Raw genomic sequence first — 180,352 nt, 5'->3', positions numbered from 1 at the left:
AGCCCGCAAAAAACGCTGCAAGCGAAGGTGTTGCGATTGGGAGCGACTTTGGTCCGGAGGACCACGGGAGCGCCCAACGCAGACACCGGAGCCCCGCTCGAAGCCCAACCCGCAAAAAACGCTGCAAGCGAAGGTGTTGCGATTGGAACGACCTTGGTGCGAAGCACCACGGGAGCGCCCAACGCAAACACCGGAGCCCCGCTTGAAGCCCAGCCCGCAAAAAAAGCTGCAAGCGAAGGTGTTGCGAATGGAAGCGACTTTGGTCCGGAGGACCACGGGAGCGCCCAACGCAAACACCGGGGCTCCGCTCGAAGCCCAGCCCGCAAAAAACGCTGCAAGCGAAGGTGTTGCGAATGGAAGCGACTTTGGTCCGGAGGACCACGGGAGCATCCATCGCAACACCGGAGCCCTTGACAGCCGGTTTCCATCAAGATAGCATAGGTTCCATATTGACCCAATAAAGCGGTTTCATCCAATCGTAAAGGAGAGGGAACGATGTTTGGTTTCAACGGATTGGATATGGGCATCGGCAATTTGGCCAGGCTGTCGGACGCGAAGAGCCGGTCGATCAGCGCGGAGAATTTCACGGGCGAGGCGGGCAAGGGCGGCATGGCGACCGAGGGAACGGGCGAGAATTGCGCGCGCGATCTGGGGCTGGGGTGGAAGGTGTCGCCTTCGGTCGCTATCGAAGCGGGCACGACGTTCACGATGGGCGAGATCGACGGTCCCGGCGCCATCCAGCATATCTGGTTGACGTGCGCGCCGAACATCTGGCGCACGATGATCCTGCGGATGTACTGGGACGACGAGGAGGAGCCTTCGGTCGAAGCGCCGGTCGGCGACTTCTTTTGCAACGGCTGGCAGGAGCGCTGCAACGTGAATTCCTTCCCCGTGGCCGTCAATCCGGCGGGCGGCATGAACAGCTACTGGCAGATGCCGTTCCGGGAGTCGGCCCGCATCACGATGGAGAACACGGGGACGGAGACGGCCGTGCTGTATTTCCAAATCGACTATACGCTGACGGAGGTTCCGTCCGACATGGCCTACTTCCACGCGCAGTGGCGCCGCAGCAACCCCGTGCCGTACAAGGACGTGCACACGCTCGTCGACGGCGTGAAGGGCAAAGGCCACTACGTCGGCTGTTACCTCGCCTGGCAGGTCAACAACACCGGCTGGTGGGGCGAGGGCGAGATCAAGTTTTACCTCGACGGGGACAAGGATTTTCCCACGATCTGCGGCACGGGCACGGAGGATTATTTCGGCGGCGCCTGGAACTGGGAACAGCCGAAGGGCGAATACGGCACGTATTCCACGCCGTTCCTTGGCATGCATCAGGCCATCAAGCCGGACGGGCTGTACCGCAGCCAGCAGCGCTTCGGCATGTACCGCTGGCATGTGCAGGATCCGATCCGTTTCGAATCCGAGCTGCGCGTGACGATCCAGGATCTCGGCTGGCGTTCCGGCGGGCGCTATCTGCCGCAGCAGAGCGACATCGCGTCGACGGTGTTCTGGTACCAAGCGGAGCCGCATGCGGCGTACCCGGAACTGCCGGGCAACGACGAGCGCGAAGTTATTTAAACGCCGTCATCCGTCACCGATCGTCACAATGCCATCAGGGGTCGCTAAGCCTACGATTATCTAGCGCCACGGCGCCGACCTTTCGTCACCGGAATCGTCATTTAACGTCCTTATCCATTAATGGCGCGATTGATGAACGTCATCATCGCATGAAGCGCCATCCGTCCCATAGCCTTTTTTCGAGCGTCCCCGGGCAGTCGTCCGGCGGGCGCTCGCATTCTGTTTTCGGCCGAAAACATGCTATGATGAACCTATTCGAACACTTGGAAAACAGGAGATGTTGGCATGCCGGTGCGCACGCGTTTCTCGAAAAAATGGCTGTTGTTGCTGCTGCTCTACGCGATCGTCGTGGCGGGCTACGTCTGGTACACCTCGCCGAACAACGTGCCCCGCGCTTACGTCGGCACGGCGGCGGATCCCGCAACTTATTTCACGCCCCAGCAGTTGAAGGACAGCGAGGTGCTGAACCCGATCCGCAATTGGATTTTCTTCACCAGCGTGCCGTGGGAATGGCTGATCTACCTGTTCCTGCTGTCCGGCGGACTCGCCCGGTATTGGCGCGGCGCGCTGAGCGGCCTTCCGCTCGTCGTGCGCTTCCCGCTGTTCGTGCTGCTGGTGGACCTCGCCTCGTTCGTGCTCTATCTGCCCCTGCAGATATTCAGCTACGCCCTGTCCAAGCAGTACGGGATTACCACGCAGCCGGTCGCGGGTTGGATTCGGGACAAGCTCGTGTCGCTCGGCGTCGGCTACCTGACGATGCTCGCGGTGTCCGCGGTGGCGTTCTGGATCCTGTCGCGGCGCGGCCGCTGGTGGCTGAAGCTGTGGCTGATCTCGGTGCCGTTCACGGTCTTCATGATGTACGTGCAGCCGGTGATCATCGATCCGCTCTACAACAAGTTTACGACGCTGTCCGATCCGCAGCTGGAGGCCAAGATCCTGAATCTCGCGGCCAAGGCGGACATCCCGGCGGATCACGTGTACGAAGTGGACATGTCCAAGAAAACGAACGCGATCAACGCTTACGTGACGGGCATCGGGCCCTCGCTGCGCATCGTGCTGTGGGATACGACGCTAAAGCAGCTTACGGAGCCGGAAATTCTCCTCATCATGGCGCACGAGATGGGCCACTACGCGATGCACCATCTCGAATGGAGCGCGGTCGGCGCGGTCGGCTCCTCGCTCGTCGTCATCTGCATCGGGGGCTGGGTCTACGTCGCCGCCATCCGGCGCTGGGGCGAGGCCTGGGGCATTCGCGGCCGCTCCGACATGACGGCGCTGCCGCTGCTGCTGCTCATCATGGCGGTGCTGTCGTTCGTCTCGCTGCCGATCAGCAACGCCGTCTCGCGGAACGCGGAATCGTCGGCGGACGCGTACGCGATGCGTCTCCTGAACAGCGCGGAGGGCTCCGTGAGCATGCAGCAGAAGACGGGCGTCATCACGCTCAGCGACGTCAATCCGCCGCTGCTCGTGCGCTGGTTCCGCGACGACCATCCGAGCGACATGGAGCGGATCATCGCCGCGATGGATTTTGCGAAATCGCACGGCCAGAAGGGGCCGTAACGCGATGGAGCACGGGGAAAAGGAACAGGTCTCGCTCTATTTGCTCGCCGGTTTCGCGACCGCGCCGCAATTCCTGGAGAGCTTTCGCGGTTCGTTGCATGGTATACTGGAACGCGAAGGTTTCCGCGTCCGGACGTCCCAGCTGCTCTTCCCTTACGGCGACTGGAGCCGCCGCGCCGTTCCCCAGCTGTGGGAAATCAGCCGCGACATGCGGCTCGGCGCGGGCCGGTTCGGCCGCTCCATCGGAGGCAGGCGCGTCGTGGACGCGATCGGCGCCGATTGGCGGCCCGAGCCGGGCAAGGCCGGCCGCATCGTGCTGATCGGCCACAGCGGCGGCGGCGTCGCGGCGGTCCATGCCGCTTGGCAGCTGCTCGACCTGCTCGGGGGACCGCCGAGCCCGGTCGTCATGATCGGTTCGCCCCGCTGCCGCATTCCGGAGGAATTGCGGGCATCCGTGCTGTTCGTGTACGCCGGCGCGGGAGTCGGCTCCCTGTCGCCCGGGAAGCCGGCCGACGGCGTCAGCCGGCTGGGCACGTTCGGCGGCTGGCGCGGCTTCGGCCGCAGCGGCTCGAGCCGCCCGAGCGCCGGCGCCAGCGATTCGGCAAGCGCCGGAGCGACCGGTGCAGGCGAGGGCGGCGAGCTCGGCTCGCCGCGGTCAAGCGCAGCCGGCTCCGGTGCAGCCGATTCGGCCGCAAGCCGCGGCGCGGCAACCGTCGCCGGTTCGGCCGGCCGTGCGAATGTGCCATTGCCCGAACCGGAAGCAGCCGCCGGCCGCCGGTTCTGGCCGGCCTGGCTGCGGGACAAGCACGCGCCGGCCGAGCGGCGCGGCGTGCCGATTATCGGGAAGCACGCGGATTATTTTCGCGAACGGGAACCGTATATCAACGAGCTGGGACTGACGAATTTGCAACTGACGCAAAGCGTCGTCTGGCCATGGCTGAGAGAGAGAATCTAGAGGAGGAAGTGTGAGACATGCGCATAGGAGCAATTGAAGCCGGAGGCACGAAGTTCGTCTGCGGCATCGGTACCGAGGATGGAACGATTTTGGAGCGAGTGAGTTTCCCGACGGAACGGCCGGAAGTAACGCTGGCGAACGTCGTGAATTATTTTAAAGACAAAGAAATCGAGGCGATCGGCATCGGCTCCTTCGGACCGATCGACATCGATCCGGCAAACCCGACCTACGGGTACGTCACGACGACGCCGAAGCCGGGCTGGGGCAACTATCCGTTCCTGCCCGAGCTGCGCAAAGCGTTCGACGTGCCGTTCGGCTGGGATACGGACGTGAACGCGGCGGCGCTCGGCGAAGCGACGTGGGGCGCGGCGGCCGGACTCGACAGCTGCCTCTACTACACGATCGGCACCGGCGTCGGCGTCGGCGTATACGCGGAAGGCAAGCTCGTGCACGGCTTGGTTCACCCGGAGGGCGGGCATGTGCTGACCCGCCGCCACCCGGAAGATGCCTACGAAGGCTTCTGCCCGTACCACGGCGATTGCCTGGAAGGCATGGCCGCCGGCCCGGCGCTGGAAGGCCGTTGGAAGGTCAAAGGCAGCGAGCTCGGCGTCGATCATAAGGCATGGGAAATCGAAGCGTTCTATATCGGCCAAGCGGTCGCGAGCGCGGTCCTGCTGCTATCGCCGAAGAAGGTCATTCTGGGCGGCGGGGTCATGCACCAAATGCAGCTGTTCCCGCTCATCCGCGCGGAAGTGCGCAAGAACCTGAACGGCTACGTCAGCGCGGAGGCCGTGCTGGCCGGCATCGACGACTACATCGTGCCGCCGGGCCTCGGCGACAACGCCGGCCTCAGCGGCTCGCTCGCGCTCGGTTTGCGCGCGCTTGGCGCGAAGTAATCGAGGCGAACCCGGAGACCAGTCCGCGCAATTTCGATTGCGCCGGGCTGGTTTTTGATTTCCCATGCCGTGCCGCCCGCAATAGGCGGACACGAGCGAACGCGTTGCGGCATGCAGTCCGGCGTTTGGCGGCCACGGAGACCGCGATCGGCTCCCGGAAGCGGCCAAGCGGGAGTCTCATCGGCAAATGGCGTCATCGGAGTCCGCTGCATATGCAAATAGCCGATCAAGACCGGAATAGCGGCGCCGGAACCCGTCTTCTCCCTACTCCGCATATGGAACATCATGCATATCCGCGCGCCGCATAAGATAAACTACGCAAGTCTTCGCCGTTATTTCCGCGCGCCATGGCCCTGCGGACAGCCCCTGCCCCGCATCAGGAACAGGGGCTGTTCGGCTTCGCGGCGCTCGCTCGTCCGCGCCATGCCGGCCAAGGCGGACGGTTGGATTCTATTACGAAAGGGTGGAAAGCCATGCGGGGAATCGTGCTCGATTTGGACGGCACGCTGCTGAATGCGGCAAAGCAGGTGTCGGAGCGAAATGCGAACGCGCTGCTTGCTTGCAGGCAAGAGGGAATGAAGGTGATCTACGCCACGGGACGGCCGCCGAGATCCGTCCGGCATCTGCTCCCTCCGGAGCTGAGATCAGACGCGTCGTTCGTCTATTACAACGGCGCGCTGGTCGTGGACGCGGACGCGGGCATCGACGTCCATACGCCGATCGAACCCGAAACGGCCGCGGAGATTCTCGATTATTGCGCGGAACGGCTTCCGCAAGAGATCCGGATCAGCCTGGAGTCGCAGGATCGTCTCTATGCCAGCAGGGAAATCCGGGACCCCGCTTTCTTCAGCAAGTCGAACCGGCCGACGATCTGCGCTCCGAAGGCGATGAAACAATACGTCGCCACCAAGATCCTGCTCTCCGAGTTCGGCGGTGCCGAGGGGCAGCTGCGGGAGGCGTTCGCCGCGAAGACCCGGTTCATCGCCACCGATGGCGGCAAGCTGATTCAGATCATGCATCCATCGGTCTCCAAGGTGAGCGGCGTCCTGATCGTATGCGCGCACTACGGCATCGCGACGTCCGAGCTGATCGCGTTCGGCGACGATCACAACGATTTGGAGCTGTTCACCATGTCCGCGCACGCGGTCGCCATGGGCAACGCCGTGAATGAATTGAAAGCGCTGGCAACCGAGGTGACCGACACGAACGACCGGGACGGCGTGGCGATCGTGCTGGAGCGTCTGCTTGGCTGATCGCGCAAACGAATACAGGCTCACGAAAGGCCTCGCCAAAAAGGCTCACTGAAGGCTCATTGAAGGCTCATTGAACGCTCGCAGAAACGCTCGCAGAAACGCTCGCAGAAATGTTCACTGAAAGGCCCGCCGGAACGGCTCGTTCCGGCGGGCCTTTTACGCGTGCGTCCGCCCAGTGCATAAATCTGACAATTTTGCGCATAGTAACCTTGGATTATTCATGCAAATGCCAGGCGGTTCAAAGGGGGACTACGGATGTCGATGCGCAGCTGGGGCAAGTCCAAAGGGGATCGATCGCAAAAGGCCAAGCAGGAGCTCTCGTCCCCGATTCTGGAACGGCTGGCGGAGATGAAGGTAAGCGGCCGGCTGGACGATACGATCGAAGCGATCGAAGAAGCGATGCAGGACGATTTCGATTTCGTCGTCCGCCGCTTCAAGGCGTTCGGCCGCTTCCCGGCGGCGCTGTTGTTTCTGACCAGCATGACCGACCAGAACGCGATCAATCAGGAATTGATGAAGCCGCTGATGCACAAGTCTTCCGACCTCGCGGATGCGGAGATCGATTCGGGGCAGCTGCACGATATGATCTTGAACGAGACCCTCTATCACAGCAACGTCGGCACCGAATGCCAATTGGACGTGCTCGTCCAGGGCATCCTGCGCGGCGAATCGGTCCTCGTCGTCAACGAATTGAATACGTCGTTCATCGTTCGAACCTGCCATGTCGACAGGCGGGCCATCGATCAGCCGGCGACCGAGCAGGTCATCCGGGGCCCGCGCGAGGGGTTCATCGAGATGCTGGAGACGAATATCTCCTTGATCCGCTACCGGCTGCAGACGCCCGAGCTGAAAGTGCGCTCCATGACCATCGGCCGTCGGAGCAAGTCGCTCGTCGCCGTGTGTTTCATGGAAGGCGTCGCGAATCCGGAATTGCTCGAGGAAGTCGAGCGGCGGCTATCCGTCATCGATATCGATGCGGTGCTCGATTCCGGCTACCTGGAGCAGTTTATCGAGGATAATCACTACTCGCCTTTTCCCCAGGTGCAGTACACGGAACGGCCAGACAAAGTAGCCGCCAACCTGCTCGAGGGCCGGATCGCCATTCTGGTGAGCGGCTCGCCGCTGGCCCTGATCGTGCCGGCGGTATTCAACCAATTCTACCAAACGGTCGAAGATTACACGGAGCGGTTCCTCTTGATGAGCGCCATTCGCGTGGCGAGGTTCATCGCGCTCGTTTTCTCGCTCGTCTTCCCGGCCTTGTACGTCTCCATCATTTCGTTTAACCCCGAGCTGATTCCGACGGAGTTCGCGGTCGCCGTCGCCGGGGGAAGGGCAGGCGTGCCGTTCCCGGCCGTCATCGAGGTGTTGATCATCGAGATCTCCATGGAGGTGCTCCGGGAAGCGACGATCCGCCTGCCGCAGCAGGTCGGCGGCGCGTTATCGATCGTCGGGGTGCTTGTCGTCGGACAAGCCGCCGTAGCGGCCGGCTTCGCGAGCCCCATCACGGTGGTCATCATCGCGCTCACGACGATCGGCTCGTTCGCGACCCCCGCGTACAACGCGGCGCTCGCTTTGCGCCTGCTGCGGTTTCCGCTCATCGTCATGGCGGGCATCTTCGGGCTGTACGGCGTGATGATCGGCTTCATCCTGATCGCTAATCATTTATTGTCCCTGAAGTCCTTCGGCGTGCCTTACCTGGCGCCGCTCGTCCCGGGCAGCTTTCAGGGGATGAAGGATCTCGTCGTTCGCGCGCCGTTGTCCTGGATGTCGGAGCGGCCTTCCTTCCTGTATCCCAAGGACAAAGCGCGGCTGAGCGATGCGGCCATGGAAGAGATGAAGAAACAGCCGCATAACGCGCTTGATCCCATGAATCTAAACGATCAGCCGAAGGAGTCTTGAACGATGGCAAACATCCGCCAGATCACGGCGATTCAATCGTCGGCCGTCTTAGCCAGCACCATTATCGGGGTCGGCGTGCTGGCGCTCCCGCTATTTGCCGTCAAGGCGGCCGACGCGGGCGCGCCGCTCGTGACGCTGCTTGGCATGGCGCTGGGTTACATCGGACTGTATTTGATCACGCTGCTCGGGATTCGGTTCCCGAACCAGTCGATCGTGCAGTACAGCGAGGATATTATCGGCCGATGGCTGGCCTGGGTCGGCAGCGTCGCCATGATCGCGTTCTTCGCCGTGATAACGGCGCTCGGCGCGCGGGAGTTCGGCGAGGTCGTCGTCACCTCGGTTTTGAAGAACACCCCGTTGGAGGTCACGGTCGTCGTCATGCTTGCGCTGGCCACCATTTCCAGCCGAGTCAATGTCACGACGTTCGCCTATATCCATAACTTTTATTTTCCGCTGCTCTTGGGTCCGGGGTTTCTGATCGTGGCGCTGTCGATGAAGAACGCGGATATGATCAATCTGCAGCCGGTCTGGGGCAACGATCCGAGCGGGATGGTCCCGGGCATCCTGACGGTGGCGGCCTTGTTCCAGGGCTCTTTCGTCATGACGCTCGTCATTCCGGCCATGCGGAGGCCGGACAGAGCTTTGCAGGCCAGCTTCTGGGGCATTTTTATCGCCGGCAGCCTGTACGTATCGATCGTCGTCGCGGCCGTCGGCGTGTTCGGTTCCGAGGAGATCAAGCATCTGCTCTGGCCGACGCTGGAGCTGGCGAAGGCGACGACGCTGCCGGCGAATGTGCTGGAGAGGCTGGATGCGGCGTTTCTGGCGGTCTGGGTGACGGCGGTATTCACGACGCTGCTTTCCACGAATTATTTGACGATCCGGATGACGACCGAGCTGTTCCGGTTGAAGGACCACAACTTGTTCGCCACGTTCCTGCTCCCGGTCATCTTCGTCATGGCGTTGATTCCGAAAAACATTTTCCAGATGTACGCGGTTATCGAGCGCGTCGGACGTATCGGATTGGCGATTACGATCGCCTATCCCGGTTTGCTGTTTGTCGTGGCGCTCATCCGCAAGAAGCGGGGGAAACGACCCAATGAAAACGCGATGGAACCGGCTCGTTAAGCTTGCCGTCCCGATGCTGTTCCTCTTGCCTTTGATGACGGGTTGCTGGGACCGGCTGGAGATCGAGGACCGCGCCGTCGTGCTCGGGGTGTCGATCGATAAGGCCGGCTCGAATACGGGAAGCGACGATGTGACGAACAATCAAGGCACGCGGGAGCGCCTGAGCAGGGACTCGATTCGCGTCGCTGTCCAAATCGCGCTTCCGGGAAGGATTCCGCTCGGCCCCGGGGAAGGCGGGGGAGGCACGACGAATTCGCAGCAGACGGTCTGGGTGATTGACGTGGTCGGGTATTCGCTCGACGATGCGTTCATGAGGCTGCAGCAGCAGGTGTCGAGCCGAATCTTCTTCGGGCATCTTCGCGTCATAATCATGTCGGAGGAGATCGCGAAGAGCGGGATCGATAACGTGAACGATTATTTCCGGAGGAATTCGGAGGTCCGCCGGATGGCGTGGCTGATGATCGCGAAGGGCGAGGCGATGCCCCTGCTGAAGGCGGCCCCGAAGCTCGAGCGCATCCCCACGCTGTACCTCATGTCCACCTTGGACGAGGGAATCAACATGGGGAAATTCCCGCAGGACTATATCGGGATGTTCTGGAGCAACGCGTCGAAGAAAGGCCAGGAGGGCTATCTGCCGTACGTGGCGCTGAAGAAGGAACAAAACGTCGAAATCATGGGACTCGCCTACTTCAAAGGGGCGCATATGATGGGCAAGACCAAGCCGCTTCAGATCGGGGGGTATATGGCGATCAAAGGCATCAATCCCGCCGGATACCGCGTATTCGTGAGGCTGAGCGGAAGCTCGCGCATGGTCATGACCTCCACGACCCACCGCGATACGAAGTGGAAAGCGGCCATCCGCGACGGCCACCCCCATTTCATGATCACCATCGTGCTCGAAGTCAATGTGGAAGAGAAGCTGGACATGGAATTCAACCTGCATGACGAGGGCGTGCTGCGCGAGATCCAGGACGTCGAGTCCAAGACCGCGACCAAGATGTTCGGCCGGCTCATTCGGCAAACGCAGGAGGCCGGGAGCGATATATTCGGCTTCGGGGAATACATCCGCGCGAAGAAGCCGGGCTATTGGAACGCCAAGGTGAAGACCAAAGAACAATGGCAGGAGCAGTACAAGGAAATGACCTTCGACATTAAAACCTTCGTCAACGTCAGACGCGTCGGCATGGAAGCGAGATAATGACAATCCGGAACGGAGGCGGTCGGGATGATCATCAGCGGATATACCATCAACTTCATCAGCTACGCGGTGCCGCTGCTGCTGATTACCGGATTCGTGCTGATCCGGTTGGATGCGGGCGGCAACCGCAAGCAAGGAAACAAGACGGAGTACAAGCTGTCCCTGGTTCTCGGCTGGACGAATGTCGCGCTGGGCATCTTCATGTATCTCCTGCGGAACCTGCTTCATTGACCGCGTCAGGGGAGCCCAGCCCTGTTGAATGAACCGGGGCAGGAGTGCGGCGGGCCGCCGAAACAGCGGTCGAAAAGGTCCCGAAGACGAAAAAAATCCTGCACGAACGCAGGATTCCGGGGAGAGAGGCAAGACGCACGGGGGCGTGTCGCCCCTTACGCGTCTTGCCGGGTATATGCATGGTACGGAGTTGCGGGCTTCTAGCGCTCCGGCACGAGCCGGCTGCCGCTGCGGTTCTCGATCTCGACGGTCAAGCCGGGCGGGACCGACAGACGGTAGCAGAGGTTGCCGCCTTCCTTGCGCCAGCGGAGGACGATATCGCCTTCCGGCGTCGGCAGCTTGCCGCTGCACGAGGCCAGCGCGTTGTCTTCGAAGACGATGGTCAGCGTCCGTTGCTTGCGGCTGAACGACTTGATCCCGAGCGCGTCTCGGTACAGCACGCGCGCGACGTGGGAAGCGAATCCATGGTTGCAGCTCGCTTCCGTGCGGTTATGCTCCCAGAGCGTGCCCGTGCGGGCGGCCATTTTGCCGAAGTATGCCTTGACCTCCGCCAGCAGCTGGGCGGACAAGCCCTGCCGCGCCAAAAGCTCCATCCGCAGGTAATAGCCGATGAAGGCGTTGGCGGGATGGATGCCGCCGATGTCCGCGGTAAACGGTTCGTCCGGATTGCGGCTTGGACTGAAGTCGCGCATGAGGCTGTCGAACCAGAGCGGCAGTTCCTCCGCGTCCGCGATGCCGAAGTACGCCGCGTAATACTGGCCGACTTCGGTGCGGTTATCCGTGATCTCGAGCTCGCCGTGCTCGTCCTCGACCGCTTGGTCCACGAAGAATTCCCCGTCGTACGCGAATTCGCGCACCGTGCTTTTCAGGGCCGCGGCCTCTTCCCGGTAAGCTTCGATGCCATATAACCGGCCCGCGGCATCGAGCGCGGCGGCGTACAGCATGTTGGTCGAGAAATTGATTCCGCCGGTGAAATCGTTCGCCTTCGACCATTCGATGAAAACCCAGCTCTCCAGGTTCTCGAGCAGCCCGAATTCGTTGCGGAAGCCTTCGAAATACCGGAAGAGCGATTCGACTCTCGGCCGCAGCGCCGCGATAAGCGTCCCGTCGCCCCCGCGGTCCTGGAACTCCTCCAACTGCAGGACGAACCAGAGCGCCCAATTCGGGATGAACACGCCGTCGTTGTGATCGGCGGGATAGCACATCGGCAGCATGCCTTCCGGCAGGAACGCGAACGATTCCGGCAGCGCGTAGTTCTCGAAGAAATTGCCCTCGACGACGGAGCGGCCCGTCAGATCCGCCTCCACCCGGGCGGCGAAGAAGCTGTCGCAGAGCCAGCCGGCCCGTTCGCGGGACGGACAGTCCATGAAGTTGTCGACCGCGTTCTGGCGGAACGTCTCGCGCGCCGCTTCGAAGATCGCGTTCAGCGCGTCGTCGGAGCTTGCGAATTCGCCCCGGTCGGCATCGGGATTGGCGTATTCCCGGACGGAGCAGCCCGTCAGCGTGCAGTCGCCCTCCAGCACGAGCACCTTCAAGTACTGCAGCGTATACGGCTCGAAGCACTCGAGCGCGTAGGATCCCGGCTCGCAAGCCGCGTGAATGACGTTCGCGCAGCCTAAGCGGAGATGGTCGACATCCCCGTCCTCCGTCAGTATCTCGTCGAACGTCAGCGCGATCCGCGACTTCCCGGAGACCGTGAACTCGATCCCGACAAAGCCGGTCAAATTGCGGTCGAAGGCGAGCACCGCCGCCTGCCGCTCGCCGAGCCGCAGGGACTGCCCTTCATACCGGGCGGCGGTCCGTTCCCAGCCGGTCATCGCGAGCGCGCCGATTTCGTCGGTCGGGACGAGCGTTAGCTCGTCGATGCGGTAGCCTTTGAACTCAGGGCCGATCCCGGCGAGGGAGCGGTCCCGCCACGGCGGTTCCGGCGAGGCCGACTTGGCGAAATGGCCCGTGGCCAGGACGGCGCGCGGCGCTTGCACCGCGAATCGGGGATAGCCGACGCGGCGGGGAAGCAGCTGCTTTTCGCCCGCGGGCTCCCATTGCGCCGGAGGAGACGGCTGCGCGTCCGAAGTCCGCCAGTCATGGACGCCTGGGCCGAATTCGTACGCTTCGACGAACGCCCGCTGGAAGCTGTAGCGCTGCACGCGGCGCACGCGCTCCGGCAGCACGAAGACGTCGAACGGATGCTCCGGTTCGCCGGTCGCGGCCGCGATCGCGCCGCCCAGCTCGACCTCCGCCTGCACGAAGGAAGGCTGGTCGAGCGTATAGAAGCTGTTTACGTTATAGCCGGCGACTTCGATGGCGACATAGTTGACGCCGCTGCTCAGATAAGGCGACAGGTCCCATTCATCGACGCGGTAGTGGCCGTGCGGCGCGGTCGCGGGACCATGCCCGCAAAACAAGCCGTTCGCATAGACGCGGTAGCGGGAAGAGGCCGTGACGCGCACGAGCGCGGACGACCGCGTATCCGCCCGGAACCGCGCTCTGACGCCGCAGGCGACGTTCATCGTATCGGTCAAGCCTGCCGGCCAGATCGGACGAGCTGCTGCAAACACAAAAATCCCTCCAAGGAACGCAAGCTGCGTTCGGGTAGTATGGTGCCGGCACGGCCGGCAAAGTTCCGCGGCGGCGGGCAATGGCGGGGACGAGTTACGTCCGCGCCTTCGCGCCGCAGCTGCCGCGAACGATGAGCTCGGACGAGATGACGACGTTCTGCGCGCCGCGGTCTTTCTTGCGGGTCAGCAGCTTGTGCAGCAGCTTGGCGCCTTCCTTGCCGATCTCGTAGAGATCCGTCGTGACGGAGGTGATGTCGTACTTCTGGGAGAGCTCCGTGTTCTCGAAGCTGATCAGCGCGACGTCGCCGGGAATGGACAGCCCGTTCTCGCGGGCGTATTCGATGACGCCGACGGCCTGGATATCGCGTCCCGAGACGATCGCGGTCGGCGGCTCCTTCAGCGCGAGGAAGCTGTCGGCGGCGCGATAGCCGCTCCGCTCTTTCTCGTCCCCGATGAAGACGTACTCGTCGCGGTACTTGATGCCGGCCTCCTGCAGCGCGTCGCGGTAACCCTCCAGCCGGTCCTCGCACACGAGGAATTCCAGCGGTCCCGGGCTGATGAACGCGATCCGCGTATGGCCGAGACGGAGCATATGCTGCGCGTTGCGATAGGCGATGTCGTAATTGTCGACGTCGACGGAATTGATCCGGTTCTTGCGGTCGTTGGTGCCGATGATGACCATCGGGAATTGGTGCTCCGACAGCTCCTCGATGACGGAGGAGTCGTGGCTCGGCAGGCAGATCAGAACGCCGTCCATCGCGCGTTCGCGCATGAGCTTGACGAGCTTCGGCGTCTTGGCCTTATGGCCGATGTTGTCCCAGGCGATCAGCAGGTTGTAATCCTTCTGGTCGATCACTTCCCCGATGCCCTGGAGCAGGTCGGAGAAGACGCTGTTGCCCGAGAAGGAGAAAAAATCGGAGGCCGGATGGGGCGTGAACAGGCAGATGTTATTCGTTTTGCGCGTGACCAAGCCGCGCGCGGCGGAGTTGGGCTGGTAGTTAAGGCGCTTGATCACTTCGAATATGCGCGCTTTCGTTTCCTGCGCGACGGGGGCGGTGCCGTTAAAGGCGAACGAGACGGTGGAGATCGATACGCCTGCCTCGCGCGCGATGTCCTTGATGGTCACGCTGCGGTCCGTTTTTTTCATATGCGCACCCTTTAAAAACGTTTTATATGCTAAAAATAGCATACGCTTCCATGAGCGTCAATGAGGGGATACAGGCCAATAAAACCATGGCATTCCGATAAAAGAAAGCGCTGCTTTGGCATTAGGCGCAAGCATGCCGATTGCGATGCTGAACGGAATGAATTAAAACGTTTTAAGAAAAGGCGTTACATCCGCCGGCCTGCCTATTCATGGATCGCCTGCCGCCGGGGTATACTCGTGGTACGAGAGCTGGCGAATCATGCCAAGAGGAGGACGCGCGATGAACCGAATCGCCCAGACCGTGCCGTACGGCTACGAGCCGCCGGCCGATGGCCGCAAAGGCACGCTGATCGTCTACGATACGTTTCAGCATATGGCGGACGATGCGCTGGCATCGGCCGCGGAGACGGCGGCGAAGCGCGCCTTCGCCAAGCTGGTGCTCTATCCGCTGCACGAGGAAACGGTGCGGCGCATGACGAAGGAGCCCGTGCTGCCGTACCATAAGCGGCTGGACAGGCTGCACGACTGGAAGCGCGGATACGAGCGGGAGCACGGCCGCGGCGCGATTCCGATCGTCGTCGAAGGCCTCGAAGGGAAACGCAAGAAATACACGCCGATGGAGGCGGCGCTTCGTCATCTGGCGGAGGCGTACCCGTCGCCGCTATTCCTGTACTTGACGCCGGAGATGGCGAATCAGTTCGCTGCGTTCTCGTCGTTCGAGACGTGGATCGTCAAGCTGCGGCTGCTGCTCGCCTCGGAGCCGGCATCGCCGCATCCGCGGCTCGCGCAATACCGCCATCGGTGGGACGTCGCGGAGCCTAATTGAATAAAACCGGCATCGCTACATCAGCGGCTGACGAAGTACCGCCATCGGTGGGACGTCGCGGGCCTTACCTACACAAAACCGGCATCGCCGCATCCGCGACTGACGAAGTACCGCCATCGGTGGGACGTCGCGGGCTTTACTTAAACAAAACCGGCATCCTGCCTGCGCGCGGTAACAGGAGGTGCCGGTTCGTATTGGATCGGGAATGGAATCAAGGGCGGGATTAAGCGGCGGCCGGGCGCGCGAGGGGTTGCCGTTCGGAGAGCGTGCGGTCCGCAATGGCGCGGAGCTCGTTCAGGAGGTCGTTCAATTCTTCGCGAAGCTCGTTCAATTCGCGGTTGCAGCGGGCTTGCAGCTTGTCGAGCTCGTTCGGGGACAGCTGGTTTTGGCGGATCTGGTAAATCAGTTTGTTCGTCATCGTCTCGCTGTCGCAGATTCGGTTCGCATAGACGATGGTCGGGCTTGAAGTCATGGTCAGGGGCTCCTTTCGTTTGGTTGCCCTCAGTATATCGGCCGAATATTAACGGGCGATGATGCAAGTGTGAAGGGAATGTTAGAATATCGGCATTACGTTCGCACTAGGTCAACGGGCGGGGGCAAGGCTCGGGATTGCGCCTTCCGAACGAGGCCCTGCGGCCAAGGAAGAATCCCCGTCAACGAAGCGGATAGAGATTGCGGCAAGCGGGGTAATACAAGAACGAGAGGTGATGACCATGACGAGAACGTTATCCCGACTGGCGCTTGCCGCGCTGGCGACGGCGGCGACGCTAGGCGGATTCGGCGCCGGAGCGCCGGCGGCCTCGGCGGCTGCCCCGAATTCGCCGTCCGCGGCCTGCCGCACCGACGCGCACGGCCTTAGCTTGACGGCAATGAAGGATACCTCGGATCCGTCGCTGCAGTCGATCCAGTTCCTGAGCGCGAATATCGGACGCGCGGCGGGCAACGGCTTCATGATCGGCACGTCGGATGCCGGCTGCCACTGGCAGACGATCTATAACGCGGGCAAGCTTAGCTTTGCGCAAATGCAGTTCCTGACGAATGCGAAGGGTTACGTGCTGGCGCAGGTCGCGTACGGCAAGCCGAACACGCTGCTGAAGACGACGGACGGCGGGGCGAGCTATGCCTGGATTCCGACGGGCGCGCATCCTTTCGAGCGCATTCAGTTCCTGAACGAACGGACGGGCTTCGGATTTACGCGCGCCTTCACGTATAAGACGGCGGACGGCGGCGAGACATGGACGAAGCTGGCCACGCCGCCGAACACGCGCTACGTGCACTTCATGACGGAGCGGAAGGGCTGGGCTGTGGTGCTGGTCGCCGGCGGCTACGAGGTGAAGCGCACCTTGGACGGCGGCAAGCATTGGACCGATTCGCTGTACGCGAAGTCCGCGACGCTCGCGGGCGGGATGATCTACGGCACCGACAGCGCCGATGTCTGGGTGCTGCTGTACGGCGATTCGGGCATGTCGCAAACCTCGTATTCCGTCTACCATACCGCCGATGCGGGCGCCCACTGGAAACAGGTCGTCTCTCGTCCGACGGCGGGCGGCGGTCCCGCCCCTGGCCCCGTCGCGCCGAGCGGCAAGCTGACCGGGCCGGCGGGAAGACCGACGGACATGGCGGTCGTCGGACGGCAGGCGGCTTTCCTCGTGGCGGGCAGCGGCGCGATCGACGATCTGCAATTCGGCCGCTCGCTGGACGACGGCCGGACATGGACCAATCTGCCGGGCGCCGCGCCGGGGTACGACGGCAAGCTGTCGTTCGTCTCGGCCGCGACGGGCTACCTGGCGGTAACGAGCTTCGAGCAGCCGGCCGTCTACAAGACGGCGGACGGCGGCAGCACATGGAAGAAAGTGTTCTCGCTGCCGGTCAAGCCATAATGCGCTGCATGCAAAAGAAGCCTTCGAGGCGCGGGATTCCGCGGTCTCGAAGGCTTCTTTTTGCCCGTGGCGGCAGGGCCGCAAGGCTGCCGTCGAACAGTGGGCCATGCGCCGCCTATCCGAAATGATACGCAAGGCCATTCCACTATCGTTGTCCGGACGATCAACGTCCGATCGGCGTCGTGCTTACTTGCCGTTATACGTCAAACCCCACTGGGCGCGGATGGCATCCATCGTGCCCATGATATCGACCGTTTCTTCCGCCGGCATGACCGCGCTCCCGGTTTTCCCCGCGCGCAGGCATGCCATCGCTTCGAGCGCTTGGAAGTTCTGGCCACGGAACGTCCGGTCGTCCTGGAAGGTCTCGGGTTCGCCGTCGTTCGGATAAAGCGTGGCCGTCTTCGCGCTGAGAAACTCGGGCAAATGGATTTTGCCCTTCGTGCCGTACAGCCAGGCATCGTTGTTCATCCACACGCGGACCGCGCCGTGCAAGGAAGCTATCGCGCCGTTCGCGTATTCGAACAGGACCGAATACTGCTCGTCCACGCCGGTTTCCCCGATGCGGGCGGAGCTCACGATCCGCGACGGCTGCGCCCCGAACACCATCGAAGCGAACGAGATGGGATAAATGCCGGCATCGAGCAGCGTGCCGCCGCCGAGCTCCTTGTTCAGCAGGCGGCCTTCCGGGTTCCAGCCGGCATCGAAGCCGAATTCGGCCTTGAGCAGCTTGACTTCCCCGATCCGTCCATCCGCCAGCCACTCCCTGGCCTTGACGACCGGCGGCAGGAAGCGCGTCCACATCGCCTCCATGACGAACAAGCCGCGCTCTCGCGCGTAGTCCGCGATTTCCTTGGCCTCGTCCGCGTTCATCGTGAACGGCTTCTCGCACAGCACGGCTTTTCCGCCGCGCAGGCATGTCATTACGTTGTCCCTATGGGCAGGATGGAGGGTGCCGACATAGACGATGTCGATCTCCGGGTCCTGCGCGAGCTCCTCGTAGCTGCCATAGGCGCGCGGAATGCCGAATTTGTCCGCGAAAGCCTGCGCTTTGTCCAGCGACCGCGCCGCGGCGGCGCACACCTTGGCCCCCGGTATGTTCACCAGTTCGCCCGTAAAGCTGTTCGATATGCCGCCAAGTCCCAAAATGCCCCAACGAATGATGCGTTCTTCTTGTTCCGCCACTTGCCTTCATCCTTTCGGTTTCGAGATGATAGATCGACCTGCCACAACCCCGCGTACCTCCGCCGCTCCCAAGAGCCGGCCGCGTCGTTCATGCCGTTCAGCGACTCTATTAAAATGTACTCCAACCGTCCCCGATAGAAAAGAGGAACGGGAAACTTTTCCGTTTGCCAGCGACTCTCGCTTCCGCAGCGACTCTCGCTTCCGCCGCGACTCCCGACCGGGCTCGTCCCGGAAGCCGCGGCATGCGTTCCGCCTCGGAAGCCCTCGCATATAGCCGAACGCCCGCGCATAAGGCGAATTAACTATCATTTCTTCCAAACGCTTCAGATAAGGTCGAAAAATGTCGATAAACCACTCACAAAATAGAAATAGGAGTGATCGGTTTTGAAACTCGGCAGCATGACATTCAGCGTGGGCAAGAAATTGTTTGTGGCGTTTATGATCCTCATCGTATTGCTGTGCGTACTGGGCGGGACATCGCTCTTGTCGGAGAAAAGCATGTCGGACAAGACGGAATCCATCGCGTCCAACTGGATGGCCGGCGTCGAGATCGCGAACAACGTGAATTACTTGACGGAGCATGTGCTGACGTACCAGTACAAGATCTTGACGGCCGTGGATAAGACGAAGAAAACGGATTACATGGTCGACGCCTCGAGCACGCTGCTCGCGATCGACCAGCAGCTGGATGCGTATGCCGCGACATACGCCAGCGACGAAGACAAGGCGACCGCGGAAAGCTTGCGGGACAAGTGGAACCGGTACAAGAAGCTGTACGAGGAAGCCGTCTCCGTCAGCGGCGGCGTCGATCTGATCAACGGCGCGAAGGCCAAGGGCGACGAGATCGTCCAGGTGATGGAATCGTCGGAGGAAGCGTACGCCGCCATGCAGGAAGACATGGCGAAGCTGGTGCAGCTCAATCACAAGGGAGCGGCCGACGCCGCGCAGGAAAGCAAGGACATCTACCGCAGCAGCATCGTGAAGGCGATCGCGGTATTGGCGGCGTCGATCGTCATCGCCGTGGCGCTCGTGCTGCTCATGAACGCGCGCATCTCCAAGCCGATCAAGCGGGTGTCGCAGACGCTGCTCCAAGTGGCGGACGGCGACCTCACGGTTCCGGCGCTCGCGGCGAAGTCGAAGGACGAGATCGGGACGCTCGTCCGTTCGGTGAACGGCATGACGGCGAACCTGAAGACGACGATGTACCAGATTCATCAGGCCGCCGGCACCGTGGCCGCTTCCTCCGAGGAGCTGCTGGCCAGCTCCGAGCAGAATGCGGAGGCGACCCAGCATGTCGCGGAGGCCGTGCAGGAAGTGGCCGCCGGCGCCGACCGGCAGCAGCATAGCGCGCTTGAGACGAGCCGGGCGATGGAGGAAATGGCGACGGGCATCCAGCGCATCGCGGAGACGTCCTCGACGGTATCGGAGCTGACGGTGGAAGCGAGCGAGCTTGCGACGCAGGGCAATCAATCGATTCTCTCGGCCGTCGAGCGGATGGACGCCATCGGCGGCTCGGTCGGCCAAGCCGGCGCGGACATCCGGCTGCTGGAGGCCCATTCCGGCCGGATCGGCGAGATCGTCGGCTTCATCGGCGATATCGCGAAGCAGACGAGCCTGCTGTCGCTCAACGCCTCGATCGAGGCGGCGCGCGCGGGCGAGCACGGCAAAGGCTTCGCCGTCGTCGCCGGCGAGGTCAAGAAGCTCTCCGAGCAGTCGGCGCAGTCCGTGCAGAACATCGCGGACGTCATCGCCCAGATCCAAACGGATACGCTCAAGGCCGTGCGGACGATGGATCAAAGCCAAAGCGAGGTCCGGCTCGGGATTCAGGCCGTCTCCGACGCGGAGCTGGCGTTCCGGCGGATCGCCGATACCGCCGCGCTGGTGTCGGACAAGGTACAGGAGGTCGCGGCCGCGGCGCAGCAAATGGCGGCCGGCTCCGAGCAGGTGACGGCTTCCGTGCAGGATATGAGCGCGATCTCGCGGAATGCCGCGGAATCGACGCAGGCGGTCGCGGCCACGACCGAGCAGCAGCTGGCTTCGGTCCAAGAGATCGCCGCCGCCGCGCAATCGCTAAGCGGCATCGCCCTGGAGCTCTCCGACCTGGTCGGCAAGTTCAAAGCGTAACGAACGCGGCGGCCCGTTCATGCTATAATAAGGCCAAAAAAGGCGGTGGACCTACGCGATGATTCGCCACGAAGGTATTCATCATGTCAGCTTGATCGTAACCGACCTGGAACGGGCCAAACTATTTTACGAGGACGTCATCGGACTGCGGGCCATTCCGCGGCCGGCATTCGATTTTCCCGGCGCGTGGTACGGGATCGGCGGCGGCGGGCAGCAGCTGCATCTGATCGTCCATGACGGGGAGACGCTGCGCGAGGGCGGGATCGATACCCGCGACGGGCATTTCGCCGTTCGCGTCGCCGACTACGACGAGACGATCGCTTGGCTCGACCGCTGCGGCATCGAGCACCGGGATAACCGGAACAGCATCACCGGGTTCGCGCAGATCTTCCTGACGGACCCCGACCGCAACATCATCGAGCTGAACGCCGCCCGCTAAGCGAGGCAGGCAAGCCGAAGCCGAACGCATCCGCCGGACGCGTTGGGCTTTTTTGTCTGCGTTTCGCGGGGCGGTTGTCGTGCGGAGGGGGAAGGCTTGCGCTTACTCGGCAGCCTTGGAGGCGGGCCTTGCGGCGAAGCAAGCGATGACGAACAGCAGCGGGATATAGCCGACAACGAAGTAGAAGCCCAGCGTGTTGACGATTCTCTCCAATGCGGCGAGCTCGGTCTGTTCGCTGAACATCAGCGCGGCGACGTACAGGAGTGCCAGGATGATCGGCAGAGACAGCCGGGGGTTAAGCGCGGCGACTCGTTTCATGATTCTGGTGCAGCACCAGATCGAGATGCAGACCGTAGGAACGATCGTCAGCAGCCACATGAAAATATAGAAATATTCGAACCTTGCAAAGAAGGACAGCTCGATGATTTTCGACATCGCCAAGGTCGGCCATAACGTATGCTTCAACAGTCCTTGACTGAAATACATGAGGGACACGATAATGATCGCGCTATATTTGAATGTCGCGAACAGCAAGGCGAAATGCGCCCACTTTGCGTTTTTCTCGGGCGATTTCAAGAAGGGAAAGTAAACGAGCAGGGCTTCGAGCCCGAAAAAAATGAGGCTGGTGCAGCGGGCCCCCTTCAGCAAATCCGGCAACGAATGGTTGAACGCGGGCAGCAAACGATGGAAGTCGCCTTGCCGAATCGGAAAGTAAAGCAATAGGAGCATCGGGGTCAACGCGATGTAAAAGAAGCTGTACCCGGCAACGACCCTGAACCCGCCGGATACGACATAATAAATCATGACCGTCAACAGCCCCGCCATCGCCCATGTTCGAAGGTTTGGGAATACCCACACTTGCACGATTTCGATATAAGCCCTGAAGTAGAAAAGGGCCATGATGAAGAAATAGCCGACCAGCAGCAAAGAAAAGCCGTTGCCCAGGAACTTGCCGAAAATCGTGCGATGCAGATCCATGATGTCTTGGGCCGGATGACCGAGCATCTTATAGACCATCCAGAGAACGAGATGCAGGCTGAGGCCCATGAGAAGAATCGATTGCCATGCATCCTGACCGGCATACTCGAGGATATGGTTTTGAAAATTAAATACGTTGGCGGCCGCTTGGCATACGCCGATCAAGAAAAACACGAAATACCCGGAAATCGCGTAATTGTCCTTTACCCGATGTTGCACTAATGGCCAACCCCTGCATGTAAGATAGTGATCTTCGGTTTAACGTCGAAATTCAGGTTCGGGTAGGTTTTCTCGTAAAACGCCTGCTCGCCGTACCTTCTGTCCTGCTGCCGGCAACGCTCCCCGAAGCCCGCCGGATCGACGCCGTTCTTTTGGAAACGGACGAGCATCGCTTTGATCGCCGCAGCGAATTCGGCTTCGATTTGCCGCTGGGCTTCATGCAAATCGCGCCGGTTTCGAACGTCCATTCCGTTCGGCAATTCTCTGAACTCGAGGAACAATCGAAGGGCTATCGTGACGTTTCCGTTGTGCGCGATCGTTATTTTCCGCTTTCCGTGCAGAATACGGAAGGAATACATGCCCTTCGGGCCGACCTTGAAGTCGTATTCGCCCGTCAGGGCTTTGTCCGCGAGCAGCTTCAAATACAAGCCTTCCTCGTTGGTTAACCAAAGCTTTAATTCATCTCCCTTGAAGACGCCGACGCCGTCCAGACGCAGGGACCCCCGATCCGTGCCGATCACGGGCAGGTAGACATCCTGGCCTTCTCCGTAATACTGATCGACGAAGGAGTGGTAATTGGTTATCGGCGTATTCCCGTGGACCATGTTTTGCTCGATCAGCTCCGACAAGAAGAAAGACGGCTTCTTCAAGGTTGCGGCGATGATGGAGCTTGCCGATTGTTTGGTCAGGACAAGGGTGGCGTTGCTGCTTTTGATGGTTTCGCGATTGATGATGCCGGCAAGCTCGGAGATGGCCTTGCCCGCGAATTCGTCGCTGATGACCAACGTGCGCATTTGGCCGATCTCGACCGGCTGGGACGACTTGGCGGTGAGGGCCGTGAACCCCCCGTAGATCACGTTCGATTCCGCGGATATCGGCGATAGCGACGGCTTCTGCGAGGTTTTGATATACGTGGGGTAAGAAGCGCTTATCTTATACGTTTCTCCCTCGACGTCCACGCCGATGCTTTGAATGATATTGATCCGGTCGACGATTCTCGTTTGCGCGCAGCCGGCCAACAGGCAGCAGCACAAGAGCGCCGGGAGATGCTTCTTCATGATTTGATCCTCCTGCCCGCGCAACGCTATTCATTGCTGTAGTCGTCGCCGATATCTTTGTTTTTCCGGATGGTATATCTGGTCGACGAGAGCGGACGCTTGAAGGAAAATCGTTTGGAGAGCAGGACAAGGGAAGAGCGGATGAAACTGTCGCTGTAATCTTGGCCGCGGAACGGGTACACGGGCACGAGATACGGCGCCCCGAGCGATTTCAAACGCAATAAATGGCCGAGGATGAACATCAGGCCGATCATGATGCCGAGACCGCCCCACAAGGATGCCAAGAGGATCAGCGGAAAACGCAAGAACCGGATCGTGTTGGACATTTTGAAGATCGGCGTGGTAAAGGAGGCCAAAGCCGACAGCGAAACGATGATAAGCAAAATATTGCTGGTTAAAGCGGCCTGCACCGCCGCTTGCCCGAGAATGATGCCGCCCACGATGCCGAGCGTTTGACTGACTTTCGTCGGCAATCTGGACCCGGCCTCGCGCAGCAGCTCGATGGTGATTTCCAAGAACAGCACCTCCAACAAGGGAGGGAAAGGAACGTTCGTTCTGGACTCGATGATCGGACCTAACAGATCCCTGGGAATGACCGTGTAATGAAAGGTTAGGATCGCCACGTAGAGGGAGGGAGCCAGCAGCGAAAACGCAACCCCGAAATACCGAATGAGACGAAAGGACGAGCCCAAAATCCATGGCAAATAATAGTCCTCGGGAGAAACGATGAAGCTGAACAAGTTGACGGGTCCCGTAATGACAACCGAAGAACCGTCGCATATCAGAGCTAATTCCCCGTTTAACATGGCATACATGATTCTATCCAAGCGCTCGCTCGGCAATAGCAGCGGGAAGGGAGAATTGGAGTTGTCCGTGACCAGTTGTTCCAGCAGCGAGCTGTCGAAAATCACGTCGAAATCCAAATCCGCGAGCCGCTGCCTGATCGTATCTATATATTGGGGATTGGTGACCCCGTCCAAATAAGCGATGGCGACCCTGGTACGGGAGTAAGATCCGATCACGTGTTCTTCGAAGATCAGTTTTTCGGTGACAAGCCCTCTTCGGAGCAGGGTCATGTTGGTATCTATATGTTCGACGAAGCCGACCTTCGGCCCGATGACGCTGTATTCGTTCTCGGTATCATTGTAGCCGCGTTGCCCCAATTTGAAGTCCGCGATGTCCACGATAAGTCCTTCGTCGAGGCGGGGAGCCAATTGAATAAAGATCGCTCCTTGCGCCAAACGCCGCGATATGTCTTCCAGGCTGGAAGAAGCTTGGACGCTCTCAATGGGGATCAAGGCGGTCAAATCCTGCAAATCGCGGAGTTCGCCGTTCGCCAGCTGAAAAATAGAAAGCAAATCATGATGGAACTGTTCGTGGCTGATCAGCGTGGTGTAGTACGTAAAATGAAGCTGCCTGCCTTTAATGGTCAGGGAAGTTTGCAGAAAATCATCGGATTTCGTGAGCTCGCTTAATGCTTTATGCAAATCGGGTCGCATGGCATATCACCTGCCTAAGAAAAATGAACTCGTCCTAGTATGAAGTTCCGAAGTGGGAATTATACCCTTTATTCGGTGCGCGACGGAGCGGAAAGGCGAAGAAATAGAAATAGTTGACAGATTAATTGAGAATGAATATCATTATTACCGACCTGTCTTAATGAGAATGATACTCATTATCGTAAATTGCAATCCGCAGGTCCAGCAACAGCACCGTATACATGAACGCCTCGAACGGCGAGATCCTGTACAAGACCCATCCGAACTGGGCGATCAATATCTATAACGCGTGGAGGAAAGGGCTGCATTTCGCGACCTGGGGCGGCTTGACGACGAGGCTGATTACGTTCGCCTTCGGCATGATGCCGCTCGTGCTGATGGTAACGGGACTGGTCGTCTGGCGGCTGAAGGCCGCCGCGCGCAAGCGCGGCAAGAACCGGAAGACGGACGCCGCCGCGGTAGCCTGACGACCGGCAGCCGGCAGCAAAGCTTCGGGGACGATTCGAGCGGAGGCTCTCCGTTGCGCGCAATTGTTGCAGATTAGCGGGTTGTGGTACACTGTTTATGACATATACAATTAATATGACATCTACATCCGTGGAGCCATGATAGGAGATTACGCTTATGCCTGACCGCAAGCCTACCGAGGATGAAGCGCCAGACCGCAAGGAGATCGCAGGAGACACGAACCGCAAGGAGATCGTAGGAGAAGCGGAACGCAAGGAGACCGAAGACGAAGCGCTGCTGCAGCTGCCGCGCGGCGTCGCCCTCAGCTGGGGCATCGTGAAGCAGGGCAAGCGCGGGCCCAAGGGCGAGCTGAGCATCAATCAGATCGTCGCCGCCGCCATCGCCATCGCCGATCAAGACGGCTTGCAGGCCGTCTCCATGAGCCGCGTCGCCCAGTCGCTCGGCTATACGACGATGTCGCTGTACCGCTATATCACGAGCAAGGACGACCTGCTCCTGCTGATGCAGGAGGCCGTGTGCGAGATTCCGGTTCCGGCGGACGAATCCGGCCAGGATTGGCGGGAGGGGCTGCGGGCGTACGTGAGGGAAAGCGTGGCCGTGTTCGTGAAGCATCCCTGGTACGGCGACATGCCGATCACGAGCGTCCCGGTCACGCCCAATATCATTGGCTGGATCGATTGGGTGCTCCGCGTCATGCGTCCGCTGCAGCTGGACGATTTCGAGAAAATGTCCATCATGCTGCTGCTCAGCAGCTATGCGCGTTCCACCGGCCTGATCCGCCGGGACATGGTGAACGCGATCCGCGCCGGGGGAAGCCCCGAAGATTTCATGGGCGTCTCCATGAGCGCCGCGCTCAAGCGGCTGGTAAAGCCGGAGCGCTATCCCGACCTGTATCCGGTCGTGATGTCCGGGATCTACGCGGGCGAGCGGGAAGCCGAAAGCACGGTCGGCGACGACCTCGAATTCGGGCTGGAGCGGATATTGGACGGGATCGAGCAATATTTGGAGCGACGGCGCCAGTCGAACGGCGATCGTTAAGGGCAGCAATGATTCAGGACGGCAAATAATCGAAAAAGCACACCGGTTCGCTTATGGCGGACGGTGTGCTTTTTGTGTTGCGGCTGCGGTTGCGATCGACGAGCGGCGGCAATCGGCGATAACGGCAAGCGATCCGGCGATGAAGGACCGCTACCTGCGGCCGGCTTTCCGGCGGAACGTCGCGAGGCTCCAAGCCAGCGCGAGCAGGAGAATGCCCAGGCACCAGACGACGGCCAGCCAGGCGCTGTGGCCGATCGGCGTGCCGGCGAGCAGGGCGCGTATCGTCTCGATGACCGGCGTGATCGGCTGATGGTTCGCCACCCCCTGCAGCCAGCCCGGCATCGTCGTCGTCGGCACGAAGGCGCTCGAGAGATAAGGCAGGAAGAGCAGGATGAAGCCGTAGCCCGAGGCGGCCGAAGGCGATCCGGCGACCAACCCGATCGCGGCGAAAAGCCAGGTCAGGGCCAGGATGAACAGCGCGATGACGCCGATCGCGGCCAGCCATTCCAGGAAGCCCGCGGAAGAGCGGAAGCCGACGACAAACGCGACGCCGATGACGACGCCGGTCGCGAGCAGGTTGCGTGCAAGGCTGGCGGCGACATGTCCGGCGATGACGCTCAGGCTTCGGATCGGCATCGTGCGGAACCGGTCGATTATGCCGCTCGTCATGTCCTGGGCGACGTCGACGGCCGTGCTGGAGGAGCCGAAGCCGGCGCACAGCAGGATGATGCCGGGCACGACGTAGTTCACGTAATCCCCGCCGGGATCGATGGCTCCTCCGAATACGTAGGTGAACAGCAGCATCAGCATGACGGGCAGCATGATCGCCATGATGAGCGCTTCGGCGTTGCGCAGGCTGAGACGGACGCTGCGTCCGATGAAGACGGCGTTCGTGACGGCAAGCGACGCATTGCGGACTGGCGCGGTACGGGATGTTATCATTGCGCGGCTTCCTCCAATCGGGTGGTCGTCAGGGCGACGAAGACATCGTCCATGCTCGGCTTGCGCAGGCTGATCCGGGTATCGGCCGGCACCTTTCCGGCCAGCTCGTTCAGCGTTCTGCGGATATCCTGGATGCTGCCGTCGGTCGCATGGACGGCCAAGAGCTCGTCGTCGGCGCCCCGCAGCTCGATCATGTCTTCGCCGACGCGGGATTTGAGCTCCTGCGCGGTGCCGGAGGCGACGATGCGTCCGCCGGCGATGACGGCGATGCGGTCCGCGAGCTGATCGGCTTCCTCGAGATATTGCGTCGTGAGGAATATCGTCATGCCCCGGCTGCGCAGCTGCAGGATCGTCTCCCACAAGGCGCGGCGGCTGACCGTATCGAGACCCGTCGTCGGCTCGTCGAGGAACAGCACCGGGCGGTCCGCGACGAGGCTGACGGCCAGGTCGAGCCTGCGGCGCATCCCGCCGGAGTAAGTCTTGACCAGCTTGCCCGCGCTTGCCTCGAGGTCGAACAGCTTGAGCAGCTCCGCGGTTCTGGCGCGCGCCTCGTCCGCCGTGAAGCCGGACAGCCTGCCCATCATCCGCAGGTTCTCCTTGGCGGTCAGCATGTCGTCGACGGCGGCGAACTGCCCCGTGAGGCTGATGGAGCGCTTGACCGCGTCGCGCTCCCGAACGACGTCGCGGCCGGCGACGTACGCGGAGCCGCCGTCCGGCTTCGTGAGCGTCGAGAGGATGTTGATCAGGGTCGTCTTGCCGGCGCCGTTCGGGCCGAGCAGGGCGAAGATCGTGCCGGCCCGGACGGTCAAGTCGATGCCGTCAAGTACCGTTTGCCGGCCGAACGCTTTGCGAAGCCCCTTCGTTTCGATGGCGAATTCGTGCATGCATACGCTCCTTTATGAATTGGTATATTGTATAAACAGTATATTGTAATAACAGTATATTATGCATACAGAAATTGCGCAACACCGGTTTTTTGCATGTCGCATTTCCTGCCGGGCAGGCTTCGCGAAGCGCGCGCAGGGCGCGGAATTGCGTGGACCGCGGAATGGGGGAGACGGGGAACTGGGACTTCCCCCCATTTCTGCAGTTAATTTCTCGATAACAAATCAAGCGTAAGGTGAAGAAAAACCCCCATGAACCGATCCGCTTTAGACGGCCGAAACAAGGCGTGGGACAAGGCAGGAAACGCCAGTGATGAGAGCAATTACCGCCAGGCTATTGAACATGGAGTTCAAAAACAAGCTGACCGTGCTGTTCATCACGGTCGCGATCATCCCGCTGTGCATATTGGGGTTGCTCGCCTACAGCCGTTCTTCGTACGCGGTGCAGGAGAAGGTGTACCAGACGCTGCTGGAGAGCACCTCCCAGGTCAATTACAGCCTGAACTATTTTCTCGGCGATATCGAACAGCTGTCGACGTATATCTACAGCAACCGGGACATTCAGGACGTGCTGTCCCGCGACGCGAAGCGAAGCATCGCGGACAAGCACGAGGACGAGCTGCGGATGACCCAAATCCTCGATTCGTTCGTCGGCTCGAAGGACTGGGATATCGAGATCTACATCCTGGGCTTGAACGGGGAACGGTACTTCACCGGCGACCTGCTGCCGAAGGAGTACGACCAATACAACGATAACTGGGGATTGTTTCGCAAGGTGAGGCAGGTCGGCGGGAATTCGGTCTGGGACACGCATTATTCGATGAAGAAGCTGTACGACTACGGGTCCGTGCTGAGCCTTGGCCGGATGCTGAAGAACGTCGAGACCAACCGGCCCGTCGGTTATCTGGTCATCGATATCATGGAGACGGCGCTGACGGACAAGTACGTGAAGGCGGAGCTGTACCCCGACAGCCAGATCTTCCTGATCGACCGCAACGGCAACGTCATCTCCGGCAAGCCTTCCAAGCAGCAGGTGGGCACGAAGCTGGAGGTTCCGTATCTGGATACGGTGCTTGGCGGCACGAAAGGATATTTTCAGGCGAAAGACGACGCCGGGAAGAAGGAAGCGGTCATCTACGACACGTCCGGCTCGACCGGCTTCAAGCTGATGAATATCGTCCCCGTCCGCGCCGTCACGAAGGAGACCAAGAGCATTCGCACGCTCATGATCGTCGTCATGGCGGTCGGCATCGTCCTCGCGTACTGGCTGGCGGCGATTCTGGCATTCCACGTGACGAACCCGCTGCGCAAGCTGCGGTCGCTGATGAGCAGCGTCGAGAGCGGAGACCTGAACGTCGCGTTCTCCTCCAAGTACCAGGACGACGTCGGCCGGCTCGGTCAGAGCTTCAACAAGATGATCTATCAAATCCAGCACCTGATCAAAGAGAACTACGAGAAGCAGCTGCAGGTGCGGGAGGCCGAGCTCAAAACCGTGCAGGCGCAGATGAATCCGCATTTTCTGTACAATACGCTCGACTCCATCAATTGGATGGCGCGGCTGCACGAGGTCGACGACATCAGCCGGACGGTGGTCTCGCTCGGGGAATTGCTCCGCTTCAGCATTCGCAAGGGCAATCATCTGCTGCCGATTCATGAGGATTTGAAGCAGATCCGTAATTATTTGACGATTCAGAAATTGCGGTTCGGCAGCAAAATCCAGATCGAGATCCTCGTCGATCCGGAGATCGAATCGTTCTATACGCTGAAGCTGCTGATCCAGCCGATCGTGGAGAACGCGATCATCCACGGCCTCGAGCCGAAGAAGGACGCGGGCACGCTTCGGATTATCGGGCGCAGCCTGGGAGGAAACGTGCAATTCGTCATCAAGGACGACGGCGTCGGATTCGACAAGGAGGCCGTTCGCCTGCGGGCCGCCCAAGCGGCGGCGGATTCGTCTCCGGGAAGCAGCACGGGCATCGGGCTGGAGAACGCCAGGAAAAGGCTGGAGCTGCAATTCGGCCAAGAGGCGTCCTTGCTCGTGGACAGCGAACCCGGCGTCGGCACGACGGTTACCATAGAGATTCCACAATTAGGAGGCGCGGGCGAAAATCATGTATAAGGTCATGATCGTGGACGACGAATGGCTGGTCAGACAAGGCTTGAGGCAAACCATCCCCTGGCGGGAAATGGGCTGCGAGGTCGTAGCCGAGGCGTTGGACGGGGAGGAGGCGCTGGCGCTCGCGACCCTGCACGAGCCGGATATCGTGCTGACGGATATTCGCATGCCGAGAATGGACGGCCTCGAGCTGGCCCGCCGGATCAAGCGGACGCATCCGGAGATCAAGACGATCTTCTTGACGGGCTTCGACGATTTCCACTATGCGCGCCAAGCCCTTCAGACGGGAGCGTTCGATATCGTGCTGAAGCCCACCGATCCGGCCGAGATCCGTCGGATCCTGCAGGCGGCGATGGCGAGCATCGCGGAGGACAGAAGCCGCTCCAGCTACACCCTGAACCTGGAGCGACGGGTGAGAACGAGCGAGCCGCTGCTGACCGAGAAGATCTTTTTCGACCTGCTGATGAACAGGGCCGACAAGGAAAGCCTGCAGCTGCTGCTGGACGTGCGGGGAAACGGGCCGAGCGCGTTCGATTCCTTCCGCGTCGTGCTGTTCAAGACGCCCGGGACGGGAGCCCCGAGAGGAACCGCAGGCACGACAGGAACGGCAGAAGCGGGAGAGCCGGCAGGCGCGCGGGAATCGGAAGACGCGGCTGGTCCGGAAGCGCAATCCGCCTTCGCGGCGCTGAAGGACCGGCTGCTGGAGGCGGCGCTGACGCCCTTCATTCCGCTCGGGCAGGAGATCAACGCCGTCGTCGTCAGCGCTGCCGGAGCGGAGGAGCTGGCGGCGGCGCCCGGCACCCTGCCGGCGGAAGTCCCGTCGCTCAGCCTGAGCTCCGTGCACCGTGGCTTGCAGTCGGTCGCGACGGCTTACGAGGAAGCGAGCTTCGCGATGCGGTTCAATTTCGGGCTCGGCCGGGGCCCGGTCGTCCGGTACGAAGCCATCGTGGCCGAGGCGCAGAGCCATCATCCCGCGGAATGGAGCGAGACGGAGGTGCTCGGCATGATCAAGTGGGACAACGCCGCGGCGATCCGCGCGAAAACCCGCAGCTGGCACATGACGCTGCTTCGTCAGTCCGCCGGCAGCGAGACGGCGCTGAGGCATCAAATGCTGCAGCTGATGTTCGGCCTCTACGCGCTGCTGATGCGCCATTTCTGGGAGTTGGGCTGCCTTCCCGATACGAAGAGCTTCCTGGAGAGCGCGAGCCGCGCCGATTCGCCGGAGACGATGCTCCGCTGGATCGAGGCCGTCTGCTGCGAGGTTCAAGCGGCCTATCTGCTCAGCAAGCAGCAGGGGAAGACGGAGTTCGACAACGTGATGGATTACATCAACGGGCATTTCCACAAGGAGCTCTCGATGCACGATCTGGCGTCGGGCCTCCATATGAGCGAAAGCCACTTCAGCCGCATTTTCAAGAAGAAGATCGGGAAGAACTTCCTGGAATATATCACGGATCTGCGAATGGAGAAGGCGCGGGACATGTTGCTGCATTCGGACCTGCGCGTATACGAGGTATCGCTCGCGGTCGGCTATCAGGATGCCCGCTACTTCAGCCAGCTGTTCCGCAAAGTGACCGGCGAAACGCCGAGCGATTACCGTCAATCCTTCTCGTATCAAGCCTAGCAAGATTACAAACAACTCGGAAAGTTTGCCGCATTGTTGGTCCACGGCGATCCTCTTATCATGAAAGAGTACTCACAACAGAAACCTGGAGGGCCAAAATGAACAGAGTTGAGGCAAAAACGAGAATACCGCTGGCATCGGGCGTATTGCTGCTTGGCGTGCTGCTGTCCGCCTGCGGAAACAACGCCGCGGATTCCGCGAATGCGGGCAATGCGGCGCAGTCGGCACCGGAGAATTCGGCGAAGAACGGCGCTGCTGACCCCGCGGCGAACGGAGCATCGAACGGAGCAACGAACGCCGCCGCGGGCGGAGCCGCGAATGCCGGGGAGAGCACGCCGCAAACCGGAGGCAAGCTGGTGATCTACTCGCCGAACGAGACCGAGATCAACAATCCGATCCTGAAGGAGTTTCAAGACCGGACGGGCATTCAGGTGGAGATGGTTTCCGGGGGCACGGGCGACCTGCTGAACCGGATCAAGGCCGAAGCCGCCAATCCGCTCGGCGATCTCATGTTCGGCGGAACCGTAGAGTCGCTGGACGCCTATAAGGAATTTTTCGAGCCGTACGAATCCAAGGAACTGGCGAACCTCAATCCGCAAATGACGGATCCGGCGCGCGGCTGGACGCCGTTCACGTCGCTGCCGATGGTCATTCTCTACAATAAGGATCTCGTCCCTGCCGGGAAAGAACCGAAGAGCTGGAACGATCTGCTGAGTCCGGACTGGAAAGGCAAGATCGCCTACGCCGATCCGGCCAAATCCGGCTCGTCCTTCACGCAGCTGGCGACGATGCTGACGGCCTTCGGCAAGGACGACGGCAAGGGCTGGGATTTCGTCGGCAAGCTGATCGGCAACCTGGACGGCAAAGTATTGTCGAGCTCGGGCATGGTTCCGAAAGGGGTCGCGGACAAGGAATACCCGGTGGGCATCACGCTGGAAGAGAACGCGCTGCGCTACGTGGAAGGCGGCTCCAAGGTCGGCATCGTCTATCCGTCCGAAGGCACCTCGGCCGTACCGGACGGCATGGCCGTCATCAAGGGCGCCAAAAACGCGGACAACGCCAAGCTGTTCATCGATTTCGCCGCGGGCAAGGACGTGCAGTCGCTGATGCAGAGCGAATTCAAACGCCGGCCGGTCAGAACCGATCTCGAGCCGTCGCAAGGCGTGACGCCGATCTCGGACATCAAGCTCGTGAATTACGACCTCAGCTGGGCGTCGGAGCAGCGGGCGGCCATTATCGATCAATTCACGAAGAAGCTGACAGGTCAGCAATAATTCGATCTCTATACGCGGAGTCCCGATGAGTTTCGTCATTGGGACTCTTCTTATGAACGACATCGGAGATTGGCTCACGGAGGATGACATGAACATTACGTTTGAACGGGTTTCCAAATACTTCGACCGGGCGAAGACGCTGCAGGACGTCGACTTTCAGATCGAGGACGGCGAATTTTTCACGCTGCTCGGTCCGAGCGGCTGCGGGAAGACCACCCTCCTGCGCACGATCGCCGGATTCTACAAGCAAGAGGAAGGCAACATCTACTTCGGCGACCGCCTGATGAACGGCGTGCCGGCCCATCGCCGCAACATCGGGATGGTCTTTCAGAATTACGCGATCTTTCCCCATATGAGCGTGTTCGACAACGTGGCCTACGGCTTGAAGGCGCGCAGGGTCAACAAAGCGGAGACGGAGCGGCGGGTAATGGAGGCGCTCGAGCTCGTGGAGCTTGCGCATCTTCGCGGCCGCAGCCCCTCGGAGATGAGCGGCGGACAGCAGCAGCGCATCGCGCTGGCCCGCGCCGTCGTCATTCGTCCCGCGCTGCTCCTCATGGACGAGCCGCTCTCGAACCTGGACGCGAAGCTGCGGATCAAGATGAGATCGGATATTCGCGCCCTGCAGCAGGAACTGGGCATTACGACCATTTACGTGACGCATGACCAAGAAGAGGCGCTGGCCGTATCCGACCGGATCGCCGTCATGCATGGCGGCGTCGTGCAGCAGATCGGATCGCCCCAGGACATTTACATGTATCCCGAGAACCGGATCGTGGCGAATTTCATCGGCACGTCGAATTTCCTGGAAGCGGAAGTGAGCGGCTATGACGCGGCCACGGGCGGGGCGCTCCTGCGGCTGCCGCCGGATCAAGCCTTCCGGCTGACGCTGGCGAAAGCGTACGAAGGCAAAGCGCTGCTCTCGATCCGTCCGGAGAACGTGAATATCTCCGGCGAACTCACCCGGGACGGACAATTCCGCGGCCAGGTGCAGCAGGGGTCTTTTCTGGGCGGCAAGGTCCACTACACCGTTCACATCGGCAACGGCCGGATGATCGAGGTCGAGCGGCATTTGACGGAACGGCACGAGCTGTTCAAAGCGCATCAGGGCGTCTACCTGGATTTCCAGCTGGAACGCGCCATCCTGTACGACGCCAAGGGAGAGGAGGTTCTCGGCCATGGCTCGACCAGGGCAACGCGCATCGTGGTCTGACCGCCTGAAGCTGCGAAGATGGGATTTCTGGACGGGCTTCACGCTGTTCATGTACGCGTTCCTGCTCGTCGTCGTCGTGTATCCGCTGTGCGCGCTGCTGATCAGCAGCCTCTACGATAAGCAGGGCGATTTCACGTTCGCGAACTATTGGGATTTCCTGCGGCTGAAGTATTACCGGAACGCGCTGCTGAACAGCTTCAAGCTCTCGTCCCTGTCGGCGCTCTTCGCGCTCCTGATCGGCGTTCCGCTCGCTTACGTCTCCGTGCGCACCGACATTCGGGGCAAGGGGGCGCTGAATATTCTGGTCATCATGTCCCTGCTCTCGCCGCCCTTCATCGGCGCGTACTCCTGGATCATGATGCTCGGCAACAACGGCTTCCTTAAGCGGATCCTGCATGCCGCGGGCATTCCGTTCACGTCGATCTACGGGCCCAAGGGCATCGTATTCGTCCTGGCGCTGCAGTTCTACCCCCATATCTATCTGTACGTGTCCGGGGCGCTGAGAATGATCGATACCTCGCTGGAGGAAGCGGCCGAAAGCCTGGGGGTGCCGGCATGGAAGCGGATATGGACGATCACGCTGCCGCTGATCCTGCCGACCCTGTCGGCCGGGACGCTGATGGTATTCATGGAGTCCTTTGCCGATTTCGGCACGCCGCTGCTGCTCGGCCAGGGTTACAAGGTGATGCCCGTGCTGGCCTACGATCAATTCATCAGCGAGATGGGAAGCAATCCGGCGATGGCGAGCACGGTCAGCGGCCTGATGATCGTCTGCGCGACGCTGATCCTCTTTATCCAGCGGTTCGTGTCGACCCGCAGGAATTACGCGATGACCGGCATGCGGACGCCGACGATCCGCTCGCTGCCGCCGGCGGTCCGCCGGCTGGTTACGGCGCTCGCGTTCGTGCCCGCGGGCATCTCCATCATTCCGCAGGCCACGGTCGCGGTCACGTCCTTCATCGAGACCAAGGGCCCGGTGTTTCAACGGGGCTTCAGCATGGGGAGCTACGCGGAGATCTGGTACCGGGTCAAGCAAGCCATTATGAACACGTACAGCTTCTCGCTGCTCGCGATCGCGGCCATGATCGTGTTGGGCGTGCTCACGGCGTACGTCCTGGTTCGCCGGAAATCCCGGATTACCGCGATGCTCGACGGCTTGATCATGGTGCCGTACGTCATTCCGGGCACGGTGCTCGGCATCAGCTTCATCCTGGCGTTCAACAAGCCGCCGCTGCTGCTGACCGGCACGTGGATCATCCTCGTCCTGGCATACGTGACGCGCAAGATGTCGTATACGATCCGTTCCAGCTCGGGCATCCTGCAGCAGCTCGACAAGAGCGTGGAGGAAGCCTCCATCAGCCTGGGGGTTCCGCCCGTGCCTACGTTCTTCAAGACGACGCTCGTCCTCATGCTGCCCGGCGTGCTCTCCGGCGCGATCATCAGCTGGGTCGCGGTGATCAATGAATTGAGCACGACGATCGTGCTGTATCACGGCGCGACCGCCACGATCGCCGTATCGGTATACAGCGAGGTCGTCACGTCCAACTACGGGACCGGAGCCGCGCTCGCGACGATCCTGTCCGTCACGGCGCTGCTTTCGCTGCTGATCGCGAACCGTTTGTCCGGCCGCAAATTGATGCTGTGACCCGAAGCCGATAAGGAGCTGATTCCGATGAAACGCTACCGCCAGTGGATCACCTGGAGCGTGCTTGCCGCGCTGTTGACGACCGTCGCCGTGCTGTACATGCCGCGCGGCAGCACGCCGCAATACGAGACCAAGAATACGGTCACGGTGCGAGCGTGGGCGTACAGCCCGTCGATTCCCGCCTATATGGACGCCTTCGAGCGCCGGCATCCGGGCGTCACCGTGCAGGTGAAAATGTTCACGTCCGCCGAACGGCTGTATTCGGAGCTGACGGCTGCGATCACGGCCAACACGGTCCCGCAGCTGGCGGAAATCGACAGCGCCTTCGGGATTGCCGGGCTCGCCGATACGGGAGCGCTCACGCCGCTGCGGCAGGAGCTGGCGACGGCGGACGGCAACCGGATCGATTCGCGGTTCACGGCTTCGTACCGGTACGAGAATCAGCTGTGGGCGCTGCCCTACGGCGGCAGCGTGCCCGTCGTCTACTACAATGCCGACCTGCTCGGCTCCGCGGGAGCGGCGTCCGCGTCGGCGCTCGCTCCGTTCACCTGGGGCAGGATGACGACGCTCGCGAAGGAGTTGACGCTCGATGTCGACAAGGACGGGGAGACGGACATCTGGGGCTTGGCCGCGGATCGGGATACCCCGTGGTACCTGGAGAACATGATGGCTTCCGAATCCGCGTCCGGTCGCGATCCCCGCGTACCCGCCTATCGCCTGTGGCATGATCTCGTCTATCGCGACGGCATCATGTCGCCCTTGGACAACCATCTGGCGACCAGCGATTTCATCAACGGGCAGGCCGCGTTCCTGTTCGCGTCGTCGGACAAACGTACGACGCTGGAACGATACATCGGCGGAAAATTCGAATTCGGCGTGCTGCCTTTCCCCGAGATCGAGGGCCGGCATGCCCTGCTGCCCCGCACGAGCGGATTCGTCATGCTGCAGGCAGGCGCCGCGGAGACGGCGATCTCCCGCCAGCTGCTGCAATACTTGATCGGCGACGAGGTGCAGTCCAGTCTCCTGGGCGACGGCGGCCAGTTCCCCGTTCGCGCCGATATGATCGGCAGCATGGAGCGGGATGCGGTGCTGTCGGACAAGGAACGGGCCGTCATCGGCATGATCGGACGGATCGATGCCGCCGGAGCCGCCAATCCGCGCGGCATCGACTGGCTGCAGCTGCTGGACGCGCAGGAGAAGCTGGAAAGCTCGTCCACGTTCGACGCCGGCGGGTAGGCACAATTTTTGACATGTCGGCAGCGTTGGCGCATTGTCGTTCCGTCGACAATTTGAAGACTACATTCACATTACAACTAGAAAACGACAGCCGATTATACCGGCTGTCGTTTCTTTGTGCTGCTCGAACTACTGCGCGTTGTAGACTTGCTCGTCGCGTTTCAACGCCTTCAAGTCTCGCACAGATGTAAGTAATCTGCTGTTTCTTTGATTGTAAAATAATAGGACTTCAATTCATGGTTTTCAAAAAAATCCATCTGCTTAAACTCAATTCACCTTTCCAAAACGCGCATACCGTTTATTTAGCCCGATAAAGAAAAAAGTGTTTAACCCCTCCGAAGATAACGAGTAATCCGAAGACAATGGCAAGTGTTCTTACAATAAATTCGGCAATCAATAAATTCCCCATGGTTTTATTGACATTGTACCAGTGACCGGTCACCAAAACGGGCGAAAGGGCGATTAATACGCCAATGAAAAGACTGCAAAGCAAGAATAAAGCAGGTTGATTCGTTCTCATAAGTCCTCCTCAATCGGCGCGTAGAAGCTTATCGTTCTGATCGTAATACTTATATTTAAATGCAAAGCGAGTACCGCTAGGTAAATCGATCCAAGTAACCGATTTACGATGCAGGCTGAACGTTTGTATCAGTACCTGTTTATTTACCTCTAATTCAAGTTTAGCGATCTTGTTTTCGTCATTCGTCACGATCATGAATTTGGCATTGGGGACTTCAACATCCGTATTATGGAATAAGAAGGCAGTCAAAGGTTGAACAGCATGTTTTTCGATATTTTGCCATTCATAATTGCCTGTTTGGTTTTTGGAAAATTGAATATAGGCAGGGTCATTATTGGATAAGAAGCCGACGATCCTTTTATCGCCAATGTCTTTAATGTCCAAAATTTCAACGGACGCGTCTTCGTAACCTTTAATAGAGTGAATGACTTTTTGTATGGATTCTTGATCATTCCCATACAGTTGCTTCGTACGGTTCAAAAAGCAAATCGCAATCACTGCAATCAAACTGACCGCGATTAACGCATATCCCATTCTCTTTGATATATCCAGATGCCGCCCCTCAAGCCGCATTTTATACAAGAGCTCCTACCAAATAAACGGCGAACACGATCATGCTTATCGTCAACATGACACCTCCGACCCGATAACTAAAAGTCGTTCCGAAATCGTGTGGATATTTCTTGGAGATGATTACTGCCGACAACCAAAACGCAATGGCAGCCATAAAAGGAATGTGAAAGCCTTGGCCTTCGTTCGTATAGATATCCCAGCCGAATAACGTAAAAAGATAATGGCTGACCATGAAGTCGTTTTGAAATTTAAAATTAAAGAAAAACCCTAAAACAAGCACGACTAAAGCAAATGACCCTGAACCAAGCGACTTTCCTACCGTCAATCCGCTTCGCTCCCTTAGTGAATTTCGGTTGTGGCATTTCCAATTATATTCCATACGCAAATAAAACGGACTTGTTGCGATTATTTGCCCCCTTTAATTTCGCGACAAAGCGAATGAACCGACGATGGATTCATTTCTCGGTGCCCCAACGTACCCGAATAGCGAAACAACGGAGGTCCCGGACGTTGCTGCCAACGTCTTGGGCCTCCGCTGCTTTTGGTTGTGCTCGCATTCATTATTAAGAGCGTTAATCTCCGGTAAAGGCGTGTCGCTGCATCCTTGCTCCCGAACTACCCCGAATACACGTCGATCGTAAGCTTTTCCTCGAAGCCGAGCTTGCGGTAAACGCTTTGACCCATGGCGCTCGCCTGCAGGATCGCCTGCTTCGCTCCCGCCGCCTGCCTATCGCGCAAGGCATGGGCAACGATCGCGCCGCCGATGCCTCTCGAACGGAATTCCTTTAGCGTCGCTACCGTGTAGATCCCGGTGACGTCTTCGTGATCGAAGGTCATCAAGGTCCCGACAGGCTCGTCGTTCAGATAGGCAAGGTAGTAGCGGGTCGATTGCGGTTCTTTGGGGTCATAGGCGAATATCCGGGTAACGGCCGCGGCCACTTCGTCCGGCAGCTGGTATTCCGCCACGAACACCCGCTTGAAGATCTCGAGTTCCTCGTCCGTATGAATCACGCCGATGCGCAGTCCCGGCACCTCGGCGTTCGCGACGATTCGGCCCTCCAAGGACAGCGACATCCCGGACATGCTGCCCGCGTGGACAAAGCCGTTCGCCTGCAGCGCGCCGAGCACCGCTTCGTCCCGAGCATGGGAATAGCTATGCCAGCCGCACTTCATGCCGCGTCTATGGTACGATTCCGCGATGGATTTCGCGTCTTCCCCGATATCAATTCCCTCGGAAGCCCGGTAATCGAACACGCGGTTGAAAATCGGGAACGGAATATCCGTCTCGGCCAAGCAGGCGTTCGGCGTGCGCGTAAAAGCGATGCGCGGATTATTATTGCTCAAATGCTCGAACGCCAGGATCATATTTTCGCGAATGGCTTCTTGCTTGTTCGCCAATGTGCTCTACCTCCGTCTGCTGTATCTTGTTGTCGGCAACTAGCTCAGCATGAGCAGTTCCTTGATCTCTTCCTCGGTCAGGGCGGACAGCGCCTCTTCGCCGGGTTGGACGACCTCGTCGATGAGGTGCTTCTTGCGTTCCTGCAGCTCGACCATCTTGTCCTCGACGGTGCCTTCGGCGACGAGGCGGATGACCTGCACGACGTTGCGCTGCCCGATGCGGTGGGCGCGGTCGGCGGCCTGCTGCTCCACGGCGGGATTCCACCACAGGTCGTACAGGATGACGGTGTCCGCGCCGGTCAGGTTAAGACCGGTGCCGCCGGCCTTGAGCGAGATGAGGAACAGATCGCGCTCGCCGTCGTTGAACCGGCTGCTCAGCTCGATGCGCTCGCGCGGCGGCGTGCTGCCGTCCAGGTAGAAATACGGCACGTCCCGCCGCTGCAGCTCCTGCCGAATAAGCTTCAGCATCTCGACGAACTGCGAGAAGACGAGCATCCGCCGGCCGGCGGCGCGGCATTCCTCGATCAGCTCCAGCAGCTGCTGGAATTTGCCGGCGGTACCTGCGTAATCCTCGACGAACAGCGCCGGGTGACAGCAGATCTGGCGGAGCCGGGTCAGTCCGGCGAGGATGCGGATGCGGTTCTTGTTCAGCGTATCCTTGTCCAGATGACGGAGCGTCTCCTCCCGGAGCTTCGCCAGGTAGGCGGCGTACAGCTTCTTCTGCTCCGGCAGCAGGGCGGACGCCTGCACCGATTCGATCTTGTCCGGCAGCTCCTTGAGGACGTCGGTCTTCACCCGGCGCAGCAGAAACGGCCTTGCGCGCTTCGCGATCGTCTCGCGTGCCAGCTCGCCGAATGCCTTGCGTCCCGGGAACAGGTCCGGGAATACCGCGTCGAACAAGGACCACAGCTCCTCCAGCCGATTCTCGACCGGCGTGCCCGTGAGCGCGAACCGGTTGCGGGCCCGGAGCAGCTTCACGCTCTGCGCCGTCTGCGTCGCGTAGTTCTTGAACGCCTGCGCTTCGTCGAGGATGAGCGTGTGGAAATCCAGCGCGGCATAGCCGACGATATCGCGCCGCAGCAGCGGATAGGACGTGATGACGACGTCGACCGACGAGCTGCCCGCCAGAACGGCGTCGCGTTCCGTCTTCGTGCCGTCCGCGACGACCGCGCGGATATGCGGGGCGAATTTGCGGATCTCGGCCCGCCAGTTGTAGGTCAAGGAAGCGGGCGCGACGATGATCGCGGGCAGCCGTTCCGCGCGAATCGCGGGCAGCATGGCGGCGAGGAACGCGATGGCCTGCACCGTCTTGCCGAGCCCCATGTCGTCCGCCAGGATGCCGCCGAATCCATAATGCGCGAGCGTGCGCAGCCATTGGTAGCCGAAGACCTGGTAATCCCGAAGGGGATGAAGCAGCTCGGCGGGTTCGGGAAAGTCCATGTTCTCCGGATTCCGCAGATTGTCCAGCAGCCGCCGGAACGGCTTGTCCAGCCGGACGGCGCCGCCCTGCCGCGGCGCGTCGATCAGATGCAGGCCGCGGAAGAGCGGGATATGGATGCCCGAGTCGCGCAGGTCTTTGACCGTGATCCGGCCTTCGTTGATGAAGCGGATAATTTCCTTCATCTCTTCGCTGTCCAAGGGCATGAGCGCGCCGCTCGGCAGGCGGTGATAAGTCCTTTTCTCGTCGATGGACTTCAGGATCGCCTTGATCTCCGCCTCCGGGATGCCGGCGATGTCGAATTTGACGTCGAGCCAATTGGAGCGCTCGTTCAGCTTGAGCGTGACGCTCGGCGGCGCGCCGCCGAGATGGATGCGCGTCCGGACGGCGGAGGTGGCATGGACGGTCAGGAGCTTCTCCAGCTGCGGCACGACATGGAAGAGGAAGTGGTACTCCCGCTCTTCGTCCCCCAGGAAATAGCCCGATTCCGTCTTGGCCATCGACGCCTCTTCCATCAGGGCGAGGATCCGGCGTTCCTTCTCGCCGTCCCGCATCAGAATCGGTCCGCTGCTGCGGCGTTCATGCTCCGTCTCCAGCGGATTGACGACCAGGTCGCCATAGTGGAATTCCAGCGCCGCGAGCAGCCGGTCCCGCACCCGATCGAGAAACAGCTTCGCCTGCAGCGGACGCTGCGTGATCCGCTCGGCGACGTCGTCCGCGATTCGGACGCTGCCGAGCTTCAGCAGGCCGGGCATGACCCGTTCCATGAACGGCTCGATCCGTGCCGGAGGCAGCGGAATCCGGTCCGGTTCGTCCGATCGCTCCAGCAGCGCCTGCAGCTCCAGCAGACGCGCGCACGCTTCGGGCGACTCGCGGAGCAGCTTGCCCCCGGTCAGGACGAGGCCGTATTCGTCCAGGATCGTCATCTCCGCGAGGCCCTGCACATGCAGGCGGTAGCCGGCCCCGTGGTCGTCCGCCTGCCGCGCCAGCTCGAAATGCAGCGGAAGCCGTTCGTCCGCCGCCTCGATGCCAGCATAAACGACTTTATTCAGCTCTATCACGGCGGAAGGGGCTGCGATGAGCGCGGGCAGGAGGGCCTCCCAGTCGGCGGGCGGGACGGGCAGCAGGCGCTCGCCGCCGATCGGCGCGGCGTGCATGGCGTATACGCCGGACGTCTCGCGGTACAGGCGTTCCTGCTCCGCCATCGCGATCAACTGCCGGAGGACGGCGAAGTCGGCCGTTTGAATGCTGTGCAGCCGCGGATCGTACACCAGGGATTTGGAGATGGCGCAGGATTCGCCGTCCGCCGCGCATTGCAGAAAGTCGCGGATATGCGGCACGGTCGCCGGCCGTTTGGCGCCGGCCCTGAGCTCGATGCCGAGCATCCGCCGGCCGCGGCTGGAGGCGAACGGCTTGCAGACGAAGGTCAAAGCGAACGGCGTGCGCGTATCGAAGCGCGTCTCGGATGCGGGGGCCGTCCGTTCCGCCGGCGGCGCGAACAGCTTGAGCAGGCCTTGGGCCAGCTCGTCACGCTCGGCTTCGGCGTAGACGCTGCCGCTCGGGAAGCGGGATTCGAAGCCCGCGTCGCGCTCCTGGTCGCTGCCGGCAGCGATGCTGCCGCGATGACGGACGGAGGCATCGCTTATCCCGATGGCGGCGCTCCCAGAGCCGCGTTTGCCGGAGGAGGCGACGGCTTTGCCCGCGCTTCGGACGTCGGCGTTGCTGCCCTCCGCGGATGCGCCCGGCGTCCGCCCGGCCTGCTGGGCGTCATGAATCAGCAGCAATACCGCCGCGACGTGGGAGCAGTATTTGCTGTAGGACGAGAGGGAAGGGCAGGTGCAGGAGGCCGAGACGTCTCCGTCATCGTCGATGCGCAGCGCGACCTCGAAGTTCTCCTGCAATCGCACGTTGGCTTCGCAGCGCCCGGCGTCCGGATCGTAATACGCGACCGCGACTTTGCCGCCGCGGAAGGCGGCTTCGCCCCGTTTGTACGAGAGTTGGCCGCACATGCCTTGAATGGCGGTCAGCGTCAGGCGGTGGTTCATGCGGCGATCAGCCTCCTTTCCTTGGCTTGCTTGATGGCGATGATGGTCCGGCGGCTTCGGTCAGGCGCGGTTATCGCGGACGGCTTGTTTGCGGTAGTCCGTCGGCGTGCGCCCCGTGAACCGTTTGAAGAAGATGCTGAACGTATGGATGGACGAGAAGCGCAGCTCCTCGGCGATCTGCGTGACCGGTTTGTCCGTGGCGCGCAGCTCGAACTTGGCCTTGTCGAGGCACAGGCTGCGCATGTACTCGCCGACCGGCATGCCGATCGCGCTGCGGAACTCGCGGGCGAGGTGGGAGCGGCTGATCGGGATGGAGCGCGCGATCGCCTCGATGTCATGGTCGTAGCGGATCTCGCCGTGCAGCCGGTTCATCACTGCGATGACCGCGCCGCCAAGCGGGCTCGGAGGCGCGTCCCTTCGCTGCGCGATATCGTGGAACAGCCGCGACACCGTCACGAGCAGCTGCAGGAGCAGCCCTTCCGCCATGTGGAAGCTGAGCCGCGGACGCGTGCGCACTTCGCGCAGCAGGCGCTGCAGGATCCAGCGGACCGCCCCGTCCTCGTCCGGAACGACGCGGCCTGCGCCGAGCTGGTAGAAATCCGGCTGCAGCGCCTTCATCCACTCCAGCTTGAACCCCATGTAGAGCAGGCGAAACGGCGCGTCCTTGCCCGCCAGCCCGTAATGCGTCTCGCCCGGCTTGGTCAGCCACAGGTCGCCGGCATGAATGCGGTACAGCGTCTTGTCGATCTGATACTGGCCGTGGCCATCTTCCAAATAGCACAGCTCGAAGTGGTCGTGGTAATGCGAAGCGGTCCCCCAGTTCGGCATCAGCTGCTCGCCGATGTAGCAGAGATTGCTCGCCTGCGCGTCGAAGGGCAGTTCCGCCCGAAATTCAAGCTCGTTCTCGATTCGGCGCGGCCGATTCGGCGCATGGTCGAAGTAAGGCGGTTTGCTCGGCAGGGACATGTGCATGCGGCCTCCGGTGAATTCGATTGCTTTCAGTATACCGTTCGGCTCGGAGGTTTGAAAGGGCTCAGAATGATCATAATCTTTAAATTCATGCCTGCGGCGGGCAAAGACGCCTGCCTCTTCGGCATCTAAAATGATAATCAGAAGCGAACGATACTTGAAACGAAAGGTTGAGGTGGCGCAGCGCATGACGACGGAGCGAAAGCAAGTGAATGACGTTTGTCTGCCGACGGAGGCGGACGTGGAATTTTTCGACCGGAACGGCTACTGGGTGTCCCCCGCGGTCTTCTCGGAACAGGAGCTGGCGGCGATCAGGGACCGCCAGGACCGGATCTATCGCGCGGAGTTCGAGACGGGACGCGCGCCGATCTGCAATTGGCTGGAGGGCGTGGACAATCCGCGGGCCCTGCGCAAGACCGACAATTCGCATTGGAGCGACGCCGTGCTGCGGGGCGTGGCCACGGATCCGACGATCGGTGCGATCGCGGGCAGGCTGATGCACGCGGATACGATCCGGCTCTGGCACGATCAGCTGCTGTACAAGCCGGGCAGAGGGCCGGGCCGCGAGACGGCTAACGTCGGCTGGCATCAGGATTTCTCCTACTGGCAGTGCGCGAAGGAGCCGACGCTGATCACGGCTTGGGTCGCGTTCACGGACGTGGATCTCTCGAACGGGTGCATGCAAATGGTGCCGCGCAGCCATCAATGGGGATTGCTCAAGATGAGCGATTTCTTCGAGCAGAACATCGAGCAGCAGCGGGCGGACATGGACATTCCGGAGCAGGAGCAGTTCACGACGGTGCCGATCGTGATGAAAGCGGGGCAAGTCAGCTTTCACCATGCGCTGACCATTCACGGCAGCGGTCCGAACGCGACGGACGACGCCCGCCGCTCCATGGCGGTTCATCTCATGACGGGGGAAACCCGTTATGCGCAAAGCCAGCGGGGGGACCTGCATTTCAACGCGCGGTTCATGCAGGGCCGGGACGGGGAGATCTTCGACGGCGACGCGTTTCCGGTGCTGTACGGCGCGCCGGGGGCGAAATAAACGCGATTAATCATTCGTATCGTATAGGAGTAGAATAGCAAGGGAAGTGCCGATATGCAGCCAAGCATGCCGGCACTTTCTTTTTGGCTGGAAGAAGCAGCGGGATGTAACGACGGAACCGCACCGATCGCCAGCCAATTGCCGAAATCATGAAAGGCCGCCCATGACAGGCGGCCTTTCGCGATTTCTGGTAAACTAGTGGCCGTACGTCGTAGAACCCGAGCTTCGCCAGCATGGGGGAAAGCTGGTTGTGCCGACGGAACGCGGCTGGCCGCGTAACGAAGCGACGGAACGGATCTTCGCGTCGATCGGGCGGCGCTGGGCGGATGTTCTAGGGGATGAACGAATCCATCGTTTTGGCTGGACATGCGGAAGCTGGCCGGCGCTTTCCCCAACGCGAGGGCAGGGGCGTTTCGGCTTGTGTGGTGATCGCGATCAAGATGCACGTTTCGGGGAGGCTGCCGGGAGGCGGCCTTTTCCTAGTGGGGAATAATTCGTCCGGTGTCAGAAAAAGCCATTTAATCGAGTTATACAGGGCAGAAAGGAGGGACAGCGTGGAGGATACAACTGCTCCATTTGCATCTCATATAAACGTGAATCAAGCCGTGATACGGGTTCAGGAAGGCGATATGGAGTCGTACGCCTTTATCATTCAGCACTTCCAACGAAAACTGTACTTGTACTGTTATTACTTGCTTAAGAATCAGGAAGAGGCGGAAGACGCTACCCAAGATATCTTTATTAAAGGGTTGGACCGAATCCGGCAATTCTCCCCGACCGTCTCATTCTCGGCCTGGATCTATAAAATCGCGCATCATCACTGCATCGACCTGATGAAGAAACGAAACAAAAGCCTGACCTGGTTCCTGCATCTTAGAAAAGAACCGACCGAGTTTAACGCTAGCCGGTATACGGATTACATTCATGAGTTATTGGAGCGATTGAATACCGTCGAGCGAAAAATACTGCTGCTGCGGGCATTAGAAGACTATTCGTTCGAAGAAATCGGGATCATCATGGGCCTCAAGTCCGCAGCGGTCCGCAAAAAATATGAACGGCTCCGCAAGAAAATGCGGAACGAAGAAGGAGGCGCGGCGCTTGAGCGGCATGTTTACCAGCATGGAGGAGAACGAATTTGACCAACTGCAAAAGATGATCAGAGAAACGCCGGTCCATGTGGATTTCACCGCTCGCATCATGAATCGAATGGACAACCGTTACGAACATTACAAGCCTCGCGCAATGAAACGCTATAAAGCTGCATGGATTGCGGCATCATTATTCGTCTTGGCCATTGCGCTGACGAGCATCGGTTTTGTTTCGCCGACGATGGCCGAGTCCCTTAAAAAAATTCCGGGAATCGCCTCCATTTTTCAAGCTGCCGGAGATAGCGGGTTGAAAACCGCGGACGAAGAGGGGCTTGTCAGATCCGGTTCGGCCGACGCGCATCAAGGCGTGACTTTGCAGGTCCCGGTCGCCATGTTCGACGGGACCCGGATATCGATCGGATTAAATCGCGTGATTTCGGGAGGAAAATCATCCGCTTCTACGATCAGGGAGCAGATCAAAGACGTGGACTTGTTCGTCGACGGGGAGCCCGTTCAATCGTTCAGTCCCCCGAATTCGAATTCGATCGGCGTGTATCTCTACCCCGGAATGAACGATGATTCGGCCATCGTCGAATTTTCCGATCTGCATAATCAGGGAGGCAAAGCGCTTCCGGATAAATTCAATCTATCGATGTCCATCGCCATGAACGGCATTCAAGCGCCATTCCTTCTTAACGTTCCAATGGAGAGAAGCACGAGGAATACGCGGGTTTGGGAACCTAATCGCGTTCGAAGCTTAAATAATATCGATTTTACGCTGATGAAGGTCGAAAGCACCCCGATTACGACGAACCTGACAACGACAATCGCGCTGTCTGATCACGCGCGGCTCACGCTGTCCGAGCGTTCAATTGGCATCGACGTATTCGACGACAAGGGGAATAAAATCAAGTTTATCAGCGGGAACGGCTGGAATGAAACGAACGGAAGCATGTTGCAATCCGATTATCGTTTCGAGCCGCTGCCAGCGAATGTGAAGTCCATCACGGTCAAGCCGTATGAGCATGCGTATCAAGCGAAAGATTCGAATCTGTTTCAGCTGGAAGCTGACGGTACTCCGGTTGTTCATTACCTGCCCGAACTCGAAATGACAGTGAAACTAAAATAGGCGTTCGACGGCTTTTCCCGTTAAGCCCGGCTCGCCGCGGGCTCCGGCGACCGCCGCTCCCGCAGCCGGCCCCACGACAGCGCGGCGAAGTAAAACAAGGTCTCCAGCGCCGTAATGTAGAAGCTCACGGGCGCGTTGGTGTAATAGCTGAGCACGAGGCCCCCCCAGACGCCGAGCACGCCGAAGGCGGCGGACCAGAGCATCATGCGCGCCACGGAATGCGTCATATGCCGCGCGGCCGCGGCCGGGGCGGTCAAGAGCGTGAACACGAGCAGGGCGCCGACGATCAGGATCGCCTCGGAGACGGCGACCGCCAGCAGCAGCAGGAAGCCGATGGACAGCAGGCGCACCGGCAAGCGCGCCGCCTGCGCGCCGGCGGGATCGAAGGAGTCGAATTTGAGCGGCTTGTAGAAGAACGCGAAGACGACCAGCACCGCGGCCGACAAGCAGACGATCTCGATCACGTTGTCCCGGCTGATGCCGACGACGCTGCCGAACAGCAGCGCTGTCATGGCCGTCGCCTTCTTCGCGGACATGGAGAGGAACAGCAGGCCCAGTCCGAGAAAGAGGCTGAGCACGACGCTGATCGTCACTTCCCTGCGGAACAGCTTGACCCCGAAGCCGCCGATGGCGAATGCGCTGGCGATCGAGAAGAGCAGCAGTCCGCCGATGGGATTCCAGCCGGCGAGTACGGAAAAGGCGGCGCCGGAAAAGCCGATATGCGAGAAGGTATGCGCGATGAAGGACAGGTTGCGGGCGATGACGAACACGCCGATCGCGCCGGACATGATCGCCACGAGGGTGCCCGCGAGAAAAGCGTGCTGCATGAAAGCATAGTGAAGCATGGTCCTCCTCCTTTCGTTAACGGCGTTCATCCTTAATGCCGGCAAATTGCGGGAACGGGGTCGCTCGATATGGTCACGAGCAGCTTGCCTTCCACGCGCAGCACGTCGACCGAGCTGCCGTAGAGCCGCTGCAGCACGGAGGTTTGCATGACTTCGTCCACGGTTCCGACCGCATAGTGACGCGGCGTCAGATAGAGAATGCGGTCCGCGTAGCGGTTCACGAGGTTCACGTCGTGGCTGATCAGCAGCACGGCGATGTTCCGCTCGCGGCGGACGCGGTCGATGACCGCGGCCATCTCCTCCTGCGCGCCCGGATCCAGATTGGACGTCGGCTCGTCGAGCAGCAGCAGATGCGGGTTGCGGACGAGCGCCTGGGCCAGGAAGACGCGCTGCTTCTCCCCGCCGGAGAGCCGGCCGATCGATTTGCGCGCGAGCTGCGCGGCACCGGCGAGATCAAGCGCGGCCTGCACGGAAGCCCGATCCCTGCGGTTCAGCCAAGGTCGGATCGCGTGCGGTAGGCCGAGCGCGACGAAATCCCAGGCATGCAGGGGCAGCTCGGGGTCGATCTGCCTCGCCTGCGGAACATAGCCGATCGCCGTATGCCCGGCTTCGACGGGACGGGGGAAGGCGATGCTGCCGGACTGCGGCTTGATCAGCTGCAGCAGGACGCGGAACAAGGTGGTTTTGCCCGCGCCGTTGGGCCCGAGGATGCCCAAGAATTCGCCCGAGTCCACGTGAAACGATACGTCGTTCAGGATCGAACGTCCGCCCAGATGAACGTCGATATGCTGCGCGATTAGCGCCGCGGCGGTCGCGGTCTCGGTAGCCCGCTCCGCCCTGGGAGAGGCCGGCGCGGGAGAAATAACGGCTAACGGGTTCATGATAACCATCCTTTCGGAAACAGCCGACACGACGGATTACCCGAGCGCGGCTTTGATTTGATCGAGAATATCCGTCATCCACGTCAGATAATTTTTGCCGGAGGGCAGGGTCTCGGTCACTTCGATGACGGGAACGCCGTTCTCATTCGCGAGGTCGACGAGATTTTGCACGGTTTGGCTCGTGGCCTGCGTATTGTTGACGAAGAAACGGATGTTCTTCGCCTTGATATCGTTCTGAAGCCGGGCGACGTCCTGCGGCGCCGGATCGGTCTCTTCTTCGGCGGCCAGCTCGAACTTCTCGTCCGTGATCTTCAGGTTGAGCGCCTGCGCCATGTAGTCGAAGACGGGCTCGGACACGGCGACGGGGAGCGGGTCGGCCTGCTTCAAGGAAGCGACGGCTTCGGTCAGCGGCGCAAGGGACTGCTTGTAGTCGGAAGCTTGATCGGCAAAATCCTGCTTATGCACCGGGTCCAGCTTGCCGAGTCGGTCGGCCAGATAATCCGCGTATTTCCCCATCGTCTCCGGGTTGTACCAGACGTGCTCGTTGTCGCCGTCCTGGTGCGCCATGACGTCGCTCGCGACCCGCACGACCGTTTTGTCGGCGGCTTTGCCGGAGGCGTCGATCAGCTTCTGCATCCATTCGTCGTAGCCGATGCCGTTGAAGATCACGACGGAGGCCCCGTCGACGGCCTTGGACGCGTCCGGCGTCGGCTCGTAATCATGCGGATCGGCATCCGGGCTCGTGAGCAGCGACGTGACGTCGACGTAATCGCCGCCGACGGCTTCGGCGACCTCGCCGTAGAAATTCTCCGCGGCGACGATGGCGATCTTGCTGCTGCCGATGCCGCCAGTATTATTGTTGCCGTTAGTGCTATCAGTGTTGCTAGCACTATTGCTGCCGGTACTGCTGCTATTGCCGGTATTGCTGCTGCCGCTTCCGCAGGCGCTGGCCAGAACAAGTAGCGAACCCAGCAGGATCGCGGTCGTGCTTATCTTCCAAAGCTTCTTTTTCAACGGACGTGTAGGCATCTCGGTCAATCTCTCCCTGTTCTATAATAGTAAAAATTACGATTTGAAACATGTTGCCATTATAGGCTGGCGAATTCTCCGTCGTCAACCTCTTTTCGTAAAAATTACATTTAAATTCCCCCTGCGATGGTTTGACTCGCTTCGGGATAGGCTGATATAGTAGAGTTATATTAGTAATATTTACTATTAAAGACGAGTGCGCAAGCGTGGAGCCATGGTAGCGCCGGCTGCGGCGGAGGTATCGGAATCATGAATACGGAAGTTCACGAACGGCGGTCGCATTGGAAAGTCAATCTGGTGTTCGGCTTTATTTTCGGCGCCGTTCTGATCGCGTTCCTGAAGCCCGAGCTGCTCGGAAATCTGGCTTTCCCGGACTTGTCCGGGCTGGGGACGTTCAAGACGATGTTCGTCGGCATCGTGCTGGAGGCGCTGCCGTTCATCCTGCTCAGCGTCTTCGTCTCTTCGCTGATGCACGAATTCCTTCCCGAGGGCTGGATCGGCAAGGTCATTCCCCGCAATCCGCTGCTCGGCATCGCGGTCGCCGGCTTGCTCGGCGTCGTGTTTCCGGTATGCGAATGCGGGCTGATTCCGATCGTGCGCCGGCTGATCGCCAAAGGCATGCCCTTGTACGCCGGCATCGTCTTCATCCTGGTCGGGCCGATCGTCAATCCGGTCGTATACGGCGCTACGTACACGGCATTCCGGACGCGGCCCGAGCTGCTGTACGGGCGAATGGGACTTGCCTTGGGCGTGGGGCTCGCCGTCGGGCTGTCCGTGTATGTCCTGGTCCGGGGCGATCAGCTGCGGAACGGTTCGCGGGGCGGCGATGCCGCGGGCACGAACCAAAGGGAGCTTGGCGAACCCGTTCATCGCCTCGACCATGACCGCGATGAAGATCCTGCGCACCGCCATCAAGAACATATACTACAACACCATAGGTTTCATCGCGATCAAATCCACCGCCATCAACATCGCGATCCTGCTCACCGGCCCAACCACAACGCCGACAACAGCGACAATTACAGCAACAATCCCAGCCATAACCACAGACATAACCACAGCCACGACCACGAACACAGCCACAATCATCCTGCTCACAAGCGCAATCGATTCTTCGCGGTCCTGAATCATGCCGGCGGCGAGCTGTACGATATGGGCGGTTACCTCATCTTCGGAGCGGCGATCGCGGCGGCGGTCCAAGCCTTTCTGCCCCGGGCGGAGCTGGCCGGCATCGGTCAAAGCGGCTGGGAATCCCATCTGTTCATGATGGGCTTCGCCTTCGTGCTCTCGTTATGCTCGACCTCGGATGCGTTCGTCGCTTCTTCGTTCGCAAGCACGTTCTCGGCCGGTTCCCTGCTCGCGTTCCTCGTCTTCGGCCCGATGATGAATCTGAAAGGGCTCCTCATGCTGTTGACGGCGTTCAAGGCGAGATTCGTCATCCTCGTCGTGTTGATCACGGGCGCGGCCGTCCTGGCCGGTTCCCTAATCCTCGCGCAAGCATACGGTCTGTAAACGATCGATAAGGAGTGGATACGCGCATGTCGACCATGGAGAACAAAAGGCTCGCGCGGCATTACGGCTTCCGCGGGCTGCTGCTCGGCGGATTTACCGTTTACATCGTTCACCTGGCCAAGAGCGGCAGCCTGCAGTATTACATCGCCCCGCGCATGATGATTTACCTGAAACTGGCCGCGCTCGGGCTGTTCGTGCTGGCGGTCTATTTCGTCTACGAGGCGCTGCAGCTGGGGTTCGGCTGGAAGGATGAGCCGGACGATTGCGATTGCGACCATGCGCCGTCGCGATCGAAGTGGCGGAATCTCGTGCTGTACGGCTTGTTCGCGCTGCCGCTCGCGTTCGGATTCGCGCTGCCGGATAAGGCGATGGGGAGCGACGTGGTAGCGGTGAAGGGCATGAACCTGAACGCTGCCGGAGCCGTCGGCGCGGCGAGAACGTCTCCTTCACCGGGCGGTACGACTCAGTCGAGGGCGGACGATACGGCAACAAACGGCAACGTGACGGTCGGACAACCGGCGGCGGGGCAGGCCGACAATGCGCCGGCGGCATCGTCCGCGGCATCGGACGGCGCCTCTTCCGCGAACGGCGCAGACCCTCAAAGCGAGGAGGCCAAGCTGCAGCAATTGTTCCCGTACGACGAATACAGCGAGGATTTCTCCAAACTGGGCATTCGGCTGTACAAGCGGGACCTTATCCGGGTCGAAGCGGAGGGCTTCCTCGAGGTATCGACGACGCTGAGCATGTACATGGACAATTTTCAGGGCAAGACGATCGACGTCAGCGGGTTCGTTTACCGCGAGCCGGATATGAAGCCGAACCAGTTCATCGTGTCCCGGCTCGCCATGACCTGCTGTTCCGCGGATTCGGTGCCGTACGGGTTTCTCGTGGAGTCGCCGGATGCCGGGCTGAAGGACGATACGTGGGTTCGCGTGACGGGGACCATAGGGAGGACGACGTACGGCGGGAATGCCATTCTGCGGATAACGGCCGGGAAGCCGACGAAGATCGAAGCGCCGAAGGATCCGTACGTCTATCCGTATAACGGGGATATCGTGCAATTGGCGAAGTAACGCGATGCCGGGGAAGGGGGAGCGGTGGAATTCTGCGCCGAGCAAGCGCCAAAAAGGGCCGACCCGTCAATCAACGGGTCGGCCCTTCATGTTTACTTGGTTCCCTCGACCCGCGCAAGCTCGGCCAGCACCAACGGCTTGACCTTCGTGCCGAGCAGCTCGATGGCGCGCAGCACGTCCTTGTGCGGCATCGTGCCGACGTTCACGTGCAGGAAGAAGCGGGTGATGCCCAGATTTTTGCGCAGCAGGACGATCTTCTCCGCGACGTATTCGGGATCGCCGAGGTAGAGGGCGCCCCGAAGGCTGCGGGCTTCATCGTACGTCGCGCGCGTGTACGGCTGGTTCCAGCCCCGCTCGCGGCCGATCTTGTTCATCTGGTCCCGCGTCGGCTTGAAGAACGAATCGGCCGTCGCTTCGCGGTCGTCGCCGACGAAGCCGTGGGAGTGCGTGGCGATCTGCAGCTGCTCGGGATCATGCCCGGCCTGCGCGGCCGCGCGCTTGTACAGGTCGACGAGCGGCGCGAATTTCTCCGGCATGCCGCCGATGATGGCGAAGGCGATCGGCAGGCCGAGCAGACCTGCGCGGACCGCGGATTGGGCGTTCCCGCCGCTCGCGATCCATACCGGCAGCGGGTCCTGAACGGACCGCGGGTAGACGCCGAGATCGTCGATCGCGGGGCGATGGCCGCCGCGCCAGCTGACCTTCTCCGAGGCGCGGATCGCGAGCAGCAGCTCGAGCTTCTCCTCGAACAGCTCGTCGTAATCTTCCAGGCTGTAGCCGAACAGCGGGAACGATTCGATGAACGAGCCTCGGCCCGCCATGATTTCGGCCCGGCCGTTCGAGAGGCCGTCCAAGGTAGAGAAGGCTTGGTAGACGCGCACCGGGTCGTCCGAGGACAGCACGGTCACGGCGCTCGTGAGCCGGATGCGCTTCGTCATCCCGGCCGCCGCCGCGAGCACCACGGCGGGCGCGGTACCCGCGTAATCCGGACGGTGATGCTCCCCGATGCCGTACACGTCCAAGCCGGCGCCGTCGGCGACGACGATCTCCTCCACGGCCTGCCGCAGCCGTTCGGCATGGCTGATGACCGCTCCCGTGTCCGGGTCGGGCGTGGTTTCCAAAAACGTACTGATTCCGATCTCCATCGGCTTTGCCAAATCGGCCATTGGGAATGCGCCTCCTTCTTTTTCTCCAGTGTACTAAATATCCGATAGCTTCTCAATATAAGTAAGTTAATTTCTAATCGGAAAGTTACTTCACCATGCCATGCCGCAGCGCCGTCACCACGACCTGCGTACGGTCCTCGCAGCCGAACTTTTGCAAAATCCGGTGGACGTGGGATTTGACCGTGCCTTCCCCGATGAACAGCTTCTGGGCGATGCGGTCGTTGCGCAGGCCGTACGCCATCTCCTGCAAAATCTCCTGCTCCCGCTCCGTCAACGGCTCCAGCAGCGCCGGCTCCGCGTCGGACCGCGGAATGAGGCAACCCGAGGAGACGGCCCGCGAGAGCGCGTCGGCCGCCAGGTCCGTCCGGTAGACGGCTTCGCCGCGATAGGCGGAACGGACCGCGCCCAGCATGTCCTCCACGTCCGCGTCCTTCAGCAGATAACCGACGGCCCCCGAGCGAATGACCTCGTAGATATAGTCCGGATCGTTAAAGGTCGTCAGGATGACGATTTTCGTCTCGGGCAGCTGCTTGACGATCAGCTTTGAAGCTTCGATGCCCGTCATGCCCGGCATCTGGATGTCCATCAGCACGATATCCGGCCGCAGCGCGAAGGCCTGCTCGACCGCTTCCTTGCCGTCGGCCGCTTCGCCGGCCAGCGTCATGTCGCCCTGCAGGCCGATGACGTAGCCGAAGCCCTGCCGGATCATTTTCTGGTCGTCCGCCAGCAGCACCTTGATCTTACCTTCCGTTGTGGGCATCCCGATCCTCCGTTCCGGAGCCGGCGGGCAGCTCCGCGATAATTTCGAACCCATGCGGCTTCGCGGCTCCGTAGGTCAGCCGTCCGCCGCGTTCCTCCAGCCTCGCCCGCATCATTTTCAAGCCGAATCCTTCCTGCACGGTCTCCGCCACGGCCTCCCCGTCGTCTCGGACGCGCATCGCGATCCGTCCCGATTCCGTCCTCAATTCCACGTCCACATGCGTCGCCCCGGCATGCCGAATCATGTTCGTAAGGGCCTCCTGCAGCACGCCGAACAGCAGCGCGTACGCGGCCGGGCCGGCGTCTTCCTCCCGCAGCTCGGCGCTGAACGCGTAGCCGATCGAGGTCGTCGCTTCCATCCGGGAGAGCAGCGCCTTGAGCGGCGCCAAGCCCGATACCGAGCGGTCGTCCGCCAGCGAATGGACGGACGTCCGGATGTCCTGCAGTCCTTGGCGGGCCACGCTCAGCATGCCGTCCAGGGACTGCTCCGCCTGCGCCGGATCCTTGGCGACCATGTAGCGCGTGGCCTGCAGCTGCACGACCAGCGAGGTCAAGCTATGCCCGACCGCGTCGTGAATGTCCCGGGCGATCCGGGTCCGCTCGTCGAGGACCGCGTTGCGCATCGACGTCACCGACGCTTCCTGCAGCTGCGCGTAAGCCGCCTGCAGCTCCGCGAGATGCTGCTTGTTCTGTTCGTACATGCTGTCGCGCTGGCGGCGGCTTCGGACGTTGATATAGAAGAAGAACGAGATGAACGCGAAGGACAGGAAGCTGGGCAGGTCCACGTTGCCGAAGGCCGTGTAAATGCCCGTAATCAGAATCATCGTCGCGAGCAGCGGGACGCGCGGCGAGGCAAAGGATAGGCGGAGGGCCGTCGTGAGCACAATAACGGCAAGAAAATAAATCAGCACCGTCTCGTCGTACCAGATCATGCCCGCGGCGGTCTCCAGCCCTGCCAGCAGGACGAACGCGACCGACATCCGTTTGGGACGCCAAAAATCCCGCAGCAGCAGCCGGCTGACGTACGTCGCGCAGATGAGCGCGTTGAGCGCGATTTTGACCGGGGAACCCGCGAAGAAATCGTTCAGGTACATCATGATGAAGATAAACGCGGTTCCGGCCGCCGTTCGCGCGACGGCGCGCGGATCTTGCAGGTCCACTTGAATCCCCCCGTTCCGCTCCGGTGCCGGCGCTCTTGTGGTTCCATTGTAGCCGCGGGCAGCGCCGGAAATCAATTCGGTCGAGGCCCGCGCCGCCGATTTCTATCTGCGGATATAGGGCCGAAGCGGCGAGATTCTACCCGGGGTTGGTCGTGGGGGCAAGCCGTTCCGGGGTACGATGGTAGCCGTGAACAACGAAATGAAGGAGGCGGCAGCGATGCAGCAGGAGCTTATCGTGATTTTGATCGTTTGTTTGGTGGGGTATCGAATTATACGGCGGGTGCGGAGCCAGTTTCAATGGATCGAGCTGCGGCCGCGGAGACTCGGGTTCAGGATCGCGCTGTTCGCGGCGATCGGGGTATTGTTCATGGCGGAAGGCGGCATGAGCGCCGTCGGTCTGGTATCCGACGCGCTCGGCATCCTGATCGGCGCGGCGCTGGGCATCGTCGGCGCGTCCATGACCGCGTTCGAGCGCCGGGGCGGCGAGCTGCACTATCGCGGGAATGCGTGGATCGGCGGCGTCGTGACGGCGTTGTTCGTCGGCCGGCTGGTCTACCGGATCTATTTTGCGCTTGCGAGCTCGACCGGAGGCGACTGGAACAGCGCCGACTTCTTCGCCGCGGGAAGCTCGTGGACATCGGGGCTCGCGCTTATCATGTTCGCTTATTACGTCGTATATTATGCGTTGCTCTTGAAGCAGCGGGGTCAAGCGACGGTCCGCGCGAGGTAACGGCTTCACCGGGAGTCGGGGGAAACGTATAGAATGTTCCGGAGAATTGGTATAATGGAGGGAACTTAGCGACGATGGAAGGCGGTTGACGCGCATGAACAATCTCACGAAAATGAAAATCCTGAAGCCGGCTGCGGATGTCTATGAGGCATTCGTCGACCCGGCGAAGATCGGCGGGTTCTGGTTCACGTCCAGCACCGGGCGCTGGGAGGCCGGCCGGACGATCGGATTGCGCTATGCCGAGTACAATGCGGAGCTGGAGATTCGCGTGATGGAAGCCGAGCGGGGCCGCAAAATCGTTTTCCGCTGGGGCGGCGAGGACAACGTCGTGACCATGACGTTCCGCGAGATCGAGGCCGGGACGACGATCCTCGAAGTGAACGAAGAGGGCTTCCGCGAAGACGATCCGGCGCTGCTGGACAAGCTCGTGGGCAACAAAGAGGGCTGGGTGTATATGATGACCTGCTTGAAGGGGTACTTGGAGAGCGGGGTCACGCAGCTGCGGACGGGTTTGGTGCACGGTTAACGGGGATGACCGGAGCCGCGCGGGCGGGTGTTGAACGCCGGCAGCGGTGCTTCGGTTATGCTTGGGTTATGCCATAATCATGCTTGCCGCAATGATTCAAGCAAAGCAAGGACAGGCGTGCTCGCCCTGTCCTATTTTTATGGCGTTGGGGGAGCGGACATCCGTTCGCTATCGAGCAGCCTGAACGTAGACTCCGGCTTGTTCGAGGCGCCGATTATTTAAGCTCGGTCACACCTTCCGGAACCGGAATGACGGCAGCATTCCACCGCCCGAACGACGGGCCGCGAGACCGTCCCGAATGGCTTAAACTAGCAAAATAAATATGGTACACTATGGAAGAGAAGGGGGTTGAACAGCTGTGGTCAACATTCGAATCACATCCAAGGGCATCAAAAAGACGCTGCAAAAATTTGACTATTTACAAGCGATCGCGGAGTACATTTGGAATGGATTTGACGCGAAAGCGACGATTGTCGAAATCAAAGCCGAACGGAATGCTTTGGGCGGCTTGGAGAGATTGATGATTTCCGACAACGGCGAGGGCATCGACAGAACCGTGCTGGAACGGAAATTCACGCCTTTCTATGAATCCGAGAAGCAGATCGACGCGGCCAACAGGGTGCGGATGAGCTCGACGATGCATGGCAAGAACGGAATCGGACGATTGACTTTCCACAGCTTTTGCTCCCGGGCAACATGGACAACCACCTATCACGCGGGTGCCGGCAACCAGACCTACTCCATTCATATCGCCTCCGAGAGTCTGGATGCCTATACGCTGACGGACAATGCGGAGAGCAAAGCGAAAACGGGAACGACGGTAACCTTCGACTATATCCATAAAGAAATCGACTTGTTCGAGTTAAAACAATTTTTGAGCAAGGAGTTCGGGTGGTTTCTCGAGCTTCATGAAGGCAAGAAGTTCGGCATCGTGATGGAAACGGGCGATTTCCTGGATTATTCGGGCATTATCGGAGCGAAGGAGACGATGGAGCTCGAGCATCCTCCGACCCAAACCAAGTTTGCCATCAAATACATCCGTTGGACGGAGCGGATCAACAACGAGTATTCCAAACTCTATTTTCTGGACGCCAGGAAGAGGGAGAAGCACAAGCAGCCCACGAGCTTTAACAATAAGGGGGATTCCTTCTATCACAGCGTCTACATCCAAAGCAAGCTGTTCGACGATTTCGATTTTATGAGCGACGAGCAATACGGGCAGCAGGAAATGACGTTCGGGTTAAGCCGGAAGAGCGAGGTCTTTCAATATTTGCTGGAGCACATCAACCAGCTGATCAGCGGGAAGCGCAAGCCGTTTCTCAAGATCCATTCCGACCTGATCATCAGCGATCTGGTCGCGTCGGATGCGTTCCCCGCCTTCAAGGACACGCCGGAGGACGGCATCAGGCAGGAGGAGCTGAAGCAGGTCATTCAAGAGCTCTATCGGATAGAACCCCGCATCTTCGCCCGCTTGAATCCCGAGCAAAAAAAGGTGATCGTTCATTTGTTGAACTTGCTTATGGAAACGGCCGACCGCGGGCGGCTTTATCAAGTGCTGAACGGCATGCTGCCTTTGGAAGGTCCCGAACGGCAGGAAATGGCCGCGTTGCTGCACGCCAATGTTCGCCGCCAATAATTCCGCCGACCGGTCGCGGGCTTGATGCATGAACAAAACTGGACTACCCTAAAGATAGCCGATCTGTTACAATAACTGGGAAAATCAACCCAGGGAGCGTGAGAATGTGACGGGCGCGCAAGCGATGAAATGGCTGACAGGGGTATTCGAACTTATATTGGCGATTCCGATCATCGGCGGCTTGATTATCGTATCGAGCAGCTACAGCGCACTTGGCATCATGCTGCTGCTCCATATCTTGACGCTGGTGCTGTCCGCGATGAACAGGGAGTCCAAGTACGGTTCGATCATGGGCATCATTACCTCGGTGCTGGGCTGGATTCCGTTCATCGGCTGGTTCCTGCACTTGGTCTCCGCGATCCTGCTCATGGTCTCGGCGGCGCAGCGGAGCAGAGAACAGTAGAAGCGGCAGAAGTCCCGCGATGCGATCGCGCGGAAGCATGCAGCATCGGCGATTGTTGCCGGGAAAACGCGAGAACCTCCGTCCGCCAGGGACGAAGGTTCTTTTTCGTTTGACACGCGGATTCCCCGGGTCTATTCGCGCACGGAGCAAAACAGTAGAAAAAGCACTCCCTTTTATCTCCAATAATGGTACGATGAACAGGAAGGGCGAACCTCGTGCAATATTTCCGGGAGACCTTGCGGTTCTATTGGATCACGAACGCGCTCTGGCTGAATCTGGCGCTGATTGCAGGCTGGCCGAACGGGAGGTGACGAGCGTTGCGAAGCGAACGCGAAATGATGGATTTGATACTCGGCGTCGCGCGCGAAGACGGGCGGATCCGGGCCGCGTACATGAACGGCTCGCGAACGAATCCTAACGCGCCGCGCGATATTTTCCAGGATTACGACGTCGTGTACGTGGTGACGGAGACGGCTTCCTTCCTGCGGGACCGCGGCTGGCTCGCGGTCTTCGGGGAGCGCCTCATGATGCAAGAGCCGGATAAGCTGGATCTGGACCTGGGCCACCCAGCGGAGGTGGACCGTTCGTACGGGTATTTGATGCTGTTCGCGGACGGCAACCGGATCGATCTGACGATTCAGATCGCGGAAGAGACGCTGGCGACCTACGGGCAGGATATGCTGACGGTGCCGCTGCTGGACAAGGACGGGCTGCTGCCGGTCATCCCGGCTCCGACGGAGGCGGACTATTTCGTCCGCAAGCCGACGAAAGCGCAGTTCGACTTCTGCGCCAACGAATTCTGGTGGTGCCTGCAAAACGCGGCCAAAGGCATCTGGCGGGACGAGCTCCCGTATGCCAGGCAAATGTTCGAGCTGACGTCGCGCAAATCGTTGGAAGAGATGATCGCCTGGTGGATCGGGATGCGGCACGGGTATCGGGTATCCGCGGGCAAGATGGGCAAATACTTCAAGCGTTATTTGCCGCCGGATGTCTGGAAGCAATATGAAGGCACCTTCTCGGACGGCAGCCGCGAGCACTTCTGGCAGGCGATCTTCACGGCTTGCGCATTGTTCCGCGGACTGGCCGCGGACGTTGCGGCAAGCTGCTCGTTCGCGTATCCGCATCATGACGACGCCAACATGACCGCTTATCTCGAACGCGTCAGGAACCTGCCTCAAGACGCGACGGACATCTATTAAATCTCAATTCGGAGGGATCGTATGCTGCAGCGTAAATTAGGCAACACGGAGGTTCGCATTCCGGCAATCGGACAAGGAACGTGGAAATTCGGCGAAGAGGAAGGGAGCGCGAAGCAGGAGATCGAGGCGCTGCTGTTCGGCATCGAGCACGGCCTGACGCTCATCGACACGGCGGAGGATTACGCCTCCGGCGGCTCCGAACGGGTCGTCGGCCAGGCGATCGCGGGCATGCGTGACGAGGTGTTCCTCGTCACGAAGGTGGCGGCGCGCAATTGCTCGTACCAAGGCGTGCTGGATGCGGCGGAAGCCAGCCTGGATCGATTGAAAACCGGCCATATCGACTTGTATCTGCAGCATTGGCCGAGCGAGCAGCACGAGGTATCGGAAACGATGGCCGGCATGGCCGAATTGGTCAAGCGCGGGATGATCAAGCATGTCGGCGTGAGCAATTTCTCGATCGCCCTCTTGCGGGAAGCGCAGCGATGCCTGGGCGACATCCCGCTCGTCTGCAACCAGGTGCCCTATCATTTGAACGATCGGGGCATCGAGCGCGACAGCCTGCCTTACTGCGGGGAAGCCGGCATAACGGTCATGGGGTACTCGCCTTTCGGCTATGCGCCTCATGTCTTCGGCGGAGTCGGATTCCCCGAGGCGGGATCGGAGCAGCGGCGAGTCTTGGACGCCATCGGCGCCAAATACGGCAAAACCGCGTTCCAGGTCGCGCTGAACTGGGTGCTGCGGCAGGACAATCTCGTCACGATCCCGAAAGCCGCCAGCCGGACGCATATCAAGGACAACGTCGATTCCTTGGGCTGGGAGCTGGACGGCGACGATCTGGCGCGGATCGAGGCGAACTTCCCGGTCGATCGGCCGAGTCCGGCCGAGTAACCGCGCTGGAAGCCGGAAACGGCGTGCATGATCCGGTGACCGGTTCCGCATGCCGGCAAGCAACCGCGCGGGAAAAGGGATTCAAACGGGGCTTTCGGGCCGGACGGTTTGAATCCCTTTTTTTTTGAAAAAGAAAGAGTTGCGCAGGGGGTTATTTCCAGTATAATAAGAATATATGTTCGTATTGGGAAGGCGGTCGCGCAATAATGAACGAACGGGATATCATCCGGCTCGCCGCCGGGGACAAGTGGGCCATGAAGGTGTTGCGCGCCGCGCGGCAGCTCGATTTGCCCGACTGGTGGGTGTGCGCGGGCTTTGTCCGGTCCATGGTATGGGACCATCTTCACGGCTTCGCCGAACGGACGCCGCTGGCCGACGTGGACGTCGTCTACTTCGATGCCGGCTGTTTGGACGAGGACATGGAGAAGGAATCGGAGCAATGTCTGAGCGGCTTGATGCCCGGCGTACCCTGGTCCGTGAAAAACCAGGCGAGGATGCATGTCGTGAACGATAATCCGCCCTACGCGTCATCCGTCGACGCGATCTCCAAATTTCCGGAAACGGCGACCGCGCTCGGCTTATCCTTGGGCGCGGGCGACGAGGTGATCCTCGCGGCGCCGTGGGGGATCGAGGACGTCGTTAGCATGACGGTCCGGCCGACGCCGCTCTTCGGCTCGCGGCCGGAACTTGCCGCTTATTGCGAGGCTCGGGTCGCGAGGAAGAATTGGCAGGCCATATGGCACAAGGTGCGGACGCGGCCGGCTCTATAGCGATTAAGACCGGCATCCGCAGCCGCTTTCGATGCTGCCGATTCTGCCCGTAATGCGGAACAGCTGATGGTGCAGGACGTTGTCGCCGGTCTGGGGGGTCATCGGCTCGGCGCTCAGTCCGCTGACGTTCAGGATGACGTTCCGGTTGACGGACGCTTTCGAGATGCGCACCTCGTACTTGAACTCGACGCCGGTTACGTCGGCATAGACGAAGTCGGCCGTGCCCGGAGCAAGCGAGACGAAGCAGCGGGTCGAATTGCATGGCAGCAGTTTCAAAGCCACGGGCAGTCCCCGCGACCAATCGAACACTTGAACCGTCATTCGGCGCGCCACCGTGGCGCCGAGGTTGGCAAGATCGACCAGCGCGAAGGCCGTGCACGGATTGCGCCTGAGAATACCCGTCGAGAAGACGATCCGCCGGCTGATCCGCGCGCGCGGCCGAAACCGGGGGGTGCCTTTCTGCTGCCTGCAGCTTTTCGTTGCCGCCGCGCGGCTCTTGGAGACCGTTCGCATACGCTGAACGCTACCGCCGACAGCCCGCTTGCCGTATCCGCTCCGAGGCGGCTTGCTTGCCGATGATTTAATCGCGTTCGACATCCGTTTCCCCTGCTTTCCTCTTCATAGTAGAATGCTGACGTGCCTGTTAGTACTAATAGATGCAGATAGAGTCGAATGTGCTAGGGCAACCGCCGATAGCAATAGATTCCTAGATTCGAAGCCGGCAGCGGAGCATGATATTCAACCCGGGGCGACGAATAACGGCCTGCGTTTCAGCAAGTATCATCAAGATTTTGCCCGCGTGGCCGCGCTACAATAAGATCAGTCCAAGGGAGGTGCCGAGCTTGCCGACGAAACAGGACTACTTGGAGCGGATTCAAGCGACGATCGATTATATCGAGGCACATATGGCCGAGGAGCTTTCGTTGGCGCGGCTTGCGGCCGCCGCGATGTTCTCGGAGTTCCATTTCCACCGCGTCTTTCAAGTCATGGCAGGCGAGACGGTGATGGAATACGTGCGCAAGCGGCGATTGGCGCGCGCTGCCTTCCAAGTCGCCCATTCGGATGAACGGCTGCTCGACATCGCGCTGGAATGCGGATTTCAGAACCACGAGACGTTCACGCGCGCATTCAAGCGCATGTTCGACATGACGCCGGCGGACTATCGCAAGCGGGGGATTCAGCCCCCCGAGTACGGCAAGCTGAACGTGCTGCAGCGCAAGTACAATCCTTATTTGGGAGGCATTCAAATGGATTATCGCATCGCGAAGAAACCCGCATTCAAAGTGATCGGCTACGAGCTTCAAACGACGAACGACGGAGAGAACCTGAAGGAAATTCCGGCCTTCTGGCAGGAATACCTCAAGAACGGCTGGGAGAAGAAGATCCCGAACCGCGTCCATGCGGACAGCCCGGTCGAGCTTGGCATCTGCCACGGCTTCGACATGGACGCCGGCACGTTCCTGTACCTGATCGGCATGGAGGCCACGGACTTCGACAATGTGCCGGACGGCCTGATCTGCAGAGAGTTCGGCGAAGCGGAATATGCGGTGTTCTCAACGCCGAAGGTGCCGGAGGAGCAGTTCTCGCCTTCGATCCAAAGCACCTGGCAGGCGATCTTCGGCGAATGGTTCCCGCATTCCGGTTACGAGCATGCGGGCAAGCCCGAGTTCGAGCTGTACGACGAGCGCTGCGGCCCGGGCAACGAGCTGTGGCAGATGGACATCTACGTGCCGGTCAAACGAAAGAGCGAGTAAGCCGCAGGCTTGCGGCGGCACGTCAAAAAGGATGCGACCCCTAGTCGGGGCGGCATCCTTTTTCGTTTTCATGCCGGAAGCGGCCGGTCGCGATCATCGCAATTTCGGCGGGCCGCAGTCCAATCCGTGAGATGACCGCGCGCTGCCGTTGTAGTTCGGTTCCCTTGCTCGCTTGCGCTTCTGCGGTTCGAACCTGCTAGCGACGGCGAATTTCGAAAAACTCGCAGGCCGTCCGGTCGTGGTACGCGACGTCGCTGACGCTGGATTGGCTGACGACGATCGCCTCGTCAAATCGGACGATGATGCCGCCGGAGTCGACGATATGGTCGTCTTTGTAGACGCGCAGCTTGAACTGGCGCTCCATGGCCTCCGTGAAATCCTCGTCCGTCACTAATCGGCGGTATAAGGACATGCCGCTCTGCCTCCTCCCAAGAAAGCCAAGCCGTTGTTACAGCTTGCGTTCGAAATGTTCGTTCATCTTGCCGTCCGTTGCCGCGGGCTCGCTGCCGGACAAGCGGAAGTCATGGCTGTGCAGCAGCTCGAAATCGCCGAAATCGACCTGCTTGTAAAACTCGTAGCAGGGGAAAGCGTCATGCGTGCCTCTCATGTCCACGGCGCCGTCGTTGCCGTTCACGTTGACGTGCAGCTCGTAGCGGACGGCAGGCTCCTCCGGAAGCAGCGGGTTAAGGACGCGCGCCTGCATGACGAAATCGACGGACATCGCTCCCCAGCTCTCGCCGGCGACCGTAATGCCGTCCGTCGGCGCCGTGGCTTGTTCGATGCGGCTGATGCCGTCCGGCCCGGTCCGCTTCAACCGGGTCGTCCCGGTATCCGCGAACGCGAGCAGCTTGCGCCGCTCGAAATCGACGACGACCTCCTGCTCGATGCGGGAGCGTCCCGAATGACCGGCATGCGGCGTGAACTCTCGCGCATCGCCGGCCAGCTCGCGGGTGGCGCCGCTCTCGGGATCCCGTACGGCGGGCAGCCACTGCAAGCCGCCGATAAAGGCGCTGGCGCGAATTTTGACAATCGTTACCATCGAGAAGATGTCTCCTTTATGACGCGATGCGTTTATTTTACCATACGGTCCGGGGAGGCGCTTCCCGCTTGCGGCGTTTCACATAATTTCCCGCGAGCCGTGACATATTACAACCATGGACAAAGCTGGGAAAGTGGTGGAGACATTGATAAAACGTCGAGAGTGGATCCTGATATTGGCGGCGCTGATCATCGCGTCGGGCTTTGCCTTCTTGAAGCCGGCAGCGGCGTCGCCGGGCGGCGGGCCGTTTCATTTCGGCTTCAAGAAAAGCGTCGGCGGCGCGCTTCCTTCGATCAAGGAAGAGGGCTTCCAGAGCATTCTGCAGCAGCACGGGGCGATTTTCCTCGGGGATACGAAGCAGCGCGAGCTGTATCTGACCTTCGACAACGGCTACGAGAACGGCTATACGCCGGGGATTCTGGACGTGTTGAAGGCGAAGGGCGTGCCCGCGATATTCTTCGTGACGGGGCATTACGTGAAGGACAAGCCGGAGCTTGTCAAACGAATGGCCGCGGAAGGCCATCTGATCGGCAACCATTCGTGGAGCCATCCCGACATGAGCGCGATCACGAGCAGCCAGATCGGCACCGAACTGGCGAAGGTGAAGACCGCGGTCGCCGAGCTGACCGGACAGCAGGACATGACGTTCCTGCGTCCGCCTCGCGGCATCTTCAACGATCGGGTGCTTGCGGTCAGCAAGTCGCAGGGCTACACGAGCGTGTTTTGGTCCGTCGCCTACCGGGACTGGGAGCCAAGCGCCCAGCGCGGCTGGAAATACGCCTACGACAACGTGATGGCGCAGCTCCATCCCGGCGCGGTGATTTTGCTGCATGCCGTCTCCAAGGACAACGCCGACGCGCTCGGCCGCATCATCGACGCGGCGCGCGAGAAGGGGTACACGTTCAAACCGCTGAACGAGCTGGAGAGCAAGACGTATTAAGGCAGCGAAGAACAGGAAAGGAAAAAAGCCTTGTCCCTGAAAGGGGACAAGGCTTTTTGGCCGGGCGGCATTCCTTTGCCGGCGAACGGCGGTCGCATGGTCAGAACCACATGAACATCGAGCGGAACAACCCGCGCTTGCGCGACGAGGCGGCCGCTTGGGCTTTGGAATCCGCCGCTTTCGGCCGCAGGTCGTCGATCGCGGGCAGCGGCTCGCGCGCGTGCTCCATGGAGGAGGCAAGCTGCTCGATCATCCGGCGCAGCTCTTCCAGCTCCTCGCGGTGCTGGCGGATTTGCGCGGCGACGACCTCGTCGGCCTTCTGGTCCAGGCGGCGTTCGACCTGCAGGATGCGGGTCAGCATGTCGTCTCCCGCTGTCTCGAGCAGCGCGGAGCTTGCCGCCGTCTCGAGGAAGGCGTCGAGCAGCCGCGGCTGCAGCGCCTGTTCGGGCGCGGGCAGCTGAATCTGCTCCATCGTTTCTCCCCTTTCAATGGCGGACTTGATGTAGCCGAGCATTTCCATATCGCGATCGTTGAACGTATAGTGACCGAACTTATCTTTACGAAAAACAGTAGGGTAGTGGGAGGCCCAGCGTTTAACCGTCGTTTGACTGACGTTCAGCGAAATAGCAGCGTCCTTGCTCTTCACAAGATCCATTCCTTATCACTCCGCTTTCGTTGGATTGATAAAGGGTATTCGAGACGCCGCGTCCGCCTCCCTGCAAGGGCGACAAAGGTAGTGCCCATTCGCTAAACAAAGTGGTTTTGCGCGAAGGCTCGGCAGTTGTCGAGGGCGATCCGGGATCGGAGAGGCTCTGCGACGGAGCTTCCGACCGCGGACGACGGCCGCGACAGGCAATAGGCAGCGGGCGCCTTCTCGGGGCCAGCTGCCTGATCGTTTTATATCAGGGCCGGCCGTCTTCGGAAGAGGCGGTTGCATTCGCGTCGCCCGAACCGCCGGCGGTCTCGGCGTCCGGGGTTGCCTCGGCATCGGCATCGGCGCGCGGGGTTGCGGCGGTGCCGGAGCTCAGCGTGCCCAGGTCGATGAACGGCGTCGCGCCGCCCGTGACGCTCGGCAGCTTGCCGTCCCATTTCTCCACGGCCTGCTCCTGCACCTCCAGCTGCTTCAGCTGAATCAAGTCCGGCGTGACCTCCTGCTTCTTCAGCTTGAGCGATTCCGCGTCCGCCTGCGCCTGGGCGACCTTCTGCTGCGCTTCGATCTGCACGCGCTTGAGGTCGTTCTCGGCCTTGAGCGCCTGCTGCTGCGCGACCTGCTTCGCTTCGATGGACTGGTTGAACGCATCGGAGAATTTGAAATTGACGATATTAATGTCGTTCACGACGAGATCGTACCGGGCCAGCCGCTGCGTGAGGGCTTCGCGTATCTCGCCCGCGACGATGTCCCGCTTGGCGATCAGGTCTTCGGCCGGATAACGGGCCGTGACCTCCTTGACGATCTCTTGGATCGCCGGGTTGACGATCACGCTGTCGAAGGCGCCGCCGATATTGTTCATCAGCTTGTAGGCGGACGTCTTGTCGACGGAATAATTGACGGCCACATGCGTCGAGACCGGCTGCAGATCCTTGGACGAAGCGGACGTGTCGGTCTCCGCTTTGGTTACCTGCACGTTCACCTGGATAATCGTCTGCACGAACGGAATTTTGAGATGAATGCCGGGCAACAAGGTATTGTCGTTGAGCTTGCCGAACGTTTTGTACAGGCCGACGTTGCCGTACTGGACGGTCGCGTAGGAATTGAACACGACGATCAGCCCGGCGACGACGAGGACGGCGGTCCAGATAAGCGTTTTCAGAGGAATTCTTGGTTTCCTTACACTCGGTTCCACGACGTGCATCGATACCCCTCCCATGTATGAGCCAAGCCGCGCCGCTCTAAGGCGCGCCTAGAATGATGATACGCGGGCGGAAGGCGAAAGTGGCAACAATTTTTGGTAAAATGAAGGACAGGCGACGGAGGTGGGAACAAACATGGAACATACGGCGGACGAAATCGCGGCATGGATGCTGGAGGAGCTGAAATCGGCGGGAAAGCTATATCAGGATCAGGCGGTGGCGCATATTCAGGCGCATTACGGGGAGTCGTTCGTTTATGTCAACGAGAACGGCAACGTCTCGATCGATAAAGAAGTGAAGAAAAGATTCAAAAAGCTGCACGGCGGACGCGCGGCTTGGGAACGGGACGGCTTTTTCTGGGCGTGGATTTAACGGACTCGTTTGGCGCGAAGAGCGCTTAAGGCTCGGGCTGCTGCAACCGGTGCCGCGCCAAGCATGGCGCGTGCGTATGGCAAGGCGCGGATTCGCCCGATACCGGATGACGGTGCCGATCGGCGCCTCGCGCGCGAGAATGCGAGAGGCGCCGGGCATCCGGACTTGCCGCCCGAGTCAGACGTTGTAATCGATGCGGCCGTCCGCCCAGATGACGAGCTTGCGGGCGGCCGGGTCGTGCTCGACTTCCCCGTGCGTGGAGAAGTACCAGGTTTTGCGGTCCGTGGCGCCTTCGGGCACGAAGAAGATGTTCAGCTCGTCGCGATGGCCGCAGACGGCTTCGGCGACGGCCGCGTCAAGCACGTCGATGCTGATTTTCCAGCCTTCGCGGCCTGCCGCCGGTTCGATGACGAACGGCGTCTCGTGCTTCTTGGAATCCAGGAACAGCCTGCCGCCGACGGTATGGCGGATGTATAGATGGTCCATATTCTACCCCTCCTTGACAACTTAACTATAGCACAATATGATACTTACATAAAGTAAGTTAATGAGCGTTTCGTTCGTAAAATTCTGGCTATCTTAAGGAGTGTTTCATGATGATCAAGGTATATCCGGCGGCTTCCCGCGTTTCCGGCGACCACGGCTGGCTCCAATATAATTTTAGTTTCTCGTTCGCGGACTATTACGATCCGGACAACGTGAATTTCGGTCCGCTGCGCGTGTTCAACGAGGATTTCATCCAACCGTCCCGCGGCTTCGGCACGCATCCGCATCGCGATATGGAGATCGTCACGGTCGTCTTGAGCGGGGAAGTGAAGCACGAGGACAACTCGGGCGGATCCGGCGTGATCCGTCCCGGCGAGGTGCAGCGGATGTCGGCGGGCTCGGGCATCTTGCATTCGGAAGTGAATTCGTCCGAGACGGAGGTCGCCAACCTGCTGCAGATGTGGTTTCTTCCGGAACGGAAGGGGCTTACGCCGTCTTACGAGCAGAAGACGTACGACCGCGAGGGGATGAAGAACGCGCTCGTTCCGATCGTCTCGCAATCGATCCAGGGCGAAGCGGTCGTAAGCATCCACCAGGACATGACGATTTACTTGTCGCAGCCGGAGGCAGGCGCCACGGTCTCGTTCGAAGGGGACGCGGCCCGTAAAATCTTCTTCTTCGTCATGAGCGGCGAAGTGACGCTGAACGGCGAGCATACCCTCGGCAAAAGCGATTCCGCCCGGATCACGGACCTGTCGAAGCTGGACGTCCATTCATCGCGGGGCGCGCAATTCATGCTGATCGATCTGCCTTGAACGGCATCCGTGCGGCCGCGCTGAATAAGCCGTCTTCCTCCCGTCAACACTGAGGCGTAGCAGGATCAATCGCACGCGAGGAGGAAACGCGGATGGAGTTCAAGCCGGCCCAACTGGATCGCATGGCCCTGGCGCAGCTGCAGCAATTCGAGCACGAGCTGCGCGAGCGGACCTCGGCGGAGATCGTCGTCGTCGCCTACCAGGCTTCCGCGGATGCGGCGCAAGGCGCGCGTTCGAACGGGGAGCGGGAGCAATAACCCAGGATAGCAAGCGAAGGAAAGGCGCGAACCGTAACAAGTTCGTGCCTTTTTGCTTGCCTCGGGTGCAGGATTCGCCGATTGCCGGGGCGAAGGGAATAGGCGAGGATGGCAGGGTAAAGGAGCAAAGGGGTATGCGGTTAAGAAAAACAATGCTGGCGCTCGCGTGCGCGGTCGTATTCGCCTGCTTGCTGGCAGGCTGCGGCAAAAGCGAGACGCCGCTGACGTACGCGGACAAGGTCGACTCCACGGACCTGAGCGCCGAGCACGGCCAAGTCGCGCTCGGCATCGGCGAGGAGGAGCTCGTGAAGCAGCTGGGCAAGCCGATCCGGACGCTTAATGACGGCGGGCGCAGCTTTCTGTTCATGTACGAGGAGTATCAGTACACGTCGGTGGACAATACGGTCGTCGGCTACTCCCTCGGTCCCAAGTCCGCGACGGCCAAAGGCCTGAAGCTGGGAGCGGTCAAGGCGGACGTGGTAAAGGGATACGGAGAAGGCTACTACGAGCGGGGCGGCGAAGGACCTTCGGCGACCATCGGCTATATCGACAAGACCAAGCGCCTCGCGCTGGAGTTCGAGCTGAAGGACGGCATCGTGAAGGCGATCAGTCTCACGTCGCTAAGCATGTACGAGTAGCGCCGGTCAGGAGCGAGGGAAATAACGTACCATGTAGGTGGACCAAGCGAAGCAGATTCAGGCGCAGGGAACAGGATAGCGGCAGATCCCTCTTCCCGCGCATTAGCCGGACGAAGCCGTTCCGCGTGACCAAACAAGCAAACCGCTGCGCAAAAAGGGGCAATCCACCGCGAGTCATCGCCGGAGGGATTGCCCCTTTCGATTATGGACCTTATCCGCTTAGATGAGATCCACGTACAGCGGGCCGAACGTTTCTTCCTTGCCGCCGGCCGCCAGCTTCATCTCCAGCGTGTCGCCGTCCGTCAGCGGACCGACGCCCGCGGGCGTGCCGGTGTAGATCACGTCGCCGGCGCCGAGTCCCATGCGCGTGCCGATGAAGTCGATCAACCGCTGCAGGGAGAAGATCATGTCCCGCGGCGAACCGCTTTGCGCGATCGCTTCGTTCTTAACGAGGCTGAAGGTTAACGCCCCGAATGCTTCCTCGCCTTCGAACGGCCGGAACGGACCGAGCACGGCCGAGCCGATGAAGCCTTTGGCGAGCAGCCACGGATGGCGCTTTTCTTTCAGCTGCGATTGCACGTCGCGCGCGGTCAGGTCGATGCCGAGCGCCACGCCGTCGACCAGCTCGTTTACGGTCATGCCCGGTTTGTAGCCCGTCCCGATGCGGACGACAAGCTCCAGCTCGTAATGAATTTCCCCGATATCGCCGGGCAAGGCAAGCTTGCCGCTCGCCGGGTGCAGCGCGTGCGTCGGCTTCGAGAAGATCATCGGCTCCTCCGGCACGTCGTTGCCAAGCTCCTTCGCGTGCAGCGCGTAATTGCGCCCGACGCAGTAAATGTTGCGGATGTCTTCCGTCATTCCCTATTCTCCTTCGCTTGTTTCGTTCTGACCGTTGCGACCTTAACGGGCGCCGAATCGCTTGATCCAGCCGCGTTATCGGCACCCCGCCCGGCCGAAGGCCAATCGTTCCACCATTGCCTAATCATAGCATGCCGAGGGGACAAACTTCATATTTTGGCGGCCATCACCTTAAAAAAGCAAACCTCAGTCCTTGATTTCGCGCATTGTTGAAAAGGGGTTGGTACATGATAATAAGCGTATATTAACCCAAGGGGGATTCAAAGATGGTTAAAAAATCTACGAAAACAGCCGCATTTGCACTGACCGCGGCAGCGCTGCTCATGGGCGCGACGGCTTGCGGCAGCAATAATGCCAATAATACGTCCGACAATGCGAACACGGGCAACACGGGCACGAACGCAGGCGGCAACGCGGCGGCGGGCGGCGACAAGAACGTGACGATCACGTTCCAAAACATTTATCCGGATCCGGCGACGCCTTCCTACAAAATGCTTCATTCCATCGTGGACCAGTATCAAAAGGATCACCCGAACGTGAAAATCGAGCTCGACTCGCTCAATACGGACCAACAAAAGCTGAAGCTGAAAACGCAAGCGGCCTCCAAAGAAGTGCCGGACATCACGATCGTGAACCCGGCCGCGCAAATGAAGCCGTTCGTGGACGCGAAGCTGTTCGCGCCGCTGAACGACATGCTGGACCAGAACGGTCTGAAAGACACGTTCCAAAAAGGCCTGCTCGACTACTACAGCTTCGACAACAACATCTATGCGCTGCCTGACGGCAACAACATCGAAGTCGTGTACTACAACAAAGACATGTTCGCGCAAGCCGGCATCACGGCAACGCCTACGACGTACGAAGAGTTCTTGGACGACGTGAAGAAAATCAAAGCCAAGGGCATGACCCCGATCGCGATCGGCGAGAAGGATTCCTGGACGGGCTCGTTCTTGTTCATGAACATCCTGCTCCGCACGAACGGCGGCCCGGGCTTCCTGCAAGACGTGCTCGACGGCAAGAAAACGTTCAAAGACCCTGCATTCACGGACGCCGTGTCCGCCATGCAAGACCTGATCCAAGCCAAAGCCTTCGAAGAAGGCGCAACGTCCATCGACTACAACACGGGCGGCAACCTCTTCAAAACCGGCAAAGCGGCCATGATGATCATGGGTACGTGGGAAACCGGCGCCATCGACTCCTCGACGGTCGGTCCTAAAGTCGGCGTCTTCAAATTCCCGACGGTCAATGGCAAAGGCGATCCGGACCAATTCATGCTCGCGCCGGGCTCCGCGTTCGCGGTATCGGCCAACAGCAAGCATCTGCAAGAAACGAAGGATTTCCTGAACTACTTCATGACGGAAATGCCGAAGAAACAATTCGAGCTGAAAAACGCGGTCGGCAGCGGCCAAATCATCACCGGGGACTTCAAAGCGGCGGGCTACTCGCAGCTGGCCCAAGACGTGCTGGCCCTGTTCCAAAACGTCAAAGGCGGCGACCTCGCGTTCGACAACACGATGAAACCGGCTATCGCGCAGGCTCACTTGAGCAGCATCCAAAACATGTTCGTGCAAAAGGTCGATCCGGCAGCCGTGGCGGCCGAGCACCAATCGGCATTCGACTCGAACAAATAAGCATCGCGTTCCATCCATGAGCCTTGGTGAGGGGCGGCGTCGCTCCGGCGTCTCCGCCCCGCCCGGCTTTCTACGAAGCAAGCTTGCCGAATCGCAATCAGGCAGACGAAACTTCGCAATTCCGCTATGAATCAGGAGGCAACCCCAGTGAATGTTTTAAAAGTCCCGGCCCGTACAATCGCCGTATTCGTCCTGCCGTGTCTAATCATCTACATCGGTCTCGTGTTCGTTCCGATCATCGTATCCATCTACGACAGCTTGCTGGATTGGGACAGCATCAACAAGGCGAAATTCATCGGGTTGGACAACTTTAAAACGATGTTCGCCCACGACGCGAATTTCTGGCCGGCTGTCCGTCACACCTTGATGTATGCCGTCTTCTCCATGCTCGAGATTCCGATTTGTTTGTTCGTGGCGGCGCTGATGAACCGCTACGTGAAGAAAGCGAACACGCTCGTTTCGATTTATTTCGTACCTGTCATTCTCTCGACCGTCATCATCGGCCAACTGTGGAAAACGATCTACAACCCGGCTGACATGGGCGGCATGCTGAACGGCATCCTGAACTCGCTAGGACTCGAAAGCTGGACGCGCAGCTGGCTCACGGAGCCGAAAATCGCGATGTACTGCCTGTATTTCGTATCGCTCTGGCAATATTTCGGCTATCACCTGCTCATTCAATTCACGGGCGTGCAGAACATTCCGCAGGAAGTGTACGAAGCCGCCAAGATCGACGGCGCGGAAGGCTTCAAGTCCGACTGGTATATCACTTATCCGATGGCGGTTCCGATCTTCAAGATTTCTATCGTACTGGCGTTCATCGGCTCTTTGCAGCAGTTCGACCTGGTCTGGGTCATGACCGGCGGCGGACCTGCGCACGCAACGGATACGATCTCCACACACATGTACAACAGCTCCTTCCTGTCGCTTAAATACGGCTACGGCAGCGCGCTGGCGACGTTCCTCGTGTTCGTGTGTCTGGTATTCACGGTCGTCATCAATTCCGTGTTCAAAAAAGTCGAAGCGAAGTACAGCTAGAAGGGAGAACGGCAACCATGAAGGGAATTTCGAAAGGCATCGTGTACGCGGTGCTGGGGATCCTCGTAATCACGCAAATCTATCCATTGTTTTGGCTGGTTCTGTACTCGCTCAAGACGAACGAACAGATCCTCGGCTCCAGCTTCTTCTCGCTGCCGACGACGCCGCAATGGCATAACTATAAAGATGCTTACAAGAGCGGTCACTACCTGCAATATCTCGGCAACAGCGTATTGGTCACGGTCGTCACGCTGGTATGCGTCATCGTGTTCAGCTCCATGGTGGCGTATGCCATCTCCCGTTTCAAATGGAGATACGGCCCGATCGTGACGCTCATCTTCCTGATGGGCATGATGATTCCGATGCAGGCGACGCTTCTGCCGCTGATGGTCATCTTCAAGAACCTGCACATCCTGAATACGCGCTGGGCGCTGATCCTGCCGTATATCGCCTTCGCGACGCCGATCTCCGTCTTCATCCTGAGCGGCTTCATGCGGGGCATCCCGGCAGAGATCGAGGAGTCGGCGTTCATCGACGGCGCGAGCGTGTACCGGATCTTCCGCAGCATCATCCTGCCGATCTCGATTCCGCCGATCATGACGGTCGTCATCCTGACGTTCATCACGATTTGGAACGAGTACATCATGGCTGCGACGTTCATTTCGTCCGAGAAGTTGAAAACCCTCCCGTTCGGCATATATACTTTTGTGAGCCAGTACAACGTCAACTATGGCGCAATCGGCGCATTCCTCGTGCTGGGCGCGCTGCCGGTGCTGATCGTGTATTTCGTCCTTTCCGAGCGGATCACGAAAGGCATGGTAGCGGGAGCGGTGAAAGGGTAAGCACCCGGGGATGCTGCCTCACGGAAGGGCGGTAAAGGCGTGACGCGCGGATTTCATTCCATTCAATACCGATTGTTCGTGCTGTTCTTGATCAGCATGTCCGCAATCGTGCTTACGGTCAGCATCCTGTACTACAACCGGACGACGGTGCAATTTCATCAGAAGATCAGCAGCCTGTCGAAGCAGAACGTCTCGCAGACGGCAGGCTTGTTCGATCTCCTCCTGAAAGGGTACGACAGCTTGTCGAAATCCGTCATCGGCAATAACGATCTCGCTCGCATTCTGAGCAATCCCAAAGTCGACAGCCCTGCTGTCGATTATTTTAATGAGCAGGCCATTACGAATATCCTTGGCGCTGCTTTTTTGTCGCAAGAGGACATCATCGGCATCCACGTGCTGACCGATAAAGGGAAAGTGTACAACTACAGCAATTATGCCAACGTCATCAGCCCGGACTACAAATCGACCTCGTGGTACGCCCAGATCGCGGCGTCGGCCGGCAGCATGGTGTGGCTCGGCGTGTTCGACCATTCCATCATCGACCAGGTCGACGAACGGCCCGTCTTCGCGTTCGGCCGGCCGATCTACGACCTCAACAATCACCGCCCGGTCGGCATTGCCTTGTTCGAGACGAACCCGCAGGCGATCACCGCCGCGATGGATAACTTGAAGCTCGGCGAGCATAGCGAGGTGTACCTGATGAACCGCGAGGGGGATATTATCTCCACGACCGCATATCATTGGGATCCCGCTTGGCTGAGGAGCCTGCCGCGTCCGCAGGAAGGCGCGCCGGTCGTCGAGGAGCACGACGGTCAGCTCGTGGTGTCGTCGCAGCTGCCGTTCGCGGATTGGACGGTGCTCGGCGTTACGCCGGACCGGGACCTGAACGTCGAGCTGACGGAGACGAAGCGGTTCCTCATCATCGTGGGGGCGATTCTCGTCATCGTCTCGACGCTGCTGGCGACGGTCTTCTCGCGGACGCTGTCCCGGCCCCTCAAACGGCTCATCTCCGAGATGAAGCAGGTCGAGATCGGGAATTTCCGCGGATCGCTGAACGTGACGTCGTATCAGGAAATCAATATTTTGGTGGCGTCCTTCAACCAAATGGTGAATCATATCGCGGAGCTGATCGAGCGGGTCAAGGTATCCTCGGTCAGCGAGAAGAACGCGGAGCTGCAGGCGCTGCAATCGCAGGTCAATCCGCATTTTCTGTACAATACGCTCGACATGATCTATTGGATGCTCGACGAGAAGGGGCATGACCGGCTCGGCGAGGTCGTCCTGTCGCTCTCCCGCTTGTTCCGCTACAGCAGCCATTGGGAGGACGGCGCGGCCGTCACGCTCCGCGAGGAGATCGAGCAAATCCAGCATTACTTGACGATTATCGTGACCCGGCTCGAAGGGCGCTTGAAGGTCGACATCGGCGTATGCGAGCCGTGGATGAACATCGCGCTGCCCAAGATGACCCTGCAGCCGATCATCGAGAATGCCGTGAAGCATGGATTGGAGCCGCTGCTCGACCGGCCGGGCGCCCTGCGCGTCTATGCGGAGGAGGGCGAGCGTCAGCTGCGCATCCTGGTCGAGGATAACGGCGTCGGCATGGACGCGCGGACGCTCGAGCGGCTGAACGACCTGCTGGAGCGGGCGAAGGACGACACGGTCCGGGACGTGAACGAGGAATCGGAACGCCGGGAAGGCGGCATCGGACTCGTCAATCTGCAGCGCCGGCTGCAGCATATGTTCGGCGAAGCGTACGGATTGCAATTAAGAAGCAAAGCGAATGAAGGGACGACGGCGATCATTACGATCCCGCTCCCGCCGCAAAAGGAAGGTGGCGCCGCGCATGGCAGTGAATATCCTCATCGCGGATGACGAGAGCGTCATTCGGGAAGGCGTCAAACGCACGATCAAGCGGGCTTTTCCCGCGTATACCGTCCATCTGGCCGGCTCGGCCGAGGAAGCGGTCGGCATCATGGACAACCAGCCGGTCGATATCGTGCTGACCGATATCCTGATGCCGGGCATCGACGGCCTGGAGTTCATGAAGATGTCGCGGCGCCGGTATCCGCACGTGAAGTGGGTCGTCATCTCGGCGCATTCCGAGTTTTCCTACGCGCAGAAGGCGGTGCGTCTCGGCGCGCGGGACTATCTGCTCAAGCCGATCGGCAAGCAGCGGCTCGTCGAGCTGATGGAGCAGCTCGCGGGCGAAGCGAAGGCGGAGACGGAACTGTCGCGCGACGGCGAGCTCATGAAGCGCAACCTGAAGTATTTGCGCGAGGCGGTCTTCCAGCGGCTCGCCTCGGGGCTGGATATCGGCAATATGGACATCGCGCCGCTGTTCGAGCCGTATCCGCATTTTCGTCTCGTGCTGACGCATCTCGAAGAGGCGGTCAAACCCGTGCATTTGGAGCATTTCATCATCGAGAACGTGCTCTCCGAGCTGGTGGACCGCCACGGCGAGGGGTTCGTCGTCAATTTCGACCGGCAAAGCCTGCTTGCCATCGTCCATTTTCCGGATTCCGCCCAGGAAGAGGCGCTGCTGACGGAGCTGAAGACGCATCTGGGGCATTATTTGAAGGTGCCGTTTAATGTGACGTCCTCGTGCACCATCACCGACTACCACAGCATCGCGGCGGAAGTGAAGCGGCTGCGCCAATCGACCTCGGTGCCGGGTCTCGACCGCAGCGAGGGGAGCGACAAGGCCGTCGAGGTGGCGCTGCAGTATCTTAAGGCGCACTACAACGAGGAGCTGTCGCTCGAGCGCGTGGCATCCGTCGTGTTCCTCAATCCGATTTATTTCAGCCAGCTGTTCAAGCAGAAGACGGGGCAGGGCTACAAGGATTACGTGACCGGCCTGCGCGTCGAGCAGGCCAAGGAGCTGCTGCAGCAGCAGGGGCTGAAGCTCGCGGACATCGCGGAGCGCATCGGCTACGGGGACGTCCGGCATTTCACCCAGGTGTTCCGGAAGAAGATGAACGTGACGCCTACGGAGTATCGGCAGCAGTTTCTGGGGGAGCGGTAGATGGGGGCGCTGCCCCCTATGTGGCCCCGGGTTATTTAAAACCCTAAACATTAACCTTTTAAACCTTTCACAACCCCCTAAATCCCCCTTGCCTAAGGGGGACCCCAGGGATTCCATCCCTGGACCCGGAAGGGGCGCGTCTTCCACTGGGCCGTCTTCGAAGCTTCTTCGAGGGGGGCTCGTTTTCGTCCGCATTCGCGGACACACTTTACGTGCGGCGTGCTTACTTTGCTTGATGCCTATTTTCCGCAACACCTAAATTTCACAACCCCCTAATTCCCCCTTGTCTAAGGGGGGCCCCAAGGACTCCGTCCCTGGACCCGGAAGGGGCGCGCGTCTTCTACTGGGCCGTCTGTGCGTAGCGGAAGCGCAACCTGTACGGCCTTGAAATAACTGGAAAAACGGACTACACTCGGATTATCCGATTCGAAGGAGCGATGCAGTATGAGCACAGCCGCGAACGTGCGTCCGTCGGCGAGGTTCAAACTAATCTGAACGGCGGAAGCAGCCGCACATGCAGACGAAGTTATAATTGAAGCGCGCTTCCGTGTTCCTGATCATGGAGGTCATACGAATGAAGCATGAAAGTCGCAATCAATGGGAAGTTTTCTTCGACGCGCACGCGCCGCATTACTTGGAAAATGGTTTTACGAAGAACACGATCGCGGAAGCCGATTTTTTGATGCAGGAGTTGGAGCTCCCGGTAGGCGGCGCGATTCTCGACGTCGGCTGCGGCACGGGCCGGCATTCGGTCGAGCTGGCAAAGCGCGGTTTCAAGGTGACGGGCGTCGATCTGTCGGCAGGGATGCTGGCGGAAGCCCGAAAAGCATCGGCGGAGGCGAGCGTGGATGTCGAATGGATTCGCTGCGACGCGGCGCGATTCAATGCGTCCAAAGCGTATGATGCCGTCATCTGCCTGTGCGAGGGCGCATTCGGCTTGGTCGGCAGGGACGAGGACCCGGAGGCGCATGACAACGCCATTCTCCGCAATATCGCCGCCGCGCTGAGACCGGGCGGGCGATTCGTGCTCACGACGCTCAACGCCTACGCCAAGCTCCGCAGCCTCTCGCAAGCGGACGTGGCGTCCGGCAGGTTCGATCCGTTGACCATGCTGGAGCAGCATACTGAGGAGCTTGACCTTCCGGAGGGGAAGAGGCGGGTGGAGATCAAAGAACGCCGCTACTTTCCGTTTGAATTGAAGGGGATGTTCGAGCGGGCCGGGCTGGACGTCGCGCACATCTGGGGCGGCACCGCTGGCCATTGGAAGCGCGAGGCGATTCGGCTGGACGAGATCGAAGTGATGGTCGTCGCCGCGAAACGTTAAGCTTGTTTGCCGGCGCAGCGGCCATATTCGGTCGTTGCGTCCGGATCGACGATGAGATGCAGTCCGTTTTCCTCGGGGATTCTTCCCGGAAGACGGGCTGCTTTTTTTGTCGGCAGCCGGTTCTGATCCGAGAACGGCCGGAATCTTTGCAACGGGTTCGCTCAAAATGGTATGGTGTAAAGAGCAAGCATAGGAGGAAAACTATGGCGAACGAATCGAAGAAAAACAAACAATTTGCCAATATATCGCTCGGCGTGATGGCGACTGGCTTCGCGGCGACCATTCCGTTTCGCGCCGGGGGACTCGGGCTGCTGCATGCCGGCTTCGAAGCCGGCGTCATCGGCGGACTCGCGGACTGGTTTGCCGTGACGGCGCTGTTCCGCCACCCGCTCGGCATTCCGATCCCGCACACGGCGCTGCTGCCCCGCAACCGGAAGAAAATGTCCGAGGGCATCGTGCGCGTGCTGGAGGACCGGCTGCTGGCGAAGGAGAGCATGCTCGAGAAGCTGAGGCAGTTCGAGCTGGCGGAGCAGCTGCTGCCCGTCATCCGGGGTGCGCTGCATTCGGCGGTGCACAGCGAGCGCCTGCCGCAGCTTCTGGAAGGCGTTATCCGCAGCGTGGACGCCGATCGCATCGTTCCGCTGCTCTCGGACGAAATCGGCGCGGCCGTGCGCCGCATCGACCTGGAGGCGGCGCTGCGCGGCTTCCTGCGCAAAGCCGAGGAGGACGGCACGGACGAGCGCATGCTGGATCTGCTGCTGGAGCGGGCGGAATCCTGGATCGCGACCGAAGGGATGCGCCGCGAGCTGGGCAGCGCGGTCATGACGCTGATCAAAGGGCTGAACCTCGGCGGCTTGATGTCGTTCGCGGTCAATGCCTTCATCGGTTATTTGGAAGAGGATAAACTTGGCACCATGCTGCAATCCTTTGTGCTCTCGAAGATCCACGAGCTGAAGCTCGAAGGCACGGAGCGTCGTCAGATCGTCATGAGCAAGCTGCGCGAGGCGCTGGATATCCTGATCACGCAGCTGGCGGAATCCGGACAGCTGGACGCCATGCGCGACGAGCTGCTGGACGCCTTCGATATCGAGGGCGAATTGCACAAGCTGTTCGAGAGTTTGCGGGAGAAAGGCATCGCTTTCCTGCACGACGAGGATTTTGCCGAGAAGGCCTGGACGTTCGTGGACGGTCTCCTGAACCGGCTCGAGGCGAACGAAGGACTTGTCGACGAAGCCGAGCATTGGCTCAAGGGCCAAGCCGCGGCGCTGATCGAGCGCAACCATGCCCGGATCGGCTCCTTCGTGCGGGAGAATCTGGACCGGCTCGACAACGACCAGCTCGTCGAATTGATCGAGGACAAGGTCGGGCAGGACTTGCAGTGGATCCGCGTCAACGGCGCGCTTTGCGGGTTTCTGATCGGCCTGCTGCTGCGGGGCATCGAGATGGCGACCGGGAACGTTTGAGGCTGGGGGTCGAAGGCTGCGCCAGTGCAGGAGCTGGAGGATTAAAGCTATCGCTGCTCGAAGGCTGGCGAATGCCGCAGTTCCCGGTCTCCGCCAGGAAACAGGCGAATGCTGCATTTCACGACCTCCGTCGGCAAACGCAAACCAATCGACTCGAAGAAGCTGGCGAATGCTGCGTATCCTGGCCTCCGCCAGGATACGCAAACCAATCGCCTTAAAGCCCTAAATACGAAAAACGCTCATTTAGTGAGGTAGCGGGAGATTGCTGGCGCTCGCCGCCTTTGTAAGCGTTATATCCATGCTGGTTGCCTGCTCACGGGAGCGGATTACGTACGGGTTTCCTTTACAAAAAGCATGTGCTGGCGTAACATGAGTCATGCTTAAACTACGTAATTGACAACGCTGAATTTCCGAATTGGAAAACGGGGGAACCATTGGCATGTCAAGCCATCGAGGGCTTCAGATCGAGGCTTGCCATCAGGGGTGAATCCCGGGCGGGGCAGCTTAAAGCCGCCGCGTTCCGGGTAGGGCAGCTCTCATGTCCGAATCCGACAGCTAACCTCGTAAGCGACCCGAGAGAGGCGACGATTGTGCGTGCGAATAGACACTTTCTTAATATACTGTGCCTAGAAGCCGTGAGAGGCGTTCCTCTAAGTTAGAGGCCGTTTTTCGTTGGCTTCTTTTTTGATGTCCGTTTTCGCGCCCTCGCATAAGTTTCAAGCAATTCGCAAATCTATAGGTATAGGCATGAAAGGGGTATAACGTTATGGCCGGCTACCGGCGACAAACTCCGGAGGAACTGCTATTATCCATCTCCAAAATTCATCGCGGACGTCTGAAGATCTACATCGGCGCCGTCAGCGGATCCGGCAAAACCTACCACATGCTGCGCGAGGGCCAGGCGCTCAAGCAGCAGGGAATCGAGGTGGTCGTCTGCGCCGTCTCGACGATGCGGCGGCCGGAAACCGTGGAACAGCTGGCGGATCTCGAGCGCATTCCGAGCATCCATTGGATGAAAGGCGACGTGGAGAAGAAGGATTTGAATTTGGATGCGATCATCGAGCGCAATCCGGAGGTGCTGCTGGTAGATTCGCTGGCGCATGAGAACCGTCCCGGCGCCAAGTTTCCGACGCGGCGCGAGGATATTCGCTTTCTGCTCGGCCGCGGGATCAGCGTGATCACGACGGTCAACGTCTACGAGCTTGAAGGCGTGACGGAGCAGGCGCAGAAGCTGACCGGCATCGCGCCGGAATGCACGGTGCCCGCGGATCTGCTGGAGCTTGCGGACGAAGTGCGCTTGATCGACGTGTCCCCGGAGACGATCCTGAACCGGCTGAGCGAAGGCCGCCTGAACAATGTCAAGGATCCGGAGCTGCTGAAGCGCGGCAATGTCGGCAAGCTGCGCGAGCTTACGCTGCGCCTCATGGCGGAGGGCGTGAACGAATCGCTGGAGAAATACCGCGAGGAGCAGGGCTTCATCGGCCCCTCCGGCGCCTCCGAGCGCATCTTGGTCGCGGCGCAGTACCATATCAACGGATCGATCTATATCCGGCGCGGGCAGCAGATCGCCAAGCGGCTGGGCGGAGACCTGCAGGTCGTCGTCTTCAACGACGCCACCCAGGAGCCGACCAAGGAGCGGGAAGCGTTCAAGAAGTCGATCCTGAAGCTGGTCGAGAAGGTCGGGGCGGGCTTTCGCGAGATCGCCGTCTCCGGCCGGAAACAGGTCCCGCGCGCGCTGATCCGTTACGCCATGCTCATCAACGCGACCCGGATCGTCATGGGTCACTCCAAGCAGACTCGCTCGGAGGAGCTGATGCACGGCTCGATCGCGCACAGCCTGTTGAAGCAGATGCGCAACATCGACGTGTTCTTCATGGCGGATCGCGCGGAGCATGACGGCGAACGGGTGCTCCCGGCGAAGCGTTCCGTTTCGAAGCCGCCGTCGGAGCCGTACCGCAGACTGAGCACGCAGGAAGTCGAGAAGAAAATCGAGCGCATTCGCCGCGGGACGTTCAAGGTGTACGTCGGCGCCGCGCCGGGGGCCGGCAAGACCTACATGATGCTGCGCGAAGGCAACGCGCTGCTCCGCAAGGACATCGACGTCGTGATCGGCTGCGTGGATACGCACGGACGGGCCGACACGGAAGCCCAAATCGGCGGACTGACGACGATTCCGCGGATCCGGGTCGAGTCGAACGGGAAAACGGACGAAGAGATGGATGTCTCCGCGATTATCGCCCGCAACCCGGAGGTCGTCCTAATCGACGAGCTGGCGCACGAGAACGCGCAAGGCAGCCGCAACAAGCACCGGTACGAGGATATACGCCAAATCTTGGATGCCGGCATCTCCGTCATCTCGACGATGAACGTGCAGCATCTGGAGAGCCTGAAGGATGCCGTCGAGCAGATTACCTGCACGACCGTGACCGAGACGGTGCCCGATCAATTTCTGCGCCTCGCGGACGAGATGGAGCTCGTCGACGTCGCGCCGAGCGCGCTGCAGCAGCGTCTGCGCGACGGCTTGATCTACAAGGACGAGGACGTGGAAGGCGCGCTCGCCGGCTTCTTCAAGACGGGCAACCTGATCGCGCTGCGCGAGCTGGCGCTGCGGGAGATCGCCGACGACGTGGACGAACGGCTGGAGTCGTGGGAACGCAACGGCTCGCTGCGCGGCACGTGGCACCGCCACGAATCGATCTTCGTCGCGGTGACGACGGGCAAGAACGCCGAACGGCTGATTCGCCGCGGTTTCCGCATCGCGTACCGGTTAAAGGCCGACTGGCACGTGCACTACGTGCGCACCGAAGGCGACCGTTCGGAAGCCTGCAACAAGCGGATCGAAGAGATCAAGGCGCTGGTCGACCGGCTCGGCGGCAATTTCGAGGCGGAGAGCGGCGTGTCGGCCGGCAAGATTCCGGACGCCCTTCTGGCGAAGGCCAACGAGCTCAAGTGCACGCAGATGATCTTGGGCCAGTCGGGCCGCGGGTTCTGGAGCAAGCTGAAGACCAAGCCGGTCATCGATACGATCTTGCGCGAAGGCCGCCACGTGGACGTGTTGGTCGTGGCGGACTTCAATCCGAACATGGCGCTGGGGGAAGAGGAAGAGTAGCTTCCCGGGGACCCGGGAGAGGCAGAGCAGCTTTTCGGGGCGAACCGCTCGCCGGGCAAGGCGTTCGGGAGTTCTCGGCGCGATGCTGAACATGGAGCGAGTATCTTTGAGACGCAACGAATGCGATTCGCGATATTCGCCTTCATCTGGTTTTGATGTCCCTTGCAAGGGGTACTTCTTTATGGAGTGCCCTTTTTTCGTCTCGATTCATCTCATGCGGAAGCCATTTCGTATTCTATGGATTCGCGCTTGATTATAGGGAGATTATGGCTAGTAAAACCTCATCCATATGGCATTTGTGTAATATTTCCTAACACTATTCATAAAAATAAATTGAAACAACTCCCCAATCTTGATAGAATCGTATCAGATTACGACATTGACTAGGGGGAACCAGAATGAACAAACGATATACGTTAGGTATGTTAACGCTAGTTGCTGCCATCACCTTGAGCGGCTGCGGCGCCAAGAAAGCGAACGACGCCGAAGGCGCGGCGAACGGCGGCAACAACGGCGCGGCGAACAGCAGCAACGAGAGCAACGCGACCAGCGGAAGCGGCGCCGACGATACGACGTACCTGTTTGCCAGCGATGGCAGCTACGCGCCGATGGAATACATGGACAAGGATGTCCTGAAGGGCTTCGATATCGATTTTCTCGACGCGGTCATGAAGGAAGCCGGCCTCAAGTACGAAGTGCGCAACGTCGCATGGGACGCGATGCTGGAGAGCGTGAAGCAGGGCAAGGAGTACCAAGCGGGCATCTCCAGTATCTCGATCACCGACGAACGGAAGCAAACGTACGATTTCTCCGCGCCGTACTTCGAATCGACGAACGTCATCTTGGTGAAGGAAGACAGCGACATCAAGAGCGCGTCGGATCTGAAAGGCAAGAAGGTCGCCGTGCAGGGCGGCACGACGGCGGACATCCTGATGACGAAGATCATTGGCGAAGGCAACACGGATCTGAAGAAGTTCGACAGCAATGCCGTCGCGCTGCTGGAGCTGGATCAGGGCGGAGCGGACGCCGTCGTCGCGGACATCGCCATCGTAAGGGATTATATCAAGAACAACCCGGACAAGAAGCTCAAGGAAGTGTTGGATAATACGAACTTCACGCCGGAGTACTACGGCATCGCCTATCCGAAGGACAGCGGGCTGAAGGCCAAGCTGGATCCCGCGATCAAAGCGGTCATCGAGAACGGGAAGTATGCGGAGATCTACAAGAAGTGGTTCAACGAAGAGCCGGACACGACTCATCTGACGGAAACGGAATAACGAACGGATAGCGGAGCATGCGTAATCGAAACGTTGCGCATGTTCTTTTTTTCTCTACTTAGCGCAAGCGAAAGGGCGATCGGCATGGACTTCAGATTCGATATTATCGAAGATTATTTCCCGTTATTGATGCGGGGTACATTGTATACAATATGCATCTCGCTCGCGTCGATCGTGATCGGCTCGATTCTCGGCCTGGGCGTCGGCCTGGGCAAAATGTCGCGCTTTTGGTTCCTGCGCTGGCCGATGCAGTCCTATATCAACTTTTTCCGCGGCACGCCGCTGCTCGTGCAGATCTTCATCGTGCATTTCGCGCTCGTTCCGCTGTTCTACGGCAAGACCAACGCCATCGCGGCGGGGGTGATCGCGCTGTCGCTCAACGCCGCGGCCTACACGGCGGAAATCTACCGGGCCGGTATCCAGTCCATCGACAAAGGACAGACGGAAGCCGCCTTGTCCATCGGCATGACGCCTTGGCAGGCGATGCGCTTCGTCGTGCTGCCGCAGGCGATCAAGCGGATGATTCCGGCCTTCGGCAACGAATTCATCGTGCTGCTGAAGGATTCCTCGTTGCTCACGTTCATCACGGTGCCCGAGATCATGTATTGGAGCAACGCGATGAAGAATCAGTACATCCGGGTATGGGAGCCGTTCTTGACGGCGGCGCTCATCTATTTCATTTTGACGTACACGCTCAATAAGCTGCTGGTCTGGCTCGAAAGGAAGGTGCAAGCATGATGGCGGCGAACGCGATCATTCAAGTGGCGAATTTGTCCAAGGCGTTCGGCGAGAACGAGGTGCTGCGGGATATCACGGTCGACGTAGCGCCGCGGGAGGTGCTCGTCGTGATCGGTCCCTCGGGGTCGGGCAAATCCACCTTCCTCCGCTGCCTGAACCTGCTGGAGCAGCCGAGCGGCGGCGAGATCGTCATCGACGGCAAGCCGCTGCTCGCCAAAGGCACGGATATCGTCGCCATGCGGGCGGAGCTCGGCATGGTGTTCCAGCAGTTCAACCTGTTCCCGCATCTGAAGGTGCTGGACAACATTACGCTGGGGCCGGTGCGGATTCGCAAATGGCCCGTCGCGAAGGCGCGGGAGAAGGCGATGGAGCTGCTGCGCAAGGTCGGGCTGGAGGACAAGGCCGAGGTGTATCCGGCGTCGCTCTCCGGCGGACAGGCGCAGCGCGTCGCGATTGCCCGGGCGCTCGCGATGGAGCCCAAGATCATGCTCTTCGACGAGCCGACCTCGGCGCTCGATCCCGAGATGGTCGGCGAGGTGCTCGCGGTCATGAAGCAGCTCGCGAAGGAGGGCATGACGATGGTCGTGGTCACCCACGAGATGGGCTTCGCCCGCGAAGTCGGGGACCGGGTCCTCTTCATGGAGCAGGGGCGGATCGTCGAACAAGGCCCGCCGGAGGCGTTGTTCGAACGGCCGCAGCAGGAGCGGACGAAGGCGTTTCTGTCGAAGGTGTTGTAAGGTGTAAGGGATAACAGGCAAATAGCCTACATTCCGCTCGTTGGCGGAATGTAGGCTCTTTTTCGCGCTTGCGAGGTGTTGCGTATCGGGTAAACGCCCCGATCACGACGCTAAGGCCTTCTAGTCAGGCCTTCGCGCGAAAAAACGGCCGTACAGGCGTATTTGCCTGTACGGCCGTTTTGGATTTCGCATCGTACGGGGCTAGATCGCCCAGTTGCCGCCGCGGAACAGCGGCTCTGCCGTGCCGTCGGCACGAATGCCGTCGATGTCCAGCTCGGCGGAGCCGATCATGAAGTCGACGTGCACGAGGCTGGAGTTGAGGCCGGCCGCGGCCTGCTCTTCTTCCGTCATCGCTTTGCCGCCTTCGACGCAGAACGCGTACGCCTTGCCGATGGCCAGATGGCAGGATGCGTTCTCGTCGAACAGCGTGTTGTAGAAGATGATGTTCGTATCCGAAATCGGCGAACGGTGCGGCACGAGCGCGACTTCGCCGAGGAAGCCGGCGCCTTCGTCGGTGCCGATGAGGTTCTTCAGCACTTCGAGGCCTTCTTCGGCCTGAATGTCGACCACTTGGCCGTTCTTGAAGGTGAGCACGAAGTCTTTGATCAGGTTGCCGCCGTAGCTAAGCGGCTTCGTGCTGGTGACGGTGCCGTTCGCGCCGCCGCGAAGCGGCGCGGTGAACACTTCTTCCGTCGGCATGTTGGCGACGAAGATGTCGCCTTTGGCGTTCTCGCTGCCCGCGCTGATCCAGATATGGCCGGGCGGCAGCTCCAGCGTCAGATCCGTGCCGGGACCGGTGTAACGGAGCGCGAAGTATTTCTTCTCGTTGAGGAACGAAGCCTTCGTATCGAGCACCTCGATATGCTTCTTCCAAGCGCCGACGGGATCGGCTTCGTTGATGCGCGTGGCGGCGAAGATGGCTTCCCAGAGCGCATCCTCCTGCTTGTCGGACGCGACTTCGGGGAATACCTTGGCGGCCCAGTCCGGAGAAGGCACGGCCACGATCGACCAGCTGACTTTATCCGACATCGTATAGGTGCGCCAGGTCTTGAGGGCGATGCCGGCCGCTTTGTTGGCGTTCGCGATCCGCTCGGGGCTGATGCCCTTCAGGAGATCGGGGTTGGCCGCCACGATGCTCAGGAACGCCGCGTTGTCCTTGGCCATGTCTTCCCAGCCTTGGGCTCTCCATTGCGGGTACTCCAGGAACGCTTCGTCCGGGGCGAGCTCGTATCTGGTCCGGGTGACGACATCGTCGTTCCACTCGACGTGGACGTTCTTGGCGCCGACTTCGTAGGCTTTCTTCACGACCATCCGCACGAACGGCGCGGACGAGAGGCCGGCGGTGACGACGAGCGTTTGGCCGGGCTGCACGTTCACGCCGACCTCGACGGCGAGCGCCGCATATTGTTCAAGTTTTTGTTGGAAATCATTGATCATTGAAAAACACTCCTTACTTCCGAATAGCCCTATTTTAGCATAAAAGTCGCGCAAACTCTAAAAGGGGAAGGGATAGGAAATAAATACCAAACGGCGTTAAGGGCATGTAAAGAGCGCCATGTTAAAATGACTATTTATGGTAATACAGTCTCATTTATTCATGTCCTGAAGCTTCGCGAGACTTCGACAGCGAACGTGGGCTATGCTGGTCGAGGTAGCACGAATGCCTGCGGACGAAGTCAGAGCTCCTTGCATGGATCGCCAGTCAGAAGGATTTCCATTCGGAGATTGGGAGATGAAAAAGGATGCCGAAAGACAATCAGGTTTTTGCTTCGCCCGCAATGATCGGTTTGAAACGACTGGCTCAAGGGGAGCAGGTCGCGCAGCTGCAGACGTTCCTTCACCGGTTCGGTTATTTGCAGGTGGAATCGCGCGACGACGGCTTCAAGCGGATCCAAAACCCGAGCGCGCCTACTGCGCCGATCGGCGTCTTCGACGAGGCCACGGAGGAAGCGGTACGCAGCTACCAGCAGTTCCACGCGCTGCCGGTAACCGGCGTGCTCGACGAGCGTACCGCCGAGGAGATGGGCAAGCCGCGCTGCGGATTTCCGGATCATCCGCAAACCGCGGGCGTAAGCGACTTTGTCGCGCAGGGCAATAAATGGGACCACGCGAATATTACGTACCGGATCATGAACTTCACGCCGGATCTGACGCAGAACGAAGTGCGTACCGCGGTGCAGCAGGCTTTCGCGGTGTGGGCGGAAGTGGTGCCGCTGACATTCACGGAAGTGACGGGCAGCGCCGACATTCTGATCCGCTTCGTGTCGGGCGATCATGGCGACGGCACGCCGTTCGACGGGGCAGGGCACGTGCTCGCGCATGCGTTCTATCCGCCTCCGAACGGCGGCGACATCGCGGGCGACGCGCATTTCGACGAAGCGGAGACATGGACGGTGAACGGTTCCGGCGGCTTCGATCTCGTGTCCGTCATGGCGCATGAATTCGGCCATTCGCTCGGCCTTGACCATTCCACGGTCGCGAACGCGCTCATGTTCCCGACGTACCATGGCTTGCAGCGGTTTTTGCAGCAGGACGACATCGACGGCATCCAGAGCATCTACGGCAGGAGATACGGCCAGTGGCAAAATATCGACAAAAACCCGGCGACGACGGCGATCGCGGCGGATGGAGACAGCCTCTATCAGCTCCATGGCAGCGGCCGGATATGGACGTATACGGGCGTGCCGATCACCGGCTGGCAGGAGCTGGACAATAATCCGGCGACGCGGGCGATTACGGTGTCGGCGGGCCATCTGTACCAGCTGCACAACAACGGCCGGATCTGGCGTTACACGGGCGTGCCGCATACGGGCTGGCAGGAAATCGACAACAACCCGGCGACGGCGTCGATCACGGCGGCCGGCAACGAGCTGTACCAGCTGCATGTCAACGGCCGGATCTGGCGCTATACGGGCGTGCCGCATACGGGCTGGCAGGAGCTGGACAATAATTCGGCGACGAAGGCCATCGCGGCTTCGCCGAATCACCTCTACCAGCTGCATGCCAACGGCCGGATCTGGCGCTACACGGGCGTGCCGCATACGGGCTGGCAGGAAATCGACAACAATCCGGCGACGGTAGCGATCGTGGCGGACGGGGAGAACCTCTATCAGCTGCACAACAACGGCCGGATCTGGCGTTATACGGGCGTGCCGCATACGGGCTGGCAGGAAATCGACAACAACCCGGCCACGAAAGCGATCGCGGCGGCCGGCGGCCGGCTGTATCAGATCCATCAGAACGGCCGGATCTGGCGTTATACGGGCGTGCCGCATACCGGCTGGCAGGATCTCGACAACAACCCGGCCAGCAAATCCATCGCGGCCGGCGGCACGCATCTGTACCAACTGCACAACAACGGCTTGATCTGGCGCTTTACGGGCAATTAAGGCCGTCATGATCCGCGCCGCCTTGAGGATCGCTTAGCTTCGCATTATAATAGCCATGCCACCCGACGTATCCAGGAGCGTCGGGTTTTTTCATTTTCTTGCCCGGTGCGCGGTCGGAATCCAAGCGGTTCGGCCGAAAACATTACGAACATATTTTCGCATAAATTGCGGCGCGAACCGGGGAAGTACGCTATAATAGGAAGAAATCTGGAATCGGCTTTTCGCGAGACCGGAGTTCGAAAGGAAGGATAGGGCCGTGACGCCTTTTACAGCAGACGTATTGAAGGTTATCCTGGGCATTCCGCCGGGGCAAGTCATGACCTACGGGCAAATCGCCGCGCAGGCGGGCAGCCCGCGCGCCGCCAGGCAGGTCGTGCGGATTCTCCATTCCATGAGCGACAAGCACGCTCTGCCCTGGCACCGCGTCATCAACGCCAAGGGCGAGATTGCCATCGGCAGCGACGAGGGCCGGTTTCTGCAGCGCGCGCTGCTGGAAGAGGAAGGCGTGTACGTCAATCCGGCGGGGGCCGTCGATCTCGACGAATACAAGTTCGAGCCCGACTCGCCGCCCCATGAATCCGTTTAAGTTAGCGAACGGCATACATAGCGACTTGACCGCATGAACGGCTGACGGACGTCGTTCCGACGGCAACCAAACAAGCCCGCGTGGGCAGTAGAAACGGAGGGAATCGGCATGTCGTTCGTTATGCGGCTGCAATGGTTTTTCAAAACAAGATGGATCTATTACGCGCTTGCCATCGGCTTGATGGCGGGGGTCAATTTGCTTCAGACGATTCCGCCGAAGATGATCGGCAACACCATCGACAATATCCAGAAAGGCAATCTGACCGCTTCGGAACTGAGCGGCACCGTCCTGCTGCTGGTGGGACTCGCGCTCGGCATGTACGTGCTCGTCTATATCTGGATCACGACGCTGTTCGGCAATTCCGTGCTGCTCGAGAAACTGCTTCGGGGACGCTTCATGGCGCACCTGACGCGGATGACGCCGGGCTTCTTCCAGCGCAACAGCACGGGGCAGCTCATGGCGCTCGCGACCAACGACATTCTGGCCATCGGCAACACGGCCGGCTACGGCGTCATGACGCTCGTCAACACGCTGGTCGGCGCGACCGTCGTCATCGTCACGATGATCTCGCTGATCGATTACAGGCTCATGCTGGCGGCGCTTATCCCGTTGCCGCTGCTGGCGGTCGTCATCAGCTTCCTCGGCGGGAAGGTAAGGGTCCGCTTCCTCGCGGCCCAGAACGCGTTCGGCAAAATGAACGATCACGCGCTGGAGTCCATCTCCGGCATCCGCGTCCTGCGGTCCTACGTGCAGGAGAATCGCGACCTCGCGGCATTCGACGGCGTGACGACCGACGTCATGGACCGCAACCGCGAAGTGTCGTTGCTGAACGCGCTCTTCCAGCCGATTATTTCGTTGATCGTCGGCGTCAGCTATACGATCGGCATCGGCTACGGGTCTTATTTGGTGTTTCATCACGAGATTACGCTGGGGCAGCTGATCAGCTTCAATATTTATTTGGGCATGCTCATCTGGCCGATGATTTCCTTCGGGGAGTTCATCAACGTGCTCCAGCGCGGCAACGCGTCCGCCGACCGCGTGGAGAAGTCGTTCCTGCAGCAGCCGGATTTGACCGATCCCGAGCATCCGGTCCAGGTCGACGTGCCGACAAGCATCGAGATGCGCGGGCTCTCGTTCACGTATCCGACAGCCGATCATCCGAGCCTGAAGGACATCTCGTTCAAGCTGGAGCGCGGGGGAACGCTGGGCGTCGTCGGCCGCACGGGAAGCGGGAAGAGCACGCTGTTGAAGCAGCTGCTGCGGCAGTATCCGCTCGGCGAGGAGCAGCTGTTCGTCTCGGGCGTGCCCGTGGAGGCGATCGCCCTCGACCGCGCGAAGCAGTGGGTCGCCTACGTGCCGCAGGAGCATCTCCTGCTGTCCAAGTCGATTCGCGACAACATCGCGCTCGGGAAGCCGAACGCGACGGACGCGGAAATCGCCAAGGCGGTGGAGATGGCGTCCTTCGCTTCGGACATCGCGATCATGCCCGAGGGCATGGGCACGATCGTCGGCGAGAACGGCGTCATGCTCTCCGGCGGCCAGAAGCAGCGGCTCGCGATCGCGCGGGCGCTGCTGATGGACGCGGAGATCCTGGCGATGGACGACTCGCTGTCGGCCGTCGACGCCCGCACCGAAGCCCGCATCCTGCAGCATATTCGGCGGGAGCGCGCGGGAAAGACCACTCTGATCACGACGCATCGCCTCTCCGCCGTCAGCCACGCCGATTGGATTCTCGTGCTCGACGAAGGGCGCGTCCTGGAAGAGGGCACCCACGAAGAGCTGATGCATTTCGGCGGCTGGTACCGCAAACAGTGGGACCGGCAGCAAATGGAAGCGGGACTGGAAGAATCCGAATAAACGCCCATCGCGGCGATACGTCAGGAGGACGTGCACGATGAAGCCATCCACGACGCGCAGGCTGGCAAGCTATGCGCTCGTCTACAAATACCGCATTATCGCGGCGATACTCATATTGTGCTGCGCCGTCGTCTCCGAGCTCGGCGGTCCGTACATCGCGAAAATCATCATCGACCGGCACCTGTCGTCCGGTGAAAACGACATCGCCGCCGTCTTGCGGCTGCTGGCCTTGTACATGGGGCTGCTGCTGACCGCCAGCGTCTGCAATTTCACGCAGTCTTACATGCTGCAATCCACGGCGCTGCGCATCATCAAGAACATGCGGATGGACCTGATGAAGCATATCTCCCGCATTCCGGTGCGGTACTTCGACAATACGCCGATCGGCCAGGTCGTTTCGCGGATCGCGAACGACACGGAGGCGATCCGCGACCTGTTCATGAGCTTCATGGCGACGTTCGTCGTCAGTTTCGTGCAGCTGACCGGCATCTACGTGGCGCTGTTCATTCTGGATGCCCGGCTGGCGCTGATTACGTTGCTGCTGCCGCCGATTTTCGTCGGCATCATGTATGTTCATTTGAAATATTCGAAAATCTACATTACGATCATGCGCGCGCGGCTGAGCGACATGAACGCCATGTTCAACGAGACGATCAACGTCATGCCGATTATCCAGGCGTTCCGCCGGGAGAAAGTGACCATCGCCGAGTTCGAGACCCTCAATCATGACCGGTACGCCAATCAAGTGAAGCAGTTCCGGGTCTTCTCGCTCTCCTCGCGGAATATCGTGGGCACGATCGGCGGACTGTTGACCGCGATGGTGATCTGGTATTTCGGCAACGAGTCGCTGACCGCGGCCTCGATATCGTTCGGCGTGTTTTACGCCTTCATCGATTATTTGGGCCGGATATTCAATCCGATCATCGGGATTTTCGACCAGCTGATGAACGCGCAGCGGGCCTTCGTGTCCGGCGAGAAGGTGTTCGCGATCATGGATATCGAAGGACGGGACGTGGAAGAAGCGGAAGACGCGGCGCGGCCGGAAGGCATCGTGAAGTTCGACAACGTCACGTTCGCCTACAAGGAAGGTGAGAACGTCCTGAAGGGCATCTCGTTCGAGGCGCGCAAAGGCGAGACGGTGGCTTTGGTCGGCCATACCGGCTCCGGAAAAAGCTCCGTCCTGAACCTGCTGCTCGGCTTCTACGAACCGCAGCTGGGCGAGATCTCCATCGACGGCCGCAATATCGCGACGTTCTCGAAGCAGGCGCTCCGCAAGCACATGGGCATCGTGCTGCAGGACCCGTTCCTGTTCGCGGGCGACATCAAGTTCAATGTCAGCCTCTATAATAAAGACATCACGCTCGACCGCGTGAAGAGCGCGCTGCGCGAAGTCGGTGCCTCGACGTTCATCGAGCAGCTGCCGAGCGGCTACGACGAGCAGGTCGTGGAACGGGGCAGCACCTTGTCCTCCGGGCAGCGGCAGCTGATCTCGTTCGCCCGGGCGCTGGCGTTCGATCCGTCCATCCTCATTCTCGACGAGGCGACGGCGAGCATCGACAGCGAGACGGAGGGCTTGATCCAGCAGGCGCTCAAAGTCGTGAGCGCGGGACGGACGACGCTCGTCATCGCGCACCGCTTGTCGACGATCCGCGAAGCCGACCAGATCCTCGTGCTGCATCGGGGCGAGATCGTGGAACGCGGCAATCACCGCGAGCTGATGGCGCTGGAAGGGCGTTATTATAAGATGTACCAGCTGCAAACGGGAGAGGGCGCGGTATCCTCCCAAGCCGTTCAAACGTCCGTCGTGCAGACGGACGGCACGCCGCAAGCCGGCGGGGCGCCGATCGTCATTTAAGGCGGTGCATGGCCCGGGCAGAAGTTATGGGAGAGGACGATTGGGATGAGTGAGTTGGTGAAGCCGGACGGCACGCTGAACGAAGCGGCGATCGCGGAACGGGAGACGTTATATACGGGCATGAACGGGCAGCGCGTGGAACGGCTGTTCCTTGTCACGGGGGAGCGCGTGATCTTCAAGCCGCTGACCAATGACAGCCAGCTTGGACGGGAAGCCTGGGTGTACGCGCATGTGCTGCCGGCATTTCCGCCGATCTATCCTCGCTTGCTGGCGTATTCGGGCATTACGGTCGCCGGTTATGAGAATGCCGGGCAAGGCGCTTCGGCGACGGCTGGGCTCGCCGGACATGAAGCGGGCGAAGGCGGCGGCTGGTGCCTGTTCGAGGACTTGGGCCGGCTCTCGCATGACTTCGAGGTAAGCGCGGCGGAAGCCTTGATTCCGCGCATCGCGGAGTGGCATGCGCTGCCCGTGGAAGGGCTGCTGGATGCTCCGCTGCTTGGACCGAAGCCGATGATAGACGCGCTTCTGCGGGACGTTTTGAGCCGGGAGGCCGATCTGAGGAAGGCCTTGTCGGCCGTGTCTGCCGGAGTGGAGTCGTTGGAGCTGGTCCTTGCCCCGCTGAAGACCGGCGGAACGTTCGATCCGCGGGAATCGGGCTGGTCCGCGCGGGTGCTGTCGCACGGCGATCTGCATCTCGGCAATTACGCCCTGGCGAACGGGCAATTGAAGGTGCTGGATTGGGAGCATGTTCATCTCAACAGCCCCTATTGGGATCTGTATCATCTGCTGGATTTGTCGCACCCGGTGTTTCCGAAAGCGATGGAAGCCGCCGACAGGGAGCGGCTGCTGGAGCTCTATGCGAACGAATCGGCCCGAAGGGGCACGGCTTTGCCGCCCGACTTCAAACGGGCGTATGCCCTTTTTGCCGCAGTGTTCTCGCTCTGGATGCTGCTGCTGATCGAGAAGGACCTTGCGGCGCTGGCGGTATCGGCGGATCTGCCGTCGAAATGGTCGCCGGAACAGCTGAGGCGGCAAAGGGCGGAGACGCTGGACAGCTTCGCTCAGTGCGCGTCCATGCTCGGGGATCGATGACGGGAGGGTGAGCCGGCACGATGGGATTGGAGAATCGAGGAGATCTCAACCGGATATTGAACCGCTTGAATCAGCCGGATCTTGCGCGGATGCTGGCGGAAGAGCTGTCGGGCAGCGATCTGAACACGCTGCTCCTGGAGGTGTTCCGCGAGCGAACGGGAGCCTCGTCGGCCGCGGATCTGTTCAGGAGATACACGGAGAACCGCTTCGTTCATCCGGCTCAGGCCGATCCGATCGCCTTGAAGCAGCTGGAGCTCGACGTGCTCAAGATTGCGGCTCTGCGGGACATGACGCCGATCCAGCTATCGCCCGTAGCGCCGCTCGGCACGGCTTCGGTGATGGCGAAGGTCGATCAAAACAACGTGATATCCGCCTTGAGGGGAACGGAAGCGGTATCCGATGCCACTAATCTCCTCGCGCTGCATATCTGCGAGGTATTGCGGGGAGAAGGCGAATCGCATAAGCGAAGCGGCTTGATGCGGCTGTGCACGACGCATCGGCATGTTCGCGCGCAATATTTCGGGGACGTTCCGGGCATGCTGCCGCATTTTCATTTGTTTTGCATGGTGAGCGCCGGGCTGGACACGGGTTCCTACGGCTTCGAGAAGCAGGCGTTCTGGGAACAGATCGAGATTTACCGGGCGATCTTCCGCCAGCGATTCGGGTCGGACGTCGAGCTGATCTTCAGCGTGCGCGGCGGGCACCGGGACGCGGAAGGACTGGCGGCTCGGATTATCGCGGAGGGCGAAGCGCGCAATTGCGGCGTGAAGCTGACATGGGGGATGGCGAATGCGGACAACCGCTATTACGAGGGACTGCAATTCACGATCAAGACGACGATCGCGGGCAGAGAGCTTCTAATCGGCGACGGAGGTTACGTAAACTGGACCCAGCAGCTGCTTGGGAATCGAAAAGAGCGGCTGCTGATCAGCGCCATCGGCCTGGATCGGCTGCTGCTTCCTTGACCGTCGCTTCGCGTTACGGCTGTTCTTGGCGCGATACTTCGCGCGATGCCGCGGCGCTTGTTGAAAAGCCGCGCATGAGCTTGGATGATAGATCACGAAAAAAGCACTCCTTCGACAGGTTAGCGCGGTCGGAGGAGTGCTTTTGCGTCGTTTAGACGGTGGATTGAAGATTGCCGGCTTCGGCGATGATTTCGAAGGAGCGTAGACGTGCCTTGTGATCGTAAATCTGAGAAGTGACGATCAGTTCGTCGGCCATCGTGTCCTTGAGAATCTCGTTCATGCGGGCTTCGACGGCGGCCTTCCCGCCGATCGCGCCGAAGTTGAATTTGGAAAGCAGCGCCTCGCGTTCATGCGGCTGCCACAGCTGATCCATATTGTCGACGGGCGGCTTCAGCTTGCCGGGCGTGCCGCGAATCAGGCTGAGGAACTGCAGCTGCTGCGAGGTCGCCAGCCGCTTCGCTTCCTCGTCGGTGTCGGCGGCGATGATATTGACGCCGACCATGACGTACGGCTGCGACAAAGCTTCCGAAGGCCGGAAGCTGCTGCGGTAGAGATGGATCGCCTGCATCAGGTACTCCGGCGCGAAATGGCTGGCGAACGAGAACGGCAGGCCGAGCTCGCCGGCGAGCTTCGCGCTGAAGCCGCTGGAGCCGAGCAGCCAGATCGGCACGTTCAAGCCTTCGCCCGGCGTCGCGCGAACGGGCCGGTATTGATCGGCCGGCGGGTGGAAGAACGCCCACAGCTCGGTGAGCAGCTCGGGGAACTCCTGTCCCTGCATCGACAGGTCGCGGCGCAGCGCCCGCGCGGTCGTCTGGTCGGAGCCGGGCGCGCGGCCGAGGCCAAGGTCGATCCGGCCGGGGTACATCGATTCCAGCGTGCCGAACTGCTCCGCGATGACGAGCGGCGCATGATTCGGCAGCATGATGCCGCCGGAGCCGACGCGGATCCGCTTCGTGCCGCCGGCCACGTAGCCGATGACCACGGACGTGGCGGAGCTGGCGATGCCCGACATGTTATGATGCTCGGCGAGCCAGTAACGGTTATAGCCCAGGCGCTCGGCCAGCTGCGCCATTTCCATCGTACGCCGGAAAGACTCCGCGGGCGTTCCGCCCTCTACGACGGAAGCAAGATCCAGGACGGAAAGCGGAACAGATCGTTCAAGTGGCATGATGAAACCTCCTCCAAGTTTTGCGGCTATGCCGCTGCCGGGAGTACCGGCAAGATTAGCAAAACTACTTCGAAAGCATAAGCCAAGTTTTGTGGGCGAAGCCTCGAAGCCCGGAATACCGGCAAGAAAACAAAACTACATCGAAAGCATAAGCCAAGTTTTGCGGGCGAAGCCTCACAAAAAACCAGCGTCCATATCTTCAATAACGTGCTATTAAAGTGTACTTTATATTATGGAGCAGGAACAAATATTAATCAAGCTGCTAACTATTAGTTAGTGAACATCCGCTTCTAGCTATACCTTCATCCGCTTCTAGCTATACCTTAACCAGTCTGCATGACAACATATCCAGCCCTCCGAAGCGACGAACGAAACGAGTCGACACCGCTCGCATACGTTTCGCAACCATCCGCCACCGCCAAATAAAGGCGATTGCCCCCCTTCCGCAATCCCGATATTCCGCCAGTCCGCGCTCCCTCCGCTGGAAAGATGGTCCATGTATTTCACCTCCTATTTTTGCTATAGTGAGGGAAAGTTATCCATAAGCCGGGGGTGTCCACGCTGATCATCCTGAAACGTTTGGCTTCGTTGTCGATTCTGCCCAAGCTTGTCCTCACCTTCTTGCTAACGCTCGCCCCGCTCTACATCATCGGCTGGAGAATGAACGAAGTCGGCTCCGATCACGTGCAAAAGGAAATCACCGACTCGCTCGTCTCCCGCACCTCCCTGTACATGAACATGCTGGAATTCGACCTGGACGGCGTCATCCGGCAGCTGCAGGAATACGTCAACGACGACGACCTGATGAAGCTCACGTCCGCGTCCGAAGTGATGAACGAAATCGAGAAAATGCAGGCGCAGCTGCGGCTCAAGAGCCGGCTCGACCTGCTCAAGAAGTCCAGTAAGTTCGTTGAAAATGCAATCGCTTTCATTCCGGAAATGAACCGTACCGTATCCGCGAACGACAACGTGATCGGCGACTTCGACGAGGCCCAGTTCGATGCCCTGACCCAGTCCACCAACCGGTTCGAGGCGCCGTTCCTCGTATGGCGCGACCGGATCTTCATCAGCCTCCCGTACCCCGATCCGGCGATCGCCGGCGCGCAGAAGCCGGTGTTTCTGCTGGCGGTGGAGATCTCCCGAAGCAAGCTGGAGTCGGCGCTCCAAGAGTTTACAAATGAAGGCGGGCGAACGGCGCTTGTCGGGAACAAGCAGCCTTTTCTCATCACGGGGGGCGAGACGGCGGTGGACGAGGAGCTCGTGCGCGATTTTCAGCGGGAGGGCGAGAAGGCTTCGGAGAAGCAGCTGCAGTCCGTGAGCTGGAAAGGCGAGCCGTATCTGCTTGTATCCAACCATTCCTCCAAGCTCGACATGAGCCTGCTCATGTACGTGCCCGAGACGAAAGTGAACGCGTCGCTGCAGGTGTACCGGTTCTGGTTCTACGTCCTCTCCGCGGTCTCCGTTTTTCTCGTGCTAATCTTCTCGTACAGCATTTACCTCATCATCCATCAGCCGCTGAAGCGGCTCGTTCGCTCCTTCCGGCGCATCGAACAGGGGCAGTTCAACCTGGAGGTGCATTATCCGCTGCAGGACGAATTCGGTTATCTCTACGGGCAGTTCAACGGCATGGTGAGGCGGCTGGACGTGCTGGTGCACGAGGTGTACGAGCAGCAGTACCGGGCGCGCCTCGCGGAGCTGCGGCATTTGCAGTCGCAGATCAACCCGCATTTTCTGTATAACAGCTATTTCATCCTCTATCGCATGGCGAAGCAGCGGGATCACGACAACGTCATTTACTTCACGAAGCACCTCGGCGAGTATTTTCAGTACATCACGCGCGACGGCTCCGACGAAGTGCCGCTGGCCAGCGAAATTCAACACGCCCGCACGTATGCGGAAATTCAGTCCATCCGGTTCTCCGAGCGCATTGCGGTGGAGTTCGACGACGTGCCGGAAGCGATCCGGGGATTTCCCGTCCCGCGGCTCATCGTCCAGCCGATCATCGAGAACGCCTACAACCACGGCCTCGAGAACAAACGCAAGGGCGGGCTCATCGCCGTGCAATTCCGCGAGCGCGAGAACGCCATCGACATCGTCATCGAGGACAACGGCGAGGACATGAACGAGGACAAGCTCCGCCAGCTTCAGGCGAGCCTGATGGACAAGGCCGAGCCCAGCGAGCACACGGGACTGCTGAACGTGCACCGGCGCATCATCATCCGTTACGGCGGGGGCGGGCTGAAGCTCGAGCTCGGCGCGGAGCGGGGATTGAAGGTCAACATATCGATTCCGAGAGAGGAAGGTGGCGGCCATGTACCGCTTAATGATCGTTGACGACGAACGCTTCACGGTGGACGGATTATACGAAATGCTCGAGGAAATCGAAGACTTGGAGCTTGATCTCTACCGGGCCTATTCCCCGGAGGAAGCGCTGGACTGGCTGTCGCGGACCCGCATCGACATCGTGCTGAGCGACGTCCGCATGCCCGGCATGACGGGACTCGAGCTGCAGAAGCGAATCGTCGCGCAATGGCCGCGGTGCAAGATCATTTTCCTGACCGGCATCCATCAGCTGGAGACCGCGCAGCATGCCATCCGGACCGGCTCCATCGATTACATCCTGAAAACCGAAGGCGACGAGGCCATCGAGCGCAGCATCCGCAAGGCAATCGATGCCTTGGACGCGGAATCGGCCAACGAAGGCTTCCTGCTGCAGGCTCAAAGGCGCCTAAGCGAAGCGCTGCCCCAGCTTCACCGCGACTGGCTGCAGTCGGTGCTGGAGCTGCGGGCGCCGGTCGGGACGAACGACAAGCTGGCGGAGCTGCGGATTCCGCTGCTTGGCGAGCTGCCGGTCATCCCGCTTATCGGCCGGATCGATTGGCCGGAGGCCGCGGATTATCGGGACAGGACGCTGCTGCTGTACGCGGTGCAAAATATCGCGGCCGAGTATTACGCCTCGCTGGCGTTCTTCTCCGCCAGCTTGGACCGGCTTCATTTCGTATGCTTGCTGCAGCCGCGCGGCGAAGGTCTTTGCCATTTCGGGGACCATTTTTCCGGTCGCGACGAGCGTGAGGCGCCAGACCTTTCCGGCGCGTGTTTCGATCCTGCTCCGGACTCCGGGTCCGCGACCGCGTTCTCGGCCGCGCATTGGCAGCAAGCGGCCGGCTTCGCGCACGGCACGATGGAGTCGATCCAGCAAACCTGCGGACGGCTGCTGCAGCTCGACGTTTCGCTGATCTGCTCCGTGCGGCCGGTCGACTGGGGTTCGCTCCCGGGCGTCTGCGACAGCATGAAGAAGCAGCTGCTCATCGGCCTAGGCTCGGGGGACCGCATGCTGCTGCTCTGGAAGCCGGGCGAGGAAAGCGAGCAACCGACGGGGCTCTTGCCGCTGCCGCCGCTGCGCATCCTGAGCTCGCAGCTGGAGCGACTGCTGGAGGAAGGGAGCGAAGCGGAATTCGAAGCGGCCGTGCGGCATTACCTGTCGCTGCCCGCCCGGTACGCGGATTACGCGCTGGTCTATTACGGCATCGCCGGCGTGCTGCTGAGCCACATGACGCAGGGCAGTCCGGACCAGACGGATGCCGGCATCGCCGATATCGACGCCTTGATGAATCTGTCCGCTCACCGGACGAGGGAGGCCGCCCTGCAGCATCTGATTCATGCCGCCGCGGGGATCTGCGAGCGGCGCAAATCGGCGCAGACGGAGCGCACCCGGCAGCTGATCGCGAAGCTGCAGCATTACATACGCGCCAACCTGGGAGGGGACTTGTCGTTGACGCGTCTGTCCGAGGTCGTCTTTTTGAATCCGGCGTATTTGTCCGTGCTTTACAAGCAGCAGACGGGCGGTAACCTGTCGGAATACATCGCCGAGGCGCGTCTCGACAAAGCGAAGGAGCTGCTGGCCACGACGCCGTGCAAGATTCACGAAGTCGCCGACCAGGTCGGCTTCGAGACGGCGGGTTATTTCAACCGCTTCTTCAAGAAGCGGCTCCATGTGACGCCGCAGGAATTCCGAGCCCGGGAATAGCCCGGGCTTCCCACTTTCTATACAGGAGAGAAGGAATCTATAGATTGTTCCATAGAGATATGAAAGCGCTGTCTTCTATACTGGGATGGAAAGGGAGATTGCGATCAAAGGGGAGGATTCAAGCATGCGAAAGACTGTAAAGTGGACGGCGGCGACGGCCATGGCATCTCTGCTGATTTTGGCGACCGCCTGCGGCTCGAACGACAACGGTACGGACAATGCTTCCGACACCAAGGGCAACAATACTTCCAATGCCACGAACGAGACGAATACGACGAACGCGACGAACACGACCGATACGACCGACGCGACGAATACGGGCGCGAACGCGCCGGCCGAAGCCGATCCGTTCCTCGGCAAATACGACCCGCCGATCACGCTGACCAGCGTGCGGATCATCAACGACACCTATAAGTTCATGGAAGGCCAGACGATCGACAATAACATGTGGACCAAGGCGCTCGAGGATAAACTCGGCATCAAGATGAAGTACGACTGGGTCGTCAGCGGCGACCAGCCGGGCGGCCAAGGCGAGCAGAAGATGAACGTCTCCATCGCCTCCGGCGACCTGCCGGAAGTCATCCCGGTCAACGCGAAGCAGCTGCAGCAGCTGCAGGACGCGGGCGAGCTGGAGGACCTGACGGCGGTCTACGACAAGTACGCCTCGCCTTTCCTGAAGGAAATATTGAACCAGGACGGCCCGTCCTCGCTGGCGTCGGCGACCTTCGGCGGCAAGCTGATGGCGATCCCGAACACCGGCTCCTCCATGGACGGCGCGGGCATGATCTGGATTCGGACCGACTGGCTGACCAAGCTGGGGCTCGAGCCGCCGAAGACGATGGCCGACGTGCTGAAGATCTCGGACGCGTTCACGACGCAGGATCCGGACGGCAACGGCAAGAACGATACGTACGGCATCGCGATGAACAAGGACCTCTACGGCGGCTTCGCCGATATTACCGGCATTCTGAACGGCTTCCACGCCTATCCGAAGCAGTGGATCAAGGACGCGAGCGGCAATATCGTATACGGCAGCATTCAGCCCGAGATGAAGACGGCGCTCGGCACCTTGCAGGAGTTGTATAAGAAAGGCCAGATCGACAAGGAATTCGGCGTCAAGGACGGCGGCAAGGAAGCCGAACTGACGTCCTCCGACCGCATCGGCATGGAATTCGGCCAGATGTGGAACCCGCTCTTCCCGCTCGTGGACAACAAGAAGAACAACGCGAACGCGCAGTGGCAGTCGTTCCCGCTCGTCTCGAACGACGATCAGCCGGTGACGCCGCAGGTCGGCTTCGCGACCGGGCAGTATTTTGCCGTGAAGAAAGGCGCCGCGCATCCGGAAGCGGTGCTCAAGGCGATCAACCTGTTCGTCGAGACCGGCTGGGGCGAGACGACGACGCCGGAGAATTACGCGGCTTACTTTACGGGCGACGGCTTCGAGAAATTCAAGATGATGCCGTTCCAAGCATGGCCGTCCCGCAAAAACCTGGACATCTACCTCCACGTGACGGCCGCCATGGACAGCAAGGACACGTCGAAGCTCAACCCGGAAGAGAAGGACAACTACGGCAAGATCGCCGCATTCCTCGACGGCACGAGCAAAGACCCGCTGGGCTGGGCGTACGAACGGATCTTCGCGAAGGAAGGCTCGTTCAAGGTCATCGACGGCTACGTCAGCAACAGCCAGCTCAAGATGCCGGAGTTCTTCGGCGCGCCGACGCCGGCGATGGTCGAGAAGGATTCCAACCTGCAGAAGCGCGAGATCGAGACGTTCACGAAGATCATCATGGGCGACTCGCTCGACAACTTCGATAAATTCGTGACCGAGTGGAAGAAGCTCGGCGGCGACCAGATCACGCAGGAAGTCAACGACTGGGCGAAAAACAAATAAGAGGCGTAAACGGGCAGCACGCGGGGGGAACGCGATTCCTCCTGCCTGCCGTTGCCTGTCGAATGAAGCGGAGCAGGGAGGAACAACGCCATGTCATGGAAAAAAAAGAGCGAGCGGCTCCCGCTGCACCTGATGATTTTGCCGGGACTCGTCCTCGTCGTCGTTTACTGCTACGGCCCGATGCTGGGGCTCGTCATCGCTTTCGAGAAATTCGTGCCGGCCAGGGGCATCTTCCATTCCAAATGGGCGGGCCTCGATAATTTCCGCTATGTCCTGGAAATGCCGGAATCCAGCCGGATCATCATCAATACCGTGCTGATCGCGCTCATGAAAATCGTCGTCGGGCTCGTGGCCCCGATCGTGACCGCGCTGCTGCTGAACGAAGTGCGCAAGGAAGTGTTCAAGCGCGGCATTCAGACCGTCATTTACTTGCCCCACTTTTTGTCGTGGATCATTCTCGGCGGCATTCTGATCGATATCCTGTCGCCGACGGACGGCATCGTCAATCAGGTGCTGGGCTGGTTCGGCATTCAGCCGATTTATTTTCTCGGGGACAACGGCTGGTTCCGGTACGTGCTCGTGGCCACGGATACGTGGAAGGAATTCGGCTTCAATACGATCGTGTATCTGGCCGCTTTGACCAGCATCAACCCGTCGCTCTACGAAGCGGCGATCGTGGACGGCGCCGGACGCTGGAAGCAGACGCAGCACGTGACTTTGCCTGGCATGATGCCGATCATCGTCCTGCTGACGACCTTAAGCCTTGGAAACGTGTTAAACGCCGGGTTCGACCAGGTGTTTAATTTATATAGCCCGCAGGTGTACGAATCGGGGGACATCATCGACACGTTCGTCTACCGGATCGGCCTCGTCGATTCGCAGTTCGGCGTCGCGACGGCGGTCGGGGTGTTCAAATCGGTCGTCTCGCTGATCTTCATCTCCGCGTCGTATTATCTGGCCTACCGGTTCGCCAAATACCGGATTTTCTAGCGAAAGGAGCGGGTATGCATGCTGGAGCATTATACGTTCAGCCGCCGGTTGTTTCTGTCGTTCAATTACGTGTTCCTGGCTTTCCTGGGGATCCTGTGCATCCTGCCGATCATTCACGTGCTGGCCTTGTCGTTCAGCTCGAGCAACGCCGCCCAAGCGGGATACGTCAAGCTTTGGCCGGTGCAGTTTACGCTGAGCTCCTATGATTTCGTCACGCATAAAGCGGCGTTCTGGAAATCGATCGTCGTGACGCTGAAACGGGTCGGCGTCGGCGTGCCGGTCAACATGCTGCTGACGGTGCTCGTCGCCTATCCGCTCGCGAAGGAAACCAAGAAATTTCCCATGCGCACGTTCTACGCCTGGGTGTTCGTCGTGACGATCCTGTTCGGCGGCGGGCTCATCCCGCTCTACATGACGGTCAAATACACGGGCATCATGGACAGTCTGTGGGCGATGATCCTGCCGGGCGCCGTGCCGGTCTTCAACGTCATCCTGCTGCTCAACTTCTTCCGCGGCCTGCCGAAGGAGCTGGAAGAGGCGGCGTTCATGGACGGGGCCGGCCACTGGACGACGCTGTGGCGCATCTACCTCCCGCTGTCGCTCCCGGCGCTTGCGACGATCACGCTGTTCGCGACGGTCGGCCACTGGAACTCCTGGTTCGACGGCATCATCTACATGAACTCGCCGGACCATTACCCGCTGCAGAGCTACCTGCAGACCGTCGTCATCAACCGCGACCTGACGCTGATGTCCTCGTCGGACATGAAGTCGCTCGCAGAAGTCAACGACCGCACGGCCAAGGCGGCGCAAATCTTCCTCGGCGCGCTGCCGATCCTGCTCGTGTACCCGTTCCTGCAGCGGTTTTTCATGAAAGGAATCGTGCTGGGCAGCGTGAAGGAGTAACTTGGTCGGCGGAGCCCGGCGCGTGGACGAGAGTCCGCGAGCCGGGCTTTTTTGCGCTTGCCGGCGAGAAGACAACAACGATAATGCCTTAACGAAATCTACCCATCGCAATTTCCCAAGTTATGCTAAAATAGGTCGTCGACAGTTCATGCCGCGGGTTTCAAGAAAGCATGCCGGCCGCGGGGCTGCGACGGTTCAAGCAGAGTAGGGTTGTCCATTTTCGATCATACGGGGGGATCGCCATGAGCGAATTCAGCGAAAGCTATCATCTGATCGGGCGCAGCGAACAGGAAGGCATCGACCTGCTGAAACGGGCCGGACAAGGGGGATTGGTATTTCCCGCGGCCAACGATTGGGTGACGATGCTGCCGGACCATCCGATTTATACGCCGAACGCCGACCTGATCCGGCACAATGCCGGCGTTCTGCTGCACTATGTTTTTGCCGAAGACCATGGCTGGTCGTTTGCGTTATATGAGCGCGACACGCTCGTTTCTTCCTACGAGTGCGATTGGAACGAAGAAGATATCGTCAACCGGGACGGCGAAACGAACTTGCCCGCTCTGCTGGAGGTGCTTAACCGCAAGCTGGAACGGGAGCAGGCGATCAAGGAAGCCGAGATCGCTCGTCTGCTCGCGCCCGCGGACTTCGAGGAAGTGTCGGAGCTGGAACCGGCTTACTCGTTTGCCGAATTGTTGGGGCTATCCAACTATGCTTGGCTGTCCTTTCACTATGCGGAGCGGGATTACGCCGATCAAGCCGATTACATCGCGGGCAGCGGGGTAATAAAGGTAGATTGACCGTCAAGAGGATTGACCGCCCGGGAGGTGCATCATGAAGATTCTGCCTTACGTCATTCGAGTAGTGTCCATTCTTGAGGCACTCGGGTTCCTGCTGTTATTGCCCGTCGCGTTCGCCTTCAACGATACGGGCGAGCCGGCCGCGACGATCGTGGCGATCTATGGCGGCTATGCGATGATCGGCATCGGCGTCTTCGTCGCGAACGAGATCATGATTCGGAAGCAGGCGTTCCAAAGCCGCTCTTTTCGGATCGGCTATCACCTCTTCTGGGCTTGCGCCGCGTTGGCGGCGGCAGTCGCGTGGACGGTTCTCGCGAATGCCTGACCTCGCAAAGAAGCACATTCCCGGCGAAGGAGCGTGCTTCTTTGCGTAGTCGGGAATTCGTGTTCGCCGCGCTCAGCCCCGCCGCACGCGCACGAGAAGAGGCTGACCGCCGTCATCGTAGGATGATCGGGCCGGTCAGCCTCTTTGGCATGTCTTTGAGATGCGAAGCTAGACCTGCAGCATGAGCAGGATAATCGAGGACAGGCTTAGGCAGCCGCTGATCAGGTACAGGAACATCACGGCTTGCTTCGGGCTTAAGCCCGCCCGGAGCAGGCGGTAATGCGCTTGGCTGGCATCGGCTTGATAGATCGGTTTGCCGCCGAGGAAGCGTTTGATCACCACGAAGATATTATCGAAGATCGGCACGCCGAGCGCCAGGATCGGAATCAGGATCGAGAGCACCGTCGCCTGCTTGAAGGCGCCGTCGAGCGCGATGACCGCGAGGATGAACCCGAGGAAGGTCGCGCCCGCATCTCCCATGAACACCTGCGCCGGCGGCTTGTTGTAGCGCAGGTACGCGATCGTGACGCCGACCAGAATGATCGCCATCATGGCGGAGTCCGACTGCCCCATCGCCAGGGCGACCACGAACAGCGTGCCGGCGGATATCGCCGAGAGTCCCCCGGCCAGCCCGTCCATGCCGTCGGAGAAATTAATGACCGTCGTCACGCCGAAGATCCACAGGATCGTCAGCAGGAACTGCAGCACTTCCGGCAGATTCACGAACGCCCCGCTGATGGGATTGTAGAACCCGCTGAACGTAATGCCGGACGCGTAGACCACGACCGCCGCGGAGATCTGGACCAGAAACTTCGGCAGGGTCGGGAAATCCTTCCCGTGCGTCTTGTACCAATCGTCGACCGTGCCGATGGCGATCAGCAGGACGGAGCCCAGGACGATGGCCCCCGTCTGGAGCGTGAACCCCTTCAGATAGAACAGGTACGTCACGATAAAACCCGCGAAGATGGCGTAGCTGGCCGTCAGCGGGATCGGTTTGCGGTGGATTTTGCGCTCGACGTTCTCCCGGGGCTTGTCCACGAAATCAAGCCGGAACGCCAGCCTCCCGAGCGGCGGAATCAACAGATAGACGATAAAGAACGATACGGCGAAAGCGATAACGTATGAAATGATCATCAGCCCCAATGCCAGGTTTTGGATGTCACGTTCAGGATGCGCCAATTGCCTAACGGCTATTCTCTTCTTATTAACGATCTTATTCGGCAAAAGGTTACCGAATTGTGGATATTTCTTATTCCATATTATGCTAAAATGGATAGAGAAGTGGGGATAATCGACACCACCTCATCCCATCCCTCGGAGGTCCCTATGAAGAAAATGCTGATTCAGATCTTGTGTTTGATCGGGGCAGTCGGAATCGTATCCAGAATGGCCGTTCGATGGATCGAAGAACGCTGGGGATATGCGCTCCTGAACGAGTCGTTTCTGGATTGGGTCGAGTACGTGCTGACCTTGGATTGCATCCTGGTCGGCGTCCTGATTCTTCATAAGTACGCGGCGAAAGGGCGCTATCACGCGATGCTGCTGGCGATCGGCGCGGCGATCCTGATAGCGGAGTATCAGTCGCCCGTCTTCGGCGCCGCGATGCAGTCCCCGGGCGACCGTTATTATTTCAGTTCCCCCACCCATCGGTACCAGCTCCTGCTCGAGCAGGAAGAGGCGGAAGGCTCCGTCGTCATCAGAGCCTACCAAGTCGAGAGCCGCTGCTTTATCCGAACGGCGGACGGGGCCTTCGCCGCGTTCGATGCGCCGGGCAGCCCGATTAAAGCGGCGGACATTCAAGTCGAATGGGTGCGCGAGAATACGGCGAAAGTCACCGTCGCGAGCGGCGGGCAGGCGAGCAGCTTCCAACTGGCCTTCGACGGCGAAGGGTTGTCGCAGGCCGTCATGGACCTATTCCGCGGCGGCGCGGCCCCCGATGCCGATTCGGACCGGACGCCCGCCTGAGCAACCAGCCGGCAGCCGCATGCTCGCCGCACTTTCCGGAGCCGCATGCCCGCCGCAATATCCGGTCGCATACCGACGCCTTTCTTTATTTCCGCGCCTTCAAATTCCCGGTGTTCCGCACGATGGTTTTCACATGGAGGTCCACCTTCATATTCGGCAAATAATCGGTTCGCCAGCGAGCCAGCTGCGGACGGGTCAGATCATCGCGGAAATGCTGGCCGAGCCCGAAGACATCGGCACCCGCTTTCTGCACCTTCTGGAACAATAGCATGAATTCCCGCGTTACGAGTTCCTGCAGCTCCTTCTTGATCAGCACCATCGAAGGGTTCCCCCGGGTGTCCATCACGGTGATTTTGAGATGGACCGTGCTTCTCAGACGGGGCTGGTCTTGCTCGAGGCTGCTTCGGTTTCCGATGCGGCTGCTGACGATCTGGACGGTGGCATGGCCCATCACTTCGATTTTCCCCTGGGTGTTCACGCCGTTGAATACATTGTAGAGCAAGGTTTCCTCGTTGGTCAGTTTTCCCACCATTTTGCCGTTCTTCATGATGGCCGAGCCCGTGCTCTTGATCACCGTCGAATCGCCGGATTTGATCATGGGAATGACGACATCGTTGGTGTAGGAATGGATGCTTCTGAAGATCCGCCAGGTCGGCGTGTAGGCGATGTCCGGGCTCCACCCGGCGTTTTTCTGGAAATAGTCGTAGATGGCCGTGCCGTCGTCCGTCGAGCTGGCATCGATATGCTGGAAGAAATGGTCGAGCGGCTCGTCGCAAATGACGAACATCGTTTTAGGCGCGATATACCTCGAACGAATGATACTCGCGATGCCTTCGGATAAGCCATGCTTCGCGAATGCCTTATCGACAAGGATCACTTTCAAGTGGAGCAAGTCGACCTGGCTCTCCATGTTCATGCTGATGTGGTCGATGACTTCGTTGATGGAGTCTCCGTGATCGGAGATGATCTGGATTTTCTCCTCGTCCTCGGTCACGCTCGGAATATCCAAATAGATCGTGTAGCTTCCCTGATTGTACGAAACGCCCATGGCGATCGGCAAAGAACGGTGATTGATGTCTTTGTTGTCCCAACAGCCGCTGAGCAAGAAGAGCAAGACGACCGCAACCATCCGCATTAGCATCATCTTCATTTTATTTCCCTTTTCATTTGCTTGAAATGGTGGCGCCCCGCAAAGAGAACGACAAGCGGCGTGACGATCGATACGTACCCTAGAAGGATGGTTTCCCATTGGAGGAATTCCTCGGTTGTTTCCAAGTCGGGGATAAACAGGCATACGCCGAATGTCAGGACGGAGACGAGCGGAACCAGGATTTTCGGCTTTAGGTCCTTGATGCTGTGCCGGAAGATGTTGGTCAGCAACCAGAATACCAGAGAGATGAAGAGCATGATGAAGGCCAGCAGGCTAAGCACGAGGAACATGGTGACCCGGTCGAACATCAGCCAATCGATCTCGATCGTATCTATCGTGAAAATAAACGGGAATTCCAGCTGTCTCGCGGTTTCTTCACCTAGCGTCAGAATCGGGATATAGACGGCCATCAGGAATAATGGCAGGAGCAGCAGGCTGGCGATAAAGACGGTTTTCGGTTTATAGGCGACGTAGGGCGGCACGAACCCCAGGAAGAGGAAGCAGCCCGAGAACGCGAACAAGCATTTGTAATAGGAAGGATGGACAAAAAACGAGAAGTCCTTCGGATCGTCGGGAAGCAGCGGCAGCGCGTAGCGCGGATCGATGTTCTGGAAGGCGTACGCGAGCACGAACAAGATGGAAATGAGAAATAAGAGGCTTAGCAGCAAGCCGGTTCTCATCAACCCCCGCACGCCCCCATGCATGACAATGTAAGTCGGAATCGTGATCAGCAGGCACATGAGAATCCAAAGCGGCGTATTCGATAGGAAAATAATCGAGATGATCTCCGCGTAAATCCTGACCGTCAGGACGGCGATGATCCCCAGGTGCAGCAGGACCGGCAGCAGCGTTGCCCAAGCCAGCCACCTGCTCTTCTTCATCAGCACGTGGATGATATTCTCATTGCCGAATAAGCGGATGCCTTTCAAGTACACGGCCATGATCGCAAGTTGAAACAGAAATCCCGTGAAGATCGGCACCCACTGGGTCTCCTTGGAGCTTGCGATGAGGTCGGTCGGATACAGGAAGAAAATCAATCCCATATGCGTTATAATGAAAACAATGGGAACTTGTAAATTTTTGAGCATCTCAGTCACCTTTGGGCTTTGTTGATTGCAGATAGGGCAGGTTGAACGTTTTAAACCCGGCATGATACGAGCAGAGAACCACGAGTCCCGACATGAGGCCCAGTACGCCGAAAGCGGCGGCAAGAAACAAAAGCAGATACTTGAACACCCGAAGCGATTGCGAATTCTGGATGCCGACGACCGTTGCGCTCGAGATGGTGATGACGGCCAATACGATAATGAGCAGGTTGCTGACGAGCTTCGCGGATACGGCTGCCTGCCCCAGCACGATGCCCCCGACCATCGTGACGGTCGGTCCGATGCTGGATGGCAGCCGGATAATGGCCTCCATCAGCAGCTCCAGAACGATTAATAACAGCAGCGTTTCCACGATTGCCGGATAGGGCACGTCCAATCGGCTTTTGGCAATCGAGTGCGCAAGCTCGAACCTAAGCACGTCCGGATTGACGGATACGAGCGCGACATACAAACCCGGGGCGATGAGCGTGGTGAGGATGCCGAACAGGCGCAGCAGGCGCAGCAGGACGGTGTAGATGGGCGTCAGATTATTATCGTCCTCGGACATGTACAAATCCGCGAAAAGGCTCGGCAGCACGAGCGCGAACGGGACCCGTTCGATGAAGAGCACGGCCCTGCCGTTCCTCAGGGCTCGCATGGCGGATTGCGGCATCTCGGTCGTATGGTAATGGGTAATCAAATTAAAGGAAGACAGGCCTAGCACTTTCGTGAAATCCTGCAGGTTGTTCACTTCCAGATGCAGCCTCGATTCGATGGCCTCGATTAACGTTTGCAGGAACGCGGGATCTATGGCGCCCTTCAGGTAGGACACGGTCACGCGGTTTTTGACGGTGCTCCCGAACATATAGGTCTTGAGCTGGAGGTCGTCCGCGTTCGTATATTTTCGAAGCAGGCCGACGTTCGTTTCCATGCTCTCGTTGAAAGCGCTGTTCGAACCCGAAATGCTGTTTTCGGTCAGAGGCGCCGAGATCGAACGGCTGAGCGTCTGCGGCACCGGAATCAGGCTGACGCAGGTTTCGGAGTTCTCATGAACGACGAGCAGCATGCCGAGCTGAATCTCGGTGACGAGCTTTTCGAAGACGTGGGACGAGCAGTCATCTCCCAGTCCGACGACGACGTCCCGCATGTCGTGGTCGGCCAGATCGTCGACCTGGATCAGATCCCGGATCATGGAGATCGTCTGAGGGAAGTCGATCAGCGTTTTCAATCCCATCACCGCGATGACTTCATTTCCGAGGTGGATTTGGCGCAGTATGAAATCGTTGTCGTGCACGAAATGACGCTGCAGCTCGGCCGCGATAGACAATGAATACACGCTCCATCCTGATTCTGCCATGTTGTTAGGCGATATTATTCCAAAAAAGGGTATAAATATGCGGAAGGGGAGTTTATTCGAGGCGACCGGGATATCCCGTTGATCGAAGACGAGGCGCTCATGAAAGCGAGCCTTGGCGTCTGGGAAGGCATATCGCAGGAGGAAGCCAAGTCGCTGAATCCGGCGCAGGTCGAATTATTTTGGCAGGATCCCGAAGCACCCGGAGCCGCCCGAATCGATGGCGGATTAACGGGCAGCTCTAACCCGCAAGCAAGGGAGGACGCATGGACATTCAACTCAAGCAAGTGGAAAGCGAAGCGCTCAAGGCGATATGGAAGGCTTCGTTCGAAGCCCGGCATATCTTGCGGGAGGACGAATATTACGATCGGTGTTTGCTTGAGAATATATCCGGACTCCGCATGACGCTGCTGGCTTTCGCCGACGGGCAAGTCGCGGGCTGCGCGCATTTGAAGTACGAGTCCGGTTATCCGCATTTCAGGAACAGGCACATTCCGGAGATCAACGACCTGCTTGTATTTCCCGCGTTTCGAAAGCACGGCGTCGCCAACCGGCTCATGGAGGAATTCGAGACGATCGTCAACCGGCATCATAACCATATCGGGATCGGCGTGGGGCTGTACAAGGATTACGGCGCCGCCCAGCGCATCTATTGCCGGAGAGGCTACATTCCGGACGGGCACGGCGTGATGTATCAAGACAATGAGGTGAAGCCGGGAGACATGGTGCGGGTCGACGACGAGCTGGTGCTGTATTTCGTGAAGGAACTGGATTATGATTGACCGGGGCATTCCGGATCCGGAGACCGAGGTTCGCCGCATTAATGAAGTACCTGCGCTTGGCCGATAAGAAGGTCAGAGTCCGGTCATTCGAGATATCCCGCGACCACCGAGAGGAGCAGCCGTCTTGCAGAAGCCAAAGCGCATCATCGTCATCTTCTCCGTCGTGATTGCCGTCCTTGCCGTTATTCTGATCAATCGCGTCATCAAGCAAAATCGGACCGCGGCCGACTTGAACGTCCTGCAGCAAAGCATAGACGCGGCGTTCAGGACGCAGCTCAGCCTCGCGACGTCCAGCTTGGGCACGGATTTCGACGAGGATGAATCCAACTTCAACGCCTGCGTAGCGGCCGTCTCGGCCGCGGCCGCCTTGGCCGACCAGACGACCTACGAGTCGAGGAACGACCTGATCGACGTGGCGCTGAATCGTTTCAGCAAAATTTTGCTCAATCCCGAGAACAGGCAGACCGTCTCCCAGCACTCGCCCGAGCTGCGGAGCCTGTTCGTGAAACTGACCATGAATCCGGCCGACGTCGAGACGACGCGAACGTTGTCCGCTTTTATCGGCAACGTGAAGTAAGCCGGTTCGGCGTAAGTCGCGGGTTGTAATCGCCAGAGGAGCTGCCGGGGAGGCAGTTCCTTTTTCCTATGCCTATGTCCGAAGACCCTGGCGCGTCGGCGAATCTTAACACAAAACACAAATGGAAGGGCCGAAATGCGCTTTGCGCGGCGGAGCCGGATATGGCAAGATAGTAAAGCACATTGAACAAGGAGCGTGGAACGCATGCGTAAAATAATCGTGCTCGGCGGAACGAGGTTTTTCGGCAGGAAGCTGGTGGAACGGCTGCTCGCGGCCGGAGACGAAGTCGCCATACTGACCAGGGGCGGGCTGCCCAATCCGTTCGGAGACCGCGTGAAGCATATCCAGGCCGATCGGAAGGATGCGGCCGCGCTGCGCGAGGCGCTCGGCGACGAGAAGTACGACGTCGTCTACGACAACATCTGCTACCTGCCGCAGGAAGCGGAGGAAGCCGCGGAGCTGTTCGCGGGCCGCGCCGGCAAATACGTGGTAACGTCGTCGCTCAGCGTATATCCCTACGGCGGCGCGGGCAAGACGGAAGCAATGTTCGACGCGCGGGGCTACAAGCTGCCAAGCCCTTATCCGGCGGACATCGATTATAGCGAAGGCAAGCGGCTCGTAGAGGCCGTGCTGCTGCAGAAGGCCCCGTTCCCGGTCGCCGCGGCGCGGTTCCCGATCGTGCTCGGCACGGAGGATTATACCCGGCGGCTGCATTTTCACGTCGAGCATGTGCTGCAGGGACGGCCGATCGGCATGCCGGCTCCGGATGCTCCGATGTCGTTCATCTTGGCGGACGAAGCGGCGGAGTTCCTCGATTGGCTCGGCCGGTCCGCGGCCGAAGGGCCGTACAATGCGTGTTCGCGCGGAGAGATCTCGCCGGGCGGCGTCGTGCGGCTGATCGAAGAGGCGACCGGCAAGTCCGCAAACGTCGTGCCGGAAGCGGACGGGGAGGATCAGTCGCCGTTCGGCATTCCGGCGCCTTGGTACATGGATACGGCGAAGGCGCAGGCCGAAGGCTTCGCGTTCCGGGAATTAAGCGACTGGCTGCCTCGGCTGATCGACCGGCTCGCGCAGGAGGAGCGTACGTCCCCATGATCGTGAACGAACAGATCAAAGCGTCGGAGGTGCAGCTGACGGGCATCGAGGGGGAGGATCTCGGCATCGTGTCCCGCAGCGAAGCGCTCGCGCTTGCCAAGCGGCACGACGTCGACTTGGTGTGCCTATCCTTGATGAGCAGTCCGCCGCCCTGCCGGCTCGTCAGCCGCAGCGCCGCGAAGCAGGACATGAACGCGCGAAAGCGGGACGAGAAGCGCAAGGAGCAGCCGCTGAAGACGAAGGAGATCCGCCTGACGCCGCATATCGAAGAGCATGACTACGAGACGAAATTGCGCCAGGTGGAGAAGCTCCTGGAGACCGGCCATGCCGTGGAGCTGACGGTGCGCGTGCAGGGCAAGGAAGGCCAGCAGGCGAAGGCGCTGCTGGAACGGCTGCTTGCCGATCTCAAGGGACGCGGAGCCAAGGAAACGGGCATTCAAGTCAGCGGCAAGGGCGCGGCCGTAAAGGTCGTCCCGACGCCATCGCCATAAGGCGGCAGGCGGCCGTCGTGCACGGATGCCGCAGCTATAGGAAACTTCAGCCCTCGGATGGTTGAAGTTTCCTTACATGTTATGGCAGTATTTGTTGACTTTTAAGAATCGCTAAATTACTATAAACCTGTCAGATAGGATGCTAGGAAGAGGAGGGCAGGAACCATGCGCAAAATTCAGAAGATTCTCGTGCACGAGCAAGTCTCGCAAGAGATTCAAAACTATATTCAAGAGAAGGAAATGTCGGATGGCGACAAGCTTCCTTCGGTCGAAGAGATGACGCATATGTTCGGCGTAGGCCGTTCGTCGCTGCGCGAGGCGCTGCGTTCCCTCGAAGCCTTGGATATCATACAAGTCGAGAACGGCAAAGGGATTTTCGTCCGCGACGTGAATACCTTCCGTTTCATGGGCAAAGTGAAGATCGAGCAGGAACGCAATTTCCTCCTGGATACGCTGGAGGTGCGCAGGGCGCTCGAGGGGCAGGCCGTCCGGCTGGCGTCCAAGCGGATCAACGACAACCAGATCGCGGAAATCGAGGCTTGCCTGGAGGAGTACCGGAGACAGAAGGAAGCCGGCGACGATACGTCGCGGATCGATCTGGCGTTTCACCGCGCGATCATCAAAGCGACCGGCAACCAGGTGCTCGAGAGCGTGCTGGATTCGTTTTCCGTCATGTACGAGCGATTTTTCAACGAGCCGCTCGGCGACAAGCAGCTGTTCGACGACACGTATCCCTTTCATATTACAATGTTCGATGCAATTAAAGCCCATCAGACGGAAATCGCCATGCAGGAATTCTATAAAATGATGGATTGTATCGAAAATAAGCTGAAAAGTGTCTAATATGCGAAGGTTTTTATTGACAGAACTATAACGCTTTCATATAATCAAACCTATCAGACAGGATGACTGTATGATACATCTGGATAGGGGGAAGATCAATATGACAAGGCGTAAAAAGTATTCGGCTTTACTGCTATGCGGTGCTTTGTCTGCCGGACTTTTGGCGGGCTGCGGCAGCAACAATGACTCATCCGCCGGCGACAACGGCGCCGGCGACGAACAAGTCACGCTTCGAATGATTGAAAGTTTGACCAGTCCCAAGCGGACGGAGCTGCTTCAGGCTTCCATCGACAAATTCGAAACTGCAAACCCGAACATCAAAGTGGAATTGATCTCGCCCCCGTTTGACCAAGCCGACAACAAAATCAGAACGATGCTTGGCGCCAAGGAAGATCTGGATGTCGTCGAAGTGCGCGATTTGACCGTAGCGGAATTCGTGAACAACGGGTTTATCGAGCCGCTGAACGATTATGCCGACAAATGGTCGGATTACTCGACGGTCAGCGCGATCTCGAAGTCGCTCGGCTCCGTCGGGGACAAGCTGTACTTCGTCCCGAACGGTCTCTACGAGCGCCAGCTGTTCTACCGCGCGGACTGGTTCAAGGAGAAAGGTTTGAACCCGCCGGCAACGTGGGACGAGCTGTACGAAACGGCCAAGAAACTAACGGATCCATCCAAGAACCGCTACGGCTTCTCGTTCCGCGGGGGCGCAGGCTCCAACGGCACGACGGACGCGATGGTGCTGGCTTACAACGGCGACAACGTGAATCTCGAAGATTCCATGTTCACCAAGGACGGCAAAACCATCTTCTCGACGCCGGAAGCCAAGGCTTCGATGGAACTCTACCTCAAATTATATAAAGACGCTTCGCCGCCTGACTCCGTCAACTGGGGCTTCCAAGAACAGGTGCAGGCGTTCACTTCCGGCGTAACCGGCATGCTGCTGCAGGATCCGGACGTTATCCAATCGCTGCAGGAGAAAATGGCCGAAGGCACATGGGCAACGGCGCCGCTGCAAGCGGGACCGACCGGCAAAGCGCTGCTCGCGGCAGGCGGAGCAGGCTGGGGCATGGCGGCCAACTCCGAGCACAAAGAAGAGGCTTGGAAGCTGATCTCGTTCCTGTCGAGCCCGGCCGAAAACACCGAATTCTCGAAAGCCTACGGCTTGATTCCGATTCATACGTCGGCAGCCGAAGACGAATTCTTCAAAACCGGCCCTTACAAAACGCTGCTCGACATGTCGAACGCGCCGGACAAATTCGTGAACTTCAAACCGCCTTTCGAATATCCGGGCACCGGCCAATGGGGCCAAGTGGAAATGGAATCGGGTCAAGCGCTGCTGCTCGGCCAAGCTTCCCTGGACGATACGCTGAAGAAATGGGACGAGTATTGGACGGATCAGAAGTCCAAGTTGGGCAAGTAACGTCGGTCGATCGATTCGGGAAGGGCGGCTCAAGCCGCCCTTCCTACATTCCAGAAGCAAGGCGGTGCGAATATGAAAAATCAAAAGATCTTTATACTATCGGGGCTGATCCCCGCCTTGTTATTAGTATTGGCATTCACGTATTATCCCTTCCTGAGAGGGATCATCATGGCGTTCCAGGATTATAAGCTGTTCGACCTTCGTCATGTCCGGTTTGTCGGATTCGATAATTTCAAGGCGGCCTTCCATGATCCCAAGTTTCTCGTCGCGCTCAAGAACAGCGGGTACTGGGTATTCTTCTCGCTGATTTTTCAATTCGTGCTCGGCCTGTCGCTGGCGCTTCTCTTGAAGAAGCCGTTCAGGGGCAGAGGCATTTTTCAAGGCTTCGCATTCTATTCCTGGGCCTTGTCCGGCTTCCTGATCGGGATGATCTGGAAGTGGATGTTCAACTCGCAAATCGGCGTCATCAACGATCTCCTGCTTCGCGTCGGCATCATTCACGAACGGATCGGATTCCTCTCGAATCCGAAGTGGGCGATGACGTCCGTCATTATTGCCAATGTCTGGTACGGCATCGCTTTCTTTGCCATCATGCTGCTCGCGGCGCTCCAATCCGTGCCGTCGGAGCTGTACGAGGCGGCCGACATGGACGGCGCGACGGGCATTCGCAAGCTGTGGAACGTGACGCTTCCATATATTCTGCCGACCATCATCGCCACGACGCTGCTGCGGGCGATCTGGATTTTCAACGATCCGACGATCATCTACGGCTTGACCAACGGCGGTCCTGCCGGAAGCACGCATATTTTGTCCTCGCTTATGCTCGATAAGATCATTTATGCCGGCGATTACGGGGCGGCTTCGGCGATCGGCGTCATCATGATCGTGCTGCTGTTGTTGTATACGATCTTCTTCCTCACCGTCACCAAGGCCGAGAAAGTAGGTGACTTCTAATGACGGGATTGCAAAAGACGCTCAAGGTCGTATTTCTGGGACTGTACCTGCTGGTCATGGTATTCCCGCTGTATTGGATCGTCATCACGTCGCTCAAGCCGCAGAAGGATATCTTCTCCTTCCCGCTCCGGTATTGGCCGCAGAAGTTCACGATGGACAACTACGTGAACATCTTCAAAATCTCGAAATTCCACATCTATATCGGAAACAGCTTGATCGTGGCGATCATCGCGGCGCTGATCGTGCTCGTCATCTCGGTGCTGAGCGCCTACGTGCTGGCGCGGTTCAAATTCCGCGGCCACAGCCAAATCATGCTGGCGTTCTTCTTGACCCAGATGCTGCCGGGCTTCATCGCGCTGGCGCCGCTGTACCTGATGATGAGCAAGATGGACCTGTTGAACACGCGGTTCTCGCTCGTGCTTATGTATACCGTCGGGCTGATTCCGTTCTCGACGATCATGCTGCGCGGCTTCTTCCAGCGAATTCCGTCCAGCCTGGAGGAAGCGGCGATGATCGACGGCTGCTCGCGCTGGTCGGCCCTGCTGCGGGTCATCATTCCCGTCATGCTGCCGGGGATCGCGTCGACGTTCATCTTCGCTTTCGTGCAAAACTGGAACGAGCTGTTCCTCGCGGTCATGTTCATCGATAACGATGCCTTGAAGACGCTGCCCGTCGCGATGAACTCGTTCATCCTGAAATTCGACGTCGACTGGGGCGCCATGTCGGCCGGAGCGGTGCTATCCATCATTCCGACCATCGTCATCTTTGCGTTCGCCCAGCGTTTCATTGTAGAAGGTTTAACACAAGGAGCCGAAAAAGGATGAGCAACACGGACAACAACCAACCAGACCGCAAGCGCGGCAACATCGAGAAGCAATTTACCAAAACGGCTTACGATCCGATCGATACCCGGCATCAAGGCGCGATCCACGTGCCGGTCTACCAGAACAGCCTGTTCGCCTTCGAGACGTACGAGGCGTTCAGCGACGCGGTCAAGCAGCCGATGCACAATCACGTTTATTCCCGGGGAAATAACCCGACCGTGGAATACCTCGAGAACAAGCTGGCGGACCTGGAAGCGGCCGAAGCGGCAAAATGCTTCGCCTCCGGCATGGGCGCGATCACCGCGGCCATCATGTCCTTCGTCGCGCAGGGCGACCACATCGTCTGCGTGGACCAAGCATATGGACCGACCAAGGAATTCCTGTCCGTATACCTCAGCCGCTTCGGCGTGGAGACGACGTTCGTCGACGGCCGGCTCCTCGAGAACATTCGCGAGGCCGTGAAGCCGAACACGAAGCTGATCTACCTGGAAAGCCCGACGACGATGTTTTTCGAGCTGCAAAACCTGCGCGAATGCGCGGAATACGCGCGGAGCATCGGGATTCACACGATGATCGACAATACGTGGGCGACGCCGATCTATCAGAACCCGCTTGCCCATGGCGTCGATCTGGTCGTGCATTCCATCACGAAGTATATCGCCGGACACAGCGACTGCGTCGGCGGGGTCGTCCTCGGCTCGCGGGAGCTCGTCGACCGTATCGGCAACAACGAATACATGCTGTTCGGCGCAATCATGACGCCGCAGGCCGCGGCCCTCATATCCAAAGGACTGCGAACGCTGCCGCTTCGGATGCAGCGGCACGAGACGAGCGGCTTGACCGTCGCGGAGCATGTCCGCACGCTGCCGTTCGTGCATCGCGTGAATCATCCCGGCCTGCCGAACCATCCGCAGCACGAGCTGGCCGCCAGCCAGATGTCGGGTTACAGCAGCTTGTTCTCCTTCATTACGCAGGTGCCGATCGAGACGATGAAGGCTTGGGCGGACAAGCTGAAGTATTTCAAAATCGGCGTCAGCTGGGGCGGGTTCGAAAGCCTCGTCACCGTGAATCCGGCAGGCAAGCAGCAGGAGGACGGCAGTCTCGTCAGGCTGTACATCGGCCTTGAAAGCCCGCAGGACCTGATGGCGGATATCGACCAAGCGTCGGAATCGCTCTCCCTGCTGTAAAGCAGCGCATGCGAAAATCGCCCCTTCCCGGCCGATAGGCCGAGAAGGGGCGATTTTTTGTGATCCATCAATAGGAGTGCCGGTCATAACGCGATTGCTGATTCGACAGCGCGCGATGATCGTACTCGTCCGGCTCGCGCTCGAGCTCGTCGGCTTCGCCATGCCCGCTCCTGCTGCTGCCGTCGAAGGCATGCTGCACGTTATCGACGAATTCCCCGACCGCGTCGCTGACCATATCGAGGGGGCCGGAGTCTTCGTGATCCTTCGGCGTATTGATGCCTGCCGCGGTGTTCGAGGTTTCATTGTATCTCTCGTCGTAGTCGTCGCGATTTTTCTTCTTCATGGGTGCGCACCGCCTTTCTGCTTGATATGGAGGACAGTACCAGGCGCATCGCTACTATATTACCCGATACGGGGAATTACAATCCGAAACGGGCCTCGCGATCGCGAAGGTCAGCGCAGGGCGATATCCTCGAACCGGTTCTGAATGCGTTCGCGCATGAGCGACTTCATGGAGGCGATAGCTTGGTCCTCCAGTGCCATGGCTTCTCGCAAGAGGCGAACGGCGCGGAGATCATCCCCCGCCGGCAAGCAGATCGACAGTCGGGCGAACAGGTTCGATACTTGCGCGTAGCAAGCGGCGATCGACTCGCATGCCGGCCAGATCATGGCCAGCCGGTCGGCGTAAGCGGAAATATCCCGCTTTGCGGCTGCATACCGGGTGATCAAACTCGCCGCCTCATGACGACGGTATACTCCGCCGTCTATGCATGCAATAAACGCTGCATAAGCTTGTTTGCCGCAGGCGTAGGCGTGCTCCGGGAGCATCGGGTCATGGGTTTCCCATTTGTAGATCGCCTGCATGAACGATTCCCGATAGATCTCCAGCTCGTCGACCGCCAGCTGCGCTTCGAGCGTCTGGTAATACCAATAAGGCGATGCGTTTCGTCCGAAATCGCCGTAAGGGAGACGGTGCAATTCCCCGTCCGGATCCGACCCGTCATCATAGAGGAGCGCGCCTTCTTCATCGTCGTAGCCGGCGGCGATCACGAAATCGTCCTTCCAGAAGACCGCGCCGATCCCGTCGTCGATGGATTGTTTGATCATGGCGACGGCATGCTTTTGGTATAAGGGAAACGTTGGGGCGAAGCTGAAGCCGGCCTTCGAGGAGGCGGTAACGCCGATGAAATCGGCCGCGAGAAAATGCTCGGCTACCCAGTTGTAGGCATGCCAGGAATCCGCGTTCAGCTCGCGGTCTACCGTGAACCGAAAGCCGCTCACGGTCATGCCTGCCAGCATCGCCTTGGATTGCCGGAACCAGCCGCGATGCGTCAAAATGCTATGCATCGCATCAATATAAGAAAGGGATTCGCGGGTCATCCGCAATCCGGTCAGCCGTGTGTTGCCCATGGTCCTCGGGCCTCCTGTCGTTAGCGAGGCGTATGGGCGCCCCACCGTGGGATCGTGGATCGTGTCGGATCCGGGTATTGCCCCGAGATGCGGCGAAAGACGGCCATTGCTTGTTCCTCCCACGTTTCGGCCTGCCGCATGACGCCGCATAACGCGGCGATGCGGGCGGGATCGATGCGCTTGCCGTCCGCTTCCGCCGTCCAACAATCGTGGACGGCCACTAGCTCGCCGCGCAGCTTCGCGTAGAGCGCGGCCGCTTCCTCCAAGCCCGGCAGCGCATGCTTGACGTCGTGCAAGTAATCCGCGATCTCGCCCCGCGTATACACGTAATCCCGCAGAATATAGGCGGCGCCGCGTTCGTCGTAATCCCCGCGTTCGAGTCCCTCCGCGAAGAAGGCGAAGGCCAGTTTGCCGGAAGCCAGCTCGGTATCGGGCAGCGTTTTATGAGGCGTTTCCCAGTCGCGCACGGCGAGCCGAAGCGATTCCAACGCCGCATCCGCGAGCTCGATCTCCACGCGCTCCCCGAACGCTTGGCAGTACCAGAATGACGTGAAATTCAAGCCGAAATTATCGTACAATACGACGCTATTGTCCGCATTCCAGCCATCTTGCACGTAGAAAACCTCGTCGTCGTCGTCGTATCCGCAGATGACCCCGAACTCGGGTATCCAGTAAATGACGCCGATCCCCGCATCGAGGGATTTCTTCGCCCAGCTCACCGCGTCGCGCTGATAATGCGGAAACGTGGGATGGCGCGTGCGTCCGGCATCCGAGATCGTGAATAGCCCGAGATTCTCGACGGCGGGCTCATGCTCGTTGCCCCACTGTCCGTAAGCCGAGACGGAGAGGGGGAGGAGCCTGCGGTGTACCGTGAATTTGAACGCCATCGCGCTCAAGCCGGCGAGCATATACTTCGGGCCGTCGAACAGTCCGGCTGCCGTCAGGATGGCATGGAGGCTGTCCACGTAGGATTTGGATTGGCGTTTCATTCGAATCGTGTCCAGCATGATGCGTGACATGAGCGGCATTCACTCCTCTCTGGTTCCGTGCAGTCGCTCGAGGATGCCGCTGCAGGTTCGCTCCAATTTCTCGCGGAGCCATTTGGGCGCGAGCAGCGCTTCCCAAGCGTCGCCGGCGATCCATAGCTGCTGAAGGAAGGCGTCCGCGTCATGGAATTCCACGATCGCCACAAGGGGCTCGGGGAAGCCGCGCACGCGGTAACCCTGCCAAGTCGAACCGTCGGCCGGCGCGCCCAGCTTGAGCTTGGCGGTGAACGGCTTCTTGGCGGTTCCGGCGCCGCTGCCGCCGCTCCATTCCAGCGCTTCCAGGCCGGCAGGATCGAACCGCGCGGAAGTCGCCGTCAGGCTCACGATGCAATCCAACCGGAACAGGCGCTGCCGCTGCCGCGTCGCGGAATACGCGTCCACGTAATCGCAGTTATGGCGGGAGACCAGCTTTAGCGGCCAGATCGCGTGCGTTTCGGCTTCCGGACCTTCCTTGTACGTCATCGTGACGACGGCATGACCGGCAGCCGCGGCGTTCAGCCGTTCCATATGATCCATCATGCGGGGGTTCATGTCGAAGACCGGCAAGCGCAGCTCCGGGGCTTCCGGAGCCTCCGGGGTGAAGCGGTCGAGCAGATCGGCGATCCGCTTGGCCGCCGTCGCGCCGTCGTAATCGTACTGCCTGTAACGGCGGGCCAGATAGTTCAAAATCTTCTTCTCTTCATCGGTCATATACAGCAGCGGAAGCGCGTATGTTTTATCCTCGTAGCAATAACCGCGGTACTTCGCAACATAGAGCAGGGGGGCTGATAAGGAATAGGCCAAGTATTCGATATCGCGCTGCGCCTGGCGCTTGGATATTTCGAACCGCTGCGCCAGCATGGAGCTGTTCGGATAGCTGCCTTCTCTGACCTGACCGTCGAACCACCGGATCCGGTGAAGGTTGCTCATTGGATCACCCCTATTTTTGCAAACGCATTCTGGTTACGACTTATTACAACATTGCGCTTCGCGCGAGGCAAGCGGATTTTATCGGGCCATAGCCGGGAAGCCCGGCCCGCTCCGGGAAGAAGCGGGCGCGGACATCAGATTGCGTGTTCGTCGACCTTGCTCTGCGGCGCATGGATGCACCGTTTGCATACTTTGATCGACGTGCCGTCCGATTTGGCTCTGGGATAAAGCAATTTGATTCGCGTTCGGCTGCAGATGGGGCAAGTTCCGCGGCCTCTGGCGGGCAGGCTCCATAAGATGCGGCCCCGTTTGGTTTTTGCCATTGGATTGGCGACCCTCGTTTCGTTGTACAGTGGTAGGTGCAGTTCCAGTGTATACCGGCCGGTACGACATAAAATGTCGCAGCGGAATGTAACGCGACGCTATGATTTGCCGTATTGGTTTCTAACGCGTCACAACCGTCGTATGAAAACTTACCGCGGCATGGCTGTCGCATTGGATTGTAAGGTTTTGGTTTATGCGGGCGGCTATGGTATAATCACAGGCAATTCTATAACCGTTATCCGGAGGCGATTATGCTTAGTTTCGAACAGAAGCTTACGATATTGGAGTCCTTTCCCGAGCTCAGCCGAAAGGACGTGTCGCTCGGCCGCGTCAATTACCAGTACGAGGAGAGCCTCTACGACAAGAAAAACGTCGCGTTTCATCTTCATCCTAACGGCAACGGATTTATTTATGCCGGTCATCTGAGCGGTTACGATATGGACGACAAGGGCTTCGTGAACATTCGCGATTACGACGAGCCGGCCTTGCGCAAGCTGGTGGAGGAGGCGATCCGTTCCTTGTCGGTGCGCGAGCCCGAGCCGGCCGTCGCGTCCAAGAAAACGTCGGCTTCTTCCCGCGGAGGCGGCAGGGGGAGCGCGTCGACGACCGTGTGGCACGGCGCGGATAAGCAAACGCTGACCTTGAAGCACGAGGACGACCTCTGGTACGTGTACGCCGGCGCCAATTTGGAGATGGTCCTGGAAACTTACGAGGAAGCGGAGCAGTATTTGCATGAGGAAGGGTTCTTCCTGCTGTAAGCTCCGCGGATACGCACGAATAAAACAGCCCGGCCCGTTCGGTTGAACGGGGCCGGGCTGTTTTTGGTTTTCGTGACGCCGCTGCGCTTGCATTATCCTGCATAAAACCCGCGCGTTCGCACAGGTTTTTGCGCGGTTCGAAAGAAACGGCGACTATGCGCAAGGCTTACTCGGAATCCGTCGGCAGCTTTTTGCGAAGCAGCTCGAGCTGTTCGTCGACGAGCGAGGCTTTTGCCGGGTTCGCCGTGCCGGCGGATACCGGGCCGCCGTAAGGAGCGCCGTATGTTTGCGTCGCGTACGGGCTCCGGGAAGCTTCGAGATGGGCTTCCCACAGCGCGATTTTTTCTTCCATGCGCTGGAAGCCGCGCGAGGCGCTGCCGCCGTCGAGCACGGCAGGACCCGCGCTGAAGCTCGGCATGGAGGTGCGGGATTTGGCCGCGGCCTGCTGCATGCGGTTGATCAGCTCGTCGCGTTTCTTCAACAGCTGCGGCAGCTCGGCTTTGGCCGTTTCCAGCCGGATCGCGAGCTCGGCAATTTGCCGTTTGGCGTTGTCGTGCCAGGTGCCGTATTCCTTTGCCTTCTCCTCGTAATGCAGTTTGGCCGTCAGCGCCTCGCGGGCATGCGCTTCTTGGCCGGCTCTCATGGCCTCCAAGGCGGTCTTTTCATATTGGTCCGCCAGGACGGACGCTTCGTGCGCCTGCTGCTGCAGGCCTTTGGCGAGCGCCTCCTGCTTGAGCAGCTCGTGCTGCGCGTTCGCGATTTCGTCCTGCATGCGGCGGACGTACTGATTCATCATCATGGCCGGGTCTTCCAGTTTATCGAGCAGCTCGTTGGCCGCGGCCTGCGTTATATTGAACAAGCGGTTAAAAATTCCCATTGCGTTCATCTCCTAGGATAGTGAGTTTAGGCATTGCGTCGACTGCGTGAACGATCAACCGTAATAACGCAACGGATCGGGGCTCAGGACCTCGAAGGGCGCTTTCGGTACCAGCACGCTGGCCACGATGTAGACCAGCAGCGTGGCGCCGAGGCTGAATACCCCGGAGATCAGGAGCAAGAGTCTGACGATGGTGGCATCGACGCCGAGCCATTGGCCGATCCCGCCGGCAAGGCCGGTCAATTTGCGGTCCAATGTGGAACGATAGAGCTTTTTCATGAAAATTCTCTCCTTTGCGGATGGTTTGATTACGATTTCTGCTGCCTTGTTAGCGTCCTTGTTATGGTGTCAACCGATATCCTTAGTGTAAAGGGAGCGGCACCTTCCCGAAACGGTCCAGCGGCGGTTTTGGAGTCTGGCCTTAAGGCGGGGAACGACTACGACCTGAGGCGGCCCGGAATGCCTGGCAAGCAAGCGCCGATCGTCGAAGCGCGGCTTGTCGACGCCCAAACAAAAGGAGCCGCCCTTGGGGCAGCTCCTGTAATGATCATGCGCTATCGCGCCGTGCACGCAGCGTTCTTCGGACGAGTTCCGCCTTATGCGGACTCGCGTCGTGGCGAGCGCGCGGTGTATTTCTCCACAACACGCAGTCTTACGACAGCAAATGAAACATCGCGAACGGCGCCGTACTTCTTGCCGTCGCGCGGCTAATACGCGGGTAGTTCATCATCGCGGACGCGCCTGCGCTTCTTGCCATCATGCAGCCAAGTACGGTGGTGTACATCATCGTAAACGCGAGCATGCTTCTCGCCGTCACGCAGCCATACGGCGGCGATTCGCGCTTCGCAACTCATCAATGACGGCACGGCGTCAGGCGATCGTAAGCCCGCCGTCGACCGCGATGATTTGCCCCGTGATCCAGTCCGCCTCGGGATCGGCCAAGTGCGCGATCCAGCGCGCCACGTCATCCGGCACCCCTCTGCGCCCGAGAGGGATGGATTGAACCTCCTGCTCCTTGACCGCGGCGATCTGCTCGTCGGAGAGCTTCATGCGATCGCGCAGGAACTCCGTCTCGACCGGCCCGGAGGCGATCGCGTTCACGCGAATGCCCTTCGGCGCGAGCTCGAGCGACCAGCACCGCGTCAGCTGTTCCACGGCCGCCTTGCTCGCCGAGTAGAGCGACAGCTCGGGGGCCGCCTTGCTTCCGAAGGTGCTGGAGATGTTGATGATCGTGCCTTTGCTCTTCTCCAGATGCGGCAGGGCGGCCGCGGCAAGCAGCGTCGGTCCCGCGACATTCACGGCGAAAATATCGTTAATCGCTTGCGCGTTCACCGTCGCGAGCGGCTGAATCGCGCCGCTGCCCGCGTTGTTGACGACGATATCGAGTCGTCCCCAGCGCTCGATGGCCGCGGCGACCGTCCGGGCGGCCGCTTCCGGATCGGCGGCATCCGCCGCGAAGCCTTCGATGTTCGGATGACTGGCGGCGATCACGTCCAATACGCTTGTTCTGCGCCCGGTAATCAGCACCTTCGCGCCTTTCGAGGCGAGCAATCGAGCCGCCGCCAATCCGATACCGCCGCTGCCGCCCGTGATAATCGCTACCTTGTCTTTATACATGTCGTATAACATCTCCTTTTGGTGTGTGTATGAGTCTAAGCTTCGTGAACGGAATACGCCGCTTATATTAGCTATTTAATAGTTAATTAATTAATCAAAGTCCGGTCACCGCCCTTTCATCGAAAGGCGATGGAACAGTCGTCAATACAGTTTTTTCAGCAGTCCCTTTAGTTGTTCCTGCTCCTGAACGGTAAGCCTTTCGCCGATATTTCCGGCGATCGTGCGTTCATAGACCGGCCATACGTCGGTAATGAGACGGTGGCCTTCGGACGTCAATCGAACCAGAATTCTTCTTCTGTTCGTAGGATCGAATTCCCGCTCGATCCGGCCAGCCTTCTCCAGCGCGTTCAATAAATTGCTGATGTTCGCTCTCGTTACCGCGAGGTCGTCGCTAAGCTCGGATGGGAGCATCGGCCTATCGCCGGAGCGGAGCGCTACCAGCAGGCACCACCGGCCAAGCGTCAGGTCGAAGCTCGCCAGACGTTCCTCCAGCTGTCGAACCAGATGATGATTGGTCTTATACAGCGTCAGAAAAACGTCGACCGTCAAGGCGGGTTGTTCGAATGGATTCCATTTCTCGCTCATAAAACCTCCTCTGCCGCAAATGACGCGATTTCGTGCATGAATAGGAACTGACGATAAACAGTTAATTAATTAACTATTCGAAGATTAACAGTAAATGAGTCTCTTGTCAACCTTGCGAACCCAGCCGTAAAGGTAGGCGCGCAATACGGTATTGACTCACTTTGATCCGATTGCCGTAAAATTCATCGGATGCGCTGCGGACATATATGGGCGAACAAAAAAGGCAGTCAGGACGTCGTCCGTCCGTAACTGCCTAGGATCGTATTCAGTCGGCGACGAAGGTCAGGAAGCCCGAAATCGCTGTTTTGCGTGTGGCATTCAAAGCAACTTCACCGTATCGAAGTTGTCCTCGAGCAGGAGCCAGTTCTGCGGAAAGCTGAGTCCGAGCTTCCAATAACTGATGCCGCGCAGCTTCAATTCTTTCAACAAATCGAATTTGGCTTGGATCGAACGGGCGTCCTCGAACCAGACCCGGTGTTCCTTGACCTTGTCGTCCCAGTACGTAAAATACGGCGCTTGAGCCGTCGCGTCGTAGAGAATCTCCGCATTCCGCGTTCTCGCAAGCGCAATGGCGGCCTGCGGGCTGAGCGCCTTGGCAATCGGGCCGCCGGACACGTAAGGCAGCGTCCAGTCATAACCGTATAGGTTCTGGCCCATCAGGATTTTCCCGGCGGGCATCTCGGTGAGCGCGTATTCCAGCACGGTCCGGACCGGGCCGATCGGAGACACCGCCATCGGCGGACCGCCGCTGTAGCCCCATTCGTAGGTCATGATAACGACGAAGTCCGCAATCTCGCCATGCGCCCTATAATCGTGCGCGGAATACCAGGCGCCTTCTTGGGTTGCGCTGGTCTTGGGCGCAAGCGCGGTGGACATGGTGAGACCGGCGGCATGAATGGGGATTGCGGCCTTGCGCAGGAACCGGTTGTAGGGCTCGCGGTCTCCCGGATAGAGATGCTCCAGATCGAAATGGACGTCGCGGAAATCCAAGTCTTTGGCCGTCTTGACGATATTCGCGATCAGCGTGTCCTGCAGCGATGAGTCGCTTAGTATGGCATGCCCGAGTTCGTCGCTGAATTGATCTCCGTCCAGGTTGGTGACGGCCAGCATCATCGCGGCGCGCTGCTTCGCGGCGATCCCAGGGAGGTCCCCGAGCGGAGGCGGCTGCAGGCTGCCGTCGCGCTGAACGCGGAAGCTGGACGGAGCCAAGTAAGTCAGATGCGGAGCGGCCTGACGCGCAGATTCCGTCAGCGCGGCGGAAGGCGTCGCGCCGAACGAATCGAGGTACGCGTTCACGTAAGCCTTCCGCTTCGGCATGGGCGGGATATAGAGCCTTGTCCCGACGCGCGGCTGCGTTCCTTGCCCGATGTCGTTGACGGAAGCAAGCCTGCCCGCGGTCGATCCGAATTGGGCGGCGATGGAAGCCAGCGTATCTCCGGGAGCGACGTCATAATAACGTCCGACGATGGGAATGACCAGAGCCTGTCCGATCACCAGCGTCTGTTCGGGCGATAGTTCATTGGCGGACGCGATATCGTCGATGGGAACGCCGTAAGCCTGCGACAACCGGTAGAGCGTCTGTCCTGCCTGCACGACATGAATCTGCATAACCGTTCTCTCCCCCTCCGCAACCGAAGCTGTAAAACGCCTTTAATAAGGTATTCGCGGCTTCGAGCCTACATGTCAGACGTTTGCGCCGGGGGAACGGCTTAGGATTTGGAAGGGATTTGCGCGTTCACTTTGTTAATGATGGCCGTAATCTGATTTTCGTATCCGACGATGCGCGATTTCTGGTCGATGATGCCTTTGGATGAAGCGACGAGCGTCGTCAGCGATTGAAGCGTACCGTCGTGGGAATCGCTCTTGACGCAGGCATTCATCGTCTTCACGACGTCAGGGAGGCTCTTCTTCGCGCCGGAAACGACGGACTGGGCGGTCTTCGTCTGCGCATGCAGCGGGGTGATGGCGGCGAGGCTCGTCTTGAGCGCCTTGACGGTCGCGGCGGTCGCGGCCTTGGCCGCCTTGAGCGCGGCCTCGCGGACGCGGATATCCTCGCGCGCCAGCTGCGTCGCCGGCTTCATCAACTCCGCTTGCGTGGTCAGCATGGAGGTAAGCTCCTTCAACTTGAGCTTCCGCGCGTCGGCGATTTGCTTATTCAGCGAGGTGTAGAGCGTCAGCAGGGGCTGATAACGCGCGCGCGTCGCGTTCAGTTCGTTGGTCAGCCGGCTAATCTTGTCGGCGTCGATCAGCTTGATGCGCTTGTTCACGGCATCCAGCGCCGCGGCGTTGCTCGCGTGCAGCGTCTTGTACTGCCCGTCCAGCGTATTCTCTTGCCGCTGATTGGATTGCAGGCTGCTGTACTGGGCATTCAGCTTGTCCTTCATGGCGGCGGGCGCCGCGGCGATATGCTTGGCGAGCGCGGCCTGCGCGGTCTGGGTAATCGAGACCGAGGCGGCCGAGACCGCGCCCGGGACGAGCAGGGTGAAGGCAAGCAGTGCAAGCAGCATGGATGAAAACGCGCGCAATCTCATAGACTTTATCATACGTAAAACTTCCTCCTTCGCCGCGGAACGCTCCGGGAACGCAAAAAACCCGCAAGAAAGGCATCGAATGCCTTGCTTACGGGTGCTTCCGTCGTAAGTGAACCGCGAACATATGTTTTTATAAAATATAGCCGATTCCCGATATATAGTCAAGGCGAACAGCGAACGGAAATTGCCGATTGCGTCGATCGCGCAGGTCGGCGGGTACGCCAAAGCACGATTTCAGGGAGGCTGAGACGATGAACGAAGGATCGGATCGCAGGCTGTTATTCGTATTTACGGGACCGGACGGGTCCGGACGCAAGACGGTGGCGGACAGCGTCGGCGCCACGCTCGGCATCGCCAAGGTGATCTCGTACGCGACGCGCAAGCCCCGGCCGGGCGAAGCGAACGGACAGGATTACCACTTCATTACCCCGGAGCTCTACGAGCAGTTCGAACGCGCGGGCGATTTTATCGAAAGCATCCGCATGAACGAAAGCCGTTACGGCCTGCGGGGCGCGGACATCGAGCAGAGCCTGCGCGAAGGCGGCAGCATCTACCTCGTGCTTAATCCCGAAGGCGCGCAGCTGCTGAAGGAGCAGTACGGCGACAGGGTCATCCGGCTGTTCATCTACGCCGACCGGCGCACGGTGGAGCAGCGCCAGCGGGACGCGGGCATCGATCCGGCCATCCTGCAGTTCAAAATGGACCAGTATGCCGCGGCGATCGCGTATCAGCCAAGCTGCGAGCATGCTTTCGAGAACTATGATCTCGCGCATACCGTGTTCGAGATCGCGAACACGCTGGAGCATTACTTGCAGCGCAATCTGGTGGAGCGGGATTAGCCGGATCGGCTCCGACGACGATCCGAGAGCCATCCGTCGGACGCCGAAGGATGAATTCGCGCCTGGCGCGAATTGACAGCCGTAATCGATGCCAAAATGACATGCATCGCCCAGCAGCAATCGGAACAACCCTCTGGCCGGGTTGCCCGACCGCTTCCGGGCGATGCGTTTTTCATTTCCGGTGTATTGAAGGCAGCCGCATTGCGGGGCAGTCCGCCTAACCCATCCGCGAGCGGTACGTCGTCGGCGCGGCGTCCGTGAATTTCTTGAACAGCCGGGAAAAATAAAACATATCGGAGTAGCCCAGCAGCCCGGCGATTTCCATGACCGTTTTGTCCGTGTTCAGCAGCAGCTTCTTCGCCTCGGCCACCTTCAGGCGATGGACGAACTCCCCGAGCGGGTAGCCGGTATATTCGTGGACGATGCGCCGCAGCGTCGGGACGGAGATATGATGCCTCGCGGCGATCTCGCCGCCGTTCGGCTTCCCGTAGACGGTGCCGGCCAAGTCGTCGAGGAGACGGTGAACGAAGATGGAGCGGCTGCTCGTGTCCGGCTCTCGGAAGCGCAGCGACATATCGAAAAGCAGCGATTCCAAGGCGAGGGCGGCGCGGTCCAGGTTCGCGGGCACCGCGCTCTCGAGCAGCCCGAAGATCAGCTCGATCTTGCTGAAGAAGCTCTCGTCCGTGCCGGCGAATTTGACGGACTCCGGTTGCTCGTACCAGCTCGAGAGCCACTCCCGCACCCGTTCCCCTTCCAGGGTGAAGTAATATTCGTCCCAGAATCCGCCTTCCTCCGGTCCGTATTGGAATACCTCGCCGGGATACAGGCAGAACATCGATCCGGCTTCCACGGATTGGCGCGCGCCGCTCCCCGCCTGATAATAGCCCCGCCCGGCGCCGACGTAGACGAACGCCCAATAGCCGAACGACGCGTCGGCCCTCTGTTGGATGCGCCCTGGCAAATGCCCGGCATTGCGGATCAGGAGCGACTGCACGCGCAGCTTCTTGACATCGATGACGTTATCGTACAGACGCATGGGCAGCGGACTGATCATATTGTCCATGTAGGTTGGCATAATGTACATTCTCCCGGCGGAATCGTCATGATAAGGTAGAAGCAGGTTTTAATTACGATAGTCATGCAAGCTAATTATAGCCGGCGTTCGGCCGGAACGGAAGGGAGCAATTCATGGTGGCGACGGAGGGCAATAAACTGCGCGTGGGCGTGGTTGGCGCGGGGTCGATATCGGGCCTGCATTTGGAGGCGTACCGGCAATGTCCGGACGCGGAGATCGCGGCGATTTGCGATCAGAACAAAGAGCGCGCCGAGGCGGCGGCATCCAAGTACGGCGCGGAGCGGGCTTACGCGGATTACCGCGAGCTGCTGCGCGACCCTAGCATCGATGCGGTCAGCATCTGCACCTGGAACGACAGCCATGCGGAGATCAGCATCGCCGCGCTGGAGGCCGGCAAGCACGTGCTGTGCGAGAAGCCGATGTGCAGAACGGTCGAAGACGCGGAGCGGGTGCAGGAAGCGGTTCGGCGTTCCGGCAAAGTGCTGCAGGTCGGATTCGTCCGCCGGTACGCCGGCAGCGTCGACGTGCTGAAGCGCTTCATCGACGCGGGCGAGCTGGGCGAGATCTATTACGCCAAGGCCTCGTGCCTGCGCCGGCTGGGCAATCCCGGCGGCTGGTTCTCGGACGCGAGCCGCTCCGGCGGCGGACCGTTGATCGACCTCGGCGTACATATCATCGACCTGTGTTGGTACCTCATGGGCCGGCCTAAGCTGGTATCCGTTACCGGCAACACGTACCGCAAGCTCGGCAACAGAGCGCATATCCAGAATCTGTCGTTCTACAAGGCCGCGGATTACGACGCCTCGCGCAACGACGTCGAGGACGCCGCGAACGCGGTCATTCGGTTCGAGAACGGCGCTTCGCTGATGGTCGACGTCAGCTTCACGCTGCATGCCGCGAAGGATGAGCTGTACATCAAGCTGTTCGGCGACAAAGGCGGCGCGGAGGTCGAGCCCGCGCTCGTCATCCTGTCGGAGAAGCACGATACGATCGTGAACGCGACGCCGCAGATCGACCATGCCAGCTTCGACGCGAACGAAGCGTTCGGCAGGGAAATCGCGCATTTCGTGAACAGCTGCCTCGGCCGCTGCGAGACGCTCAGTCCCGTCGAGGACGGGCTGGAAGTGACGCGCATGTTGAGCGCGGTATACGAATCGGCGGGGCTCGGCAAAGAGATTCGATTCAATTGAGGCTGAATTAGCGAAACCGTCGCGGGCCGGAATGACGGGCAGCGGATGCCGCGAACCGTTTCATCCGGCGTCGCGCGGGTAAATTGGAGATAAAGGAAGGTTGATGGAGATGGCAAATCCGTTACGGAACAAGATCGGCGTGATCGTGGACAGCTTCGGCGTCGGCGTGCGGGAAGGCTTGCTGAAAGCGAAGGACGTCGGCGCGGAAGGCGTGCAGATCTACGCGGTCTCCGGCGAGATGGACCCGGCGCTGCTGGATGCTGCGGCCCGGCGGGAGCTGCGCGACCGCATCGACGGGCTCGGGCTTGAAATCTCGGCGCTGTGCGGCGATCTCGGCGGTCACGGCTTCCAGGACGCGGCCGCGAACCCGGCCAAGATCGAGAAATCGAAGCGGATTCTCGATCTGGCGGTAGAGCTCGGCACGACGATCGTGACGACGCATATCGGCATCGTGCCGGACGACCGGAACGGCGCCGTTTACGCGGCCATGCAGAGCGCCTGCGACGACCTGGGCCGGTACGCGAAGAGCATGAACGCGTACTTCGCGATCGAGACGGGCCCGGAGCCGGCGGCGCATCTGAAGCGCTTCCTCGATACGCTCGGCACGAACGGCGTCTCGGTGAATTTCGACCCGGCGAACATGGTGATGGTCACCGGCGACGATCCCGTCCAAGGCGTCATTACGCTGAAGGATTACATCGTGCATACGCACGTGAAGGACGGCAAGCGGCTGCGCGTCGTCGATCCGCGCCAAGTGTACGGCTTCCTCGGCTACGAGCAGATGTCGCACGAGCGGATCGCCGAGATGGCCTCGGAAGGGCCGGATTTCGCGGAGCTGCCGCTCGGCGAGGGCGCCGTTGATTTCGACGCGTATTTCAAGGCGCTGCAATCGATCGGCTATGAAGGGTATTTGACGATCGAACGCGAAGTGGGCGATCGGCCGGAGCAGGACATCCGCAAAGCGGTGGAATTCATTAAACGGTACCGCTAAGGTGCCCTGGAGGCGGAACGAGACGATGAAAATTTCGGTAAGCGTATGGAGCTGCCACAAGTATTTGCAGGACGGCACGTGGACGAATGCGGATTTTATCGATTATGCGGCGAGCATCGGCGCGCAGGGCGTCGAGCTGCTCAGCATCTTCTGGAACGCCGAGACCGACGTGCCGGCCGTTCGCGAGGCTTTGGCCCGAACGGGTCTGCAGCTGGCGTGCTTCGGGGCGTGCAATGATTTTGCCCGGTCTTCGGCGGAAGAACGCGCGGTCGCGCTCGCGGACATCAAGCATTCGGTCGACGCCGCGGCGCTGCTGGGCGCGCGGGTCGTGCGCGTCTTCGCGGGCGATGCCAAGGACGGGATCGACTACGAGCAAGGCAAGGTCTGGATCGCGGAGGGACTGCTGGAAGCGGCGGCTTACGCGCAAAGCAGGGACGTCGTCCTCTGCCTGGAAAATCACGGCGTGTTCGCCGGCCGGAGCGAGCAGGTGCTGGAGCTGATCCGGCAGGTGGACTCGCCGGCGCTTCGCAGCACCTTCGATATGGGGAACTTCCTGCTCGTGGACCAGGAGCCGGGGCCGTCCTTCCAAGAGCTGGCGCCGTACATCTCCCACGTGCACGCGAAGGATTTCAAGCTGGCGGCCGAAGGCGCGGCAGGCACTTACCGTACGCTCAGCGGCAAGGCTTCGTATATCGGCGTAGCGCCGACGGAGGGCGATGCGGGCGTGGAGGACCTCGTCTCGAGGCTGGAGGGCATCGGGTACATGGGCTGGCTGAGCGTCGAGTACGAAGGGCTGGAAGAGCAGAAGGCCGGCACGGCCAAAGCGGTGAAGCTGCTGCACGGCACGGTGCCGGATTCGAAAAAGCACGTGTAGCTTTGCTTGGAAGCGGGTAATGATCCTTGTACGCATTCGCGATTTTTCGAAGAAAGCGGGGGATTGCCATGAAGCCGCTCATCAAGAAAGACCTGATTGGCGTGATGCACTATGTGCAGGATTTGGACCATGCCAGCGCGTGGTACTGCGAGAAGCTCGGCCTGGAGCTCCGGGGCTACGGCAAGAACGATTTCGTGGAGCTCGGGCTGGACGGACAATACGTCATGCATTTGTTCAAGGATGCCGCCGCCGCGCCTGCCGGACGCGCGACGTTCGCGTTCGATACGCCGGACATCGAGGCGGCGCACGGCATGCTCGCGGATCGCGGCGTGGCGGTGGATCCGTTGAAGCGCCATGGGGACCATGCGTCGTTCACGTTCAGGGATTGCGACGGCAACGCGCTCATGATGAGCCAATATTTCGATCGGGATCCTTTATTCTAAGGGGTGCGGCGAAGTCCGCGCCGGTGCTTGCGTCAGCTGCTGCCCATGCTGATGCGGACCGGCGCGGGCTTTTTGCATGCTTCATTTGCATTACCCGGCATGCAACCTTTGAATTCATGTAAGCGTCAACGTATCGAGTAGGCAAACGGTTTACGTCGTGACGCTCTATGCTCCGAATGCATGCCCGCACGCGGATCTCGCGCCGATCGTCAGCTTCATCGCGGTCGTTCCGCCCCTGAGCGTCTAGCGCACGGCGTCCGGCGCATGAGGTCCTGCGGGAAAGGGCATTATGGGGATTGTCGCGGACTGGAGGGCATCGGGAGATTAGGCCGGCACGAGCAGCGGCGATCCGCAAGGGAATCGACTTCCCGGGCAGCCATGTGCCATGAAGACCTGCCATCCGAACGGCGGCCAAAGAATCGCCGACTGCCCGACCCGCGTCATTCCGTCATTCAATGCTCTTTTGCTGCTATTTGGCCATATACCGCTTCGCGAATCCGTTCATCGGTCGCGTGCCAAGAAAGGGGATCCTCCCATGAATCAACGGTTCAAAAGGTTGCTGATCGCGACGTTGGCCTTCGGCATGCTGCCGATCGGAAGCGCGATCAGCTCCGAGTCATCTGCCGCTGCGGCAGTAAAACCCGCGGTAACGGCCGCCGCAGCCGTGAATCCTGCGGCCTCTCCGGCGACGGCCTCTTCGGCCGTCGCAAACACGGCGTTCAAACAAGTCCTGGCAGGCAGCTATTATTCCTTGGCCTTGCGCAATGACGGCACCGTATGGGCTTGGGGCCGCAACTTGCTCGGGGAGATCGGCGTGCTGCAGCAAAACGCGGTCTCGACCATCGCCGCGCCCGTGCGGCTGCCGAAATTGTCGGGCATCGCGGCGATCGCGACGAACGGCGGGGGCATGAACGTCGGGTTGAAATCGGACGGCACGGTATGGGAATGGGGCTCCATAGCCGGACTGAAGGCTTCGCCGCGCGATTCGGCGCTGCCGGCGCAGGTGCCGGGCCTCGCGAATGTCGCCGCCGTGACGGCCTTGAACGGCGCGGGCGTCGCGCTGACGGGCAGCGGCAAGCTGCTGATATGGTCGCATGACGCCGCGACCGGCAAAGCAGCCGTCGTACCCGTCGCCGGAACGTATAAATGGAACCGCCTGATCTCCTGCGGGGATGTGGCGTTCGCGCTGGACGACACGGGCGGCGTCTGGGGACTTGGGGCGCGCCGCGAACCGGACGGCGGCGTCACGCTCGTGCAGCCGTTCAAGCTGAAGGGCATTCCGGCCATGAAGCAAATCTCGGCCTACGCCAACTACGGTCAAATGTACGGCGTGGACCGCAGCGGCGGCGCTTGGACATGGAAGCTGAGCGCGAACGCCTATTATCAAGGATCGAAGCCGGGACCGGCGAGCGTGTCCGGCAAGCCGTCGCGCCTGTACCCGCAGCTCAAAGCGAAGGAGATCCAAGCCGGCGGATACGGCATTCTGTTGACCGAGGGAGGCGACGTATGGACGATCGGCAAAGGCCCTACGGGCAAATCCGGCCAGGTCAAGGGACTTTCCGGCATCGCCTCGATCGCGTCCGGCTATTATCATAACCTGGCCTTGGACGCCAAGGGCCGGGTATGGGGCTGGGGAGCCGACAACTGGAACGAGACGGGCAGCTTGCGCCCGCACGGCGACGGCATGATGTATGCCCCTGCGCTTATCCAAACGCCGATCAACGTCTACGTGGACGGCAAGCTGCTCGTCTCGGCATTCCCGGCACGCATCGACAACGGCAGCGTATCGGTGCCGATGAAAGCCGTCCTGCAGGCGCTTGGCGGCAGCTTCTCGTTCTCGAGCGATTACAAGACGACCATCCTGTATAAAGGGACAACGGCGGTCTTGCATCCGGACGACAACCTGGCCGAGGTCAATGGCGCGCAAGTCGGGCTTCCTCCCATCGTGCGGGGCTTCACCGGCGTCTCGATGATTCCGGCGGGCTTGTTGAAGCTGCTCGGCGTCCATGCTTCGTGGGACGCCAAGCTCGGCGAGCTGAGGCTTGTCTCCGCCTGACCCGGCAGGGGAATAAGCAAATACGGGAAACAGGAGCCGGGCGAGTTTCCCGATTCCGGCTCCTCTTCACGACCGGATAATCCGGCATGCCTCGCGGAAAACAGGTGCCTGCATACGATACGACGCCAGCCCTCCGTCAATCGGCCGATATCCGGTCGCGGAGGGCTTTTCGAGCTGGCAGGAACGAGGCGTCGTTTATGCAAGATTCAGGCAATGCAGGGAATTGGGCCGGACGTGAAACCTTTCGCGGACCCTTGCCGTCTACTTACCAACGAATAAATGTTAGGGGTGTCGGCATGAGATTTCTACAAGCGGTATATGCCATCCTTGCGCTTGCCCTGCTCGGCGGCGCGACGACGGTTCTTGCCGACGGCAGGGGCGGACATGCTTCCTATATCGGGAGCAACGCGGACAGTCCGGTCCAGGTGCCGGACGCGGCGGCGCTCTGGTCGCAGGCGATGGATAAGCCGGCGGGCGATTACTTGATGAGCGGCGGCGTGGCCGCGACGGACGGGGAGCGGGTATTCTTCCTGCAGAACGGCAGGCTCACGGCGGTGCAGGCGAGCACGGGCAAGGTCCTGTGGACGACCGGTTCGCAGCTGAAGGCGCCGCTGCTCGTCGACGGCGGTCATGTGTTCGCGATGTCCGAGGACGGCAGGGCGATCGCTGCTGAGGCCAAAACCGGGCGCAAGCTATGGGCAGCCAGGGTGCCTGTGCGGGATGCCCGCGAGCTTTACGCCTATGAAGGCCAGCTTTACGTGCAAAGCGCCGACGTGACGGCATTCCGAATCGCCGATGGCGCTTACTTGTGGAAGCAGGGGGAATTCTACGGGGAGCTCATGTTTCACGGCGGGTACATGCTTGCGGCGCAGTTCGTTTCGGGCGCTTACAGCTACGACGTGCTTCACGCCTACGACTGCAAGACCGGCAAGCAGGCTTGGGAGCTCCAGAACGAAGGCCTGCCGATCGACGCGCGCGGTAACATACTCCTCTCCGAGCGGCAGCAAACGATCTTCGATCATGTCCTGCTGACGACGCTGGATTCCATCGATCTGAAGACCGGCAAGATCGTGAAGACGCGCGTGTATAATCCCGAAGGCGTGAATACGGCGAAAGAAGACTTCTACGGACCCGGTCAGGCTTGGATGCAGGGGGACGACGTCTACATCGCCTACGGCAAAACGGTGTACCGGTATCCGCTGTTCGCGGATTCGGTTTTGACCCGGCCGGACAGCTACGTCGCCCAAGGGAGCGCCGGATTGCGTTATGCGGCAGGTCCCTTCGACGGACGGCTGCTCTACTCGGACGGGGAGGGTATCTACGGCGTGAAGCTGGCGAACAAAATTCCCGTGTTCTATAACGCCGGGCTGTCGAACCCGATTGCCCGCTTCGACCTGATCGGCCACGGCATGTACGTCGCCCAGACCGACGGCAGGCTGGTCGCGATGGACCTGATTACGGCAAAGCCGCTCGTGCAGGTACGGACCGGCGCGCGCGTGTTCGGTCCGACGTTGAAGGCGGGCGACGTGATCATCGTGCAGGCGAACGGCAAGCTGATCGCGATCAAAGAGCCGGCGCAGCTGGGATCCAAATAAGCGCGGCCATCGAGCGCAGCAAAAGCGCGGCCACCGAGCGCTGCAAGAACCGCTGCGCCGAGCGTTGCAAAATACGCGACAACCGAGCACTGCCCCTTTCGCGGGCGGCGCTCTTTTTTTGCGCCGGTCCGCGCATCCGCAACCGCAGGCGCGCGGCGAAAATCGCGCTTTTCAAATCGACTTAAATTGTTTAAAATAACATTGTATAAAACCAAATGAGGTGATTCGTGATGAGCGTTTATGATTTCACGGTCCGAACGTCCCGAGGCGAACAGAAATCGTTGGCCGATTATCGCGGCCAGGTTCTGCTCATCGTCAATACGGCGACGAAATGCGGACTGGCCCCGCAGTTCAAAGAGCTCCAGCAGCTGCACGAGAAATACCGGGAGCAGGGCTTGACCGTGCTCGGCTTTCCGTGCAACCAGTTCATGGACCAGGAGCCGGTCGCGAACAGCGAGATGCAGGAAACCTGCGAGATCAATTTCGGCGTCACTTTTCCGCTGCTCGGCAAGGTCGACGTGAACGGGGCGAACGCGGATCCGCTGTACAAGTATCTCAAGAAAGAAGCGTCCGGCTTCATCGGCTCGGGGATCAAATGGAATTTCACCAAGTTTCTCGTGGACGCCGAAGGGAACGTCGTGAAGCGCTATTCGCCGTCGACCAAGCCGCTCAAATTCGAAAAGCATATCCAGAAGCTGCTCGAAGACGCCAAATCCGGCACGCCGGTGGGCTAAGCCCGGCCGCGGCCCGCTGTTGCCGAAATGCAATAAATAACCCGCTCCTCGCGTGATTCGCGCGGAGCGGGTTTTGTCGTTGCGGCGTGCCGTGCCGGCGCCGAGGCGAACGGCGAACGTCGCGTTAATGCGACGGCTCGCCATCCTCCTCCGCTATCCGGTGCCCGTGCGTGTACACGTTCATCTCGTGGCCGCGGATGAAGCCCGCGCAGGTGATGCCGAGGTCGTTCGCCAGCTTCAGGGCGAGGTCCGTCGGCGCGGATTTGGAGAGGAGGATGCCGACGCCGATTTTGGCCGCTTTCAGCACGACCTCGGAGGAGAGGCGGCCGCTGAAGGCGATGATCTTGTCCGCGACGGGCAGCCGCTCCTGCAGGGCGTAGCCGAACAGCTTGTCGAGCGCGTTGTGGCGGCCGATATCGGTGCGCACCGCGATGAGCGCGTCCGCGGTGCAGAGCGCCGCGTTGTGCACGCCGCCGGTCATCCGGAAGTCGGCGGAGCTGTGCTGCAGCAGCCGCATGAGCGCCATGCACTGCCCCGGCGTCACCGTCATGCGGGTCGTCGAGGTCCGGGCCGTGCGGGCATCGCTGCGAAAATAAAACTGCCGGCTCTTCCCGCAGCACGAGCCGATGAACCGTTTCGCGTAATCGTCCTTGCCCGTCGATTGCGGCCGATGCAGCTCGGCGTACGCATAGCCGCGTTCCTCGTCGATCCGCAGCTCCTTCAATTCCTTCGCTTCGCGGATGACGCCCTCGGAGGCGAGAAAGCCGACGGCGAGCTCCGTCAGATCCGTCGGCGAACAAACGATCGTGGCGAATTCTTTGCCGTCCAGCTCCAAGGTGAGCGGGTATTCCGCCGCGATGTCGTCCTCCCGCTCGTGAATTTCCCCGTCCGCATACTTGCGGATCGCCCAGGTCGTCGTGATATGGGGCAGCATGCCGTCATCTCCTCCCTGATTCGGCCGGCGGCTCCTCGTCCCCGTCCAGCTCATGATCCAGCTCCGCGATTCTTTTTTCCACGTAACGGGTATCCTTCAGCGCGTGGAACGTATCCGCCCGCTCCATCACGACCGCCGTATTGTATTCCGGTATGCCGGCATGGGGTTCGTACACCTTCTTCGGCATCAAGGCATTGCATTCCGGCCAATACAGCTCCAGGTTGCCGGCGGCGATGGAGGCGAACTTGGCCCTGCCGTGGAACGTGCCGGAGCCGTTGTAGAGCACGACGGCGTCGCCTTCCTTGATGGCGTGCTTGGCGCCGTCGTTCGGATGCATCAGCACGTCGTACCGGTCGGCCGCGTTGAAGGGATCGGTGCTGCTGTAGATCATGGAATTGAACTGCTTGCCGCGGCGGGAGGTGACGTAGAAATGGCCCTCCGGCTTGCGCAGCTCCGGCAGCTCGATCGGCAGCAGCTGGCCGCGGCCGTCCCGCGTCGGGCAGACGCCGCCCTCGCAGAGCCAAGCGCCGCCCCATTGGAATACGTCGCCGCGGTTTTTCAGGAACTGAACGCCGTCGTAATTCGGCGCGGCGAGCGCGATCTCCGAGCGCAGGGCATGGGCGCTCCGGAACGTGACCGATTTGGCGCGCTCCGGGTAGACCCGCGCCGCCAGATCGCAGTAGATCTGCCACTCCGCGCGGGCTTCGCCGATGCGCGGACCGTCGATCTCCGGCGAGAAATACACCATCCGTTCCGTCGAGGTGGACGTGCCGCCCCCCGGCTGCTCGTAGCGGGTCATGGCCGGCAGCACGATGACCGCTTCCCGCGCGTCGGCCAGCGTCGACGTATTCAGGACGATATCCTGATGGACGCGGATATCGACCGCCTCCAGGCAGGCGCGGACGAAGTCCGGATCCGGCATCGTCTCCAGGAAATTGCCGCCGGAGGTGTAGAACAGCTTGAGCTTCCGTTCGTGGTCTTCCGGGAGCATCGCGTTCTCCAAGGTCACGCCGACGATATCGCCCTGCCATTTCGGCAGCGGAAAGCCCCAGATGCTCTCCATGCGCGGAATGTTCATGCCCGCGAACTCGCCGCCCGGCAGGCTGAACGGATCGGCCCCCATCTCGCCGGAGCCCTGCACGCCGCTATGGCCGCGAATCGGCATGAGCCCGCAGTGCTCGCGGCCGAGGAAGCCGCGTAGCAGCGCCAGGTTGGCGACCTGCGAGATGTTGTCGGTGCCGAATCGGTGCTGCGTCAGCCCCATGCTCCAGACGAAGACGCCGGACTTCGACGCCGCCAGCAGCTCGGCGAACTCGGCCATTCGCGCGCGGGACAGGCCGGAGGAGCGCTCCAGCTGCGCCCAGTCCTGGCGAAGCACATGCCCGCGCAGCGCATCGTAGCCGTTGACGTGCTCGCGCACGAACGCGCGGTCGATCGCGGAGCCGGGCCGCTCCGCCTCCATGTCGAACCAATGCTTCATGACGCCCTGCATGAAGGCGATATCCCCGCCGATGTTGACCTGGTAGAAATCGTCGGCGATTCGCGTCCCGAACAGCGCCGACTCCGCGATGGAGGGCACCCAGTAGCCGTCCATCGCCGGCTCCCGGTACGGGTTGATCACGATGATCCGCGTTCCTTTTCGCTTCGCCGCGTACATGTATTTGGTGGAGACCGGCTGGTTGTTCGCAGCGACGCTGCCCCAGAAGACGAGCACGTCGGTGCCGATCCAATCCTTGTAGTTGCAGCTCGAGGCGCCGATGCCGACCGACCGCTTGAGCGCGGTCTTGGACGGGGAGTGGCAGATGCGCGACGCGTTGTCGATATTGTTCGTGCCGAGGAAACGGGCGACCTTGGCCGCGGCGTAATACGACTCGTTCGTGATGCCGCGCGCCGTCAGGTAGAAGGCCAGCTGCTTCGGGTCGATGGCGCGGATCCGGGCAACGATCGCGTCCAGCGCCTCGTCCCACGACAGCCGGCTGAAATGCCGTTCGCCTTTTCGCCGAATGAGCGGGTAAGGCAGACGGCCGAGCTTCCGCAGCGCCGCGCTGTCCATCTTGCGCAGCTCGTCGATATCCGCATGGAGCACGGCGGGCTTGATCGCGGGCATCGTGTTCAGCCGCAGCAAATTCAGGCGCGTCGTGCAGACATGCGGACCGGCGAGCGTCCGGTCGTAGAGGCCGGACACGCCGAGCGCGCAGCCGTCGCAAACGCCCTGCGTCAGGATGCGGTAGGCGTACGGCAGATTGTCGCGGTTCTCCGCCATCACCTTCAGCGTGTCGCGGATATGATGCGGCTTCACCTTTCCGAGCCCGAACGGCATTTTGCTGACCCACAGCTTGGGATCCGGCCGGCTGGGCAATTTGATCGGTCCCGTATGCTTCGTTTTCCCCATTGGAACGAACCTCCTTGTAATCGCGTCTTGCCCCGGCATTCGGCCGGGAGAAACGAAAAACCGCGCCGAGCCGGTTTTTTCTTTCGAATGAAGCCCGCGGCGGCGTCCCTTTGCAGGAAGCCGGCGTTTCATCAGCCAAGAAAAAAACGTCTCGAACGCGGTTCGTCTCTCGCAGGTTCGCTGCCAAGCGCCAACACGCCTCAATTAACGGCTGCTGCCGAATTTGCGCTCGATGTCCTGATCGAACACGAAGATCGACATGCCGAAGTCCTTGTCAATATCGATATCCACGTACAGCTCCAGATAGCGCGCGCCGAGCAGCGCCTCCATCTCGACCGGCGGATGGTTGCGGTAAATGTCCTTCACCCACTGCGTGCGGGCTTCGCGCAGCATCTGCTTGCCGTCGCTCGCCGTCGCGATGAACTTCTCCACCGGCGACAGGTTGCCTTCCATCTCGCAGATCGCCCAATGCTTGCAGAAGGTCGTCGTAATGCGGCCGGGGCCTTTGCCCATGTGCCGTTTGCGGTATGCTTTGACCAGGTTGCTGAATTCCGCTTCGGCCTTGTTCATGCCCTGCACCTCGTTTTGCCCGCAGAACCGGTTCCGTATCGTGCGGCATCGGCTGATCGCTTAGCTTCATCTAAGTCGCAAGCCTCATCTAAGGTTAATCTTAGCAAGAAAGCGCAATCAAGGCAATGCAAGAATTACAAATTTATGCCAATTATTGCGATGAAAAACAGCGTCAGCGGGAGGAAAATGAAAGCGAGCACGGCATGGGAGGCTTCGAAATCCCTGCCGCGCGCCGACAAGGCGATATCGACGAGGAAGAACGCGGCGGCGCACGCCATGCCTACCCGGCCGAACGTCTCGTGAGCAAGGCCGAAAAACATCGCGGGAAGCAGCCACCCGAAGCAGACATGGGCGCAGAGGGACAGGACGCGGTGCGGCCATTTTCGCTTCCGCAGCCCGAACAGCGCGAATTCGACGAGCATGGAAGTGGGCACGCCGTAGAGATAATAAACGGGCGTGACGTAAAGCAGCAGCGCGGAGGCTTTGCCGAGCCAATCGGCGATCGATTCCGGCCCATAACCATCCGAGCCTCCGGCGTTATAAACGGCTGCCCAACACGAGGCGACCACGACCGTTGATATGGCAGCGCAAGTCAGTTTACGGCACAACCAAGGCTTGACGGCTTCGGACAACGAATTTACGGGCAGCGTCACGGGAATCACTCCTGCATGAAGGGTTGATCCCATCGTACCGCCGCCGGACGAAGCGGGGGAGTTCTAACTTTCATGGTACCCGGCGCCCGCCGCTGCCGCATATATATGCGTTTCGCGCCGATTTATGGTACGCTTTTGTACAAAAGAGTGCGCATGCATAGGAGGATCCCATAGATGATCGCTTTAGCTTATGCCTTGCTCGGCATGCTGGCGCGCAAGCCCTGCTCGGGCTATGAGCTCATGAAGCTGCTGAAGCTGTTCTGGCAGGCGCAGCACAGCCAGATTTACCCGCTGCTCGCGAAGCTGGAGAAGGAAGGCTTGGTCACGTTCGAGCTGATCGGCCAGACCGGCAAGCCGGACAAAAAGCTCTACAGCATCACGGATTCGGGGATCGACGCGCTCCGGGAGTGGATCCGGGAACAACCGCCGACCGACAGCACGGAGCGCGACGAGTTCCTCATCAAGATCTACGCGATCGGCCTCGTCGATCCCGAAGCGGGACGCGACCTGTTCTTGGAACGGCGGGAAGCGCTGGTCGCAAGGCTGCACCGATTGGAGGAGAGCATCAAGCTGATGGAAGAGGAACCGGGGATCCCCGTGACCGACATCGCTTCCAAGCAGTTCGGCCGCTACCTGCTCCATCAGCGGAAGGTGCGTATGGTCCGGGAGGAGATCGACTGGCTCGATTGGTCCTTGCCGTTGTTCAAGCCCTCGTCGGCGCAGACGCCGGACCATCCGTAAGTGCGGATCCGAGCATGGGTATCGGCTGGCCGTTGAGCTCGTTTACCCGTAGCCGGCGCGCGGACCGCAGCCCGGACGGTGTCGGGTTCAACCAGGCCCGCGCGTTTCGCAATCAATCCGCAGTCGGGCGTTTTAAGCTGCCATAGAGGATCGGCCTCCCGCGAGGGAGGTCGATTTTTTTGTATTGTATTTCCGCGCGGAATCCGTCACACTGTTGTCAGATTATCCAAATCCATCCTATGGAACGGAGACCGGACCATTCATGAGACAAGAGCGCAGATGGGTGTACTATGTCGGGCTGGCGGTCGTGGCCGCGATCTGGGGAGCGAATTTCGGGGTATCGCGCAAAGGGATGGAGACGTTCGATCCGGTGCTGTTCGCCTTCCTGCGCTTCTCGCTGGCGCTGCCGTTCTTCTTCCTGCTGCTGAAGCTGAAGGAAGGCAACGTCGGCATGCCCGCGAAGACGCTGCTGCGGCTGGCGGTGCTCGGCTTGGTCGGCATCACGGGACTCGAGATCGCGGTCATGTACTCCATTAAGTACACGACGCTCGCGAACGCGTCGCTGCTGAACGTCGCGCCTTGGCCGATCTTCGCCGCGCTGTTCGGGCCGTTCTTCCTGCGCGAGCGGATCACGTCCCGGCTCGTGACCGGCGGCATCGCCGCGATCATCGGCGTATGCTTCGTGATTCTCGGCGGCGGGGAAGGCTTTGACGTCTCGTCCGGGAACATGCTCGGCAATCTGCTGGCGTTCGGCGTCAGCATCGTCGGCGCGTCGTTCAATCTCGCCTGCATGCCGCTCATGAGGCAGTACTCCGCGCTGCGCGTCAGCACCTGGTACACCGCGTTCGGCGTCGTGTTCATGTTCCCGCTGACGCTCCCGTCCTGGGGCAAGGTCTCGTGGACTGCGCTAGGCGGCAGCGAATACACGGCCATCCTCTTCAACGTCTTCGTCTGCACGGTCTTCGCGTTCATCGTCTGGAATGCCGGCATGTTCAAGATCGGCGCCGCGCGGGCGAATTTCTTCCGGTACGTGGTGCCGGCATCCGCAGTCGCGGCCGGTTACCTGTTCTTCGACGAATCGGTCAGCGGCTGGCAGCTCGTCGGGACGGCGTTCATGGCGGCGGGTTTGGTCTGGATCAGCCTGGAGCGCAGGGCGCCGACGGCCGTTCTGCAATAAGTCAATAAAGTCCCCGGAAATTGGACGACCCCCGCTTCGTCCCGAAGCGGGGGTCTGTTTTTGCGTTTGCGGGGCATAGCGCCGGTATTCCTGCAGCACTGCCCTGTATGGTAAGCGTAACCGCCAATGTCTTCCTACTTTCATAACTAAATCATGCACGAAAGCAACGAAAGCCCTAACCTCTCTAACGTCCTTGCGGTTCCTCGACCGCGCCAGTGTGAATCCGTGTTCCTTCAAGCAGCCGTGTTTAAAAGGAAAATTAACTGTTGGTGATTTTGGAGGGTAAATCACGATCAATCCGAGGAAAAAACCAGAGGTTACACTTGATACAAATATAAATTATACACCTATAAATGTAAATCGTCAAGTTACAGTCGTGGCGTCAGCCGGATGACAATTGTCATGCGAAACGCATTACATTCATGCATACCGGGCCGGCCATGCCGCGGGGTACAATGAGGACATCAGAAAGACGACAAGGAGTGAACGATGCATGAAAGCAGCGATTCAGCTTAACGGCGTAAGCAAGATCTACAAGGACAAGAAGGCCGTCGACAACTTGACGCTCTCGATCGCGGAAGGCACGGTCGTGGCGCTGCTCGGTCCGAACGGCGCGGGCAAGACGACGACGGTATCGATGATTCTCGGCCTGCACAAGCCGACCATGGGCACGGTGAAGCTGCTCGGCGGCGACCCGGGCGACACCCGCGTCCGCGACCGGATCGGCGCGATGCTGCAGGACGTGAGCGTCATCGACGGCTTGAAGGTCGGCGAGAGCATCAATCTGTTCCGCAGCTATTACGAGAAGCCGCTCCCGCTCGCGTACTTGCTCAAAGTGTCCAACCTGGAGGCCGAGAAGGATAAGATGGCTTCCTCGCTCTCCGGCGGGCAGCAGCGCCGCCTCGGCTTCGCGCTGGCGCTGGCCGGCGATCCCGAGGTCATCTTCCTCGACGAGCCGACGGTCGGGATGGACGTCACCTCCCGCCAGCTGTTCTGGGATACGGTGCGCGCCATGGCGGGCAAAGGCCGGACGATCGTGCTCACGACGCACTACCTGGACGAAGCGGACAGCGTCGCGGACCGCATCGTCGTGATCAACAACGGCAAGATCATCGCCGACGGCACGCCGGGCGAGATCAAATCGGAAACGACCGGACGCGTCATCTCGTTCGTAGCGGGGCCGACGGTCAAGACGGAGGCGCTGCTCGCGCTGCCGAGCGTCACGGACGTGGAATGGAGCGGACGCAAAGTAAAGGTGTTCGGCACCGACACCGACCGGCTGATCCGCGCGCTCGTCGAAGGCAAGTTCGACATGCGCGATATCGAGATTCATAGCGGCGGTCTGGAAGACGCGTTCCAAGCGCTCGTTCAGCAGGCCAATTAGTCGGCCCGGCCGAATCGCATACACCACCACTTATAAGGGGATGAATACAAATGAATCAAACGATGCTTCGGGCGACGGTCGCCCAGTGCAAGGCGGAGTTGCTGCGTACGGTCCGCAATAAACGATTCGTCATTTTCTCGGTCATCATGCCGGTAATCTTCTACTTCCTTTTCTCGAGCACGATCGGGGACCAGGATATCGCCGGCACGAATTTCAATGCCTATTACCTCATGTCCATGACCTGCTATGGCATCATCGGCGCGAGCTTCACTACCTTCAGCATGCGGCTCGCCCGCGAGCGCTCCCAAGGCTGGATCCGGATGCTGAAGATCACGCCGCTCCCTTCGTGGGCGTACATCGTCTCGAAGATCGGCGCGCAGGCGCTGATCAACCTCTTCATCATTGTCATGATGTTTTTGATCGGCGGCATCGGCAAGCATATCGACCTGCCGGTATCGACTTGGCTCTCTTGCGGCGCTTGGATCTGGATCGGCGGCATGTCGTTCATGGCGCTCGGCACGCTGTTCGGCTCGATGCGCAACCCGGACGCGGTGCAGGTCATCAGCATGATCGTGTATATGGGGATGTCCGTGCTCGGCGGCTTGTGGATGCCGGTCACGACGATGTCGGCGACGATGCAGGATATCGCCAAGGCGCTGCCGACGTACCGGCTCGGCCAGGGGGCGTGGAACATGCTTTCCGGCGGCGCGCTCGATTGGGGCGGCATCGGAATTTTGGCTGCATACGTGGTCGTGTTCATGGTAGTATCCTCTTATATCATGAGAAAGCAGGAAGCGGTGTAGTTCATGCGCAAATGGTTGAACGGGCGGCCCAATTACCAGGGACCGCCTCTCGTCTTTACCCTGGTCTGGCTCGTCTACCTGGTGTTTCCGCTCGTGTCGTTATTTCAGCTGCCGGCCGTCGAGATCGTCGAAGGACTCGGCGCCGTGCTGGTGTTCGTAGCCTTGTACATCTGCGGTTACTTGTACGAACGCCCTCGCCTGGTCGCGGTGCTCGGTTTGCTATTGATCGCGCTGCTGTTTTGCTTGAAGTTCGATGCCACCGGCGTCTACCTGGCCTTCTACCCGTCCCCGATCATCGGGCAGCTGAAGAAGCGGCGGGACCTTGTCGTCGGGTACGCGGCCATGCTTTCGTTTTTCACGTACGTGATCGCGCATTTCCAGGTGTACAACGACCAGGATATGCTCGTGCAGCTTCTGCCCGCCATGCTGGTGATGCTCATCATGCCGGTCGGTTTCAAGCTGGGACAGCGTTCGAAGGAGCTGCGGATGAAGCTGAACCTGGCCAACGAGGAGATCGCGCGGCTGTCCAAGAACGAGGAACGGCAGCGCATCTCGCGGGATCTGCACGACACGCTCGGGCACACGCTTTCGCTGATCACGCTCAAGAGCGAGCTGGCCGAGAAGCTGATCGGGAAAAATCCGGAGCGCGCCGCGCAGGAAGTGAAGGATATTCAGATGACCTCGCGCGCCGCGCTCAAGCAGGTGCGCGAGCTGGTCTCGGGCATGAACGCGGTGACGATCGGCCAAGAAGTCGACCATGCCAAGCAAATTCTTGCCGCCGCGGGTATCGTGCTGGAGCAGCGCGGCGACCTCGCAACCGGAGTGCCTGCGGATTCCGGCGATGACGGGCGGAGCGATCCCGAGACACGGAGTTCCTCTCCCCTGATAGAGAACATTCTCGGCATGTGTCTAAGGGAGTCGGTCACGAACGTCGTGAAGCACAGCCGGGCCAGCGTATGCACGGTCGAGCTGCGGCGGGAGCCGGGCAGGCTGCGGTTGACGGTCGAGGATGACGGGGTCGGCCTGCCGAGCAAGGATGAAGCCGCCGCCGGCTGCAACGGCATGAAGGGGATGCGCGACCGGCTGAAGCTCATCGAAGGCGTGCTGACGGCGGAGCGGTTGGATGCGAAGCATGGAACGCGGCTCGTGTTCGCGGTGCCGCTCGTGGATAAAGCAGGGGAAGGCGGATAGCGTTATGAAAGTCATCGTGGCGGAAGATCAAGGCATGCTGCGCGGCGCGCTGAGCGCGCTGCTGGATTTGGAAGACGACATCGAAGTCGTGGCGCAGGCGGAGAACGGGCGGCAGGCGCTCGAGCAGATCGAACGGCTCCAGCCCGACATCTGCGTCATGGATATCGAAATGCCGCATATGAGCGGCTTGGATGTCGCGGAGAAGTTGAAGGAGCTCGACCATTCCTGCAAAGTCGTCATCTTGACGACGTTCTCGCGCTCGGGCTATTTTCAGCGGGCGATGAAGGCGGGGGTGCGCGGCTTCCTGCTCAAGGATTCGCCGATCGACGAGCTCGGCGCCGCGCTGCGGCAGGTCTACAAGGGCGGCCGGGCGGTCAGCCCGGAGCTCGCCATGTCGTTCTTCGACAGCGAGAATCCGCTCTCCGAGCGGGAGCGCGAGGTGCTGAAGCTGGCCGCGGAGGGGCTCTCCGCTGGCGATATCGCCGGCAGGCTCTACCTGTCCGCCGGCACCGTGCGCAATTATTTGTCCGAGGCGATCCAGAAGCTGGAGGCCAAAAACCGGATCGACGCGATCGGGATCGCGGAGAAGAACGGTTGGTTGTAAGTCGATGCCCCCGACGGCCGAGTCTAGGCCGTTCGGGGTGTTTTTGCGTTCACGGGGTTCAAAATATTGTAAAAGGTGTGGAATTTTATGTTAAGCTAGTAACGGATTCGGCTTGCTAGAATGCTAGTTTTGCCGAAATCCCGCTTGCGGAATGCATCGTATGCGGGATGCATGGATGACGAGATGCGAGATGCAAGGACATTGCCTGCCGGGAGGATATTCGAAGCGAAATGCGAAAAATAGCGATTGCACTTATCATGGTCATGGCATGGACAACGATTCTGGCCGGCTTCGCGCCGAACTCGGCCGCTGCGGCGGCATCCGGTTCGCCGAGCGCTTGGGCCAAGCCGGAGATCGAGGCGGCGATCTCGAGCGGATTGATCCCGCACGGTTTGACGAATAGCTACCAGCTCGCGCTGACGCGGCAGGAATTCAGCGATATGGCGGTGCAGCTCTACGAAGTGCTCACGGACGAGCAGGCGCCGGCGCCGGGCGCCAATCCGTTCAAGGATACGAACAGCGCCGCCGTGCTGCAGGCGTACGCGCTGGGCATCGTGAAGGGAACGGGCGGCAGCCGCTTCTCGCCGAAAGCGACGATCACGCGCGAGCAGATCGCGCTGATGCTGTACAACACGCTCGTGAAGGCAGGCTTTCAGGCCGAGCTGGCGGAAGGTCAAGGCGATTCGCCCGTCTTCGCGGACGCGAAGCAGCTGGCCGCTTGGGCTCGCGGGGCCGTCGGGACGCTGACCGCGAGCGGCGTTATGAAAGGCAACGGAACCGGCGCTTACGCGCGCTTCATGCCCAAGGATACCACGACGCGGGAACAGTCGATCGTGCTCGTGTACCGGATATTCGAGCAGTTCGGACGGTATTTCGTCCGGGACGAGTCGGATCTGCTGAACGCGCCGCTGCAGTCGAAGCCGGTGGTCATCAAGGATGACCGGGCACGAACGGTGGACAAGGCCGCGCGCGAGATCTTGGCGGCGATCATCGGGCCGGATATGACGGACTACGAGCGCGAGCTTGCCATCCACGATTACATTTTGCTCCACACCGCATACGATTACGACAATTACCGCAAGGATACGGTTCCGGCCGACTCGTATACGATGTACGGCACGCTCGTCAACGGCATCGCCGTGTGCCAAGGATACGCCTACACGGCCCAGCTGCTGCTGCGCATGGCGGGCATCGAGACGTATTACGTGCGGGGCACGGCGGGCGGAGGCGCGCATGCCTGGAACAAGGTCAAGATCGACGGGGCGTATTACAACCTCGACGTTACGTGGGACGATCCCGTGCCGGACGTGGAAGGAAGGCTGGCCTACGGGTATTTCAACGTGACGGACGACGAGCTTCGCCGCGATCACGAATGGACCGACAAGCTGCCGAAGGCGACCGCGGCGGCGCTCAATTACTATGCCGTCAACGGCTTGACCGTGGATACGCCGGAAGCGTTCGCGGCGAGAATCGATGCCGCGATCGAAGCGGGCAGCGAATCCATCACGCTGAAGCGTACCTACTTGGACGCGGAAGGCCCGGATACGTGGAACGACATCATCATGAACCACGACGGCATCCGGAGTTATACGTATACGCTGGATAACAGCGGCGTCGTGAGCTTCAAGTTCTTGTATCGCTGACTCTGGATGAGGATCGCCGCAGAGGCTGCCTCGGTGCCCTTCGGCCGCGCTCGGGCCGAGGTGTTTCCTGCGCCGCATTGCTTCGGGAAAATCCATAGTGCTACACTATAGGAAAAACAGATGGAGCGACCGCATCATGATTCGAATCATAGCCATAACGGACGATCGGCGCATCGTTCACTTGACCTCATTGGATAAACTGGCGGATTATAACGTCACCTGGTATTGGGCCGACTTCTTGGCGCCGTCGCCCGAGGAAGTGCATTTGCTCGGCGAAGGCTATTTTCACTTTCATCCGCTCACGATCGAGGACTGCCTCTATTACCTCCAGCGCCCGAAGATGGACCATTACGACGACGTGCATTTTCTCGTGCTGCATGCGATGATGCAAGAAACGATGGAGACGCAGGAGGTAGACCTGTTCATCGGCCCCAATTATTTGGTCAGCTATCATGTGCATCCGCGCCGCGAGATCGAACGGGCCCGCGAGAAGATTATCCAGAAGCCGCACTGGGAGACGCACGGCTGCCTTCATGCCGCGTATACGGTCATCGACGAGCTGGTCGACGAATATTTCCCGACGGCGCAGGCGATCGAGGATCAAATTTTCGAATTCGAGACCGGGCTTCAGGAGCAGAACATTCAAGCGAAGCTCGTGCAGGTGTTCGAGATCCGGAACAAGCTGCTGAAATTGCGCAAGACGGTCGTGCCGATGCGGGAGCTGGTGTATCGGATTCTCCAAACCCAGCGGATCGAGGATTTGCGCCAGTATCATCTCTTTTTCACCGACATCTACGATCATCTGCTCAAGCTCGTCGAGATCGTCGACTCCAACCGCGAGATGACCTCGGATTTGCGCGATCATTACATGTCCTTGAGCACGAACCGAATGAATACGATCATGAAGACGCTGACCGTCATCACGGTCATCTTCATGCCGCTGACGTTCATCGCGGGCATCTACGGCATGAATTTCGTCAATATGCCCGAGCTGACGTGGCATGCGGGCTATTACGCGGTGCTGGGCGTGATGGCGGTGCTCGCCGTCCTCATGTACGGCTGGTTCAAAGCCAAAGGCTGGTTCAATTGACGCATAAGCGGCTGCCGATTCGGGGAACGTATGCTTAAACGATTTCCGAGGAGGCAAAGGCAATGGCAAGACGCAGTCGGAGAAAACATCTCGTCCCGGGCGCGGATGCCGCGATGAGCGCGTTCAAGGCCGAAGTGATGCGCAAGGAAGGCTTCGTCGTGAATCCGAGGCAGCCGGACGACGTGAAATTCGAAGTGGCGCAATCGCTCGGTATCCCGCTGGAACGGGGATACAACGGAGGCGCGTCCACGGAGTCGATGGGCCAGATCGGCGGGCAAATCGGCGGCGCGATGGTCAAGGAGCTCGTGCGCATGGCGCAGGAGAAGCTGGCGAATCGCCAGCCGTGACGCATGAGAATCGCGCGGAGAAGCTGGCCAACCGCTAGCCGTGACGCATTAGAATCGCGTGGAGAAGCTGGCGAACCGCCAGCTGTGACGCATGAGAATCGCGCGGAGAAGCTGGCGAACCGTCAGCCGTGACGCATGCGCATTGCGCGGAGAAGCTGGCGGCCTCTACCAACCGTAAAGGGCCGAGCTTTGCCGGTGCAGCCGGAATTGGCCGACATGGCCGTATGGCAGAGCTTCGTCACGCTGGACGGCATCAAGTTCGCCGTAGTAAAGCAAATACGCAAACAACAGGGAAATAAACAGCAAACCCAACCATCGGCGCCGGCGCGCAGGATGGTTTTTTTCTGCGTGCCTGCTCCTATTTTCGCACGCCTAATTTCGCGCGCGCTCGGTTTTCAGCTAATTTTCAGATTGGCTTCAGTCGCGTTTCAGGATCGGTGGCTATACTTAGTCCTATCTTAGTTCAATGGGGGTTGTTTGCTTATGCCCGCGGCTATTCTTGTCATCGAGGACGATCACTATATTCAGGAGCTCATCGCCGAGTTTCTAAGAGCCCAGCAGTACGAGGTCGACGTGGCCGAGGACGGGCTCGAAGGCTGGGAGAAATTTCAGTCCGGGACGTACGACTTGGTGATTCTCGATCTGATGCTCCCGACGTTGGACGGTTATACGATCTGCAGGCGCATCCGGGAGAAGGGCGACACGCCCGTTATCGTGCTGACGGCGCTTGGCGAGGAGAAGGACCAGCTCCGGGCGTTCGAGGAGGAGGCCGACGACTATATCACGAAGCCGTTCTCGTTCCATGTGCTGACGAAGCGGGTGGAGGCCGTGCTGCGCCGCACGCGGAGCGCGCAGTCCGGAGAACAGCTATGGAACGGCAGGCTGCGGCTGGACGCCGATGCGTACAAGGTATTCGTCGACGGCAAGCTCGTGGAGACGACGACCAAGGAGTTCGACATCTTGAACACGCTCATTCATAACGCCGGCCGGATCATGACGCGGGACATGCTGCTGGATAAAGTATGGGGCTACGACTTCTTCGGCGATTCGCGCATCGTGGACGCGCATATCAAGAACATCCGCAAGAAGCTCGGCATCTCCATCATCCGCACGGTCAAAGGCGTCGGCTATTCGCTGGAATCGGAGCTGGCCGGGGTGGGGGGATGATCCGGCGCAAGGGCATCCGGTTCAAAATTTTCCTCGTCACGACGGCGCTGCTCGTCGTCTCGGCGGTGCTGATCTACTTGACGCTGTATTTCATGCTGCCGAGCTATTACAAGTACATCAAGCAATCGCGGCTGGAAAGCGGCGTGAACGAGCTCGTTCGCTCCGTGAACGGACAGCCGGTGGAGGACGCGCTGCCGCTGATCGCCCGGTTCGGTCAGGAGCATAACGCCGTCATGATGCTGCGGGACAAGGACGGAGGCGGCTATTACATACCGCCGAATTTTCGTTCGTTCAAAGGCTGGCTGGCCGGCAGCTCCGGCGTGGGCGGCTATCCGCTGCTGCGCAAGCAGCTGGAGACCGGGCGCTTCGTGGACGGGCGCGACGGTTCGGTGCGCGTCGGGCCGGCGGGACCCGCGGGCGACGGGGAGACGCATATTCTGAGCGCCGAACGGAAGGTCGCGTTCGCCGAAAGCGACGAATCGTTCACGCTGTACGTCGACGCGCCGCTGCAGCCGATCGGGGAAGCCGCGGACGTGATCCTGCTGTTCCTGCCGTACATGCTCATTCCGATCCTGCTCATCGCGATCGGAGGCGCCTTTATCTACGCCCGGCTGATCGCCCGTCCGCTGCTGTCGCTGAACGGCGTGGCGCACCGGCTCGCCAAGCTGGACTTCACGGTGACGGAGCCCGCGTTGAAATCGCATGACGAGCTGGGCGAGCTGTCGCTCAGTTTAAGCAAGCTGGCGGTCAACCTGCAGTCGACGATGGGCGAGCTGCAGGACGCCAACGCCCAGCTCAAGAGCGATATCGAGCTTGAACGCGAGCAGGAGGCGAAGCGGCGCGAGTTCGTGGCGACGATCTCGCATGAGCTGAAGACGCCGATCACCGCGGTCAGCGGCCAGCTCGAGGCGATGATCGGGAACGTCGGGCCGTTCCGCGACCGCGATACGTATCTGCGCAAGTCGTATTCGATCATGCAGGACATGGACAAGCTCGTGCACGAGCTCTTGGAGCTCTCGAAGCTGGAGAGCCGCGAATTCCGGCCGCTCATGCGGAAAGTAGACTTGTCCGAGCTCGTGCGGGAAGCGATGAACAACATGAGCTACCTCGCCGGCGTGAAGCATATGGAGCTTGCCTGCGACCTGCCGGAGGAAGCGATGATCATCGCCGACGAGCGGCTGATCTCCAAGGCCGTGTCGAACATCATCACGAATGCCGTGCAGTATTCCGGCGAGGGCGAGCGGGTGTACATCAGGCTTGCGGAGGAGCGGATCACCCTCCCGCCGTCGTCGGCGTTGACGGAACAGACGGCGGAAGCGGCGCGGCGGAAGGACGAAGCGACGGAGCGGAAGGTCGAATCGACGGAACGAAGAGCGGGAGCGGTGGATTTTGCGGACTTAAAAGCTAGCGTCCCCGGGAACGGGGTCACGCTTGAGGGGCAGCCGGCGACAGCGTCGGAGCCGCCGATCGGCTTGGACGCCGTCCCGCTGCTGCGTTTCCGGCTGGAGGTGCTCAATACCGGCGTTCAGCTGGACGAATCGAAGCTGCCGCGCCTGTTCGAGCCGTTCTTCCGCGCCGAGCAGTCGCGCAGCCGCTCCACGGGCGGCAGCGGCCTTGGGCTGTATATCGTCAGCAAAGTGCTGGATGCCCACGGCGCGCAATACCGTATCGGCAATACGCCCGAGGGCGTCCGGTTCGACGTGGTTTTGCCGGGAGCGGCGTAGACGCGTCCGTCGGGGATCGGAGAGGTTCCTGGGAGAGCCGGGAGGGGGATTTGCTAGGCTCTGAAAGAGTCTGCAAGAATGCGGGTCTCCGGACTCTGGAAAAGGTCCATAGGATTGCAAGACTTTGGAAGGGCCAGGGATTGCGGGTCTTCGGAAAGGTCCCGTATGAGTTTAGAAAGGCAAAGCAGGGATTGCGGGTCGGGATAAGCAGGGATTTGCGGGTCTTCGGATCGTTCGAGTCAGGCGAGCAAGCAGGATTGCGTGGGGGTCTTCGTGAAGGGGCTGTATGTGTTTAGAAGAGCAAGCGGGATTGCAGGCCTTCGGGAAGGGTCTGTATGTGCTTAGAAGAGCAAAGCAGGGAGTGTGCGTCTTCGGAAGGGCCCGTATGAGTTTAGAAAGGCAAAGCAGGGATTGCGGGTCGGGACAAGCAGGGATTTGCGGGTCTTCGGATCGTTCGAGTCGGGCGAGCAAGCGGGATTGCGTGCGGGTCTTCGGGAAGGGTCTGTATGTGTTTAGAAGAGCAAAGCAGGGAGTGCGCGTCTTTGGAAGGGCCCTTATGAGTTTGAGGAAAGCAGGGATTGTGGGTCATCGGGGAGGGTCCATACGAGTTAGGCAAGCAAGCAGGGATTGCGGGTCTTGGGAAAGGGACGCGCAGAGATTGGAGTCTCCGGGGAGCTCGCGGATTGCGCGGCCATTCGGAGGCTTCTTTCGTTTGCGGGAAGAAGCGGTTGGGGAGCAGGGCTCGACCGAGTAGTCGAATGGGTGAGTGCATTCGTACGCTCGGGGGGATGGGATTATTAGGTGAGGAATTGCTGCAAATCTGCAGCAATATGCAAGCCGGATCTAGTCTGGGAGAAAATTGCGGCGATAATGCAGCAATTTTACATGCGCATCCTCGAAATCGAACATTAAGCAGTAAATTGCTGCACTTTCGCAACAATAAGGCGCTGATCAGACGTTTTCAACGAAAATTCCTGCATGATTGCAGCAATCTGTGCTTACGCGTCATGGCGCTGAAGGCGGGATGTGTCAGAACGCAGTTCAAAGCTCGAAGCCTCAAAGCTCGAAGCTCGAAACTCGAAGCTCGAAACTGAAAGCTCGAAACTCGAAGCTCGAAGGCAGAGGTAGAATGCTACTCCGTAATTTAAGAGGTTTACCTCCGCCCTGGCAGCTCTAATCGATGTGCAAGCTCTCGGCCATCATCGTGTTCCTCTTCCTTAATTGTCTTATCCTGCAGAGTTTCGTTTCCATCGTGCACTACACATCTCCAAAATACCGCCGCGCAGCTTGCGATGCCTTACCAGTTATCCCCGAGGCTTACTCCATGAACTCGAGCCGATTGCCGAACGGGTCGTTCAGGAAGAAACGGCGGACGCCTTCATCGGTTCTGGCCTCGTCGCGCGCGATCGGCAAGCCGAGTCCGTCAAGATGCCGCATCAGGGCGTCAAGCTGCCGGACGACGAAGGCCGGGTGGGCTTTCGTCGCCGGAATGAAGTCCGGCTGCACGCCGACGTGAACCTGCTGCGCGCCGCATTGAAACCATGCGCCGCCGCGCTGCCGAAGCGATTCCGGCTTCGCGATCTCCGGCCAGCCGAGCACGCCGGCGTAGAATGCCCTTGCGGCGTCCTCGCAACCCGCGGGCGCGGCCAGCTGGACATGGTCGATTCCGATAAACGAGAAGCTCATGCATAGTCGCCTCCGATAGATTATGCAATAGTTTCATACCTCGAAACAAAGTTTCATTATAATATTATAATACGTCCGCGACCGCCGGGATAGCCAGCCTGTTTTTCGTTATGCCCATCATCGAACAAGGTCCGGCTATTGCGAAGGGCCCTGCTTTAATCAAAGGCATTAATTTCTATGACGCAACAAAAACGCTTCATTGCCATGACGCAGCCGTAGACTAAGGCGCTACAATAACAAAAAGGCTTAGTTGCCATGACGCAGCCGTAGACAAAAACATGCAGTTGTTAAGGCGCTGCGATAACAAGGACACTCAATTGCAAAAGAGCCGCCGCGCCTTCACGCGAACATGAAGGCGCGGCAGCTCTTTTGCGTTTAATCTTGATGCCGCGCGAGGTGATCTCGAACGACGCGGCGACGTCGAACGCCGTCTGCTTGTAATCCCGGCCCCGGTTCACTTTCTTCCATGCCTGCGGATGGAAGGCGATGAGATCCCTGCCGACGCCGAGCGCATCGGAGTCAGCCAGCTTCAAACGCTCCACGGCCGCTTTGCGTTCCTCGCCGATCAGCTTGGCCAGCGCTTAGCCGGCGGACAGCTTCGCGCGGATTACGTTCCAGGACGCTTTGCCGAGCGAAGCGCGGATGCCGCTGCCGTCCGCCAAGGCGCTGCCGCGCGCGTGCGGAGCGACGCGATCCGGCGCATCCTGCGTATTGGCGGCTTTCAGATCGTCGCTTTCCAGCACGAGATGCTCGAGCACCCGGAAGTCGCCGAAGCTGCGCAGGTCGATATCGAGCGGCAGCGATTCGCTCAGGTGGCGGTTGACCGCGAAGATCGTCAATTCGCCGGCCGCCTCGTTATGCACCGCGACCGCGTCGAGATACGGAACGTCGGTGTAGTCCGTGGCGTCGTATTTGGGCGACGTCACGAGCGGTACCAGTACCGTGCCGCGCCCGAAGACGCTGGCATGCATGTACGGGTAGTAGATCGTCTGTTTCCAAGCGCCGCCTCCGTTTGCGGTCATGATCGGCGCGATGACGTTGACGAGCTGCGCCATGCAAGCCATCCGCACGCGGTCCGCCCGTTTCAGCAGGCTGATCAGCATGCTGCCGACGAGCAGCGCGTCCTCGTGATTATAGACGTCCTCGAGCTGCGGCGGGGCGACCGACCACGGCTCGAGCTTGGAGTCGGCCGCGTTGGAGTGGTACCAGACGTTCCATTCGTCGAAGGAGAGATGAACCTTCTTCTTGCTGCGCTTCTTCGCTTGAATGTAATCGCAGGTCGCGATAACGGTATTGATGAAGGAATCCATGCCCATGGATTGGGCGAGGAAATTCGCCGTGTCGTTGTCGCGATTGCCGTAATACTGATGCAGCGACAGGTAGTCCACCTGGTCGTAACAAAGATCGAGCACCGTGCGCTCCCATTCCGGGAAGGTCGGCATGGCGAGGCTGGAGCTACCGCAGGCGACCAGCTCGATGGACGGGTCGACCCAGCGCATGGCCTTGGCGCTTTCGGCCGCGATCCGGCCGTATTCCGTGGCAGTCTTGGCGCCGATTTGCCAAGGGCCGTCCATTTCGTTGCCGAGGCACCAGGTCTTGATGCCGTGCGGCTGCTTATAGCCATGCTGCGCGCGCAGGTCGCTCCAATACGATCCGGACGGATGGTTGCTGTATTCCACGAGCTGCCGGGCTTCTTCGGGTCCGCGCGTGCCTAGGTTGACCGCCATCATCGGGGACGTGTTCGCCTTGCGGCACCAATCGACGAATTCGTTCAGGCCGATCAGGTTCGGCTCGACCGTGCGCCAGGCCAGCTCGAGACGTTTCGGGCGAAGCTCCACGGGACCGACGCCGTCCTCCCAGTTGTAACCGGATACAAAATTACCGCCGGGATAGCGGACGATCGGAACGTCGATGCCTTTGACCAGCTCCAGCACGTCGCTTCGGAAACCTTGTTCGTCGGCCGACGGATGCCCCGGCTCGTAAATGCCGCCGTAAACCGCGCGCCCCAAATGCTCGATGAACGATCCGTAGATTCGTTTGTCCACTTCGCCGATCGTAAAATCTTTGTCCACGATCATTTTCGCTTTCATTGACACCATGGCTCACCTCGTTGTTTAATTAACAGTATTATTAACTACTTAACATAATTGCATGTCTAACCCTATTAAACATCATGCCTTCGGCCGCGCGCAAGCTTTTCTTTCCTCCGGAATTGAATTAATATAATGGTTAACTTAACTAGAGCGAGAGCGGAGTGAATAGGATGATACGCGCGAATTTGGACCGAAAATGGCTTCCCCTCTACGAGGCGCTGGCGAGCGACGTGCGCCTGCGGATCCTGGAGCTTCTCTCGGCCGAGCCCATGAACGTGAAAGAGCTGGCCGCGGCGCTCGGCCTCAGCAGCGCCATCGTGACGATGCACACGAAGAAGCTGGAGAAGGGCGGCCTGATCCAGACGAAGCTCGTCCGGCGGGGCGGAGGCACGCACAAGATTTGCTCGTTGGCCGTAAGCCTGGTCGAGCTGACGATTCCGCAAGCCGCGGGCGAGAAGCGGGAATACCAGGAGGTGTCGGTGCCGGTCGGGCACTATACGGGGTTCGAAGTGCACCCGACCTGCGGGCTCGCGACGACGGAGCGGGTCATCGGGCAGTTCGACGATCCCCGGTTTTTCATGGAGCCGGAACGGATGCACGCGCAGATTCTCTGGTTAGGCAAAGGCTTCGTCGAATACCGGATCCCCAATTACGTGCTGCCGGGCCAAACGCTCGAGGAAATCGAGATCTCGTTCGAGATCGGATCGGAAGCGCCCGACGTTCGGGTGGACTGGCCGTCGGACATCCATTTCTATCTGAACGACACGCTGCTCGGCGTCTGGACGAGCCCGGGCGACTCCGGAGAAGGGCGCGGCCGGCTGACGCCCGCCTGGTGGACCGTCAATCAATACGGCTGGCTGAAGGTGATCCGCATCACGAACGCGGGCACCTTCATCGACGGGCAGCGGCTGTCCGGGGTGACGCTGCAGGATATCGTCAGGGCGCGCAACGACTGGCAGCTCCGGTTCGCGGTTCCGGAGGATGCCGAGCATGTCGGGGGACTTACCCTCTACGGCGAAGGCTTCGGCAATTACAATCAGTCCATCCTCTTCCGCACGTACCGGAGCGGAGGGAACTGAATGAGTGGGAATATGCAAATGGAAGCGGAAGGAAAATATCTCTACCCTGTCGCCTCGCATGAGGACGAAGACGAGTTATTCCGCATGGAGATGCGCGCTTTGTTTGGCGTCGAGCCTGAGGAGGGTTGTGTGATAATCGATAAAAAGATCGAACCGAGCCGAAGTCCGTTCATCCGGGGCCGGCTGAGCGTCATGCTCTGGGCCAACGACCTGCCGGGCATTGCCGAGCAGGTCGGCGATGCCGTCCGGTTGGACGGCCGCACCTTCAAGGTAACGTTCGTCGGCGGTGACGCGGACTACGACAGCCAGCGCGCCGCCGAGAAGGAAGTCGGCTGGCGCATCCGGGGCAAGGCCGACATGCGCCGTCCGGAGCGGCTGTTCGGGCTTGCCTATGCGCAGGGCCGATATTGGTTCGGCGAGTACGGGAAGAGCGAAGCGGTATGGCTGCGGCATAACGACAAGCCGCAGCCGTACTCGACCGCGCTCGGCACGCGGGTCGCGCGGGCGGTCGCGAATATCGCGGCGCCGGATATTCGGAGGGGCTTGCGCGTCGTCGATCCGTGCTGCGGCATCGGCACGGTGCTGATCGAAGCGATTTCGATGGGCATCGACATCGTCGGATTCGACCTGAATCCGCTCGCGCTGAAGGGCGCGCGGATCAACCTGGCGCATTTCGGCATGCCGGACGTCGTGAAGCGCGCGGACATGCGGACGCTGGAGCCGAGGGAGGAAGGCCCTTACGACGCGGCGATCCTGGATTTGCCGTATAATTTGTGCTCCGTGCTGACCGCCGGGGAACGATTGGCGATGCTCGGCAGCGCGCGCAGGCTGGCCCGCCGCGTCGTCCTCGTCACGACGGAAACGATCGATGACGACGTCGCGCGGGCCGGCTTGACGATTACGGACCGATGCGTGGTTCGCAAAGGCAAGTTCGAGCGTCAGATCCTTGCCTGCAAGCGGAGCTGAGGCCGGACAAAACCGTCGCAAGCGCGCGAGGGAATTGGAGCCGAAAGCCGCAATAATCCATAGCAGGATCGACAGGCAGGGGCCGATATTTCCTGCCCCGATCTTGCCGAACGCCGGGAAGTTCCGAATGGACTTGCCGGCTTTTTTTGTTTGCATCCTGGTGACACCGGTGTAGAACGGCACCGGCGTTGCTCTTGCCGCGCAACCGGACGCTTTCAGTGAAAGAACAGCACCCAGTACCGTACATCCAAGCAACCGACCGCTCTCGCAGAAAGAACAGCACCAGCTGCCGTACACCTCGCGTGTAAGCCGGCAATTCCGCCCGCATCACCGCCCTCCATCTACCCCGCACGCCGCCCTTGCGGGCAATTACGGCGGCATCGGCCGCAGAGCGCGCCCGGCGCGCTCTTTTTCCAATCTGAACCTTGTCGGGCGGGCTTGGCCGCAGTACACTGGAATCAATCTAACAAGGCTGTGACTTACTGGTACCGATAAGGTCAGGGGGAATCGCAACGTGTATAAACTGCTGATCGTGGATGACGAGAAAGAGATTCGCGAGGGCTTGGCGTCGTGGTCGTGGGATGCGGTCGGGATCGAAGTGGCAGGCAGCTGCTCGCATGGTTTGGAAGCGCTTCAATTTGTTGAGGAGCGTCCCGTCGACATCGTCGTGACGGACATCCGCATGCCGTTCATGGACGGCATCGAACTGATGACCGCCTTGAACGCGCGCTATCCGTTCATTCGCGTCGTCATTCTTTCCGGTTACAGCGATTTCGAATATGCGCAGAAAGCGCTGAAGTTCGGCGCGATCGATTATTTGCTCAAGCCGCTGCAGTTTCAAACGCTGCACGATACGTTCGCGAAGGCGGTGGAACGGCTGCGCGAGGAGAAGCAGGCGGAATTCCGCGTATCCGTGCTGAACCGCAAGGCGGAGATGCTCGCGAAGGTGCTGCGCGCGGATTTTCTGCGGCGCCTGTTCCAGGAGCGGCTCTCGGAGCTGGACCTGGAGGAGGGCTGCGCGGGCGGCGAGGTGCTGCTTGGGGGCGGGCGCTACGCGGTCGCGGTATTTCGCCCGAATCGCCTGGCATCGCCCGTACCGGGCATGGGCGACAAAGAGAAAAAGCTCCTCGCGTTCTCGCTGGATAATATCCTGGCCGACTTATGGGAAGGCAAGGAGCTCGGCTATCACTGGGTGAACGCGCAGACGGGCGAAGCCTACGTGCTGTCCGCGAAGCCGGAGGCCGAGACGCATTTCGCCGAGCTGCTGCCGCACTGGCGCAAGTACAGAGGACTGTTCAAATCCGCCTTCTCCGGCGGCATCGGCCATCCGGTCGATTCGCCCGCGGATATCTGGTTATCCGCGCAAGCAGCGTCATTGGCGCTGGCCGCGAACGCCGAGGAGGGAACGCTGGCGGCGTTCCGGCCAACCACGGCCGCGACATTTGCGGCACCGCCAGGCACGTCCGCCAACCGGCCCGAGCCGCCCGTTCTCGCGAGCAAGGATCAGGCGGTTGCCTCGCTGGACGGCGGCGTCGACGCCTTCGCTCCGAGCGTCGCCGCGGAGGAACCGGTCAGCATGCTGCTGATGCAGGCGAAGCAGTACATTCGGGCTAATTTCAACCGCAGCCTGACGTTGAAAGAAGTCGCGGACCAGGTGCACATCTCCGGCAGCCATCTGTTCGCGCTGTTCAAAAACTCCGGTCAAACCTTCCTTAGCTTTCTGACGGCCATCCGTTTGCAGCGGGCCATGGAGCTGCTCGGCGGCACGAACCTCAAAATCTACGAAATCGTCGAGCAGGTCGGCTATTCCGATCCCGCGTACTTTACCGAAGTGTTCAAGAAATACACGGGCCGCACGCCGCATGAATACCGCAGCAAATCGAGGTAACCCCGGAGGGACACGGCATGATCAACCGATTCGGTCCGACGCTCAGGCGGATCGTCATTCTCGCGGCGGCGCTCACCCTGGTTACGCAGCTCGCGCTGGCTTACATCGGCCTCACGTACATGGACGCGATCGACAAGTCGCTGCACGAGAAGCGCTCGCAGGACATGCTCTACCAGTTTCAGCAGAACGTGCTCGTCCAGCTCAACAACATCGATAATTTGATGCTGCTGCTCCAGACGCCGGAATTCAGCGATTATTACAAGAATCTGATGCGGCTTCGCGCGGACGACGTCGCGGCCTTGGGGGCCAAGGAGCTGCAGGCGAAGTTCGACACGCTGGATCTCTCGCCGGATTCCGTGCAGGCGGTCTATTTTCTGGGGCAGAGCTTCGTCCAGCGGTCCATGGCGCAGCAGATCGCCTCCTCGACGTTCGCGGATCTGCCGCGGCTCGATCAGGACCGGCTGCATTATGCCAAGCTGGACAAGCTGATTCTCCCGGATCGCGAACAGCTGACCAGGTACACGCAGGCGGATTTCGAGCGGGCGTTCCGTACCGGCAACCCCATGCTGGAAAAGGCCGACATCAAACAGCTGAAAGCGTTCATGGCGGCTCTCCAGGACCGTCTCGTGTTCTCGAACGGCAACGAGAACGGGGTGCTCACCATCATCGTGCTGAGCGACCGCTTCTTCCAGCAGGCGATTCCCGAGAAATCGCCGGAGGGCACGTATTTCTCCGTCGTCGGCAAGGACAAGCGGCTGCTGTGGACGACCGCGCCCTCCAATCCGCTGAGCGATCCCGAGAATGCCGTCGCGGCGGGCCCGGAGACGGAAGCGCAGGCGCAGAACGTCGTCCCCTACAATAACGCGATCCAACAACTGGCGCCGTTCAATCTCAGCATCGTCTACACGGACAAAGACGGCGAATCCGGCGCGTTCAGCGGCGAACGCGTCTATCAAGTCGCGATCCTGTCGCTGTTTACCCTGCTCGTTACGGTGCTGTTCAGCTACGTCTACCTGAAGCAGGTGTTCAAGCCGTTCCGCATGATCTCGAAGCAGATCAAGAACTTCTCGCTCAGCAACGATTGGCTGCTGCGGACGCTGCCGGACGACCTGATCAAGAAAGGATTCCACGCCGTATCCATGCGCAACAAGATCATACTCGCGCTGATCGTGGCGGTCGGCTTGCCCGCCGTGTCGGACGGCGTCCTCTATGCCTGGCTGTCGCAGCACGACATCAAGCGCGAGATGGAGGCGTCCGTCGACGTGACCGGCCGCTTCTCGGCGGTCAGCATCCATAACCGGCTGCAGTTCACGGAGACGATTCTCAAAGAAATTTCCGCCAGCCGGCAGCTGCAGGATTACGTGACGAACAACTACACCACGCCGCTGCTGACGGGCGGACTCTCGCCGAGCCTGCTCATGTACCCGGGCTTGAACGACATCTCGTATTTCGTCCTGCTCGACGAGAACGGGAACTGCATCTATTCCTCCATCTTCTCGAACAACAAAAGCGCCTTCAACACCGACACGGATTATTTGACGGACCGCGACGATCCGTATTGGATCACGAATTACAAGAACGTCTTCAATCCGATGTCGACGGCGCTCGTGAAGCGGCTGGAGGGACCCGGGGTGAACGGAGAGGCGACCTACCTGCTGATGGTGCCGAAGCAGTCGATCTTCGAGAGCATCGATTCCGGCCTGATCAATACGTCGTACGCCATCTCCGATGCCCAGGGCCGCACGATCTACGAGTCGCGCGCGAACGGCGCGGGCGACGATACCGGGCGGTATGCGTACGCGAGCGGCATCCCGAATACCGACTGGAAGCTGTCGATCGGCTTCGTGTTCAACGACGTGCTCGAGAAGAACCGGGAGTATCAGCAGCAATTCATGCTGTTCACCTCCATCGTCCTGCTGCTGTCCGTCGCCGTGGCGATCGCGATCGCGGTTCAGCTGGTCAAGCCGATCCACCGGCTGAAGGAGACGATGCTGCGGGTCGGCGAAGGCGATCTATCCCTGCGGCTCGAGGATGTCGACAATACGGAAATCGGCGGCATCGTGCGCAGCTACAATCGGATGATCGATCAGCTCGACCGCGTCATAAGCGAGGAGAACGACCTGATCGCGATGAAGACGAGGGCCGAGCTCGACATGCTGCAGGCGCAGATCAATCCGCATTTTCTGTACAACACGCTGGAAGTCATCAACATGCGGAGCATGAAGAGCGGCAATCTCGAGGTGAGCGCGATCGTCGGGGCGCTGGCGGATTTGTTCCGCTACAGCATCGCCAAGGGGTCGGGCATCGTGGAGCTGGAGAAGGAGCTGGCGCATGTCGCCAATTACGTCACCATCCAGCAGATTCGCTTCGGCCACAGCTTCGAGGTCCATTACGACGTGCCGGAGGAGCTGCGGGGCATGTCGATCGTGCGTTTCGTCCTGCAGCCGATCATCGAGAACGCGATCAAGCATGCTTTCGAGGGCTGGGAGGAAGGCGGGCGGATCGTCATTTCGGCCGCGGCCGCGGACGGCATGCTGAAGGTGCGGATCGCCGACAACGGCATCGGGATGGACAAGGAGACGCTGGCGCACGTCCGGACCGACATGGAGCGCGAATACGGGAAAGCGCAGAGCGAGGAGAACGGCATCGGATTGCGCAACGTGTACCAGCGGCTCAAGCTGATTTACAAGGAAGGCACGTCCATGACCATCGAAAGCGCGGAAATGCGGGGCACGGCCGTCACGTTGACGGTGCCGCTGCACAACCCGTAGCAAATTTGCAAGAAATACCCTTGAAATCGGATGATCGCCATATTAATCGCCGCTTCTTGTTGTGCTATCCTGTAACCGTATTTTGGTTCAGGAGGGGAGGGGTCCGCGAATCGAACGCAAGGTTTCATAACTTTTGATCGCAAAAGGAGATGAAGATTGCAATGACGTTCAGCGGAAAAAAAGCGATGGCGAAAATGCTCTTGATCGCGCTCCTGCTGTCCGTGCTGCCGATCGCTTACGGCATCGCGGACGCATCGCCCTTGCCGACGGGATGGACGAACGCCGACATCGGCACGACGGGACTCGCGGGCAGCTCGGACTACGACGCGTCCACCGGAACGTTTACGGTCAGAGGCGCGGGCAGCGATGTCTGGGGCAAGAACGACACCTTCCAATTCGCCTCCGCGCCGCTCAGCGGCGACGGAAGCATCGTAGCGAAGGTCGCCACGATGCAGTACACCCAGTCCTGGGCCAAGACCGGCATCATGATTCGCAACGACAGCTCCACGGGCGCCGTCCAATTCTCGATCTTCTCGACGATGAACGGGCTGCTCATGGTCTACCGGAACACGGTCGGCTCAGATGCCCAAGGCGTTCAGGTAGGCGGCGTATTCTCGCCGGTCTGGCTGAAAATCACGCGCGCGGGCAACGTGTTCACGGGCTTTTATTCGTCCAACGGCACGAGCTGGACCCAAATCGGCACGCCGCAGACGATCGCGATGGGCGCCAATACGCTCAAGGGGTTGGCGGTCACCTCGACGGATACGTCGCAGCTGAACACGTCCACGTTCACGAACGTCGACGGCACGACGACAACGACGCCGCCGACGGGCACGACGTATTACAAAATCCCGAGCCGCTGGCTCTCGACCCAGTATCTCTATGACGGCGGCACGCGGGTGAACTACGGCACGGGCAGCGGCGATACGTACCTTTGGAGTCTCGAGGACGCGTCCGGCGGCTATTACCGGATCAAGAACAAATCAAGCGGCGAATACATGGAAATCAGCGGCGGCGCGACGCAAGTCGCCACCTCCAACATCGCGTCGGCCAATACGACGAGCCACTGGGCGGTCAACGTAATCTCCGGGTCGTTCGTATCGATCAAGAACCGTTCCAACAACGGATATCTCAACGTCGAGGATCAGTTCGGCTATCCGACGGCCAATCGCACGACGGCGCCGGACAACAACAACTGGTGGTCGGAACAGTGGAAGCTCCAGTACGACAGCGGTCCGACGCCGCCGGCGTTCTATCCGCAGAATATGGTGTCCGTCTCGTCGCCGGCCTACGGCGCGAACGTCAGCGGCAATACCACCATCGACATCGTGGCGCCGGGCCTGACGACGGCGAACGCCAAGAGCTGGCTGCCCGGCGGCACGTACGGTTCCGACAGCACCGTCGCCACGGTGACGCTGGACGCTTCGGGCCACGGCTCGTTCGTCTTCCCGGCGAACAGCTACCCGCACGGTCCGATCTCCGTGCGCATCACCGGCACGAACGGCAGCGTGTCGGATACGAGCTACCTGCAGCTGTACAACACGGGCGGCGTAGCCTGGAACGAAGGCATGCCGTCGACGGCGCCGGCGCAGGCAAGCGGCATGTCGCTCGTGTTCTCGGACGACTTTAATACGATGCCGTCCATCTCCGGCAACGGCAGCGGCGCGACGTATGCCGCGCACAAGCCGGGCGGCGGCGACTTCGGCCTCATTCCGTTCGCCGATCCGACGGGCACGGGCAATCCGTTCTCGCAGGTCGGCACGTACCTGCGCATCCGGGCCGACGCCAACAAGAACACGGCCGGCTTGATCTCCTCGCTCAAGCTCGACGGCACGGGCATCACGGCCCAAGCGCCGGCGTACTTCGAAGCGCGCTTGATCGGTCCTTCCGCGCCGGGCAGCTGGCCGGCGTTCTGGCTCATGACGAAGAACACGTATCAAGGGCTGTCCGTGCCGGCGGATGAGCTGGATACGATCGAGGCTTACGGCGGCGGAGGCGCGGGCAATCCGAACCAGGATTACGGCTACTGGACGTCCTCGCATACGTGGAATTACACGAGCACGGTCACGGGCGGCATTTACCAGCAGCAGCCGATGAACACGATCGGCGGCGGCGGAGGCTGGGCCATGACGCCGCATGTCTACGGCACGAAGATCACGTTGACCGATACGATCTACTACCTCGACGGCATCGAGGTCGGGCGCCATCCGACGACGGACCTGTCCAAGACGCAGCCGCTGTTCTTCATGCTTAACCTCGCTGCGGGCGGCAATGGCTGGCCGATGGATCTGTCCCGCTATAACGGCACGATCGACATGTTCGTCGATTACGTGCGCGTGTATAAGCAGTAGACGCGAAGGCTGCCTGCAGGCTCGAAAGGGCTGCGGGCGGCCTTTTCTCACGCATGCACGGACGGCGGCGAAACCGTAAGAATCCCGTCTCCCGCCGCCGCGCCATACCTGTAAATTCTCGCCCGGAACACCATACGATTACCCGGTAAAATTGGAGTATCCTCTTATACAAACGCTTTCATTCCCCATGCTATCCTTAATTCAGCAAGGAACGATCACGACTTCTCCAAGGGGGATAAGAAATGAGAAAATGGTCCATTATGCTCACGATGGTGACGGCCGCGGCCGTCGTGCTGTCGGGCTGCGGAAGCAACGACAACGGGGGCAGCGGGAATAACGGCGGGAACGCCGCGACGACGAATGACAGCGGAGGCAATAATACCGGGGGCAACGCCGGAGGCAACGCGGCGGCGGGCAACGATGCCGGAAGCGCGAACAGCGGCGAAGTCGTAACGATCCGCACGAACATCACGGACGGCGAGCTCTCCAAGGACCAGATCGCCGAATTCGAGAAAGCGCATCCGAACATCAAGGTCGAGATCGAGACGGTCGACGCGACCAAGCTGGCCGCGGAGCTCGCGACCGGCGACGCGCCGGACGTCATCCGACTCTCCGGGGTATTCGACCTGCCGAATTACGTCATCAAGGGCATCGCGCTCGACCTGACCGACCGCATGAACACGAGCACCGTTATCAAGCAGGACGACCTGCTGCCGATCTCGAACGTGTACCGCTTCGACGGCAAGACGGTCGGCGCGGGCCCGATCTACGGCCTGCCGAAGGACTGGTCCAACGACTATGCGATCTTCTACAACAAAAAGCTGTTCGACGCCGCCGGCGTAGCGGTTCCGGATCCGACGAAGCCGCTTACGTGGCCGGAAGTCATGGACCTGGCGAAGAAGCTGACGATCAAGGACGGCGACAAAGTCAAGCAATACGGCCTGGCCGCCAACGAATGGGGCAAGACCGAGCCGAACTTCAATAACCTGCTCCAATACCTGCTGAGCGCGGGCGTCGACGTCAGCGCGGCGGACGGCGCCTCCGTCGACTTCAACCAGCCGGCGGTGAAAGACTACATCGACATGTGGGTCGACGCGGTGAAGAACAACGTCGGACCGAACTCCGTCAACAACGACCAGACGTCCGGCGGCGACCTGTTCTTCAAGGATCAAGTCGCGATGATCATCGACGGTTACTGGTACAGCGGCGCGATTCGCAATAATGAAGGCGCAAAAACGCATCTGGCCGATTACGGCATGCTGCCGACGCCGACGGCGCCGAACGGCACGCGGGTGGCACCGACGGGCGGCGCGACCGGCGCGATCATCAACAAAGCGTCGAAGCATCCCGACGAGGCGTGGACGTTCTTCGAATGGTTCTTCGGCGGCAAGCCGGCGGACGACCGCGCTTCGACCGGCTGGGGCCTGCCGATCTTCAAGAGCAAGATGGACCTCCTGCCGAAGGACACGGACTTCGACAAGCAAGTCAACGCGGTGCTCCAAGACGAGCTGAACTACACGAGCGAATACCTGAAAGTCAACCCGTACCTCGCGGGCGGCGGCTGGTCGATCTTCGACAAGTACGTGCAGCCGCTGTACTTCGGCAAATCGAACCTGGACGAAGCGATCAGCGGCATGACCAAGGACGCGAACGTCGCCATCCAGGAAGCAAAGGACGCCGTCGAAGCCTCGCAGTAACGCCTACCGGGGAGAGTTCCCAGCGGAACTCTCCTTTCTTCGCATAAAGGAGTGGAAAGCATGAAGGAGAAGACGAAGCGTACGATCGCGTTCTACTCGATGATCTCGCCGTGGTTCGTCGTGTTCATCATTTTCGGGCTCTACCCGATGCTGTACGGGCTGTACCTCAGCTTTACGAATTACTACGGCTTCAACATCAAGCATTTGAAATGGATGGGCCTGCAAAACTACCACAAAGCGTTCACGGACTCCGATGCCATGTACTCCCTCGGCCGAACGCTCTACGTCACGGCCTTCAACGTCCCGCTCAGCGTGGCGATCGGCCTCGGCCTCGCGCTGCTGCTGAACCGGCAGGTGCGCGGCGTCAGCGTCTACCGGACGATCTTCTATCTCCCCTCCATCGTGCCGGCGCTCGCCAGCGTCATCATGTGGAAGGTCATCTTCTCCAGCAACAACGGCATTCTGAACGGCATCTTGAGTACGGTCGGACTGCCGGAAGTGAACTGGCTTGGCTACGACTATGCCACGACGTCCCTGCTCATCATGCTTCTGTGGGGCGCAGGCGGCGGCGTGTTGATCAATCTGGCGGGGCTGAAGGGCATCCCGCGGGATCTATACGAGGCGGCTTCCATCGACGGCGCGACCCCGATCAAGCGGACGATCTATCTGACGCTGCCGCTCATGACGCCGGTGATTTTCTTCAATGTCATCATGGGCATCATCGGCTCGCTCCAAATCTACATGCAGCCGATACTGCTGAACGGCACGGAGCTGCTCGCGCGTCCGATCCAACCGAACTACCTGTACTTCGTGCACGCCTTCCAGCAGATCTTCGCCTTCCAACGGTTCGCGTACGGCATGGCGCTGCTGTGGATCCTGTTCCTGGCGATTCTGGCGCTGTCGGTCGTCGTCTTCACGACGAGCAAATACTGGGTTCATTACGAAACGGATCAGGAGTGATAGGACGTGAATACGCAATCGCAAACGCAAAAAGGAAGCGTCCCGCTGTACGCGGCGCTGATCCTGTTCTCCGCCGTCTTCCTGTTCCCGATGTACCTGGCGGTCGTCAACGCGTTCAGCGCCTGGAATACGACGCCGGGCCTGCTGCCGGCGGGCTTTCATCCGGAAAACTTCAAATACGCGGTAACCATGATCGACTTCTGGAAATTCGGCCGAAACTCGCTTATCCTGCTCGTGATCACGCTCGGCACCTCGACCTTCACGAGCGGTCTCGTCGGGTACGCCTTCGCGCGCATCGCGGCGCCGGGGCGGAACGCGCTGTTCATGATTATCCTGTCGACGATGATGCTGCCGGGCATCATAACGCAAATCCCGCAGTACATTCTGTTCCACAAATACGGCCTGCTCGATACGTTCTGGCCGTGGGTGTTCTGGGGCATCGGCGGCAACGCGTTCTACATCTTCCTGTACCGGCAGTTTTTCGCCTCGGTGCCGAAGGAGCTCGAGGAAGCGGCGCGTATCGACGGCTGCTCGATTCTGCGGACATACTGGAGCATCTTCCTGCCGATGTCGCTGCCGGTCGTGGCGACCGTCGCGATCCTGAATTTCCAAGGGTCGTGGGGCGACTTCATCGGCCCGTTCATGTTCCTGAAGCAGGACCATTATCCGCTCGCGACCGCGCTCAGCACGATCAGCTACACGCAGAACGGCTCGAAGCTGGTGCTGCAGTCGGTCACGACCGCGGCGGCGCTCCTTATCCTGCTTCCCGTGCTGATCATCTACTTCTTGGGACAGCGGTTCATCGTCGAAGGCATCGTGACGACGGGCGTGAAAGGGTAAGCCGAGCTTGAAGCGGCACGCGGCGCGCATCGGACAACGGTGCGCGTTTTGCGGTTTTCGGGGAGAGGCGGCGGGAAGCAGGACAAGAGACGGCATCCGAACCGATCGGGGCCGATTGAGGAGGCGGCAGCGATGAAACTCGATCTCGCGATCATGTCCTACAGCCGTCCAGGCGCATGGCTGGAAATCGTGCGCCGGGACGGCTTTTATCCGGGGGCGGAACCCGGCATTTACATCGGCACGATGCAGAGCGACGCGAATCCCCGCGAAGCGTTCCAGATCATCCCGCTCGGACCGGGCGGGCAGCCGGAGCCGTTCGCGGTGGAAGCGACGCCTGCGTTCGTGACGCTGCGGACGGCAAGCGGCAGGTTGGAGCTCGTGCTGGACGCGGAGGGCAATTTGCGCGTTCGCGGGACCGGCGCGGGCTTCCGGCTGTACAGGCGGGAGCCCGAGGACCGCGGCTACAAGGCGGATTATCCGTTCGTGTGCGGTCCGAACCGGATCCAAGTCAACGCGTTTCGCTCGCGCAAGCAATATATGATCACGACGCTGCAGGGAAGAAGCGGTATCGACGCGCCGTGGGACGGCATTACGTGCGAGACGATGGCGCTCGATTTCGCGCCGGATGCGGCCGGCGGCATCGCGGAGATCGCGCTCGAGCCTTTCGATACGAGCTGGCGCGAGCGAAGCTACCCGCGCGGGTTCGACGAGTGCTTGGCCGAGTCGGAGCAGTCGTTCCGGCGCTGGCTGGCGCGGTGTCCGGCGGAAGATGCCGGATATCCCGGGCTGCGCGAGCTGGCGGCGTATGCGCAGTACGTCCCGATCGTCTCGCCGTCCGGCCTGCTGACGCGCACGACCATGCTCATCTCGCCGGGCTTCAACGGCGTCTGGAGCTGGGACCACTGCTTCAACGCGATGGCGCTTGCCCGCCTGCAGCCGGAGCTGGCATGGGAACAGCTCGTCATCCCGTTCGATTACCAGGACGAATACGGCGCCATCCCGGATTTCGTGAAGAACCGGGAGATCGTCTGGAACTACGCGAAGCCGCCCGTGCACGGCTGGGCGCTCCTCTACATGCTGGAACGGACGGAAGCGATCGCGGCCAGGCAGCTGGAGGATTTCTACCCCAAGGTGGCGGCGTGGACGGAATGGTGGTTCGCGCACCGCGATTACGACGGCAACGGCATCCCGCAATACAATCACGGCAACGACAGCGGCTGGGACAATTCGACCATGTTCGGCGTGGCCGGCGCGGTGGAGAGCCCGGACCTGTCGGCGTTCCTCGTCATCCAGATGGAGGCGCTCGCCGAGGTCGCGGCGCGGATCGGCCGGCCGGCCGAAGCGCTTGCCTGGCGGCAGCGCGCCGCGGATTTTCTTGATCGGATGATCGCGTATTTCTGGAACGGCGGCAAATTCGTCGCGAAGCGCTGCGCGGACGGCGCGACGATCGATACGGCGAGCCTGCTGCACTGGATGCCGATCATTCTCGGCGCCAGGCTGCCGGAAGCGATCCGGCAGCGGATGGCGGCGGAGCTTGGCCCGTCCGGTCCGTTCCTCACGGCATGGGGGCTGGCGACGGAGCGGCCGGACAGCCCGCATTACATGTCCGACGGCTACTGGCGCGGCCCGATCTGGGCGCCGGCGGCGTTCATCGCGGCCGACGGCCTGCGGCATGCCGGCGAGCGCGAGCTGGCCCGCGAGATTGCGCGGCGGTTCGTCGCGCTGTGCGCGCGGAGCGGCATGGCCGAGAACTTCGACGCGCTGACCGGCGCCGGCCGGCGCGACCGGTTCCATACGTGGCCGGCCAGCGTCTATCAGATGTTCGCGGTCGATTTCATATAGGGAAGGCACGGTGAACAAGCGAATGAAACAACCGTTATGGACGGCGGGCAACGCGTCGGTGCGGCTGCGTTTCTACGGGGAAGAGGCGCGTTTCTGGAGCATGGCGCTCGTCTCGGGGACATCCGGCGGCGGGCGGGAATGGACGATCGGGGCGCCGGCCTTCGAGGTGAACGGCGCGCTCGTGCCTATCGTGCTGGACCGGATCGAACCGTTGGCGCCGCCGAGAAAGCTCGGCAACGGCACGACGGAGTACCGGCTCGGCGGGATCGTCAAGGGCATGGCCGAGGCCGAACGAGCCGGCATGCCGGAGCTTCGCTTTGCCTGGATCGTGCGGATCCCGGACGGGACGAATCCGGTCGTCCGTTTTCGCTACGAGCTGTCGTCGCCGGGGGATGCGCATCTGACCAAGACGACGGGTCGGGACCGGCTGCGCTATGCGTTCGTCTCCTTGACGGGCTGCACGGAAGCCGCCGAGCTCCGCTTCTCCGAATTCCAGGAGATGACGCACAGCTTCAGCCTGTCCGAGCGTCCGCTCGACGAGCGCCATTTCGACAACGGCGAAGCGGTCATGGGGCCGATGCTGACGGCGGGGGACGGCAGGGAGCATCTGCTGCTCGCCTACGAGCACGGCTCGCAGCTGCCGGAAGCGTTTCTCCGGTTCCGGCTGGACGCGGACCGCGGCGCGACGATCGAAGCGGTCAAAGCCAATTATTTGGACGGCCAATCGCTGCAAGGCGATCCTTACGGCACGCTGTGGCTGCAGGCTGCCTGCGCGGCGGGAGGCGAACGAGAGCTGGCCGCCGCGTACCGGGACTTCGTGCTGCATCATTTCGCGCTGCATGAGGCGAGCCGGAAGCCGTACATCTTCTACAATACGTGGAATTACCAGGAGCGATTGCGCAATTGGCAGGGCAAAAGCTACCTGGCGGAGATGAATCTCGCGCGCATGCTGCTGGAGATCGACGCGGCGCACGAGATGGGCATCGACGTGTTCGTCCTCGATACCGGCTGGTACGGGAAAACGGGCGATTGGCAGGTTAACCTGGAACGGTTCCCGGACGGACTGCGCCAAGTGAAGGCGCGCTTGGATGCGTACGGGATGAAGCTCGGCCTATGGTTCAACCCGACGGCGGCTGCCGTCTCGAGCCGTATGCTGCGGGAGCATCCGGACTGCATCGCTTCGTGGAACGGGGTCAAGGGGGATCCCCAGCCGATCTGGGAAACCGAAGCGAGCCATATGCTTTGTCTCGTCAGCCGGTACGCGGACGCGTTCGCGGAGGAGCTGATCCGGCTCGTCCGCGAGGTGGGCGTGACGTACTTCAAATGGGACGGCATCGGCCAGCACGGCTGCGACGATCCGGGCCACGACCACGGCACGATAGGCCATTCGCCGCAGGAGCGGGCGGACAGCTACGCGTTCCGGCAGGTGCAGGCGATGGCGCGGATCGCGGATACGCTGAGCGAGGCCTGCCCGGAGGCGATCGTCGATTTCGATATCACGGAGGGGCATCGTTCGGTGGGGCTTGCTTTTCTCGCGGTCGGCAAATATTTTCTGGTCAATAATGGGCCGTATTTCCACAATTACGACGTGCCGATCGACATGGCGAGCGACAACTGGAACTTGTTCTTCTACCCCGGGGCTGCCCGGGGCCGGATCTGCCGCGCGCCGCTCGGCTACGACAAATGGATTCCGTCCGTGCTGTTCCTGACGCATTACCTGCCGGACGATCCCGCGGGCAACCAGCTGATGTCGCTCGGTTCGCTGATGCTGGGGCAAAACGGCGTCTGGGGCGATCTCCCGGCCGTGTCCGAGGCGGGCAGACGGCTCTTCGGCAGCGTGCTGGCGCGGTACAAGGAGATTCGCGACGACATCACGGCAAGCGATCCCGCGCGGGAAGGGATCGTCGGCGGCGATCCTGAAATTCATGAGAAGATCCACGCGCCGACGGGCAGGGGCGCCGTCGTCCTCTTCGCTTCGGAGCCCGGCATCTACCGCTACGTCACGCGCGGCCGGCCGGACTTCGGCTCCCTCTGGCATACGGACGGGGCCGCGGTGACGCGCGACGCGAAAGGCAGGGCCGTCATCGAAGCGCAATTTCGGGCAACCGGCGCCCATATCGTACTGTTCGGCGCAAGCCAGTAGAGAAGGAAGGGTGACGCAGCATGATCGCAATCGAACGTTATTGGGAAAATCCCGGCCTGCTTCACGTCAATCGCGAGGCGCCCCGGGCGTATTACATCCCTTACGGGGATGCGGCTTCCGCGAGGCGGCGCAAGCGGGGCGGCTCGCCTTATTACCGCACGCTGAACGGCAGCTGGAAGTTTCGATACCATGATTCCGTGCAGCATGTCGAGGAACGCTTCTGGGAGGAGGAAGCGGACGTCTCCGGCTGGGATGATCTGATCGTGCCTTCCTGCTGGCAGTCGAACGGCTACGACCAGCTTCACTACACGAACGTGGCCTATCCGGTCCCGTGCGATCCGCCGTACGTGCCCGACCGGAACCCCGCAGGGCTGTACGTCCGGGATTTCCGGCTCGGCGACGACTGGAACGGCAAAGAGCAGTACGTCGTGTTCGAAGGCGTCAACGCCTGCTTCTATCTGTGGGTGAACGGCGAATTCGTCGGCTACAGCCAAGGCAGCCGCGTGCCGGCGGAGTTTCTCGTGACGCCGCATGTCCGCCCGGGCGCGAACCGGATGGCGGCGCTGGTGCTGAAATGGTGCGACGGCACGTATATCGAGGATCAGGACCTGTGGCGGTACAGCGGCATTTTCCGGGACGTGTACCTGCTGGCCAGGGACAAGGCGCATATCCGCGACGCGTTCAATCGCCAGTCGTTCTCGGAGGGCCTCGGCCGCGCGACGCTGCGGGTGGAGATCGACACGACCGGCGACGCGCGGGTTCAAGCGGAGCTTCGCGATGCCGGCGGCAGTCCGATCGCGGCGGGAGAAGCGCGGATCGACGGACAAGGCGAGATCGCGCTGGACGTGGAGGCGCCGGTGCTGTGGAACGCGGAAGCGCCGTACCTCTACGAGCTCGCGCTGCGCTGCGGCGGGGAGACGATGCTGTTCCCGGTCGGCTTCAAGCAGGTGACGACGGACGGGGGCGTCTTCAGGATCAACGGCCAGGCCGTCAAGCTGAAAGGCGTGAACCGCCACGACTCGCATCCGAGCCTCGGGCAGACGATTCCGCTCGCGCATATGATCGAGGACCTGAAGCTGATGAAGCGGCACAACGTCAATACGATCCGCACGTCCCACTACCCGAACGACCCGCGTTTCCTGGAATTGTGCAACGAATACGGCTTCTACGTCGTGGACGAGGCCGATCTGGAGTGCCACGGCATCGGCATGGCGGAGGATTGGAAGGACGGCGCCTTGCACCGCTTGTTCAACGATCCGGCGTGGAGGGACGCGTTCGTCGAGCGCGCCTCGCGGATGGTGGAGCGGGACAAGAACCAGCCTTGCGTCGTCCTGTGGTCGATGGGCAACGAATCGGGTTACGGGCCGAATCATATCGCCATGGCGGAATGGACCCGGACGCGCGACGGCTCGCGGCCGGTCCACTACGAAGGCGCGGCGGCGGGGTATAAGGGACACGAGGATACGAGCAGCCTCGACGTCGACAGCCGGATGTACGCGTCCGTGGAGGAAATGATTCGTTACGGCGAGGATCCGGGCCAGTCGAAGCCGGTCTTCTTGTGCGAATACAGCCATGCGATGGGGAACGGACCCGGGGATCTGCAGGATTATTGGGACGTGATCTACCGGTACCCGAATCTCATGGGCGGCTGCGTCTGGGAATGGTGCGATCACGGCATCGCGCAGGTCGCGGCGGACGGGCAGGCTTACTTCGCTTACGGCGGCGATTTCGGCGACAAGCCGAACGACGGGAATTTCTGCATCGACGGGCTCGTCTCGCCGGACCGCAAGCCGCATACGGGACTCTTGGAACTGAAACAGGTCATCGCGCCGGTTCGGTTTGAAGTCGGGGATGCGGCGGATGCGGAGAACGGTTCCGTGATCCTGACCAATCTGCATGATTTCATCGGCTTATCGCATCTCGCGCTGCACTGGAAGCTGGAGCGGGACGGCGAGCTGCTGCGCCAGGGCTGGATCCACCGGCTCGAGGCCGCGCCGCATGCATCGCAAGCGCTGAAGCTGCCGGTCGGATGGAGCGAGCCGGCCGACGGCGCATGCGACCTTACGCTGTCCTGCCGGTTAAACCGGGAGACGGCATGGGCCGAGGTCGGCTATGAGATCGCCTTCGGGCAGTTCGGGCTCGGCGCGGCTGGGCGGGGATCTGCCGAGAGCGGCGGCGCGTCCTCCGCAGGGCAAGCCTTCGCCGGATTGCCGGCGGCCGGCGGCGCCGCAGTCGTGCGCGCTAGCGGGGCGGCCGCGCTGCAGGCCGTCGAAGAAAACGGCGTCCTGCACGTAAGCGGACTCGATTTCCGCCACGCGTTCGACCTGCGCCTGGGCATGTTCGCCGGCATCTCGAAGAACGGCGTGCAGCTGATCAGGGAGCCGGCGCGCTTTCAAATCTGGCGCGCGCCGACCGACAACGACCGGAACGTCCGCGCCGCGTGGGAGAACGAAGGCTTCCGCCGCGCCGAGATGAAGGTCTACGATTCCGCATGGGAGCGCCGGGCGGACGGCACGATCGCGGTCAAGGTCCAGTTCTCGCTCGGCGGCTACATTCGGACGCCGATCCTGCAGGGCGAAGCGCGCTGGACCGTGGACGGTTCCGGGGTCATCCGCCTGCACGCGGACGTGAAAGTGAAGGAAAGCGCGACCCATCTGCCGCGCTTCGGCCTCGAGCTCGTCATGCCGGAAGGCAGCGAGGCCGTGGAGTACTTGGGCTACGGGCCGCATGAGAGCTACGTCGACAAGCGACGCAGCGTGCGGCGCGGCAAATTCCGGACGACCGTGGACGGCTTGTTCGAGTCGTACGTCATGCCGCAGGAAAACGGCTCGCGCTACGGCACGGAATGGGCGGCGGTCACGAACGCGCTCGGCATGGGCCTGCGCCTCGAGGCTCCGGATCGCTTCTCGTTCCAGGCGTCGCATTATACGGCGCTGGATCTGACGGAGGCGGCGCATACGCACGAGCTGCGGCGCCGCATGGAAACGATCGTGAACGCGGACTGCCGCATGGGCGGCATCGGCTCGGCGTCATGCGGACCGGAGCTGCTGCCGGCGTATCGTTTCGACGAGAAGGCTTTCTCGTTCGAGCTGACCGTGCGGCCGGTGTTCGCGGAGGACGAATAGGGCAAGGTGTTCTAGGGTGGCGTTCGCGGGAGCTCAGTTGCGGAGCGGTTAGGCTGCGCGCGGGTACTGGGTATCGCATCGCGATGCGTACGCTGCTTCGCAGGGCTGAAAACTGCTGCACGAGTCGGAATTGTACCGCAAGGTGAAAGTGAAATGGTGTTCCGTGGGGCGAATCGTGTTCGTTGAAGCGAAAATGCTGCTACACGAGTCGGGAATTGTACCTCTAGGCGGAAGTGGAAAGCTGCTCCGTGGCGGGATTTGTACCGCAAAGTGAAAGGACTGCTCAGCGAGGCGAGATTTGTACCGCAAAGTGAAAGTGAAGCTTCTCCGCGAACTGAATGCGTTCCGCGAAGCGAGATTTGTACCGCAAAGTGAAAGTGAAGCTTCTCCGCGAACTGAATGCGTTCCGCGAAGCGAGATTCGTACCGCAAAGTGAAAGTGAAGCTGCTCCGCGAACTGAATGCGTTCCGCGAAGCGAGATTCGTACCGCAAACTGATAGTGAAGCTGCTCCGCGAACTGAATGCGTTCCGCGAGGAGAAAATGCTGCTATTATGCAGGAAATTCCGCATAATAGCGTTCGTTTGATCTGAAATACTGCGAAAATACAGCAATTTCGACGGCTGGATGTCATCAGGCGTGATTCAACCGTGAAATGCTGCACATTTGCAGCATTTCTGTTCCATTTGAGCGTCAGGCGTGAAATTCCTGCGCTTTTGCAGGAAATTGCATAGGAAAACGGGTCTGGCTCCGGTCGTAAGATGACCGCAGCCAGACCCGTTTCTTATCACGATCATGGCTCGATACTCGAGGTGAAACCATCCGCGTCGAGCATGCGCCTCTCATCAATTGGCGCACGCATCCGCGCCACGCGCCGCAAGCCCGCGCCAAGCGCCGCAAGTCCGCGCCAAGCGCCGCAAGCTCGCGCCAAGCGCCGCAAGCCCGCGCCAAGCGCCGCAAGCCCGCGCCAAGCGCCGCAAGCCCGCGCCAAGCGCCGCAAGCCCGCGCCAAGCGCCGCAAGCCCGCGCCAAGCGCCGCAA

The 180,352-nt window shown here is 60.2% G+C and carries 160 protein-coding genes and 1 riboswitch; of the genes, 106 read left to right on the top strand and 54 right to left on the bottom strand.

Translation table 11 applies throughout. The features are described from left to right. The first annotated feature begins 495 nt into the window (after positions 1–495). The 9 genes from GT019_RS09820 (at position 496) to GT019_RS09780 (ending at position 10,695) form a co-directional block, all read left to right on the top strand. Entirely contained in the window at positions 496–1,578 is a 1,083-nt protein-coding gene (locus GT019_RS09820; RefSeq protein ID WP_161742965.1) for a glycoside hydrolase family 172 protein, read from the top strand. Positions 1,579–1,863: 285 nt separating this feature from the next. Next, a complete protein-coding gene (locus tag GT019_RS09815) occupies positions 1,864–3,138 on the top strand; it encodes a M48 family metallopeptidase (RefSeq protein ID WP_161742964.1) in 1,275 nt (424 codons plus the stop codon). A gap of 4 nt (positions 3,139–3,142) precedes the next feature. Continuing rightward, entirely contained in the window at positions 3,143–4,093 is a 951-nt protein-coding gene (locus tag GT019_RS09810) for a hypothetical protein (protein ID WP_161742963.1), read from the top strand. Between the two features lie 17 nt (positions 4,094–4,110). After that, positions 4,111–4,989, top strand: a complete 879-nt coding sequence (locus GT019_RS09805; protein ID WP_161742962.1) for an ROK family protein — start codon at positions 4,111–4,113, stop codon at positions 4,987–4,989. Positions 4,990–5,462: 473 nt separating this feature from the next. Then, entirely contained in the window at positions 5,463–6,242 is a 780-nt protein-coding gene (locus GT019_RS09800) for an HAD family hydrolase (RefSeq protein WP_161742961.1), read from the top strand. 255 nt (positions 6,243–6,497) lie between these two features. Then, on the top strand, positions 6,498–8,141 hold the full coding sequence (locus GT019_RS09795; protein ID WP_407945071.1) for a spore germination protein: 1,644 nt from the start codon (positions 6,498–6,500) through the stop codon (positions 8,139–8,141). Positions 8,142–8,144: 3 nt separating this feature from the next. Beyond that, positions 8,145–9,266, top strand: coding sequence for a GerAB/ArcD/ProY family transporter (locus GT019_RS09790; protein WP_161742960.1), 1,122 nt, complete (start codon positions 8,145–8,147; stop codon positions 9,264–9,266). Next, positions 9,238–10,464 carry a Ger(x)C family spore germination protein gene (locus GT019_RS09785; protein ID WP_161742959.1) on the top strand — a complete coding sequence of 409 codons (1,227 nt, stop codon included), beginning with the start codon at positions 9,238–9,240 and terminating at the stop codon, positions 10,462–10,464. The genes GT019_RS09790 and GT019_RS09785 overlap by 29 nt, the downstream gene beginning before the upstream one ends. A gap of 27 nt (positions 10,465–10,491) precedes the next feature. After that, positions 10,492–10,695, top strand: coding sequence for a CLC_0170 family protein (locus GT019_RS09780; RefSeq protein WP_161742958.1), 204 nt, complete (start codon positions 10,492–10,494; stop codon positions 10,693–10,695). A 200-nt stretch (positions 10,696–10,895) separates the two neighbouring features. On the opposite strand, the gene GT019_RS09775 is transcribed toward GT019_RS09780, so the two are convergent. Both GT019_RS09775 and GT019_RS09770 read right to left on the bottom strand, forming a co-directional pair. Next, positions 10,896–13,253 (bottom strand): alpha-L-rhamnosidase-related protein, encoded by a 2,358-nt coding sequence (locus tag GT019_RS09775; RefSeq protein WP_161742957.1) that lies wholly within the window; start codon positions 13,251–13,253, stop codon positions 10,896–10,898. A gap of 94 nt (positions 13,254–13,347) precedes the next feature. Further along, a complete protein-coding gene (locus GT019_RS09770) occupies positions 13,348–14,400 on the bottom strand; it encodes a LacI family DNA-binding transcriptional regulator (protein ID WP_161742956.1) in 1,053 nt (350 codons plus the stop codon). Between the two features lie 280 nt (positions 14,401–14,680). Between GT019_RS09770 and GT019_RS09765 the strand changes: the two genes are divergently transcribed. Next, complete coding sequence (locus tag GT019_RS09765; RefSeq protein ID WP_161742955.1) at positions 14,681–15,226, top strand: hypothetical protein; 546 nt, start codon at positions 14,681–14,683, stop codon at positions 15,224–15,226. Positions 15,227–15,449: 223 nt separating this feature from the next. On the opposite strand, the gene GT019_RS09760 is transcribed toward GT019_RS09765, so the two are convergent. After that, positions 15,450–15,698: a hypothetical protein gene (locus tag GT019_RS09760; protein WP_161742954.1), complete on the bottom strand. Its 249-nt coding sequence runs from the start codon at positions 15,696–15,698 to the stop codon at positions 15,450–15,452. 241 nt (positions 15,699–15,939) lie between these two features. On the opposite strand from GT019_RS09760, the gene GT019_RS09755 reads away from it, so the two are divergent. Next, complete coding sequence (locus GT019_RS09755; RefSeq protein ID WP_161742953.1) at positions 15,940–17,106, top strand: WD40/YVTN/BNR-like repeat-containing protein; 1,167 nt, start codon at positions 15,940–15,942, stop codon at positions 17,104–17,106. Between the two features lie 186 nt (positions 17,107–17,292). On the opposite strand, the gene GT019_RS09750 is transcribed toward GT019_RS09755, so the two are convergent. Continuing rightward, on the bottom strand, positions 17,293–18,288 hold the full coding sequence (locus GT019_RS09750) for a Gfo/Idh/MocA family protein (RefSeq protein WP_161742952.1): 996 nt from the start codon (positions 18,286–18,288) through the stop codon (positions 17,293–17,295). Positions 18,289–18,672: 384 nt separating this feature from the next. Between GT019_RS09750 and GT019_RS09745 the strand changes: the two genes are divergently transcribed. Then, entirely contained in the window at positions 18,673–20,412 is a 1,740-nt protein-coding gene (locus GT019_RS09745) for a methyl-accepting chemotaxis protein (protein WP_161742951.1), read from the top strand. A 58-nt stretch (positions 20,413–20,470) separates the two neighbouring features. Then, positions 20,471–20,851, top strand: coding sequence for a VOC family protein (locus GT019_RS09740; protein ID WP_161742950.1), 381 nt, complete (start codon positions 20,471–20,473; stop codon positions 20,849–20,851). Between the two features lie 102 nt (positions 20,852–20,953). Here the strand turns inward: GT019_RS09740 and GT019_RS09735 are convergent, their stop codons facing one another. The 3 genes from GT019_RS09735 to GT019_RS09725 are packed head-to-tail and all read right to left on the bottom strand — an operon-like array spanning position 20,954 to position 24,605. Beyond that, positions 20,954–22,048, bottom strand: coding sequence for a GerAB/ArcD/ProY family transporter (locus GT019_RS09735; RefSeq protein WP_161742949.1), 1,095 nt, complete (start codon positions 22,046–22,048; stop codon positions 20,954–20,956). Further along, complete coding sequence (locus tag GT019_RS09730) at positions 22,048–23,106, bottom strand: Ger(x)C family spore germination protein (RefSeq protein WP_161742948.1); 1,059 nt, start codon at positions 23,104–23,106, stop codon at positions 22,048–22,050. Before GT019_RS09730 ends, GT019_RS09735 begins: the two co-directional genes overlap by 1 nt. Positions 23,107–23,132: 26 nt before the next feature. Continuing rightward, on the bottom strand, positions 23,133–24,605 hold the full coding sequence (locus tag GT019_RS09725) for a spore germination protein (RefSeq protein WP_161742947.1): 1,473 nt from the start codon (positions 24,603–24,605) through the stop codon (positions 23,133–23,135). A gap of 221 nt (positions 24,606–24,826) precedes the next feature. On the opposite strand from GT019_RS09725, the gene GT019_RS09720 reads away from it, so the two are divergent. Further along, positions 24,827–25,072 carry a PepSY-associated TM helix domain-containing protein gene (locus GT019_RS09720; RefSeq protein ID WP_161742946.1) on the top strand — a complete coding sequence of 82 codons (246 nt, stop codon included), beginning with the start codon at positions 24,827–24,829 and terminating at the stop codon, positions 25,070–25,072. A gap of 157 nt (positions 25,073–25,229) precedes the next feature. Beyond that, a complete protein-coding gene (locus GT019_RS09715) occupies positions 25,230–26,111 on the top strand; it encodes a TetR/AcrR family transcriptional regulator (protein ID WP_161742945.1) in 882 nt (293 codons plus the stop codon). Positions 26,112–26,261: 150 nt separating this feature from the next. Here the strand turns inward: GT019_RS09715 and GT019_RS09710 are convergent, their stop codons facing one another. Both GT019_RS09710 and GT019_RS09705 read right to left on the bottom strand, forming a co-directional pair. After that, the gene (locus GT019_RS09710; RefSeq protein WP_201755319.1) at positions 26,262–27,053 is read right to left on the bottom strand and encodes an ABC transporter permease; all 792 of its coding nucleotides are present in this window, start codon (positions 27,051–27,053) and stop codon (positions 26,262–26,264) included. Continuing rightward, the gene (locus tag GT019_RS09705; protein ID WP_161742944.1) at positions 27,050–27,937 is read right to left on the bottom strand and encodes an ATP-binding cassette domain-containing protein; all 888 of its coding nucleotides are present in this window, start codon (positions 27,935–27,937) and stop codon (positions 27,050–27,052) included. Before GT019_RS09705 ends, GT019_RS09710 begins: the two co-directional genes overlap by 4 nt. Before the next feature lie 313 nt (positions 27,938–28,250). Here GT019_RS09705 and GT019_RS09700 point away from each other — a divergent pair, with 313 nt between their 5' ends. From GT019_RS09700 to GT019_RS09675, 6 genes are all read left to right on the top strand, one after another. Next, positions 28,251–30,056 carry a sensor histidine kinase gene (locus tag GT019_RS09700; RefSeq protein WP_161742943.1) on the top strand — a complete coding sequence of 602 codons (1,806 nt, stop codon included), beginning with the start codon at positions 28,251–28,253 and terminating at the stop codon, positions 30,054–30,056. Then, positions 30,049–31,677 (top strand): response regulator transcription factor, encoded by a 1,629-nt coding sequence (locus GT019_RS09695; protein WP_161742942.1) that lies wholly within the window; start codon positions 30,049–30,051, stop codon positions 31,675–31,677. The genes GT019_RS09700 and GT019_RS09695 overlap by 8 nt, the downstream gene beginning before the upstream one ends. Positions 31,678–31,775: 98 nt before the next feature. Beyond that, positions 31,776–32,951: an ABC transporter substrate-binding protein gene (locus tag GT019_RS09690; RefSeq protein ID WP_161742941.1), complete on the top strand. Its 1,176-nt coding sequence runs from the start codon at positions 31,776–31,778 to the stop codon at positions 32,949–32,951. An 88-nt stretch (positions 32,952–33,039) separates the two neighbouring features. Then, positions 33,040–34,161 (top strand): ABC transporter ATP-binding protein, encoded by a 1,122-nt coding sequence (locus GT019_RS09685; RefSeq protein WP_161742940.1) that lies wholly within the window; start codon positions 33,040–33,042, stop codon positions 34,159–34,161. After that, complete coding sequence (locus GT019_RS09680; protein ID WP_161742939.1) at positions 34,127–35,806, top strand: ABC transporter permease; 1,680 nt, start codon at positions 34,127–34,129, stop codon at positions 35,804–35,806. Before GT019_RS09685 ends, GT019_RS09680 begins: the two co-directional genes overlap by 35 nt. A 27-nt stretch (positions 35,807–35,833) precedes the next feature. Next, complete coding sequence (locus GT019_RS09675) at positions 35,834–37,042, top strand: extracellular solute-binding protein (RefSeq protein ID WP_161742938.1); 1,209 nt, start codon at positions 35,834–35,836, stop codon at positions 37,040–37,042. Between the two features lie 298 nt (positions 37,043–37,340). Here GT019_RS09675 and GT019_RS09670 read toward each other — a convergent pair whose 3' ends face one another. The 6 genes from GT019_RS09670 to GT019_RS09645 all read right to left on the bottom strand — a co-directional run bounded on the left by GT019_RS09670 (position 37,341) and on the right by GT019_RS09645 (position 43,982). After that, entirely contained in the window at positions 37,341–37,562 is a 222-nt protein-coding gene (locus tag GT019_RS09670; protein ID WP_161742937.1) for a hypothetical protein, read from the bottom strand. 9 nt (positions 37,563–37,571) lie between these two features. Continuing rightward, the gene (locus tag GT019_RS09665; protein ID WP_161742936.1) at positions 37,572–38,135 is read right to left on the bottom strand and encodes a hypothetical protein; all 564 of its coding nucleotides are present in this window, start codon (positions 38,133–38,135) and stop codon (positions 37,572–37,574) included. Position 38,136: 1 nt separating this feature from the next. Continuing rightward, on the bottom strand, positions 38,137–38,460 hold the full coding sequence (locus tag GT019_RS09660; RefSeq protein WP_161742935.1) for a hypothetical protein: 324 nt from the start codon (positions 38,458–38,460) through the stop codon (positions 38,137–38,139). Between the two features lie 290 nt (positions 38,461–38,750). Then, complete coding sequence (locus GT019_RS09655) at positions 38,751–39,533, bottom strand: GNAT family N-acetyltransferase (RefSeq protein WP_161742934.1); 783 nt, start codon at positions 39,531–39,533, stop codon at positions 38,751–38,753. A gap of 39 nt (positions 39,534–39,572) precedes the next feature. Next, positions 39,573–43,016 carry a DEAD/DEAH box helicase gene (locus GT019_RS09650; protein ID WP_235947478.1) on the bottom strand — a complete coding sequence of 1,148 codons (3,444 nt, stop codon included), beginning with the start codon at positions 43,014–43,016 and terminating at the stop codon, positions 39,573–39,575. Between the two features lie 60 nt (positions 43,017–43,076). Next, positions 43,077–43,982, bottom strand: coding sequence for a helix-turn-helix domain-containing protein (locus tag GT019_RS09645; RefSeq protein ID WP_161742933.1), 906 nt, complete (start codon positions 43,980–43,982; stop codon positions 43,077–43,079). A 190-nt stretch (positions 43,983–44,172) separates the two neighbouring features. Between GT019_RS09645 and GT019_RS09640 the strand changes: the two genes are divergently transcribed. The 3 genes from GT019_RS09640 (at position 44,173) to GT019_RS09630 (ending at position 47,250) form a co-directional block, all read left to right on the top strand. Continuing rightward, positions 44,173–45,033, top strand: a complete 861-nt coding sequence (locus GT019_RS09640; protein ID WP_161742932.1) for a phytanoyl-CoA dioxygenase family protein — start codon at positions 44,173–44,175, stop codon at positions 45,031–45,033. A 338-nt stretch (positions 45,034–45,371) separates the two neighbouring features. Then, positions 45,372–46,172, top strand: a complete 801-nt coding sequence (locus tag GT019_RS09635; RefSeq protein ID WP_235947475.1) for an RNA polymerase sigma factor — start codon at positions 45,372–45,374, stop codon at positions 46,170–46,172. Further along, complete coding sequence (locus GT019_RS09630) at positions 46,141–47,250, top strand: DUF4179 domain-containing protein (RefSeq protein ID WP_235947539.1); 1,110 nt, start codon at positions 46,141–46,143, stop codon at positions 47,248–47,250. Before GT019_RS09635 ends, GT019_RS09630 begins: the two co-directional genes overlap by 32 nt. A 20-nt stretch (positions 47,251–47,270) precedes the next feature. Here the strand turns inward: GT019_RS09630 and GT019_RS09625 are convergent, their stop codons facing one another. The 3 genes from GT019_RS09625 to GT019_RS09615 are packed head-to-tail and all read right to left on the bottom strand — an operon-like array spanning position 47,271 to position 50,005. Continuing rightward, entirely contained in the window at positions 47,271–48,095 is an 825-nt protein-coding gene (locus GT019_RS09625; RefSeq protein ID WP_161742930.1) for a metal ABC transporter permease, read from the bottom strand. Between the two features lie 32 nt (positions 48,096–48,127). Continuing rightward, positions 48,128–48,976: a metal ABC transporter ATP-binding protein gene (locus tag GT019_RS09620; protein WP_161742929.1), complete on the bottom strand. Its 849-nt coding sequence runs from the start codon at positions 48,974–48,976 to the stop codon at positions 48,128–48,130. A 36-nt stretch (positions 48,977–49,012) separates the two neighbouring features. After that, positions 49,013–50,005, bottom strand: a complete 993-nt coding sequence (locus GT019_RS09615; protein ID WP_161742928.1) for a metal ABC transporter solute-binding protein, Zn/Mn family — start codon at positions 50,003–50,005, stop codon at positions 49,013–49,015. Positions 50,006–50,254: 249 nt separating this feature from the next. Here GT019_RS09615 and GT019_RS09610 point away from each other — a divergent pair, with 249 nt between their 5' ends. Then, positions 50,255–51,517, top strand: coding sequence for a permease (locus GT019_RS09610; RefSeq protein WP_161742927.1), 1,263 nt, complete (start codon positions 50,255–50,257; stop codon positions 51,515–51,517). 26 nt (positions 51,518–51,543) lie between these two features. Then, positions 51,544–52,590 (top strand): TIGR03943 family putative permease subunit, encoded by a 1,047-nt coding sequence (locus tag GT019_RS09605; RefSeq protein WP_161742926.1) that lies wholly within the window; start codon positions 51,544–51,546, stop codon positions 52,588–52,590. A gap of 92 nt (positions 52,591–52,682) precedes the next feature. Here the strand turns inward: GT019_RS09605 and GT019_RS09600 are convergent, their stop codons facing one another. The 3 genes from GT019_RS09600 to GT019_RS09590 all read right to left on the bottom strand — a co-directional run bounded on the left by GT019_RS09600 (position 52,683) and on the right by GT019_RS09590 (position 55,675). After that, entirely contained in the window at positions 52,683–53,735 is a 1,053-nt protein-coding gene (locus GT019_RS09600; protein WP_161742973.1) for an Atu2307/SP_0267 family LLM class monooxygenase, read from the bottom strand. 106 nt (positions 53,736–53,841) lie between these two features. Further along, complete coding sequence (locus GT019_RS09595) at positions 53,842–54,516, bottom strand: response regulator (RefSeq protein ID WP_161742925.1); 675 nt, start codon at positions 54,514–54,516, stop codon at positions 53,842–53,844. Then, on the bottom strand, positions 54,497–55,675 hold the full coding sequence (locus tag GT019_RS09590) for a sensor histidine kinase (RefSeq protein ID WP_161742924.1): 1,179 nt from the start codon (positions 55,673–55,675) through the stop codon (positions 54,497–54,499). Before GT019_RS09590 ends, GT019_RS09595 begins: the two co-directional genes overlap by 20 nt. 217 nt (positions 55,676–55,892) lie before the next feature. Between GT019_RS09590 and GT019_RS09585 the strand changes: the two genes are divergently transcribed. From GT019_RS09585 to GT019_RS09555, 7 genes are all read left to right on the top strand, one after another. Continuing rightward, positions 55,893–56,405, top strand: coding sequence for a DUF1453 family protein (locus GT019_RS09585; RefSeq protein WP_161742923.1), 513 nt, complete (start codon positions 55,893–55,895; stop codon positions 56,403–56,405). Positions 56,406–56,499: 94 nt separating this feature from the next. Further along, on the top strand, positions 56,500–56,931 hold the full coding sequence (locus GT019_RS09580; protein ID WP_161742922.1) for an SRPBCC family protein: 432 nt from the start codon (positions 56,500–56,502) through the stop codon (positions 56,929–56,931). Between the two features lie 358 nt (positions 56,932–57,289). Continuing rightward, on the top strand, positions 57,290–58,567 hold the full coding sequence (locus GT019_RS09575; protein WP_161742921.1) for an ATP-binding protein: 1,278 nt from the start codon (positions 57,290–57,292) through the stop codon (positions 58,565–58,567). Between the two features lie 106 nt (positions 58,568–58,673). After that, positions 58,674–58,970 (top strand): hypothetical protein, encoded by a 297-nt coding sequence (locus GT019_RS09570; RefSeq protein ID WP_161742920.1) that lies wholly within the window; start codon positions 58,674–58,676, stop codon positions 58,968–58,970. 317 nt (positions 58,971–59,287) lie between these two features. Further along, positions 59,288–60,169 (top strand): aminoglycoside 6-adenylyltransferase, encoded by an 882-nt coding sequence (locus tag GT019_RS09565; protein WP_161742919.1) that lies wholly within the window; start codon positions 59,288–59,290, stop codon positions 60,167–60,169. Positions 60,170–60,190: 21 nt separating this feature from the next. Continuing rightward, complete coding sequence (locus GT019_RS09560) at positions 60,191–61,057, top strand: aldo/keto reductase (protein ID WP_161742918.1); 867 nt, start codon at positions 60,191–60,193, stop codon at positions 61,055–61,057. Positions 61,058–61,263: 206 nt separating this feature from the next. Further along, the gene (locus GT019_RS09555) at positions 61,264–61,827 is read left to right on the top strand and encodes a nucleotidyltransferase family protein (protein WP_161742917.1); all 564 of its coding nucleotides are present in this window, start codon (positions 61,264–61,266) and stop codon (positions 61,825–61,827) included. 3 nt (positions 61,828–61,830) lie between these two features. On the opposite strand, the gene GT019_RS31570 is transcribed toward GT019_RS09555, so the two are convergent. Continuing rightward, a complete protein-coding gene (locus GT019_RS31570; protein WP_201755318.1) occupies positions 61,831–62,424 on the bottom strand; it encodes a hypothetical protein in 594 nt (197 codons plus the stop codon). A gap of 308 nt (positions 62,425–62,732) precedes the next feature. Between GT019_RS31570 and GT019_RS09545 the strand changes: the two genes are divergently transcribed. Then, complete coding sequence (locus tag GT019_RS09545) at positions 62,733–63,581, top strand: AraC family transcriptional regulator (RefSeq protein ID WP_235947530.1); 849 nt, start codon at positions 62,733–62,735, stop codon at positions 63,579–63,581. A gap of 196 nt (positions 63,582–63,777) precedes the next feature. Here GT019_RS09545 and GT019_RS09540 read toward each other — a convergent pair whose 3' ends face one another. Next, the gene (locus GT019_RS09540) at positions 63,778–63,993 is read right to left on the bottom strand and encodes a hypothetical protein (RefSeq protein WP_161742915.1); all 216 of its coding nucleotides are present in this window, start codon (positions 63,991–63,993) and stop codon (positions 63,778–63,780) included. Positions 63,994–64,029: 36 nt separating this feature from the next. After that, positions 64,030–64,620, bottom strand: a complete 591-nt coding sequence (locus tag GT019_RS09535; RefSeq protein ID WP_161742914.1) for a DUF3238 domain-containing protein — start codon at positions 64,618–64,620, stop codon at positions 64,030–64,032. Between the two features lie 115 nt (positions 64,621–64,735). Between GT019_RS09535 and pdaA the strand changes: the two genes are divergently transcribed. Next, positions 64,736–65,560, top strand: coding sequence for a delta-lactam-biosynthetic de-N-acetylase (gene pdaA / locus GT019_RS09530; protein ID WP_161742913.1), 825 nt, complete (start codon positions 64,736–64,738; stop codon positions 65,558–65,560). Positions 65,561–65,660: 100 nt separating this feature from the next. On the opposite strand, the gene GT019_RS09525 is transcribed toward pdaA, so the two are convergent. Both GT019_RS09525 and GT019_RS09520 read right to left on the bottom strand, forming a co-directional pair. Beyond that, the gene (locus tag GT019_RS09525) at positions 65,661–66,215 is read right to left on the bottom strand and encodes a MerR family transcriptional regulator (RefSeq protein ID WP_161742912.1); all 555 of its coding nucleotides are present in this window, start codon (positions 66,213–66,215) and stop codon (positions 65,661–65,663) included. A gap of 247 nt (positions 66,216–66,462) precedes the next feature. After that, positions 66,463–67,413, bottom strand: a complete 951-nt coding sequence (locus GT019_RS09520; protein WP_161742911.1) for a prohibitin family protein — start codon at positions 67,411–67,413, stop codon at positions 66,463–66,465. Positions 67,414–67,546: 133 nt separating this feature from the next. Between GT019_RS09520 and GT019_RS09515 the strand changes: the two genes are divergently transcribed. Further along, positions 67,547–67,783, top strand: coding sequence for a DUF6953 family protein (locus GT019_RS09515; RefSeq protein ID WP_161742910.1), 237 nt, complete (start codon positions 67,547–67,549; stop codon positions 67,781–67,783). A 177-nt stretch (positions 67,784–67,960) separates the two neighbouring features. Here GT019_RS09515 and GT019_RS09510 read toward each other — a convergent pair whose 3' ends face one another. Then, positions 67,961–68,269: a hypothetical protein gene (locus tag GT019_RS09510; protein WP_161742909.1), complete on the bottom strand. Its 309-nt coding sequence runs from the start codon at positions 68,267–68,269 to the stop codon at positions 67,961–67,963. 110 nt (positions 68,270–68,379) lie between these two features. Here GT019_RS09510 and GT019_RS09505 point away from each other — a divergent pair, with 110 nt between their 5' ends. The 3 genes from GT019_RS09505 to GT019_RS09495 all read left to right on the top strand — a co-directional run bounded on the left by GT019_RS09505 (position 68,380) and on the right by GT019_RS09495 (position 69,979). After that, positions 68,380–69,084, top strand: a complete 705-nt coding sequence (locus tag GT019_RS09505; RefSeq protein ID WP_161742972.1) for a pirin family protein — start codon at positions 68,380–68,382, stop codon at positions 69,082–69,084. Positions 69,085–69,176: 92 nt separating this feature from the next. Beyond that, positions 69,177–69,341 carry a hypothetical protein gene (locus GT019_RS09500; protein WP_161742908.1) on the top strand — a complete coding sequence of 55 codons (165 nt, stop codon included), beginning with the start codon at positions 69,177–69,179 and terminating at the stop codon, positions 69,339–69,341. Positions 69,342–69,475: 134 nt separating this feature from the next. Further along, positions 69,476–69,979: a hypothetical protein gene (locus tag GT019_RS09495; RefSeq protein ID WP_161742907.1), complete on the top strand. Its 504-nt coding sequence runs from the start codon at positions 69,476–69,478 to the stop codon at positions 69,977–69,979. Between the two features lie 219 nt (positions 69,980–70,198). Here GT019_RS09495 and GT019_RS09490 read toward each other — a convergent pair whose 3' ends face one another. Continuing rightward, positions 70,199–70,837 (bottom strand): fumarylacetoacetate hydrolase family protein, encoded by a 639-nt coding sequence (locus tag GT019_RS09490; RefSeq protein ID WP_161742906.1) that lies wholly within the window; start codon positions 70,835–70,837, stop codon positions 70,199–70,201. A gap of 266 nt (positions 70,838–71,103) precedes the next feature. Between GT019_RS09490 and GT019_RS09485 the strand changes: the two genes are divergently transcribed. The 11 genes from GT019_RS09485 (at position 71,104) to GT019_RS09435 (ending at position 86,018) form a co-directional block, all read left to right on the top strand. After that, positions 71,104–72,468, top strand: a complete 1,365-nt coding sequence (locus GT019_RS09485; protein WP_161742905.1) for an extracellular solute-binding protein — start codon at positions 71,104–71,106, stop codon at positions 72,466–72,468. A gap of 147 nt (positions 72,469–72,615) precedes the next feature. Beyond that, positions 72,616–73,506: a carbohydrate ABC transporter permease gene (locus tag GT019_RS09480; RefSeq protein WP_161742904.1), complete on the top strand. Its 891-nt coding sequence runs from the start codon at positions 72,616–72,618 to the stop codon at positions 73,504–73,506. Positions 73,507–73,523: 17 nt separating this feature from the next. Continuing rightward, a complete protein-coding gene (locus GT019_RS09475) occupies positions 73,524–74,348 on the top strand; it encodes a carbohydrate ABC transporter permease (RefSeq protein ID WP_161742903.1) in 825 nt (274 codons plus the stop codon). 39 nt (positions 74,349–74,387) lie between these two features. Further along, positions 74,388–76,220, top strand: a complete 1,833-nt coding sequence (locus GT019_RS09470; RefSeq protein WP_161742902.1) for a sensor histidine kinase — start codon at positions 74,388–74,390, stop codon at positions 76,218–76,220. Continuing rightward, positions 76,198–77,370, top strand: coding sequence for a response regulator (locus GT019_RS09465; RefSeq protein WP_161742971.1), 1,173 nt, complete (start codon positions 76,198–76,200; stop codon positions 77,368–77,370). Before GT019_RS09470 ends, GT019_RS09465 begins: the two co-directional genes overlap by 23 nt. Positions 77,371–77,944: 574 nt before the next feature. Beyond that, positions 77,945–78,694: a class I SAM-dependent methyltransferase gene (locus GT019_RS09460; protein ID WP_161742901.1), complete on the top strand. Its 750-nt coding sequence runs from the start codon at positions 77,945–77,947 to the stop codon at positions 78,692–78,694. Positions 78,695–78,897: 203 nt separating this feature from the next. Beyond that, on the top strand, positions 78,898–80,157 hold the full coding sequence (locus tag GT019_RS09455) for a DUF445 domain-containing protein (RefSeq protein WP_161742900.1): 1,260 nt from the start codon (positions 78,898–78,900) through the stop codon (positions 80,155–80,157). A gap of 390 nt (positions 80,158–80,547) precedes the next feature. Continuing rightward, positions 80,548–80,743: riboswitch (cyclic di-AMP (ydaO/yuaA leader) on the top strand. A 180-nt stretch (positions 80,744–80,923) separates the two neighbouring features. Beyond that, complete coding sequence (locus GT019_RS09450; RefSeq protein WP_161742899.1) at positions 80,924–83,266, top strand: histidine kinase; 2,343 nt, start codon at positions 80,924–80,926, stop codon at positions 83,264–83,266. Between the two features lie 398 nt (positions 83,267–83,664). Continuing rightward, positions 83,665–84,543, top strand: a complete 879-nt coding sequence (locus GT019_RS09445; RefSeq protein ID WP_161742898.1) for a basic amino acid ABC transporter substrate-binding protein — start codon at positions 83,665–83,667, stop codon at positions 84,541–84,543. An 84-nt stretch (positions 84,544–84,627) separates the two neighbouring features. After that, positions 84,628–85,281, top strand: coding sequence for an amino acid ABC transporter permease (locus tag GT019_RS09440; protein ID WP_161742897.1), 654 nt, complete (start codon positions 84,628–84,630; stop codon positions 85,279–85,281). A gap of 14 nt (positions 85,282–85,295) precedes the next feature. Continuing rightward, positions 85,296–86,018, top strand: coding sequence for an amino acid ABC transporter ATP-binding protein (locus tag GT019_RS09435; protein ID WP_161742970.1), 723 nt, complete (start codon positions 85,296–85,298; stop codon positions 86,016–86,018). A 201-nt stretch (positions 86,019–86,219) separates the two neighbouring features. On the opposite strand, the gene GT019_RS09430 is transcribed toward GT019_RS09435, so the two are convergent. Beyond that, complete coding sequence (locus GT019_RS09430; protein ID WP_161742969.1) at positions 86,220–87,452, bottom strand: aminopeptidase; 1,233 nt, start codon at positions 87,450–87,452, stop codon at positions 86,220–86,222. 308 nt (positions 87,453–87,760) lie between these two features. On the opposite strand from GT019_RS09430, the gene GT019_RS09425 reads away from it, so the two are divergent. The 6 genes from GT019_RS09425 to GT019_RS09400 all read left to right on the top strand — a co-directional run bounded on the left by GT019_RS09425 (position 87,761) and on the right by GT019_RS09400 (position 95,762). Continuing rightward, positions 87,761–89,407 (top strand): matrixin family metalloprotease, encoded by a 1,647-nt coding sequence (locus GT019_RS09425; protein WP_161742896.1) that lies wholly within the window; start codon positions 87,761–87,763, stop codon positions 89,405–89,407. A gap of 256 nt (positions 89,408–89,663) precedes the next feature. After that, positions 89,664–89,993: an MGMT family protein gene (locus tag GT019_RS09420; RefSeq protein WP_161742895.1), complete on the top strand. Its 330-nt coding sequence runs from the start codon at positions 89,664–89,666 to the stop codon at positions 89,991–89,993. A gap of 108 nt (positions 89,994–90,101) precedes the next feature. Then, positions 90,102–91,850 carry an ABC transporter ATP-binding protein gene (locus tag GT019_RS09415; RefSeq protein ID WP_161742894.1) on the top strand — a complete coding sequence of 583 codons (1,749 nt, stop codon included), beginning with the start codon at positions 90,102–90,104 and terminating at the stop codon, positions 91,848–91,850. 37 nt (positions 91,851–91,887) lie between these two features. Next, positions 91,888–93,705, top strand: coding sequence for an ABC transporter ATP-binding protein (locus GT019_RS09410; protein WP_161742893.1), 1,818 nt, complete (start codon positions 91,888–91,890; stop codon positions 93,703–93,705). A 45-nt stretch (positions 93,706–93,750) separates the two neighbouring features. Next, entirely contained in the window at positions 93,751–94,797 is a 1,047-nt protein-coding gene (locus GT019_RS09405) for a phosphotransferase family protein (RefSeq protein WP_161742892.1), read from the top strand. A gap of 20 nt (positions 94,798–94,817) precedes the next feature. Next, positions 94,818–95,762, top strand: a complete 945-nt coding sequence (locus tag GT019_RS09400) for a hypothetical protein (protein ID WP_161742891.1) — start codon at positions 94,818–94,820, stop codon at positions 95,760–95,762. Positions 95,763–95,913: 151 nt separating this feature from the next. Here GT019_RS09400 and GT019_RS09395 read toward each other — a convergent pair whose 3' ends face one another. Continuing rightward, positions 95,914–96,930, bottom strand: a complete 1,017-nt coding sequence (locus GT019_RS09395) for an LLM class flavin-dependent oxidoreductase (RefSeq protein ID WP_161742890.1) — start codon at positions 96,928–96,930, stop codon at positions 95,914–95,916. A 552-nt stretch (positions 96,931–97,482) separates the two neighbouring features. On the opposite strand from GT019_RS09395, the gene GT019_RS09390 reads away from it, so the two are divergent. From GT019_RS09390 to GT019_RS09360, 7 genes are all read left to right on the top strand, one after another. Further along, the gene (locus tag GT019_RS09390) at positions 97,483–99,264 is read left to right on the top strand and encodes a sensor histidine kinase (RefSeq protein ID WP_161742889.1); all 1,782 of its coding nucleotides are present in this window, start codon (positions 97,483–97,485) and stop codon (positions 99,262–99,264) included. Then, positions 99,242–100,957 carry a response regulator gene (locus tag GT019_RS09385; protein WP_161742888.1) on the top strand — a complete coding sequence of 572 codons (1,716 nt, stop codon included), beginning with the start codon at positions 99,242–99,244 and terminating at the stop codon, positions 100,955–100,957. Before GT019_RS09390 ends, GT019_RS09385 begins: the two co-directional genes overlap by 23 nt. A gap of 124 nt (positions 100,958–101,081) precedes the next feature. Continuing rightward, positions 101,082–102,851, top strand: a complete 1,770-nt coding sequence (locus GT019_RS09380; RefSeq protein ID WP_161742887.1) for an extracellular solute-binding protein — start codon at positions 101,082–101,084, stop codon at positions 102,849–102,851. Between the two features lie 90 nt (positions 102,852–102,941). Next, positions 102,942–103,841: an ABC transporter permease gene (locus GT019_RS09375; protein ID WP_161742886.1), complete on the top strand. Its 900-nt coding sequence runs from the start codon at positions 102,942–102,944 to the stop codon at positions 103,839–103,841. 18 nt (positions 103,842–103,859) lie between these two features. Continuing rightward, positions 103,860–104,744 carry a carbohydrate ABC transporter permease gene (locus GT019_RS09370; protein ID WP_161742885.1) on the top strand — a complete coding sequence of 295 codons (885 nt, stop codon included), beginning with the start codon at positions 103,860–103,862 and terminating at the stop codon, positions 104,742–104,744. Between the two features lie 242 nt (positions 104,745–104,986). Continuing rightward, positions 104,987–105,544, top strand: a complete 558-nt coding sequence (locus GT019_RS09365) for a hypothetical protein (protein WP_161742884.1) — start codon at positions 104,987–104,989, stop codon at positions 105,542–105,544. 34 nt (positions 105,545–105,578) lie between these two features. Next, positions 105,579–105,869 carry a hypothetical protein gene (locus GT019_RS09360; RefSeq protein WP_161742883.1) on the top strand — a complete coding sequence of 97 codons (291 nt, stop codon included), beginning with the start codon at positions 105,579–105,581 and terminating at the stop codon, positions 105,867–105,869. Between the two features lie 168 nt (positions 105,870–106,037). On the opposite strand, the gene GT019_RS09355 is transcribed toward GT019_RS09360, so the two are convergent. Next, on the bottom strand, positions 106,038–107,003 hold the full coding sequence (locus tag GT019_RS09355) for an MraY family glycosyltransferase (RefSeq protein WP_201755314.1): 966 nt from the start codon (positions 107,001–107,003) through the stop codon (positions 106,038–106,040). A 192-nt stretch (positions 107,004–107,195) separates the two neighbouring features. Between GT019_RS09355 and GT019_RS09350 the strand changes: the two genes are divergently transcribed. Beyond that, on the top strand, positions 107,196–107,834 hold the full coding sequence (locus GT019_RS09350; protein WP_161742882.1) for a hypothetical protein: 639 nt from the start codon (positions 107,196–107,198) through the stop codon (positions 107,832–107,834). 85 nt (positions 107,835–107,919) lie between these two features. On the opposite strand, the gene GT019_RS09345 is transcribed toward GT019_RS09350, so the two are convergent. The 3 genes from GT019_RS09345 to GT019_RS09335 are packed head-to-tail and all read right to left on the bottom strand — an operon-like array spanning position 107,920 to position 111,405. After that, positions 107,920–108,984, bottom strand: a complete 1,065-nt coding sequence (locus GT019_RS09345) for a Ger(x)C family spore germination protein (protein WP_235947471.1) — start codon at positions 108,982–108,984, stop codon at positions 107,920–107,922. Continuing rightward, positions 108,981–110,072, bottom strand: a complete 1,092-nt coding sequence (locus GT019_RS09340; protein ID WP_161742881.1) for a GerAB/ArcD/ProY family transporter — start codon at positions 110,070–110,072, stop codon at positions 108,981–108,983. The genes GT019_RS09345 and GT019_RS09340 overlap by 4 nt, the downstream gene beginning before the upstream one ends. 1 nt (position 110,073) lies before the next feature. Then, on the bottom strand, positions 110,074–111,405 hold the full coding sequence (locus GT019_RS09335) for a spore germination protein (protein ID WP_161742880.1): 1,332 nt from the start codon (positions 111,403–111,405) through the stop codon (positions 110,074–110,076). A gap of 75 nt (positions 111,406–111,480) precedes the next feature. Here GT019_RS09335 and GT019_RS32650 point away from each other — a divergent pair, with 75 nt between their 5' ends. The 10 genes from GT019_RS32650 to GT019_RS09285 all read left to right on the top strand — a co-directional run bounded on the left by GT019_RS32650 (position 111,481) and on the right by GT019_RS09285 (position 119,599). Then, a complete protein-coding gene (locus GT019_RS32650) occupies positions 111,481–111,828 on the top strand; it encodes a histidine phosphatase family protein (RefSeq protein WP_407945073.1) in 348 nt (115 codons plus the stop codon). Further along, positions 111,711–112,205: a GNAT family N-acetyltransferase gene (locus GT019_RS09325; protein WP_407945072.1), complete on the top strand. Its 495-nt coding sequence runs from the start codon at positions 111,711–111,713 to the stop codon at positions 112,203–112,205. Before GT019_RS32650 ends, GT019_RS09325 begins: the two co-directional genes overlap by 118 nt. A 124-nt stretch (positions 112,206–112,329) precedes the next feature. Further along, the gene (locus GT019_RS09320; protein WP_161742877.1) at positions 112,330–112,782 is read left to right on the top strand and encodes a hypothetical protein; all 453 of its coding nucleotides are present in this window, start codon (positions 112,330–112,332) and stop codon (positions 112,780–112,782) included. A 204-nt stretch (positions 112,783–112,986) separates the two neighbouring features. Then, complete coding sequence (locus tag GT019_RS09315; protein ID WP_161742876.1) at positions 112,987–113,877, top strand: NAD-dependent epimerase/dehydratase family protein; 891 nt, start codon at positions 112,987–112,989, stop codon at positions 113,875–113,877. After that, positions 113,874–114,368, top strand: coding sequence for a translation initiation factor IF-3 (gene infC, locus GT019_RS09310; protein ID WP_161742875.1), 495 nt, complete (start codon positions 113,874–113,876; stop codon positions 114,366–114,368). Before GT019_RS09315 ends, infC begins: the two co-directional genes overlap by 4 nt. A gap of 165 nt (positions 114,369–114,533) precedes the next feature. Then, positions 114,534–115,211 carry a FadR/GntR family transcriptional regulator gene (locus tag GT019_RS09305; RefSeq protein ID WP_161742874.1) on the top strand — a complete coding sequence of 226 codons (678 nt, stop codon included), beginning with the start codon at positions 114,534–114,536 and terminating at the stop codon, positions 115,209–115,211. Between the two features lie 100 nt (positions 115,212–115,311). Next, entirely contained in the window at positions 115,312–116,634 is a 1,323-nt protein-coding gene (locus GT019_RS09300) for an ABC transporter substrate-binding protein (protein WP_161742873.1), read from the top strand. 72 nt (positions 116,635–116,706) lie between these two features. Continuing rightward, on the top strand, positions 116,707–117,588 hold the full coding sequence (locus GT019_RS09295; RefSeq protein ID WP_161742872.1) for a carbohydrate ABC transporter permease: 882 nt from the start codon (positions 116,707–116,709) through the stop codon (positions 117,586–117,588). Continuing rightward, positions 117,588–118,412 carry a carbohydrate ABC transporter permease gene (locus GT019_RS09290; protein ID WP_161742871.1) on the top strand — a complete coding sequence of 275 codons (825 nt, stop codon included), beginning with the start codon at positions 117,588–117,590 and terminating at the stop codon, positions 118,410–118,412. The genes GT019_RS09295 and GT019_RS09290 overlap by 1 nt, the downstream gene beginning before the upstream one ends. Further along, positions 118,409–119,599 carry a trans-sulfuration enzyme family protein gene (locus GT019_RS09285; protein WP_161742870.1) on the top strand — a complete coding sequence of 397 codons (1,191 nt, stop codon included), beginning with the start codon at positions 118,409–118,411 and terminating at the stop codon, positions 119,597–119,599. The genes GT019_RS09290 and GT019_RS09285 overlap by 4 nt, the downstream gene beginning before the upstream one ends. A gap of 67 nt (positions 119,600–119,666) precedes the next feature. On the opposite strand, the gene GT019_RS09280 is transcribed toward GT019_RS09285, so the two are convergent. The 5 genes from GT019_RS09280 to GT019_RS31905 form a co-directional block, all read right to left on the bottom strand. After that, entirely contained in the window at positions 119,667–119,942 is a 276-nt protein-coding gene (locus GT019_RS09280; protein ID WP_161742869.1) for a hypothetical protein, read from the bottom strand. A gap of 110 nt (positions 119,943–120,052) precedes the next feature. After that, positions 120,053–121,009, bottom strand: a complete 957-nt coding sequence (locus GT019_RS09275) for a hypothetical protein (protein ID WP_161742868.1) — start codon at positions 121,007–121,009, stop codon at positions 120,053–120,055. A 20-nt stretch (positions 121,010–121,029) separates the two neighbouring features. Then, complete coding sequence (locus GT019_RS09270; protein ID WP_161742867.1) at positions 121,030–122,028, bottom strand: BtrH N-terminal domain-containing protein; 999 nt, start codon at positions 122,026–122,028, stop codon at positions 121,030–121,032. Positions 122,029–122,037: 9 nt separating this feature from the next. After that, the gene (locus GT019_RS09265) at positions 122,038–122,964 is read right to left on the bottom strand and encodes a helix-turn-helix transcriptional regulator (protein WP_161742866.1); all 927 of its coding nucleotides are present in this window, start codon (positions 122,962–122,964) and stop codon (positions 122,038–122,040) included. Positions 122,965–123,098: 134 nt separating this feature from the next. Then, positions 123,099–123,287 (bottom strand): hypothetical protein, encoded by a 189-nt coding sequence (locus tag GT019_RS31905; RefSeq protein ID WP_235947468.1) that lies wholly within the window; start codon positions 123,285–123,287, stop codon positions 123,099–123,101. A 252-nt stretch (positions 123,288–123,539) separates the two neighbouring features. On the opposite strand from GT019_RS31905, the gene GT019_RS09260 reads away from it, so the two are divergent. Beyond that, positions 123,540–124,046, top strand: coding sequence for a hypothetical protein (locus tag GT019_RS09260; RefSeq protein WP_161742865.1), 507 nt, complete (start codon positions 123,540–123,542; stop codon positions 124,044–124,046). A 166-nt stretch (positions 124,047–124,212) separates the two neighbouring features. Here the strand turns inward: GT019_RS09260 and GT019_RS09255 are convergent, their stop codons facing one another. Beyond that, positions 124,213–124,923 carry a PspA/IM30 family protein gene (locus tag GT019_RS09255; RefSeq protein ID WP_161742864.1) on the bottom strand — a complete coding sequence of 237 codons (711 nt, stop codon included), beginning with the start codon at positions 124,921–124,923 and terminating at the stop codon, positions 124,213–124,215. Between the two features lie 54 nt (positions 124,924–124,977). Further along, entirely contained in the window at positions 124,978–125,202 is a 225-nt protein-coding gene (locus GT019_RS09250; protein ID WP_161742863.1) for a PspC domain-containing protein, read from the bottom strand. A 180-nt stretch (positions 125,203–125,382) separates the two neighbouring features. Between GT019_RS09250 and GT019_RS09245 the strand changes: the two genes are divergently transcribed. Further along, positions 125,383–125,634, top strand: a complete 252-nt coding sequence (locus GT019_RS09245) for a hypothetical protein (RefSeq protein WP_161742862.1) — start codon at positions 125,383–125,385, stop codon at positions 125,632–125,634. A gap of 159 nt (positions 125,635–125,793) precedes the next feature. On the opposite strand, the gene GT019_RS09240 is transcribed toward GT019_RS09245, so the two are convergent. The 4 genes from GT019_RS09240 to GT019_RS09225 form a co-directional block, all read right to left on the bottom strand. Continuing rightward, entirely contained in the window at positions 125,794–126,540 is a 747-nt protein-coding gene (locus tag GT019_RS09240) for an SDR family NAD(P)-dependent oxidoreductase (protein WP_161742861.1), read from the bottom strand. A gap of 141 nt (positions 126,541–126,681) precedes the next feature. Next, entirely contained in the window at positions 126,682–127,125 is a 444-nt protein-coding gene (locus GT019_RS09235) for a MarR family winged helix-turn-helix transcriptional regulator (RefSeq protein WP_161742860.1), read from the bottom strand. A 318-nt stretch (positions 127,126–127,443) separates the two neighbouring features. Then, positions 127,444–128,733, bottom strand: a complete 1,290-nt coding sequence (locus tag GT019_RS09230) for a glycoside hydrolase family 18 protein (RefSeq protein ID WP_161742859.1) — start codon at positions 128,731–128,733, stop codon at positions 127,444–127,446. 101 nt (positions 128,734–128,834) lie between these two features. Continuing rightward, complete coding sequence (locus GT019_RS09225) at positions 128,835–129,668, bottom strand: hypothetical protein (protein ID WP_161742858.1); 834 nt, start codon at positions 129,666–129,668, stop codon at positions 128,835–128,837. 239 nt (positions 129,669–129,907) lie between these two features. Between GT019_RS09225 and GT019_RS09220 the strand changes: the two genes are divergently transcribed. Then, complete coding sequence (locus GT019_RS09220) at positions 129,908–130,495, top strand: guanylate kinase (protein WP_161742857.1); 588 nt, start codon at positions 129,908–129,910, stop codon at positions 130,493–130,495. Between the two features lie 217 nt (positions 130,496–130,712). On the opposite strand, the gene GT019_RS09215 is transcribed toward GT019_RS09220, so the two are convergent. Next, entirely contained in the window at positions 130,713–131,570 is an 858-nt protein-coding gene (locus tag GT019_RS09215) for a helix-turn-helix domain-containing protein (protein ID WP_161742856.1), read from the bottom strand. Positions 131,571–131,683: 113 nt separating this feature from the next. Between GT019_RS09215 and GT019_RS09210 the strand changes: the two genes are divergently transcribed. The 7 genes from GT019_RS09210 to GT019_RS09180 all read left to right on the top strand — a co-directional run bounded on the left by GT019_RS09210 (position 131,684) and on the right by GT019_RS09180 (position 139,453). After that, positions 131,684–132,760, top strand: coding sequence for a Gfo/Idh/MocA family protein (locus tag GT019_RS09210; RefSeq protein ID WP_161742855.1), 1,077 nt, complete (start codon positions 131,684–131,686; stop codon positions 132,758–132,760). Positions 132,761–132,869: 109 nt separating this feature from the next. Then, the gene (locus GT019_RS09205; RefSeq protein ID WP_161742854.1) at positions 132,870–133,751 is read left to right on the top strand and encodes a sugar phosphate isomerase/epimerase family protein; all 882 of its coding nucleotides are present in this window, start codon (positions 132,870–132,872) and stop codon (positions 133,749–133,751) included. A 25-nt stretch (positions 133,752–133,776) separates the two neighbouring features. Then, positions 133,777–134,625: a sugar phosphate isomerase/epimerase family protein gene (locus GT019_RS09200; RefSeq protein ID WP_161742853.1), complete on the top strand. Its 849-nt coding sequence runs from the start codon at positions 133,777–133,779 to the stop codon at positions 134,623–134,625. A gap of 68 nt (positions 134,626–134,693) precedes the next feature. After that, positions 134,694–135,068 carry a VOC family protein gene (locus GT019_RS09195; RefSeq protein WP_161742852.1) on the top strand — a complete coding sequence of 125 codons (375 nt, stop codon included), beginning with the start codon at positions 134,694–134,696 and terminating at the stop codon, positions 135,066–135,068. 535 nt (positions 135,069–135,603) lie between these two features. Next, on the top strand, positions 135,604–137,124 hold the full coding sequence (locus tag GT019_RS09190) for a stalk domain-containing protein (protein WP_161742851.1): 1,521 nt from the start codon (positions 135,604–135,606) through the stop codon (positions 137,122–137,124). Between the two features lie 296 nt (positions 137,125–137,420). Next, a complete protein-coding gene (locus GT019_RS09185; protein ID WP_161742850.1) occupies positions 137,421–138,719 on the top strand; it encodes an outer membrane protein assembly factor BamB family protein in 1,299 nt (432 codons plus the stop codon). Between the two features lie 230 nt (positions 138,720–138,949). Beyond that, on the top strand, positions 138,950–139,453 hold the full coding sequence (locus GT019_RS09180) for a glutathione peroxidase (RefSeq protein WP_161742849.1): 504 nt from the start codon (positions 138,950–138,952) through the stop codon (positions 139,451–139,453). A 124-nt stretch (positions 139,454–139,577) separates the two neighbouring features. On the opposite strand, the gene fdhD is transcribed toward GT019_RS09180, so the two are convergent. The 4 genes from fdhD to GT019_RS09160 form a co-directional block, all read right to left on the bottom strand. After that, complete coding sequence (gene fdhD / locus GT019_RS09175; protein WP_161742848.1) at positions 139,578–140,387, bottom strand: formate dehydrogenase accessory sulfurtransferase FdhD; 810 nt, start codon at positions 140,385–140,387, stop codon at positions 139,578–139,580. 4 nt (positions 140,388–140,391) lie between these two features. Further along, on the bottom strand, positions 140,392–142,779 hold the full coding sequence (locus GT019_RS09170; RefSeq protein ID WP_161742847.1) for an FdhF/YdeP family oxidoreductase: 2,388 nt from the start codon (positions 142,777–142,779) through the stop codon (positions 140,392–140,394). A 204-nt stretch (positions 142,780–142,983) separates the two neighbouring features. Continuing rightward, positions 142,984–143,349, bottom strand: coding sequence for a DUF2294 domain-containing protein (locus GT019_RS09165; RefSeq protein WP_161742846.1), 366 nt, complete (start codon positions 143,347–143,349; stop codon positions 142,984–142,986). Between the two features lie 134 nt (positions 143,350–143,483). Further along, entirely contained in the window at positions 143,484–144,002 is a 519-nt protein-coding gene (locus GT019_RS09160; protein ID WP_161742845.1) for a hypothetical protein, read from the bottom strand. 174 nt (positions 144,003–144,176) lie between these two features. On the opposite strand from GT019_RS09160, the gene GT019_RS09155 reads away from it, so the two are divergent. The 11 genes from GT019_RS09155 to GT019_RS09105 all read left to right on the top strand — a co-directional run bounded on the left by GT019_RS09155 (position 144,177) and on the right by GT019_RS09105 (position 155,873). Then, positions 144,177–144,743 (top strand): PadR family transcriptional regulator, encoded by a 567-nt coding sequence (locus GT019_RS09155; protein WP_161742844.1) that lies wholly within the window; start codon positions 144,177–144,179, stop codon positions 144,741–144,743. Between the two features lie 262 nt (positions 144,744–145,005). Then, positions 145,006–145,920, top strand: a complete 915-nt coding sequence (locus GT019_RS09150) for a DMT family transporter (protein WP_161742843.1) — start codon at positions 145,006–145,008, stop codon at positions 145,918–145,920. Between the two features lie 493 nt (positions 145,921–146,413). Then, positions 146,414–147,304 (top strand): ABC transporter ATP-binding protein, encoded by an 891-nt coding sequence (locus GT019_RS09145; protein WP_161742842.1) that lies wholly within the window; start codon positions 146,414–146,416, stop codon positions 147,302–147,304. A gap of 50 nt (positions 147,305–147,354) precedes the next feature. Then, entirely contained in the window at positions 147,355–148,107 is a 753-nt protein-coding gene (locus GT019_RS09140) for an ABC transporter permease (RefSeq protein WP_161742841.1), read from the top strand. Positions 148,108–148,110: 3 nt separating this feature from the next. Further along, positions 148,111–149,298, top strand: coding sequence for a sensor histidine kinase (locus GT019_RS09135; RefSeq protein WP_161742840.1), 1,188 nt, complete (start codon positions 148,111–148,113; stop codon positions 149,296–149,298). A 4-nt stretch (positions 149,299–149,302) separates the two neighbouring features. Then, positions 149,303–149,902 carry a response regulator transcription factor gene (locus GT019_RS09130; protein ID WP_161742839.1) on the top strand — a complete coding sequence of 200 codons (600 nt, stop codon included), beginning with the start codon at positions 149,303–149,305 and terminating at the stop codon, positions 149,900–149,902. A gap of 230 nt (positions 149,903–150,132) precedes the next feature. Continuing rightward, positions 150,133–151,545 (top strand): S-layer homology domain-containing protein, encoded by a 1,413-nt coding sequence (locus GT019_RS09125; RefSeq protein WP_161742838.1) that lies wholly within the window; start codon positions 150,133–150,135, stop codon positions 151,543–151,545. 136 nt (positions 151,546–151,681) lie between these two features. Next, positions 151,682–152,635: a magnesium/cobalt transporter CorA gene (gene corA / locus GT019_RS09120; RefSeq protein ID WP_161742837.1), complete on the top strand. Its 954-nt coding sequence runs from the start codon at positions 151,682–151,684 to the stop codon at positions 152,633–152,635. 62 nt (positions 152,636–152,697) lie between these two features. After that, positions 152,698–152,982 (top strand): small, acid-soluble spore protein, alpha/beta type, encoded by a 285-nt coding sequence (locus GT019_RS09115; RefSeq protein WP_161742836.1) that lies wholly within the window; start codon positions 152,698–152,700, stop codon positions 152,980–152,982. Positions 152,983–153,465: 483 nt separating this feature from the next. Next, complete coding sequence (locus tag GT019_RS09110) at positions 153,466–154,149, top strand: response regulator transcription factor (RefSeq protein ID WP_161742835.1); 684 nt, start codon at positions 153,466–153,468, stop codon at positions 154,147–154,149. Continuing rightward, the gene (locus tag GT019_RS09105) at positions 154,146–155,873 is read left to right on the top strand and encodes a sensor histidine kinase (protein WP_161742834.1); all 1,728 of its coding nucleotides are present in this window, start codon (positions 154,146–154,148) and stop codon (positions 155,871–155,873) included. Before GT019_RS09110 ends, GT019_RS09105 begins: the two co-directional genes overlap by 4 nt. 1,317 nt (positions 155,874–157,190) lie before the next feature. Here the strand turns inward: GT019_RS09105 and GT019_RS09100 are convergent. The 3 genes from GT019_RS09100 to arfA all read right to left on the bottom strand — a co-directional run bounded on the left by GT019_RS09100 (position 157,191) and on the right by arfA (position 159,658). Next, complete coding sequence (locus GT019_RS09100; RefSeq protein WP_161742833.1) at positions 157,191–157,559, bottom strand: VOC family protein; 369 nt, start codon at positions 157,557–157,559, stop codon at positions 157,191–157,193. Between the two features lie 287 nt (positions 157,560–157,846). Then, positions 157,847–158,125 (bottom strand): hypothetical protein, encoded by a 279-nt coding sequence (locus tag GT019_RS09095; RefSeq protein ID WP_328803939.1) that lies wholly within the window; start codon positions 158,123–158,125, stop codon positions 157,847–157,849. 15 nt (positions 158,126–158,140) lie between these two features. After that, entirely contained in the window at positions 158,141–159,658 is a 1,518-nt protein-coding gene (arfA, locus tag GT019_RS09090; RefSeq protein ID WP_161742831.1) for an arabinosylfuranosidase ArfA, read from the bottom strand. 164 nt (positions 159,659–159,822) lie between these two features. On the opposite strand from arfA, the gene GT019_RS09085 reads away from it, so the two are divergent. The 11 genes from GT019_RS09085 (at position 159,823) to GT019_RS09035 (ending at position 179,314) form a co-directional block, all read left to right on the top strand. Beyond that, positions 159,823–160,731 (top strand): ArsR/SmtB family transcription factor, encoded by a 909-nt coding sequence (locus GT019_RS09085; RefSeq protein WP_161742830.1) that lies wholly within the window; start codon positions 159,823–159,825, stop codon positions 160,729–160,731. 129 nt (positions 160,732–160,860) lie between these two features. Further along, positions 160,861–161,697 carry a TRM11 family SAM-dependent methyltransferase gene (locus GT019_RS09080; protein ID WP_328803935.1) on the top strand — a complete coding sequence of 279 codons (837 nt, stop codon included), beginning with the start codon at positions 160,861–160,863 and terminating at the stop codon, positions 161,695–161,697. 514 nt (positions 161,698–162,211) lie between these two features. Continuing rightward, the gene (locus GT019_RS09075; protein WP_161742829.1) at positions 162,212–163,585 is read left to right on the top strand and encodes a response regulator; all 1,374 of its coding nucleotides are present in this window, start codon (positions 162,212–162,214) and stop codon (positions 163,583–163,585) included. Between the two features lie 17 nt (positions 163,586–163,602). Continuing rightward, positions 163,603–166,356: a sensor histidine kinase gene (locus GT019_RS09070; RefSeq protein WP_161742828.1), complete on the top strand. Its 2,754-nt coding sequence runs from the start codon at positions 163,603–163,605 to the stop codon at positions 166,354–166,356. A gap of 161 nt (positions 166,357–166,517) precedes the next feature. Continuing rightward, positions 166,518–168,707, top strand: coding sequence for an RICIN domain-containing protein (locus tag GT019_RS09065; RefSeq protein ID WP_161742827.1), 2,190 nt, complete (start codon positions 166,518–166,520; stop codon positions 168,705–168,707). Between the two features lie 242 nt (positions 168,708–168,949). After that, the gene (locus GT019_RS09060; RefSeq protein WP_161742826.1) at positions 168,950–170,404 is read left to right on the top strand and encodes an ABC transporter substrate-binding protein; all 1,455 of its coding nucleotides are present in this window, start codon (positions 168,950–168,952) and stop codon (positions 170,402–170,404) included. A 60-nt stretch (positions 170,405–170,464) separates the two neighbouring features. After that, positions 170,465–171,364: a carbohydrate ABC transporter permease gene (locus GT019_RS09055; protein ID WP_161742825.1), complete on the top strand. Its 900-nt coding sequence runs from the start codon at positions 170,465–170,467 to the stop codon at positions 171,362–171,364. A 6-nt stretch (positions 171,365–171,370) separates the two neighbouring features. Continuing rightward, complete coding sequence (locus GT019_RS31900) at positions 171,371–172,204, top strand: carbohydrate ABC transporter permease (protein WP_161742824.1); 834 nt, start codon at positions 171,371–171,373, stop codon at positions 172,202–172,204. A gap of 132 nt (positions 172,205–172,336) precedes the next feature. Beyond that, positions 172,337–174,046 carry an amylo-alpha-1,6-glucosidase gene (locus GT019_RS09045; RefSeq protein WP_161742823.1) on the top strand — a complete coding sequence of 570 codons (1,710 nt, stop codon included), beginning with the start codon at positions 172,337–172,339 and terminating at the stop codon, positions 174,044–174,046. A gap of 22 nt (positions 174,047–174,068) precedes the next feature. Next, positions 174,069–176,189 carry an alpha-galactosidase gene (locus tag GT019_RS09040; RefSeq protein WP_161742822.1) on the top strand — a complete coding sequence of 707 codons (2,121 nt, stop codon included), beginning with the start codon at positions 174,069–174,071 and terminating at the stop codon, positions 176,187–176,189. Between the two features lie 20 nt (positions 176,190–176,209). After that, positions 176,210–179,314: a glycoside hydrolase family 2 TIM barrel-domain containing protein gene (locus GT019_RS09035; RefSeq protein ID WP_161742821.1), complete on the top strand. Its 3,105-nt coding sequence runs from the start codon at positions 176,210–176,212 to the stop codon at positions 179,312–179,314. 843 nt (positions 179,315–180,157) lie between these two features. On the opposite strand, the gene GT019_RS31895 is transcribed toward GT019_RS09035, so the two are convergent. Then, a partial coding sequence (locus GT019_RS31895) for a hypothetical protein (RefSeq protein ID WP_235947464.1) occupies positions 180,158–180,352 on the bottom strand: 195 nt, incomplete at its 5' end.

It is taken from the genome of Paenibacillus glycinis (genome assembly GCF_009909185.1).
Classification (GTDB): Bacteria; Bacillota; Bacilli; order Paenibacillales; family Paenibacillaceae; genus Paenibacillus_Z; species Paenibacillus_Z glycinis.
This window is presented reverse-complemented; position numbering and strand designations above follow the sequence as displayed.

Bases quoted from the DNA above. Each gene is read 5' to 3' on its own strand.
- GT019_RS09245 (WP_161742862.1), top strand. From the start codon at position 125,383: ATGCCTGGCAAGCAAGCGCCGATCGTCGAAGCGCGGCTTGTCGACGCC.
- GT019_RS09275 (WP_161742868.1), bottom strand. From the start codon at position 121,009: ATGGGCAACACACGGCTGACCGGATTGCGGATGACCCGCGAATCCCTT.
- GT019_RS09085 (WP_161742830.1), top strand. From the start codon at position 159,823: ATGATACGCGCGAATTTGGACCGAAAATGGCTTCCCCTCTACGAGGCG.
- GT019_RS09350 (WP_161742882.1), top strand. From the start codon at position 107,196: ATGAAGAAAATGCTGATTCAGATCTTGTGTTTGATCGGGGCAGTCGGA.
- GT019_RS09765 (WP_161742955.1), top strand. From the start codon at position 14,681: ATGAACCGAATCGCCCAGACCGTGCCGTACGGCTACGAGCCGCCGGCC.
- GT019_RS09760 (WP_161742954.1), bottom strand. From the start codon at position 15,698: ATGACTTCAAGCCCGACCATCGTCTATGCGAACCGAATCTGCGACAGC.
- corA (WP_161742837.1), top strand. From the start codon at position 151,682: ATGATTCGAATCATAGCCATAACGGACGATCGGCGCATCGTTCACTTG.
- GT019_RS09110 (WP_161742835.1), top strand. From the start codon at position 153,466: ATGCCCGCGGCTATTCTTGTCATCGAGGACGATCACTATATTCAGGAG.
- GT019_RS09715 (WP_161742945.1), top strand. From the start codon at position 25,230: ATGCCTGACCGCAAGCCTACCGAGGATGAAGCGCCAGACCGCAAGGAG.
- GT019_RS09205 (WP_161742854.1), top strand. From the start codon at position 132,870: ATGGCAAATCCGTTACGGAACAAGATCGGCGTGATCGTGGACAGCTTC.
- GT019_RS09290 (WP_161742871.1), top strand. From the start codon at position 117,588: ATGACGGGATTGCAAAAGACGCTCAAGGTCGTATTTCTGGGACTGTAC.
- GT019_RS09620 (WP_161742929.1), bottom strand. From the start codon at position 48,976: ATGAACCCGTTAGCCGTTATTTCTCCCGCGCCGGCCTCTCCCAGGGCG.
- GT019_RS09645 (WP_161742933.1), bottom strand. From the start codon at position 43,982: ATGTCCCTGCCGAGCAAACCGCCTTACTTCGACCATGCGCCGAATCGG.
- GT019_RS09710 (WP_201755319.1), bottom strand. From the start codon at position 27,053: ATGATAACATCCCGTACCGCGCCAGTCCGCAATGCGTCGCTTGCCGTC.
- GT019_RS09235 (WP_161742860.1), bottom strand. From the start codon at position 127,125: ATGAGCGAGAAATGGAATCCATTCGAACAACCCGCCTTGACGGTCGAC.
- GT019_RS09360 (WP_161742883.1), top strand. From the start codon at position 105,579: ATGAAGATTCTGCCTTACGTCATTCGAGTAGTGTCCATTCTTGAGGCA.
- GT019_RS09065 (WP_161742827.1), top strand. From the start codon at position 166,518: ATGACGTTCAGCGGAAAAAAAGCGATGGCGAAAATGCTCTTGATCGCG.
- GT019_RS09035 (WP_161742821.1), top strand. From the start codon at position 176,210: ATGATCGCAATCGAACGTTATTGGGAAAATCCCGGCCTGCTTCACGTC.
- GT019_RS09810 (WP_161742963.1), top strand. From the start codon at position 3,143: ATGGAGCACGGGGAAAAGGAACAGGTCTCGCTCTATTTGCTCGCCGGT.
- GT019_RS09105 (WP_161742834.1), top strand. From the start codon at position 154,146: ATGATCCGGCGCAAGGGCATCCGGTTCAAAATTTTCCTCGTCACGACG.
- GT019_RS09155 (WP_161742844.1), top strand. From the start codon at position 144,177: ATGATCGCTTTAGCTTATGCCTTGCTCGGCATGCTGGCGCGCAAGCCC.
- GT019_RS09345 (WP_235947471.1), bottom strand. From the start codon at position 108,984: ATGAAGATGATGCTAATGCGGATGGTTGCGGTCGTCTTGCTCTTCTTG.
- GT019_RS09210 (WP_161742855.1), top strand. From the start codon at position 131,684: ATGGTGGCGACGGAGGGCAATAAACTGCGCGTGGGCGTGGTTGGCGCG.
- GT019_RS09180 (WP_161742849.1), top strand. From the start codon at position 138,950: ATGAGCGTTTATGATTTCACGGTCCGAACGTCCCGAGGCGAACAGAAA.
- GT019_RS09695 (WP_161742942.1), top strand. From the start codon at position 30,049: ATGTATAAGGTCATGATCGTGGACGACGAATGGCTGGTCAGACAAGGC.
- GT019_RS09415 (WP_161742894.1), top strand. From the start codon at position 90,102: ATGTCGTTCGTTATGCGGCTGCAATGGTTTTTCAAAACAAGATGGATC.
- GT019_RS09805 (WP_161742962.1), top strand. From the start codon at position 4,111: ATGCGCATAGGAGCAATTGAAGCCGGAGGCACGAAGTTCGTCTGCGGC.
- GT019_RS09070 (WP_161742828.1), top strand. From the start codon at position 163,603: ATGATCAACCGATTCGGTCCGACGCTCAGGCGGATCGTCATTCTCGCG.
- GT019_RS09490 (WP_161742906.1), bottom strand. From the start codon at position 70,837: ATGACGGAAGACATCCGCAACATTTACTGCGTCGGGCGCAATTACGCG.
- GT019_RS09365 (WP_161742884.1), top strand. From the start codon at position 104,987: ATGAGCGAATTCAGCGAAAGCTATCATCTGATCGGGCGCAGCGAACAG.
- GT019_RS09555 (WP_161742917.1), top strand. From the start codon at position 61,264: ATGAACGAACGGGATATCATCCGGCTCGCCGCCGGGGACAAGTGGGCC.
- GT019_RS09265 (WP_161742866.1), bottom strand. From the start codon at position 122,964: ATGAGCAACCTTCACCGGATCCGGTGGTTCGACGGTCAGGTCAGAGAA.
- GT019_RS09410 (WP_161742893.1), top strand. From the start codon at position 91,888: ATGAAGCCATCCACGACGCGCAGGCTGGCAAGCTATGCGCTCGTCTAC.
- GT019_RS09585 (WP_161742923.1), top strand. From the start codon at position 55,893: ATGCAGCAGGAGCTTATCGTGATTTTGATCGTTTGTTTGGTGGGGTAT.
- GT019_RS09045 (WP_161742823.1), top strand. From the start codon at position 172,337: ATGAAACTCGATCTCGCGATCATGTCCTACAGCCGTCCAGGCGCATGG.
- GT019_RS09460 (WP_161742901.1), top strand. From the start codon at position 77,945: ATGAAGCATGAAAGTCGCAATCAATGGGAAGTTTTCTTCGACGCGCAC.
- GT019_RS09060 (WP_161742826.1), top strand. From the start codon at position 168,950: ATGAGAAAATGGTCCATTATGCTCACGATGGTGACGGCCGCGGCCGTC.
- GT019_RS09515 (WP_161742910.1), top strand. From the start codon at position 67,547: ATGGAACATACGGCGGACGAAATCGCGGCATGGATGCTGGAGGAGCTG.
- pdaA (WP_161742913.1), top strand. From the start codon at position 64,736: ATGGACAAAGCTGGGAAAGTGGTGGAGACATTGATAAAACGTCGAGAG.
- GT019_RS09780 (WP_161742958.1), top strand. From the start codon at position 10,492: ATGATCATCAGCGGATATACCATCAACTTCATCAGCTACGCGGTGCCG.
- GT019_RS09425 (WP_161742896.1), top strand. From the start codon at position 87,761: ATGCCGAAAGACAATCAGGTTTTTGCTTCGCCCGCAATGATCGGTTTG.
- GT019_RS09670 (WP_161742937.1), bottom strand. From the start codon at position 37,562: ATGAGAACGAATCAACCTGCTTTATTCTTGCTTTGCAGTCTTTTCATT.
- GT019_RS09200 (WP_161742853.1), top strand. From the start codon at position 133,777: ATGAAAATTTCGGTAAGCGTATGGAGCTGCCACAAGTATTTGCAGGAC.
- GT019_RS09260 (WP_161742865.1), top strand. From the start codon at position 123,540: ATGCTTAGTTTCGAACAGAAGCTTACGATATTGGAGTCCTTTCCCGAG.
- GT019_RS09225 (WP_161742858.1), bottom strand. From the start codon at position 129,668: ATGATAAAGTCTATGAGATTGCGCGCGTTTTCATCCATGCTGCTTGCA.
- GT019_RS09440 (WP_161742897.1), top strand. From the start codon at position 84,628: ATGGACTTCAGATTCGATATTATCGAAGATTATTTCCCGTTATTGATG.
- infC (WP_161742875.1), top strand. From the start codon at position 113,874: ATGATCGTGAACGAACAGATCAAAGCGTCGGAGGTGCAGCTGACGGGC.
- GT019_RS09380 (WP_161742887.1), top strand. From the start codon at position 101,082: ATGCGAAAGACTGTAAAGTGGACGGCGGCGACGGCCATGGCATCTCTG.
- GT019_RS09220 (WP_161742857.1), top strand. From the start codon at position 129,908: ATGAACGAAGGATCGGATCGCAGGCTGTTATTCGTATTTACGGGACCG.
- GT019_RS09635 (WP_235947475.1), top strand. From the start codon at position 45,372: ATGAACGAATCCATCGTTTTGGCTGGACATGCGGAAGCTGGCCGGCGC.
- GT019_RS09240 (WP_161742861.1), bottom strand. From the start codon at position 126,540: ATGTATAAAGACAAGGTAGCGATTATCACGGGCGGCAGCGGCGGTATC.
- GT019_RS09625 (WP_161742930.1), bottom strand. From the start codon at position 48,095: ATGCTTCACTATGCTTTCATGCAGCACGCTTTTCTCGCGGGCACCCTC.
- GT019_RS09140 (WP_161742841.1), top strand. From the start codon at position 147,355: ATGAATCAAACGATGCTTCGGGCGACGGTCGCCCAGTGCAAGGCGGAG.
- GT019_RS09125 (WP_161742838.1), top strand. From the start codon at position 150,133: ATGCGAAAAATAGCGATTGCACTTATCATGGTCATGGCATGGACAACG.
- GT019_RS09720 (WP_161742946.1), top strand. From the start codon at position 24,827: ATGAACGCCTCGAACGGCGAGATCCTGTACAAGACCCATCCGAACTGG.
- GT019_RS09115 (WP_161742836.1), top strand. From the start codon at position 152,698: ATGGCAAGACGCAGTCGGAGAAAACATCTCGTCCCGGGCGCGGATGCC.
- GT019_RS09250 (WP_161742863.1), bottom strand. From the start codon at position 125,202: ATGAAAAAGCTCTATCGTTCCACATTGGACCGCAAATTGACCGGCCTT.
- GT019_RS09185 (WP_161742850.1), top strand. From the start codon at position 137,421: ATGAGATTTCTACAAGCGGTATATGCCATCCTTGCGCTTGCCCTGCTC.
- GT019_RS09145 (WP_161742842.1), top strand. From the start codon at position 146,414: ATGAAAGCAGCGATTCAGCTTAACGGCGTAAGCAAGATCTACAAGGAC.
- GT019_RS09445 (WP_161742898.1), top strand. From the start codon at position 83,665: ATGAACAAACGATATACGTTAGGTATGTTAACGCTAGTTGCTGCCATC.
- GT019_RS09340 (WP_161742881.1), bottom strand. From the start codon at position 110,072: ATGCTCAAAAATTTACAAGTTCCCATTGTTTTCATTATAACGCATATG.
- GT019_RS09690 (WP_161742941.1), top strand. From the start codon at position 31,776: ATGAACAGAGTTGAGGCAAAAACGAGAATACCGCTGGCATCGGGCGTA.
- GT019_RS09800 (WP_161742961.1), top strand. From the start codon at position 5,463: ATGCGGGGAATCGTGCTCGATTTGGACGGCACGCTGCTGAATGCGGCA.
- GT019_RS09725 (WP_161742947.1), bottom strand. From the start codon at position 24,605: ATGCGACCCGATTTGCATAAAGCATTAAGCGAGCTCACGAAATCCGAT.
- GT019_RS09450 (WP_161742899.1), top strand. From the start codon at position 80,924: ATGGCCGGCTACCGGCGACAAACTCCGGAGGAACTGCTATTATCCATC.
- GT019_RS09405 (WP_161742892.1), top strand. From the start codon at position 93,751: ATGAGTGAGTTGGTGAAGCCGGACGGCACGCTGAACGAAGCGGCGATC.
- GT019_RS09740 (WP_161742950.1), top strand. From the start codon at position 20,471: ATGATTCGCCACGAAGGTATTCATCATGTCAGCTTGATCGTAACCGAC.
- GT019_RS09295 (WP_161742872.1), top strand. From the start codon at position 116,707: ATGAAAAATCAAAAGATCTTTATACTATCGGGGCTGATCCCCGCCTTG.
- GT019_RS09790 (WP_161742960.1), top strand. From the start codon at position 8,145: ATGGCAAACATCCGCCAGATCACGGCGATTCAATCGTCGGCCGTCTTA.
- GT019_RS09190 (WP_161742851.1), top strand. From the start codon at position 135,604: ATGAATCAACGGTTCAAAAGGTTGCTGATCGCGACGTTGGCCTTCGGC.
- GT019_RS09510 (WP_161742909.1), bottom strand. From the start codon at position 68,269: ATGGACCATCTATACATCCGCCATACCGTCGGCGGCAGGCTGTTCCTG.
- GT019_RS09315 (WP_161742876.1), top strand. From the start codon at position 112,987: ATGCGTAAAATAATCGTGCTCGGCGGAACGAGGTTTTTCGGCAGGAAG.
- GT019_RS09300 (WP_161742873.1), top strand. From the start codon at position 115,312: ATGACAAGGCGTAAAAAGTATTCGGCTTTACTGCTATGCGGTGCTTTG.
- GT019_RS09675 (WP_161742938.1), top strand. From the start codon at position 35,834: ATGAAACGCTACCGCCAGTGGATCACCTGGAGCGTGCTTGCCGCGCTG.
- GT019_RS09285 (WP_161742870.1), top strand. From the start codon at position 118,409: ATGAGCAACACGGACAACAACCAACCAGACCGCAAGCGCGGCAACATC.
- GT019_RS09520 (WP_161742911.1), bottom strand. From the start codon at position 67,413: ATGCACGTCGTGGAACCGAGTGTAAGGAAACCAAGAATTCCTCTGAAA.
- GT019_RS09665 (WP_161742936.1), bottom strand. From the start codon at position 38,135: ATGCGGCTTGAGGGGCGGCATCTGGATATATCAAAGAGAATGGGATAT.
- GT019_RS09215 (WP_161742856.1), bottom strand. From the start codon at position 131,570: ATGCCAACCTACATGGACAATATGATCAGTCCGCTGCCCATGCGTCTG.
- fdhD (WP_161742848.1), bottom strand. From the start codon at position 140,387: ATGCTGCCCCATATCACGACGACCTGGGCGATCCGCAAGTATGCGGAC.
- GT019_RS09820 (WP_161742965.1), top strand. From the start codon at position 496: ATGTTTGGTTTCAACGGATTGGATATGGGCATCGGCAATTTGGCCAGG.
- GT019_RS09600 (WP_161742973.1), bottom strand. From the start codon at position 53,735: ATGGAGATCGGAATCAGTACGTTTTTGGAAACCACGCCCGACCCGGAC.
- GT019_RS09385 (WP_161742888.1), top strand. From the start codon at position 99,242: ATGTACCGCTTAATGATCGTTGACGACGAACGCTTCACGGTGGACGGA.
- GT019_RS09370 (WP_161742885.1), top strand. From the start codon at position 103,860: ATGCTGGAGCATTATACGTTCAGCCGCCGGTTGTTTCTGTCGTTCAAT.
- GT019_RS09355 (WP_201755314.1), bottom strand. From the start codon at position 107,003: ATGATCATTTCATACGTTATCGCTTTCGCCGTATCGTTCTTTATCGTC.
- GT019_RS09580 (WP_161742922.1), top strand. From the start codon at position 56,500: ATGAACAATCTCACGAAAATGAAAATCCTGAAGCCGGCTGCGGATGTC.
- GT019_RS09505 (WP_161742972.1), top strand. From the start codon at position 68,380: ATGATCAAGGTATATCCGGCGGCTTCCCGCGTTTCCGGCGACCACGGC.
- GT019_RS09455 (WP_161742900.1), top strand. From the start codon at position 78,898: ATGGCGAACGAATCGAAGAAAAACAAACAATTTGCCAATATATCGCTC.
- GT019_RS09640 (WP_161742932.1), top strand. From the start codon at position 44,173: ATGACGACGGAGCGAAAGCAAGTGAATGACGTTTGTCTGCCGACGGAG.
- GT019_RS09170 (WP_161742847.1), bottom strand. From the start codon at position 142,779: ATGGGGAAAACGAAGCATACGGGACCGATCAAATTGCCCAGCCGGCCG.
- GT019_RS09495 (WP_161742907.1), top strand. From the start codon at position 69,476: ATGCGGTTAAGAAAAACAATGCTGGCGCTCGCGTGCGCGGTCGTATTC.
- GT019_RS09615 (WP_161742928.1), bottom strand. From the start codon at position 50,005: ATGCCTACACGTCCGTTGAAAAAGAAGCTTTGGAAGATAAGCACGACC.
- GT019_RS09270 (WP_161742867.1), bottom strand. From the start codon at position 122,028: ATGTCACGCATCATGCTGGACACGATTCGAATGAAACGCCAATCCAAA.
- GT019_RS09730 (WP_161742948.1), bottom strand. From the start codon at position 23,106: ATGAAGAAGCATCTCCCGGCGCTCTTGTGCTGCTGCCTGTTGGCCGGC.
- GT019_RS09100 (WP_161742833.1), bottom strand. From the start codon at position 157,559: ATGAGCTTCTCGTTTATCGGAATCGACCATGTCCAGCTGGCCGCGCCC.
- GT019_RS31905 (WP_235947468.1), bottom strand. From the start codon at position 123,287: ATGGCAAAAACCAAACGGGGCCGCATCTTATGGAGCCTGCCCGCCAGA.
- GT019_RS09595 (WP_161742925.1), bottom strand. From the start codon at position 54,516: ATGCCCACAACGGAAGGTAAGATCAAGGTGCTGCTGGCGGACGACCAG.
- GT019_RS09305 (WP_161742874.1), top strand. From the start codon at position 114,534: ATGCGCAAAATTCAGAAGATTCTCGTGCACGAGCAAGTCTCGCAAGAG.
- GT019_RS09230 (WP_161742859.1), bottom strand. From the start codon at position 128,733: ATGCAGATTCATGTCGTGCAGGCAGGACAGACGCTCTACCGGTTGTCG.
- GT019_RS09795 (WP_407945071.1), top strand. From the start codon at position 6,498: ATGTCGATGCGCAGCTGGGGCAAGTCCAAAGGGGATCGATCGCAAAAG.
- GT019_RS09135 (WP_161742840.1), top strand. From the start codon at position 148,111: ATGCGCAAATGGTTGAACGGGCGGCCCAATTACCAGGGACCGCCTCTC.
- GT019_RS09535 (WP_161742914.1), bottom strand. From the start codon at position 64,620: ATGGTAACGATTGTCAAAATTCGCGCCAGCGCCTTTATCGGCGGCTTG.
- GT019_RS09165 (WP_161742846.1), bottom strand. From the start codon at position 143,349: ATGAACAAGGCCGAAGCGGAATTCAGCAACCTGGTCAAAGCATACCGC.
- GT019_RS09280 (WP_161742869.1), bottom strand. From the start codon at position 119,942: ATGAAGAAGAAAAATCGCGACGACTACGACGAGAGATACAATGAAACC.
- GT019_RS09755 (WP_161742953.1), top strand. From the start codon at position 15,940: ATGACGAGAACGTTATCCCGACTGGCGCTTGCCGCGCTGGCGACGGCG.
- GT019_RS09650 (WP_235947478.1), bottom strand. From the start codon at position 43,016: ATGAACCACCGCCTGACGCTGACCGCCATTCAAGGCATGTGCGGCCAA.
- arfA (WP_161742831.1), bottom strand. From the start codon at position 159,658: ATGGTGTCAATGAAAGCGAAAATGATCGTGGACAAAGATTTTACGATC.
- GT019_RS31570 (WP_201755318.1), bottom strand. From the start codon at position 62,424: ATGTCGAACGCGATTAAATCATCGGCAAGCAAGCCGCCTCGGAGCGGA.
- GT019_RS09475 (WP_161742903.1), top strand. From the start codon at position 73,524: ATGAAGGGAATTTCGAAAGGCATCGTGTACGCGGTGCTGGGGATCCTC.
- GT019_RS09545 (WP_235947530.1), top strand. From the start codon at position 62,733: ATGGCCGAGGAGCTTTCGTTGGCGCGGCTTGCGGCCGCCGCGATGTTC.
- GT019_RS09700 (WP_161742943.1), top strand. From the start codon at position 28,251: ATGAGAGCAATTACCGCCAGGCTATTGAACATGGAGTTCAAAAACAAG.
- GT019_RS09400 (WP_161742891.1), top strand. From the start codon at position 94,818: ATGGGATTGGAGAATCGAGGAGATCTCAACCGGATATTGAACCGCTTG.
- GT019_RS09785 (WP_161742959.1), top strand. From the start codon at position 9,238: ATGAAAACGCGATGGAACCGGCTCGTTAAGCTTGCCGTCCCGATGCTG.
- GT019_RS09055 (WP_161742825.1), top strand. From the start codon at position 170,465: ATGAAGGAGAAGACGAAGCGTACGATCGCGTTCTACTCGATGATCTCG.
- GT019_RS09150 (WP_161742843.1), top strand. From the start codon at position 145,006: ATGAGACAAGAGCGCAGATGGGTGTACTATGTCGGGCTGGCGGTCGTG.
- GT019_RS09540 (WP_161742915.1), bottom strand. From the start codon at position 63,993: ATGTCCTTATACCGCCGATTAGTGACGGACGAGGATTTCACGGAGGCC.
- GT019_RS09680 (WP_161742939.1), top strand. From the start codon at position 34,127: ATGGCTCGACCAGGGCAACGCGCATCGTGGTCTGACCGCCTGAAGCTG.
- GT019_RS09525 (WP_161742912.1), bottom strand. From the start codon at position 66,215: ATGGATCTTGTGAAGAGCAAGGACGCTGCTATTTCGCTGAACGTCAGT.
- GT019_RS09560 (WP_161742918.1), top strand. From the start codon at position 60,191: ATGCTGCAGCGTAAATTAGGCAACACGGAGGTTCGCATTCCGGCAATC.
- GT019_RS09130 (WP_161742839.1), top strand. From the start codon at position 149,303: ATGAAAGTCATCGTGGCGGAAGATCAAGGCATGCTGCGCGGCGCGCTG.
- GT019_RS09485 (WP_161742905.1), top strand. From the start codon at position 71,104: ATGGTTAAAAAATCTACGAAAACAGCCGCATTTGCACTGACCGCGGCA.
- GT019_RS09630 (WP_235947539.1), top strand. From the start codon at position 46,141: ATGTTTACCAGCATGGAGGAGAACGAATTTGACCAACTGCAAAAGATG.
- GT019_RS09770 (WP_161742956.1), bottom strand. From the start codon at position 14,400: ATGAAAAAAACGGACCGCAGCGTGACCATCAAGGACATCGCGCGCGAG.
- GT019_RS09195 (WP_161742852.1), top strand. From the start codon at position 134,694: ATGAAGCCGCTCATCAAGAAAGACCTGATTGGCGTGATGCACTATGTG.
- GT019_RS09815 (WP_161742964.1), top strand. From the start codon at position 1,864: ATGCCGGTGCGCACGCGTTTCTCGAAAAAATGGCTGTTGTTGCTGCTG.
- GT019_RS09610 (WP_161742927.1), top strand. From the start codon at position 50,255: ATGAATACGGAAGTTCACGAACGGCGGTCGCATTGGAAAGTCAATCTG.
- GT019_RS09040 (WP_161742822.1), top strand. From the start codon at position 174,069: ATGAAACAACCGTTATGGACGGCGGGCAACGCGTCGGTGCGGCTGCGT.
- GT019_RS09705 (WP_161742944.1), bottom strand. From the start codon at position 27,937: ATGCACGAATTCGCCATCGAAACGAAGGGGCTTCGCAAAGCGTTCGGC.
- GT019_RS09685 (WP_161742940.1), top strand. From the start codon at position 33,040: ATGAACATTACGTTTGAACGGGTTTCCAAATACTTCGACCGGGCGAAG.
- GT019_RS09500 (WP_161742908.1), top strand. From the start codon at position 69,177: ATGGAGTTCAAGCCGGCCCAACTGGATCGCATGGCCCTGGCGCAGCTG.
- GT019_RS09395 (WP_161742890.1), bottom strand. From the start codon at position 96,930: ATGCCACTTGAACGATCTGTTCCGCTTTCCGTCCTGGATCTTGCTTCC.
- GT019_RS09375 (WP_161742886.1), top strand. From the start codon at position 102,942: ATGTCATGGAAAAAAAAGAGCGAGCGGCTCCCGCTGCACCTGATGATT.
- GT019_RS09605 (WP_161742926.1), top strand. From the start codon at position 51,544: ATGTCGACCATGGAGAACAAAAGGCTCGCGCGGCATTACGGCTTCCGC.
- GT019_RS09255 (WP_161742864.1), bottom strand. From the start codon at position 124,923: ATGGGAATTTTTAACCGCTTGTTCAATATAACGCAGGCCGCGGCCAAC.